The sequence below is a fragment of the Streptomyces sp. NBC_00554 genome (assembly GCF_041431135.1).
Lineage (GTDB): Bacteria > Actinomycetota > Actinomycetes > Streptomycetales > Streptomycetaceae > Streptomyces.
The window spans coordinates 1,835,665-2,066,350 of sequence record NZ_CP107799.1 but is presented as its reverse complement, the minus strand read 5'-3'; the positions used below and the strand labels follow the sequence as shown (position 1 = coordinate 2,066,350).

General features: G+C 70.7%; 200 protein-coding genes and 2 pseudogenes (1 of these 202 cut by a window edge). 114 read left to right on the top strand and 88 right to left on the bottom strand.

Translation table 11 applies throughout. The features are described 5' to 3' along the window. Positions 1-146: the 3' end of a helix-turn-helix domain-containing protein gene (locus tag OG266_RS09145; RefSeq protein ID WP_371544419.1), read on the top strand. The gene continues 826 nt to the left of window position 1, outside the view; 146 of the gene's 972 nt are visible here — the last part of the coding sequence; its start codon lies off the left edge, out of view; the stop codon is at positions 144-146. 53 nt (positions 147-199) lie between these two features. On the opposite strand, the gene OG266_RS09140 is transcribed toward OG266_RS09145, so the two are convergent. Further along, on the bottom strand, positions 200-1,351 hold the full coding sequence (locus OG266_RS09140; protein WP_371544417.1) for a magnesium and cobalt transport protein CorA: 1,152 nt from the start codon (positions 1,349-1,351) through the stop codon (positions 200-202). Positions 1,352-1,576: 225 nt separating this feature from the next. Here OG266_RS09140 and OG266_RS09135 point away from each other — a divergent pair, with 225 nt between their 5' ends. Further along, a complete protein-coding gene (locus tag OG266_RS09135) occupies positions 1,577-2,683 on the top strand; it encodes a winged helix DNA-binding domain-containing protein (protein ID WP_371544415.1) in 1,107 nt (368 codons plus the stop codon). 82 nt (positions 2,684-2,765) lie between these two features. Here OG266_RS09135 and OG266_RS09130 read toward each other — a convergent pair whose 3' ends face one another. The 4 genes from OG266_RS09130 to OG266_RS09115 all read right to left on the bottom strand — a co-directional run bounded on the left by OG266_RS09130 (position 2,766) and on the right by OG266_RS09115 (position 8,530). Beyond that, on the bottom strand, positions 2,766-3,410 hold the full coding sequence (locus OG266_RS09130; protein WP_371544413.1) for a LysE family translocator: 645 nt from the start codon (positions 3,408-3,410) through the stop codon (positions 2,766-2,768). A gap of 227 nt (positions 3,411-3,637) precedes the next feature. Then, positions 3,638-4,426 carry a serine protease gene (locus tag OG266_RS09125; RefSeq protein ID WP_326719826.1) on the bottom strand — a complete coding sequence of 263 codons (789 nt, stop codon included), beginning with the start codon at positions 4,424-4,426 and terminating at the stop codon, positions 3,638-3,640. A 263-nt stretch (positions 4,427-4,689) separates the two neighbouring features. Continuing rightward, positions 4,690-7,527 (bottom strand): AAA family ATPase, encoded by a 2,838-nt coding sequence (locus OG266_RS09120; RefSeq protein WP_371544409.1) that lies wholly within the window; start codon positions 7,525-7,527, stop codon positions 4,690-4,692. Positions 7,528-7,690: 163 nt separating this feature from the next. Continuing rightward, entirely contained in the window at positions 7,691-8,530 is an 840-nt protein-coding gene (locus OG266_RS09115; protein WP_371544406.1) for a response regulator transcription factor, read from the bottom strand. A 104-nt stretch (positions 8,531-8,634) separates the two neighbouring features. Between OG266_RS09115 and OG266_RS09110 the strand changes: the two genes are divergently transcribed. Both OG266_RS09110 and OG266_RS09105 read left to right on the top strand, forming a co-directional pair. Beyond that, the gene (locus OG266_RS09110; RefSeq protein ID WP_371544403.1) at positions 8,635-10,314 is read left to right on the top strand and encodes an AMP-binding protein; all 1,680 of its coding nucleotides are present in this window, start codon (positions 8,635-8,637) and stop codon (positions 10,312-10,314) included. Further along, entirely contained in the window at positions 10,311-11,918 is a 1,608-nt protein-coding gene (locus tag OG266_RS09105) for an AMP-binding protein (RefSeq protein WP_371544401.1), read from the top strand. Before OG266_RS09110 ends, OG266_RS09105 begins: the two co-directional genes overlap by 4 nt. Positions 11,919-11,942: 24 nt before the next feature. Here OG266_RS09105 and OG266_RS09100 read toward each other — a convergent pair whose 3' ends face one another. Next, positions 11,943-12,785, bottom strand: coding sequence for a hypothetical protein (locus OG266_RS09100; protein ID WP_371544398.1), 843 nt, complete (start codon positions 12,783-12,785; stop codon positions 11,943-11,945). 275 nt (positions 12,786-13,060) lie between these two features. Between OG266_RS09100 and gcl the strand changes: the two genes are divergently transcribed. Then, complete coding sequence (gene gcl / locus OG266_RS09095) at positions 13,061-14,845, top strand: glyoxylate carboligase (RefSeq protein ID WP_329544788.1); 1,785 nt, start codon at positions 13,061-13,063, stop codon at positions 14,843-14,845. A 316-nt stretch (positions 14,846-15,161) separates the two neighbouring features. Here gcl and OG266_RS09090 read toward each other — a convergent pair whose 3' ends face one another. The 4 genes from OG266_RS09090 to OG266_RS09075 all read right to left on the bottom strand — a co-directional run bounded on the left by OG266_RS09090 (position 15,162) and on the right by OG266_RS09075 (position 19,274). Continuing rightward, complete coding sequence (locus OG266_RS09090; RefSeq protein ID WP_266473714.1) at positions 15,162-15,392, bottom strand: hypothetical protein; 231 nt, start codon at positions 15,390-15,392, stop codon at positions 15,162-15,164. A 432-nt stretch (positions 15,393-15,824) separates the two neighbouring features. Then, positions 15,825-17,282, bottom strand: coding sequence for a catalase (locus OG266_RS09085; RefSeq protein WP_371544395.1), 1,458 nt, complete (start codon positions 17,280-17,282; stop codon positions 15,825-15,827). Between the two features lie 214 nt (positions 17,283-17,496). Continuing rightward, positions 17,497-18,390, bottom strand: a complete 894-nt coding sequence (locus OG266_RS09080) for a 2-hydroxy-3-oxopropionate reductase (protein ID WP_371544392.1) — start codon at positions 18,388-18,390, stop codon at positions 17,497-17,499. 44 nt (positions 18,391-18,434) lie between these two features. After that, entirely contained in the window at positions 18,435-19,274 is an 840-nt protein-coding gene (locus OG266_RS09075; RefSeq protein WP_326719817.1) for a TIM barrel protein, read from the bottom strand. 162 nt (positions 19,275-19,436) lie between these two features. Here OG266_RS09075 and OG266_RS09070 point away from each other — a divergent pair, with 162 nt between their 5' ends. The 7 genes from OG266_RS09070 (at position 19,437) to OG266_RS09040 (ending at position 25,208) form a co-directional block, all read left to right on the top strand. After that, complete coding sequence (locus OG266_RS09070) at positions 19,437-19,688, top strand: hypothetical protein (protein ID WP_371544389.1); 252 nt, start codon at positions 19,437-19,439, stop codon at positions 19,686-19,688. Continuing rightward, the gene (locus tag OG266_RS09065; RefSeq protein ID WP_266473707.1) at positions 19,685-20,053 is read left to right on the top strand and encodes a helix-turn-helix domain-containing protein; all 369 of its coding nucleotides are present in this window, start codon (positions 19,685-19,687) and stop codon (positions 20,051-20,053) included. Before OG266_RS09070 ends, OG266_RS09065 begins: the two co-directional genes overlap by 4 nt. A 174-nt stretch (positions 20,054-20,227) precedes the next feature. After that, the gene (gene uraD / locus OG266_RS09060) at positions 20,228-20,746 is read left to right on the top strand and encodes a 2-oxo-4-hydroxy-4-carboxy-5-ureidoimidazoline decarboxylase (protein ID WP_371544387.1); all 519 of its coding nucleotides are present in this window, start codon (positions 20,228-20,230) and stop codon (positions 20,744-20,746) included. Continuing rightward, a complete protein-coding gene (gene uraH, locus OG266_RS09055) occupies positions 20,743-21,141 on the top strand; it encodes a hydroxyisourate hydrolase (RefSeq protein ID WP_266834385.1) in 399 nt (132 codons plus the stop codon). The genes uraD and uraH overlap by 4 nt, the downstream gene beginning before the upstream one ends. A 5-nt stretch (positions 21,142-21,146) precedes the next feature. Further along, on the top strand, positions 21,147-22,070 hold the full coding sequence (pucL, locus tag OG266_RS09050) for a factor-independent urate hydroxylase (protein WP_266473702.1): 924 nt from the start codon (positions 21,147-21,149) through the stop codon (positions 22,068-22,070). Positions 22,071-22,232: 162 nt separating this feature from the next. After that, positions 22,233-23,609 (top strand): 8-oxoguanine deaminase, encoded by a 1,377-nt coding sequence (locus tag OG266_RS09045; RefSeq protein ID WP_266473700.1) that lies wholly within the window; start codon positions 22,233-22,235, stop codon positions 23,607-23,609. A gap of 225 nt (positions 23,610-23,834) precedes the next feature. Continuing rightward, entirely contained in the window at positions 23,835-25,208 is a 1,374-nt protein-coding gene (locus OG266_RS09040) for a nucleobase:cation symporter-2 family protein (RefSeq protein WP_266473698.1), read from the top strand. A gap of 83 nt (positions 25,209-25,291) precedes the next feature. Here OG266_RS09040 and OG266_RS09035 read toward each other — a convergent pair whose 3' ends face one another. The 3 genes from OG266_RS09035 to OG266_RS09025 form a co-directional block, all read right to left on the bottom strand. Then, complete coding sequence (locus tag OG266_RS09035; protein ID WP_266473696.1) at positions 25,292-26,107, bottom strand: chitosanase; 816 nt, start codon at positions 26,105-26,107, stop codon at positions 25,292-25,294. A gap of 107 nt (positions 26,108-26,214) precedes the next feature. Further along, on the bottom strand, positions 26,215-26,826 hold the full coding sequence (locus OG266_RS09030; RefSeq protein ID WP_371544382.1) for an exonuclease: 612 nt from the start codon (positions 26,824-26,826) through the stop codon (positions 26,215-26,217). Between the two features lie 45 nt (positions 26,827-26,871). After that, a complete protein-coding gene (locus OG266_RS09025) occupies positions 26,872-27,705 on the bottom strand; it encodes a helix-turn-helix domain-containing protein (RefSeq protein WP_371544380.1) in 834 nt (277 codons plus the stop codon). 96 nt (positions 27,706-27,801) lie between these two features. Between OG266_RS09025 and OG266_RS09020 the strand changes: the two genes are divergently transcribed. Then, positions 27,802-28,656: an NAD(P)H-binding protein gene (locus OG266_RS09020; RefSeq protein WP_371544377.1), complete on the top strand. Its 855-nt coding sequence runs from the start codon at positions 27,802-27,804 to the stop codon at positions 28,654-28,656. On the opposite strand, the gene OG266_RS09015 is transcribed toward OG266_RS09020, so the two are convergent. Further along, positions 28,629-30,119 carry an MFS transporter gene (locus OG266_RS09015; protein WP_371544374.1) on the bottom strand — a complete coding sequence of 497 codons (1,491 nt, stop codon included), beginning with the start codon at positions 30,117-30,119 and terminating at the stop codon, positions 28,629-28,631. The two genes, OG266_RS09020 and OG266_RS09015, sit on opposite strands and share 28 nt — an antisense overlap. Before the next feature lie 90 nt (positions 30,120-30,209). Here OG266_RS09015 and OG266_RS09010 point away from each other — a divergent pair, with 90 nt between their 5' ends. Beyond that, a complete protein-coding gene (locus tag OG266_RS09010; protein WP_266473687.1) occupies positions 30,210-30,611 on the top strand; it encodes a helix-turn-helix domain-containing protein in 402 nt (133 codons plus the stop codon). A 31-nt stretch (positions 30,612-30,642) separates the two neighbouring features. On the opposite strand, the gene OG266_RS09005 is transcribed toward OG266_RS09010, so the two are convergent. The 4 genes from OG266_RS09005 to OG266_RS08990 are packed head-to-tail and all read right to left on the bottom strand — an operon-like array spanning position 30,643 to position 34,469. After that, complete coding sequence (locus OG266_RS09005; protein WP_371544372.1) at positions 30,643-31,869, bottom strand: ABC transporter permease; 1,227 nt, start codon at positions 31,867-31,869, stop codon at positions 30,643-30,645. Beyond that, positions 31,866-32,564, bottom strand: coding sequence for an ABC transporter ATP-binding protein (locus OG266_RS09000; RefSeq protein ID WP_371544369.1), 699 nt, complete (start codon positions 32,562-32,564; stop codon positions 31,866-31,868). The genes OG266_RS09005 and OG266_RS09000 overlap by 4 nt, the downstream gene beginning before the upstream one ends. Beyond that, the gene (locus tag OG266_RS08995; protein ID WP_371544366.1) at positions 32,561-33,952 is read right to left on the bottom strand and encodes an efflux RND transporter periplasmic adaptor subunit; all 1,392 of its coding nucleotides are present in this window, start codon (positions 33,950-33,952) and stop codon (positions 32,561-32,563) included. Before OG266_RS08995 ends, OG266_RS09000 begins: the two co-directional genes overlap by 4 nt. Beyond that, entirely contained in the window at positions 33,945-34,469 is a 525-nt protein-coding gene (locus OG266_RS08990) for a hypothetical protein (RefSeq protein WP_371544363.1), read from the bottom strand. Before OG266_RS08990 ends, OG266_RS08995 begins: the two co-directional genes overlap by 8 nt. Positions 34,470-34,702: 233 nt before the next feature. Here OG266_RS08990 and OG266_RS08985 point away from each other — a divergent pair, with 233 nt between their 5' ends. Both OG266_RS08985 and OG266_RS08980 read left to right on the top strand, forming a co-directional pair. Next, positions 34,703-35,359 carry a response regulator transcription factor gene (locus OG266_RS08985; RefSeq protein ID WP_266473680.1) on the top strand — a complete coding sequence of 219 codons (657 nt, stop codon included), beginning with the start codon at positions 34,703-34,705 and terminating at the stop codon, positions 35,357-35,359. Positions 35,360-35,556: 197 nt separating this feature from the next. Then, positions 35,557-36,765, top strand: a complete 1,209-nt coding sequence (locus tag OG266_RS08980; protein ID WP_371552716.1) for a sensor histidine kinase — start codon at positions 35,557-35,559, stop codon at positions 36,763-36,765. A gap of 54 nt (positions 36,766-36,819) precedes the next feature. On the opposite strand, the gene OG266_RS08975 is transcribed toward OG266_RS08980, so the two are convergent. The 4 genes from OG266_RS08975 to OG266_RS08960 all read right to left on the bottom strand — a co-directional run bounded on the left by OG266_RS08975 (position 36,820) and on the right by OG266_RS08960 (position 39,968). Then, positions 36,820-37,242 carry an acyl-CoA thioesterase gene (locus OG266_RS08975; RefSeq protein ID WP_371544360.1) on the bottom strand — a complete coding sequence of 141 codons (423 nt, stop codon included), beginning with the start codon at positions 37,240-37,242 and terminating at the stop codon, positions 36,820-36,822. 83 nt (positions 37,243-37,325) lie between these two features. After that, positions 37,326-37,958, bottom strand: coding sequence for a hypothetical protein (locus OG266_RS08970; RefSeq protein WP_371544358.1), 633 nt, complete (start codon positions 37,956-37,958; stop codon positions 37,326-37,328). 22 nt (positions 37,959-37,980) lie between these two features. Then, positions 37,981-38,631, bottom strand: coding sequence for a histidine phosphatase family protein (locus OG266_RS08965; RefSeq protein WP_371544355.1), 651 nt, complete (start codon positions 38,629-38,631; stop codon positions 37,981-37,983). Between the two features lie 128 nt (positions 38,632-38,759). Continuing rightward, a complete protein-coding gene (locus tag OG266_RS08960) occupies positions 38,760-39,968 on the bottom strand; it encodes a pyridoxal phosphate-dependent aminotransferase (RefSeq protein ID WP_329544771.1) in 1,209 nt (402 codons plus the stop codon). 85 nt (positions 39,969-40,053) lie between these two features. Between OG266_RS08960 and OG266_RS08955 the strand changes: the two genes are divergently transcribed. Continuing rightward, a complete protein-coding gene (locus tag OG266_RS08955; protein ID WP_371544352.1) occupies positions 40,054-40,680 on the top strand; it encodes a winged helix-turn-helix transcriptional regulator in 627 nt (208 codons plus the stop codon). Positions 40,681-40,878: 198 nt separating this feature from the next. On the opposite strand, the gene OG266_RS08950 is transcribed toward OG266_RS08955, so the two are convergent. Genes OG266_RS08950 through OG266_RS08940 form a run of 3 tightly spaced genes read right to left on the bottom strand, consistent with a single transcriptional unit; the run spans position 40,879 to position 44,510 of the window. After that, complete coding sequence (locus OG266_RS08950; RefSeq protein ID WP_371544349.1) at positions 40,879-41,697, bottom strand: hypothetical protein; 819 nt, start codon at positions 41,695-41,697, stop codon at positions 40,879-40,881. Beyond that, a complete protein-coding gene (locus OG266_RS08945; protein WP_329544768.1) occupies positions 41,697-42,962 on the bottom strand; it encodes a VWA domain-containing protein in 1,266 nt (421 codons plus the stop codon). The genes OG266_RS08950 and OG266_RS08945 overlap by 1 nt, the downstream gene beginning before the upstream one ends. A 45-nt stretch (positions 42,963-43,007) precedes the next feature. Continuing rightward, positions 43,008-44,510, bottom strand: coding sequence for an IucA/IucC family protein (locus OG266_RS08940; protein ID WP_371544345.1), 1,503 nt, complete (start codon positions 44,508-44,510; stop codon positions 43,008-43,010). Positions 44,511-44,644: 134 nt separating this feature from the next. On the opposite strand from OG266_RS08940, the gene OG266_RS08935 reads away from it, so the two are divergent. From OG266_RS08935 to OG266_RS08925, 3 genes are read left to right on the top strand one after another with little or no spacing between them, the layout of a single operon-like run. Continuing rightward, on the top strand, positions 44,645-46,204 hold the full coding sequence (locus OG266_RS08935) for an IucA/IucC family siderophore biosynthesis protein (protein ID WP_371544342.1): 1,560 nt from the start codon (positions 44,645-44,647) through the stop codon (positions 46,202-46,204). A gap of 41 nt (positions 46,205-46,245) precedes the next feature. Continuing rightward, on the top strand, positions 46,246-47,160 hold the full coding sequence (locus OG266_RS08930; RefSeq protein WP_371544340.1) for a HipA family kinase: 915 nt from the start codon (positions 46,246-46,248) through the stop codon (positions 47,158-47,160). Continuing rightward, positions 47,157-47,456 (top strand): SelT/SelW/SelH family protein, encoded by a 300-nt coding sequence (locus OG266_RS08925; protein ID WP_266473662.1) that lies wholly within the window; start codon positions 47,157-47,159, stop codon positions 47,454-47,456. Before OG266_RS08930 ends, OG266_RS08925 begins: the two co-directional genes overlap by 4 nt. Before the next feature lie 6 nt (positions 47,457-47,462). Here OG266_RS08925 and aceB read toward each other — a convergent pair whose 3' ends face one another. Together aceB and OG266_RS08915 are read right to left on the bottom strand one after the other, a co-directional pair. Further along, on the bottom strand, positions 47,463-49,097 hold the full coding sequence (gene aceB, locus OG266_RS08920) for a malate synthase A (RefSeq protein WP_371544337.1): 1,635 nt from the start codon (positions 49,095-49,097) through the stop codon (positions 47,463-47,465). 187 nt (positions 49,098-49,284) lie between these two features. Continuing rightward, complete coding sequence (locus tag OG266_RS08915; protein ID WP_371544334.1) at positions 49,285-49,884, bottom strand: NTP transferase domain-containing protein; 600 nt, start codon at positions 49,882-49,884, stop codon at positions 49,285-49,287. 208 nt (positions 49,885-50,092) lie between these two features. Here OG266_RS08915 and OG266_RS08910 point away from each other — a divergent pair, with 208 nt between their 5' ends. Beyond that, on the top strand, positions 50,093-50,407 hold the full coding sequence (locus OG266_RS08910; RefSeq protein ID WP_326719794.1) for a DUF5955 family protein: 315 nt from the start codon (positions 50,093-50,095) through the stop codon (positions 50,405-50,407). 124 nt (positions 50,408-50,531) lie between these two features. On the opposite strand, the gene OG266_RS08905 is transcribed toward OG266_RS08910, so the two are convergent. Then, on the bottom strand, positions 50,532-51,335 hold the full coding sequence (locus OG266_RS08905) for an IclR family transcriptional regulator (protein ID WP_371544331.1): 804 nt from the start codon (positions 51,333-51,335) through the stop codon (positions 50,532-50,534). Positions 51,336-51,605: 270 nt separating this feature from the next. Here OG266_RS08905 and allB point away from each other — a divergent pair, with 270 nt between their 5' ends. Both allB and alc read left to right on the top strand, forming a co-directional pair. After that, the gene (gene allB, locus OG266_RS08900; protein ID WP_371544329.1) at positions 51,606-52,946 is read left to right on the top strand and encodes an allantoinase AllB; all 1,341 of its coding nucleotides are present in this window, start codon (positions 51,606-51,608) and stop codon (positions 52,944-52,946) included. A 69-nt stretch (positions 52,947-53,015) separates the two neighbouring features. After that, positions 53,016-54,155, top strand: a complete 1,140-nt coding sequence (gene alc, locus OG266_RS08895) for an allantoicase (protein ID WP_371552714.1) — start codon at positions 53,016-53,018, stop codon at positions 54,153-54,155. Positions 54,156-54,346: 191 nt separating this feature from the next. On the opposite strand, the gene OG266_RS08890 is transcribed toward alc, so the two are convergent. Next, positions 54,347-55,096 carry a 3-oxoacyl-ACP reductase family protein gene (locus OG266_RS08890; RefSeq protein WP_371544327.1) on the bottom strand — a complete coding sequence of 250 codons (750 nt, stop codon included), beginning with the start codon at positions 55,094-55,096 and terminating at the stop codon, positions 54,347-54,349. Between the two features lie 130 nt (positions 55,097-55,226). On the opposite strand from OG266_RS08890, the gene OG266_RS08885 reads away from it, so the two are divergent. The 3 genes from OG266_RS08885 to OG266_RS08875 all read left to right on the top strand — a co-directional run bounded on the left by OG266_RS08885 (position 55,227) and on the right by OG266_RS08875 (position 57,312). After that, positions 55,227-56,054, top strand: coding sequence for an AIM24 family protein (locus OG266_RS08885; RefSeq protein WP_371544324.1), 828 nt, complete (start codon positions 55,227-55,229; stop codon positions 56,052-56,054). A gap of 87 nt (positions 56,055-56,141) precedes the next feature. Continuing rightward, positions 56,142-56,768, top strand: a complete 627-nt coding sequence (locus tag OG266_RS08880) for a dihydrofolate reductase family protein (RefSeq protein WP_329544757.1) — start codon at positions 56,142-56,144, stop codon at positions 56,766-56,768. A 151-nt stretch (positions 56,769-56,919) separates the two neighbouring features. After that, positions 56,920-57,312 (top strand): ribonuclease domain-containing protein, encoded by a 393-nt coding sequence (locus tag OG266_RS08875; protein WP_266473641.1) that lies wholly within the window; start codon positions 56,920-56,922, stop codon positions 57,310-57,312. 50 nt (positions 57,313-57,362) lie between these two features. On the opposite strand, the gene OG266_RS08870 is transcribed toward OG266_RS08875, so the two are convergent. Beyond that, a complete protein-coding gene (locus OG266_RS08870) occupies positions 57,363-57,569 on the bottom strand; it encodes a hypothetical protein (protein ID WP_266473639.1) in 207 nt (68 codons plus the stop codon). A 362-nt stretch (positions 57,570-57,931) separates the two neighbouring features. Between OG266_RS08870 and OG266_RS08865 the strand changes: the two genes are divergently transcribed. From OG266_RS08865 to OG266_RS08855, 3 genes are all read left to right on the top strand, one after another. Next, positions 57,932-59,179, top strand: coding sequence for a histidine kinase (locus OG266_RS08865; protein WP_371552712.1), 1,248 nt, complete (start codon positions 57,932-57,934; stop codon positions 59,177-59,179). A gap of 382 nt (positions 59,180-59,561) precedes the next feature. Continuing rightward, the gene (locus tag OG266_RS08860) at positions 59,562-60,233 is read left to right on the top strand and encodes a response regulator (RefSeq protein ID WP_371544321.1); all 672 of its coding nucleotides are present in this window, start codon (positions 59,562-59,564) and stop codon (positions 60,231-60,233) included. Positions 60,234-60,273: 40 nt separating this feature from the next. Further along, positions 60,274-61,458, top strand: a complete 1,185-nt coding sequence (locus OG266_RS08855; RefSeq protein ID WP_371544318.1) for a cytochrome P450 — start codon at positions 60,274-60,276, stop codon at positions 61,456-61,458. A gap of 84 nt (positions 61,459-61,542) precedes the next feature. Here the strand turns inward: OG266_RS08855 and OG266_RS08850 are convergent, their stop codons facing one another. Beyond that, on the bottom strand, positions 61,543-62,553 hold the full coding sequence (locus OG266_RS08850) for a Gfo/Idh/MocA family oxidoreductase (RefSeq protein ID WP_371544315.1): 1,011 nt from the start codon (positions 62,551-62,553) through the stop codon (positions 61,543-61,545). Positions 62,554-62,682: 129 nt separating this feature from the next. Here OG266_RS08850 and OG266_RS08845 point away from each other — a divergent pair, with 129 nt between their 5' ends. The 17 genes from OG266_RS08845 (at position 62,683) to OG266_RS08765 (ending at position 82,449) form a co-directional block, all read left to right on the top strand. Continuing rightward, positions 62,683-63,420: a GntR family transcriptional regulator gene (locus tag OG266_RS08845; RefSeq protein WP_371552709.1), complete on the top strand. Its 738-nt coding sequence runs from the start codon at positions 62,683-62,685 to the stop codon at positions 63,418-63,420. A gap of 246 nt (positions 63,421-63,666) precedes the next feature. Next, positions 63,667-64,671, top strand: a complete 1,005-nt coding sequence (locus OG266_RS08840) for a sugar ABC transporter substrate-binding protein (protein WP_371544312.1) — start codon at positions 63,667-63,669, stop codon at positions 64,669-64,671. Further along, the gene (locus OG266_RS08835; protein WP_371544309.1) at positions 64,668-65,723 is read left to right on the top strand and encodes an ABC transporter permease; all 1,056 of its coding nucleotides are present in this window, start codon (positions 64,668-64,670) and stop codon (positions 65,721-65,723) included. The genes OG266_RS08840 and OG266_RS08835 overlap by 4 nt, the downstream gene beginning before the upstream one ends. Positions 65,724-65,737: 14 nt before the next feature. Then, a complete protein-coding gene (locus OG266_RS08830) occupies positions 65,738-66,541 on the top strand; it encodes an ATP-binding cassette domain-containing protein (protein ID WP_371552708.1) in 804 nt (267 codons plus the stop codon). A gap of 139 nt (positions 66,542-66,680) precedes the next feature. Further along, positions 66,681-67,826, top strand: coding sequence for an ROK family glucokinase (locus OG266_RS08825; RefSeq protein ID WP_266473627.1), 1,146 nt, complete (start codon positions 66,681-66,683; stop codon positions 67,824-67,826). Next, positions 67,823-68,404, top strand: coding sequence for a sugar kinase (locus OG266_RS08820; RefSeq protein WP_371544306.1), 582 nt, complete (start codon positions 67,823-67,825; stop codon positions 68,402-68,404). Before OG266_RS08825 ends, OG266_RS08820 begins: the two co-directional genes overlap by 4 nt. Before the next feature lie 101 nt (positions 68,405-68,505). Beyond that, complete coding sequence (locus OG266_RS08815) at positions 68,506-71,406, top strand: DEAD/DEAH box helicase (protein WP_371544303.1); 2,901 nt, start codon at positions 68,506-68,508, stop codon at positions 71,404-71,406. Between the two features lie 44 nt (positions 71,407-71,450). Continuing rightward, entirely contained in the window at positions 71,451-73,841 is a 2,391-nt protein-coding gene (locus tag OG266_RS08810) for an SWIM zinc finger family protein (RefSeq protein ID WP_371552706.1), read from the top strand. Between the two features lie 350 nt (positions 73,842-74,191). Continuing rightward, the gene (locus OG266_RS08805) at positions 74,192-75,490 is read left to right on the top strand and encodes a sulfite oxidase (protein WP_371544301.1); all 1,299 of its coding nucleotides are present in this window, start codon (positions 74,192-74,194) and stop codon (positions 75,488-75,490) included. Positions 75,491-75,619: 129 nt separating this feature from the next. Then, entirely contained in the window at positions 75,620-76,915 is a 1,296-nt protein-coding gene (pcaC, locus tag OG266_RS08800; protein ID WP_266473622.1) for a 4-carboxymuconolactone decarboxylase, read from the top strand. Positions 76,916-77,006: 91 nt separating this feature from the next. Then, entirely contained in the window at positions 77,007-77,639 is a 633-nt protein-coding gene (locus OG266_RS08795) for an MBL fold metallo-hydrolase (RefSeq protein WP_371552704.1), read from the top strand. 81 nt (positions 77,640-77,720) lie between these two features. Beyond that, positions 77,721-78,500 carry an exodeoxyribonuclease III gene (locus OG266_RS08790; protein WP_371544299.1) on the top strand — a complete coding sequence of 260 codons (780 nt, stop codon included), beginning with the start codon at positions 77,721-77,723 and terminating at the stop codon, positions 78,498-78,500. 181 nt (positions 78,501-78,681) lie between these two features. Further along, positions 78,682-79,122 (top strand): DUF6278 family protein, encoded by a 441-nt coding sequence (locus OG266_RS08785; protein ID WP_371544296.1) that lies wholly within the window; start codon positions 78,682-78,684, stop codon positions 79,120-79,122. A gap of 109 nt (positions 79,123-79,231) precedes the next feature. After that, positions 79,232-79,975 carry an amino acid ABC transporter ATP-binding protein gene (locus tag OG266_RS08780; RefSeq protein WP_329544746.1) on the top strand — a complete coding sequence of 248 codons (744 nt, stop codon included), beginning with the start codon at positions 79,232-79,234 and terminating at the stop codon, positions 79,973-79,975. Positions 79,976-79,992: 17 nt separating this feature from the next. Further along, the gene (locus OG266_RS08775; protein ID WP_371544294.1) at positions 79,993-80,910 is read left to right on the top strand and encodes a glutamate ABC transporter substrate-binding protein; all 918 of its coding nucleotides are present in this window, start codon (positions 79,993-79,995) and stop codon (positions 80,908-80,910) included. Between the two features lie 7 nt (positions 80,911-80,917). Next, positions 80,918-81,562 carry an amino acid ABC transporter permease gene (locus OG266_RS08770; RefSeq protein WP_329544744.1) on the top strand — a complete coding sequence of 215 codons (645 nt, stop codon included), beginning with the start codon at positions 80,918-80,920 and terminating at the stop codon, positions 81,560-81,562. Beyond that, positions 81,559-82,449, top strand: a complete 891-nt coding sequence (locus tag OG266_RS08765; RefSeq protein ID WP_371544291.1) for an amino acid ABC transporter permease — start codon at positions 81,559-81,561, stop codon at positions 82,447-82,449. Before OG266_RS08770 ends, OG266_RS08765 begins: the two co-directional genes overlap by 4 nt. Before the next feature lie 48 nt (positions 82,450-82,497). Here OG266_RS08765 and OG266_RS08760 read toward each other — a convergent pair whose 3' ends face one another. Then, positions 82,498-84,069 (bottom strand): alpha/beta fold hydrolase, encoded by a 1,572-nt coding sequence (locus tag OG266_RS08760; protein ID WP_371544288.1) that lies wholly within the window; start codon positions 84,067-84,069, stop codon positions 82,498-82,500. 116 nt (positions 84,070-84,185) lie between these two features. Next, positions 84,186-84,944, bottom strand: coding sequence for a hypothetical protein (locus OG266_RS08755; protein ID WP_266473603.1), 759 nt, complete (start codon positions 84,942-84,944; stop codon positions 84,186-84,188). A gap of 104 nt (positions 84,945-85,048) precedes the next feature. Here OG266_RS08755 and ggt point away from each other — a divergent pair, with 104 nt between their 5' ends. Continuing rightward, positions 85,049-86,854 (top strand): gamma-glutamyltransferase, encoded by a 1,806-nt coding sequence (ggt, locus tag OG266_RS08750; RefSeq protein ID WP_371544285.1) that lies wholly within the window; start codon positions 85,049-85,051, stop codon positions 86,852-86,854. 62 nt (positions 86,855-86,916) lie between these two features. Here ggt and map read toward each other — a convergent pair whose 3' ends face one another. After that, a complete protein-coding gene (gene map / locus OG266_RS08745) occupies positions 86,917-87,684 on the bottom strand; it encodes a type I methionyl aminopeptidase (protein WP_371544282.1) in 768 nt (255 codons plus the stop codon). A 32-nt stretch (positions 87,685-87,716) separates the two neighbouring features. Here map and OG266_RS08740 point away from each other — a divergent pair, with 32 nt between their 5' ends. The 9 genes from OG266_RS08740 to OG266_RS08700 all read left to right on the top strand — a co-directional run bounded on the left by OG266_RS08740 (position 87,717) and on the right by OG266_RS08700 (position 99,205). Then, complete coding sequence (locus tag OG266_RS08740) at positions 87,717-87,968, top strand: helix-turn-helix domain-containing protein (protein ID WP_266473598.1); 252 nt, start codon at positions 87,717-87,719, stop codon at positions 87,966-87,968. A gap of 234 nt (positions 87,969-88,202) precedes the next feature. Next, positions 88,203-90,056, top strand: coding sequence for a hypothetical protein (locus OG266_RS08735; RefSeq protein WP_371544281.1), 1,854 nt, complete (start codon positions 88,203-88,205; stop codon positions 90,054-90,056). Positions 90,057-90,242: 186 nt separating this feature from the next. Further along, complete coding sequence (locus tag OG266_RS08730; protein ID WP_266473595.1) at positions 90,243-91,085, top strand: nitrilase-related carbon-nitrogen hydrolase; 843 nt, start codon at positions 90,243-90,245, stop codon at positions 91,083-91,085. Next, a complete protein-coding gene (locus tag OG266_RS08725) occupies positions 91,082-92,368 on the top strand; it encodes an aspartate aminotransferase family protein (protein WP_266473594.1) in 1,287 nt (428 codons plus the stop codon). Before OG266_RS08730 ends, OG266_RS08725 begins: the two co-directional genes overlap by 4 nt. 48 nt (positions 92,369-92,416) lie before the next feature. Continuing rightward, entirely contained in the window at positions 92,417-93,973 is a 1,557-nt protein-coding gene (locus OG266_RS08720; protein WP_266473592.1) for a PucR family transcriptional regulator, read from the top strand. A 145-nt stretch (positions 93,974-94,118) separates the two neighbouring features. Then, the gene (locus tag OG266_RS08715; RefSeq protein ID WP_326719761.1) at positions 94,119-94,961 is read left to right on the top strand and encodes a nitrilase-related carbon-nitrogen hydrolase; all 843 of its coding nucleotides are present in this window, start codon (positions 94,119-94,121) and stop codon (positions 94,959-94,961) included. Between the two features lie 139 nt (positions 94,962-95,100). Further along, the gene (hydA, locus tag OG266_RS08710; protein ID WP_371544277.1) at positions 95,101-96,501 is read left to right on the top strand and encodes a dihydropyrimidinase; all 1,401 of its coding nucleotides are present in this window, start codon (positions 95,101-95,103) and stop codon (positions 96,499-96,501) included. 18 nt (positions 96,502-96,519) lie between these two features. Then, complete coding sequence (locus OG266_RS08705; RefSeq protein ID WP_266473586.1) at positions 96,520-97,542, top strand: TIGR03842 family LLM class F420-dependent oxidoreductase; 1,023 nt, start codon at positions 96,520-96,522, stop codon at positions 97,540-97,542. 133 nt (positions 97,543-97,675) lie between these two features. Continuing rightward, entirely contained in the window at positions 97,676-99,205 is a 1,530-nt protein-coding gene (locus tag OG266_RS08700; RefSeq protein ID WP_371544274.1) for an NCS1 family nucleobase:cation symporter-1, read from the top strand. Positions 99,206-99,263: 58 nt separating this feature from the next. On the opposite strand, the gene OG266_RS08695 is transcribed toward OG266_RS08700, so the two are convergent. Beyond that, complete coding sequence (locus tag OG266_RS08695) at positions 99,264-99,923, bottom strand: hypothetical protein (protein WP_371544271.1); 660 nt, start codon at positions 99,921-99,923, stop codon at positions 99,264-99,266. A gap of 122 nt (positions 99,924-100,045) precedes the next feature. Beyond that, positions 100,046-101,071 (bottom strand): carboxymuconolactone decarboxylase family protein, encoded by a 1,026-nt coding sequence (locus tag OG266_RS08690; protein WP_371544269.1) that lies wholly within the window; start codon positions 101,069-101,071, stop codon positions 100,046-100,048. A 366-nt stretch (positions 101,072-101,437) separates the two neighbouring features. On the opposite strand from OG266_RS08690, the gene OG266_RS08685 reads away from it, so the two are divergent. From OG266_RS08685 to OG266_RS08675, 3 genes are all read left to right on the top strand, one after another. Continuing rightward, a complete protein-coding gene (locus OG266_RS08685; RefSeq protein ID WP_371544266.1) occupies positions 101,438-102,550 on the top strand; it encodes a sensor histidine kinase in 1,113 nt (370 codons plus the stop codon). After that, complete coding sequence (locus tag OG266_RS08680) at positions 102,547-103,215, top strand: response regulator transcription factor (protein WP_266473575.1); 669 nt, start codon at positions 102,547-102,549, stop codon at positions 103,213-103,215. The genes OG266_RS08685 and OG266_RS08680 overlap by 4 nt, the downstream gene beginning before the upstream one ends. A gap of 62 nt (positions 103,216-103,277) precedes the next feature. After that, positions 103,278-103,895, top strand: a complete 618-nt coding sequence (locus OG266_RS08675; RefSeq protein ID WP_371544263.1) for a DUF4232 domain-containing protein — start codon at positions 103,278-103,280, stop codon at positions 103,893-103,895. A gap of 37 nt (positions 103,896-103,932) precedes the next feature. Here the strand turns inward: OG266_RS08675 and OG266_RS08670 are convergent, their stop codons facing one another. Further along, on the bottom strand, positions 103,933-104,997 hold the full coding sequence (locus OG266_RS08670) for a biotin/lipoate A/B protein ligase family protein (RefSeq protein WP_371552702.1): 1,065 nt from the start codon (positions 104,995-104,997) through the stop codon (positions 103,933-103,935). 205 nt (positions 104,998-105,202) lie between these two features. Here OG266_RS08670 and OG266_RS08665 point away from each other — a divergent pair, with 205 nt between their 5' ends. The 5 genes from OG266_RS08665 (at position 105,203) to OG266_RS08645 (ending at position 111,180) form a co-directional block, all read left to right on the top strand. Next, positions 105,203-107,023 carry a gamma-glutamyltransferase family protein gene (locus OG266_RS08665; protein ID WP_371544261.1) on the top strand — a complete coding sequence of 607 codons (1,821 nt, stop codon included), beginning with the start codon at positions 105,203-105,205 and terminating at the stop codon, positions 107,021-107,023. A 122-nt stretch (positions 107,024-107,145) separates the two neighbouring features. Continuing rightward, positions 107,146-107,991 carry an inositol monophosphatase gene (locus OG266_RS08660; RefSeq protein WP_371544258.1) on the top strand — a complete coding sequence of 282 codons (846 nt, stop codon included), beginning with the start codon at positions 107,146-107,148 and terminating at the stop codon, positions 107,989-107,991. Between the two features lie 111 nt (positions 107,992-108,102). Then, entirely contained in the window at positions 108,103-109,512 is a 1,410-nt protein-coding gene (locus tag OG266_RS08655; protein ID WP_371544255.1) for a phytoene desaturase family protein, read from the top strand. Further along, positions 109,509-110,018 (top strand): O-acetyl-ADP-ribose deacetylase, encoded by a 510-nt coding sequence (locus OG266_RS08650; protein WP_371544252.1) that lies wholly within the window; start codon positions 109,509-109,511, stop codon positions 110,016-110,018. Before OG266_RS08655 ends, OG266_RS08650 begins: the two co-directional genes overlap by 4 nt. Before the next feature lie 220 nt (positions 110,019-110,238). After that, positions 110,239-111,180 (top strand): lysylphosphatidylglycerol synthase domain-containing protein, encoded by a 942-nt coding sequence (locus OG266_RS08645; RefSeq protein WP_371544249.1) that lies wholly within the window; start codon positions 110,239-110,241, stop codon positions 111,178-111,180. A gap of 62 nt (positions 111,181-111,242) precedes the next feature. On the opposite strand, the gene OG266_RS08640 is transcribed toward OG266_RS08645, so the two are convergent. Then, entirely contained in the window at positions 111,243-112,568 is a 1,326-nt protein-coding gene (locus tag OG266_RS08640; RefSeq protein ID WP_371544247.1) for an RNA-guided endonuclease InsQ/TnpB family protein, read from the bottom strand. A gap of 185 nt (positions 112,569-112,753) precedes the next feature. Here OG266_RS08640 and OG266_RS08635 point away from each other — a divergent pair. Next, positions 112,754-112,960: pseudogene (locus OG266_RS08635) on the top strand (BlaI/MecI/CopY family transcriptional regulator); the annotation flags it as partial. Positions 112,961-113,067: 107 nt separating this feature from the next. On the opposite strand, the gene OG266_RS08630 reads toward OG266_RS08635, so the two are convergent. Beyond that, entirely contained in the window at positions 113,068-114,228 is a 1,161-nt protein-coding gene (locus OG266_RS08630; RefSeq protein ID WP_371552700.1) for an MFS transporter, read from the bottom strand. A 46-nt stretch (positions 114,229-114,274) separates the two neighbouring features. Further along, a complete protein-coding gene (locus OG266_RS08625; protein ID WP_371544244.1) occupies positions 114,275-114,637 on the bottom strand; it encodes an ArsR/SmtB family transcription factor in 363 nt (120 codons plus the stop codon). A 35-nt stretch (positions 114,638-114,672) separates the two neighbouring features. Between OG266_RS08625 and OG266_RS08620 the strand changes: the two genes are divergently transcribed. The 3 genes from OG266_RS08620 to OG266_RS08610 all read left to right on the top strand — a co-directional run bounded on the left by OG266_RS08620 (position 114,673) and on the right by OG266_RS08610 (position 118,670). After that, a complete protein-coding gene (locus OG266_RS08620; protein WP_371544242.1) occupies positions 114,673-116,613 on the top strand; it encodes a heavy metal translocating P-type ATPase in 1,941 nt (646 codons plus the stop codon). A 77-nt stretch (positions 116,614-116,690) separates the two neighbouring features. Next, a complete protein-coding gene (locus OG266_RS08615) occupies positions 116,691-118,175 on the top strand; it encodes an AlkA N-terminal domain-containing protein (RefSeq protein WP_323178366.1) in 1,485 nt (494 codons plus the stop codon). Positions 118,176-118,184: 9 nt separating this feature from the next. After that, positions 118,185-118,670, top strand: a complete 486-nt coding sequence (locus OG266_RS08610; RefSeq protein WP_371544240.1) for a methylated-DNA--[protein]-cysteine S-methyltransferase — start codon at positions 118,185-118,187, stop codon at positions 118,668-118,670. On the opposite strand, the gene OG266_RS08605 is transcribed toward OG266_RS08610, so the two are convergent. Beyond that, complete coding sequence (locus OG266_RS08605) at positions 118,667-119,404, bottom strand: NAD-dependent deacetylase (protein ID WP_371544237.1); 738 nt, start codon at positions 119,402-119,404, stop codon at positions 118,667-118,669. The two genes, OG266_RS08610 and OG266_RS08605, sit on opposite strands and share 4 nt — an antisense overlap. Positions 119,405-119,643: 239 nt before the next feature. Between OG266_RS08605 and OG266_RS08600 the strand changes: the two genes are divergently transcribed. After that, the gene (locus OG266_RS08600) at positions 119,644-120,396 is read left to right on the top strand and encodes a hypothetical protein (RefSeq protein WP_371544235.1); all 753 of its coding nucleotides are present in this window, start codon (positions 119,644-119,646) and stop codon (positions 120,394-120,396) included. A 6-nt stretch (positions 120,397-120,402) separates the two neighbouring features. Here the strand turns inward: OG266_RS08600 and OG266_RS08595 are convergent, their stop codons facing one another. After that, entirely contained in the window at positions 120,403-120,894 is a 492-nt protein-coding gene (locus OG266_RS08595) for an NUDIX hydrolase (protein ID WP_329544719.1), read from the bottom strand. A 140-nt stretch (positions 120,895-121,034) separates the two neighbouring features. Here OG266_RS08595 and OG266_RS08590 point away from each other — a divergent pair. Continuing rightward, a pseudogene (locus OG266_RS08590) lies at positions 121,035-121,864 on the top strand (IS5 family transposase). Between the two features lie 15 nt (positions 121,865-121,879). Here OG266_RS08590 and OG266_RS08585 read toward each other — a convergent pair. Then, positions 121,880-122,953, bottom strand: a complete 1,074-nt coding sequence (locus OG266_RS08585) for an ADP-ribosylglycohydrolase family protein (protein WP_371544232.1) — start codon at positions 122,951-122,953, stop codon at positions 121,880-121,882. A 185-nt stretch (positions 122,954-123,138) separates the two neighbouring features. Between OG266_RS08585 and OG266_RS08580 the strand changes: the two genes are divergently transcribed. Further along, positions 123,139-124,257, top strand: coding sequence for a glycerate kinase (locus OG266_RS08580; RefSeq protein ID WP_371552698.1), 1,119 nt, complete (start codon positions 123,139-123,141; stop codon positions 124,255-124,257). A 188-nt stretch (positions 124,258-124,445) separates the two neighbouring features. On the opposite strand, the gene OG266_RS08575 is transcribed toward OG266_RS08580, so the two are convergent. Further along, the gene (locus OG266_RS08575) at positions 124,446-125,651 is read right to left on the bottom strand and encodes a helix-turn-helix domain-containing protein (RefSeq protein ID WP_371544231.1); all 1,206 of its coding nucleotides are present in this window, start codon (positions 125,649-125,651) and stop codon (positions 124,446-124,448) included. A 187-nt stretch (positions 125,652-125,838) separates the two neighbouring features. On the opposite strand from OG266_RS08575, the gene OG266_RS08570 reads away from it, so the two are divergent. From OG266_RS08570 to OG266_RS08550, 5 genes are read left to right on the top strand one after another with little or no spacing between them, the layout of a single operon-like run. Further along, entirely contained in the window at positions 125,839-126,645 is an 807-nt protein-coding gene (locus OG266_RS08570; protein WP_371544229.1) for an ABC transporter ATP-binding protein, read from the top strand. A gap of 8 nt (positions 126,646-126,653) precedes the next feature. Further along, complete coding sequence (locus OG266_RS08565) at positions 126,654-127,538, top strand: ABC transporter ATP-binding protein (RefSeq protein ID WP_371544227.1); 885 nt, start codon at positions 126,654-126,656, stop codon at positions 127,536-127,538. Next, entirely contained in the window at positions 127,535-128,425 is an 891-nt protein-coding gene (locus OG266_RS08560) for a branched-chain amino acid ABC transporter permease (protein WP_266834546.1), read from the top strand. Before OG266_RS08565 ends, OG266_RS08560 begins: the two co-directional genes overlap by 4 nt. Further along, positions 128,418-129,536, top strand: a complete 1,119-nt coding sequence (locus OG266_RS08555; protein WP_371544224.1) for a branched-chain amino acid ABC transporter permease — start codon at positions 128,418-128,420, stop codon at positions 129,534-129,536. The genes OG266_RS08560 and OG266_RS08555 overlap by 8 nt, the downstream gene beginning before the upstream one ends. After that, positions 129,533-130,798, top strand: coding sequence for an ABC transporter substrate-binding protein (locus tag OG266_RS08550; protein ID WP_371544221.1), 1,266 nt, complete (start codon positions 129,533-129,535; stop codon positions 130,796-130,798). The genes OG266_RS08555 and OG266_RS08550 overlap by 4 nt, the downstream gene beginning before the upstream one ends. 96 nt (positions 130,799-130,894) lie before the next feature. Here the strand turns inward: OG266_RS08550 and pssA are convergent, their stop codons facing one another. The 9 genes from pssA to OG266_RS08505 form a co-directional block, all read right to left on the bottom strand. Continuing rightward, positions 130,895-131,713, bottom strand: coding sequence for a CDP-diacylglycerol--serine O-phosphatidyltransferase (gene pssA, locus OG266_RS08545; protein WP_266474991.1), 819 nt, complete (start codon positions 131,711-131,713; stop codon positions 130,895-130,897). Between the two features lie 28 nt (positions 131,714-131,741). Beyond that, a complete protein-coding gene (locus OG266_RS08540) occupies positions 131,742-132,398 on the bottom strand; it encodes a phosphatidylserine decarboxylase (RefSeq protein ID WP_266473544.1) in 657 nt (218 codons plus the stop codon). Between the two features lie 173 nt (positions 132,399-132,571). Beyond that, positions 132,572-133,777, bottom strand: a complete 1,206-nt coding sequence (locus OG266_RS08535) for an acyl-CoA dehydrogenase family protein (protein ID WP_266473543.1) — start codon at positions 133,775-133,777, stop codon at positions 132,572-132,574. Positions 133,778-133,779: 2 nt separating this feature from the next. Beyond that, on the bottom strand, positions 133,780-134,292 hold the full coding sequence (locus tag OG266_RS08530) for a MaoC family dehydratase (protein WP_326719734.1): 513 nt from the start codon (positions 134,290-134,292) through the stop codon (positions 133,780-133,782). A 5-nt stretch (positions 134,293-134,297) separates the two neighbouring features. Next, on the bottom strand, positions 134,298-135,257 hold the full coding sequence (locus OG266_RS08525) for a CoA ester lyase (RefSeq protein WP_266473540.1): 960 nt from the start codon (positions 135,255-135,257) through the stop codon (positions 134,298-134,300). Further along, positions 135,254-137,281, bottom strand: coding sequence for a protein meaA (locus OG266_RS08520; protein WP_371544218.1), 2,028 nt, complete (start codon positions 137,279-137,281; stop codon positions 135,254-135,256). Before OG266_RS08520 ends, OG266_RS08525 begins: the two co-directional genes overlap by 4 nt. Before the next feature lie 8 nt (positions 137,282-137,289). Continuing rightward, on the bottom strand, positions 137,290-138,627 hold the full coding sequence (ccrA, locus tag OG266_RS08515; RefSeq protein WP_371544216.1) for a crotonyl-CoA carboxylase/reductase: 1,338 nt from the start codon (positions 138,625-138,627) through the stop codon (positions 137,290-137,292). Between the two features lie 421 nt (positions 138,628-139,048). Then, entirely contained in the window at positions 139,049-139,861 is an 813-nt protein-coding gene (locus OG266_RS08510) for a TetR family transcriptional regulator (protein ID WP_371544214.1), read from the bottom strand. Positions 139,862-139,997: 136 nt separating this feature from the next. Next, complete coding sequence (locus tag OG266_RS08505; RefSeq protein WP_371544211.1) at positions 139,998-141,803, bottom strand: 3-hydroxyacyl-CoA dehydrogenase family protein; 1,806 nt, start codon at positions 141,801-141,803, stop codon at positions 139,998-140,000. Between the two features lie 363 nt (positions 141,804-142,166). Between OG266_RS08505 and OG266_RS08500 the strand changes: the two genes are divergently transcribed. Then, positions 142,167-142,739, top strand: coding sequence for an adenylosuccinate lyase (locus OG266_RS08500; RefSeq protein WP_371544210.1), 573 nt, complete (start codon positions 142,167-142,169; stop codon positions 142,737-142,739). A gap of 9 nt (positions 142,740-142,748) precedes the next feature. Here OG266_RS08500 and OG266_RS08495 read toward each other — a convergent pair whose 3' ends face one another. From OG266_RS08495 to OG266_RS08485, 3 genes are all read right to left on the bottom strand, one after another. After that, positions 142,749-143,261, bottom strand: coding sequence for an N-acetyltransferase family protein (locus OG266_RS08495; RefSeq protein WP_371552696.1), 513 nt, complete (start codon positions 143,259-143,261; stop codon positions 142,749-142,751). A gap of 162 nt (positions 143,262-143,423) precedes the next feature. Beyond that, the gene (locus OG266_RS08490) at positions 143,424-145,007 is read right to left on the bottom strand and encodes an alpha/beta hydrolase (RefSeq protein WP_371544207.1); all 1,584 of its coding nucleotides are present in this window, start codon (positions 145,005-145,007) and stop codon (positions 143,424-143,426) included. A gap of 150 nt (positions 145,008-145,157) precedes the next feature. Next, on the bottom strand, positions 145,158-146,201 hold the full coding sequence (locus OG266_RS08485; RefSeq protein ID WP_371544205.1) for an Rv2578c family radical SAM protein: 1,044 nt from the start codon (positions 146,199-146,201) through the stop codon (positions 145,158-145,160). Positions 146,202-146,373: 172 nt separating this feature from the next. On the opposite strand from OG266_RS08485, the gene OG266_RS08480 reads away from it, so the two are divergent. The 4 genes from OG266_RS08480 to OG266_RS08465 all read left to right on the top strand — a co-directional run bounded on the left by OG266_RS08480 (position 146,374) and on the right by OG266_RS08465 (position 152,897). Further along, a complete protein-coding gene (locus OG266_RS08480; RefSeq protein ID WP_266473528.1) occupies positions 146,374-146,817 on the top strand; it encodes an SRPBCC family protein in 444 nt (147 codons plus the stop codon). A 181-nt stretch (positions 146,818-146,998) separates the two neighbouring features. After that, complete coding sequence (locus OG266_RS08475; RefSeq protein ID WP_371544202.1) at positions 146,999-149,386, top strand: MFS transporter; 2,388 nt, start codon at positions 146,999-147,001, stop codon at positions 149,384-149,386. A 149-nt stretch (positions 149,387-149,535) separates the two neighbouring features. After that, positions 149,536-152,001, top strand: coding sequence for a SpoIIE family protein phosphatase (locus OG266_RS08470; RefSeq protein ID WP_371544200.1), 2,466 nt, complete (start codon positions 149,536-149,538; stop codon positions 151,999-152,001). 170 nt (positions 152,002-152,171) lie between these two features. Then, positions 152,172-152,897 (top strand): class I SAM-dependent methyltransferase, encoded by a 726-nt coding sequence (locus OG266_RS08465; protein ID WP_371544197.1) that lies wholly within the window; start codon positions 152,172-152,174, stop codon positions 152,895-152,897. A gap of 56 nt (positions 152,898-152,953) precedes the next feature. Here the strand turns inward: OG266_RS08465 and OG266_RS08460 are convergent, their stop codons facing one another. From OG266_RS08460 to OG266_RS08445, 4 genes are all read right to left on the bottom strand, one after another. Then, positions 152,954-153,076: a hypothetical protein gene (locus OG266_RS08460; RefSeq protein ID WP_371544194.1), complete on the bottom strand. Its 123-nt coding sequence runs from the start codon at positions 153,074-153,076 to the stop codon at positions 152,954-152,956. Further along, positions 153,076-154,254, bottom strand: a complete 1,179-nt coding sequence (locus tag OG266_RS08455; RefSeq protein WP_371544192.1) for a carboxylesterase/lipase family protein — start codon at positions 154,252-154,254, stop codon at positions 153,076-153,078. The genes OG266_RS08460 and OG266_RS08455 overlap by 1 nt, the downstream gene beginning before the upstream one ends. Before the next feature lie 565 nt (positions 154,255-154,819). Then, complete coding sequence (locus OG266_RS08450; protein WP_371544190.1) at positions 154,820-155,821, bottom strand: LacI family DNA-binding transcriptional regulator; 1,002 nt, start codon at positions 155,819-155,821, stop codon at positions 154,820-154,822. A 75-nt stretch (positions 155,822-155,896) separates the two neighbouring features. Next, positions 155,897-157,237: a GH1 family beta-glucosidase gene (locus OG266_RS08445; RefSeq protein ID WP_371544187.1), complete on the bottom strand. Its 1,341-nt coding sequence runs from the start codon at positions 157,235-157,237 to the stop codon at positions 155,897-155,899. Positions 157,238-157,540: 303 nt separating this feature from the next. Here OG266_RS08445 and OG266_RS08440 point away from each other — a divergent pair, with 303 nt between their 5' ends. Further along, entirely contained in the window at positions 157,541-159,766 is a 2,226-nt protein-coding gene (locus tag OG266_RS08440; protein ID WP_371544184.1) for a glycoside hydrolase family 9 protein, read from the top strand. Between the two features lie 111 nt (positions 159,767-159,877). Then, complete coding sequence (locus tag OG266_RS08435; protein WP_371544181.1) at positions 159,878-160,837, top strand: glycoside hydrolase family 6 protein; 960 nt, start codon at positions 159,878-159,880, stop codon at positions 160,835-160,837. A gap of 123 nt (positions 160,838-160,960) precedes the next feature. On the opposite strand, the gene OG266_RS08430 is transcribed toward OG266_RS08435, so the two are convergent. Together OG266_RS08430 and OG266_RS08425 are read right to left on the bottom strand one after the other, a co-directional pair. After that, positions 160,961-162,919: a DUF2264 domain-containing protein gene (locus tag OG266_RS08430; RefSeq protein WP_371544178.1), complete on the bottom strand. Its 1,959-nt coding sequence runs from the start codon at positions 162,917-162,919 to the stop codon at positions 160,961-160,963. After that, complete coding sequence (locus OG266_RS08425) at positions 162,919-163,953, bottom strand: LacI family DNA-binding transcriptional regulator (protein ID WP_266473512.1); 1,035 nt, start codon at positions 163,951-163,953, stop codon at positions 162,919-162,921. The genes OG266_RS08430 and OG266_RS08425 overlap by 1 nt, the downstream gene beginning before the upstream one ends. Positions 163,954-164,257: 304 nt before the next feature. Between OG266_RS08425 and OG266_RS08420 the strand changes: the two genes are divergently transcribed. From OG266_RS08420 to OG266_RS08410, 3 genes are all read left to right on the top strand, one after another. Continuing rightward, entirely contained in the window at positions 164,258-165,745 is a 1,488-nt protein-coding gene (locus OG266_RS08420) for an ABC transporter substrate-binding protein (RefSeq protein WP_371544175.1), read from the top strand. Positions 165,746-165,754: 9 nt separating this feature from the next. Beyond that, entirely contained in the window at positions 165,755-166,735 is a 981-nt protein-coding gene (locus OG266_RS08415) for a carbohydrate ABC transporter permease (RefSeq protein WP_371544173.1), read from the top strand. A gap of 119 nt (positions 166,736-166,854) precedes the next feature. After that, positions 166,855-167,700: a carbohydrate ABC transporter permease gene (locus tag OG266_RS08410; RefSeq protein ID WP_371544170.1), complete on the top strand. Its 846-nt coding sequence runs from the start codon at positions 166,855-166,857 to the stop codon at positions 167,698-167,700. 26 nt (positions 167,701-167,726) lie between these two features. On the opposite strand, the gene OG266_RS08405 is transcribed toward OG266_RS08410, so the two are convergent. The 4 genes from OG266_RS08405 to OG266_RS08390 form a co-directional block, all read right to left on the bottom strand. Then, entirely contained in the window at positions 167,727-168,401 is a 675-nt protein-coding gene (locus OG266_RS08405; RefSeq protein ID WP_329544653.1) for a response regulator transcription factor, read from the bottom strand. Continuing rightward, positions 168,398-169,591 carry a sensor histidine kinase gene (locus OG266_RS08400; protein WP_371544167.1) on the bottom strand — a complete coding sequence of 398 codons (1,194 nt, stop codon included), beginning with the start codon at positions 169,589-169,591 and terminating at the stop codon, positions 168,398-168,400. The genes OG266_RS08405 and OG266_RS08400 overlap by 4 nt, the downstream gene beginning before the upstream one ends. Before the next feature lie 108 nt (positions 169,592-169,699). After that, positions 169,700-170,863, bottom strand: coding sequence for an ABC transporter substrate-binding protein (locus OG266_RS08395; RefSeq protein ID WP_371544165.1), 1,164 nt, complete (start codon positions 170,861-170,863; stop codon positions 169,700-169,702). Between the two features lie 141 nt (positions 170,864-171,004). After that, positions 171,005-172,213, bottom strand: a complete 1,209-nt coding sequence (locus OG266_RS08390) for an MFS transporter (protein WP_371544162.1) — start codon at positions 172,211-172,213, stop codon at positions 171,005-171,007. A 132-nt stretch (positions 172,214-172,345) separates the two neighbouring features. On the opposite strand from OG266_RS08390, the gene OG266_RS08385 reads away from it, so the two are divergent. Continuing rightward, complete coding sequence (locus OG266_RS08385) at positions 172,346-173,470, top strand: AraC family transcriptional regulator (RefSeq protein ID WP_371544160.1); 1,125 nt, start codon at positions 172,346-172,348, stop codon at positions 173,468-173,470. Positions 173,471-173,475: 5 nt separating this feature from the next. On the opposite strand, the gene OG266_RS08380 is transcribed toward OG266_RS08385, so the two are convergent. The 3 genes from OG266_RS08380 to OG266_RS08370 are packed head-to-tail and all read right to left on the bottom strand — an operon-like array spanning position 173,476 to position 177,121. Further along, entirely contained in the window at positions 173,476-174,888 is a 1,413-nt protein-coding gene (locus tag OG266_RS08380) for an aldehyde dehydrogenase family protein (protein WP_371544157.1), read from the bottom strand. Beyond that, complete coding sequence (locus tag OG266_RS08375; protein WP_326719707.1) at positions 174,885-175,763, bottom strand: SDR family oxidoreductase; 879 nt, start codon at positions 175,761-175,763, stop codon at positions 174,885-174,887. Before OG266_RS08375 ends, OG266_RS08380 begins: the two co-directional genes overlap by 4 nt. Beyond that, positions 175,760-177,121 carry a flavin-containing monooxygenase gene (locus OG266_RS08370; protein WP_371544154.1) on the bottom strand — a complete coding sequence of 454 codons (1,362 nt, stop codon included), beginning with the start codon at positions 177,119-177,121 and terminating at the stop codon, positions 175,760-175,762. The genes OG266_RS08375 and OG266_RS08370 overlap by 4 nt, the downstream gene beginning before the upstream one ends. A 186-nt stretch (positions 177,122-177,307) precedes the next feature. Here OG266_RS08370 and OG266_RS08365 point away from each other — a divergent pair, with 186 nt between their 5' ends. Further along, positions 177,308-177,931, top strand: coding sequence for a TetR/AcrR family transcriptional regulator (locus OG266_RS08365; protein ID WP_266473491.1), 624 nt, complete (start codon positions 177,308-177,310; stop codon positions 177,929-177,931). 49 nt (positions 177,932-177,980) lie between these two features. On the opposite strand, the gene OG266_RS08360 is transcribed toward OG266_RS08365, so the two are convergent. Together OG266_RS08360 and OG266_RS08355 are read right to left on the bottom strand one after the other, a co-directional pair. Next, the gene (locus OG266_RS08360) at positions 177,981-178,466 is read right to left on the bottom strand and encodes an SRPBCC family protein (protein WP_371544152.1); all 486 of its coding nucleotides are present in this window, start codon (positions 178,464-178,466) and stop codon (positions 177,981-177,983) included. Positions 178,467-178,493: 27 nt separating this feature from the next. Then, positions 178,494-179,900: a flavin monoamine oxidase family protein gene (locus OG266_RS08355; protein WP_371544149.1), complete on the bottom strand. Its 1,407-nt coding sequence runs from the start codon at positions 179,898-179,900 to the stop codon at positions 178,494-178,496. A 211-nt stretch (positions 179,901-180,111) separates the two neighbouring features. Between OG266_RS08355 and OG266_RS08350 the strand changes: the two genes are divergently transcribed. Further along, positions 180,112-182,586, top strand: coding sequence for an MMPL family transporter (locus OG266_RS08350; RefSeq protein ID WP_371544146.1), 2,475 nt, complete (start codon positions 180,112-180,114; stop codon positions 182,584-182,586). 502 nt (positions 182,587-183,088) lie between these two features. Here the strand turns inward: OG266_RS08350 and OG266_RS08345 are convergent. The 7 genes from OG266_RS08345 to OG266_RS08315 all read right to left on the bottom strand — a co-directional run bounded on the left by OG266_RS08345 (position 183,089) and on the right by OG266_RS08315 (position 192,560). Then, positions 183,089-184,090, bottom strand: coding sequence for a hypothetical protein (locus OG266_RS08345; protein WP_371544145.1), 1,002 nt, complete (start codon positions 184,088-184,090; stop codon positions 183,089-183,091). Between the two features lie 30 nt (positions 184,091-184,120). Continuing rightward, complete coding sequence (locus OG266_RS08340; RefSeq protein WP_371544143.1) at positions 184,121-185,401, bottom strand: TRAP transporter large permease subunit; 1,281 nt, start codon at positions 185,399-185,401, stop codon at positions 184,121-184,123. Positions 185,402-185,404: 3 nt separating this feature from the next. Then, positions 185,405-186,004, bottom strand: a complete 600-nt coding sequence (locus tag OG266_RS08335) for a hypothetical protein (RefSeq protein WP_371544142.1) — start codon at positions 186,002-186,004, stop codon at positions 185,405-185,407. Further along, a complete protein-coding gene (locus OG266_RS08330; protein ID WP_371544140.1) occupies positions 186,001-188,133 on the bottom strand; it encodes a hydantoinase/oxoprolinase family protein in 2,133 nt (710 codons plus the stop codon). Before OG266_RS08330 ends, OG266_RS08335 begins: the two co-directional genes overlap by 4 nt. A gap of 99 nt (positions 188,134-188,232) precedes the next feature. Next, positions 188,233-189,831: an FAD-dependent oxidoreductase gene (locus OG266_RS08325; RefSeq protein ID WP_371544138.1), complete on the bottom strand. Its 1,599-nt coding sequence runs from the start codon at positions 189,829-189,831 to the stop codon at positions 188,233-188,235. 50 nt (positions 189,832-189,881) lie between these two features. Then, on the bottom strand, positions 189,882-190,907 hold the full coding sequence (locus OG266_RS08320; protein WP_371552694.1) for a LacI family DNA-binding transcriptional regulator: 1,026 nt from the start codon (positions 190,905-190,907) through the stop codon (positions 189,882-189,884). 201 nt (positions 190,908-191,108) lie between these two features. Next, positions 191,109-192,560, bottom strand: coding sequence for a PucR family transcriptional regulator (locus tag OG266_RS08315; protein ID WP_371544137.1), 1,452 nt, complete (start codon positions 192,558-192,560; stop codon positions 191,109-191,111). 102 nt (positions 192,561-192,662) lie between these two features. On the opposite strand from OG266_RS08315, the gene OG266_RS08310 reads away from it, so the two are divergent. The 11 genes from OG266_RS08310 (at position 192,663) to OG266_RS08260 (ending at position 205,034) form a co-directional block, all read left to right on the top strand. Then, entirely contained in the window at positions 192,663-194,198 is a 1,536-nt protein-coding gene (locus OG266_RS08310; RefSeq protein ID WP_371544136.1) for a cytosine permease, read from the top strand. A 55-nt stretch (positions 194,199-194,253) separates the two neighbouring features. Next, positions 194,254-194,655 carry a nuclear transport factor 2 family protein gene (locus OG266_RS08305; RefSeq protein ID WP_371544134.1) on the top strand — a complete coding sequence of 134 codons (402 nt, stop codon included), beginning with the start codon at positions 194,254-194,256 and terminating at the stop codon, positions 194,653-194,655. A 16-nt stretch (positions 194,656-194,671) separates the two neighbouring features. Continuing rightward, the gene (locus OG266_RS08300) at positions 194,672-196,111 is read left to right on the top strand and encodes a gamma-aminobutyraldehyde dehydrogenase (protein ID WP_371544133.1); all 1,440 of its coding nucleotides are present in this window, start codon (positions 194,672-194,674) and stop codon (positions 196,109-196,111) included. Between the two features lie 65 nt (positions 196,112-196,176). Next, positions 196,177-197,010: a M55 family metallopeptidase gene (locus tag OG266_RS08295; RefSeq protein ID WP_371544132.1), complete on the top strand. Its 834-nt coding sequence runs from the start codon at positions 196,177-196,179 to the stop codon at positions 197,008-197,010. Continuing rightward, positions 197,003-198,307, top strand: a complete 1,305-nt coding sequence (locus OG266_RS08290) for a M20/M25/M40 family metallo-hydrolase (RefSeq protein ID WP_371544131.1) — start codon at positions 197,003-197,005, stop codon at positions 198,305-198,307. The genes OG266_RS08295 and OG266_RS08290 overlap by 8 nt, the downstream gene beginning before the upstream one ends. Positions 198,308-198,337: 30 nt before the next feature. After that, a complete protein-coding gene (locus OG266_RS08285; RefSeq protein ID WP_371544129.1) occupies positions 198,338-200,299 on the top strand; it encodes a prolyl oligopeptidase family serine peptidase in 1,962 nt (653 codons plus the stop codon). 31 nt (positions 200,300-200,330) lie between these two features. Then, a complete protein-coding gene (locus OG266_RS08280) occupies positions 200,331-201,260 on the top strand; it encodes an LD-carboxypeptidase (protein ID WP_371544127.1) in 930 nt (309 codons plus the stop codon). A gap of 153 nt (positions 201,261-201,413) precedes the next feature. Then, positions 201,414-203,186, top strand: a complete 1,773-nt coding sequence (locus OG266_RS08275) for a CocE/NonD family hydrolase (RefSeq protein WP_371544125.1) — start codon at positions 201,414-201,416, stop codon at positions 203,184-203,186. 77 nt (positions 203,187-203,263) lie between these two features. Continuing rightward, entirely contained in the window at positions 203,264-203,512 is a 249-nt protein-coding gene (locus OG266_RS08270) for a DUF1049 domain-containing protein (protein WP_266473465.1), read from the top strand. Between the two features lie 40 nt (positions 203,513-203,552). Further along, positions 203,553-204,104, top strand: a complete 552-nt coding sequence (locus OG266_RS08265) for a GNAT family N-acetyltransferase (protein WP_371544124.1) — start codon at positions 203,553-203,555, stop codon at positions 204,102-204,104. Between the two features lie 33 nt (positions 204,105-204,137). Then, on the top strand, positions 204,138-205,034 hold the full coding sequence (locus tag OG266_RS08260; RefSeq protein WP_371544122.1) for an arginase family protein: 897 nt from the start codon (positions 204,138-204,140) through the stop codon (positions 205,032-205,034). A 149-nt stretch (positions 205,035-205,183) separates the two neighbouring features. Here OG266_RS08260 and OG266_RS08255 read toward each other — a convergent pair whose 3' ends face one another. From OG266_RS08255 to OG266_RS08240, 4 genes are all read right to left on the bottom strand, one after another. Continuing rightward, positions 205,184-205,537, bottom strand: a complete 354-nt coding sequence (locus tag OG266_RS08255; protein ID WP_329544620.1) for a VOC family protein — start codon at positions 205,535-205,537, stop codon at positions 205,184-205,186. A gap of 70 nt (positions 205,538-205,607) precedes the next feature. Continuing rightward, entirely contained in the window at positions 205,608-205,778 is a 171-nt protein-coding gene (locus OG266_RS08250; protein ID WP_266473458.1) for a hydrophobic protein, read from the bottom strand. 44 nt (positions 205,779-205,822) lie between these two features. Continuing rightward, the gene (locus OG266_RS08245) at positions 205,823-206,644 is read right to left on the bottom strand and encodes a class I SAM-dependent methyltransferase (protein ID WP_371544121.1); all 822 of its coding nucleotides are present in this window, start codon (positions 206,642-206,644) and stop codon (positions 205,823-205,825) included. A 104-nt stretch (positions 206,645-206,748) separates the two neighbouring features. Continuing rightward, positions 206,749-208,242, bottom strand: coding sequence for a bifunctional phosphatase PAP2/diacylglycerol kinase family protein (locus OG266_RS08240; protein ID WP_371544119.1), 1,494 nt, complete (start codon positions 208,240-208,242; stop codon positions 206,749-206,751). A gap of 224 nt (positions 208,243-208,466) precedes the next feature. On the opposite strand from OG266_RS08240, the gene OG266_RS08235 reads away from it, so the two are divergent. Together OG266_RS08235 and OG266_RS08230 are read left to right on the top strand one after the other, a co-directional pair. Next, positions 208,467-210,086 (top strand): ATP-binding cassette domain-containing protein, encoded by a 1,620-nt coding sequence (locus OG266_RS08235; protein ID WP_266473452.1) that lies wholly within the window; start codon positions 208,467-208,469, stop codon positions 210,084-210,086. 162 nt (positions 210,087-210,248) lie between these two features. Beyond that, on the top strand, positions 210,249-210,482 hold the full coding sequence (locus tag OG266_RS08230) for a DUF6158 family protein (RefSeq protein WP_266473450.1): 234 nt from the start codon (positions 210,249-210,251) through the stop codon (positions 210,480-210,482). A gap of 29 nt (positions 210,483-210,511) precedes the next feature. On the opposite strand, the gene OG266_RS08225 is transcribed toward OG266_RS08230, so the two are convergent. Further along, positions 210,512-210,955 carry a CBS domain-containing protein gene (locus tag OG266_RS08225; protein ID WP_371544117.1) on the bottom strand — a complete coding sequence of 148 codons (444 nt, stop codon included), beginning with the start codon at positions 210,953-210,955 and terminating at the stop codon, positions 210,512-210,514. 295 nt (positions 210,956-211,250) lie between these two features. Between OG266_RS08225 and OG266_RS08220 the strand changes: the two genes are divergently transcribed. Next, a complete protein-coding gene (locus OG266_RS08220) occupies positions 211,251-212,045 on the top strand; it encodes an RNA polymerase sigma factor SigF (protein WP_266473446.1) in 795 nt (264 codons plus the stop codon). Between the two features lie 26 nt (positions 212,046-212,071). On the opposite strand, the gene OG266_RS08215 is transcribed toward OG266_RS08220, so the two are convergent. Next, positions 212,072-213,304 (bottom strand): PAS domain-containing protein, encoded by a 1,233-nt coding sequence (locus OG266_RS08215; RefSeq protein ID WP_371544114.1) that lies wholly within the window; start codon positions 213,302-213,304, stop codon positions 212,072-212,074. A 113-nt stretch (positions 213,305-213,417) separates the two neighbouring features. On the opposite strand from OG266_RS08215, the gene OG266_RS08210 reads away from it, so the two are divergent. The 4 genes from OG266_RS08210 to OG266_RS08195 all read left to right on the top strand — a co-directional run bounded on the left by OG266_RS08210 (position 213,418) and on the right by OG266_RS08195 (position 217,609). After that, complete coding sequence (locus OG266_RS08210; protein ID WP_329544614.1) at positions 213,418-214,134, top strand: ANTAR domain-containing protein; 717 nt, start codon at positions 213,418-213,420, stop codon at positions 214,132-214,134. A 145-nt stretch (positions 214,135-214,279) separates the two neighbouring features. Continuing rightward, a complete protein-coding gene (locus tag OG266_RS08205; protein ID WP_371544113.1) occupies positions 214,280-214,975 on the top strand; it encodes a hypothetical protein in 696 nt (231 codons plus the stop codon). Between the two features lie 301 nt (positions 214,976-215,276). Beyond that, positions 215,277-216,524, top strand: coding sequence for an aminotransferase class I/II-fold pyridoxal phosphate-dependent enzyme (locus OG266_RS08200; RefSeq protein ID WP_266473438.1), 1,248 nt, complete (start codon positions 215,277-215,279; stop codon positions 216,522-216,524). Then, entirely contained in the window at positions 216,521-217,609 is a 1,089-nt protein-coding gene (locus OG266_RS08195) for an MBL fold metallo-hydrolase (RefSeq protein ID WP_266473436.1), read from the top strand. Before OG266_RS08200 ends, OG266_RS08195 begins: the two co-directional genes overlap by 4 nt. A gap of 73 nt (positions 217,610-217,682) precedes the next feature. Here OG266_RS08195 and OG266_RS08190 read toward each other — a convergent pair whose 3' ends face one another. Together OG266_RS08190 and OG266_RS08185 are read right to left on the bottom strand one after the other, a co-directional pair. Next, positions 217,683-218,306 (bottom strand): DedA family protein, encoded by a 624-nt coding sequence (locus OG266_RS08190; protein ID WP_266473433.1) that lies wholly within the window; start codon positions 218,304-218,306, stop codon positions 217,683-217,685. A 61-nt stretch (positions 218,307-218,367) separates the two neighbouring features. After that, a complete protein-coding gene (locus OG266_RS08185; protein WP_266473430.1) occupies positions 218,368-219,141 on the bottom strand; it encodes an MBL fold metallo-hydrolase in 774 nt (257 codons plus the stop codon). A gap of 85 nt (positions 219,142-219,226) precedes the next feature. Here OG266_RS08185 and OG266_RS08180 point away from each other — a divergent pair, with 85 nt between their 5' ends. The 7 genes from OG266_RS08180 (at position 219,227) to OG266_RS08150 (ending at position 228,808) form a co-directional block, all read left to right on the top strand. Continuing rightward, the gene (locus OG266_RS08180) at positions 219,227-219,694 is read left to right on the top strand and encodes a hypothetical protein (protein WP_371544112.1); all 468 of its coding nucleotides are present in this window, start codon (positions 219,227-219,229) and stop codon (positions 219,692-219,694) included. A gap of 111 nt (positions 219,695-219,805) precedes the next feature. Next, positions 219,806-221,890: a phage holin family protein gene (locus tag OG266_RS08175; RefSeq protein ID WP_371544110.1), complete on the top strand. Its 2,085-nt coding sequence runs from the start codon at positions 219,806-219,808 to the stop codon at positions 221,888-221,890. 129 nt (positions 221,891-222,019) lie between these two features. Then, positions 222,020-223,081, top strand: a complete 1,062-nt coding sequence (locus OG266_RS08170) for a MoxR family ATPase (RefSeq protein ID WP_326719661.1) — start codon at positions 222,020-222,022, stop codon at positions 223,079-223,081. 28 nt (positions 223,082-223,109) lie between these two features. Further along, the gene (locus OG266_RS08165) at positions 223,110-224,915 is read left to right on the top strand and encodes a hypothetical protein (protein ID WP_371544109.1); all 1,806 of its coding nucleotides are present in this window, start codon (positions 223,110-223,112) and stop codon (positions 224,913-224,915) included. 98 nt (positions 224,916-225,013) lie between these two features. Next, entirely contained in the window at positions 225,014-225,442 is a 429-nt protein-coding gene (locus OG266_RS08160) for an OsmC family protein (RefSeq protein WP_371544107.1), read from the top strand. Between the two features lie 180 nt (positions 225,443-225,622). Beyond that, positions 225,623-227,527, top strand: coding sequence for a molecular chaperone DnaK (gene dnaK, locus OG266_RS08155; RefSeq protein WP_266473418.1), 1,905 nt, complete (start codon positions 225,623-225,625; stop codon positions 227,525-227,527). A gap of 66 nt (positions 227,528-227,593) precedes the next feature. After that, positions 227,594-228,808, top strand: coding sequence for an esterase-like activity of phytase family protein (locus tag OG266_RS08150; RefSeq protein ID WP_371544106.1), 1,215 nt, complete (start codon positions 227,594-227,596; stop codon positions 228,806-228,808). A 67-nt stretch (positions 228,809-228,875) separates the two neighbouring features. On the opposite strand, the gene OG266_RS08145 is transcribed toward OG266_RS08150, so the two are convergent. After that, the gene (locus tag OG266_RS08145; RefSeq protein WP_371544104.1) at positions 228,876-229,691 is read right to left on the bottom strand and encodes an SAM-dependent methyltransferase; all 816 of its coding nucleotides are present in this window, start codon (positions 229,689-229,691) and stop codon (positions 228,876-228,878) included. Positions 229,692-229,760: 69 nt separating this feature from the next. Then, positions 229,761-230,624 carry a helix-turn-helix transcriptional regulator gene (locus tag OG266_RS08140; RefSeq protein ID WP_266473412.1) on the bottom strand — a complete coding sequence of 288 codons (864 nt, stop codon included), beginning with the start codon at positions 230,622-230,624 and terminating at the stop codon, positions 229,761-229,763. Positions 230,625-230,686: the final 62 nt, after the last annotated feature.

The following is a 230,686-nucleotide window of genomic DNA, read 5'->3' as shown; positions in this document are numbered from 1 at the left end:
GCGGGTTGAAGGACGAGGCGATAGCGCGCCAACTGGGCTGGTCGGTACGGACCATGAGACGCCGGATGAGCCGTCTGCACGACCAGCTGGGCGCCGCGAACCGCTTCCAGGCGGGGGCCATCGCGGCCCGGCGGGGCTGGATCTGAACTGCCTCACCTGGGCTGCTACTCCTCGCAGCGGCGCCTCTCACGGCGACTGCTCAGAGCCAGTCCTTCCGCTTGAAGATGACGTACAAACTGGTGCATACGACCGCCATCAGGATGATGGCGAAGGGGTACCCGAGCTCCCAGTGCAACTCCGGCATCCGATCGAAGTTCATGCCGTAGATCGTCCCGACCAGCGTCGGGGCGAAGAGGATGGCCGCCCAGGACGAGATCTTCTTGATCTCCTCGTTCTGTTCGAAACCCGCCTCCGCCAACGCGCGCATTTCGGCGTTCTGTTGCTGGGTGACGAGGGTCGCGTTGACGGTGAGGATGTCGGTGAGGGCCTGGCGGAAGCCGTCGACGCGTTCGCTGGTGTGGGTGACGTGGTCGGCGACGTCGCGGAGGTAGCGCTGGAGTTCCTCGTCGGTGCGGTACTTGGCGAAGCCGGCCATGAGGGCGTGCAGCATGCCGACCAGCGGGCGGGTGGCGCGCTGGAACTCGACCATTTCCCGGGAGAGTTCGTAGATACGGCGGGACACCGCGGGGTCGCCGCGGAAGACCTCGGTCTCGATCTCGTCGATGTCGGTCTGGACGCCGGTCACGACGGGGACGTAGCCGTCGACCACGGAGTCGAGGATCGCGTAGAGGACGGCCTCCGGGCCGAGCTTCAGGAGCTCCGGGGTGTCCTCCATGCGGCGGCGCACCGCCGAGAGGTCCGGTGCCGCGCCGTGCCGGACCGTGATCACGAAGTCGGGGCCCACGAACACGTGCAGCTCCCCGAAGTCGACCTCCTCCAGCGCGTCCAGATAGCGCGCGGCACTCAGAACGACGAAGAGCGTCTCGCCGTAGCGCTCCAGCTTCGGACGCTGATGCGCCTCCATCGCGTCCTCGACGGCGAGCGGGTGCAGGTCGAACTCGGCGGCCAGGGAGAGGAGTTCGGCTTCCGTCGGGCGGGCCAGGCCGATCCACGCCATGCCGTCCGGCTGCTCGCGCAGCTCGCGGAAGGTGTCGGCCAGGGATTCCGGGGTCGAGACGCGTACGCCGTCACGGTAGAGCGCCGCCTGTACGACGCTGCCGGCGTCGGTGGGTTCCGGCGAAGGCGGGTCGGGGCGGGGCGCGGGGGGCGGTGCGGCCGGTGGGGTGAGGGCGCGTCGCCAGCCGGATTTCCTGGCGCCCTGCGCGGCTGGGCGGGCGCGTCGCTCGGACATCGCGGCTGCCTCCCCTGTCGTCTGTCGTCGCCTGGAGCATGAACCATGAACGTGGAGCATGAAGCACGAATGCGGTCGAACGTACGTCTCTGCGATCACCGAGCAGGATATACGGGTCAAATGTCCTCGGCGCGGGGGTGTGGCACCGCCGGGGCAGGGATTCCCGAGGAATGAGGACAGAAATGAGGACAGAACCTGTCCGCAAGTCCCGCTAACGTGCGGAGCATGACGAAGAAGACCTCCGCGGCACCCGTGCTCGGCACCCGCGCCCTCAACCGCGCGACCCTCGCCCGGCAGCTCCTCCTGCGCCGGTCCGACCTCGGTGCCAAGGAGGCCGTCGAGCACCTCCTCGGCCTTCAGGCGCAGAACGTCAAGCCGCCGTACTATGCGCTCGCCGCCCGGCTGGAGGGCTTCACCCCGGAGGCGTTGTCGCAGCTCATGGCCGACCGGGAGGTCGTACGCCTCGTCACCATGCGCTCCACCATCCACACCCACACCGCCGACGACGCCCTCAACCTGCGCCCGCTGGTGCAGGCCGCGCGCGACCGGGAACTCAACCAGTTCCGCAAGGGGCTCGACGGCGTCGACCTGGACCGGCTCGCCTCGATCAGCCGTGAGCTGGTGGAGGCCGAGCCGCGCACCATGAAGCAGTTGCGTGAGGCGCTGCTCGTCGAGTGGCCCGACGCCGATCCGTTCGCGCTCTCGGTCGCCGCCCGCTGCAGGCTGCCGCTCGTCCAGGTCACCCCGCGTGGCCTGTGGGGCCGGAGCGGCCAGGTCACGCTCACCACCGCCGAGCACTGGCTCGACCGCCCGTCCGATCCGGCGCCCGCCCCCGACGCGACCGTCCTGCGCTACCTGGCCGCCTTCGGGCCCGCCTCCGTCAAGGACATGCAGACCTGGGCCGGACTGACTCGGCTGCGTGACGCCTTCGAACGGCTCAGGCCCCAGCTGGTCACCTTCCGCGACGAGAACGGCGTCGAGCTCTTCGACCTCCCCGACGCGCCCCGCCCGGACGCCGACACCCCGGCCCCGCCGCGCTTCCTCCCCGAGTTCGACAACCTGCTCCTCTCGCACGCCGACCGCACCCGGATGGGGTCCGCCGACCTCAAGGGCCGGACGTGGAAGGGCAACCAGGCGTACTGCGTGCTGCTCGTCGACGGTTTCCTGGCGGGCGTTTGGCGGCAGGAGGAGGAAGTCCTCACGATCGAGCTCTTCGGGACTCTGACGAACTCCCAGCGGAAGGAGGTCGTGGAGGAGGCCGAGCGGACGATCGAGATGATGAACGGCTCGTCGTCCTCCTGGGACATCCGCTTCGGGACGGTCGTCAAGTAGGGCTCAGCCCTGGCCCGTTCACCGATGGGCCACGTCCCAGCCCGTCACCAGTGGGCGTCGTCCCGGCCACTCACCGCTGGGCTCAGTCCCGCCCCGTCACCGCGACCGTAACCCCCAGCCCGATCATCGCGCACCCGCCCGTGCCCCCGATCAGCGACAGCCGTCGGTCCGAGCGGGCGAACCAGGTGCGGGCCGCCGAGGCCGTCAGACCCCACAGGGTGTCCGTGACGAGGCCGATGGAGATCGGGACCAGGCCCAGCAGCAGCATCTGCAGGGGGAGTCGGCCCGCCGAGTGGTCCACGAACTGGGGGAGTACCGCGGCGAAGAAGACGATGCCCTTGGGGTTGGTGACGCCGACCAGTACGCCGTCGAGGACCGTGCGGAGATCTCCGCGGGCCGGGGAGGTGTCCCGGGTCGTGATCGCCGAGGCGTTCAGCTCCTTGCGGTGCCGGAACGCCTGTACGCCGAGGAACACGAGGTACGCGGCGCCGGCCAGCTTCACGGCCAGGTAGATCGTCACCGAGCGTTCGACCAGCGAACCGATACCGACGGCGACCGCGACGACAAGGAGGTACGAGCCGAAGACATTGCCGAGGGCCGTGGCCACCGCGGTGCGCCGGCCGTGCGCGAGCGCCCGCCCGATGACGAACAGCACGCTCGGCCCCGGGATGACGATCACCAGGAGCGACATCGCGGCGAAGGCGAGAAAACGGTCCGTGGACACCATGGAGGCCATTCAAACAGGCCGCCTGCGGCTGTGGTCAAGGAGAAGCAGGAGTCCGACGGACGTATGCCCGCCGGTGGTCGGGCCATTGGGGAAGCCGACCGCCGACGGGCAGGTAAATGGATAGGGAGCGTTGCGGGCCGCTCGTGGAGGCCCGCAACGCCCCCCGGCTTGCACCTGAGGGGTACTCAGGAGTTCATCGGTGACCGCGAGTTGGACTGTCGGTCGGGTTACGAGTTGACCTGCGTGGTCACCAGGCTGGAGAAGGTCGTCAGGCGGGTGTAGACACCCGGGTAGCCGGCCTCGGCGCAGCCTTCGCCCCAGGAGGTGATGCCTGCCAGGACGCCGCCGATGAGCAGCGGGCCGCCGCTGTCGCCCTGGCAGGTGTCGACGCCGCCGGAGGTGTATCCGGCGCAGACCATGTCGCTGGCGATGAAGTCGGAGCCGTACGAGCTCGCGCAGCTGGTGTTGGAGACGATCGGGACGGTCGCGGTCCGCAGCTGGTTGGAGGAGCTGCCGTTCGACGAGGTGGTGCCCCAGCCGATGATGCGGGCGGTGGCGCCGGTCGCGTACACGCTGGTCTGCGAGGAGGAGACGTACGACGCAGGGGTGTACGACATCGCCGTCGACAGGGTCAGTACGGCCACGTCGTCGCCGTTGGTGGCGTCCGTGTAGTCGGGGTTGACCCAGATCTTGCTGACTCTGCTGACGGTGCCGTTCGTGCCGTTGAGGTACGTACGGCCGCCGACGACGCGGACGCTGCTGGTGGTTTCGCCGACCATACAGTGGGCGGCGGTGACGACCTTCGTGGCCGAGACCAGGGTGCCGCCGCAGAACTGGTTCTGCGAGGCGTCCGTGATCTGCATCATGAACGGGTACGCGGTCGTGGTGGTCGTCGAGCCGCCGACGATGGGCTGGGGAGCGGCGACGGCACTGGGCGCGCCGAGCAGTGCCGTGGCTGCGGCAGCGGTCGCCACACAGGCGGCGGCGGTCTTCTTGGCGCGGTTGAGCCCGAACATGGATCTCCTCGGAAGTTGCCGGTGGGGGGACGCGCGGGTGTGGGGGGTGCTGCACGGCGCCGGCGGGCCGGTGCCGTGTGCCCGGGCGAGCGGCACTGGGATCAGGCTAGGAGCTGCAGCCCTCCACCCCCAATGAGGGAAGCCCCTAGGGGAGTTGGGGGAGGGATAACCCTTGCTGTGCGGCGGCTGGGTTTAGCTTGTGATTCCGTCCGGTTGGTCCCGTACCCGGGGCTCTGCCCTTCCACCTCGGGTACGACGGAACGTCAGCCCGGCCGGTGCCCGACCGCCAGCCGGACTATGTCCACCCGCGAGCGGATCCCCAACTTCCGGTACACCCGCGTAAGTGTGGCCTCCACCGTCTTCACGCTGATGAACAGGCGCGCGGCGATCTCACGGTTCGTGGCGCCCTCCATGACGAGCGCGGCGACCTGCCGTTCCGTCGAGGCGAGGCTGTCGAGGGCGGCGGAGGCGAGACTGTCGAGCGCGGCGGACGTGAGGGGCGACGGGGCCGCGTGGGCCGCGGAGGCCGCCTCGACCTGGCGCAGCCACGGCAGGGCGCGGCAGCGGCGGAACAGCCGGGTCGCCTCGTCGTACGAAGTGGGACCGGGCCGCAGGGTGCGCAGCCCGGCGAGGGCGTACGCGGCCCGCGCCTCCTCGAGGCCGTAGCCCAGCTTGCCGAGCCGGTCCTGAGCAGCCGTCAACTGCCGGGTGGCCGGGCCCTGTTCGCCGCGTGCGGCGCGTACGAGGGCCTCGGCGCGGTCGAGCACGGCGAGCACGCTCTCCCGGCCGAGCCGCAGCGCCCGCTCCCGCGTCGCGTCGATGACGTCCTGCGCCTCCACCGGTTCGCCGATCCGCACCAGCGCCTCGGCGAGATCCCCGTGCCAGCGGCCCCGGGCGGGATCGGTGACCCCGAGGCCCTCCTCCAACTCCCGTACGCGCCGCAGGGACTGGACCGTCGCCGATGCGTCCCCCGCCACGAGCTGGGCGTGGCCGAGGGCGCCGAGGGCACGCGAGAGGTAGATCAGGTCGCCGTCCTCCTCCGCGCGGTCAACGGCCTCCCGGGCCAGTGCGAGCGCCCGGTCCACGTCGCCGCCCGCGGCCTCGGCGAGCGAGGTGAACATCGCGGTGGCCGCCTCGCCGATTCCGGTGTCGCGGGCGAGGCGCAGGCTCTCGCGGGCGAGGTCGAGGGCCCGGCCGCAGTGTCCGGAGCGCAGCTCGGTCTCGGCGAGGCCGCGCAGGAAGTGCACCTCGCTCTCGACCATCCCGCGCCGCCGCACCTCGCGCAGCAGCGCGGTGATGGTCGTACGGGCCTCGGCGAGCTGGTCGCCCATGATCAGCCAGCGGAAGCGGGCGGCACCGGCGCCGTTGTGGTCGCACGCGACCCGGGGGTCCTGCGGCTCGCGCATCGCCCGCTGGATGGTCGCCGGGGCGCCCGGGTGCCCCATCAGGGTCTCCATCTGCGCCTGGAAGCCCAGCGCGAGGAGTTCGGTGGGCCGGTCCCCGGCACGGGCCGCGAGCCCCGCGGCGCGGGCGGCCTCCTCGCGGGCCTTGGCCATCTCGCCCTCCATCAGCAGGGCGCGCCAGGCCAGTTGGTAGCGGACGAGGGCGAGCAGCCGCGGGTTGTCGCCCGCGTCCGCGAGCGCCTGCGGGAAGACGGCGTCGATCTCGGCCATGGAATGCCCGGCCGCGTCGATGACGACCATCCAGGCCCGCACCCGGTCGGCGGGCGCGGTGGCACGAGCCAGTACCTGGCGTGCGATGTCCCGCGCGAGGTCCGTCTCGCCGGCCGTGAGCGCGTCCTCGGCGGCCTGGAGTCTGCGCTCGTCGGGTCCTGGTACGGCGTCCGCCGGGGTGTGCCGGGCCGCCAGCAGCCCGAGGCCCGCGGCGACCGAGGGCGCGCCGCGGTCCCGGGCCGCCGCCGCGGCCTCGCCGAGCCGGGCGGCGACGCCCGGGTCCGTACCCGTGGCGGCCAGGGCGAGGTGCCGGGCCCGCTCGATGGGATCGGAGGCGGCCGTGGACAGCGCGGCATGGGCGGCGCGCCGCTCCTGCGCGGTCGCCTCCGCGTAGAGGGCGGCGGAGACGAGGGGGTGTGCGAACCGGATGACCGGAGAGGCCTCGCGCTCCGTCGCCAGCAGGCCGAGCGCGGCCGCCGAGGCCGTCTCCGCCTCGGCGTTCTCGCGCCCCGCGGCGTGCAGCAGCGCCAGCGTGGGCCGGGCTCCCGCGCTCGCCACGAGCAGGGTGCGGCGGGCCTCGGCGGACAGCATCTCAAGGCGGCTGAGGACGAGTGCGCTCAACGAGGTCGGCACCGGCAGGGGTTCGCCGGGGCTCGGCGGGGTCGGGCTCTCGGCGAGGGCGCGGCCCAACTCCAGTGCGAAGAGCGGGTTGCCGCCGCTGGTGCGGTGGATGTCCCGCACGATCGAGCGGGGCAGGCCGGTGTAGCCGCGCTGGCCGAGGAGTTCGGCGACCTGCGCCCGGGTGAGCGGGTTGAGCCGCACGGCCAGGGTGTCCGGAGGGGACGCGCGTAGATATCGGTCGTGCTGCTGCCCCGGCGGTTCCGTCTCGGTGCGTACGGCGCACAGCATCCGTACCGGCATGCCGCCGAGCCGGCGGGCGGCGAAGCCGAGCAGTTCGGCGCTGGCCGGGTCGAGCCACTGCAGGTCGTCGGCGACGATCAGTACGGGGCCCTGGGCGGCCAGGGACCGGAACACCGACAGGACCGCGAGCCGCAGTGCGAGCCCGTCGCGCTGCAGGGTGGATTCGCCGCGGCCGGTGAGCGCCGATTCCAGGGCGGTGCGCTGCGGGGCGGGCAGGTGCCCGGAGACCTCGTCCACGACCAGACCGAGGAGGTCGGTCAGTGCGAGGAAGGGGAGGTGGGATTCGGACTCGGTGGCCGAGCAGTGCAACACAGTTCGTGCAGATTCGGTGTATTCCGCTGCCAACGCCCGCAGGACGGTCGACTTTCCTATTCCCGCGGGGCCGTGCACGAGCACACTCCCGCCGCCGGAGAGCTGATCACGCGCCCCGGCGAAGAGCTCCTCCCGGCCGATGACCAGGTCGGGGCGGGGTCTCGCAGGTTCCTTGAAGTCCCCTCGCACGGTCACCGCTCCCCTCGTGTGTCGTGTCCTGACCAATATTAGGCAATGTCTCTTTGAATTAAGGGCGGTCGGGATGGTGAGGGAAATAACAAGCCTTCGGTATAAGGCATTTCAGAGCGCTCCCGATTGAATGAGAAATCGCCAGAAACGCCCGACGGGCCCCGACGGGCTACGGCAACAGCCCCGCCCGTCGCGCCGCGACAACCGCCTCCCACCGGGTGTGGGCGCCCAGCTTGCGCATGGCCGACCGCAGGTATCCCTTCACGGTCTCCGGGCGCAGCCCGAGCCGCTCCGCGGCGCCAGAGTTCGTCGCGCCGGCCGCGACACAGGCGAGCACGTCCACCTCGCGCGGTGCCAGGCCCACGTCATGGGGGCCGGGCCCCGGCGACACCGCCTCGGCCAGCCGCCCGCAGACGGAGAGGAGTTCGCCCCGCAGCGCGGGGTCGAGAATCCGCGGAGCCAGCGCGCGCAGCGCCCCGTGGGCCTCGCGCACCTCCTCCCACGCGGCGTCCCCCACCCCGGGTCCCGGCTCCCGCGCGACGGCAAGCAGCTCCCGCACCTCGTCCCGTACGACGAGCGCCTGCTCCACGTCCCGGGCCGCCGCCACCGCCGCGCCGAGCGTGCGGTCACCCAGCGGCTGGGCCGTGCGCAGGGCGCCGTACAGCACACCGCGCACCCGGCGTCGTACGACGACAGGGACCGCGAGGACGGAGTGCAGCCCCTCCGTGGCGACCGCCACGTCGTACTCGTGGCTGATCTGCCGCGAGGCCGAGTAGTCGGTCACCGCGCACGGCCGGGCCAGCGCCACCGCCTTGCCGCCCAGGCCGTTGCCCGACGACACCGCGAGCGCGCTGAGCGCGGCCGTCGCCGTACCGCTGAGCTGGCTGATGCGCACCTGCCGGCGCCCGGAATCGACCAGGCCGCCGAAGGCGACCGGCAGTCCTGTCGTGCGCCGCAGCCGTACCAGCGCACCACGCATCTCCACCGCCTCGGCTGTGTCTGCTGTCACCTGCTCGCCCCTTCATCGCGGCGCACCCCCGTTCGGGGGTGGTGAGACCTGCATCACGGAATACACGATGTTAGGCGGCGACGGTCCGGCGACGAGGAGGACACATGACGGTGACGACGAGCGCGACGGACCAGTTCCGTGCCGCGCGGGACTTCCTGCTGGCACACCGCGAGGACTACGCCACGGCCTACGAGGGCTTCGACTGGCCCCGCCCGGAGCGCTTCAACTGGGCACTCGACTGGTTCGACGTCATCGCACGCGGCAACGACCGCACCGCCCTGCACATCGTCGAGGAGGACGGTCTCAGCACCCGCTTCTCCTTCGCGGAGCTGTCCGCCCGCTCCGACCGGACCGCGAACTGGTTGCGGGGACACGGCGTGCGGGCGGAGGACCGCATCCTCGTCATGCTCGGCAACCAGGTCGAACTGTGGGAGATCGCCCTCGCCGCGATGAAGCTGAGGGCAGTGGTGATCCCCGCGACACCTCTGCTCGGCCCGCTGGACCTGCGCGACCGCATCGAGCGGGGCAGGGCCCGTCATGTGATCGTGCGGCCGGAGGACACGGCCAAGTTCGACGAGGTGCCCGGCGACTACACACGGATCGTCGTGGACGGCGGCGCCACCGGCTGGCTGTCGTACGACGATGTCCAGAGCGCCCCCGAGACCTTCGAGCCCGACGGTGTCACCCACGCGGACGACCCGCTGATGCTCTACTTCACCTCCGGTACGACGGCCCGCCCCAAACTCGTCGAGCACACCCATGTCTCCTACCCGGTCGGGCACCTGGCGACCATGTACTGGATCGGGCTCGAGCCCGGCGACGTGCACCTGAACATCTCCTCGCCCGGCTGGGCCAAGCACGCCTGGTCCAACCTCTTCGCGCCCTGGAGCGCGGAGGCGACCGTCTTCATCCACAACTACACGCGCTTCGACGCGGCCCGGCTGATGGCGGAGATGGACCGGGCGGGCGTCACCACCTTCTGCGCCCCGCCCACCGTCTGGCGCATGCTCATCCAGGCCGACCTGTCCCAGCTGCGGACCCCGCCGCGCGAGGCGGTCGCGGCGGGGGAGCCCCTGAACCCCGAGGTCATCGAACAGGTGCGGCGCGCCTGGGGCGTCAACATCCGGGACGGTTTCGGGCAGACGGAGACCGCGGTCCAGGTCTCCAACAGCCCCGGGCAGCCGCTGAAGACGGGCTCGATGGGGCGGCCGAGCCCCGGGTTCCGCGTCGAACTGCTCGACCCGGTGTCCGGCGCGCCGGGCGCCGACGAGGGCGAGATCTCGCTCGACCTGTCGCTGCAGCCCGTGGGCCTGATGACCGGCTACCACGGCGACCCCGACCTCACCGCCGAGGCCATGGCGGGCGGCTACTACCGCACCGGTGACATCGGTTCGCGCGACGCGGACGGCTACATCACCTACGTCGGCCGCTCGGACGACGTGTTCAAGGCCTCCGACTACAAGATCTCGCCCTTCGAGCTGGAGAGCGCGCTCCTGGAACACGAGGCGGTGGCCGAGGCGGCCGTCGTGCCCGCGCCGGACGAGCTGCGCCTCGCGGTGCCCAAGGCGTACGTCGTTCTTGCCGCGGGCTGGGAGCCGGGCCCCGACACCGCCAAGGTCCTCTTCGAGCACTCCCGCACGGTCCTCGCCCCGTACAAGCGCCTGCGCCGACTGGAGTTCGGCGAACTCCCCAAGACCGTGTCCGGCAAGATCCGCCGCATCGAGCTGCGCGAGGCCACGGCCGCGGGCTCGGACGCCGAGTACCGCGAGGAGGACTTCCGGTGACTGAGCCGTCGTACGCGCAGGGCACGAGCGCGACCGCGCTGCTGGGGGACACGATCGGGGCGAATCTGGACCGGGCGGTCGAGGCCTGGCCCGACCGGGAGGCGCTCGTCGACGTACCGTCCGGGCGGCGCTGGACCTATGCCCAATTCGCCGCCGATGTCGACCGGTTGGCGTGCGCGCTGCTCGCCGGTGGGGTGGCCAAGGGCGACCGCGTCGGCATCTGGGCGGTCAACTGCCCGGAGTGGGTGCTCGTCCAGTACGCCACCGCCCGCATCGGCGCGGTCATGGTGAACATCAACCCGGCCTACCGCACCCACGAGGTCGAGTACGTCCTCAACCAGGCCGGGATCTCGCTGCTGTTCGCCTCACTCAGCCACAAGTCGAGCGACTACCGGGCGATGGTCGAGCAAGTGCGGGGCGCGTGCCCGCAGTTGAGGGAGACCGTGTACTTCGGCGACCCCAGCTGGGACACGCTGGTCGGCCGCGGCGCCCCCGAACTCTCCGAGGCCCTACGGACCCGCGCGAGCGAGCTGTCCTGCGAGGACCCGATCAACATCCAGTACACCTCGGGCACGACGGGCTTCCCCAAAGGGGCCACGCTCTCCCACCACAACATCCTCAACAACGGGTTCTTCGTGGGCGAGTTGATCGCCTACTCCGAGCAGGACCGGGTCTGCATCCCCGTGCCCTTCTACCACTGCTTCGGCATGGTGATGGGCAACCTCGCGGCGACCTCGCACGGCGCGTGCATGGTCATTCCCGCGCCCTCCTTCGACCCGGCGGCGACCCTGCGCGCCGTCCAGGAGGAACGCTGTACGTCCCTCTACGGCGTACCCACCATGTTCATCGCGGAGCTGAACCTCGCCGACTTCGCGACGTACGACCTGTCCTCGCTGCGCACCGGCATCATGGCGGGCTCGCCCTGCCCCGTCGAGGTGATGAAGCGGGTGGTCGCCGAGATGCACATGGCGGAGGTGTCCATCTGCTACGGCATGACGGAGACCTCGCCGGTGTCCCTGCAGACCCGCAGGGACGACGACCTGGAGCACCGCACCGGCACGGTCGGCCGGGTCCTTCCGCACATCGAGGTGCAGGTGGTCGACCCGGCGGACGGGGCGACCCTGCCACGCGGCTCGGCGGGCGAACTGTGCACCCGCGGCTACAGCGTGATGCTCGGCTACTGGAACGAGCCCGAGAAGACCGCGGAGGCCGTCGACGCGGAGCGCTGGATGCACACCGGCGACCTCGCCGTGATGCGCGAGGACGGGTACGTCGAGATCGTCGGACGCATCAAGGACATGATCATCCGGGGCGGCGAGAACATCTACCCCCGCGAGATCGAGGAGTTCCTGTACGCCCATCCGAAGATCGCCGACGTCCAGGTGGTCGGAGTGCCCCATGAGCGCTACGGCGAGGAGGTGCTCGCCTGTGTCATCCCGCGAGACCTGGCCGACCCGCCGACGCTGGAGGAGCTGCGGGCCTTCTGTGAGGGGCGGCTGGCGCACTACAAGATCCCGAGCCGGCTGCGGATCCTGGAGTCCTTCCCGATGACGGTGTCGGGGAAGGTGCGGAAGATCGAGCTGCGGGAGTCGTACGCGGAGTAGGTACGGCGTGCGGTACCGCGATGGTCAGGCCCCGTCGGCCATGAGCTCGTCGGCGGGGCTGTTCACGGGCTGCGGAGTTCCCGTGAGGTCCAGGACGAAGAGCGGGACGCCGAGGCTGTCGGCGCGGGCCCGGGCGTCGTCCGCGAAGCCCGAGAGGGAGAAGTAGACGCATCCCGCGGACTCCGACATCGCCGTCAGCCACAGGCACTCCACGTCGCGCAGCGAGGCGGGGCGGACCGTGGGGTCCACCTGGGCCAGGATCCCGCGGGCCGCAAGGCCGATCCCCGACGGGGGCCGCTGGTCGGCCCGCCTGATGTCCCGGTAGCCGAGCCAGCGCAGGTACAGCGCGGCGGCCGTGACGGCGTCCCGGGCGGTGCGGATGGTGACCGGCTGGAACGCCGGGCGGGGTTCCGGCGAGGTGACGTCCGAGGGCTGGGGGCGGGTGTCGGGGATGGCCGGGTGCGGGCGCGTGTCCGGGGCGGCTCCGGCCCCGGTGTCCTCGTCCGTGTCGTGATTCGCCTCGCCGACGGCGCCCGGCGCGAGCTGCGCGCGCTGCGGTCGCCGTACCCCTCGTACCGGAATACGCAGCGCCGTCCCGCAGGAGCAGCCCAGCTCCGGAGCGGGCCACTGGTCCTCGCGGTCGCAGGACTCGCAGCGGACCGTGACCCAGTGCTCGTCCCAGGTGCGCCGGCTGACCGGTGCCGGTTCCGCGAGGCGGTCGAGCGGGGGTGTGACGGGGGCGCCGCACACGCACGGGTAGGTCGGCGCCGCGTACAGATGCTCGCGGCGGCAGGCCGGGCACCGCACCGGCACACTCTCGGCCATGACCCACTCCAGGACGTCGTCACGTCGGGACAGCGCGTCCATAGTCCTCCAGGGAGAGGGCCTCCGACAGGGAAACGGTTCGACAGCCCCCGCCGGATTCCGCTTCTCACCCTCTCCATGGACCTTCGGTGGATCCCGCCCCTACCCACTCTTGACGCCCCTCGGCACCCCCGCCTACATTGCTTCCAGATAGTAGAAGTTAGTTTCCGCAATACGGAATTCGGACAGGGAGACCGCTGCGGAACCGTGAACGGATTCACCAGCTCTCCGCGGGCGCGACGGGAGCGCGAATCCGACAGCCGAAGCAGGAGTACTCCATGGCTCGTATGACCGCTGCCCGCGCGGCAGTCGAGATCCTCAAGCGCGAGGGCGTCAGCAACGCGTTCGGCGTCCCGGGCGCGGCGATCAACCCCTTCTACGCGGCCCTCCAGGCAGCCGGCGGGATCAACCACACCCTCGCCCGCCATGTCGAGGGTGCCTCGCACATGGCGGAGGGCTACACCCGGACCCACCCGGGCAACATCGGCGTCTGCATCGGTACCTCGGGACCGGCGGGCACCGACATGATCACCGGGCTGTACTCGGCCACCGGCGACTCGATCCCGATCCTCTGCATCACCGGCCAGGCTCCGACCGCCGTGATCCACAAAGAGGACTTCCAGGCCGTCGACATCGCCTCCATCGCCAAGCCGGTGACGAAGATGGCGATCACCGTCCTCGAACCGGCCCAGGTCCCCGGCGTCTTCCAGCAGGCCTTCCACCTGATGCGCTCGGGGCGTCCGGGCCCGGTCCTCATCGACCTGCCCATCGACGTCCAGCTCGCCGAGATCGAGTTCGACCCGGAGACGTACGAGCCGCTCCAGGCGTACAAGCCCGCCGCCACCCGCGCCCAGATCGAGAAGGCGATCGGGCTGCTGAACGAGTCCGAGCGGCCGCTGATCGTCGCCGGCGGCGGTGTCATCAACGCCGATGCCTCCGAACTCCTCGTCGAGTTCGCCGAGTTGACGGGCATCCCGGTCGTGCCGACCCTCATGGGCTGGGGCATCCTCCCCGACGACCACGACCTGAACGCCGGCATGGTGGGCCTGCAGACCTCGCACCGGTACGGCAACGCCACCTTCCTGGAGTCCGACTTCGTCCTCGGCATCGGCAACCGCTGGGCCAACCGCCACACCGGCAAGCTGGACGTCTACACCGCGGGCCGCAAGTTCGTGCACGTCGACATCGAGCCCACCCAGATCGGCAAGATCTTCGCCCCGGACTACGGCATCGCCTCAGACGCCAAGGCCGCGCTGAAGCTGTTCGTCGAGGTCGCGCGCGAGCTCAAGGACGAGGGCAGGCTGCCGGACCGCAGCGAGTGGGCCGCCTCCGCGCAGGAGAAGCGGGCGACCCTCCAGCGCCGTACGCACTTCGACAACATCCCGATGAAGCCGCAGCGCGTCTACGAGGAGATGAACAAGGCCTTCGGCCCGGAGACCCGGTACGTCACCACGATCGGCCTCTCGCAGATCGCCGGCGCCCAGATGCTGCACGTCTACCGGCCGCGGCACTGGATCAACTGCGGCCAGGCGGGCCCGCTGGGCTGGACCATCCCGGCCGCGCTCGGTGTCGCCAAGGCCGACCCCGAGGCCCAGGTCGTCGCGCTCTCCGGCGACTACGACTTCCAGTTCATGCTGGAGGAACTGGCCGTCGGGGCCCAGCACAAGATCCCGTACGTCCATGTCCTGGTGAACAACGCCTACTTGGGCCTGATCCGCCAGGCGCAGATCGGCCTGGACATCAACTTCCAGGTCAACCTGGAGTTCGAGAACATCAACTCGCCGGAGCTGGGCGTCTACGGCGTCGACCACGTCAAGGTCGTCGAGGGCCTCGGCTGCAAGGCGATCCGCGTCACCGACCCCAGCGAGCTGGGCGCCGCGTTCGAGCAGGCCAAGAAGCTCGCCGCCGAGTTCCAGGTCCCCGTCGTCGTGGAGGCGATCCTGGAGCGCGTCACCAACATCGCGATGAGCAAGACGAACGACATCAGCGCGGTCGTCGAGTTCGAGGAGATCGCGACCGAGCCTGGCCACGCGCCCACCTCGATCAGGACGCTGAAGGTCTGATACGCGGGATCCGGTACGCGGGATCAGTACGCGGGATCAGGTACGCAGGATCCGGCAAGGGGCGGCTCACCCGAGGGTGAGCCGCCCCTTCCGCATGCCATGGGTTCCCCCGCCCATGGCGTCCCCCGCGCGAGGCCCGCCGCCCCCGTGCCGGCGGGCTCCGTGTGCTGAGAATGCGCCCTGAACCGGGGGGAGTTGAAGACCCGCGACAGTTACTCAGAGGTAGATTTGAGGGTTCCGTAGGACCCCTACGCACGGTGGCGTACGTACTGGGGGAGCCCTGGGGCCCAGGTGGCGAGTGGGGCGCCGGCAGGGCTCAGGGCTCGTGGTGCTCCGACAGCCCCGGCCAGTCGTCGGGGCCGCCGCCCTGCCAGTCGATGATGTCGCTCTCCTCGACCTCGATCTCGTCGAGGTCGACGTCCGCCCGGCGCAGGATGTCGACGACGTCCTCGAGGTGATAGGCGACACCGAGTGTCTCGTCCCCCGCGGTGACCCGCCGCGACCCGTCCAGACCCGGGGTGTGCACAACGATGCTGGGATAGTCCATGCCTTCAGGCTCCTGCGCGGAGCTGGAAACCGCACCCGGAGAAGCGGTGGAAACCGCACCCGGACAGCACGGCGGAGCGCCGGGTACGGGACCGTCCGTACCCGGCGCTCTGGACCGGTGATCTGTGAGGTTGTAGCCGTCCGACGGCGCGAGGCTGGGCGCGACAGGACATTCGCGCCGCCGGACGGAGTCTGTGGTCGTGCCGTGTGGCTGGGACCGCGGCGGATGCGATGGAACCGGGGCCGCCTTCCCTCAGGTCGAGAAGGGGGCCCTGGAACCTTCACCACCGCACTGGCTCGCACGCCGCCGCGGTCCTCGGCCTGCCCGCCTGCGGACCGTGTGACACCCCTCATCCGGGTTCACGGTCGCGGCGGGCGCGCGTCCGGTATCCGACCTCCCGTCAGATCCCGGACGCAGCCCTTGAGTTGAGGCTCAGTCCTCGCGCAGGGCGCGGACCGCCTCCGCCACGCGCCTGCCGTACTCCGGGTCGGCGGCGTGGAAGTGGGCGAGGTTCTTCTCGATCACGTCGTCACGGGAGACCTGCGAGAGGCCGCCGGCGATGTTCGCGATCAGACGGGACTTCTCCTCCGCGGACATCAGGCGGTACAGCTCGCCCGCCTGGAAGAAGTGGTCGTCCTTGGTGTGCAGAGGGGCCTCGTGCGTGCCCGTGTGGCCGTGCACCGCGATCGGCGCCGACAGCGGGCGGCCCGTCTCGGCCGGGCCGTCGTAGGAGTTCGGCTCGTAGTTCTTCGCGGCGCGGCCCTGCGCGTTGGAGGCCATGAAGCCGTCCCGGCCGTAGGTGTTCGCGACGGTCGCCTTCGGGGCGTTCACCGCGAGCAGCGTGTGGTTGACGCCCAGGCGGTAGCGGTGCGCGTCGGCGTACGCGAACAGGCGGCCCTGGAGCATCTTGTCCGGCGAGGGGCCGATGCCCGGCACGAAGTTGTTCGGGGAGAACGCGGCCTGCTCGACCTCGGCGAAGACGTTGTCGGGGTTGCGGTCCAGGACAAGGCGGCCCACGCGCTGCAGCGGGTAGTCCTGGTGCGGCCACACCTTGGTGAGGTCGAAGGGGTTGAAGCGGTACTCCGCCGCGTCCGCCGCGGGCATGATCTGGACGTGCAGCGTCCAGGACGGGTTGACGCCCCGCTCGATGGCCTGGAGCAGGTCCGTCTGGTGGGAGTTGGGGTCCTTGCCCGCGATCTCCGCGCCCTGCTCGCTCGACAGGCTGCGGATGCCCTGGTTCGTCTTGAAGTGGTACTTGACGAAGAAGGCCTCGCCCTCGGCGTTCGTCCACTGGTAGGTGTGCGAGCCGTAGCCGTTCATGTGGCGGTACGAGGCCGGGATGCCGCGGTCGCCCATCAGCCAGGTGATCTGGTGCGTCGCCTCGGGGGCGTGCGCCCAGAAGTCCCAGACGTTGTCCGGCTCCTGCTTGCCCGTGAACGGGTCGCGCTTCTGGGAGTGGATGAAGTCGGGGAACTTGATCGGGTCCTTGATGAAGAAGACCGGAGTGTTGTTCCCTACGAGGTCGTAGTTCCCTTCCTCCGTGTAGAACTTCAGCGCGAAACCGCGGGGGTCACGGACCGCGTCCGCGCCGCCCAGGTTGTCGGCCACCGTGGAGAAGCGCAGGAAGACCTCGGTGCGCTTGCCGACGGTGTTCAGGAAGTCGGCGTGGGTGAAGCCGGTGACGTCGTCGGTGACCTCGAAGTAGCCGTACGCCCCGGAGCCGCGGGCGTGCACCACGCGCTCCGGGATGCGCTCGCGGTTGAACCGGGCGAGCTTCTCCAGGAGGTGCTGGTCCTGGAGGAGCAGCGGGCCGCCTGCGCCGGCGGTGGCGGAGTTCTGGTTGTCGGCGACCGGAGCGCCGGACTCGGTCGTAAGCACGCGCTTCGACATCGTGACCTTCCGTACGAGAGGGCAGCGGGGCTAGTGGAAATCTTCTTCCGCTTGGTGGAGCTTCCGCTTCGTGGAGCCTAGGTTCGGGGCGAACCGGACGTCAACAGTTTGTTGAAGTCAAGGGTATGAATCCGGGCCACGGCGGCGCATGGGCGCGACAGGACAGGTGTCAGCGCCGCCGTGGCCCGGAAGTTTCGAAGATGTCGGCCTGGGCTCAGACCTGGGCGCCGGAGAGGCGCTCCACGGCCCGCAGCAGGGCCGAGTGGTCCAGGCCGCCGTCGCCCTGCGCGCGCAGGCTGGCGACGAGCTGGGCGACCACGGCGCCGACCGGGAGGGCCGCGCCGACATTGCGGGCGGCGTCCGTGACGATGCCCATGTCCTTGTGGTGCAGGTCGATGCGGAAGCCCGGCTTGAAGTCGCGGTTCAGGAAGTTGTCCTTCTTCCGCGTCAGCACGGTCGAGCCCGCGAGGCCGCCGTTGAGGACGTCGAGGGCGGCGCTCAGGTTCACGCCGGACTTCTCCAGGAAGACCACGGCCTCGGCGCACGCCTGGATGTTCACGGCGACGATCAGCTGGTTGGCGGCCTTCACGGTCTGGCCCGAGCCGTGCGGACCGCACAGCACGATGGTCTTGCCGAGGGCCTCGAAGACCGGCTCGGCCTCGTCGAAGTCGGCCTGCTCGCCGCCGACCATGATCGACAGCACCGCCTCGACGGCACCGGCCTCGCCACCCGACACGGGGGCGTCCAGGACGCGGATGCCCTTCTCCCTGGCGGCCTTCGCGAGGTCCACGGAGGTCTGCGGGGTGATGGACGACATGTCGATCAGGAGCGCGCCGGACCGCGCGTTCTCGAGGATGCCGTCGGGGCCGTACGCGATGGCCTCGACGTGCGGGGACGCGGGCACCATGGTGATCACCACGTCGGCGTCCCGCACGGCCTCGGCGATCGAGCCTGCCGCGGTGCCGCCGGCGCCGGCAAGGCGCTCCAGCTTGTCCTGCTCCAGGGTGAAGCCGGTGACGTCGTATCCGGCCTTGATCAGGTTCTCGGACATGGGGGAGCCCATGATGCCGAGACCGATCCATGCGACCTTGGGAAGATTGCTGCTCATGGGGGTGCCTCTCTGACTGCTGCGATACGTCGGTGGGTTGCCGCTCAGCGGGCGGCTCGGGCCGCTGCGGGCAGCCACTCGAAGGACTCGGCGCTCGGCCGGTCGCCCGGCTTGTACTCCAGGCCGACCCAGCCCTCGTAACCGGCCTTCTTCAGCTGGTCGAGGAGGTCTTCCAGGGGGAGCGAGCCGGTGCCCGGCGCGCCCCGGCCCGGGTTGTCGGCGATCTGCACATGGCCGGTCTTGGCCGCGTACTGCTCGATGACCGACGGCAGGTCCTCGCCGTTCATGGACAGGTGGTAGAGGTCCATGAGGAACTTGGCGTTGCCGAGGCCGGTGGCCTCGTTGACCTTGTCGACGATCTCGATGCCGGCCGGGGCGGTCACCAGCGGGTAGAGCGGCGACTCGGGCTTGTTGAGGGTCTCGATCAGCAGGATCGCGCCGATGCGGTCGGCCGCGCGGGCGGCCAGTACCAGGTTCTCCAGGGCGAGTTCGTCCTGCTCGGCCGGGTCCACGCCCTCGACGCGGTTGCCGTACAGCGCGTTGAGCGCCTTGCAGCCGAGGGACTGGGCGAAGTCCGCCGCCACATCGATGTTGGCGTGGAACTTCACCGACTCCTCGCCGGGGATCGACAGGGCGCCGCGGTCCGGGCCCGGCAGCTGCCCGGCGTAGAAGTTCAGGCCCGTGAGCTGCACGCCCGCGTCCTCGATCGCCTGCTTGAGCGCGTCGAGCTCGGACTGCTCAGGGGTGGGGGAGTCGACCCAGGGCCACCACAGCTCGACCGCCGTGAAGCCCGCCGCGGCGGCGGCCGCGGGACGCTCCAGGAGCGGGAGCTCCGTGAAGAGGATCGACAGGTTGACGTTGAAGCGCTGGTCCGCGAGTCCCATAGGGGTCGGCGCTCCCTTCCGTGTCGGCGATTCCGATGTGCTGACCGAACCGATTCCGTATGGTGGAAGTTCGTTTCTGCTTAATGGAAGATTGCCGTCGTGTGTCGCGGCTTGTCAAGAGGGGGCTGCCGGAAAATCGACACCGCGCAGTAGGTTGAGCGCGTGCGATTGAGAGTGGAGTTCACGACCGAGCCCTTCGACCTCGACGAGGCGCCCCCGCACGCGCTGGTCGCCCGTGAGGTCATCGAGGCGGCCGAGCTGGACGCCGTGGACGTCGGCCCGTTCGGCAACACCGCGGAGGGTGGCGCGGACGCGGTGCTCACCGCGGTCGACGCACTGCTGCGCAAGGCGCTGGCGGCGGGAGCCTCACGGGTCTCGCTCCAGGTGAACGTGGTCGGGGAGGGCGATAAGTGACCGGTTTCGGGGACGACCCCTTCGTTACGGCGGTCAAGCCGCTCGTCGATGCCATGGGTGGCGAGATGCTGCCGCTGGACCAGGCCGGCGCCGACGACGTCGTGCTGTCCTGGGAGGGCGCGGACGTCGTCGCCGTACGTCTGCCGCAGCTCGCCGACTCCCTCGACCACATACTGGCCGCTCTGGAGCGCAAGCGGGGCAAGCCGCTGGCCGACCTCGACCGCAAGGCCAAGCAGGAGGTCGTACGGATACTGGAGTCGCGCGGCGCCTTCTCCGTGCGGCACGGTGTGGAGACGGTGGCGAGCGCCCTCGGGGTGAGCCGCTTCACCGTCTACAACTATCTGAACCGGGAGAAGGACTCCTGACCTGGGGAAACGTCACCGGGCTCGCTGAAGGCGCGCCGGTTTGGACCCGCCGCCGTCCGGAGTGTCAGGGCGGCGGTTTTTGTTACCCGAAGTTTTCAACAAAGTGTTGACGTGGTGTTTCCGAGGGCGTTAGCTATCCGCAGCCCGTCCAGCAACAAGGCCACGGAGGCCCCCGTGACTTCGAGTTCCTCGACACCGGGCCTCGCCCGGTTCAACGCCCTGGAGGAGCACGCGGCAACCGCCGCCCTCCACGAGGCGTGCGCCTCATCGGCATGGGGGCGCGGTCTGCTCGCCCGCCGCCCCTTCGAAAGTCTCGCCGACCTCCTCGCCGCGAGCGACGCCGTCATGGCCGAGCTGACCACCGCGGACCTGGCGGAGGCGATGGCCGGGCATCCTCCGATCGGCCGGCCCAAGCACGGTGACCCGACCTCCTCCCGGGAGCAGCGCGGCATGGCCGGCGCCTCCGAAGAGCTCAAGGAGGAGATGCTCGAACTGAACCTGGCGTACCAGGAGAGGTTCGGCCACGTCTTCCTCATCTGCGCCACCGGCAGGACCGGCGAGCAGATGCGCGACGCGGTCAAGGAACGGATCGGCAACTCGCCGGAGCAGGAGCGCGAGATCGTCCGCGCCGAGCTGGGCAAGATCAACCGCATCCGTCTGGCCAATCTCGTACAGCAGGAAGATGAAGCATGAGCACCGACACCACGGCCTCCGTGTCCACGCACATCCTGGACACCAGCGTCGGACGCCCCGCCGAGGGCGTCGCCGTCCAGCTCGCGGCCCGCAGTGGCCGGGATGCGGACTGGCAGGCGATCGGCGGCTCCGCGACCGACGCGGACGGCCGGTGCAAGGACCTTCCGGCGCTGCCGGAGGGGACGACCCATGTACGGCTCGACTTCGCCGTGGAGTCGTACTTCGAGAAAAAGCAAGCCGATGCGCAGCAGGACGCCCCCGCGAATCGGGACAGCGGTGCGACCGGAGTGTTCTTCCCCGAGGTGGCGATCACCTTCGCCGTCAGGCCGGGCGAGCACTATCACGTACCGCTGCTGCTCAACCCGTTCGGCTACTCCGTTTACCGAGGGAGCTAGCAGACATGCCCACGATTCTGGGACAGAACCAGTACGGCAAGGCCGAGAACCGCGTCGTCAAGATCACCCGCGACGGCGACACGCACCACATCAAGGACCTGAACGTGTCGGTCGCGCTGAGCGGCGACATGCAGGAGGTCCACCTCTCGGGCTCCAACGCGAACGTCCTGCCTACGGACACCACCAAGAACACGGTGTACGCCTTCGCCAAGGAGCACGGCATCGAGTCCGCCGAACAGTTCGGCATCCACCTGGCCCGGCACTTCGTGACGAGCCAGGAGCCGATCAAGACGGCGCGCATCCGGATCGAGGAGTACTCCTGGGAGCGCATCGAGACCTCGGACGCCAACTCGAAGTTCATCGGCGCCGACGAGGTCAAGCACTCCTTCGTCCGCAAGGGCCAGGAGACCCGGGTCACCCAGATCACCTATGACGGTTCGTCGTGGGAGATCATCTCCGGGCTGAAGGACCTCGTGGTGATGAACTCGACGAACTCCGAGTTCTGGGGCTACGTCAAGGACAAGTACACGACGCTCCCCGAGGCCTACGACCGCATCCTGGCCACCCAGGTCTCCGCCCGCTGGCGCTTCAACTGGTCCGGCGACGAGCAGAAGATGCCCAACTGGGAGAAGTCCTACGACCAGGTCAGGAAGCACATGCTCCAGGCCTTCGCGGAGACGTACTCGCTCTCCCTCCAACAGACCCTGTACCAAATGGGCTCGCGGATCATCAACAACCGCAGTGAGATCGACGAGGTCCGCTTCTCGCTCCCGAACAAGCACCACTTCCTGGTGGATCTCAAGCCGTTCGGGCTCGAGAACGACAATGAGGTCTACTTCGCGGCCGACCGCCCGTACGGCCTCATCGAGGCCACCGTCCTGCGCGACGGAGTCGAGCCGAAGATCCCGGTGGACCTCACCAACCTGTAGGACCGCATCCAGCGGCCCTGCTGCTCCAGCCCCGACGCGTGCGCCGGCGTCAAGATCCCAGGGGAGAGCGGGGGCATCTGCGCAACAACAGCACCACGGACCCGGTCGTCACCCCGCTCGACCCCCGGGTCCGTCCGCCAATGGGAAGAACGAGGAACCGCCGTGGCAGCTTCGCGCATCGTGATCGAGAACTGTTCCATCGCGACCGTGGACGCGGGTGACACCGAGTACACCTCGGGCCACATCGTCGTCGCCGACAACAAGATCGAGTCGGTGGGCGCCGGAAAGGCCCCCGAGAACCTGGAGAACGTGGTCCGCCGCATCGACGGCACCGGACACCTGGCCACCCCCGGCCTGGTCAACACCCACCACCACTTCTACCAGTGGATCACCCGGGGCCTCGCCACGGACCACAACCTCTTCAACTGGCTCGTCGCGCTCTACCCGACCTGGGCGCGCATCGACGAGCAGATGACGTACGCGGCGGCGCAGGGCTCCCTCGCCATGCTGGCCCGCGGCGGTGTCACCACCGCCATGGACCACCACTACGTCTTCCCCAAGGGCTCCGGCGACCTGTCCGGCTCGATCATCCGGGCCGCGCGCGAGACGGGCGTCCGCTTCACCCTCGCCCGCGGCTCCATGGACCGCAGCGAGAAGGACGGCGGACTGCCGCCGGACTTCGCCGTCGAGACCCTCGAAGGGGCGCTCGCCGCCACCGAGGCGACCGTCGACGAGCACCACGACGCCTCCTTCGGCGCGATGACGCAGATCGCCGTCGCGCCCTGCTCACCCTTCTCCGTGTCCACCGAACTGATGCGGCAGGGCGCCGAGTTGGCCCGCCGCAAGGGCGTACGGCTGCACACGCACGGCTCGGAGACCGTGGAGGAGGAGCAGTTCTGCAAGGAACTGTTCGGCATGGGCCCGACCGACTACTTCGAGTCGACGGGCTGGCTCGGCGAGGACGTGTGGATGGCGCACTGCGTCCACATGAACGACTCCGACATCGCCGCCTTCGCCCGTACGAAGACCGGTGTCGCCCACTGCCCGTCCTCCAACGCCCGTCTGGCCGCCGGGATCGCGCGTGTCCCCGACATGCTCGCGGCCGGTGTCCCGGTCGGCCTCGGCGTCGACGGCACCGCCTCCAACGAGTCCGGCGAACTCCACACCGAACTGCGCAACGCGCTCCTCATCAACCGCCTCGGTGCCCACCGCGAGGCCGCCCTCAACGCCCGTCAGGCGCTGCGCCTGGGCACCTACGGCGGCGCCCAAGTCCTCGGCAGGGCCGCGGAGATCGGCTCCCTTGAGGCGGGCAAGCTCGCCGACCTCGTGCTGTGGAAGCTCGACACCCTGGCCCACGCCTCGATCGCCGACCCGGTGACCGCACTGGTCTTCGGCGCGGCGGCCCCGGTCACGGCGTCGTTCGTGAACGGCCGCCAGATCGTCGAGGACAACCGCCTGTTGCACGTCGACGAGGACGCGATCGCCCGCTCCACGCGGGAAGAGGCCCAGCGACTCGCGCGGATCGCCGCACAGGGCTGACCGGTTGAAGATCTCCGGTCGAGGGGGACGGCCCTCGACCGGTAGCCGTGGACCCGAGCGGGGTCCATGGCGGCCGTTTCCGGGGCGTGCACGGACGTGTGCGTCCCGGGACGGTCACTGTTGCCCTTTTTGAGGCGATCCGTCCCCCCGGTCCCGCACGACCGCGCACCACCTCCATGAAACCCACGTCAGAGCCGACGTGTTAGCTGACCCGGAGGAACCACCGTGACCGCCCACCCCGTTGACGAGAAACTCCCCGCACTCAAGATGGCCACCACGGGTCTGCAACACGTGGCCGCCATGTACGCGGGAGTCGTCGCCCCGCCGCTGATCGTCGGGGCGGCCATCGGCCTCTCCGGCACCGAACTCACCTTCCTCACCGGTGCCTGCCTCTTCACCGCGGGCCTCGCCACCTTCCTCCAGACGATCGGCATCTGGAAGATCGGCGCCAGGCTTCCGTTCGTCAACGGCGTCACCTTCGCCGGCGTCGCGCCCATGACCGCGGTCGTCGCCTCCACCGAGGACAAGAGCGACGCCCTGCCGGTCATCTTCGGCGCGGTCATCGTCGCGGGCGTCCTCGGATTCATAGCCGCCCCCTTCTTCAGCAAGGCGGTCCGCTTCTTCCCACCCGTCGTCACCGGCACCGTCATCACGCTGATCGGCGTCTCGCTCCTTCCGGTCGCCTTCGGCTGGGCGCAGGGGCCCAACCCCGCGGCGGACGACTACGGTTCGACGACCTACCTGGGCCTGGCCGCCGCCACCCTCGTCATCGTGCTGCTCCTGCGCCGCTTCACCCGCGGCTTCGTCAAGCAGATCGCCGTGCTGCTCGGCCTCGTCATCGGCACCCTCGTCGCGATCCCGTTCGGCGTCACGGACTTCAGCCCGGTGGCCGACGCGGACATCGTCGGCTTCCCGACGCCGTTCCACTTCGGCGCCCCGCAGTTCCAGGTCGCCGCGATCGTCTCGATGATCGTGGTCATGGTGGTCTCGATGACCGAATCGACCGCGGACATGCTGGCGTTGGGCGAGATCGTCGAGCGCCCGGCCGACGAGAAGACCATCGCGGCGGGCCTGCGCGCCGACACCCTCGGCTCGGCGATCAGCCCGCTCTTCAACGGCTTCATGTGCAGCGCCTTCGCGCAGAACATCGGCCTGGTCGCGATGACCAGGATCCGCAGCCGGTACGTCGTCGCCACCGGCGGCGGTTTCCTCGTACTGATGGGCCTGTGCCCCATGGCCGCCTCGCTGATCGCCGTCGTACCGCGTCCCGTTCTCGGCGGCGCGGGCGTCGTCCTCTTCGGCTCGGTCGCGGCCAGCGGCATCCAGACCCTCGTACGAGCGGGCCTGGAGAAGGACAACAACGTCCTGATCGTCGCCGTGTCGCTGGCCGTCGGCATCATCCCGATCACGGCGCCGGAGTTCTACCACGCCTTCCCGGAGACGGCGAAGATCGTCCTGGACTCGGGGATCTCGACCGGGTGCGTGGCGGCCGTGCTCCTCAACCTCGTCTTCAACCACCTGGGCAAGGGACAGGACGCGGACGACGTGACCCACCCCATGGAGGCGGGCGAGGACCTCAAGGCGGTCCCGGCCCACTGACGTCTCAGCTCACTTGCGCCTCGGGCATACGGAGGGCGCGGCACCCGGGGGTGTCGCGCCCTCCGCCGTACTCCCGGCCAGGGTCAGCCGATGTGGTAACTGTCCCCGTACACCTGCCAGTCCAGCGGCGGATTCAGGTTCAGGTTCCGGTTCCGCAGGAAGACCCGCTGCGCGGTGTCGACCCGGCTGGTGTCCTCGTGCGCCTCCTCCTGCTTCATCGCCCAGACGCGCGCGTCGAGGAACGCGTTGAGATACGTCACCTCGTTGCCACCCTGGGAAGGCGGCCGGGCACTGGACAGGGCCCGCCTGCGGATGCTGCCGAAGCTGGTGCTGTCGCCGCCGTTGCCGTGCATCACGATGGCGTCGTAGTAGGCGAACTGGCCGAGGACGCCTATGCCGTCGGCCTTGCCCTGCCCGACGGCAGGGTTGAAGTAGACGCGGTCGCGCTCGTCGTTCTGGGCCTGCTGGAACGCCGAGTCCTGGGCCGCCCTGCGCCAGTCCCCGGGGAAGCCGGGGTCCAGGCCGTCGTGCGAATCGCTGCCGTCCACGTTGCGCAGGGCGGGCAGGTATTTCGCGAGTACGTTGCCGGGCTTGCGCTGCGCGTACAGCTCGACGAGGTCGAGCATGTCGCCGGTGCCCGAGCAGAAGCCGATGATCCCGGCGGTGTAGCCGCGCCCGTCGCCGATGTCCTCGATGTACCCGTACTGCGCCTTCCAGTCCAGCGAGGAGTTCTCCGCGCTGGACACCAGCTTCATGGCGATCTCCTTCTTCGCCGGGTCGTCCAGACCGGTCGCCGCGGCGGTCGCGGACTGGGTCGCGATGAGCGGGCCTGTCACCAGAGAGGCTCCGATCACCGCGAGCAGCGTGCGGCGTGACGTGCGTATGTGGGGGGTGTGCACGGTACCTCCGAAGGGGGAGTTGTCGTTCACGCGTACTGTTAGGAAAGTTTCCTACCAGAGAATGCGAGTGACGTATACCCGTCAGGGAGGAGCTGGGAACCACTAGTTCATTCGGGCAGGCGTGCCGACGCGGGCCCTTGCCACGCCATCAGGTTCGCAAGCAGCTCGGCCTGCTCGACCGCGTCGTCGAGAGCGTGGTGCGTATGCCGCCGGCGGGACAGCAGGTCACGCGGCATGGTGCCCTTGGCGACCGCACGCAGCGGGAGGGCGGCCTTCGTCGCGTAGAGCGTCTTCATGTCGAGGCAGCCGGAGTGCCCGAAGGGGCTCGCCCCGGTGAAGCGGATCAGATACCAGTACAGGAACGTCCAGTCGTACATCGCCGGGTAGCCGCACATCACGGGCTGCGCCCCGACCGAGACCTGGCGCACCCACTCGCTGAACTCGGCGAGCGCCACGCCCGGTTCGGCCCCCTCACGCACCAGGCGCTCACGGTCGAGTCCGCTCACGGCCAGCGCCTCGGGAACGAACTCCTCGCCGATCGGCCGGAGTTCACGGTAGAAGGTCCGCTCCTCCGGGTCGGCCGCGGTGAAACCGTCGGCGTCCTGGCGACCGGCCACGGCCGCGCCGAAGCTCAGCATCGAGTAGGGGCCCGGGATCGGACCGTCCGCTTCGATGTCCACGGAGATGTAGAGACTTGGCTTGATTCTGCGGGTGGCCATGATGTCGGAGCATGGCAGCGGGCAGCGACGTGTCGCACCTGGATTTCAGGCGCGGCGGTAGGCCTGGCAGGGCTGGGCCTCGGGGAGGCGGCCGGTGAAGAATGAGGTGGGCGGGACGCCCATCAGGGTGCGGAAGTCGGCGGCCATGTGCGACTGGTCGTAGTACCCGGTGGCGGTGGCCAGTTGGGCCCAGGGGGTCTCCGGCGCGCTGTGCGCGTGCGTGAGGATGTGCCGTACGCGGGCGATGCGGGCGTAGTGCTTGGGGGAGACGCCGACACCGTCCGCGAAGAGGTTGCGCAACTGGCGTTCGCTGACGGCGAGGTGTCCGGCCAACTCCCGTACGCCCACGGGTAGATGGCCCGTGTCCGTCGACATCGCCTCGACCGCCGCGCGTAGCAGTTCCGTACGTGCCGGGTCGGCTGGGGTGAGCCGTTCCGGCAGGGTCTCCGTCAGGTGGGGCATAACCCGCTCAGGGTCCAACGGGAGGAGTTCGTCGGCCAGTTGGCGAGCGTGGGCGCCGGGGAAGTCGCCGAGCGGTGCGACCTTGCCGACGAGATCGACCGCCGGTACGCCGAGCAGCGGGCGGGCCGCGCCGGGACCGAGGCGCAGCTGCACGCAGGAGGCCAGCCGCTTGCTCGCGTGGTACGAGGCGCGGGTGCGCGGTCCGACGACCAGGACATCGCGGCGGCCGTTCTCCTCGACCCGCACCACCATCTTCGTCACCGCGTCCGGGACATGGGTGAACGGTTCGCGCAGCTCGCCGTCGACGGATGTGAAGGCGGCGTCGACGAACCAGGGGCGGAGCACCCCGGGCAGCGGCAGGCGCGTCTCGGTGAGACCGCTCGCGCCGGGCTTCGTCGTCTCATCCGTGGTGGTCACTCCTCCACCGTAATCGCGCCGGAGCGTCCGCCGGGCCCGGGAACCGTGCCGGAATTTCCTAGCGGCCGGCCGCACCGGCTCGGCACGGTGAGGGACATGATCCTAGTGACCGGTGCCACGGGCACCATCGGCAGTGAACTTCTGCGGCGACTCGCGGCGCGCGGCGAGAAGGCCCGCGCGCTGACCCGGGACCCCACCCGCGCAAGGGTGCCGGCCGGGGTCGAGGTGGTCCGCGGCGACTACCACGAGCCCGCGTCCGTCGAGGCCGCCATGTCCGGGGTGTCCGCCCTCTTCGCCGTCGGCGTCCTCGGCCCCGGCGACGCGGACGCCGACGCGGCGCTGGTCGCGGCGGCGCGGGCGGCGGGCGTACGCCGGGTCGTGAAACTCTCCGCCATCGGTACCGGCGACCCGGCCCTCGGCCCCGTCGGCCACTGGCACCTCGGCGGCGAACAGGCCGTCCAGACAAGCGAGTTGGAGTGGACCGTACTGCGTCCCTCGTCGTTCGCCTCCAACACGCTGAGCTGGGCGGAGGCGATCCACTCCGGCAACCCGGTGCCCAACATGACCGGGGCGGGCACACAGGGTGTCATCGACCCGCGTGACGTCTCCGAGGTCGCGGCCGAGGCGTTGCTCGCGCCGGGGCACACCGGCCGCACCTACACCCTGACCGGACCCGAGCTCCTCACCACCTCCGACCAGGCCGCCGCCCTCTCCGAGGTTCTCGGCGGCCCGGTCGCCACCGTCGACGTACCCCCGGACGCGCTCCGCGAGCAGTTCATCGAGGCCGGCATGTCCGAGACCTACGCCGAAGGAGTCCTGGCGGGCACGGCGTACGTCCGCAGGGGCGGGAACGCCGTGCTGACCGAGGACGTACGGCAGGTACTGGGCCGTGAGCCGCGTACCTATGCCCAGTGGGCGCGCGATCACAGGGAGGCCTTCGCACGGGACTGACGGCCGGCCCCGGGTGTCTCCTCCTCCTCCCTGGCCGCGGAGGAGGAGACACGCGCCGGCCTCAGCAGCACCGCCGCCAGCACCAACGCGGTCGCGGTGATCCCCATGCCCACGCTGAACGCCAGCCGATAGCCGTCAGCCGTCGCCGCGACCAGGCGCTCCCCCTCGCCGAGCAGCCGCTCCGTCCGGCTCGCCGCCAGCGTCGTGAGGACCGCGAGGCCCAGTGAACCGCCCACCACCTGCGTGGTGTTGAAGAGCCCGGAGGCCAGTCCCGCGTCCTCCTCACGGGCTCCCGACATGGCGAGCCCGGTGACCGCGGGCATCGAGGCCGCGAAACCGGCGGCGAGGAGAAGCAGCGGCGGCAGGACGTCGGCGAGGTACGTGCCGTCGGCCGGAGCCCGGCTCAACAGGGCCATGCCCGCGGTGATGAGGACGAGCCCGGCGAGCAGCACCCGGTACGGGCCGAAACGGGCGATCGTGCGCGCCGACAGGCTCAGCATCAGCACCCCGATCGCGATCGGCGCGGGCAGGAACGCCGTGCCGGTGAGCAACTCGCTGTAGCCCAGGACGCGTTGGAGGTAGAGCGCGCCGATGAACTGGAAACCGTACATTCCCGCGATCATGAGGATCTGGACGCTGTTCGCACCCGTCAGGGCACGGGAGCGGAAGAGCCGCAGCCGCAGCAGGGGGCGTGCGGCCCACGCCTGCCGCACGGTGAAGCCGATGAAGAGGGCGAGCGACACGGCGGCGAGGGTGAGCGTGGTGCCGAGCGCGCGTTCACCGGCGCCGACGATCGCGTACACGGTCAGCATCAGCGCGCCCGTGACCAGCGCCGCCCCGGGATAGTCGGCGCCCTTGCCGAGGCCGAACCCCTGATCGGGGGCGAGGATTCGCAGCGCGGCGACCAGCGCCACCACCCCGATCGGCAGGTTGATCAGGAAGATCCAGTGCCAGCCGATCGCCTGCGTCAGCGCCCCGCCGAGGAAGGTGCCGAGCGCCCCGCCCGCCGCACCGACCGCGCTGAACACCGCGATCGCGCGGGCCTGTTCGCGGGGCTCGGGGAAGAGAGCGACCAGCATGCCGAGGACGACCGCCGAGGTCATCGCCCCGCCGACGCCCTGCAGCGCGCGGGCCGCGACCAGCATGCCCTGGCTGGTGGCGACCCCGCACAGCACGGACGCCGCGGTGAACACGGCGAGCCCGGCGACGAACATCCGCTTGCGGCCCACCAGATCACCGAGCCGCCCCACGAGCAGGAGCAGTCCGCCGAACGGAATCAGATACGCGTTGACCACCCAGGCGAGACCAGGGCCCGAGAAGCCGAGGTCGCTCTGGATCGCGGGCATCGCGACCGTGACGATGTTCCCGTCCAGGATCGTCATCAGCGTGCCCGCGCACAGCACGACCAGGGACGCCCAGCGGGAGTATGTTCGTGGTGCCGGTGACGCGGTTCGGAAATGCATGGCGATGACCTCGGCGTTCTCCATAGGTGCACGACTTGTAACGGGGTTCATCGTGGGTGACCCTGGAGTCCGGCATAAGGAGGCACTTCGATGTCCCAGAGGAACACCGGTGTTACCGCGCAGGCAGTGCTCGCGCAGGCGTGCCCGGTCCGCGAAGTTCTTGACAGGGTCGCCGGGAAATGGAGCGTGCTGATCATCGTGGCAGCCGCCCACGGCCCGATCCGGTTCACCGAACTGGAGCGCAGCGTGGAGGGCATCAGCCGCCGCATGCTCTCCCTCACGCTGCGCAACCTGGAGCGCGACGGACTCGTCACACGCACCGTCCATCCGACGGTGCCGCCGAAGGTGGAGTACGAACTCACCCCGGTCGCCCGCGAGTTGCACGAGACGCTGCTGTCCCTGACGGACTGGGCCGAGCGGCACCGCGTCACGATCGCCGAGTCGCGAGCGGCCTACGACGTCCAGCACCGGCCGGAGCTGCTGGACGCGTAGGCCCATCCGTCGGGACGCGCTGGTCCCTCCGCTACGGAGTCGCGAGTGCCTCGGTCGGGGAGAGGCGCGACGCCCGGATCGCCGGGTACAGCCCGGCCAGTCCGCCGATCACCAGCGTGGCCGCGACGCCGCCGGCCAGCGCCCAGGGCGGCACGACGGTCGGCCAGCCCTGGTAGAGCGCGTACCCGGTGGTGACGGCCAGGCCAAGCAGGGCGCCGGCCGCGCCGCCGAGGGCGGACAACAGCAGGGACTCGGCGAGGAACTGCGTACGGATCTGCCCGCGCGTCGCGCCCAGCGAGCGGCGCAGCCCGATCTCCGCCCGTCGCTCAAGGACCGAGATGACCATCGTGTTCGCCACCCCCACCCCGCCGACGAGCAGGGCGACCGCCCCCAGGCCGAGCAGCAGCCCGGTGAACGCCTCACCCGCGGCCTGCTTGGCGGCGAGTGCGTCAGAGGGCCGGGACACCTGGACCTCGCTCGGTGCCTCGGGGTTGGCGGTGGCGCCCAGGACCTCGCGAACCGTCGTCACGGACGCGTCGGCCGAGCGGGTGTAGACCGTCGTCGCATGTCCGTCGAACGCCAGCTCCGACGCGGCCACGGGCCAGCCGACCAGCGCCGCCGTGTCCAACTCCGGTGTCAGCTCAGACGGTTGGAGAATCCCGACCACGGTGAACCAGGTGCCGCCGACCAGCACCTGGGTTTCCGGGCTCGCGTGCCCGATCCCGAGCCGCTGGGCGGCCGTCGCGCCGAGCACCGTCGCCGGGTACCGGCCCGTGCCTCCGTTCAGCCAGGTCCCGCTCGCCAACTCCGCGCCGATGGTGGCCCGTAGAGACGTGCGGGCCGCGTACACCGCGATCCCGTTCGTCTGTGCCTCGGGGATCCGGTCGGTGCGGTAGACCTTGGCGTCCTCGGCCCTGCCGACCGCCGACACGGCCTCCACACCGTCGATGCGGGACACCATGTCCTCGGCCGTAGAAGGGAGTTGAGCCACTCCGCCGGTCAGGGTGGAGCCCGGTGACACCGTGAGCAGATTGGTGCCCAGAGCCGCAAGGGCGCGGTTGAGATCGGCGCGGGACGAGGACGAGATGCCGACCACGGCGACCATCGCCGCGATACCGATCGCGATGCCGAGCGCCGACAGGAAGGCCCGCAGCGGCCGGGTGCGCAGCCCGACGGCACCGACTCTGACGACGTCGGCGGGGCCGAGGTGGGCAGGGCGCAGGACGTCGGTGGTCACGCGTGTCGCTTCCGTGGTCATCGGATCGCCTCCCGCGCCACGTCGGTGGCCGCATGGGCCGAGTCCTCGACCACCCGGCCGTCCCGCATCCGCACCCGCCGTGGCAGCGAGTCGGCGATCTCCCGGTCATGGGTGATGATCACGACCGTGGTCCCGGTGGCGTGCAGTTCGCGCAGCAGCCGCATCACGCCCAGGCCCGACACGGAGTCCAGCGCCCCCGTCGGCTCGTCGGCGAGCAGCAGCGGAGGATCCCCGGCGACCGCGCGGGCGACCGCCACCCGCTGGCGCTCGCCGCCGGACAACTCCTGCGGCTCGTGGTGCATACGGTGGCCAAGACCCACCCTGCGCAGCGCCTGCGCGGCGCGACGGCGGCGCTCCGCGGGCCGCAGCCCGGAGTAGAGCAGACCGTCGGCCACGTTCTCCAACGCCGTTGTCCCGCCCGCCAGATGGAACCGCTGGAAGACGAAACCGATCCGACGCGCCCGCAGCGCCGACAGCCGCGCGTCCGACAGGGCACCCGCGTCGTACCCCTCGACCCGGACACTGCCCGACGAGGGTCGGTCGAGGGTGCCGAGCATGTGCAGCATGGTCGACTTGCCGGAGCCCGACGGGCCCACGATGGCGACGAGTTCACCGCGCGTGATCGTCAGAGACACCCCGGCCAGCGCGGTGACGCCGCCCGGGTAGACCTTGGTGACATCGGTCAGCGAGATCATGCGGGCACCCCCACCCTCGTGCCCTCGGTGATGCCCTCGCCGGTGATCTCCACCCGCCCGTTCGCGAACAGGCCCGTCTCGACAGACACGTACGCCGTGGTCGACCCCCGTACGACCTCGACGCCGAAACCGCCCTCCGGAAGCGCCACGAGCGCGGCGATCGGAACGGTCAGGACGTTCTTGCGCTCGCCCGCCGTGAAGAAGACATTGACGGCGGCCAGTACGTAGGACGCGGCCGCTTTCTGCGCCTTGGCGCCGTCCAGCGCGACGGTCACCTTCACCTTGGTCGTCGGGTCCTGCTCCCCGCCGTCGCCGGGATCGATCTCGGTGGAGACGTCCTCGATCCGGCCCTCGACGCTCGTACCGTCCGGCAGCTCGACGGCGACCTTCGTGCCCTTCTTCGCCAACCGCTGGTCGGCGGTGTCGAGTTCGAGCGTGACGACCTGGGTGGTGCCGGTGTACGACAGCACCTTCTGGCCCGGGCCCGTCGCGGCGCCCTCCTCGGCGTCGACGGCGTCCACGCGCACGGCGGCCGGCGCGAACACCACCCGGCCCAGCTCGACGGCACCGGTCTCGTCCAGACCCCGGTCCTCCTGCCACTCCTCCACCGCGTCGGCGGTCGCGTCCGTGTACTCCTCGTCCACCGTGAAGCCGGAGTAGCCGAGCGCGTCGAGGTTCCGCTCCAGTGCCTTGACGTCCGCGCCCTCGACGCCGGGCTTCAGGTCGCGGTACGCGGGAGTCGCGCCGTACATCAGGGTTACGGGCCTGTCGTCGACCTCGTACAAGGTCCTGCCCCGGGTGATCTCCTCGCCCGCATCGGGGAGTTCGGTGACCGTGCCCGGGATGCGGCCGGTCGCGGAGGTCGCCGTACCGTAGCCGAGTTCGCCGTCCTCGGACTGGCTGTCCTTGAGGGTCTGGCGGGTCACATCGGCGGTGGCCGGGGGGAGTTGGGTGGCGGACCCGCCGCCGGACCCGTCGCGTCCGGCGAGCCCGAGACCGGCGGCCGCCGCTCCGCCGACCGCGGCGATGACGCCTACGGCGATGACGGCCTTGCGACCGCGGCGCCTGTGACGCCTGGGGTGGCTCGGCTCGGTCTGTGCGGGGGCGGACCGGCGGTCGGACCGTGCCGGGTCGGACTGGGACTCGGTCTGTGCCGGGTCGGGCTGGGGGTCGGGTTGCGCCTGCTGTGGCTCGGTTTCGCGCGGTGCGTGCTCGGGCTGGGTTTCGGTATGCGCCCGCTCGGACCGTGCTTCGGGTTGTGCGTGCTCGGCCTGGGTTTCGGCGTGCGCCCGCTCGGACTGTGCCGCGAGTTGCGCCTGCTCGCGCGGGGTTTCGGATGGGGTGTGCTCGGGAGAGGTGTCGTCGGGCACGACCGCGGCCTCACTCATCGTCGGCCTTGTCGTTGGAGGGGCCTTCGCCGCCGGCAGGGGCGTACTTGTCGCATGTCTTCTGGGCCTTCGCGAAGTCGGGGTCCTCGGCGACGTCCTGATTGATCTGGATCCCCGCGCTGCCGGGCTCGGGGTCGGGGAATTCCTCCACCCCGTTGTCGCGCATGCACTGGGAGAGCTTGCGTATCCGCTCCTCCATCTCGGGGTCGGCACTGGCCTCCCCGTTCTGCATGGGGTCGTACTTGCGGCAGGCCTCCATCGCTTTGTCGACCTCGCCCTTGGGCAGCTTGCCGGTGATCCGGAGGCCCTTGCCGGGCTCCGGGTCCTCCACGTCCACGCCGTGCTCGCGCAGACACTGCGCGAACTTCACCCCCTGGTCGTCCAGCGAGCTCTTGCTGGCAGTCGCACCGGTCGCCTCGGCGTCGCCCTCGGAACCACACCCCGAAAGGGACAGGGCAAGCACCAGGGCGAGAGCCAGCGGGAGGGCGGCCAGTGTGCCGCGGGTCCGCATCCGCATCGCGTCGTCTCCTCAGGTCGGGACCGGAGGAGTTCTCCGGCCACTCGCCAGGAGGGAACAGGACCGGGCGTTTCCCTGGCGTTTCCAAGCCACTTGAGTGCCCAGTGGGCTGTGTTCGGGCCCACGCGGGCCGTGTTCGGCGCACGCGCGGGGACGATCACTAACAGAAAGGAAACGCGGCTCCCGGCACCCTGTCCCTGCGGAGCGCTCCGCCCAGAGAGAGGTGTGACCGGATGCGGGTCCTGGTGGTCGAGGACGAACCGATGCTCGCCGACGCGATTGCGGAGTGGCTGCGCGGCCATGCCCACGCCGTCGACACGGCGTATGACGGTGCGGCGGCACTGGAGCGTGCGACGGTCGTCGACTACGACGTGGTGGTGCTCGACCGGGACCTGCCGCTGGTGCACGGCGACGACGTGTGCCGCGAGCTGGTCGCCTCCGAGTCGAGCGCGCGGGTGCTGATGCTCACGGCGGCGGCCGAGGTCACCGACCGAGTCTTCGGGCTCGGCCTCGGCGCCGACGACTATCTCGTCAAACCCTTCGCCTTCGCCGAACTCACCGCCCGCGTCCTGGCGTTGGGGCGAAGGTCGCGGCCCGCGGCACCTCCGGTGCTGCGCCGGGCGGGGCTCACCCTGGACCCGGCCCGCGGCGAGGTGTTCCGGGGCAGCCGTTACGTCCCTCTGTCGAAGAAGGAGTTCGCGGTGCTGGCCGAGTTGCTGAGAGCCGAAGGGGCCGCGGTGTCCGCCGAGCAGCTCCTTGAGAAGGCGTGGGACGAACACGCCGACCCCTTCACCGGGGCCGTCCGTCTCGCGGTGCTCAAGCTGCGCCGCAAGCTCGGAGACCCGGCCGTGGTGGAGACCGTCACGGGCGTCGGGTACCGGATCCCGTGAGCGATTCGTCGAACGGTGTCGTGAACGGTGTGTCGAACGGTGCTGTGGGCGGTCCGGTGAGCGGTGTCCCGAACGGTCCGGCGAAGGGCGGCGCCGTCAGCGGTCCGGTGAACGGAGTCGAGCCGCAGCCGACGGGACGCGCCCGACGTCGCCGTCGGTTCCTTCCGCGCCGGATCACCCTGCGCGCCCGCCTCACCATGATCTACGGCGGCCTCTTCTTCGCGGGCGGTGTGGTCTTGCTCGGTGTCACCTACGCCCTGCTCACCCAGCAGCTCGACGGCTCCGGGCAGAAGGTCCTCTCCGGGACGCTGACGGGCACCGGCACGCCCTCCGCCCAACCGACCGGCGAACCGCAGAACGAGCGGACACTCGTCACCGGCGCGGGCTCGGCACCGCCGTCGGACTTCACCGACCTCGACAAATGGATGGGTGCCGAGCGCGACCGGCTCCGCGACGTCGCCACCAGCTCACTGCTCACCCAGGGGGGCTTCGCGCTGCTGGTCGTCGGCGGCGCCGCGGCCGGATTCGGCTGGCTGATCGCGGGACGCGTGCTGGCCCCGCTGCACCGGGTCACGGACACCGCGCACCGCATCGCCAGCTCGCCCGCCGCCGACCGCGGCCTTCACGAACGCATCGCGCTGCGCGGCCCCGACGACGAGGTCAAGGATCTCGCCGACACCTTCGACACCATGGTCGAGCGCCTCGACCGCTCCTTCGACGGCCAGCGCCGCTTCGTCGCCAACGCCTCCCACGAACTGCGCACCCCGCTGACCCTGGGCCGCGCGCTGGTCGAGGTGGCCATGCACCGCAAGACGGCCTCCGAGGACGTACGGCAGCTCGGCGAGAACCTCCTGGAGATCAACACCCGGCACGAGCGGCTGATCACCGGCCTACTGCTCCTCGCCCGCTCGGAGAACGAGATCGCCGAACGGCTGCCCGTCGACCTCGCCGACGTGGTGACCCACGTGACGGGCCAGATCGCGGGCGAGGCGGAGCGCTCCGGAGTCACCGTCCAGGACAAGGCCGAGGAGGCGCCCGTACGCGGTGACGCGCTGCTCCTCGAACGCCTCGTCCACAACCTGGTCGAGAACGGCATCCGGCACAACACCGGCGACGGGGGCTGGGTGCAGGTGGTCAGCCGCACGAACGACGAGGGCCGGGTGGAGGTGGAGGTCACCAACTCCGGTCCCGCCGTGCCGCCGTACGAACTCCCCGCCCTCTTCGAACCCTTCCGCCGCCTCGGCAGCGACCGCGTGCTCACCTCGAAGGGTGCGGGGCTCGGCCTGTCCATCGTCCGCTCCATCGCCCGCGCCCACGGTGGAGAGGCCGCCGCCCGCCCGCGCGAGGAAGGAGGTCTGACGGTGACGGTGACACTGCCGGGGTGCCCGGAGGACGCGCGCCCGTGACGCAGGCGCGGCGGCCTTCGGGACATGGCCGGGCGTGGCGACGGCGCCGTCCGGTCAGAGGCCGAACATCAGCGGGTCGGTCGCCAGCGCCCGGAAGTACTCGCGAGGGTCCGCGACCAGCTTGCGCTGCTTGAGGTCCAGCAGCCCTCCAACACTGGTGAGTTCGGCGGAAACCGTGCCGTCCGTCTTGCGTATCGTCTGCTCGACCCGGAAGGTCTTCCCCTCACCCCAGGTGAAGCCGCACGTCACCTCGACCTCGTCGCCCGCGCGCAGCTCCCGCAGATAGCGGATGTTCGTCTCCAGGACCACCGGGCCCACGCCCTTGCCCACCAGCTCCGTCTGGCTGACCCCGGCCACCTGCAGCAGCACCCAGCGGGCGTGCTCCGCGTACTGCAGATAGACGCTCTGGTTGAGGTGTCCCAGTACATCGGTCTCGTACCCGCGGACGGTCACTGCGACGGAGAACTGCTCTGCCACGACTTCCCCTTAACGGTTTCGACGACGGTCAGGTCTGATCCAATCCAGTCCAACTCCCTTCTACAGCAAGCCATTCCGCTCCCTCACACGCGCCGGGGCGAAGCCAGTACATACCGGGCCCCGGTGCGCGGCTCCGTGTGCTCGCCGACCTGCCAGCCCGCCTTCTCCAGCGTGGCCGCGCAGGCGCGCAAGGCCCCGGGGTTCGGTTCGCGCACGGCGACGGCCTCCGGCTGAGGTGTCGCGCGCACCCGATAGCCGGCACTTCCGGCAGACGCGTCAGCGGGTGGGTGGCCGGCGGCCTCCAGGGCGAGCGCGGCGGCCTGCACCAGATGCGTACGTTCCCACCCGCACGGACGGTCCGTGGCGCCGTCGGGGTTGGTCATCCGGCGCATCTCAAGGAGTCCCTGCCAGGCGCTGTGCACCTCGCGTATCCGGGAGGGGCCGCCGTCGGCCGCTTCCTCACCGCCGATCCGCGCGGCGAACACCCCCGAGCCGGCGGTCACGGACGTCTCCGCGACCGGTTCGCGCTCGGGAGCCTCACGTATGCGATGTCCGGCGGGCGTCAGGAAGTGGTCGTGCGGCGGCCGGGGATGCCGAAAGGCGAGCTCCCGCTTCACCAGCGCGGCGAGCTGGGCCTCCGTACCCTTCAGCCGCCCGGTCACGGGATCGGCGGCGTCGATGACACGGCGCTGCGCGGCGGTCGGCGGTCGTGTCACGGCGCTCTCCCTCCGCCTCCGGTCAGTGGTCCTCGGGCCCCTGTCCCACAGGGGAGAGCGGCCCATGAGAACAGTACGAGTCGGGTCTGACATTCCAGCCGGCCACCACATGCCGCCGGTGCTCCGTACTCAGCCGGCTCATCGTCCCGGTGCCGAGCTGGAACAGGGCGCCGTCCCCGGCGGGCAGCCCCAGCCGACGCGCGGTCAGCACCCGCAGGAAGTGCCCGTGCGACACGACCACCACACTGCCCTCCTCGTCGGCGAGCGCGGCGTCGATCTTGGCGAGCATCCGTTCCGCGCGCGCCCCGACCTCCTCAGGGCTCTCCCCGGGGTGCTCGGGCGGGCCGGCGGTCACTCCGTCCGTGAACAGGAACCAGTCGGGCCGCGACCGGTGGATCTCGACGGTCGTGATCCCCTCGTACCCGCCGTAGTCCCACTCGGACAGGTCCGCGTCGACCCTCGCCCCGCCGATCCCGGCCAGCTGTGCCGTCTCCCGGGCCCGCCGCATCGGGCTGACGAACGCCGCCGCGATGTGGTGCCGGGCGATCAGCGGAGCCAGCCTGCGCGCCTGCTCCCGCCCGTTCTCGGTCAGCGGGACGTCGGTCGACCCCGTGTGCCGCCCGGAGATCGACCACTCGGTCTCACCGTGCCGTACGAGGAGAAGGTCACCCATCGCCGAAACCCTTTCTGTCCCTCCGCACGTGACTGTCCTTCGTACGGTGACACCGGCCGGCGGCGGTCGCAGCACCGGCTGCGCCGGTCGGCCCTACTGCCGGGCCTACCGCCGGCACTCGCTCAGGCCTACTGCCGGTACCCGCTCAGGAACCGCCCGATCCGGCTGATCGCCGCGTCCAGGTCGTCGGCGTACGGGAGGGTGAGGATGCGGAAGTGGTCGGGGCGGGGCCAGTTGAAGCCGGTGCCCTGGACGACCTGGATCTTCTCGCGGAGGAGGAGGTCGAGGACGAACTTCTCGTCGTCGTGGATCTTGTGGACCTTGGGGTCGATGCGCGGGAAGGCGTACAGCGCGCCCTTCGGTTTCACGCAGGAGACGCCGGGGATCTCGTTGAGCTTCTCCCAGGCGCGGTCGCGCTGTTCGTGGAGGCGGCCCCCGGGTGCGGTCAGCTCATGGATGGACTGGCGGCCGCCGAGCGCGGCCTGAATGGCGTACTGGGCGGGGGCGTTGGCGCACAGCCGCATGGAGGCGAGCATGGTCAGGCCCTCCAGATAGCTGCGCGCGTGCTGCTTGGGGCCCGTGACGACCAGCCAGCCGGAACGGAATCCGGCGACGCGGTAGGTCTTCGACAGGCCGCAGAAGGTGAGGACGACGAGGTCGGGGGCGAGCGCGGCGGCCGAGTGGTGCACGGCGTCGTCGTACAGGATCTGGTCGTAGATCTCGTCCGCGAACACCATCAGACCGTGGCGGCGGGCGAGGTCGAGGATGCCCTCGATGATCTCCTTGGGGTACACCGCTCCCGTCGGGTTGTTGGGGTTGATGATGACGACGGCACGCGTCCGGTCGGTGATCTTCGCGGCCATGTCGGCCAAGTCCGGGTACCAGTCGGACTGTTCGTCGCAGAGGTAGTGCACGGCCTTGCCCCCGGCGAGCGTGGTCACCGCCGTCCAGAGGGGGAAGTCAGGGGCAGGGATGAGGACTTCGTCGCCGTCCTCGACCAGCGCCTGTACAGCCATCGACACCAGCTCGGAGACACCGTTTCCGAGGAAGACGTCGTCGACGTCGACCTCCAGGCCGCGGTCCTGGTAGCGCTGGGCGACCGCGCGGCGGGCGGAGAGGATGCCGCGCGAGTCCGTGTAGCCGTGCGCCTGCGGGAGCATCCGGATCATGTCCTGGAGGATCTCGTCCGGCGCCTCGAAGCCGAAGAGCGCGGGGTTGCCGGTGTTCAGGCGCAGCACGCTGTGGCCCGCCTCCTCCAGCGCGTTGGCGTGCTCGATCACCGGGCCCCGGATCTCGTAACAGACCTCGCTGAGTTTGCTCGACTGCCGGAACTCCATGCGCTGTGCCCTCCGGTTCGTTGTGATGCTTGGTTTTACCAAGTAGGCGCTTGGAAAGTCCAACAAGTTGTTTAGACTGCGTCGCATGTCACCTCGCCGAAGCTACGACCAGTACTGTTCCGCTGCCCGCGCGCTCGACGCCGTCGGTGACCGCTGGACCCTCCTGATCGTCCGCGAACTCCTCGGCGGACCGCGCCGCTACACGGACCTGCACGCGGATCTGCCGGGCGTGAGCACGGACGTCCTCGCCTCCCGGCTCAAGGACATGGAGCGGGACGGGCTGACGACTCGGCGGCGTCTTCCGCCGCCCGGTGCGGCGTACGTGTACGAACTCACCTCGCGTGGATGCGAGTTGCTTCCCGTGCTGCAGGCGCTCGGGGAGTGGGGCGCGGCCGAGCTGGGGGACCGGCGGCCGACGGATGCCGTACGGGCGCACTGGTTCGCGTTGCCGCTGCTGCGGGGTCTTGAGGGGGACGGGCTGGTGGAAGTCCGCCTGGACGAGGGGGAGTTCCATGTGTGGCTGGGGGGTGAGGGTGGGCCCGTGTACGGGGACGGTCCCGCCCGGGAGGAGCCGGACGTCCGGTTGTCGCTCGATACGGGGACGTGCGAGGCCGTAAGCCGTGGAGACTTGAGCCTGCTGGACGGGGTGCGCGCGGGGCGTGTCGCGGTGGCGGGCGAGGGCACGCTGGCGAAGGGGCTGCGGGAGGGGTGAGGTGGGGTGGTTTTTCGCCCCCTCCGCCCCTTCCCGTCCCGTCGTATCGCGCTGACGCGCTCGTCCTCAAACGCCGGACGGGCTGAATCCAGCCCCTCCGGCGTTTGAGGAGCGGGGGTTTGGGGGCGGAGCCCCCAAGTGACGGGAATGGGTAGGGGCGGAGGGGGCGAAAAAACCTCCCCCACCCCCACTCTCCGATCAGACGCCCCGCGGCACCCGCGAAGGCCGCCCCGACCCTCGGGTCAGCGCATACCCCCCGATTCCCGCCAACGCAGCGAGCACGCCACCGAACCCGGTCCACACCCACCGGTCGGACCACCACCCGGAGGCCCACCCGTCATCGGGTTCCAGGGACGACAGCGTGGCCGTCGTCGAGTCGGAGTCCTCGTCCTCGGACGCGTCGACGGAGGTCGCGACCCCCGGGACCAGCGGCTGCGCAAGCGCGCCGTCCACCGCCGCCGAACCGCCGACGTCCTTGGACGACACCTGGACCTCGACACTCAGCGGCAGACCAAGGTCGGCGGCCCCAAGACCGATGGCGGTCAGCCGGACGTAGTACGTGCCCGGCAGCGGGTCATCGGCCCAGGTCTCCGACCAGGCACGGACGTTGCGCAGCGTGCAGGACAGCTCCACGGAGGCGGCGTCCTGCGCCGCCGTCCGCGTCTGCGCCCCGTACTGGCACGCCTGACGCCGCCGCAGCCCGTCGTACACATCGAGCCGCCAGGTCTGCGCGGCGTTCCGCGTCGAGGCCTCGGGCAGCTTCACCGTCGCCTTCACGGTGGGCCGCTGGCCGGCGTCCGCGGGGAACGACCAGTACAGGTAGTCGCCCGAGGACCCGCTCGCGGTGGCCTGCTGACCCTGCTCGATCTCCGTCGCCGTACGGAACGACGTACCGGCCTGGGTGGGCGCGCCACCGTCGTCCGACGGGCTCGCCGAGGGCGAGGAGTCGGCGACGGCAGGGGCCGCGGCCACCCCGAGCAGGAGCAGCGCGGCGGTCAACACTCGTGGGATACGCATCAGTTGGTCCTCCAGACAGCGACCCGCAGGCGCGAGATCCAGCCCCACAGCACACCCGCGAGGAAGCCGGTGAGCACGAGGGCACCGAGCAGCCACCAGCCGCGTCCGAGGCCGAACGAGGCCACGTCGCTCGCCTGGTCCGGCGCGTCGACGACGTCGACCGTCAGTTCCAGCGGCAGCCCGGGCGTGGTCTTCACGCCCGCGGCGGCCGAGAAGGAGTTGGCGACCTGGAGACACACGGTCTCGGCGGCGGCGTTCTCGTCGTCGCTCTCGGCCTTCGGATAGCGCAGACCCGTCGAGATGACATCGGTCCGGCCGGTGCCCGCCGCCTCACCGCGGACGATCTCCCGTCCGCTCAGGGTGACGGCCCGCAGCAACACCCCGTAGTCGGGGCTGACTTCACGGTCCGCCGCGACACTCACCGAGGCGCGCAGCTCCTGGCCCGGCTCGACGTCCACGCGGTACCAGCGGTGCTGCGCGAACTCCTCACGGTCGGTGTAGAGGCCCGACTCGATCGTGGGCGCTTTGGCGCACGCCTCGGCACCCTCCACGGCCTGCGGCACCACCACGGGATCGGCGGCGCGGTCCACCAACTGGTTGACCTTGTCGGTGAGTTCATCGGTGTGCTCCACCGAGGTGTACGTACCGCCGGTGGCCTCGGCGATACAGCTCAGCTGCTCACGCATCTTGGTGTTCGGCACCAGGCCCAGCGTGTCGATGGTGAGCCCGATCCCCTTGGCCGCGATCTCCCGGGCCACCTCGCACGGGTCGAGCGGGGCACAGGTGTCCTCGCCGTCACTGATGAGGACGATGCGCTTGGACCCGTTGCCCCCGTCGAGGTCGTCGGCAGCCTTGAGCAGCGCGGGTCCGATCGGGGTCCAGCCGGTGGGGACGAGCGTCGCCACGGCGGTCTTCGCCTCGGTCCGGTCCAGCGGGCCGACCGGGTAGAGCTGTGCGGTGTCCTTGCATCCCGTCTTCTGGTCGTCGCCGGGGTAGTTGGCGCCGAGTGTGCGGATCCCGAGCTGGACTTCCTCGGGCGTCGCGTCGAGCACCTCGTTGAACGCCTGCTTGGCCGCGGCCATTCGCGACTTGCCGTCGATGTCGGTGGCCCGCATGGAACCGCTGACGTCCAGTACGAGGTCGACCTTGGGAGCGGCCTGCTCCGCCGTTTCGTCGGCGACCGCTCCGGCCGGGTAGGCGATTCCGGCCGTCAGGGCGGCGAGCAGGGCGCAAACCCCTGTTGCCAGCCGTTGTCTTGTGATCATCGGCGGATCCTATTGATCAAAGGTGTCGTGCTTCAAAACGAGACCTCACAACGCAGGGCTGAGGAGCGGGTTGGGGAGCTGCGCCCAGATGTCCCCCGGGGTCTGCGGAGACAGCCGCATCAAGGTCAGCGCCTTGGTGGGGAGCGGTTCGCGGCGGAGGGCCGCCAGATCCGGGGTGTGCGGCAGATCGTCCACGACCGCGTCCATCGCCGTGCGCAGAGCGGCCGTCGAGCCCGCCGTCGCGCCCAGCGTGCCGCCGACGAGGGCGCCGAAGAGTTTGCGCCGCAGGGTGCTCTCGTCGTCCGTGACGATGCGTCCGGCGAGATCCGGGACCGGGATGCCGTGGTGGGCCAGGCGGGCCGGGCTGACCCGGATGTCGGCCAGGTCGCGGTAGACGAGCCGGAGAGGGGCGCCGGTGGGGGAGAGGACCACGAGGAGGTTCTGGCCGTGTGCCTCCAGAGCCACGCCCAGGTCGAGCAGACGCAGGCAGACGGTGAGGGCGAGGCGGGTGAACTCGGCCAGCCAGGCCGGGGATTGGGGCAGCGCGGTGGTGGCGAGGGCGGCCACCGGGACGACCCGCTCACCGGGGTTCGCGTACAGGTCCGGGGACTCCCTCAACACCGCCGCCAGATCAGGGCTGTTGGCTGTGGCGGCGCCCAGGGTCCGGGTGATGTGCAGTGGCACGTCCAGACGTTCCGTGATCGTCTCCATGAACGCCGAGACCGTCGCGGCCGTCTCGATCGAGTACACCGAGATGTCCCGCACGGAGGAGGTGAGCCGGGCGCTCAGCGCGGTCTTGATGTGCGGTCCGTCCGGCAGCGCGAGGGTGCGCAGAGACATCAACGGGTGGGCGGCGAAACCCTCTTGCACCGGTTCGTCGAGCACATGAGCCACCTGCCAGGGATGAACCGGGATCAACACCCGCTCCCCGTCCCGCAGCCACTTCGGCCACTCGCCCGTGACGAGACAGTCGTCCGAGGCCACGAGTCCGAGGTCCACCAGCGGCCGGTGCTCCGGCCCGTACGCGAGCTGCTCGGCCGCCGAGAACCCGGGCCGCGAACGGCAGCTGGGGTGATACGGGTGCCCGTCGACGATCCGCTGCTCCCACTCCCAGCCGGTGACCGGCTCACGGTCGGAGACGGGCTGACTCGCGCGGGACAGCGCCAACGAGGCGACGCTGTCGCCGAGTTCGGCCGCGAAGGCGGCCGCGTGCGGGACGGCGAGGGCCAGGACGAGCCGTTCCGGACGGTCGTGCGGCGTGCCGTCGAGCCGCAGCTCCGTTACGTACGAGGCGGTCGCGTACGGATCCGCGTGCGGCCCGTGCAGCCGACGGCCGTCGGCCAGATGCAGCGTGAGACCGTCCCGCCCCGTCTCACGGCGCGCGACCCAGGGCATCGGCTCGTACACCAGCGCCCGCCACAGACGGGTCAGTACGGCCGCCCGCGCGCCGGGCAGCGCGGCCGCGTACGGTGCCGACAGACCGGGCCGTGCGACGCTCAACTCGTCCGCGAGCGCGGCCTCGGCCTCGGGCATGGGGGGACGGTGCACAGTGCGGCTCCTTGGGTACGGGGACTGTCGTCACGTCGTCGCTCGCGACGAGGGTCTGTCGTCGTGATCGCCGATGCCGACAGACATAATGATCACCAGAGCACCGTATGGAACGAACGGATCGCGTGGACCCCATGCCCCCCATGCTCCCCCCGCCCCCTGGGAACGACCGGAACGGCCGGAACGACCCGGTCGACCTTCCCAAGGAAGACGAAGACCCGGAAGAAGCCGCCGACGCGTACGCCGCCGCTCCGCTGCTCAATTGCCTGCTGCGGGAGGTGGGCGAGCCCGCCGGGGCCCCCGGCACCTACCGGCTCCGCGCCGGCGGACGCCTGATGAAGGTCCGCGGCACGCGCCGACCGACGCGTCCCGAGCTGTACGCCGACAACGCCTGGCACCGGCTCACCCACGCCGAGCTGGTCAAACTCACGGCAGAGGAACTCCGAGCCCACACCGGCCTGTCCAACTCCGAGCTGCCCGCCGAGATGAATGACAGCCGGGACGCGGTCGCCGCGATCCTCGCCACGCGCGCTCGCGCCACGCCACCGGAGGATCCGTACCTGCGCTCCGAACAGTCCCTGATCACCGGGCACCCGCACCACCCGGCCCCCAAGGCCCGCGGCGGCGGCCCGGTCACCGGCTGGCTGCCCTACGCGCCCGAGGCGTACGCCCGCTTCCCGCTTGAACTGCTCGCGGTGCGCGAGGACGCGGTCGTCGAGGAGGGCGACACGTCGGCCCTCGACACCCTCGGGGACCCGCCGCCCGGCTACCGGATGCTCCCTGCTCACCCCTGGCAGCTCGACCTGGTCGCCGCCCGCCCGGAGATCCGGGAGGCCTTCGCGGACGGCCGGCTCCTGCGACTGGGGCGCACCGCACATCCGCTGTGGCCCACGGCCGCCATCCGCACGCTGTACGACCCCGAGGACGACCTCTTCCTCAAGTTCAGCCTCGATGTGCGCATCACCAACGACATCCGCCGGCTGTGGCGGCACGACCTGCTGAAAGTCCGCCGCACCGACGAGGCGACCGCGACGGCCTTCGCGGCCATCCCCGGCCCGGCCGCCTGGCTGAGCGACCGCGGCTACCGCACCGCCGACTTCGCCTTCGAGGAACTCGCCGTGATGGTCCGCGACGGACTGCACGCCCACCTCGTTCCCGGCGCGACCCCACTCCTCACGGCCGCCCTCGTGGAGGGCTTCGACGGCAGCCCCCTCGACCGGCTCACCGACCCCTCCGCCTGGTGGGCGGCGTACCTGCGCCAGGTCGTGCCCCCGGTCCTCGACGCCTTCGCGCGGTACGGAGTGGTCGTCGAGGCGCATGTCCAGAACACGGTGATGGCCGTCGACGCAGACGGAATGCCCGTACAGGCACTCTTCCGGGACGCGGAAGGCGTGAAGCTCCTGCCCGAGGTGACGCGGGCGGCAGGCTGGGAACGGCTCGTGTACTGCCTGGTCGTCAACCACCTCGCCGAACTGGCCGCACTCCTCGCCGAACGCCACCCGACAGCGGACCTGTGGCCCGCCGTACGACGGGAGTTGACCCGCTACGACACGGAGCACGGCCTCCCCGAGATCGCGGACCTGCTCACCTCACCCACCCTCCCCGGCAAGACGAACCTCCTGCTGCGATGGACGGGGGCCGACGGGGCGGACGCCCGCTATGTGCCGCTCCCCAGCCCGCTGGCCCGCGGATAAACCGAAGGGGTCCGGCGACCGCCTGATCTACAGTGGCCAGTGTGCTGCGCGACGTGACCGCTGTTCGATACGTGACCCCGCTGAGGGCGGGCGGCTCCGTGCCCGGAGTCGTCGAGGCCGATGACCTGGGGACGTACGTCGTGAAGTTCACGGGCTCCGCGCAGGGCAGGAAGGCGCTGGTCGCCGAGGTGATCGTCGGAGAGCTCGCGCGCGCCCTGGGGCTGCGATTCCCCGAGCTGGTCCTCGTGCACTTCGACCCGGCGATCGGCGAGCACGAGCCGCACCAGGAGGTCCAGGACCTGCTGCGCGCCAGCGCCGGGCTCAACCTCGGCATGGACTACCTGTCGGGCGCGAAGGACTTCACCCCGGAGCTCGCCAGGACCTTCACCGTGGACCCGCTGGAGGCGGGCAAGGTGATCTGGCTGGACGCCCTCACGGTCAACGTCGACCGCACGGTGCACAGCTCGAACCTGATGATCTGGCCCACGCTCGGTGTCGCGCCCCCGCGCCTGTGGCTGATCGACCACGGAGCGGCCCTCGTCTTCCACCACCGTTGGGACGCGTCGGCACCGGAGAAGGCCTACGACTTCCGGCGCCACGCCCTCGGCGGCTACACCCCGGACACCCGCGCGGCGGACGCCGAACTGGCCCCCCTGGTGACCGAGGAACTGCTGCGCGGGATCACCGCGGAGGTCCCCGACGCCTGGCTCGCGGAAGAGCCGGGTTTCGCGACCCCCGACGAGGCGCGTGAGGCGTACGTCAGCTATCTCCTCGCCCGTGTGAAGGCCTCCGCGCAGTGGCTGCCCACCGACTTCCCCACCCGGGAACAACTCGCCGCGGAGGACGCGGACCGCGCGGCGAAGACTCAGCGAGGCCGGCCGAACTGGCTCAAACAGGTCCCCGACCTGCACGGCAAACCGGCGGCGGAACAGGATTGGTCGGTACACCTCGGATGAACACGAAGCCCCCGGAGGACCCGGCGAACACCCATCGCGTCCAGATCGAGTACTGCACTCAATGCCGCTGGCTGCCCCGCGCCTCCTGGCTCGCGCAGGAACTCCTCACCACCTTCGAGACCGAGCTGACGGAACTCGCCCTCAAGCCCGGCACCGGCGGCGTCTTCGTCGTACGCGTGGACGACGAGGTCGTCTGGGACCGCCGCGAGCAGGGCTTCCCGGAGCCGACCGCCGTGAAGCGCCTCGTACGCGACCGAGTGGCCCCGGAAAAGTCCCTGGGCCACTCGGAGAAGTGAGCGTCGTCAGCCGTTGAGCTGCTCGTACGCGGGCAGCGTGAGGAAGTCCGCGTAGTCCTCGTCGAGGGCGACCGTGAGCAGCAGGTCGTGCGCCTGCTGCCAGTTGCCCGCCGCGAAGGCCTCCTCGCCGATCTCGGCGCGGATGTTCGTGAGCTCCTCGGCGGCGATCTCGCGGGCCAGCTCGGGCGTCGCGGCCACGGCCTTGCCGTCGTGCTCGAAGATGACACCCGCGTTGATCCACTGCCAGATCTGCGAGCGGGAGATCTCGGCGGTGGCCGCGTCCTCCATGAGGTTGAAGATGGCGACCGCGCCCATCCCGCGGAGCCAGGCCTCGATGTAGCGGATGCCGACCTGGACGGCGTTGACCAGGCCGTCGTACGTCGGCCTGGCGTCGAGGGAGTCCACGGCGATCAGGTCACCGGCGGCGACGGACACGTCCTCGCGCAGCCGGTCCTTCTGGTTGGGCTTGTCGCCGAGGACCGCGTCGAAGGAGGCCATGGCGATCGGGACGAGGTCCGGGTGGGCCACCCAGGAGCCGTCGAAACCGTCGCCCGCCTCACGGTCCTTGTCGGCCTTGACCTTCTCGAAGGCGACCTTGTTGACCTCTTCGTCGCGGCGCGAGGGGATGAACGCGGCCATGCCGCCGATCGCGTGCGCGCCCCGCTTGTGGCAGGTGCGGACGAGGAGTTCGGTGTATGCGCGCATGAACGGGGCTGTCATCGTGACCGCGTTGCGGTCCGGCAGCACGAACTTCTGGCCGCCGTCACGGAAGTTCTTGACGATGGAGAAGAGGTAGTCCCAGCGGCCCGCGTTCAACCCGGAGGCGTGGTCGCGGAGTTCGTAGAGGATCTCCTCCATCTCGTACGCCGCCGTGATCGTCTCGATCAGGACGGTCGCGCGGACGGTGCCCTGCGGGATGCCGACGTAGTCCTGCGAGAAGACGAAGACGTCGTTCCAGAGGCGCGCCTCCAGGTGGGACTCCGTCTTCGGGAGATAGAAGTACGGGCCCTTGCCGAGATCGATCAGGCGCTGCGCGTTGTGGAAGAAGTACAGGCCGAAGTCGACGAGCGCGCCCGGCACGGGAGTGCCGTCGGCGTCGACGAGGTGGCGCTCATTCAGGTGCCAGCCGCGCGGCCGCATGACAACGGTCGCGAGCTCGGCGTCCGCCTTGAGCGCGTACGACTTGCCGGTGCGCTCGTCCGTGAAGTCGATGTTCCGGGTGTACGCGTCGGCCAGGTTGACCTGCCCGATCACCACGTTCTCCCAGGTGGGCGCGGAGGCGTCCTCGAAGTCCGCGAGCCAGACCTTCGCGCCGGAGTTGAGGGCGTTGATGGTCATCTTGCGGTCGGTGGGGCCGGTGATCTCGACACGGCGGTCGTTCAGGGCCGCCGGGGAGGGGGCCACCTTCCAGGAGTCGTCCGCGCGGATGGCGGCGGTCTCCGGGAGGAAGTCGAGCGTGGAGGTGCGGGCGATCTCGGCGCGGCGCTCCGCACGGCGGGCGAGGAGCTCGTCACGCCGGGGCGTGAACAGCCGGTGCAGCTCGGCCACGAAGGCGAGGGCCGCGTCGGTGAGGACCTCGTCCTGCCGGGGCAGGGGCTCGGCGTCGACGATGGCCAGCGAGGACGGCGCTGGTGCGGACATGAGCTGTCACTTCCTTCAGCGAGCGTGGCACCGGGTGCCAGTCAATCTGAGTACGGCTGTGAACGCCCGCGGAGCAAGGGGGCGCTTCTGAACAGTGGATACTAGTTTCCTCATTGTGGAAGTTCAATGGTTTGTTGATGTCGAGATTCTCCGGGTCGACAGAGTGTGGCGCTCAGTGCCACCCCGTTCACTCAAGGTGGACCAGGTCCTCCGCCGTGTCGATGTCGTACGGCCGCGCAACGTCTCCGCACTCGACGAGCGTGATCGCCGCCGCGTGCTCCTTCAGATAGGCGCGTGCCCCTCGATCCCCGGTCGCAGTCGCGGCGATGCCCGCCCAGTGGGCGGCGCCGAAGAGAACGGGGTGACCGCGCACGCCCTCGTAGGCGGCCGAAACGAGCGTCCCTTCGCCCCGGTACGCGTCAAGTACCCGGCCCACCGCCTCGGGCCCGATGCCGGGCTGGTCCACGAGCGACACCAACGCGGCTTGCGCCCCCGTGCCCGCCAGTGAATCGAGCCCCGCCCGCAGTGAGGAACCCATGCCCTCCTCCCACTCCGGATTGTCGACGAGCACACAGCCAGCCAGTGAAGCCTGCTCCCGTACGTCATCGGCGCGGGCCCCGAGGACCACATGGACGCGGGTGCAGCCGCCCGCGCGCAATACTCCGACCGCATGTTCGACAAGGGGCCGCCCCCGGTGGGGCAGGAGCGCCTTGGGGCGCCCCCCGAGCCGCCGCCCGCCGCCGGCCGCCAGCAGCAGCCCGGCCGCCTGGTCTTCGTTCTCCGTCATGTCCCCTGCATACCCGACCCGGCCGGGGCGCGCTCCGGAACCCGGGTGGAGCGCACGATGTCCGTGGGCTGAATTTCGGTCAGGGGAGTGGCGCCCACCGCACCGGGTGGCGTTTACTGGCCCGCGTCCCCGGCGCCCGACCATCGCCATGGGGCGTTTGGCGGACGTACGAAGGACTTGCGCACAAGGACGTGCGAGGGGGAGAGCTGTGTTGCGGAGCTTGGGGCAGAGGCCAGTGACCGGCAACGACGAGGACCCGAGGGTGGCGGAACTGAGTACCGCCGTCTCCCGGCTGCGCCGTCAACTCGCCGCGCATCCGGCCGAGTTCCCGGACCGGGGCATCGCCGAGGACGAGCTCGCGGCCCTCGCCGCGATGGCCGTCAGCGGCGTCCCGGAGATCCCGCGCCTGCGTCGCTCCCTGCTCCTTGTCGCGGGTGCGATCGGCTCGGTCAGCGCGCTGGCGACGAGCCTCGCGGATGTCCGCAGCGCCGTGGAGCTGTTCGGGGAACCGCCGCGGCGGTAGTCCCGGTGGGTCCGGGGCCGCAACCGCGCTGCTGGAAGTCCGGTCCACCATCAGCTGCGGGTACGTCGTGGCTGGTCGCGCAGTTCCCCGCGCCCCTTCGGGGCGCTGCCGTACCGTCGTAGGGTCAGACCGCCGGTCCCGAGCTGGCCAGCGCCTCGGACAGCTCCACCGCGACCTGCTGCAGCACCGGCACGATCTTCTCGGTGGCCGCCTCGGTGACGCGGCCCGCCGGGCCTGAGATCGAAATGGCGGCGGCGGTCGGGGAGTTGGGCACGGACACCGCGAGGCAGCGGACGCCGATCTCCTGCTCGTTGTCGTCGATCGCGTAGCCGAGCCGGCGCACCTCTTCCAGCGCGGTCAGGAATCCGTCCGCCGTGGTGATCGTCTTCTCCGTCGCGGCAGGCATGCCGGTACGGGCGAGGAGCGAGCGCACCTCGTCGGCCGGCGTGTGCGCGAGCAGCGCCTTGCCCACGCCCGTGGAGTGCGGCAGCACCCGGCGGCCCACCTCGGTGAACATGCGCATCGAGTGCTTGGACGGCACCTGGGCGACGTAGACGATCTCGTCCCCGTCGAGCAGCGCCATGTTCGCGGTCTCGCCGGTCTCCTCGACGAGGCGTGCGAGGTAGGGGCGGGCCCAGGTGCCGAGGAGTCGGGCGGCGGATTCCCCGAGCCGGATCAGGCGGGGGCCGAGGGCGTACCGGCGGTTGGGCTGCTGACGTACGTAGCCGCAGGACACCAGCGTGCGCATGAGGCGGTGGATGGTGGGCAGCGGCAGCCCGCTGCTCGCGGCGAGCTCGCTCAGGCCGACCTCGCCCCCGGCGTCCGCCATCCGCTCGAGCAGATCGAAGGCGCGCTCAAGGGACTGGACGCCACCGCTGGGTGCGGAAGACTTGGCGGCGTCGGTGGTGCTGGCGCTGGACGTCGGCACGGGCGCGGTCCTTTCAAGACTGACAGGCGGTGGTGCAGCCTACCCGGCAGTCGGTCGACCCCCTGGTGGTGCATAGCTACGTTCTGCTGGGCGGAATTCTAATTCCACTTTGTGGAAACGTCCAGAGTCGACGCAGGAGAGGCAGAGTGGAGAAGTGCGCCCTTGACGGCGCGAGGGTCGAAGTGAAGACTCCTTCAACAGAACGTTGAATTTCGTTACGCGGAAGTAAACAGCCGTGCCGGGAGTCAACAGGGACAGAGAGGGGTCCGGGTGTCCGACGTCGAACTGGTGCTGCGCTCGACACGCGTCATCACTCCCGAAGGGACGCGCGCCGCCTCGGTCGCGGTCGCCGGGGGAAAGATCAGGGCCGTACTCGCGCACGACGCGGAGGTACCGGCCGGTGCCCGCATCGAGGACTTCGGCGACGACGTCCTGCTGCCCGGCCTCGTCGACACCCACGTGCACGTCAACGATCCGGGGCGCACCGAGTGGGAGGGCTTCTGGACGGCCACGCGCGCGGCTGCCGCCGGCGGCATCACCACCCTGATCGACATGCCGCTCAACTCCCTCCCGCCGACGACGACGGTCGACAACCTCCGTACGAAGAAGGACGTCGCCCGCTCCAAGGCGCACATCGACGTCGGCTTCTGGGGCGGCGCACTGCCCGACAACGTCAAGGACCTGCGGCCGCTGCACGACGCCGGCGTCTTCGGCTTCAAGGCCTTCCTCTCCCCGTCCGGTGTGGACGAGTTCCCGGAGCTCGACCAGGAGCAACTCGCCCAGTCACTCGCGGAGATCGCCGGTTTCGGCGGCCTGCTGATCGTGCACGCCGAGGACCCGCACCACCTCGCAGCCGCCCCGCAGAAGGGCGGCGGGAAGTACGCCGACTTCCTCGCCTCGCGCCCGCGCGACGCCGAGGACACCGCCATCGAGAACCTCATCGCCCAGGCGAAGCGCCTCAACGCGCGCGTGCACGTACTGCACCTGTCGTCGAGCGACGCGCTGCCGCTGATCGCCGCCGCGAAGGCGGAGGGCGTCCGGCTCACGGTCGAGACCTGCCCGCACTACCTCACCCTCACCGCCGAGGAAGTCCCGGACGGCGCCAGCGAGTTCAAGTGCTGCCCGCCCATCCGCGAGGCCGCCAACCAGGACCTGCTGTGGCAGGCCCTCGCCGACGGCACCATCGACTGCGTCGTCACCGACCACTCGCCCTCCACGGCCGACCTGAAGACCGACGACTTCGCGACCGCGTGGGGCGGCATCTCCGGCCTCCAGCTGAGCCTGTCCGCGGTCTGGACGGAGGCCCGGGCGCGCGGGTACTCCCTGGAGGACGTGGTGCGCTGGATGTCGACGCGCACGGCGGAACTCGTCGGCCTCGGCGACCGCAAAGGCGCCATCGAGGCGGGCCACGACGCCGACTTCGCGGTCCTCGCGCCGGACGAGACGTTCACCGTCGACCCCGCCGCGCTCCAGCACCGCAACCGGGTCACGGCATACGCGGGCAAGACCCTCAGCGGGGTCGTCAAGTCCACCTGGCTGCGGGGGACACGCATCGTGGCCGACGGTGAGTTCGGCGAGCCGACGGGGCACCTGCTGACCCGGCACCCATAGCCGTAGCCATACCGAATTACGCACGCACCCGCATCCGCACCCGCAGCGGCCGACCCTCGAAAGGCAGACCTGATCACCGTGACGGCGCAGCATCAGTCCACTCCGGCTCACTTCACCGGCGACGCGAACCCCTACGGAGGCGGCGACCCGTACGCGGACTACCGCACCGCCGACTTCCCCTTCACCCAGTACACCAACCTCGCCGACCGGCAGCTCGGCGCCGGTGTCATCGCCGCCAACGACGAGTTCTTCGCCCAGCGCGAGAACCTTCTCCTGCCCGGCGCCGCCGAGTTCGACCCCGAGCACTTCGGCCACAAGGGCAAGATCATGGACGGCTGGGAGACCCGCCGCCGGCGCGGTGCCTCGGCCGAGCACCCGTGGCCGACCGCCGAGGACCACGACTGGGCCCTCGTCCGCCTGGGCGCGCCCGGCGTCGTACGCGGCATCGTCGTCGACACGGCCCACTTCCGCGGGAACTACCCGCAGGCGGTGTCGGTCGAGGGGGCGTCCGTCCCCGGCTCCCCTTCGCCCGAGGAGCTGTTGGCGGACGACGTGAAGTGGACGACGCTCGTCCCGCGCACGGCGGTCGGCGGCCACGCGGCCAACGGCTTCGCCGTCTCCGTCGAACAGCGCTTCACGCACCTGCGCGTCAACCAGCACCCCGACGGCGGCATCGCGCGCCTGCGCGTCCACGGCGAGGTCGTACCGGACCCCGAGTGGCTGTCCGTGCTCGGCACCTTCGACGTGGTCGCCCTGGAGAACGGCGGCCGGGCCGAGGACGCCTCGAACCTCTTCTATTCCCCCGCCTCGAACACCATTCAGCCGGGCCGCTCCCGCAAGATGGACGACGGCTGGGAGACCCGCCGCCGCCGTGACCAGGGCAACGACTGGATCCGCTACCAGTTGGTCGCCCAGTCGGAGATCCGCGCGATCGAGATCGACACGGCGTACCTGAAGGGCAACAGCGCGGGCTGGGCCTCGGTGTCGGTGAAGGACGGCGCCGACGGGGCCTGGACGGAGATCCTCCCCCGCACCCGCCTCCAGCCCGACACCAACCACCGCTTCGTCCTCACCGCCCCCGCCGTCGGCACCCACGCACGCGTGGACATCTTCCCGGACGGCGGCATCTCCCGCCTGAGGCTGTTCGGCTCGCTGACCGAGGAAGGCACTGCGCGGCTGACGGCCCGCCACCAGGAACTGGGCGGCTGACGAGTAGTTTTCGCCCCCTCCGCCCCTTCCCATTCCCGTCCCTTGGGGGCTCCGCCCCCAAACCCCCGCTCCGCGGGGTTCAGCCCGTCCGGCGTTTGAGGACGAGCGCGTCAGCGCGATACGGGGGTCTGGGGGCGGAGCCCCCAGGAACAAGGGACGGGTAGGGGCGGAGGGGGCGAAAAACCCTGCCCCTACGCCGCATGCCCCCCGTCCACCGCGAACTCCGCCCCCGTGACGTACCCCGCCTCGCCCCCGGCGAGATACGCCACCATCGAGGCCACCTCGTCGGCGGTACCGAACCGCCCCAGCGCGGTCATCGCCGCCTGCCCGGCCCCATGCGGCCCGTCCGCCGGATTCATCTCCGTGTCCACCGGCCCGGGGTGGACGATGTTCGCAGTGATCCCCCGCCCACCCAGCTCCCGCGCGAGCGCCTTCGTGAGCCCGATCAGCGCCGACTTGCTGGTCGCGTACAGCGTGCCCCCGGGCCCGGGCACCCGCTGCGTCATACACGTACCGATCGTGATGATCCGCCCACCGCGCCCCAGGTGCGGAGCCGCCGCCTGGGAGGCCAGGAAGACCCCGCGCACATTGGCGGAGAGGACCCGGTCGACGTCGGCGAGGGACAGCGAGTCCAGGGGACCGAGCAGCCCGACGCCCACGTTGTTGACCAGCACGTCGAGCCGCCCGAACACCTGCGCAGCCGTACGCACCGCCTCGACGGCCTCCACCGCGTCGCCGGAGTCCGCCCGCAGCGCCAGCCCACGCCTGCCGAGCGCCTCGATCCTCCGTACGACGTCCTCGGCGGCTTCCTTGTCCCGCAGATAGGTGATGGCCACATCGGCACCGTCCTGGGCGAGCCGCAGAGCCGTCGCGGCCCCGATACCCCGGCTGCCGCCGGTCACCAGGGCCACCGTGCCGCTCATGTTCTCTCGTGAAGTCATGGATCCATCCCAGCGGCTTCGAGGCCCGGTTGCTGGCGGTAAACGGACGGCGAGTTCACCGGCGCCTGTCCCGCCGACAGGCCACTCGGATGGCCGGAACTCTTCTCTCCGCCTCTCACGTTCTCCTTTTGTGACTCTTCAGCAGGAAATCGTCGGCACTGCCATGCAGATGGCGGTCGTCAGCCTGAGCCCCGGCCAGACCGTGTACTGCGAGGCGGGAAAGTTCCTCTTCAAGACCACCAACGTGACGATGGAGACCAGGCTCTCCGGGCCGTCAGGCGGCGCGGGCACAGGACCCCAGGGCGGCGCCGGGGGCGCGGGCGGTGGCATGGGCGGCATGCTGCGCCAGGCCATGGGCACGGCGATGCAGGCCGGCCAGCGCGCGCTCGCGGGCGAGTCGCTGGCTTTCCAGTACTTCACGTCGACGGGCGGCGAGGGCACGGTCGGCTTCGCGGGCGTCCTGCCCGGCGAGATGCGTGCCCTGGAGCTGGACGGCACGCGCGCGTGGTTCGCGGAGAAGGACGCGTTCGTCGCCGCCGAGTCGAGCGTGCAGTTCGGGATCGCATTCCAGGGCGGGAAGACGGGGCGCAGCGGCGGCGAAGGCTTCGTCCTGGAGAAGTTCACCGGGCGGGGCACGGTGATCATCGCGGGCGCGGGCAACTTCATCGACCTCGACCCGGCCGAGTTCGGCGGCCGCATCGAGGTCGACACGGGCTGCGTCGTCGCCTTCGAGGAGGGCATCCGGTACGGCATCCAGCGCGTCGGCGGCCTGAACCGGCAGGGCCTGATGAACGCGGTCTTCGGCGGCGAGGGCCTGTCCCTCGCGACCTTGGAGGGCAGCGGCCGGGTGATCCTGCAGTCCCTCACCATCGAGAGCCTGGCCAACGCCCTCAGGAAGGCCCAGGGCGGCGACAAGCAGGGTCCGACGGGCGGGCTGTTCTCGACGAACGCGGGATGACACCGGTGGGCCGACCGATGAGTTGCGGGTGCCGGTGGGGTCTGAGCTGATGACAACAGACCCCACCCGAGAGAGAAGGCACCCGTCATGGGCAAGCTCGTCTCCCAGATCTTCGTCAGCCTCGACGGCGTCTACCAGGCACCGGGCGGTCCCGAGGAGGACCCCAGGGGCGGTTTCACACAGGGCGGCTGGTCCGTCCCGTTCGACGACGAGGACTTCGGCCGGTTCGTCACCGAGGTCTTCGGCAGCGTCGACGCGTTCCTCCTCGGCCGCCGTACGTACGACATCTTCGCCGCGTTCTGGCCGAAGATGACCGACCCGGCCGACCCCGTCGCCTCGAAGCTCAACGCTCTGCCGAAGTATGTCGCCTCGTCGACCCTGACCGACCCCGCGTGGGACGGCACGTCAGTGATCAGCGGCGACCTCGCCAAGGAGGTCACCGCCCTCAAGGAGCGCACCGACGGTGAGATCCAGGTGCACGGCAGCGGCGCCCTCCTGCAGTCCCTGCTGGCCCTCGACCTCGTCGACACCGTCCACCTGCTCACCTTCCCGGTCGTCCTTGGCGCCGGCCGCCGCATCTTCCGCGAGGGCTCCGTACCGACCGCCTTCCGGCACACCGGCGGACGCATCACCTCGAAGGGCGTCTCCATCCAGTCGTACGACTTCGCGGGCCGCCCGGAGTACGGCACCTACGAGCTCCCGGCCAACGCCTAACCGCAGATCAGCCGCACCGGTGGCGAGGTCCGGAGTACGGGCCGCACCGCCGGGCGGCAGGTTAACTCCCGGAAAATTCATCGGACTTGGCGGGAGAAATCCCTAGACTTGTCATTGACATGCCATGGTCTACGCGCGTCATTCTAGGTCCATGAGATTCCCCCCACGAACCACTCGCACGGGCGCCATCGTCGCCCTCATGTCCGCCCTGCTCGTAGGCGGCACCGCCGCGGTACCGGCCAACGCGGCGGCGACCGCCGTGGGCAGCATCTGCTACGGCGCGCTGCCGTCCCAGGCGTACACCACGCTCCGCCTGATCGACTCGGGAGGCCCCTTCCCGTACTCGCAGGACGGAGCCGTCTTCCAGAACCGGGAAGGCATCCTGCCCTCTCAGTCCACCGGCTACTACCACGAGTACACGGTGATCACGCCCGGCTCCTCGACGCGTGGCGCCCGGCGCATCGTCACCGGCAACAGGACGGACGAGGACTACTACACCGCGGACCACTACGTCACCTTCAAGCTGGTCAACTACAGCTGCTGAACCGAGGGTGATGCGGTTGTCGCCGGGTGCGCCGGAGGTCCGGCCCGTGTTCAGCCGGGCTTCCGGCTCTCGGCGGCCGCGAACAGCGCGAACGACAGCACGAGCAGGGTGACGCTCGCGTAGATCTCGTAGCCGTCGAGGAAACCGAGCCGCTGTACGAGGCCCCACCCTCGTAGGCGGCCGGTGAACTCGTTCACCAGGCCCAGGGCGCCCTGGACCAGGGCGACAAAGCCGAGAACCTCCAGAAACTGCTTCATGAAGAAACCCTCGCCCCGCGGACCCCCCACGTTCATCGGCCGCGGGGCGAGGCATGTCCGACCTAAGTGGCGGACCGCGGAGGAGGGGCCGGGACCAAAGTCTGAAGGGGTGCGACTTTGGTCGGTGATCCCCGGCGGGGGGAGGTGGGCGCGCGCGTGGCTGCGTAGATTTGTCGACCGTGAGCAGTGACAAACCGGCGAGTGCGCCGCGAGACCTGACCGGCCGGGCGACAGCGCCTCAGGCGCCAGCCCCGACCGGGGACCTGGCTGAGCCGGGTGCGGTGGTGCCCGGGGCGCTGGCCCGGCCCGTCGGGGCGGGTACGGGTGCGGCCGGGGCTCGGGGGCCGGCTGCCGGTGCGGCGCTGTCCGTCGCGTCGGCGCAGGCGCACGGACTGCAGACGCGGCGGTGGCTGCTGCCCTCCGCCCTGGTGGCGGAGCTCGGCCCCGAGCGGGTCGGGCGGTCGGGGCGGCCGAGGCGCACCGCGCGGGACTGGATCGTCGACTTCGGATGCTTCGTGATCGCCGTCGTCATCGGGATGCTGGCCGCCGACACCCTGACCAACGACCCGAACACCCCGCACTCCCTGGCCGTCGCTGACCAGTTGGTCGGCGCACTGGCCTGCGCCGCGGTCTGGCTGCGGCGCCGCTGGCCGCTGGGGCTGGCCGTCGCGATGCTCTCCATAGGACTGCTCTCGAACACCGCGGGCGGCGCCGGCATGGTCGCCCTGTTCACCCTCGCCGTGCACCGGCCCTTCAAGTACGTCGGCACGCTCGCCGCCATCTCGCTCGCGCTGCTCCCGGTCTACTTCTGGCTGCGGCCCGACCCCGATCTGCCGTACGTCGCCTCGGTCGGCATCAGCGCGCTGATCACCGTGACGCTGGTCGGCTGGGGCATGTTCGTACGGTCCAAGCGGCAGCTCATGCTGAGTCTGCGGGACCGGGCGCGGCGGGCCGAGACGGAGGCGGCGCTGCGGGCCGAGCAGGCACAGCGGCTCGCCCGCGAGGACATCGCACGGGAGATGCACGACGTGCTCGCGCACCGGCTCACGCTGCTGAGCGTGCACGCGGGGGCGCTGGAGTTCCGGCCGGACGCGCCCCGCGAGGAGGTCGCGCGGGCCGCCGGGGTGATCCGGGAGAGCGCGCACGAGGCCCTGCAGGATCTGCGGGAGATCATCGGGGTGCTGCGGACGGGGGACTCCGACGACGCGGGGCGGCCGCAACCCACGCTCGCCGCGCTCGACGGGCTGGTCTCCGAGTCCCGCTCGGCGGGCATGAAGGTCGTCCTCTACAACCGCGTCACGGATCCGGCCGCCGTGCCCGCGTCCGTCGGCCGCACCGCGTACCGCATCGCCCAGGAAGGGCTGACGAACGCCCGCAAGCACGCGCCGGGTGCGGAGGTGACGGTGTCGGTCTCGGGCGCTCCGGGGGACGGCCTCACCGTGGTCGTACACAATCCGGCGCCGCCGGGGGAGGTTCCGCATGTGCCCGGGTCGGGGCAGGGGCTGATCGGGCTGACCGAGCGGGCGACGCTTGCGGGTGGGCGCCTTGTGCACGGGGGTGCGGGGGATGGGGGGTTCGAGGTGCGGGCGTGGTTGCCGTGGGGGGTCTGACCAGGTGGTGGGTGGGTCGGGGGCGTGCCGGTACGTCCGCCCGTCGCCGACGGATCATCCGTTGACCGAGCAGGGAAGCGTCCGGTGACGCGAACGTACGCGACGGGCTTTGGACGTACCGGCACGCCCCCTCCCGCCGGTGGGCATCTTTCAGCCCGTCCGGCGTCTGGGAAAGGCCGCGCCATCCCGATCCCCCACCCACCCATGGGGCCGCACTCTTCAGCACCGGGTAGGGCCATTCAGCCCGTCCGGCGTTTGAGGACGAGTGCGTCAGCGCGATGCGGGGGTCTGGGGGCGGAGCCCCCAGGAATGGGACGGGTAGGGGCGGAGGGGGCGAAAAAAGCCCCCGTCACGCACTACGCCGCGTCACTACGGTAGGCCCATGACTGTGATCCGACTGCTCCTTGTCGACGACGACCCCCTGGTGCGGGCCGGCCTGTCCTTCATGATGGGCGGCGCCGACGACATCGAGATCGTCGGCGAGGCCGCCGACGGGAGCGAGGTCGCGGCCCTCGTCGACCGCACCCGCCCGGACGTCGTCCTCATGGACATCCGGATGCCGAACGTCGACGGACTCACGGCCACCGAGCAGCTGCGCGCACGCAAGGACGCTCCCCAGGTCGTCGTCCTCACCACCTTCCACGCCGACGACCAGGTACTGCGGGCGCTGCGCGCGGGCGCGGCCGGTTTCGTCCTCAAGGACACCCCGCCGGCGGAGATCCTCGCGGCGGTACGTCGCGTCGCAGCGGGAGATCCCGTGCTCTCGCCCACCGTCACCCGCCAGTTGATGGCCCACGCCGCCGGCTCCGCCCTCGACACCCGGCGATCGGGCGCCCGCACGAGGATGGCCACTCTGAACGACCGCGAGCGCGAGGTCGCCGTGGCCGTCGGGCAGGGCAGGGCGAACGCCGAGATCGCCACCCAACTCTTCATGAGCGTCGCCACGGTAAAGACCCATGTCTCGCGGATCCTCGCCAAGCTCGACCTCAACAACCGCGTACAGATCGCCCTGTTGACGTACGACGCCGGACTGCTCGAAGAGGACGGGCACTAGTCGGCTCTCCCGGGCGTTTTGGTGGTGAAGGGGGAGGCGTATGGCGGAAGTGATCGATCTGGGGGAGTACGGGGCGCGCTTCAGGGAGGATCCGCATCCCGTGTATGCCGAGTTGCGCGCGCTCGGGCCGGTGCACCGGGTGCGGCTGCCGTTCCCGGACGCGCACCACGAGACCTGGCTCGTCGTCGGCTACGAGGAGGCGCGGGCGGCGCTCGCCGATCCGCGGCTGGCCAAGGACGGGGAGAAGATCGGGGTCACGTTCCTCGACGAGGAGCTGATCGGCAAGTACCTGCTGGTGGCCGACCCGCCCCAGCACACGCGGCTGCGGGCGCTCATCGCACGCGAGTTCACCATGCGGCGCGTGGAGACGCTGCGGCCGCGCGTCCAGGAGATCACCGACGAGCTGCTCGACGCGATGCTGCCGCGCGGGCGTGCCGACCTCGTGGAGTCGTTCGCCTATCCGCTGCCACTCACCGTCATCTGTGAGCTGCTCGGGGTGCCCGAGATGGACCGGGCGGCCTTCCGTGCGCTGTCGACGGAGGCGGTCGCGCCCACCAGCGCGGCGACCGAGTACGACGCGTTCGTCCAACTCGCCGCGTACCTCACCGACTTGATCGAGGACAAGCGGTGCTCCGCCCCGGCCGACGACCTGCTGAGCAGTCTCATCCGGACGACCGCGGAGGACGGCGACCGGCTCTCGCCCCAGGAGTTGCGCGGCATGGCTTTCGTGCTGCTCGTCGCCGGGCACGAGACGACGGTCAACCTCATTTCGAGCGGCGTCCACGCGCTGCTCACCCACCCCGCCCAACTCGCCGCGCTGCGCGCCGACATGACACTCCTCGACGGTGCCGTGGAGGAGATGCTGCGTTACGAAGGGCCGGTGGAGAACGCGACGTTCCGCTATGCCGCCGAACCTCTCGACATCGGCGGGACGCCCGTCGGGGCGGGCGACGCGGTGATGATCGGCCTCACCGCGGCCGACCGCGACGGCGTGCGGTACCCGGCACCGGACCGCTTCGACATCCGGCGCGACGCCCGCGGCCACATCGCCTTCGGGCACGGCATCCACTACTGCCTGGGCGCGCCCCTCGCCCGCCTGGAAGCCCGCGTCGCCCTCCGCTCCCTGCTGGACCGCTGCCCGGACCTGGCGCTCGACGGGCCGCCCGGAGAGTGGCTGCCCGGCATGCTGATGCGGGGCGTGCGCCGCTTGCCGGTGCGGTGGTGAGACCGAGGTGACGTGCGAGGGCGCCCGGCCGTCCTGACGGGCAGGAGTCCGCCCGTCGGTTCCGTACGCCCAAGGGCTCCGCGGTCAGTCCCTGTCTCCCGGGATCTCCGCCAGCCGTACCGGACGCCGCTCGTGCCGCGACAGCTCGCACGCCTCGGCGATGCGCAGGGCCTGCAGGGCCTCGTGGCCGTCGCACGGGTTGGTGCGTTCGCCGCGTACGACGTCGACGAAGGCGGCGAGCTCGGTCTCGTACGCGGCGCCGAAGCGCTCCAGGAAGCCCATCCACGGCTTGTTCGCGGCCGGCGGCCCGGCCGGTTCCGTGGAGGCGATCGGCGTACGGTCGTCAAGTCCGGCGGTGATCTGGTCCAGCTCGCCGGCGAGCTCCATGCGGACGTCGTAGCCCGCGCCGTTCAGGCGGGTCGCCGTCGCCGTGGCGAGCGTGCCGTCGTCCAGGGTGAGGACCGCGGCGGCGGTGTCGATGTCCCGCGCCTCGCGGAACATCGCGGGTCCCGCGTCCGACCCGGTCGCGTACACCTCGACGACCTCGCGGCCGGTGACCCAGCGCACCATGTCGAAGTCGTGGATCAGGCAGTCCCGGTAGAGCCCGCCGGAGAGCGGGAGGTAGGCGGCCGGGGGCGGTGACTGGTCGGACGTCATCGCGCGGACCGTGTGCAGCCGCCCCAGCCGTCCGGAGCGCACCGCCTCGCGCGCGGCCGTGTAGCCCGCGTCGAAGCGGCGCTGGAAGCCCAGCTGGAGCACGGTTCCGGCGGCGTCGACCTCGGCGAGCGCCGCCAGCGTGCCCGGCAGGTCGAGGGCGATGGGCTTCTCGCAGAAGACAGGGAGTCCGGAGCGTGCTGCCCGACCGATCAGTTCGGCGTGGGCGGAGGTCGCCGCGGTGATGACGACCGCGTCCACACCCCAGGTGAAGATCTCGTCCACGCCGGGCGCCGCAGTGGCCCCCAGACGGTCCGCGAGCGCCTGGGCCCGCACGGTGTCCGCGTCCGTGACGATGAGGGAGCCGACCTCGCGGTGGCGGTTCAGAGTGGTCGCGTGAAATGTACCGATACGACCCGTTCCGATAAGTCCGATGCGCATGGCTACAAAGTGAGGGCCGACCCGGGGGCCTGTCAATGCTTTGTCCGGACAATCGAACTTCACAACTTCCCGTCAACATCTCCCGGAGCTACGCTCGGGGCCGTGCCGAAACCAGATGTGGATCCGACCGTGTCGCTCCAGCTCAGCGTCGACCGCAGCAGTCCGGTCCCGCTCTACTTCCAGCTGTCCCAACAGCTGGAGGCCGCGATCGAGCACGGGGTGTTGACCCCGGGCAGCCTCCTGGGCAACGAGATCGAGCTCGCCGGACGGCTCGGGCTGTCCCGGCCCACGGTTCGCCAGGCCATCCAGTCCCTCGTCGACAAGGGCCTGCTCGTGCGGCGCCGCGGCGTCGGTACCCAGGTCGTGCACAGTCAGGTCAAGCGCCCGCTGGAGCTCAGCAGCCTGTACGACGACCTGGAAGCGGCCGGGCAGCGCCCCGAGACGCAGGTGCTCGTCAACACCGTCGAGCCGGCGTCCGCCGAAGTCGCGGCTGCGCTGTCCGTGGCCGAGGGCAGCGAGGTGCACCGTGTGGAGCGGCTGCGACTCGCCCACGGGGAGCCGATGGCGTACCTCTGCAACCATCTGCCCCCGGGGCTGCTGAAGTTCGACTCGGCACAGCTGGAGGCCACGGGCCTGTACCGGCTGATGCGCGCCACGGGCATCACGCTGCACAGCGCCCGCCAGTCCATCGGTGCCCGCGCCGCCACCGCAGAGGAGGGCGAGCGGCTCGGCGAGCCCGCGGGGGCGCCGCTGCTCACCATGCAGCGCACCACCTTCGACGACACGGGCCGCGCGGTCGAGTTCGGCTCCCACACCTACCGGGCCTCGCGCTACTCCTTCGAGTTCCAGCTCCTCGTACGGCCCTGACCTGCGGCGGGCCGGCCGTGGAGTGAATGCGGCGCGACCGGGGGGTGATCGTCACCGAGAAGGACGTACGGCAACCGGAGGAGGACACCGCGCGCGGGACCCGCTGGTGGGGTGCATGATCCCCGTGACTCATACTTGGGCGTTTGGGACCGGTGGGACGCCGGCCCCAGGGGCCTACGGACGGCCCTCCGGGCCAGTCCGCAGGGCCCGGCGCACCAAGGAGCACAGCAAGAAGGGCACCCCCTCGTGGCACGGACTCGAACCTGGGTAGGCATCGCGCTCGCAGGGGCGCTGGGGGTCTCCCTCGCCGGTTGCAGCAGCACAGGCGGCAAACGGGCCGAGGACGCCCGCGAGGCGGCGGCCGCCCAGGGCAAGGCCGCGGTGAACACGCCCAACTGGACCTTCGCGATGATCACCCACTCGGGCGATGGCGACACCTTCTGGGACATCGTCCAGAGCGGCGCCGAACAGGCCGCCGTCAAGGACAACATCAACTTCCTGTACTCGCACGACGACGAGGCACAGCAGCAGGCGCAGCTCGTCGACGCCGCGGTCGACAAGAAGGTCGACGGCATCATCGTCACGCTCGCCAAGCCCGACGCCATGAAGGCAGCGGTCGAGCGCGCCGAGAAGGCCGGCATCCCCGTGATCACCGTGAACTCGGGTTCCGCGGAGTCCAAGGAGTTCGGCGCGCTCGCGCACATCGGCCAGGACGAGACGATCGCCGGCGAGGCCGTGGGCGACGAGCTGAACAAGCGGGGCAGGAAGAAGGCCCTGTGCATCCTGCACGAGCAGGGCAACGTCGGCCACGAGCAGCGCTGCGCGGGCATCAAGGCGACCTTCGACGGCACGGTGGAGAACCTCTACGTCACGGGCACGAGCATGCCCGACGTGCAGTCCTCCATCGGCGCCAAGCTCCAGGCCGACCAGTCCATCGACTCCGTCGTCACGCTCGGCGCCCCGTACGCGGACACCGCGGTCAAGGCCAAGGCGGACGCGGGCAGCAAGGCAGAGATCGACACCTTCGACCTGAACGCGAAGGTGGCGACGGAGCTCGGGAACGGCACGCTCGGCTTCGCCGTCGACCAGCAGCCCTACCTCCAGGGGTATGAGGCCGTGGACCTGCTCTGGCTCTACAAGTACAACTCCAACGTCCTCGGCGGCGGCAAGCCGGTCCTCACCGGACCGCAGATCATCACCAAGGACATGGCCGCCGCCCTGGAGGAGTACACCAAGCGGGGTACCCGGTGACCGCGACAGCTCCTGCGCCCACGCCCAGTGCGAGGCCCGACGAACGCCTCCTGAAGAAGTCGCCGCTGCGCAAGCTCCTGGGCCGCCCCGAGCTCGGCTCGGTGGTCGGCGCGATCGCGGTCTTCCTCTTCTTCGCGATCTTCGCGGACAGCTTCGTGCGGGCCGCCAGCCTCAGCACGGTCCTGTACGCCTCCTCGACCATCGGCATCATGGCCGTACCGGTCGCGCTGCTGATGATCGGCGGAGAGTTCGACCTGTCCGCGGGCGTCATGGTGACGTCCTCCGCGCTGGTCTCCTCGATGTTCAGCTACCAGATGACCGCCAACGTCTGGGTCGGCGTCCTCGTCTCGCTGGTCGTCACACTGGCGATCGGCGTCTTCAACGGCGTCATGCTGACCCGCACCGACCCGCCCAGCTTCATCATCACGCTCGGTACGTTCCTGATGCTGACCGGCATGAACCTCGGCTTCACCAAACTGATCAGCGGCACGGTCTCGACCAAGTCGATCTCCGACATGGAGGGCTTCTCCTCCGCCAGGGACGTCTTCGCCTCGACGCTCACCATCGGCGGCGTCGACTTCAAGATCACCATCCTGTGGTGGCTGGGCCTGATCGTCGTCGCCACCTGGATCCTGCTGCGCACCCGTATCGGCAACTGGATCTACGCCGTCGGCGGCGGTGAGGAAGCGGCCCGCGCGGTCGGCGTACCGGTCGACAAGACCAAAATCGGCCTCTACATGGGCGTTGCTTTCGGCGCCTGGATCTCCGGCCAGCACCTGCTGTTCTCGTTCGACGTCGTGCAGTCCGGCGAGGGCGTCGGCAACGAACTGACGTACATCATCGCGGCCGTCATCGGCGGCTGTCTGATCACCGGCGGCTACGGCTCCGCGGTCGGCGCGGCGGTCGGGGCCCTGATCTTCGGCATGGTCAGCAAGGGCATCGTGTACGCCGAGTGGAACCCGGACTGGTTCAAGTTCTTCCTGGGAGTGATGCTGCTCCTCGCGACCCTGCTCAACCACTGGGTCCGCAAGCGCGCGGAGGCGACGAAATGACGACGGACGCGAACATGACGAAGGACGCGGCCCCCGCGGAACGTGCGGCGCTCGTCGAGCTCGACGACGTCAGTAAGTACTACGGCAACATCCGCGCCCTCGAAGGCGTCTCCCTGGAGGTCCACGCGGGCGAGATCACCTGCGTGCTCGGCGACAACGGCGCGGGCAAGTCCACACTCATCAAGATCATCGCGGGCCTGCACCAGCACGACGCGGGCACCCTGCGCATCGAGGGCGAGGAGACCCGTCTGTCGTCCCCGCGCGAGGCCCTGGACCGCGGTATCGCCACGGTCTACCAGGACCTCGCCGTCGTCCCGCTGATGCCGGTCTGGCGGAACTTCTTCCTCGGCTCCGAACCGCGCAAGGGCGTGATCCCCTTCAAGCGCATGGACGTCGAGTTCATGCGCCGGACCACCCACGCGGAACTCCTCCGCATGGGCATCGACCTCCGCGACGTCGACCAGCCCATCGGCACCCTCTCCGGCGGCGAGCGCCAGTGCGTGGCGATCGCCCGCGCCGTCCACTTCGGCGCCAAGGTCCTCGTCCTCGACGAGCCCACCGCCGCCCTCGGCGTCAAGCAGTCCGGTGTGGTCCTCAAATATGTGGCCGCCGCACGGGACGCCGGCCTGGGTGTTGTCCTGATCACCCACAACCCGCACCACGCATACCTGGTGGGCGACCGCTTCGTACTGTTGAAGCGGGGCACGATGTCGGGCAGCCATTTGCGCGACGAGATCAGCTTGGACGAGCTGACCCGCCAGATGGCGGGTGGTAGCGAGCTCGATGATCTCCGTCATGAGCTGGAACGCGCCCCGTAAGGGGCGCGGGGCTGTGACATTTGCGGCTCCGCCGCGGGGCGCGACCAGCCACAGCGGGCCCGCGGAGGACGGACCGACCCAACGCACCCGCGGTCTCCCACCGTGCAGGCCAGCGCGAGCGTAGGGCAGAATCGGCGCGATGAGCACTTACCGCGACCTCGCACACCGCGGCTCCGCGCGGGCCACCGTCCTGCGGACCGTGGGAACGCGCGAGCGCCGTTCCCACCTGACGGCCCCCCGCGTTCCCACCGTCGGCATCGACATCGGCGGCACGAAGGTGATGGCCGGTGTCGTGGACGCCGACGGCAACATCCTGGAGAAGCTCCGCGCCGAGACACCGGACAAGTCCAAGAGCCCCAAGGTCGTCGAGGACACCATCGTCGAACTGGTCCTGGACCTCTCGGACCGGCACGACGTGCACGCGGTCGGCATCGGCGCGGCCGGCTGGGTCGACGCCGACCGCAACCGCATCCTGTTCGCCCCGCACCTGTCGTGGCGCAACGAGCCCCTCCGGGACCGCATCTCCAGCCGCCTCGCCGTGCCAGTGCTGGTCGACAACGACGCCAACGCCGCCGCCTGGGCCGAGTGGCGCTTCGGCGCGGGCCGGGGCGAGGACCACCTCGTCATGATCACGCTGGGCACCGGCATCGGCGGCGCGATCCTGGAGGACGGCCAGGTCAAGCGCGGTAAGTTCGGCGTCGCGGGCGAGTTCGGCCATATGCAGGTCGTGCCCGGCGGCCACCGCTGCCCGTGCGGCAACCGCGGCTGCTGGGAGCAGTACAGCTCCGGCAACGCGCTGGTGCGCGAGGCCCGCGAACTCGCCGCCGCCGACTCCCCGGTGGCGTACGGGCTCATCGAGCGCGTCAAGGGCAGCATCCCCGACATCACCGGGCCGCTGATCACCGAGCTGGCCCGCGAGGGCGACGCCATGTGCATCGAGCTGCTCCAGGACATCGGACAGTGGCTCGGCGTCGGCATCGCCAACCTGGCAGCCGCCCTGGACCCCTCCTGCTTCGTGATCGGCGGCGGTGTCAGCGCGGCCGACGACCTGCTCATCGGCCCGGCACGGGACGCGTTCCGCAGGCACCTCACCGGCCGCGGCTACCGCCCCGAGGCCCGCATCGCCCGCGCCCAGCTCGGCCCCGAGGCCGGCATGGTCGGCGCCGCCGACCTCGCCCGGCTCGTCGCTCGCCGCTTCCGCCGCGCCAACCGCCGCAGGGTGGAGCGCTACGAGCGGTACGAGCGCTATGTGGAGTCCCGCCGTACGTCGCAGGGGTCGCTGTGACGGCCTCGCTGCCGCGCCAGGCATCCCCGCCGGACGAGCCCGAACGGCCGCCCGAGGACCCGCGCCGCAAGTTCCGCCGCCGCGCGCTCACCCTCCTGATCATCGTGCTGCTCATCGGCGTCCCGGCCGGCTATCTGGTGATCTCCGCCAACCAGAGCCGCGACGCCGGCAAGCAGAAGGAGGAGAAGTACTCGGCGACCGGCCTCACCACGGGCTGGCCGTCGCGCGTCCAGCGCCGCGTCTACCAGGTCACCATCCCGTCGTACGCGACCGACGTCGCCTACTACGAGACGAACAACTGGAAGACCAGCCGTCTGTACGTCCAGTTCGGTACGACCAGCGCGGGCCTGGACAGGTTCCTGGGCCATGTCGGAGTCACCCGCGCCGCCCTGCAGCCGGACGACTTCGCCATCAACGCCCGCGACCAGCAGGTCGTCGGCTGGGAGTTCACGGGCCCCGGCCCGTGGTCGGGCCTCGTCCACAAGCAGAAGGACCCGGCGCCCACCCTGGACATCGTCGTGAACCTTTCCAACCCCGAGCACCCCATGGTGTACGTGGTCTCGCGCACGACTCCCTGACCAGCACCGCCGCCGGCGCTGTCGCCGAGGCCGATTGTCAGACCCCGCCCGTAGAGTCGAAGACAACTGATTCGGCTGAAGGGCGGGAGGTGAGCGGGCGTATGGGGGACGGGGTGGATGTGGCCGACAAGGCGGTCCCGATGCGGCTCGCCGCCGTCTTCCTGCCCGCGCCGCTGCCGCGCGAGGGGCGGGTCGCCTTCTGGGATCCGGACGGCGAGCCGCTGACGTCCGACGGACGCGCCGGCGAACTGGGGCCGTCGTCCGGCGAGAACTCCGGGCGGGGGACACCCGATGAGCACGTCGAGCGGGGATCGTCCGGCGAGCCGACCGAGCTGACGGTGGTACGGCGGCACGGTCCCGGAATCCGCAGGGGCACCGTCCCCGCCGTGACCCTGCCGATCGGCGAGGCCCTGCCGCTGCTGGCAGGGGCGCGCCGCGACCCCGCCGCGCATCCCGCCACGGCCTGCTGGGGCGCCGCCGCGCTGCACGCGCTGCGGCTCGTCGCGCGCGGGCGGCTGCTGCCGGGGCTGACGGCCGACGGCATCGACGCCTGGCGCGCGGGCCCGCTGGACCCGGACGACATCGCCCACCTGAGGGCGGTGGCCGCGGCCCTGCCGTACGAGGGACACGCCGTCCCCCTCCCCGGCAAGGGCCCGCTCCGGCTGCCGGAACCGGAAGCGCTGATGCGGTCCTTCCTGGACGCGGTCGCCGACACACTGCCGCGCACCCCGGCCGCGCAGTACACCTCCGGCAAACCCTTCGCCGCGATCGGGCCGCAGCGGCTGCCGGGAGCCCACGACTGGGCCGCGGAGGTCGCCGCGGGCATGGACGCGGGCGTACGGATCTCACTCCGCCTGGACCTGTCGGCGTACCAGCTCTTCGACGACGGCGAGGGAGCGCGCCGCGCGGGCGCGGCCGTCGTCCAGGTGCACAGCCTCGCCGACCCCACCCTCGTCGTCGACGCCGCGGCGCTGTGGGCGGGTGAGGCCGACGCGACGTTCGGCCCCCGCGCGCGCGTGGACGCGGCCCTCGCCGTCCGTCGCGCGGCCCGCGTCTGGCCGCCCATGGACCGGCTGTCCGAGCAGGACGTGCCCGATGTACTCGCCCTCTCCGAAGAGGAGTTGTCCGACCTGCTCGGTGTCGCGGCCAACCGGCTCGGCGCGGCCGGAGTCGCCGTCCACTGGCCCCGGGATCTGGCCCAGGATCTGAGCGCGGCGGCCGTGGTGCGCCCGGCGCCCGGGTCGGCGACGGACGGCACCGGGTTCTTCGAGAGCGAGGAACTGCTCCAGTTCCGCTGGCAGTTGGCCCTCGGCGGTGACCCGCTCACCGAGGCCGAGATGGACACCCTGGCCGAGGCCCACCGTCCGGTCGTACGGCTGCGTGACCAGTGGGTCCTCGTCGACCCGGCCCTGGTCCGCAAGGCACGCAAACGCGAACTCGGCCTCCTCGACCCGGTCGACGCGCTCTCCGTCGCGCTCAGTGGCGTCGCGGAGGTCGACGGCGAGACCGTCGAGGCGGTACCGGTCGGCGCGCTGGCCGTGTTGCGCGACCGGCTGACGGCGGGCGTGACTCCCGTCGAGCCACCACCCGGTCTCCAGGCCACGCTCCGGGACTACCAACTCCGGGGTCTCGCCTGGCTGGACCTGATGACCTCCCTCGGCCTCGGCGGCTGCCTCGCCGACGACATGGGGCTCGGCAAGACCGTCACGCTCATCGCCCTGCACCTGCGCCGGGCCCGCAGCGAGCCGACCCTGGTCGTCTGCCCCGCCTCGCTGCTGGGCAACTGGCAGCGGGAGATCACCCGTTTCGCGCCCGGCGTCCCCGTCCGCCGCTTCCACGGACCCGACCGCACCCTGGAAGACCTCGAAGGCGGCTTCGTCCTCACCACCTACGGCACGATGCGCTCGGCCGCGGCACACCTGGCCCAGCAGACCTGGGGCATGGTCGTCGCGGACGAGGCCCAGCACGTAAAGAACCCCTACTCGGCGACGGCCAAGGCGCTCCGGACGATCCCGGCCCCCGCGCGCGTGGCGCTGACCGGCACCCCCGTGGAGAACAACCTCTCCGAACTCTGGGCCCTGCTCGACTGGACGACCCCCGGCCTGCTCGGCCCCCTCAAGTCCTTCCGTGCCCGGCACGCGCGCGCCGTGGAGAACGGGGAGGACGAGGAGGCGGTGACCCGCCTGGCCCGGCTGATCCGCCCGTTCCTGCTCCGCCGCAAGAAGTCGGACCCCGGGATCGTCCCCGAACTCCCGCCCAAGACGGAGACGGACCACCCGGTCCCGCTGACCCGCGAACAGGCCTCCCTCTACGAGGCGGTGGTCCGCGAGTCGCTGCTCGCCATCGAGACCGTCGACGGCATCGCGCGCCGGGGACTGGTCCTCAAGCTCCTCACCTCCCTCAAACAGATCTGCAACCACCCGGCGCTGTATCTGAAGGAGGACGCGCGGGCCGCCGCCCAGGGACCCTCCGCCCGCTCCGGCAAACTCGCCCTGCTCGACGAGCTGTTGGACACGCTGCTCGCCGAGGACGGCTCCGCGCTGGTCTTCACGCAGTACGTCGGCATGGCCCGCCTGATCACCGCCCACCTGGCCGCGCGCGCGGTCCCCGTGGAGCTCCTCCACGGCGGAACGCCGATCCCCGAGCGCGAGCACATGGTGGACCGTTTCCAGAGCGGTGCGACCCCCGTCCTGGTGCTCTCCCTCAAGGCCGCCGGCACCGGCCTGAACCTCACCCGCGCCGGACATGTCGTCCACTTCGACCGCTGGTGGAACCCGGCCGTCGAGGAGCAGGCCACCGACCGCGCCTACCGCATCGGCCAGACCCAGCCCGTCCAGGTCCACCGCCTGATCACCGAGGGCACGGTGGAGGACCGCATCGCCGAGATGCTCGAAGCGAAGCGGGCACTCGCGGACGCGATCCTCGGCTCCGGCGAGGCGTCTCTCACTGAGCTGACCGACCGCGAGCTGTCGGACCTGGTGTCCCTTCGGAGGTCCATGTGAACGCCGACGCGGATGAGACGGCTCCGGAGACCGAGGGCGGGGACATCGAGCAGTCACACCTCCCGGCGGAGGAGGCGGGAGCGCGCCCTGCCGACGTGGCCCGCCGGGCTCTGCGGGCCGCGCGGGAGCGCGAGGTTCGGGGGGACGAGTCGGCTGACGGTGAGTTGGGTCAGCCGGATCAGCAGGCTGAGCGGGTCACCGCCGATCCGCGCCCCCAGAGGGCGTCCTCCCCGGGAGCGCGACCGGGAGACGCGGCACGCGAGGCTCTGCGACGGGCGACGGCGGCGGGGAGGTTCGCCGGTACCGGAGCTGTTCACGGCGCCTACGCCGGTGCGGCTGCGGCGTCCGACGGGGCTGTGGAACCCGGCCGGCCACAGTCTCCAGCCGATGCCGATGCCGATGCCGATGCCGATGCCGGGACCGGGACCGGGACCGAGGTCCAGGCCGAGGCCGTCGCCAGGACGGAGGCAACCCCGACAGGCAGTCCGTCCGCAGAGCGTCCGCGCCCAGGAGACATCGCACGCGAGGCGTTGCGCGCCGCGCGGAGTGAGGCGAGGCAGACGCGAACGGATGCCGGAACCAAGAGGGCAACGGACCCTGGCAGCAGGGGAGTCGAGGCGCGGCGCCGGTCCACCGATCCTGCGCCGATCGATTCCAGGGCTCCGCGGAACCCCCGGAGCCAGAACCGGCGAACCCAGGCCCAAGACCTACGCGATCTGCTCGCCGGCGCCTTCCAACTGCCGTCCGACACCGAAGCCGCCGTCGACGCAAGCTCGGACTCGCACCCCGAGCAGCCCGCAGCCGCGACCCGACCGAGCCAGGGCGCGGCCGCACACCCCCGGGCCGCAAGCGAGGGCATCGACTCGCGCCCGGCGCAGCCCGACGCCGCGGCTGTCGTACCCCCGGACGCACCACCTCTGCCCGTACGAGGAGCAATCCCGGACCGGACCCCGGCGCGGCCCGGTGACGCAACCGTCCCGTCCCCGGACGCACCGCCCCGACCCGTGCGCGGAGCAATCCCGGACCGTCACCCGGCGCAGCCCGGTGACGCAACTGTCCCGTCCCCGGACGCACCACCCCTGCCCGCGGGCGAAGCGACCCCGGACCCGCACCCCGCGCACCCCAGGCCCGTTGAGCGGCCCCCAGTCGCGCCCACCCGGCTCCCGCGTTCCATGGGATCCCCTGGTCGCGATGGTGAGCTGCGCCGGACGTTCGAGGCCTTTCCGGCGCGGGAGTCGGGGGCCGGCGGCTTCGCGGAGACGTGGTGGGGGAACGCGTGGGTGAGCGCGCTGGAGGAGGGGGCGCTCGATGCTGCGCGGCTTGCGCGAGGAAGGACGTATGCCGGGCGCGGGCACGTGGACGCGATCACGGTCACACCCGGGCTGGTGCTCGCGTACGTGCACGGGAGCCGCCCGCGGCCGTATCGCGTACAGGTCGCCCTGGGGACGCTGTCCGACGCTGACTGGGACCGATTCCTCGACGCGGTCGCCGAGCGGCCCGGGGACATCGCGGCGCTGCTCGACAAGGAGATGCCCAAGTCGCTCGCCGAATGCGGGGTCGCTCTGCTCCCCGGTCCCGGCGAGCTGGAACCGCACTGCAGTTGCCCCGACTCCGGGCATCCCTGCAAGCACGCGGCCGCCCTGTGCTACCAGACGGCACGGCTGCTGGACGAAGACCCCTTCGTGCTGCTCCTCCTGCGCGGTCGCGGCGAACGCGAGCTTCTCGACGCGCTGTCCCGCCGCAACGCGGCCCGTATCGCCCGCGCCGCCCAGGACCAGGAAGCGGCCCCCCTCCCCGGCACCCGTGCCCGCGACGCCCTCGCTCAGCGCGTACTGCCTCCCCTCCCCGCGCCGCTCCCACCGCCCGCGCACCCGGAGCAGCCGCCGACCTACCCGGGCGCGCCGGGCGGCCCGGACCCGTTCGCGCTGGACCAGTTGGCCACCGACGCGGCGGCTCGTGCGCACACGCTGCTCACCGCGGGCCGCGATCCGGTCGCGGGCCTGACGCTCTGGCAGGACGCGGTGCGCCTCGCCGCGGCCCGCCCCGGTTCCGGCCTCACCGCGGCGACCCGCACCCTCTACGCCTCGCTCGCCTCCGCCGCGGGACGTACCCGGGCCGACCTGGCGCGCGCGGTCGCCGCCTGGCGCCAAGGCGGCTTCGAAGGGCTCGCCGTCCTCGAAGAGCCCTGGGATCCGCCCGCGGGCCGCTTCGACCGGGCCCGCCCACTCCTCCTCGCCGCCGACCTCCCCGCCTTCCGACCCTGGCGCAACCACCTCACCCACCCGCGAGGCCACGCCCAGCTCCGCCTCGGTCACAACGGCCTCTGGTACGCCTACGAATCAGAACCAGGCCAGGACGACTGGTGGCCCCGCGGCACCCCCGACCTGGACCCGGTCGGCGCCCTCACCGGCCTCGGCGCACCGGGCGACCTCTGACGCCGGCGAGTCACCCGGCACCCTCCGCACGCCCGCTGTCCGGCAGTTGGCGCTCCAGAACACCGACTGCCCCGATTCCCCGACGAGTTGGCCTTCCGACTCGTACCATGGCGCCCATGTTCCCCAGCAACCACCACCCCGCCCCGCGGTCCCGCGCGCGTTCGTCGCGCGGTTGTTGTTGCTGATCCTCGCCACGGACGCCGTCCGTGCCATGGCAGTCGCGGTCCCACCGCAGACGCCATAACCCCCTTGCGCTTCAGGCACCTCCCGAGTGCCGTCCCTTCGCACGGCCGCGGTCCACCCCGCCGTGCCCCGAGCGTTCGCCTCCCGCCCGAAAGGCAGGCCCCGCCATGCCCCAGTCGCCTCGTACACCCCACCCCGAGTCCGCCTACGACCGCCGCAGACTCCGCCAGTGGCTGGCGGGCGACGCCCGGGCCGATGGCGTGGCCCGCCGCGACATGCTCAGACTGCTTGCCGCGGCCGGACTCACCGCGGCCGTGCCCACGGCCTTCGGCGCACCCGCTGCGGCCGCCACCGGGACCTCCGTGTCCGCCGCCGCGACGGTCCCCGGCATCGTCAAACCCCTCCCGGACGACTGGTTCACGGCACGCGGTACGAATGCCGAGACGAAGTTCGCGTCCCTCGCCGGCACCGGCTACCACACCCCGAACGACCACTTCTTCGTACGCAACCACACCGCCACACCCCTCCTGGACGCCGAGGCATGGACCCTCACCCTCTGGGGAGACGGACTCGCGCGTGAGGAGCCCGTCGAGTTCACGCTCGACGACCTGAAGCGGCTGCCCGCAACCACCCGCACCGCGTTCGTGGAGTGCGCGGGCAACGGCCGGAGCTTCTTCACGACGCAGCAGGGGCAGAGCGTCAGTGGTACGGCGTGGACGCTCGGCGCGATCGGCACGGCGCGCTGGAAGGGCGTACGGCTGGCCGAGGTACTGCGCAGGGCCGGGCTCACGGACCGCGCCGTGGACGTCCTGCCCCGAGGCCTGGACGCGGAGTACGTCACCGCGGACGGCACGAACCTCGGTCATGTCCGCCGCCCGCTGCCGCTTTCGAAGGCGTTGGACGACGTGCTGCTCGCGTACGAGATGAACGGCGAACCGCTTCCTGCGGACCACGGTCACCCGGTGCGTGTCCTGGTGCCCTCCTGGGTGGGCATCGCCTCGATCAAGTGGGTCGGCGACATCGAGGTCTCCGCCCAGCCGCTCTACTCGCCCTGGAACACCGACTTCTACCGGCTGTTCGGCGCCGCGTACCCCGACGGCGGCAGCGCGCCGCTCACCCGGCAGACCCTCAAGAGCGCCTTCGAACTCGCCTGGAACGCGAGCCTCCCGGCAGGCACGGTCCATCGGCTCACCGGCCGTTCCTGGTCCGGCGCCGGTGGCGTCGTCCGCGTCGATGTCAGCACCGACGGTGGCGCGACCTGGAAGAGGGCCCGGCTGTACGACGTGCCGCGCCGCGCAGGCTGGGTCCGCTGGTCCACCGACTGGCGTCCGACGACTCCGGGGACGTACACGCTGCTGGCCCGCGCGACGGACACGACGGGCCGTAGCCAGCCGGAGACGACGGTCGTCAACACGCAGGGCTACCTCTTCGACGCGGTCGTACGACACCCCGTCCAGGTGTCCTGACCACATGTAGCCGCTCCACGTATGCCTTCCGCACATATGCACGTCACCCCATGTGGCGGACCAGTGTGGGCGACGTGGACAACCAGGGCCCATGTCCGCCCCCACAGGGATGGAAGTTAGCGTGGAGCGGTGAGTGAGACGACGACCCCTGCCCTTCAGTACCGATGCGACGGCCCGGAAGACGCCCCGGTCCTCATCCTCGGGCCCTCGCTCGGCACCACCTGGCACATGTGGGACCGGCAGGTCCCGGAGCTGGCCAAGCACTGGCGGATCTTCCGGTTCGACCTGCCCGGTCACGGTGGCGCGCCCGCGTACCCGGCGGGTTCGGTCGCCGAGCTCGTCGAGCGGCTGCTCGCCACCCTTGACGGGCTCGGTGTGCAGCGCTTCGGTTACGCGGGCTGCGCGTTCGGCGCCGCCATCGGGATCGAGCTGGCGCTGCGTCATCCGGAGCGGCTCGCCTCGCTCGCGGTGATCGCCGCCTCGCCGCGTTTCGGCACGGCGGACGAGTTCCGGCAGCGCGGTGTGATCGTACGCACGAACGGTCTCGACCCGATCGCCCGGATGTCGCCCGAGCGCTGGTTCACGGAGGGATTCGCCGCCACCCAGCCCGCGATCACCGAGTGGGCCGTGCAGATGGTGCGCACCACCGACCCCGGCTGCTACATCGCGGCCTGCGAGGCGCTCGCCGCCTTCGACGTACGCGCCGAACTCACCCGCATCGGCGTGCCGACCCTCGTCCTCGTCGGCTCGGACGACCAGGTCACCGGGCCGGCCGAGGCCCGCACCCTGGTCGCCGGGATACCGGACGCCCGGCTCGCGGTCGTACCCGGCGCCTCGCACCTGGTCCCCGTCGAGCAGCCGGCCGCGGTCACCGACCTCCTCGTACGGCACTTCACCAGCGCCTGGCAGCCGGCCTTCGACTCGTCGACCGGCCAGATGGCGATCCCGGCGGCCCCGGTCAAGCAGGGCATCGCCCCGCCGCCCTCGGCGTCCCCCGTCGCCGAGATCGCGCCGCCCGCCGCGCAGGCCGAGGGGCTGGGGCGGCCCGACCCGTACGACGCCGGGATCAAGGTGCGCCGTGAGGTGCTCGGCGACGCGCACGTGGACCGGGCGCTGGCCTCGGCGGACGAGTTCTCCGGGGACTTCCAGGACTTCGTCACCCGGTACGCCTGGGGTGAGATCTGGGATCGGCCGGGGCTCGACCGGCGCTCGCGCAGCTGTGTCACGCTCACCGCGCTGGTCGCGGGCGGCCACCTCGACGAACTCGCCTTCCACATCCGCGCCGCCCTCCGCAACGGCCTCACCCCGGTGGAGATCAAGGAAGTGCTCCTCCAGGCGGCCGTCTACTGCGGCGTGCCGGCCGCGAACAGCGCCTTCAAGGTGGCCCAGCAGGTCATACGAGAAGAGACCACCCCCCAGGAGTGACCGCGCCCGTGATCTTCATCCGGGCAGCGAGGGCACCAGCCTGAGCGGCCCGGCGCCGGTCCGACGGGGGCAGGATGGAGCCATGACCCTCATGAAGTTCACGAAGAAGTCGCACGCCTGCGTCCGCCTCGAGAAGGACGGACGCACGCTCGTCATCGACCCGGGCACCTTCAGCGAGGCGGACGCCGCGGTCGGCGCGGACGCGATCCTGATCACGCACGAGCACGCCGACCACTTCAACGAGGAGCGGCTGCGGGCCGGGCTCGAGTCCAACCCGGGCGCCGAGATCTGGACGCTGAAGTCGGTGGCCGACAAGATCTCGGCGGCCTTCCCCGGGCGCGTGCACACCGTCGGCCACGGCGACACCTTCAGCGCCGCGGGCTTCGACGTCCAGGCGCACGGCGAACTGCACGCCGTGATCCACCCGGACATCCCGCGCATCACCAACGTCGGCTACCTCGTCGACGGCCGTGTCTTCCACCCGGGCGACGCCCTCACCGTCCCCGACCATCCGGTCGAGACGCTGCTGCTGCCCGTCATGGCTCCCTGGAGCAAGATCTCCGAGGTCATCGACTACGTCCGCGAGGTCAAGCCGCAGCGCGCGTACGACATCCACGACGCCCTGCTCACCGACCTCGCCCGGCCGATCTACGACAACCAGATCGGCGCCCTGGGCGGCTCCGAGCACCTGCGGCTCAAGCCGGGGGCGTCGGCGGAGGTCTGAGCCGCATGGGAAGACGGCGGCTTCCGCACGCGGAAGGCGCCGCCGGACCCGTTGTCGTACCCGCCCGGTAAGTTGTGAGTCATGCGTATCGCCACCTGGAACGTGAACTCGATCACCGCCCGTCTCCCGAGGCTGCTGGCCTGGCTGGAGAGCAGCGGCACGGACGTGCTGTGCATCCAGGAGACCAAGACCACCGCCGAGCAGTTCCCCACCGAGGAGCTGCGAGAGCTGGGTTACGAGTCGGCGGTGAACGCCACGGGGCGGTGGAACGGCGTCGCGGTGGTCTCCCGGGTGGGCCTCGAGGACGTCGTCAAGGGCCTGCCGGGCGACCCCGGCTTCGACGGCGTCCAGGAGCCCCGCGCGGTCTCCGCGACCTGCGGCCCGGTCCGCGTCTGGTCGGTGTACGTGCCGAATGGGCGCGAGGTGGACAACCCCCACTACGCGTACAAGATCCAGTGGTTCGAGGCCCTCAAAGCGGCGATCGCGGGCGACGCCGCGGGCAGCCGGCCGTTCGCGGTGATGGGTGACTACAACGTGGCGCCGACGGACGACGACGTCTGGGACATCGCCGCTTTCGAGGGCGCCACGCACGTCACCCCGGCCGAGCGCGGCGCCCTCGCCGCCCTGCGCGAGGCGGGCCTCGCGGACGTGGTCCCGCGCCCCCTGAAGTACGACCACCCGTTCACGTACTGGGACTACCGTCAGCTCGGCTTCCCCAAGAACCGCGGTATGCGCATCGACCTCGTCTACGGGAACGAGGCGTTCTCGAAGGCCGTCACCGACTCGTACGTGGACCGCGAGGAGCGCAAGGGCAAGGGCGCCTCGGACCATGCGCCGGTCGTGGTGGACCTGGACGTGTAGCGGACTTGGACGTGTGAACGGCGCGCCCATCGGCTCATCAGCCCGTCCGCGGACCGCGGGCGGTGATCTCCCTTGGTCCGGTGGGGACTTGGGGCGCGACCGCCATGGATGGGAACGCCCTCGAACAGGCGACCCCGCGCGCCTGTGGTGCGCGCGGTGGCGTGAATGACACGCTGGGCTTATGAACATCCCCTTCCTCGGTAACTGGCGCAAGAAGCGTGGCCCCGCCTTCGGGGTCGCGGTGTTCTCCGACGGCGTGACCGATTCCGAGGGTGTCGCCGAGCTCCTCTCCGAGTGCGATCTGCTACGCTCCCAGGCGGAATTGGCGGGGGTCGAACTCGACGACTCCGTGGTCTCGTTGGAGGCCCTCGACCAACTTCTGCCGCGCTGGCGGGACGACGAGGAGAGCCTGCCCTGGCTCGGCAACGACGCGGGCCTCTACGTCGGCACGGTCATCGTGCGCACGGTCCCCGGAGCCGTGTGGGAGATCTGGCCCAACGGCCATCCCGTGGTGCGGCTGGCCTCCGGCCGTGAGATCGATGTGGTCGCCTCCGGCCACACCTGGGCATCCACCGGTGCCCCCGAACTCTCGCAGCTCTACGCGGAGGTGTCGGAGGGCTAACCGCACAATACGGCTAATGCCCGAAAAGTGCGTGTCGAGTATTAAGTCCGTTCTTGTCCGGATAGTTTGCGGCAACTGCGACACAGTTGAGAGTGGGTAGGGGCCGGGCATGGCTGTCGATCCGTTGATCGAGCTGCATGACGTGAACAAGCACTTCGGTGAGTTGCATGTCCTTCAGGACATCAACCTAACCGTCGGTAAGGGGGAGGTGGTCGTGGTCATCGGCCCGTCGGGGTCGGGAAAATCGACACTGTGCAGAGCGATCAACCGGCTGGAGAAGATCGAGTCGGGGACGATCAAGCTCGACGGCAAGTTGCTTCCGGAGGAGGGCAAGGCGCTCGCCCAGCTCCGTGCCGAGGTCGGCATGGTCTTCCAGTCCTTCAACCTCTTCGCCCACAAGACGGTTCTGCAGAACGTCTCGCTCGCCCAGGTCAAGGTCCGCGGCCGCAAGCGGGAGGAAGCCGACAAGCGCTCCGCCGAACTCCTGGACCGCGTCGGCCTCGCCTCGCAGGCCCCGAAGTACCCGGCACAGCTCTCCGGCGGACAGCAGCAGCGCGTGGCCATCGCCCGCGCCCTCGCCATGGATCCGAAGGCGCTCCTTTTCGACGAGCCGACCTCGGCGCTCGACCCCGAGATGATCAACGAAGTCCTTGAAGTCATGCAGCAACTGGCGCGCGACGGAATGACGATGGTCGTCGTCACCCACGAGATGGGCTTCGCGCGCTCCGCCGCCAACCGCGTCGTCTTCATGGCCGACGGCCGCATCGTCGAGGACCGCACCCCGGAGGAGTTCTTCACCAACCCCCGCAGCGACCGCGCCAAGGACTTCCTCTCCAAGATCCTCAAGCACTGAGCCGGGGGGTGCGCAGCATGATCCGTACGACACGTGTGTCCTGTGCCCTCGCGGCGGTTGCGGCACTGATCGCCACCGCGGCCGCCTGCGGCAAGGAGGGGAGCCCTCCGACCAAGGGACCAGCCGCCGACAAACTGCCCAACTACCAAGTGGTAGAAGGTTTTCAGCTCCCGGACTCGCCCACCTGGAAGCGTGCCGACAAGCGCGGCTACTTCACCGTGGGCGCCAAGGAGGACCAGCCGTACCTGGGGGAGAAGAACCCGGCGAGCGGCACCTACTCCGGCTTCGACATCGAGATCGCCAAGATGATGTCGGCCTCACTCGGCTTCGCTCCGACGACGGTCCGCTTCAAGACGATCGCTTCGGCGAACCGCGAAACCGCCCTGCAGAACGGGCAGATCGACTACTACGTCGGCACCTACACCATCAACGACCTGCGCAAGAAACTCGTCGGCTTCGCCGGCCCGTACTACATGGCGGGTCAGTCCCTGCTGGTGCGCGCGGACGAGAACGACATCCACGGCCCACAGGACCTCGCAGGCAGGACCGTCTGCTCGGCGGCCGGTTCGACCCCCTACCAGCGCATCAAGGCGGACTACCCGAGGGCGAAACTCGTCGCCTACGACACGTACTCGGTCTGCGTCGACAACCTGCTCACCTACCAGGTCGACGCCGTCACCACCGACGACGCGATCCTGATCGGCTACGCGGCGAAGGTTCCCGACGAACTCAAGGTCGTCGGCAAGCCGTTCTCCGAGGAGCCGTACGGCATCGGTGTACCGCGCGGCGACAACGCGCTGCGGTTCGCACTCGACGACGCACTGGAGGCCCGCGAGAAGAACGGCGACTGGAAGAAGGCGTACGGGGCGACGCTCGGCCTGTCCGGCGTACCCGCGCCCACTCCGCCCAAGATCGACCGCTATCAGGGGAGTTGAGACCGTCGTGAACGTACTGACAGACAACTTCTCCACGTTCGTCGACGGATTCCTCGGCACCGTCGAACTCACCGTCTACGCCTCGCTGTTGGCACTGGCCCTGGGGTTCCTGATGGCCTCGTTCCGGGTCGCGCCGGTCGGCTCGCTCCGGGCCCTCGGTACGGCGTGGGTGACCGTGCTCCGCAACACCCCGCTCACCCTGCTGTTCTTCGCGGTGCTGCTCGGTCTGCCCCGCTTCGGACTCGTGCTGCCCTTCGAGGTGTTCGCGATCCTGGCGCTCGGCTGCTACACCTCGGCGTTCATCTGCGAGGCACTGCGGTCGGGCATCAACACCGTGCCCAAGGGGCAGGGGGAGGCGGCCCGCAGTCTCGGGATGACGTTCAGCCAGACGCTGTCCGGGGTCGTCCTGCCGCAGGCCTTCCGTTCGGTGATCCCGCCGGTCGGCTCCACCCTCATCGCGCTCGCCAAGAACTCGGCGATCGCGGGGGCGTTCAGCGTCACCGAGCTGCTCGGCACGTACAAGACCCTCAGCGAACTCGGCTACAACATCGTCTGGACCTTCGTCTGGATCGCCGTCGGCTACCTGATCATCACCCTCGCCATCAGCGCGGTCTTCAACATCCTCGAAAAGCGCTGGGGAGTCGCCCGATGACCGCCACCGCCACCGAATCCACCGCCCTCTACGACATCCCCGGGCCCAAGACCCGCCAACGGCACCGGATGTACGGCGTCCTGTCCACCGCCGTGATCCTCGGACTCTTCGGCTGGCTCCTGTATCTCCTGTTCGACACCGACCAGTTCACCTACACGAAGTGGATGCCCTTCGAATACAAGGGAATCCAGGAGCTGTTGCTGCGGGGCCTGGGCAACACGCTCAAGGCCTTCGCGATCGCCGCCGTGCTGTCCCTCGCTCTGGGCACCGTGCTCGCGACGGGACGGCTGTCGGACCACAGGCCGGTGCGCTGGATCTCCACCCTGCTCGTCGAGTTCTTCCGCGCCATGCCGGTCCTGGTGATGATCTTCTTCATCTTCGTGGCGCTCAAGGTGCAGCCGCTGCCCGCACTGGTCGCCGGGCTCACGCTCTACAACGGCTCGGTGCTCGCCGAGGTCTTCCGCTCGGGCGTCAACTCCGTCGAACGCGGCCAGCGGGAGGCCGCGTTCGCGCTCGGCATGCGCAAGACCCAGGTCATGACGTACGTCCTCGTACCGCAGGCCGTACGGTCCATGCTGCCCACCATCATCAGCCAACTAGTGGTGGCTCTGAAGGACACCTCGCTCGGCTATCTGATCACCTACGAAGAGTTTCTCCATGCCGGGAAGCTGATCGCGTCGAACCTCGACTACGATTTGCCGTTCATCCCCGTGGTGATGGTGATCTCACCGATCTACATCGGGATGTGCATGCTGCTCAGCTGGTTCGCCCAATGGGTGTCCCGGCGGGAGCAGCGCAGTCCCAAGACCGAGGCCGTGGACGTGGCAACGGCCGAACCAGGGACGCTGCTGCCGGGTGGGGGTCCCCCCACAGCCCCGAGACTGTAGGGGGAGCAGCAGCTCACAGGGCCAGACCCGGCCGGCGGCAGCCGGAGATCACTGCTTGCGCAGGGGCACCGACACATACGACGGGTCGTGCTCCGGTGAGGAGAAGGTCAGCTGCGCGCCGGACGGGTTGTGCTCGATGTAGAGCGGGTCGACCGTGTCGACGACCAGGGCGAGTCGATGCCCTGCCGGAACGTCGTAGGCCGTGGAGAACAACTCCAGGTCGACGCCGAACGGCTTGCCGGGCGTCTGCCCGTGGAAGGTGTACGGCGCGTTGCTGACCAGCTTGCCGAGGCCGAGCGGGCCCACGTCGTAGAGGTACGCGACGAGGGTTCCGCTCTCCTTGGTCGCGGTGACCGTGGTGTGCAACTTGGCGGTTCCGCGCACCTGTTGGGCACTCGCGTACTTCTCCGACTGCCAGACGGCCGCCCAGCGGCGCGGCAGCAGCGGGATCGACGCCATCGGGGGCAGTTGGGCGATCTGGTCGAGGATGCTGGAGAGGAAGATGACTCCGCCGTTCGCACCCGAGTCGACGTTCGCGCGGATCGTGGTCGAACCGGCGAGGGCGATCTTCTTGCGTGTCGCGCCGACCGACTTCCAGTCCGGGTAGCCCTCGTAGCCGCCCGTGGAACGGGACTTGAGCTGGACCGGCTGCTCGCGGTCGATGCCGTTGTCCTCGCCCCTGAGGTAGTGGTCGAACCAGCGGCCGGTGTCCGTCCACACGTCGTTGGGGAGTCCGAAGAGACCGGTCACCTCGGCCGTCGCGTGGTCGCCCGGCCGGTACTCCAGCCGCTTCGGGCCGGTCAACTCCTCGTAGAACTTGACGTATTGGTTCGGCGGGAAGATCGTGTCGCCCCAGCCGTTGGCCAGCATGATTGCCGCGCCGTTGGCGTTGATCTGGTCGACGTACGTCTGGGGGGAACGTTTCTTCCCCCAGGCGATGAGATCCGGCTCCTTGGCCAGGTTCGAGGAGAAGAAGTCCTTGAACACCTGCTGGAGTTCGGCGCTGGGGCGGCCGGTGAGGGTGCCGGCGCCGTCCAGCAGGGCGGCTGCCTGGGCGTGCTGGGTGCGGCCCGAGTAGATGGAGTCGATCAGGTCCGCCCAGCCGCTGAGGGCGGCAACCGCCTTGATCCGCTTGTCGTGCGCGGCGGCGAGCAGGCTGATGCCGGCGCCGTACGACATGCCCGCCATGCCGACCTTCTGGGCGTCGGCCGGGGTGTTCGCGAGCGCCCAGTCGATCACCCTGGACGCGTCGGCCACGTCCGGTGGGCCCGCCACCTCTATCTCCCCGCCGGACTGCCAGAAGCCGCGGACGTTGTAACTGACGACGACGTAACCGGAGTTCGCGAGCTTCTGGGCCTGGGTGAGGTACTCGACCTGGGGCAGACCCCAGCTCGTGGGCAGCACGATGAGCGGGAAACCGCGTGTGCCGGCGGCGCCCGCGGGAGTGATGACGTTGGCTTTGAGGATGGTGCCGCCGTCTCCGGCGATGTCGACGAAGCGGACACCCGCCGTGGTGGAGGCCTGGGCGGCGGGGGCCAGGCCGAGGGTGGTTCCGGCGATCAGGGTCGCCGAGACGACGCCGACGGCGGTGGTGCGCAGGGCCTTGTGCGGGTGTCCCACGGGTCACTCCTCACTCGTGTAAGTGCAAAGTGACCCGACGGTAACCTCGGTCTCTTACCGTAAGTAACCCGTCGGTAAGTTACGCGCCAGTAACGATTGTTGAAACGTGATGAAACCTAGGAGGCGCGATGGGAGTTCCGTGCAGCCGTCGCCTCCGGCAGCGGGGCCTGCGCCGCGCGCGTCACGTCCGCGACGAGTTCGACGACATCGGGGCCGTACGCCTGGGAGTTCACGACCTTCAGGAGGAGGACGAAGGAGTTGTTGCCGTGCTTGCGGGCCAGCCGTTCGTGGTTGCGGGCGAGGTAGCGGGAGGCCGCCTGGTTGGTGATCGCGCGCTGGCCGCAGAACAGGAAGACGGGCCGGGACAGGCCGGGTTGGCCGGCTGTCAGCCGGGCGAGCAGCACGTACTCCGTCACGCCCTTCTCCATGCGGTAGCGCTCGCTGCCGACCTGGAACGCCAGCCGGTCCAGGACCGGTTCCGGGTCGGTGTTCACGCGGACCCCGGGCAGCATGGCCTGCATATGGGCCGCCATGCGCCGATTCGACCCCGGGCCGCCGACGCAGAACTCCGTCCGCTCCCCGAAGCCCTGCCGGGCCGCTTCATGGGTGATCACCTGGGCGTTGGAGCCACAGTCCTTGATGAGCGCGGAGAGTTCCAGGAGCGCGAACACGTCGTAGCGGTGCACCGCGAGGTCGGGGCTGCCCGCGTCGCGGTTGACCACAAGGAGCGACTCGGAGTTGGTCGGCAGCCCGAAGAAGGCCTGCTTGCGGCGGAGCTTCCGCTTCCACAGATAGGTCCGCGCGACCCAGCCGAGCGCGGCGCTGATGCCGGCGGCGAGCACGCCCAGGACGATGTTGCGCACGTCGTCATTCATGGGCGCGCATGGTAGCGGCAATCCGGAACGGTGTTCGAGGGGGTCCTGACGGGAGAGCCTCGCTGAAGTTACGCTGCGCGGACGGTTGTTGACTGGAGGTACGGATGCGTCGCCCTGTTGCGCGGAATCTGGCGGTCTTGGCGGTTTCGGCCGCGGTGGTGTCGGTCGGCGCGGCGGCACCACCGTCCGCCTCGGGTGGTTCGGCCGCAGTGGAGAAGGTGCCGGTCGCCGTCGGCTACGGCGGTGCGGTGGCCAGCGTCGACGCGGATGCCTCCGCGGCCGGGATCGAGGTCCTGAAGAAGGGCGGCAACGCGGTGGACGCGGCGGTCGCCACGGCGGCGGCCCTCGGCGTCACCGAGCCGTACTCGTCCGGCATCGGCGGAGGCGGCTACTTCGTCTACTACGACGCCAAGTCCCGTAAGGTCCACACGATCGACGGCCGCGAGACGGCGCCGCTGACCGCAGACTCCGGTCTGTTCCTGGAGAACGGGCAGCCGATCGCCTTCGCGGACGCCGTCACCAGCGGGCTGGGCGTGGGCACTCCCGGGACGCCCGCAACCTGGCAGACGGCACTGGACAGTTGGGGCAGCAAGCGCCTGAGCGCCGTACTGAAGCCCGCCGAACGCATCGCGCGCGACGGCTTCACGGTCGACGCCACCTTCCGCTCGCAGACCGAGTCCAACCAGGCCCGGTTCAGGAACTTCCCGGACACCGCGGAGCTCTTCCTTCCCGACGGCTCGCTCCCGGTGGTCGGCTCGACCTTCAAGAACCCCGATCTCGCCAGTACGTACGAGGAGTTGGGCGAGGAGGGCGTCGACGCGATCTACGACGGCGAACTCGGCAAGGAGATCGTCGACACGGTGAACAATCCGCCGGTGGACCCGAGTTCGGGCTACAACGCCCGCCCCGGCCGGCTGTCGCTCGACGACCTCGCCGCGTACGAGGCGAAGCGGCAGGCGCCCACGAAGACTTCGTACCGCGGTCTGAACGTCTACTCGATCGCGCCCTCCTCCTCGGGCGGGACGACGGTCGGCGAGGCGCTCAACATCCTTGAGAGCACCGACCTGTCGAAGGCGAGCGAGGCGGAGTACCTGCACCGCTACATCGAGGCGAGCCGGATCGCGTTCGCGGACCGGGGGCGCTGGGTGGGCGACCCCGCCTTCGAGGACGTACCGACGAAGGAACTGCTGTCGCAGAAGTACGCCGACTCGCGCGAATGCCTGATCAAGGACGACGCGACGCTGACGAGTCCGCTCGCGCCGGGCGACCCGCGCAATCCGGCGGCCTGCTCGACGGCCGGTACGGCGGCTCCGACGACGTACGAGGGCGAGAACACCACGCACCTGACGGTGGCCGACAAGTGGGGCAACGTCGTCGCGTACACGCTGACCATCGAGCAGACCGGCGGCAGCGGCATCACGGTCCCGGACCGCGGCTTCATCCTCAACAACGAGCTGACGGACTTCTCCTTCACCCCGGCGAACCCGGCCGTGCCCGACCCGAACCTGCCCGGCCCCGGCAAGCGGCCGCGCTCGTCGATCTCGCCGACGATCGTCCTCGACCAGCACAACAAGCCGGTCGTGGCGCTCGGTTCACCGGGCGGCGCGACCATCATCACGACCGTGCTGCAGACCCTTACAGGCGTCGTCGACCGGGGTCTCCCCTTGGTGGACGCGATCGCGGCGCCGCGCGCCAGCCAGCGCAACCAGACCACCACCGAGCTCGAACCGGGCCTGTGGAACAGCCCGTTGAAGGCGCAGCTGGAGTCGGTCGGCCAGGCCTTCCGGCAGAACCCCGAGATCGGTGCGGCGACGGGCGTACAGCGGCTGCCGAACGGGCAGTGGCTCGCGGCGGCGGAGACCGTACGGCGGGGTGGCGGGTCGGCGATGGTCGTGCGGCCGGCCTCGTAGCGGTGACGTGGCGGTGAGGCGGGCGGCAGGGCCGTCCGCCTCACCGGTTGTGGGTGCGGTCGTCAGCGTGCCGTCAGGATGCGGGGGCCCGCGTCCGTGATCGCCACGGTGTGTTCCGCGTGGGCCGCGCGGGAGCGGTCGTTCGTGCGGAGGGTCCAGCCGTCGGTGTCCTCGTGGTAGCCGTCGGTGCCGCCGCCGATGAGCATGGGCTCGATGGCGAGGACCATGCCGTGGCGGAGGGGGAGTCCGCGGCCGGGGCGGCCCTCGTTCGGGACGGGCGGGTCCTCGTGCATACGGCGGCCGATGCCGTGGCCGCCGAAGCCCTGCGGGATGCCGTACCCCGCGGCGCGGCACACCGTGCCGATGGCGTGCGCGATGTCCCCGATGCGGTTGCCGACCACGGCTGCCTCGATGCCCGCCGCGAGTGCGCGCTCGGCGGCCTCGATGAGGCGTACGTCGGCGGCGCGCGGCGTGCCCACGGTGAAACTGATCGCCGAGTCCCCCGCCCAGCCGCCGAGCTGGGCGCCGAAGTCGATGGAGACCAGGTCGCCGTCGTGCAGCCGGTAGCCGCTCGGGATGCCGTGCACGATCGCGTCGTTCACGGAGGCGCAGATGACGGCGGGGAACGGGGTGGGCGCGAAGGAGGGGCGGTAGCCGAGGAAGGGGGAGCTCGCGCCCGCGTCCCGCAGCACCTGGTGCGCGAGCTCGTCCAGTTCCAGTAGTGAGACGCCCACGTCAGCGGCCTCGCGTACCGCCGTGAGGGCTCGGCCCACGACCTGGCCCGCCTCGTACATTTCGTCGATAGATGTGTCCGTCTTCAGTTCCACCATGCCAATTACTATACCGGTATTAGTATGGGGGCATGGTCCGTAACCCCCTGACTCCTGAAGAGCGTGAGCGCGGCGAGCGGCTCGGGCGGCTGCTGCGTGAGGCCCGCGGCGGGCGGAGCATGGCTCATGTCGCGGCGCACGCCGGGATCTCCGCCGAGACGCTGCGCAAGATCGAGACCGGGCGGGCGCCCACCCCTGCCTTCTTCACGGTGGCGGCGCTCGCGCGGGCGCTCGGCCTGTCCATGGACGACCTCGCGGGGGAGTGTGTGCCGGTCGGGGTGTGACCGGGGCCGCCTTTCGAAGTCCGCCGGCCCGCTCGGGCTTCCCGTGGGATCACCTCAACTCCCAGTGGGATCACAGGACTCTGCGTCCGGTCCGAAAACTCTTCGTAGCCCTTCCGTAACACGGAGGGTGTTTTCTACCGGATCAGGGCACTCCAGTCTGGCGGGAGTTGTGTGATGGCTGTGGAACAACTCCCGGTTCAGGTAGGGGAGTTCGCGAGGTTTCTGAATACGCTGATGGAACGGCTCGACCAGGGCGGTGGCTGGTGCGGAGTGTTCTGGCAGCGCGATCCCGACGGTATGCGTGCCTGCCTGGACGGGTGGGAGGTTCCGCCCTGGGACGTCGTGGAGGCGCTCCTTCAGGACGTCGCGGCTGAGTACGGTGACCGGGCCGCAGCCCAGGAGACCGAGCGCGCCCGCGCCCTGCACGGTGCCTCGCTCGCCGCGTACGACGGCCGGCCCGGCGGCCGTGACAACCTCGGCGACCGTCTCGACGTCCTGCTCCGCGAACAGCGCTACGCCGCGGAGCGCCAGGTGGAACTGGGCCGGCTGCTCCGCTCGGCCGCCTCCCAGGAGGAGGCCGACTCGATCCGGCTCGACCTCGCCTGGGCCCACGACGACCACGAACGGGCCACCGCCCGCTGCGCGGAGATCCGCCGCCGCATGGAGAACCTCGATCGGCGCGATCTTCGCACCCATGCCGAGGGCGCACTGAACTTCCCGGCCGGTGCCACCGGTGCCACCGGTACCGCCGGGGACGTCCTCCGGATGCGGGAGCGTGAGGGTGGGGCTCAGCCGTCGGGTGGCGCCGTTGCCCGGCAAGGGGCTGCGGACCGGCCGGGGGAAGCGGGTCACGGGGCGCCGGGACCGGGGCAGGGTCGCCGGCGCTCGGGCATTCCGGAGCAGACGGGGCCGCGGTCGCCGTTCGCGGATCCCGGGATGCCGGACGACGGGGGGATCTCGGGAGCGCCCTCCCGCTCCGGCGCGTACGCCCCTGCCGCACGCCTCACCTCGAACGATCCAGCCGGCGCGAACGCGGATGCGTACGCCCCCGAGTACGCCTCTCACACCCGGCGCGACAGCGCGTACGCCGCCGACGGTCTCAGCTCAAACCCCGGCGCGCACGCCCCGCACATTCAGCGCGACGGCGCGTACGCCCCCAGCACGCCCCGCGACGACGGCTCTCGCGCCCCTGCCGCGCCACGCGACGGCGCGCAAGCCCCTGATCGGCACTACGACCACGCGGGCGCGTACGCCCCCGCCACGCAACCCGGCAACTTCGCCGCGCCCCCCGCGCAGTCCGACACCCCCCAGCCTCCCGCCGAGGACCGCACGCCCCCCACGCCCACCACCAAGCAGCGCTCGAAGCGCCGTACCCGTGGCAGTGCCCGCTTCGCCGGAATGATGGAGGCGGAGGCGGAGACGGCTCCCGTGGGCGTCCCCGAGGCGGCGGCGCCCTCCGTGCCCGCTCCGGCCGCGAGAGGCGGCCGTAGCCCCCGTGGCGCCCGTTTCGCGGGGGTCGCGGAGGAGCCGGCGCAGCCGCGGACGCAGCCGGTGGACGACGAGGCGCGGCAGGACACCGTCGAGACGATCCGGACGCTGATCCGGCTGCGCAGCGAGGGCCGAAGCGGCGAGGCGCACGCCGTGCTGGTGGAGGCCGCGTACTGGCCGGCCGCCCGTTTTCCGCTGCTCGCCGCCGAACTGCACCGGGCGGGCCTCGACGCCGACTGGGCCACCCTGCTGTGGGAGGCCGCCTCGCTGCCCGCCGACCGGCTGGTCGCCGCCGCGGACGCGCTCGTGACCGCGGGCCGCAAGGTCGACGGGCAGCAGATGCTGCGCCAGGGTGTCGCCCGCCCCGCGCCGGAGATCGGGGCGGCCGTCCTGAGCCTCGCCGAGGAGGGCCGCCGCCGGGAGATCGGCGCACTCCTCGGCGCGTACGTACGGATGCGCACCCCGGAGGAGGCGGCCCGCAGCGCGGAAGCGGACCCGCAGCGGCTGGTACCGCTCCTCCTGGAGGCCGCCAAGAGCGTGTCCGAGGAGCGCCACTGGGATCTCGTGCACGCTCTCCGGGTCGCCGGATTCACCGCCTGACAGGTCCGGCGGGGGCCACGCGCGCGTGGTCGCGCGCTCACCCACAAGAGGTGCGAAACGTGATCGACTCAGCGGGTTAACGACGATGGTCTTGGCAAGGCTGTTCAGTGGGCTTACTTTCGAGCCTCTACCGCCTTTGTCTACGGGCGTAGAAGCTCTCTGACGTCCCTGTCGAAGGAGCAGCTCATGGCCAACGTCGTACGCGCCGCTCTCGTCCAGGCCACCTGGACCGGCGACACCGCATCCATGGTCGCCAAGCATGAGGAGCACGCCCGCGAGGCGGCCCGGCAGGGCGCCAAGATCATCGGTTTCCAGGAGGTCTTCAACGCCCCCTACTTCTGCCAGGTCCAGGAGCCAGAGCACTACAGCTGGGCGGAGCCGGTTCCCGACGGGCCCACCGTCACCCGTATGAAGGAGCTCGCCCGCGAGACCGGCATGGTCATCGTCGTGCCCGTGTTCGAGGTCGAGCAGTCCGGCTTCTACTTCAACACCGCGGCCGTGATCGACGCCGACGGCACCTACCTGGGCAAGTACCGCAAGCACCACATCCCCCAGGTGAAGGGCTTCTGGGAGAAGTACTACTTCAAACCGGGGAACCTGGGCTGGCCCGTCTTCGACACCGCGGTGGGTCGCATCGGCGTCTACATCTGCTACGACCGGCACTTCCCCGAAGGCTGGCGGCAGCTCGGTCTCAACGGCGCCCAGCTCGTGTACAACCCGTCCGCGACCTCCCGCGGCCTCTCCTCCCACCTCTGGCAGCTGGAGCAGCCCGCCGCGGCCGTCGCCAACGAGTACTTCATCGCCGCGATCAACCGGGTCGGGCAGGAGGAGTACGGGGACAACGACTTCTACGGGACCTCGTACTTCGTCGACCCGCGTGGACAGTTCGTGGGCGAGACGGCGAGTGACAAGGCCGAGGAACTCATCGTCCGTGATCTCGACTTCGACCTGATCGAGGAAGTGCGCCAGCAGTGGGCGTTCTACCGCGACCGGCGTCCCGACGCGTACGAAGGGCTGGTGCAGCCGTGACCGACCTGTACGCGCGCCACAAGGCCGTCCTGCCCGACTGGCTCGCCCTCTACTACGAGGACCCGATCGAGATCACCCACGGCGAGGGCCGGCACGTCTGGGACGCCAAGGGCAACAAGTACCTCGACTTCTTCGGCGGCATCCTCACCACGATGACCGCGCACGCGCTGCCCGAGGTGACGAAGGCGGTGAGCGAGCAGGCGGGGCGGATCATCCACTCCTCCACGCTCTACCTCAACCGGCCGATGGTCGAACTCGCCGAGCGGATCGCCCACTTGTCCGGCATCCCGGACGCACGCGTCTTCTTCACCACCTCCGGCACCGAGGCCAACGACACAGCTCTCCTGCTCGCCACCGCCTACCGGCAGAGCAACCAGATCCTGGCGATGCGCAACAGCTACCACGGCCGCTCGTTCACCACGGTCGGCATCACCGGGAACAAGGGCTGGTCGCCGACCTCGCTGTCACCGCTCCAGACGCTGTACGTCCATGGCGGCGTCCGCACCCGCGGCCCGTACGCCGATCTCAGCGACGACGAGTTCATCGCGGCCTGCGTCGCCGACCTGGAGGACCTGCTCGGTCACGTGCGGTCGCCCGCGGCACTGATCGCCGAGCCCATCCAGGGCGTCGGCGGCTTCACGGCACCGCCCGACGGTCTGTTCGCGGCCTTCCGCGAGGTGCTGCGCGAGCGCGGCATCCTCTGGATCTCCGACGAGGTGCAGACCGGCTGGGGGCGGACGGGCGAGCACTTCTGGGGCTGGCAGGCGCACGCCGCCTCGGGTCCGCCGGACATGCTCACCTTCGCCAAGGGCATCGGCAACGGCACGTCCATCGGCGGTGTCGTGGCGAGCGCCGAGATCATGAACTGCCTCGACTCCAACTCCATTTCGACCTTCGGCGGCTCTCCGGTCACGATGGCGGCGGGGCTCGCGAACCTCACGTACCTCCTCGAACACGACCTCCAGGGCAACGCCCGGCGGGTCGGCGGACTGCTCATCGAGCGGCTGCGGGCGATCGCCGCGCAACTGGACGGAGTACGGGAGGTCCGTGGCCGTGGGTTGATGATCGGCATCGAGCTGGTCAAGCCCGGCACGGACGAGGCGAATCCCGAAGGCGCCGCGGCCGTGCTCGAAGCGGCCCGGGAAGAAGGCCTGTTGATCGGCAAGGGCGGCGGTCACAACACCAGCGTGCTGCGCATCGCGCCGCCGCTGTCCCTCACCGTCGCGGAGGCGGAGGAGGGCGCGGCGATCCTGGAGCGCGCGCTGCGGCGTGCCACCCAGTAGAGCTGAGTGGTGTAGCACCCAGTAGGATTGAGCAAGGGAACGTCGCCCATGACCACCGCCTTGGAACCCGCCCTGTCGGTACGCCAGGTCCTCACCATGGACCGGGTGCTCGCCGGAGAGCCCGAGGTGGTGGCCGGCGCGAGCCATCTCGACCGGGCCGTGCGCTGGGTGCACGTCGCCGAGGCCGCCGATGTCGGTGTGATGCTCACGGGCGGCGAAATGGTGCTCACCACCGGGGTGTTGCTCGCCGGCGACGTGGAGGCACAGGCCGAGTACATCCGTTCGCTGCACCGCGCGGAGGCCGCGGCCGTCGTCCTCGGACTCGGCCGGGCCTTCCCCGCGCCGCCGGACGTGATGTGCCGGGCGGCCGAGCGGTGCGGGCTTCCGATGGTGGTGCTCCACCGGCCCTTTCCCTTCGCCGAGTTGACGGAGGAGGTCCAGTCCCGGCTGGTCAGAAGCAAGTTCGCGGCGGTGAGCCTCTCCGAGGCCGTACGGACCGCGCTCACCGGGCTCATCACCTCGGGCGCGCCGCTGCAACGGATGCTCGACGAGATCGCCGGGCACGCCGCCTGTCCCGTCGTCGTCACCAACCTCGCCCACCGGGTTCTCGCCACGGCGGGGGAGCGGTCCGCCGTGGACGACGTACTGCGTGACTGGGAGCGCATCTCCCGGCAGGCGGGCGGGAGTGAGGGCGACGGGTGGATCAGGGCCGAGCTGGGCGGGCGCGGTGAGCGCTGGGGCCGCATCGTGCTGTGCGGGTACCGCGGTGACGCCGCCACCGGGCGGCTGCTCGCCGACCGTGCCGCCGAGGCCCTGGTCCTGCACCGGATGCTCGGCGGCTCCGTGCACACCTGGGAGGAGCAGTCCGCGCAGAGCCTGCTGACCGACCTGGTGAGCGGTGTCGTACCGGCTCGGCAGCTCCTTCCGAGGGCGCGGGCGGCCGGGCTGCCCGTCAACCGGCGTGCGTTCGTGCCCTTGGTGGTGAGGGACGGTGATCCGGCCCAACTCGACAGGGTTCTACGGCTGTTGGGGCTTCCCGGGCTGGTCGCCGAGCTCGCGGACGGAGCCACCGCCGTGCTGCTCAGCCTCGCCAGGGACCAGGACGCGGAGGCGCTGGCCACGCACTTCGCCGTACGGCTGCGGCACGAGACGGGCGTCCGCACGACCGTGGCGGCCGCGTCCCCCCGTACGGCCTGGGACGACGTCCCCGCCGGTTTGCGCGAGGCCCTGCATGTCGCCGAGGCCGCTGCCGACGCGCCCGCAGACCAGGACCAGCCGGTGCTCGTACGCCTCCGCGATGTCCATCTGCGCGGCCTCGTAAGGCTGTTGCGGGACGATCCGCATGTGCAGTCCTTCGCCGAGCGGGAGCTGGACGGACTGCTCTGCGGCGCGGACGCGGAGTCGGAGCTGCTGCCCGTGCTGCGGACGTACCTCGCGACCGGCCGCAACAAGTCGCGCACAGCCCAGCTCCACCATGTCAGCAGGCCCGCGCTGTATCGCCGTCTGGAGGCCATAGAGGCACGTCTCGGCGTCGACCTCGACGACTTCGAACAGGCCGCGTCCGTACACATCGCGCTGCTCGCGCACGACGCGCAACAAAGATGAAACACGGCACGACTCAGGTGAAACATGAGACGACGCGGAGGTGACACCGTGGAACGGCAGAACGCTTCAGACGTGACACGGTGCAACTCAAACCCGGCTCCAGGACTTCTTAGGCTCCTCGCACACCGAGCGACCGGAGGTCCCGATGAGCAGAGTGATCCGAGCCGCCGTCTTCCAGACCGCGTGGACCGGCGACAAAGAATCGATGATCCAGGTCCACGAGCAGGCGGCACGCGACGCGGCCGCGCAGGGCGCCCAAGTCCTGTGCTTCCAGGAGCTGTTCTACGGGCCGTACTTCTGCCAGGTCCAGGACAAGGCGTTCTACGAGTACGCCGAGCAGATCCCCGAAGGCCCGATCGTCCAGCGCTTCCAGGCGCTGGCCAAGGAACTGGGCATCGTCCTCGTACTGCCGATGTACGAGGAGGAGCAGCCCGGCGTCCTGTACAACACCGCGGCGGTGATCGACGCCGACGGCTCGTACCTGGGCAAGTACCGCAAGACCCACATTCCCCAAGTGCCGGGATTCTGGGAGAAGTTCTACTTCCGGCCGGGCAACTCGGGCTGGCCGATCTTCGACACCGCAGTCGGGAGGATCGGTGTCTACATCTGCTACGACCGGCACTTCCCGGAGGGCTGGCGCGCGCTGGGTCTCGCGGGTGCCGAGATCGTCTTCAACCCCTCGGCCACCTCGCGCGGTCTGTCCGGCTACCTGTGGCAGCTGGAGCAGCCGGCCGCGGCCGTCGCCAACGAGTACTTCGTGGGCGCGATCAACCGGGTGGGCGTCGAGGAGTACGGCGACAACGACTTCTACGGGACCTCGTACTTCGTGGACCCGGAAGCCCAGTTCGTCGGCGAGGTGGCCAGCGACAAGGAGACGGAACTCGTCGTCCGCGACCTGGACCTCGCCAAGCTCCGCGAGGTGCGCGACCGCTGGCAGTTCTACCGGGACCGCGCTCCCGGGGCGTACGGGCCGCTGACGGCTCCGTAGCCGCGTCGAACTCCGCGGGCCCGGCTCACGGGGGGTCGGGCCCGCGGGGCCAATTTGCTTACCAGGAAACAGTGTTGACCTCAGTCCCTAACAGCTTCGGTATTCCCTCAGTGCACGCACGACCGGAAGGAGAGGGAGCATGAGCCGTACCGTCATCCGAGGTGGCCTGGTCGTCACCGCGTCCGACGAGATCCATGCCGACGTCCTGATCGAGGACGGCCGCATCGCTGCTCTTGCCGCGACCGGCACCCCGGCAGCCGACGCGTGGACGGCCGAGCGGACCATAGACGCCACCGGCAAGTACGTCATCCCGGGCGGCGTCGACGCGCACACCCACATGGAACTGCCGTTCGGCGGCACCTTCGCCTCCGACACCTTCGAGACGGGCACCCGGGCCGCGGCCTGGGGCGGCACCACCACCATCGTCGACTTCGCGGTGCAGAGCGTGGGCCACTCCCTGCGTGAGGGCCTCGACGCCTGGAACGCCAAGGCCGACGGCAAGTGCGCCATCGACTACGCCTTCCACATGATCGTCTCCGACGTCAACCAGGAGACGCTCAAGGAGATGGACCTGCTCGTCGAGGAGGGCGTCACCTCCTTCAAGCAGTTCATGGCCTACCCCGGCGTCTTCTACAGCGACGACGGCCAGATCCTGCGCGCCATGCAGCGCTCCGCCGAGAACGGCGGCCTGATCATGATGCACGCCGAGAACGGCATCGCGATCGACGTGCTCGTGGAGCAGGCGCTGTCCCGTGGTGAGACCGACCCCCGCTTCCACGGGGAAGTGCGCAAGGCGCTGTTGGAGGCCGAGGCCACCCACCGTGCCATCAAGCTCGCCCAGGTGGCCGGGGCGCCCCTGTACGTCGTGCACGTCTCGGCGCAGCAGGCGGTCGCCGAGCTGGCACGGGCGCGCGACGAGGGCCTGAACGTCTTCGGCGAGACCTGCCCGCAGTACCTGTTCCTGTCGACGGACAACCTGGCCGAGCCCGACTTCGAGGGCTCGAAGTACGTGTGCTCCACGCCGCTGAGGCCCAAGGAACACCAGGCCGCACTGTGGCGCGGACTGCGTACGAACGACCTCCAGGTCGTCTCCACCGACCACTGCCCCTTCTGCTTCGTCGGCCAGAAGGACCTGGGCCGCGGCGACTTCTCGAAGATCCCCAACGGGCTCCCGGGTGTCGAGAACCGGATGGACCTGCTCCACCAGGCCGTCGTCGACGGGCACATCACGCGCCGCCGCTGGATCGAGATCGCCTGCGCGACCCCGGCCCGGATGTTCGGCCTGTACCCGAAGAAGGGCACGATCGCGCCGGGCGCCGACGCCGACGTCGTCATCTACGACCCGCACGCCGAGCAGGTCCTGTCGGTGGAGACGCACCACATGAACGTCGACTACTCGGCGTACGAGGGAAAGCGCATCACCGGCCGGGTCGAGACCGTGCTCTCGCGGGGCGAACTCGTCATCACCGAGCGGGAGTTCACCGGACGCGCTGGTCACGGCGTCTACACCCCCCGCTCCACCTGTCAGTACCTTCTCTGAGCGACCAGGAGCGGCGCCATGGACTTCGGACTCGTCCTGCAGACAGACCCACCTGCCTCCCGCGTCATCGACCTGATGAAGCGGGCCGAGGGCAACGGCTTCACGTACGGCTGGACCTTCGACTCCGCCGTGCTGTGGCAGGAACCCTTTGTGATCTACAGTCAGATCCTCGCGAACACCGAGAAGTTGACGGTCGGCCCGATGGTCACCAACCCGGGCACCCGTACCTGGGAGGTCACCGCCTCCACCTTCGCGACGCTCAACGACATGTACGGCAACCGCACGGTGTGCGGCATCGGCCGCGGCGACTCGGCGATGCGCGTCGCCGGACGCAAGCCCAACACCCTGGCGCGGATCAGCGGTGCCATGAAGGTCATCCGTGCCCTCGGGCGTGGCGACGAGGCCGACCTCGGCGGCACCGTCATCAAGTTCCCCTGGGTCAAGCCCGGTGCCGAACTCCCGGTCTGGATGGCCGCGTACGGCCCCAAGGCCCTGAAGATGACCGGCGAGGAGGCCGACGGGTTCATCCTCCAGCTCGCCGACCTCTACCTCACCGAGTACATGGTCAAGGCCGTGAAGGACGCGGCCGTGGCGGTCGGACGTGACCCGTCCGAGGTCAAGATCTGCGTGGCGGCGCCCGCGTACATCACCGCGGACGACTCGCCCGAGGCACTCGCCCACGCACGTGAGCAGTGCCGCTGGTTCGGCGGCATGGTCGGCAACCACGTCGCCGACCTCGTCTCCAAGTACGGCGAGCACTCGGCCGCCGTACCCGACGAACTCACCGAATACATCAAGGCCCGTGAGGGCTACGACTACTCGCACCACGGCCGCAGCGACAACCCCGACACCAAGTTCGTGCCCGACGAGATCGTCGACCGGTTCTGCCTCATCGGCACGGCCGAGCAGCACATCGAGAAGCTGAACGCGCTGCGCGAGCTGGGCGTCGACCAGTTCGCGGTGTACGACATGCACGACGCGCAGGAGGCCACCATCGACGCGTACGGGACGAAGGTCATCCCGGCCCTCAACGCCCAGTAGTACAGGGGTACTTGAACCCCCTCCCCGTTCTCCCCTTCCCGCCGTCCCGGGAAGGGGATCAGGGCGCTCCCCGCGCACCCCCCAGACGCCCCGCACGGCCTTTCCCGCCACTCCTCACTCGATTGGCCTGCCCATGACCGAGACCGTCCCCACCGAAAGTTCGCCGCCCCCCGCTCAAGTCACCCTCCCGGACGGCCGGGTGGAGATAGCCCCCGACGCCCCCGCGCCGAGCGGCCCCTACGCCAACGAGGACCTGCTGCCGGTCCCGGTCGAGAAGCGCACCTGGACCACGTACAACTTCTCGGCGCTCTGGGTCGGCATGGCCCACAACACCGCTTCCTGGACCCTGGCTTCCGGCCTGATAGCCGTCGGCATGGACTGGAAGCAGGCCGTCTTCACCATCGCGCTGGCCAACCTGATCGTGCTCGTCCCGATGCTGCTCACCGGGCACGCGGGACCCAAGTACGGCATACCCTTCCCGGTCTTCGCCCGTGCCTCGTTCGGTGTCCGCGGCGCCAACCTGCCAGCTGTCGTGCGGGCGTTGGTGGCCTGCGGCTGGTTCGGCATCCAGACCTGGATCGGCGGCGAGGCGATCTTCTTCCTCGCCGGGAAGCTCTTCGGCGACAGCTGGGCCAACGCAGGCCACATCGGCGGCTACGCCTGGACCATGTGGCTGTCCTTCGCGATCTTCTGGGTGCTCCAGGTCGCCATCATCTACCGGGGCATGGAGACGATCCGCCGCTTCGAGAACTGGGCGGCGCCCTTCGTGCTCGTCGGCGCCGGCGTGATGCTGTGGTGGATGAGCGACAAGGCGGGCGGCTTCGGCCCGCTGCTCGACCAGCCGTCCAAGCTCGGCTGGGGCGCGGACTTCTGGACGCTGTTCGCCCCCGCCCTCATGGGCATGATCGGCTTCTGGTCCACGCTGTCGCTGAACATCCCGGACTTCACCCGGTACGGCAAGAGCCAGAAGGCCCAGACCTGGGGTCAGGCGCTCGGCCTGCCCACCACCATGACGCTCTTCGCCTTCCTGTCCGTCATGGTCACCTCGGGCTCGCAGGCGGTGTACGGCGAGGCGATCTGGGACCCGGTCCAGCTGGCCGCCAAGACCGACAACGTCTTCGGCATCATCTTCGCGCTGGTCACCGTGCTGGTCGCGACCCTGTCCGTGAACGTCGCGGCGAACCTGGTCTCGCCGGCCTTCGACTTCTCCAACATCGCGCCCAGGAAGATCAGTTTCCGCGCGGGCGCCCTCACCACCTGTGTCCTCGGCGTACTGATCTTCCCGTGGAAGCTGTACTCCGACCCGCAGGGCTACATCTTCACCTGGCTCGGCCTGGTGGGCGGTCTGCTCGGTACGGTCGCGGGCATCCTCATCGCCGACTACTGGATCCTGCGCCGCACCAAGCTCGACCTCGCCGACCTGTACAGCACGGGCGGCCGCTACTGGTACGACGGCGGCTGGAACTGGCGGGCGGTCGTGGCCTTCGTCGTCGGCGGCGTCCTGGCCATCGGAGGTGCCGACTTCCATCCGCTGATCGACGGACGGCCCATTCCGGCGCTGGACGCGCTGGCCGACTACGGCTGGGCGGTCGGGCTCGGGACGTCGATGGTCCTGTACCTCGCGCTGATGCTGTCGCGTGGGCGGAGGAAGATCGCTGTCTGATTTAGAAATATTTAGGAACGCTTGGGTGGAGCTGACCGTTTGATGACGGTCAGCTCTGCTATGTCTTCTCCAGTGCGGCCACCGCGTCCTTGGCGGCACTGATGGCACCCTTGTTGATCACGTCCGCGCTGGGCGCCTTCTTCGACTCGAAGTCGCTGCCGTTGTACGTGATGACGACCAGCGCGTTGGACGCGCGGACGATCACCACTCCCTCGCGCGTCTGCTGCTTGTCCTCGGTGGTGAGGTTCACGACGGAGTAGCCCGTGTCGCCGACGCCGGGGACCGCCCCTCCACCGCTCTTGTCCGCGACGCGCTCCTTGTAGGACGTCTCCGCCGCCGCGTCCGACGCCTTGATCTCGAACGAGACGTCGAGCCAGCGGTAGTCGAACCCCTTGAGCGCGTTCCAGGAGCAGGTGCGGCGTACGGACTTGTCGGTCGACGCGATCTCCTGGCCGGCCGTTTTGGCGCCCGGGACCAGCGACTTGATCGTCTTTTCGGTCACGCTGTCGCAGGGTGCGGGCGATGCGGCGTACGTCTTGGTGGCCGCCGACGTCGACGGCGCGGAAGCCGAACCCGTAGGCTTTTGGGCCGATTTGTCCTCGGCGGCGGTCGGGGTCGCGGCCAACGGACCGGACGTCAGTGCCCAGCCCGCCGAGGCGAGCACGGCGACCGGCAGCAGACGCGCGGTGAGGGCGAGCGGCAAAGGAAGAGAACGCACGGCGCACTTCTCGTGGGGGACGGTGCGGAGGTGGTCCGCACTGCGGACGGGACGCCAGTGTCACACGAGTCCCTGTGGGGCGGAAGTGCCAACTCGCTCCGTGCCTGTGTGGTGACAGTGACTCACTGTTCGCGGACTGTGCGAGAAGGTGGCGTCGCCCCGTAGTTGGCGAACGGAAGCGCGCTCTCGATGCGGTCGACGGCGGCGAACGCGCCGTATGCGACGAGGTGTACGAGACAGTGGTCGGAATGTTCTGGTTTGCGCCAGGCGGTGATGTCTTCGTCCGTGATGCGGTACGGGGCGAGGGCGGCCAGGAGCGCGAGGCGTGCCCCGGGGCGGGAACGGTCGGGCAGTTCGTCCCACTTGAGCGGCGGGTGCGCGCCGTTCCAGGCCTGGAGCGTTCCCCGTACGAGGGTCCGGTCGGCCTCGTCGAGGAGGCCCGCGCCCGCGGCGGTGGCGGTGCGCAGTGCGGCGTAGGCCGGGCCGACGGTGCTTCCCCGTGCCCAGTCCGGGCCGGGTCCCGGGTCGTCGAGGAGTGCCAGGCTCGCGCCGGGGGCGGCCCGACGGCGCACGGTCTTGGCGACCGAGCGGCCGACCAGGCTCCGGACCGCGCGGAACCGCTGGGCGTTGCCGGGCAGCAGGTTCTCGGTCAGCAGCGCCGACACGATCCGGTTGATGAAGTGGAAGGACAGCGCGGTACCGACGTAGGCCGGGACATGTGCGCGGGGGAACGGGAGAGGCGTCAGCTCCGGGGCGCCCGGTGTCCGGGTCGCCTCGCCCCAGGCCAGCACGCGCGCGTGCCGCTCGTCGGCGGGAGTCTCACCGCGTGCCAGGGCCTCCGCGAGCGCGTGGTCCCCAGTGGCGTGCAGCAGCATCGTGTGCGCGTCCACGCAGAAGGGGCACCGATTGGCGGCCGACACCCCGAAGGCCGCCAGCTCCTTGCCGGTGCGGCTGCCCTCGCCCGCGAGCAGTGACTCCCGCATCAACGCCCAGGCCGGGGCGAGGATTTCGGGTGCCGAGGACAGCACCACGAAGGTGGTCGCCCGCTCGATGCCGAAGTCCTCGGCGAGTTGGGCGTACACCTCGGCGGTGCGGCCGGTGGCGGACTTGGGGGGCGGTGGGGTGGTGTAGCGGAAGGGGGTGGGCATGTGGGCCTCCTGGTTGGTGGGCTGGGCTGGGCTGGGCTGGGCTGGGCTGGGCTGAGGTGGGGTGGGCTGAGGTGGGGTGGGATGGGGGGGTGGGGTGTGCAGCGGTGCGGTGTTGCGGGTTCGAGCGGTGCGGTGCGGTGCGGTGTTCCGCGTTCGGGCGGTGCCGTGCCGTGCCGTGCCGTGCGATGCGGTGTTCGGTGTTCGCAACCCTCGCCCCGGGAGGCAGTTGCCCGCGTCGTACGCCCGAAGGCAATCCCCGCTGCGCCGAGGAGCCCGCGCGCGGCGCGGACTACTGCGCCGGGAGTAGCCCGGGAGCCGTCCACAGGGCTGACGCGGCTGTCGGCGCCGCCGTCTAGGGTGCCGACCATGGAGTTGGACCAGGTCACACGCGGGCGCCTGGCCGATGCGACGCTCGCCGTCGTGGTCGGCGCCCTCGTCGCGACCGCGGCCGCGTTCGACGACGGCACGGCACCCGTCGACTACGCGCTGATCGCCCTCGGCTCCCTGGCCCTCGCGGCCTACCGCAGCGCACCGCGCGCGGTCCTGGCCGTCGCCACGGCCGCCACGACCGCGTACGTTCTGCACGCCCACCCCGGCGCACTGTCCGCCCTGCCCGTGCTGGGCGCCGTGCACACGGCCGCCCGCGTGGGCCACCGAGGCCTGGCGGCGGCCGCCAGTGCGGTGTTCCTGGCGGGGTACGTCGCGACGGGCCCCACGACGGGGGAGATCGTCGAACGCGTAGCGCTGCTCGTGGGCTGGTTCCTGTGCGCTCTGGTGACCGGCCTCGCCGACCGCAACTGGCAGGCGTATCTGCGCCAGACGGAACAGCGGGCGCTGGAGGCGGAACGCACCCGCGAGGAGGCGGCCCTGCGCAGGGCGGGCGAGGAACGCCTGCGTATCGCCCGCGAGTTGCACGACTCGCTCACGCACAGCATCTCGATCGTCAAGCTCCAGGCGGGTGTTGCCGTCCATCTGGCACGCAAGCGCGGCGAGGAGGTACCGCCCGCGCTGCTCGCCATCCAGGAGGCCGGCGGCGAGGCGATGCGCGAACTGCGCGCGACGCTGGAGGTGTTGCGCACCGACGAGCCGACCGGCACACCGGCGCTGCTCGTGGAGCGGGCCCGCGCGGCAGGACTCGCCGTCGAGCTGAGAGTGACCGGCGACGAGCGCCCGTTGACGGCGACCGTCGACCGCGCCGCTTACCGCATCGTCCAGGAGGCCCTCACGAACGCGGCGCGTCATGCGGGCCCCGCCAAGGTCATCGTCCAACTTGACTACTCGGTCGGAGATTTGACGATACGCGTGGACGACGACGGCAGTGCCGCCCGGACCCGGACGCCCACCCCGGGCATCGGTCTCACCGGCATGCGTGAACGCGTCGCGGCCCTCGGCGGCACTCTGCAGGCCGCTCCGCGCGCGGAGGGCGGCTTCTCCGTGCGGGCCCAACTGCCGCTGGACGGCGTGGGGGAGGCGGTGTGATCAGGATCGCGCTCGTCGACGACCAGGCGCTGATGCGGGCCGGGTTCCGGGCCCTGCTGGAGGCCGAGGACGGCATCGAGGTGGTGGGTGAGGCGGCCGACGGCGAGCAGGGCGTGGCGCTCGTGCGCGCGCTGATCCCGGACATCGCCCTGGTCGATGTGCAGATGCCGGTGATGACGGGCATCGAGGCGACCCGCCGCATCGCCGCCGATCCCGAGCTGTCCGGCGTACGCGTGATCATCCTCACCAACTACGGCCTGGACGCATATGTCTTCGAGGCACTGCGGGCGGGCGCGAGCGGCTTCCTGCTCAAGGACACCGAGCCCGCCGACCTGCTTCAGGCCATCGAGGTCGTCGCGCGTGGCGAGGCGCTGCTGTCCCCGTCCGTGACCCGCACCCTGATCGGCGAGTTCGTCGCCCGGCCCCCGGACCGGGCCACCGCGCCGGGCCTGGAGAGCCTCACGCGACGCGAACGCGAGGTCACCGCCCTCGCCGCCCGCGGCCTCACCAACGAGGAGATCGCCGCGCACATGGTCATCAGCCCTTTCACGGCCAAGACGCACGTCAGCCGCGCGATGACGAAGCTGGGCGCTCGCGATCGGGCCCAACTGGTCGTGTTCGCCTACGAGTCGGGGCTGGTGGCGGCGCGGGGGAGCGAGAAGTGACGGATGCGGCGAGGACAGCGGAGGCCAGGAAAGCCGTGGCGGCTGCGTGCGATGATCGGCCGGTGATCGCGATACGTCTGAGATCGTCCTGCGGTGCCGCTCTTGTCGGCGTGCTGGCGCTGGCCACGAGCGGCTGCGGGCTCTCCGCCGAGCTGGACCGCGAGGCCAACCCCGAGCGCAAGCCCACGCCTTCGGAGACCCGGGCCGCCCCGCCGCCGCCCGCGTCCGCCTCGCCCTCACCGTCCGTATCGGTCCAACCGGTGAGCGGCTGCCCGTCGTCCGGTCTGCGTTTCGAGGCCGGTCGCGTCGACGGGGCCATGGGTCTCCGGGCCATGACGCTCTCCATGACCAACTGCGGAGAGCAGCCGTACGAGTTGAACGGCTACCCCTCCGTCAGCGTCCTGGACGAGGCAGGCGCCCCGATTCCGGGCGTGCGCACGGCTGAGGGAACGGACGAGGTGCCCGTGGCACCGCCCGGCTCCGCCCCCGAGCCCTTCACCCTCGAACCGGGCGAGACCGCCAGGGCCGGGCTGTTGTGGCGGATGGCGGCCGAGGACGGTACCTACCTCCGCGTCGCGCCGGACAAGAAGCGGGACTTCGTGAACGTACGACCTGAAGAGCCCCTCGACATCGGCCCGGAGAACATACTCGGCACAACGCCGTGGGCGCCTGCGTCCTAGACGGCGCCCCTTGAGCTCGGGCACTCCGGGCCTGCGGTCACGGCACTCGGCTCGTCCACTCCGGTGAGCCGAACTTCGTCCGCGCCAGCTCCTCCGCGCGCGCCAGTTCCTCGGGTGTCACCTTGCCGTCCGCCAGCCCGTACCGGCCGCGGAACGAGTCGATCATGCGCTCGATGACCGCCTCCCGCGCCAGCCCCGTCTGCCGGCGCAGCGGATCCACCCGCTTCTGCGCGCTCTTCGTGCCCTTGTCGGACAGCTTCTCCCGGCCGATGCGCAGGACTTCGAGCATCTTGTCGGCGTCGATGTCGTACGCCATGGTCACGTGGTGGAGCACGGCGCCGGGACCGCCACCCGGGCCGACCATCCGCTTCTGCGCGGCGCCCGCGACCTTCCCCGCCTCCGTGGCGATGTCGTTCAGCGGCTGGTACCAGGCCTTGATCCCCATGTCGCCGAGGGCGCCGAGCACCCAGTCGTCGAGGTACGCGTAGCTGTCCTGGAACGACAGTCCCTGGACGAGGGACTCGGGCACGGAGAGCGAGTACGTGATGGTGTTGCCCGGTTCCACGAACATCGCGCCGCCGCCGGAGATCCGCCGCACCACCTCGATGCCGTGCCGCTCCGCACCGGCCGGGTCGACCTCGTTGCGCAGTGACTGGAAGCTGCCGATGATCACGGACGGGGTGGCCCACTCCCAGACGCGCAGCGTCGGCGGGCGGTGCCCTGCCGCGACCTCGGTGGTCAGGACCTCGTCCAGGGCCATGTGCAGCGCGGGGGACTGCGGCCCCTCGTGGATCAGCTGCCAGTCGTAGTCGGTCCAGTCGGTGGCGTGCGCGAGCGCCCTGCGTACGGCGATGGCGATGCCCTCGGAGGTCAGGCCGTACATGACCGTGCCCTCGGGCAGCGCGGCGTCCACGCGGGCTGCCAGGCCCGCGGCGTCGGTGTCCGCGGGGGCGCCGTTCAGCGCGTGGTTGACGGCGTCCAGCGCCTCGTCCGGTTCGAGGAAGAAATCGCCCGCCACGTGCGCGTGCCGCAGGACTCCGCCCTCGACGTCCAGATCCACCACGACGAGCTTGCCGCCGGGGACCTTGTACTCACCGTGCACCGATCCGCCTCCGTTCCGTTCCACGAGGGCCAACGTCGACTTCGGGTGATTGATTCCGGTCGTACTTCGCCGGGCGCGTGCGCGTTCCTGGCGCGACGTGCCCTGTTCGCCCGGGAACGGCAAGTGCGATAGTCGGGCGCGAGGTTGATCACTCCACACGGCTCCAGACGGCTCCACTCAGCTCCGCACAGCGAGGTGTCACGGCATGTTCACGACCCGACCGACGCTCCAGGGCACCTTCGGAATGGTGTCCTCCACGCACTGGCTCGCTTCGCAGTCGGCGATGGCGGTCCTGGAGGACGGCGGCAACGCGTTCGACGCCGCGGTCGCCGCCGGCTTCGTCCTGCACGTCGTCGAGCCGCACCTCAACGGACCCGCGGGCGAGGTCCCGATCATCCTCGCCCCCGCGGGCGGCGAGGTACGGGTGCTGTGCGGGCAGGGCGTCGCGCCCGCCGGAGCGACGATCGCCCACTACAGGGGACTCGGTCTGGATCTCGTACCCGGTACCGGGCCGCTCGCCGCCGCCGTGCCCGGCGCCTTCGACGCCTGGATGCTGCTTCTCCGCGACCACGGCACGAAGTCCCTCGCCGACGTCCTGAAGTACGCCATCGGGTACGCGGAGGACGGGCACCCGCCCGTGGAGCGTGTCGGCGAGACCGTGGAGACGGTGCGCGAGCTCTTCGAGACGGAGTGGACGTCCTCGGCGGAGGTGTATCTGCCGGGCGGCAGGGCTCCGCGACCAGGCGAGCTGTTCCGCAATCCCGCTCTCGCCGCGACCTGGCGGCGACTCCTCGCAGAGATCTCCGAGGAGACCGACCGGGTGGCGCAGATCGAAGCCGCCCGGAACGTGTGGCGTTCCGGCTTCATCGCCGAGGCGCTCGTACGGCAGGCGCGGCTCCCCACCATGGACACCAGCGGCGAACGCCACACCGGCACCCTTACGGCCGCCGATCTGGCCTCCTGGTCTGCGGCCTACGAGGCCCCGGCGACGTACGACTGGCGGGGCTGGACCCTGTGCAAGGCGGGCCCCTGGAGCCAGGGACCGGTCCTGCTGCAACAGCTGGCCCTGCTGCCGCCCGAGCTGCCCCGGTACGGCTCCGCCGAGTACGTCCACCTGCTGATCGAGGGCTGCAAGCTCGCCATGTCCGACCGGGAGGCCTGGTACGGCGACGCGGCCGAGGTGCCGCTCGACGAACTGCTGTCGGAGCCGTACAACACCGCCCGGCGCGCGCTCGTCGGCGACAAGGCCTCGTACGAGCTGCGCCCCGGCAGCCCTGGAGGGCGCACCCCGCGGATCAGCGGGCACGCGCGCGACGTGGCCTCCGGGGAGTCCGGGTTCGACGCCCTCGGACTTCCGGGCGCGGGCGAGCCCACGGTGGCCAGGGCGGCCGCGGAACCCGAAGTGACGCCGGACGGCGGCACCCGCGGCGACACCTGCCACCTCGACGTCGTCGACCGCTGGGGCAACATGGTCGCCGCCACACCCAGCGGCGGCTGGCTGCAGTCCAACCCGGTCGTCCCCGAGCTGGGCTTCCCCCTCGGCACCCGGCTCCAGATGACCTGGCTGGAGGAGGGGCTGCCCAATTCCCTGACGCCGGGCCGCCGCCCGCGCACCACGCTGACCCCCTCGCTCGCGCTGCGCGACGGGGTGCCCGTCCTGGCGTTCGGCACCCCGGGCGGCGACCAGCAGGACCAGTGGCAGACACACTTCTTCCTGTCCGTGGCACTGGGCTCCGAGGTGCGCGGCGGCCTCGACCTCCAGGGCGCGATCGATGCCCCGAACTGGCACAACGACAGTTTTCCCGGCTCCTTCTACCCGCGCGGCATGCGTCCCGGCAGTGTCACGGTCGAGTCCCGCATGGACGCGGGGGTCGTCGAGGAACTGCGCCGCCGCGGCCACGACGTCCTGGTCGGCGAGGCCTGGTCCGAGGGCCGGCTGTGCGCGGTGGCGCGGGACCCGGAGACGGGGGTGCTGTCCGCGGCGGCGAATCCACGGGGGATGCAGGGGTACGCGGTGGGGCGCTGATCCCGGATCTCCTGTGTCGTCGCTCACTCCGGGTAGCCGCACAGGCCGGGAATTCACGGCGATTCCACCCGGAGTGCACCAGCCCGGTGAGGATTGTCAGTGCCACGTGCTGTTATGGAGACATGATCGTAGACATCGAAACCATCGACGAGTTTCTCACCCACCGCACGTCCGACGTCGAAGAAGCGGTCCGGCAGGCGGCCGCCACCGAGATCATGCCGCGCTTCCGGCAGCTCGCCGCGCACGAGATCGACCAGAAGACCGGCCCGCACGACCTGGTGACGGACGCCGACCGCAAGGCCGAGCAGTACCTCACCGAGGCCCTCACCGCGCTGCTGCCCGGCTCGGTCGTGGTCGGCGAGGAGGCGGTGCACGCCGACCCGGCGACGTACGACGCGATATGTGGCACCGCGCCGGTCTGGATAGTCGACCCGGTCGACGGGACACGGCAGTTCGTCCACGGCGACCCCGGATTCTGCACACTCGTCGCACTCGCGCTGGACGGGGTCGTACACGCCTCGTGGACGTTCGCTCCCGCACGCGACGAGTTCGCCACCGCCATCCGCGGCCGGGGCGCCGTACTCGACGGTGCGCCCCTGCGCTCCGGGTCGCCCGTGCCCGGGCGCGACCTGGACATCGCCACCTCGCACCCGGACTACACCACGGACGAGCAGAAGCGCGCGCTCCTCGGCCTGCGCACCGAGGGCGTCGTCACGCGCCCGTGCGGGTCGGCGGGCCTCGAGTATCTGGCCATCGCCCGCGGCGAGTTGGATGCCACGGCCTTCTCCTGGGAGGCCGCGTGGGACCACGCGGCGGGCCTGCTCCTGGTCGAGGAGGCGGGCGGCGCCCATCTGACCCTCGCGGGTGAGCCGTTCCGTATCACCGGGGGCAATGCGCTGCCGTTCACGGCGGCCCGGGACGCGGCCACGGCTCGCCGGGTGGTGGAGCTGCTGGCGGCCGGAGCCTGAGACCCGGGGCCGACCGTCTTTCAACCGCCCGCGCCGTCAAGCCTGTCAGTCCTCCGGCATATCCTGAACCCAGTGGCCATCGGCTGACAAAGGAGTCCGAAGGTGCCGTCAATGCTCGATGTGGTCGTGGTGGGTGCTGGGCCGAACGGACTGACGGCCGCCGTGGAGCTGGCCCGCCGGGGCTTCTCCGTGGCCGTGTTCGAGGCGCGGGACACCGTGGGCGGCGGAGCCCGCACCGAAGAGCTGACGCTGCCGGGATTCCGGCACGACCCCTGTTCGGCGGCGCATCCGCTGGGTGTCAACTCACCCGCGTTCAGGGCGATGCCCCTGGAGCGCTACGGCCTGGAGTGGCTGCACGCCGAGCTGCCCATGGCGCACCCCTTCCTTGACGGCACGGCGGCGGTGCTCTCGCGGTCGGTGGCGGAGACGGCCGCCTCGTTCGGGCCGCGTGACGCCGGCGCGTACCGCCGCCTGATCACCCCCTTCCTGCCCAAGTGGGACACCCTGGCCCACGACTTCATGTCGCTGCCCCTGACCGCGCTGCCCCGCGACCCGGTCACCCTCGCCCGCTTCGGACTCGCCGGACTGCCACCCTCGACCTGGCTGATGCGCCGCTTCCGCGACGAGCGGGCCAAAGCGCTGTTCGCCGGGCTCGTCGCCCATGTCATCGCCCCGCTGGACGGGATCGCGACCGGCGCCGTGGGCCTGGTCTTCGCCCTCGCCGCGCACGCCCGCGGCTGGCCCGTCGCACGCGGCGGCTCCCAGTCCATCTCCGACGCGCTCACCGCGTACCTCAAGGACCTCGGCGGCAGCGTCCACACCGACTACGAGGTCAAGCGCCTCGACGATCTGCCCCCCGCGCGCGCGTACGTCTTCGACACCTCGCCCACCGCGCTGTCCCGGATCGCGGGCTTCGGCCGCTACTACGAGCGGTACCGGTACGGGGCGAGTGTTTTCAAGGTCGACTACGCGCTCGACGGCCCCGTGCCGTGGACGGCGAAGGAGGCGCGCACGGCGGGGACCGTGCAGGTCGGGGCGAGCCGCGCGGAGATCGGCACAGCGCTGCGGGCGGCTTCACGCGAGGGCCGGGCACCCGACGCGCCGTTCCTGATCACCGTCCAGCCCAGCGTCGTCGACCCCTCCCGGGCACCCGAAGGCAAGCAGGTCTTCTGGACGTACGGGCATGTCCCGAACGGCTGGACCGGGGACCTCACGGACGCGATCGAGCGGCAGCTGGAGCGGTTCGCGCCCGGCTTCCGCGACCGCGTCCTCGCCCGCGCGACGGCGGGCCCGCCCGAACTCGCCGCCCGCAACGCCAACTACGTGGGCGGAGACATCGCCTCCGGCGCCGCCTCCGGCCTCCAGCTCCTCCTGCGCCCCAAGCTCTCCCTCTTTCCGTACAGCACCCCGCACCCGGCCGTCTTCATCTGTTCCTCGGCCACCCCGCCGGGCCCCGGCGTGCACGGCATGTCGGGGCACAACGCGGCGAAGGCGGTATGGAGGAGGCTCAGGCAGTCATGACCACGATCACGCTGGTCCAGGGCGACATCACCCGGCAGAGCGTCGACGCCGTCGTCAACGCGGCGAACTCCTCGCTCCTCGGCGGTGGCGGCGTGGACGGATCCATCCATCGCAGGGGCGGGCCCGCCATCCTCGCCGAGTGCCGCCGGCTCCGCGCCTCCCACTACGGAAAGGGCCTCGCCACCGGACGGGCGGTCGCCACCACCGCAGGTGAGCTGGACGCGCGATGGGTGATCCACACCGTCGGCCCGGTGTGGCAGGGCCCGGGCAGCGACCCCGCACTCCTCGCTTCCTGCTACCGGGAGTCCCTCCGGGTGGCCGACGAGCTGGGCGCACGGACCGTCGCGTTCCCGGCCATCTCCACCGGCGTCTTCAGATGGCCGATGGAGGAGGCCGCCCGTGTCGCGGTGGAGACGGTGCGGGACGCGGAGACGGCGGTCGAAGAGGTGAGATTCGTCCTCTTCGACGAGCGGGCGTACAAGGCGTTCGCCGAGCACGTCGGCTGACCGGTCCTGACCGGATCGGCCAGGACCGGATCGGCCAGGACCGGCCAGGACGGGGATGGAGCCTCCGGATGCCGCACCCGTCCTGCGTCCCTGAGCGGTGCGCGGTAATTTGTCCATGATTTCCGTTATTCCGCCATGTGGGCCCTCAGGCCTGTCGGGGTGAAGGGTGGACGATGGCCAGGACGTTGATCGCCGCCGAGGCGCCCGGAGGCCCGGCGACATGACCGCTCCGCCGGCCGCCCCTCGGACTTCGACCGCCGTCGGTAGGCGGGTCTCCTGGCAGGCCGGGGTCTCGCTCCTGGTGATGGTGTGCGCCGGGTATCTCGCGCACCGCCACTGGCCGGTGATCGAGGCCGGCGCCGCCCGGCTCGCCGTCGCCGACCGCGGCTGGCTGCTCGTGGCGACCGCCGCCACCGTGGCGACCTGGGCGTGTTCGGCGCTCGCCCAACAGGGTGCGGTGTCCCGGTCGTTGCCCGCGCGGCGGCTGGTGGCGGTGCAGTTCGCGGCGTCCGCGGCCAATCACCTGCTGCCCGCGGGCCTCGGAGCCGGAGCGGTCAACCTGCGCTTCCTGACCCGGTGCGGGCTGCCGGTCGCGCGCTCGGCGACCGCGCTCGCTGTGAAGGCCACCGCGGGGACCGTGGTGCGAGGCTGCCTGATCGCCGTACTGGCACTGGCCTGTCCCGGCGTACTCCATGTCCCGCATGTCTCCGTGACACCCGTGGTGGTGACGGTCGCCGTGATCGCCCTCGCCGCGGTGCTTCTGAAGGGGCCGCTGCGGCGTGCCCTGCGGGCGGTGCTCGCGGATGTCCGCGCCGTGCACGAACTCCCCGCGCGGGCAGCCGCGTTGTGGGGCGGCTCGCTCGCCTTCGCCTCGCTGCACACCGCGGTGGTGATAGCCGTGACCCAGGCCATCGACCTGCCACTGCCCCCGGCCCAGGTCGCCCTCGCCTACCTCGCCGCCAGCAGCGCCGCCGTCCTGCTTCCCACCCCCGGCGGCCTCGGCTCCCTGGACGCCGCACTCGCCCTGGCCCTCACCCTCGCCGGAGCACCGGCCGGCGCGGCGGCGTCCGTCGTCCTCGGCTACCGGCTCCTGACCGTGTGGCTGCCACTGCTGCCGGGCCTGCTGGCGCTGGGAGTGCTGGTACGCCGACGGGTGGTTTGAAACCTCCCCTGCCTGAAGGGAGGGGATTCCTCACCCTCCATGGCTGATCGGGGATTTCTGGCTCACGCTGCCAGGTGGGGCAGCGCCCCACCTGGTCCTACGCGATCAGCACCAGCCGGGTTGAGACCTGCCCGGACCAGCATGACGCGGGCGGAGTTCGTGTCCCGGGGGGACACGGCTCCGCATGCGATGCAGGCATACGTTCGTTCTGACAGAGGCAGTGCGTGCTTGGTTCTCGCTCCGCACTGTGCGCAGTCCATCGTGGTGTGTGCGGGGTGTACCAGGTACACGGCACGGCCATGCTTGCGGCCCATCTCGATCAGGGCCTGCTTGGTGGCGCCGATCGCCGCGTCGGCGGCCTTGCGCGCCATGGTGGTCCTGGCCAGGAACTTCGGCCGGAAGTCCTCCACAGCGAGGGCGTCGTGGTCGCGGACTACGGACTTGGCCCACTTGCGGCCGGTGTCCTGCCGCTGGCGGGCCACCTTTTTGCATGCCGTGGACCGCAGCTTCTTTGCTTCTCGGTAGCCCGCCGATCCGGCCTGCCCCTTCTTCGGCTTACGCCGGGCCATCATCCGGTCGTACCGGGTCAGTTTCGTCTGGGCCTTCCTGCCGTGCTCGGCGTAGGGCAGGTCGTGCGCGTCGCTGGTGGTGGTCGCGGTCTCCTTCACGCCCCAGTCGATGCCGATCACCGCGCCCGTTTCGGGCAGCGGCTGGACCTCGGCAGGGACGACGAAGCTGACGTACCAGTGCCCGACACTGTCCTGATGGACACGGACGCTGGACGGTTCGGCCGGGAGTTCCCGCGACCACACGGGCGTCAGCACGATCCCGCCCGCGAGGTGCAGCTTGCCGTCTTTGAGACGGAAGCCGCGCTTGGTGTAGTTGAGGGTGGGCAGCGCCTCGCGCTTCTTCTTCCACTTCGGCATCCCGGCCCGGCGGTGCATGGGAAGCCGTTCCCTGATGTCCTTCTGTGCCTTGGCCTTGGACTTGCCGAAGTCGCGGATCAACTGCTGCTGCGGAACGCTGGAACCCTCACGCAGCCACGTGTTCGTCTTCCGGGCTTCGGTCAGCATTTTGTCGAGCTGGGCCGGACCGCAGGTCTGCTTGTCCACGCCTTCGGGCCGGTTCTTGTTCCAGAGGTGCGTCTGCTTCGACTTCGCGCAGCACTCGTTCCAGATCCACCGGCACCGGTCCCACTCCGCCGTCAGCGCGGTGCGGGCGGTGGACGACACGCGCAGACGGAAGGTGTACCGGGCATGTCCCGCTCCCACGGCCCCTGCTGCTTCCGCCACGCCCTCACCCCCGTCCACGTTCCGGCCACCCGAGCCCTGCCGGAAGACCATACGTACGAGATCCGTACGCCCGCGCCCCTCTCCTGCCGCAGTCACTCCCATCAGCGAACACGGGCACACGCGTTCGCCTGCACCCGGCTCCGCCGGGCAAGCCGCAGCGCCGCTCCGCGCCCGGGAAGCAGGATGCGGCGACACTCCGCGTCGCCGTCACGGGATGCGATTCCTCCCCGGCGTGAACGCCGGGCCTCCTCGCAAGAGACCAGGTGAACGGCGTTCGCCGAGTGCTCTCCCAAACTGGACGGACAGGTACGGCCGAGACGGAGCCGGCCTCCGGCCACGCCCTTACGACCGTGACGACGACCCCGTCCCGCCTGCACGAGATGGGCGTCGCCGGCCGCGAGCACCAGGGCCGCGGCTACGCGTACCACCCCGTCCAGGACCCGCACGGGCTCACCGCCCGCCGCATGCACGCCGAGCCCGACCGGGACGAGCGCGTCAGCGCGATGCGGGGGTCTGGGGGCGGCAGCCCCGGGTACGGGACGGGCAGGGGCGGAGGGGGCGAAAACCGCTTGGCCCGAGCACCGCCGCAGCCGTGTCACCCTAGAGGTGGCTCCGACGGGCGCCGCCCCGAGCGACTCCGCAGCAGCACCCCCACCACAGGCCCAACCGCCAGCAACACGGCGAGCACCCCGTACCCGTACGTCAGTGTCGCCACGGTCGCGACCCCCGCGACCAGCAACGGCCCACCCGCATCGCCCAGTTCGCGCCCCAGCTCGGCGGCGCCCATCGTCTGGCCGAGCCGCTCCTGAGGAGCACCGGCCGCCAGCGCGGCGAAGCCCAGCGGGGTGATCAGGCCCGTGCCGACACCGATCAGTGCGGCGGCGAGCAGGACGCCCGTCAGACCGGGGAGCATCGCGCAGGCGAGCCCCGCGGCGGTGAGCAGCAGCCCGGCGCCGATTCCCGTACGGGTGGTCAGCCGGCCCGCGTCCAAGGCCCGCCCGGCGCGCGGCTGGACGACTGCCGCGCAGGCCGCGAGAACCGAGACCGCCGCGCCGGTCGCCACGGTGCCGAGCCCGGCGAGCGCCCCGGATACGGGCAGGAACCCCACGCCGACGGAGAGCGCGGCGGTAGCCCCCGCGAGCGCCGCCGTGGGAGTGAGGAAGACCGGGTCGGTCAGCCGGCGCGCGAGATCGAGCACGGTCTGCCGGGCCCGCGGCAGCGGTGGCACGTGCGGAACCGCGATCACGGCCCATACGGCGACGGCCGCGCCAAGGGCTGTGAGCACCACGAACAGCAGCCGCAGCCCGCCCGCCCACACCAGGACGCCTCCCAGGAGTGGGCCGAGCGTGTAGCCGAGGGACTTGTAGAAGCCGTAACTCCCGTACACCCGCCCGTGCTTGGCCGCCGGATTGAGCCGCGCCACCAGCGCGGAGGCCGCAGGCGAGAACGCGGAGGCCGCCGCGCCCTGACCGAGACGGGCGGCCCACAGCCAGCCGGGGCTGTCGACGACGACGTACAGAACGGACGCGGCGGCGAAGGCGACGAGCCCGCCGAGCAGTACGGGCCGGGCGCCGATCCGGTCGGCGATCGTGCCGAACACGGGCTTCAGCAGGACCTCGGCGCCGTCGTAGAGGGCGAGCAGTCCGCCCAGGACGAGGAGCGAGGTGACCGCGTCCTCGGAGTGGGCGCCGAGGTTCGCGGCGATGCCGTGCGCCCCGAACGCGGTCGTGAACCCGGCGGCGTACAGCGGCCACATCTGCGGCGAGGATGCCCCCGTCTGCGGCGAGGTCGCCTCCGTCACCTCAGTCCTGCGCGTCACTGAGCCCGAGCCGCAGATGTTCCACGTGGTAGACCGCCTGGTCGAGGAGTTGGGCGACATGGTGGTCGTGCAGCGCGTACACGATCGAGCGTCCGCTCCGCTCGCCGACGACCAGGCCCAGGTTTCGCAGCAGCCGCAGCTGGTGCGAGCAGGCGGACTGTTCCATGCCCACCGCGGCGGCCAACTCCGTGGCCGGGAGGGGGCCTTCGCGCAGTCGCGCGAGGATCAGCAGTCGCGAGGGGGTGGACAGTGCCTGGAGCGTGGTGGCCACCTTCGCGACGTTGGCCGCGTCCAGGCGTACGCGCGAGGTGGCGTCCTGCGTGGTGGTGACGGCTCCATGACCCATGGGCGGTATCTTACCCACCGTACATGAAGGCATGAATGAGTCTTCATGTGTTCCTGTATGGTGGCCGCGTGTCTCCCACTCTCGCCCCGTCTCCCGTTGCCGCCCCGTCCGCCCCGGCGCCACCTCGCCGCCGCACGCGCGTCCTCGCGCTGCCGGAGGCCCGCTGGGCGTTCGTGGCCACGGTCGCCTTCCTGCTCGCGCTCCCACTCCACCTCGGCGGAGCGCCCGGGTGGACGTACGCCCCGCTCTATGTGATCGCGTACGCCGCCGGAGGCTGGGAGCCCGCCCTCGAAGGGCTGCGGGCGCTGCGCGAGAGGACTTTGGACGTCGACCTGCTGATGATCGTCGCCGCGCTCGGCGCGGCCGCGATCGGACAGGTGCTGGACGGCGCCCTGTTGATCGTCATCTTCGCCACCTCCGGCGCCCTGGAGGCCCTGGCCACCGCACGCACCGCCGACTCCGTCCGCGGCCTGCTAGACCTGGCGCCCGCGACCGCGACGAGGGTGACCGCCGACGGTGAGGAGTCGGTCCCCACCGCTCAACTCGCCGTCGGTGACGTGCTGTTGATCCGACCCGGCGAGCGGATCGGCGCCGACGGGCGAGTGGTCGAAGGCATCAGCGAGGCCGACCAGGCGACGATCACCGGGGAACCGCTGCCGGTCGTGAAGGCCCCCGGCGACGAGGTGTTCGCGGGCACCCTGAACTGCACCGGCGTGCTGCGCGTCCGCGTCGAACGCGACCCGGTCGACTCCGTCATCGCCCGCATCGTCACCCTGGTCGAGGAGGCCTCGCGCACCAAGGCGCCGACACAGCTGTTCATCGAGAAGGTCGAACAGCGGTACGCGGTGGGCGTGGTGGCCGCCACGCTCGCCGTCTTCGCGGTGCCGCTCGCCTTCGGTGAGGACCTCACCGGCGCACTGCTGCGGGCGATGACGTTCATGATCGTCGCCTCGCCCTGCGCGGTCGTCCTGGCCACCATGCCGCCGCTGCTGTCCGCCATCGCCACAGCCGGGCGGCACGGCGTCCTGGTCAAGTCGGCCGTGGCCATGGAACGCCTCGGCGAGATCGACACGGCCGCTCTCGACAAGACCGGCACCCTGACCGAGGGTGCTCCCGAGGTGACGGCCGTACGTCCGGCGCCCGGGTCGGGCCTCGACGAGGACTCCCTGCTGGCCCTGGCCGCCGCCGCCGAGCACCCCAGCGAACATCCCCTCGCCCGCGCGATCGTCGCCGCCGCCCAAGCCCGCGGGCTGCGCCCCGCGCCGGTCGGCGACTTCACGGCGAAGCCGGGCCATGGCGTCACCGCCACCGTCGACGGCCACATCGTCACCGTCGGACGCCCAGGCGCACACGCCGACGAGGACGCCGACCACACGATCGTCCTGGTGGAATGCGACGGCGCCCCCGTCGGCACCCTCTCCCTCGCGGACCGCCTCCGCCCCGACGCCGTCTCGACGGTCGCCGCGCTCACCGCCCTCACGGGCACCTCGCCCGTGCTGCTCACAGGCGACAACCCGCGCGCCGCCGCCCAGGTGGCCACCGCCACCGGCATCACGGACGTACGTGCGCGTCTGCTGCCCGAGGACAAGGTCGCCGCCGTGCTCCAACTGGCCGACCGCAAAGTGCTGTTCGTAGGCGACGGTGTCAACGACGCGCCCGCCCTGGCCGCCGCCCACGCCGGGATCGCCATGGGTCGCGCCGGGTCCGACCTCGCGCTGGAGACCGCGGACGCCGTCGTCGTCCGCGACGAGCTCGCAGCCATCCCCGCGGTGGTACGACTCTCCCGCACGGCCCGTCGCCTGGTCACCCAGAACCTCGTCATCGCGGGTACGTTCATCACGGTCCTCGTCCTGTGGGACGTCATCGGCCACCTCCCACTGCCGCTCGGCGTCGCGGGGCACGAGGGGTCCACGGTCCTGGTCGGTCTGAACGGGCTGCGGCTGCTGCGGGACTCCGCGTGGAGGCCGCAGGCCTGACGGGCGGTCCCAGGGCACGCAAGGCTGATGTCGGATTCTCGCCAGCTCGGGCCTCGGGCGTGCCCGATGCTTGAGGCATGCAGAACGGGATGCACACCGATACGGAGCGCTGCGTGCGCGCGGTCCAGTCGAAGGACGCGCGCTTCGACGGCTGGTTCTTCACGGCGGTCCTGACCACGCGGATCTACTGCCGGCCCAGCTGCCCGGTGGTGCCGCCCAAGCCGGAGAACATGACGTTCTACCCGAGCGCGGCGGCCTGTCAGCAGGCCGGGTTCCGGGCCTGCAAGCGGTGCCGCCCCGACACCAGCCCCGGCTCGCCCCAGTGGAACCAGCGCGCCGACCTCGTCGCCCGCGCCATGCGCCTGATCGGCGACGGAATCGTGGACCGCGAGGGCGTACCCGGCCTCGCCACCCGGCTCGGCTACAGCACCCGCCAGATCGAGCGGCAGCTCTTGGCCGAGCTGGGCGCGGGACCGCTCGCCCTGGCCCGGGCCCAACGCGCCCAGACCGCACGGCTGCTCATCGAGACCACCCCGCTCCCGATGGCGGAGATCGCCTTCGCGGCCGGATTCTCCTCGATCCGCACCTTCAACGACACGGTCCGCGAGGTCTTCGCGCTGTCACCGAGCGAACTGCGCGCCCGGCTGCCGAAGGGGAGGGCGGGGGCCGCCACGCCGGGAGTGCTGAGCCTGCGGCTCCCCTTCCGTGCGCCGCTCAATCCCGACAATCTCTTCGGCCACCTCGCGGCGACCGCTGTCCCGGGCGTGGAGGAGTGGCGGGACGGCGCATACCGGCGCACGCTCCGGCTGCCGTACGGACACGGCATCGTGGCCCTCACCCCGCAGCCCGACCACATCGCCTGCCGCCTCACCCTCAGCGACCTGCGCGACCTGCCCGTCGCCATCAGCCGCTGCCGCCGCATGCTCGACCTCGACGCCGACCCGGTCGCGGTCGACGACCAGCTGCGCACCGACCCGCTGCTCGCGCCGCTCGTCGACAAGGCACCCGGTCGCCGGGTGCCGCGTACGGTCGACGAGGCCGAGTTCGCCGTACGGGCCGTGCTGGGCCAGCAGGTCTCCACGGCCGCCGCCCGCACCCACGCGGCCCGCCTGGTCACCGCGCACGGCGAACCCGTCGACGACCCCGAGGGCGGCCTCACCCACCTCTTCCCGTCCCCCGAGTCGCTTGCCGCGCTGGACCCGGAGTCCCTCGCGATGCCACGCACCCGCCGCACCACTTTCACCACGCTCGTACGTCAACTCGCCGACGGCACACTCCACTTGGGCGTCGAGAGCGACTGGGAGGAGGCCCGCGCACGGCTTCTCTCGCTGCCGGGCTTCGGCCCCTGGACGGTCGACGTCATCGCCATGCGCGCCCTCGGCGACCCCGACGCCTTCCTCCCCACCGACCTCGGAATCCGGCGCGCCGCCCAGGAGTTGGGCCTGCCGTCCACCCCGGCCGCGCTCACGGCACGCGCGGCGGCGTGGCGTCCCTGGCGGGCGTACGCGGTCCAGTACCTGTGGGCGACGGACAGCCACCCGATCAACTTCCTTCCCGTATAAGGACGTTCCATGAAGCACCACACCGTGATCGACAGCCCCTACGGGCCGCTCACCCTCGTCGCCGACGACGGCGCCCTCTGCGGCCTGTACATGGTCGGACAGCGCCATCGCCCGCCGGAGGAGAGCTTCGGCGTACGCGACGACGGCGCGCTCTTCGCCGAAGTGACGCGCCAGCTCGCGGCCTACTTCGAGGGCGAGTTGAAGCAGTTCGACCTGCCCCTGCGCCTCGCCGGCACCCCCTTCCAGCGCAGCGTCTGGGAGCAGCTCGGGCAGATCCCCTACGGCGAGACCCGCTCGTACGGTGAACTCGCCGAAGCCCTCGGCAACTTGGGCGCCTCCCGCGCGGTGGGCCTCGCCAACGGCAAGAACCCGATCGGCATCATCGTCCCCTGCCACCGAGTGGTCGGCGCGAACGGCAGCCTCACCGGGTACGGCGGCGGCCTGGACCGCAAGCAGCGGCTGCTGGACTTCGAGAGCGGGGCCGCGCTCTTCTAGGACCTGTCCGAGGTGTTCAGCCCGCGCAGGAGTTTCGGCAGTGCCGTGCCGATGGGCTCCCGGATCACAGTGTCGGCTCGTTCGTCGTACGGCGTCGGCTCGGCGTTGACGATGATCAGCTGTGCGCCGTGGTCGGCGGCGACGCCCGCCAGCCCCGCCGCCGGCTGAACCTGCAGACTGCTTCCGACGGCGATGAACACCTGGCAGGCCTTGGCGATGGCGACGGCCTCGCCGAGCACCACGGGGTCGAGCCGCTCGCCGAACATGACGGTCGCCGACTTGAGGATCCCGCCGCACTTGAGACACGGCGGATCCTCCTCCCCGGCCTCGACCCGGGCCAGCGCGTCCTCCATGGGTCCACGGGCATGGCACTTGATACACACCACGCTCCGTGCGGTGCCGTGGAGTTCGAGCACCTTGCGCGCGGGCATCCCGGCCAACTGGTGCAGTCCGTCGACGTTCTGCGTGATGACCCGCACGGGCACCCCGGCCCGCTCCAACTCCACCACGGCTCGATGCGCGGCGTTCGGCTCGGCCTTGAGCGCCCAGTTCCCGCGCCGCATCTGCCACGACCGCCGCCGGATCTCCGGGTCGCCCACGTAGTACTCGTACGTCACGAGCTTCTCGGCCCCCGGATCGCGTCGCCACAGCCCGTTGGGCCCTCGATAGTCGGGGATCCCGGAGTCGGTGGAGACGCCTGCGCCACTGAGGATGGCGACGAGAGGCTTGTTCATGGGCCGAGAGTAGGGCGCTTGCCTGCTCGGAGGCGAAGGGATATCGGGCTGCCCTCGCTTCCAACCGTTCGTGCTGCCGGGTGCATCCGGATGGTCACAGAGGAACGGGTCCCTGTAACAGATACCGGCGGTTCATCCTGGCTGTGCAACAGGGGAGAGCGCCGATGAACCGGCTTGCTGTGTATGGCGTTTGACGGGTTGAGATCAACGAGGAAATGACGCCGAAAGGGCAACCTGACATGTCGCTCACCCGCTCCCGCACCCGCTCCCGTACGCTCGCCGCCGTCGGGTTCCTGGCCGCTACGGGTCTGTTCCTCACCGCGTGCGGCCCCGACGGTTCCGCCACTGGTTCCGCCACCGGTTCAGGCGCCGAATCCGGTGCGAGCACCCCTTCCAGCGCAGCCGACGCCACGGATGCCAGTGCGGACAACCGTGCGGACGGTACGGTCACCGGCACGTTGACGTATCTGGCGCCGGGCAAGTTGGAGGTTGACGGTCGTCCCTTCTGGATCGCGGAGGACACGGAGATCCAGGGCGGCGAGATCTGCGGTGACCCTGAGACTCAGGCGGCGGAGACCTGCACCGCCGACGAGGCGGAGGCGGCGGCCAAGACCGGCAGGGTCACGGCCGAGGTAGTGATCGCGAACGGCATAGCGACCAAAATCACCGGCGGGTCGGGTGGGGGTACCGACGCCTCGGCGGAGCCGACCGAACAGGACGACACCGGGGACGCGAGTGCGGACAACCGTGCGGACGGTACGGTCACCGGCACGCTGACCTACCTGGCGCCGGGCAAGTTGGAGGTCGACGGTCGTCCCTTCTGGATCGCGGAGGACACGGAGATCCAGGGCGGTGACATCTGCGGTGACCCCGAGACCCAGGCGGCCGAGACCTGCACCGCCGATGAACTGGACGCGGTCGCGAAGGACGGCAACCTGACCGTTGCGGTGACGATCAAGGAGGGCATCGCCGAGCGGGTCGTCCAGGTCTAGTCGGCGTCAGCCGACCCGGTGTCCGTTCTCCAGCTCCGCCGTCCCCGCGCCCTCCGTCAGCACATCGAGCGCGGTCATGACGCGACGGCCCAGCGCACCCGGCAGGAACTCGGCCAGCTCGTCCCGCGGGACCAGACGCCACGACAGCAACTCCTCCTCCTGCAGCCGGATCGCCTTGAAGTCACTCTCGGCGAGGACTCCACCGTCGTAGAGGTACGCCACCAGCGGGGGCCTCGCCGTGCCGTGCACCCAGTCGACCGCGAGCAGCCGGCCGAGTTCGATGTCGAGGCCGATCTCCTCGGCGGTCTCCCGGCGGGCGCCCTGGCGCGGAGTCTCCCCGTCGTCCGATTCGACCGTGCCGCCCGGAAGTGCCCAGCCGTCACGGTAGTTCGGCTCGACGAGCAGGACACGTCCGTCGGCGTCACGGAAGAGGGCGGCGGCCCCGGCGAGGACGCGGGGCAGGCCCGCGATGTACGTGGCGAAGTCTTGAGTGGTCACTCACTAAGGGTAACGAGCTTGTGGAGCCGTTCCTCCGACTCGCTGCCGGGTTCGGCGAGTTGGAGGTGGCCCCGGCTGCCACCGGCCGGACAGGTCCTAGGTCGTGTCCGCAAAGTGGGTTGGTCGTTGGTCTGTTCGTGGTGCGTCGTCATGAGTTGACTGATGAGTCGTGGGCGGTGATCGGGCCGTTGCTCGCTCCGCCGCGGATGGGCCGTCCGGTGCGGGACCGCCGTCAGGTGGTCAACGGCATCCTGTGGAAGCTGTCGACCGGGGCGGCCTGGCGGGACCTGCCCGAACGGTACGGGCCGTGGAAAACGGTCTACGAACGCTTCCGCCGCTGGTCCGCCGACGGTACATGGGACCGGCTGCTGGCTCACGTTCAGCAGCATTCCGACGCCGTCGGCGCGGTCGACTGGACGATCGTGTGCCTGGACTCCACGACCGTGCGGGCCCACCAGCACGCCGCCGGGGCCCGAAAAGGGGGCCGTGGCCGGGCGAGGCGATCGGCCGTTCCCGCGGCGGACTGACCACGAAGATCCACCTGGCCTGCGACGGCCGGGGCCGGCCGCTGGCCTTCACCCTCACCGGCGGGAACGTCAACGACTGCACCCAGTTCGAAGCAGTGATGGCCCGGATCCGGGTGCCGGGATGCGGGCCGGGGCGACCCCGGACCCGGCCCGAGCGGGTCGCCGCCGACAAGGGCTACTCGTCCACGAAGATCCGCACCTACCTGCGCCGACGCGGGATCAAGGCAGCGATCCCGGAACGCATCGACCAGATCAACGGCCGCATCCGCCGCGGCGAGAGCCGCTGCCGCCTCGACAAAGCGGCCTACCGGCGCCGCAACCTCGTCGAACGCTGCTTCAACAAGCTCAAGCACAACAAAGCCCTCGCCACCCGCTACGACAAACGCGCCCGCCACTACCAAGCCCTGGTCACCATCGCCTGCCTACGACTCTGGCTCCCCTGACATTGCGGACACGACCTAGGCCCGTGTCGTCAACGCGACCGTACGTGACGCGAGCTCGCTGATCCGCGCTCTGTCGAAGCCGAACACCGCACTCCGTACGGTGTCCTCCAGCGGGTCCCGCCACTGTGCGGGGATCGCAGCGGCCCCGCACAGGACGCCCGCCACGGAGCCCGCGGTCGCGCCGTTCGAGTCGGTGTCCAGGCCGCCACGGACGGTCAGGGTGATGGTGCGGGTGAAGTCGCCGTCGCCGTACAGGAGCCCGGCCGTGAGGACCGCGGCGTTCGGGATCGTGTGGATCCAGCCGAGCCCCGCGGTCTCCTCGGAGACGGTCGTGAGTGTGTCGTCCCAGGTCATCCGCGTCTCGTGGAGCGTCATCACCCGTCGTACGGTCCGCGCGAGGCGGCAGCTCGCGGGGATCACCGTGAGCGCCGTGTCCAGCGAGTGCCGCACGCTCGGCGCGGTGAAGGCCGCCGAGATCAGCGCCGCCGCCCACATCGCGCCATACACGCCGTTGCCGGTGTGGGAGAGGACGGCGTCGCGACGGGCCAGCGAGGCCGCCTGCCGCGGCGAGTCCGGACAGGTCCAGCCGTAGACGTCGGCGCGGATGAGAGCCCCGATCCACTCCTGGTAGGGATTGTCGTACGTCGCTGTCAGCGGCGGTTTGATCCCATTGGCGAGGTTCCGGTACGCGGCCCGCTCCGCAGTGAACGTCTGCAGATACGGCAGCCGCAGCAGCCACAGGTCACCGACCTGCTCGGTGCTGAAGCCGAAGCCGTGCGTCTCCAGGAGGTCGAGCCCGAGGATCGCGTAGTCCACGTCGTCGTCGCGGCAGCTGCCGTGGATACGGCCGCGTACGCACTGTCGCCACTCGGGCCGCAGCTCGAATTCGCCGCTCCCGCCTCCGTCGGCGGCGGGCTCGGGGAGGTAGTCGGTGAGGGGCAGGGCCGCGGCCTGCCGCAGATAGCGGTCGATCCGGTCCCGCGTCCAGTGGTCGCCCTGCTCGACCGGTTTGCCGAGCATGTTGCCCGCGATCCGGCCCAGCCAGCCCCCATGGATGCGGTCGGCGAGCTCAGTGCCCACAGAGGTCATAGCTCCGGTTTACCCAATTCCGGACGATGGTGCGCGGTGTTCCGCGGTCCGGGCGGGGCATGACGGCGGGGGCTTCCTCCGGTTAAGGTCGCAGCGGCGCGACTGCCTTGACGTGAGCAAGGCCGAAAGCAAGGGGATGCAAGGTGGCGGACGCTGCTGTGAATCGGACTCGGCAGGCGGCGCGTGTGCTGATCGCCGCGGACAAGTTCAAGGGATCGCTGACGGCCGTGCAGGTCGCCGAGCGTGTGACGGCCGGGCTGCGCCGCGTCGCGCCGCATGTCGAGGTCGAGGCGCTGCCGGTGGCCGACGGCGGTGACGGGACCGTCGACGCGGCGGTCGCCGCCGGGTTCGAGCGGCGTGAGGTGCGGGTCGCCGGGCCGCTCGGCGACGAGGTCACGGCGGCGTTCGCGCTGCGCGGGGACACGGCGGTCGTGGAGATGGCGGAGGCCAGCGGGCTGCAGCGGCTGCCGGCCGGGGTCTTCGCGCCGCTCACGTCCTCGACGTACGGGTCCGGAGAGCTGCTGCGGGCCGCGCTGGACGCGGGGGCGCGGGCCATCGTCTTCGGTGTGGGCGGGAGCGCCACCACCGATGGGGGTGCGGGGATGCTGTCCGCGCTCGGTGCGCGGTTCCTGGACGCGGACGGTGAGCCCGTCGCGCCCGGTGGGGGCGCGCTCAGCGATGTCGTGACCGCCGATCTGTCCGGCCTCGACGCCCGGATCTCCTCGGTCGACTTCGTTCTCGCCTCCGACGTGGACAATCCGCTCACCGGGCCCAAGGGTGCGCCTGCCGTGTACGGCCCGCAGAAGGGGGCCGGACCCGACGACGTCGCCGTCCTGGACGCATCGCTCGCCCACTTCGCCGCCGTTCTGGAGAAGGCCATCGGGTCCAGGGCCGCCGAGTACGCGGCGGCGCCCGGGGCCGGGGCCGCGGGTGGGATCGGGTACGGCGCGCTTGTTCTCGGTGCGCGCTTTCGGCCCGGTATCGAGGTCATGCTCGACGTTCTCGGCTTCGCGCCCGCGCTGGAGCGGGCCACGTTGGTCATCACCGGTGAGGGGTCGCTCGATGAGCAGACCCTGCACGGGAAGGCGCCCGCCGGGGTGGCCGCCGCCGCGCGTGCCGCGGGCAAGGAGGTCGTCGCGGTCTGTGGCCGCCTCGGCCTGCGCCCGGAGGCCCTCGGCAAGGCCGGCATCCGCCGCGCGTACCCCCTCACCGAGGTGGAGCCCGACATCGCGAAGTGCATCGCGGATGCGGGGCCGATCCTGGAGAAGGTGGCGGAGAACATCGGGCGGGACTTCTTGAACTGAGGTGGGTGGGGGGATGGGGGTGGGGTTTTTCGCCCCCTCCGCCCCTTCCCGTCCCGTTTCTGGGGGCTGCCGCCCCCAGACCCCCGCTTTCGGCCTGAACGGCCTCGTCCTCAAACGCCGGACGGGCTGAAACCGGGCGTAGCCCGGAAGTGCGGGACGGGAAGGGGCGGAGGGGGCGAAAAACCGTCTCACCGCCCCACCCCCGACAACCGATACGCATCCAACGCCAACGTCATCTCGATCAGATCCCGAGGCCGGGCCAGTGACCGGGACGTCAGCTGTTCGAGCCGGCGTAGGCGGTTGAAGACCGTGTTGCGGTGGCAGTACAGGCGCCCCGCGGCCCGCCCGGCGGAGCCCTCGCAGGAGAGCCAGACGTCGAGCGTCTCGAGAAGGACGGCCCGATCGCCGGGCTCGAGCTCCAGCAGCTCCCCGAACACGTCCGAGACAAGACGGGCCGCCAGCTCGGGCTGGCTGACGACGAGCGCGGTCGGCATCCGCTGGTCGAGGCGTACGACATCGGTGGCGTCCGGCGGACAGGTACGCAGCGCCAGCTCGGCGAGCCGCCGGGCCCGCCCCAGCTCGGCGAGCCCGGCCACCACGGGACTGATACCGCCCGGCCCCTGACACCGCCCGTCGAGGAGCCGGGCCACCCCGTCGAGCCCCTGCCCGGGCCCAAGGGCGACCACGCCCACCTCGCAGTCCGCCCGCATCCGCCAGATGAAACGCAGCCCCGCACCCAGCATGGGCCGAGGGCACGCGTCCCGTCCGTCATGGCGCTCGGCACGCAGTACCACCACGGCGTACGGCCCACGCTCCGGCAGATCGAGCCCGGCGGCGGCCCGAGCCGCGAGCCCAGGCGTCTGCTGCCCTTCGAGCAGGGCGTCGAGGAGGGCCTGCAACTGCTCGTCGGTTCGCCGCCGCAGCTCCATCTCGGTGGCCCGGTAGGCCTCCGTGGCGGTCGCGGCCTGCGCGTCCACCGCGGACCACACCATGGTCGCCGAGCGCATGAGCATCGCGAGCCGCTCCGGCTCCCGCCCGGCCACGCCCTCCATCAGCGCGTCCCACACGAGATAGCCCGCGGAGCGGTAGGCGTGCACGAGCAGCTCCAGCGGAACCCCCTGCTGGGCACGGCGGCGGCCCGCGTCCTCGGCGTACTCCAGATCGCGGCGCGGCGAGTCCCGCGGCGCGGAGAGCGTCTCGATGCCGATGCGCATCGCGGTCTCCGCCTCCCGCCACTGCTCGTCGTAAGGCAGCACCTGTCCGTAGACGGGGGAGTACTCGGTGAGCTGCCGCAGATGCTCGTCGACGAGCTCGGGCAGCCGTTCCAGCAGAGTCGCGCAGGACTCCGCGAGCAGCTTCCAGTCATGACCGGTCCGCGGTCGGCGCCGTCCCATGGCCGGAGGATGTCACCGGGGAGGCCCGCCGGACAGGCCCCTGACACGCGGTGTTGTGCGCGTGCACAACGGCCGGGCGCGACCTCTGGGCACCCGCCGCGTTTCGCCCGCGCCCCGTGGACGGGCGCCTGGACCGGTGCTGAGGTGAGCGCCACACCGAGCGAGGACAGCGGGAGGTGGAGGTGCCATGGGCGGTTCCGTTCTGCTCGTACGGGACCTGTCGGTCGGATACGGACCCGTACGCGCACTGCGTCAGGTCTCTCTGGAGGTGCCCGAGGGAGCCGTGGTCGCCGTCCTCGGCAGCAACGGCGCGGGCAAGTCGACGCTGCTGCGGGCGGTGTGCCGGACGCTCTCCTTCCACGGGGGAGCGGTGACCGGCGGCACGGTCGCCCTCGGCGGACGCCCGCTCGACCGGCTGGCCCCGGACCGGGTGGTGGCCGCAGGGGTGTCCCAAGTACCGGAAGGACGACGGGTGTTCGCCCGGATGACGGTCGCGGACAATCTGCGGGCCGGAGCGCTCGGAGCCGTGGGCGGCCGGGCGGAGCGAGCGGCCGCCCTGCGCCGTGTGCACGACCTGTTCCCCGTCCTCGCCGAACGCGCCCAGCAGCGCGCGGGCCTCCTCTCGGGCGGCGAACAGCAGATGCTCGCGGTCGCGCGGGCCCTGATGGCCACTCCCAAGGTGCTCCTGCTCGACGAACCGTCCCTCGGACTCGCCCCGTTGATGGCTCGGCGAATCGCCGACACCGTACGGGAGATCAACGCCCAGGGCACCTCGGTCCTGCTCGTCGAGCAGAACGCCGCGCTCGCCCTGCGGCTCGCCTCCCGCGCGTACGTCCTCGAAGTCGGCGAAGTGACCCTCTCGGGCCCGGCCGACGAACTCGCCGCCTCCGACGAGGTGCGCCGCCGCTATCTGGGCGTCGTCGACGAGGACGCGGCAGAAGACGCCTCCCAGGCCCGCGCCACCCACCCGACACTGCCCAGGTGGAAGGGGTGACGCCCGCGATGGAAGACTCGCCCGACACCGACGTCCCGCCACTCCACGTAAGGGAGTTGACGGTCCGCTTCGCCGGCCTGACCGCCCTCGACGCCGTCAGCTTCACCGTCCGCCCCGGCACCGTGCACGCCCTCATCGGCCCCAACGGCGCCGGCAAGTCCACCTGTTTCAACGTGCTTTCCGGTGTCTGCCGGCCCGCCTCCGGCAGCGTACGGTTCGGCGAGCACGAGCTCACCGGACTCCCTCCGCACCGCATCGCGGGTCTGGGCGTGGCGCGGATCTTCCAGAACCTCGCCCTGCCGCCGCTGGCCACGGTCGAGGACAGCCTGCTGCTCGGCCGCCACCGGCTGACCCGCACCGGCTTCCTGGCCGCGGGACTTCGGCTGCCCGCGGCGGCCCGCGAGGAGCGCCGGCACCGTGAACGCGTCCGCGAGATAGCCGAGTTCGTGGGCATTGAACAGCAACTCGACCGCCCGGCGGGCTCGCTCCCGTACGGGCAGCAGAAGCTCGCCGAACTCGCCCGCGCCCTGTGCATGGAGCCCCGCCTCCTGCTGCTCGACGAACCGGTCGCGGGCATGACCGCCGACGAACGACGCCGCACCGCCGCGGTCGTCGCGGGCGTCCGCGACAGCCTCGGCATCTCGATCGTGCTCGTCGAACACGACATGGGGGTGGTGATGCGGCTCGCGGACGCGGTGACCGTACTGGACTTCGGCCGGCTGATCGCCGACGGCGCCCCCGTCGACGTACAGAAGGATCCGGCGGTCGTACGGGCCTACCTGGGCGAGCGTGCGGACGATGAGCCCGCGGACGGTGACCGCGCCGACCAGGACCGTGCCGACAGGGACCGCCCCGACAAGGCCCGCACCGACGGTGAGGAGACCGCCTCATGAGCACCTTCGCCGAACTCCTCCTCAACGGCGTCTCGTTGGGCTCCGTCTACGCCCTCATCGCTCTAGGCTTCGTCGTCATCTTCCGCGCCACCGAGGTCGTGAACTTCGCCCACGCCTCGCTGCTGCTCGCGGGCGGCTATGTCACCGCCTCCCTCCACGACGACATCGGCTTCTGGCCCGCGCTGCTCGCCGGGATCGCGGGCGCCGCGCTGGTGGGGGCGGCGGTGGAGTTCCTGGTGATGCGCCGCTACCGGGGGTCCGACCACAGTGTTCTCGCCATCGTCACCATCGGCGTCGACATCCTGCTCACCACCGAACTGACCCGGCGTATCGGCACGGACGTACTGCCGCTCGGCGATCCGTGGGGCGACGCGGTGCTCACGGTCGGGCCGGTCTCCCTCGCGCACACGCGGATCGCCGCGTTCGTGGCCGCCGCCCTGCTCATCACGGCCTTCCTGCTGGCCTTCCGGTACACCTCGTGGGGCGTGGCGATGCGCGCCGCCGCCGAAAGCCCGGAGACCGCCGCTCTCATGGGCGTACGGCTCGGGCGGGTGTCGCTAGGCGCCTGGGCGGTGGCCGGTGGACTCGCCGCGGTCGCCGCGCTGTTCCTCACCGTCTTCCCGACTCCGGGCCTCGAGCGGGCCACCTCACTCGCCGCGCTGAAGGCCTTCCCAGCCGCGATCCTCGGGGGTCTCGACTCGACGACGGGCGCGCTGGTCGGCGGTCTGCTCGTCGGGATCACGGAGTCCCTCGCCACCGGCTACCAGAGCGATCTGACCTTCCTGGGCAGGGGACTCGGCGACCTCGCCCCGTACCTCGTCATGGTCGCGATCCTGCTCATCCGGCCCGCCGGGCTCTTCGGCACGAAGGAGCTCGCCCGTGTCTGAGGTCCTCGCAAGCACCCGCAGGAGCGGCGCTCCACCGCTGTGGTTCACCCGTCCCCGCACATACGTCTGGGCCGCGGGCGCCGTCCTGCTGCTCGCCCTGCCCTTCTACCTGGACCGCTTCTGGCTCCAGGCGGGCCTGTTCGCGATGGCCGCCGCGATCGGCGCGATCGGCATCAACCTGCTCACCGGCGCGACCGGACAGCTCTCCATGGGGCACGCCTTCTTCCTGGCGGTCGGGGCGTACGGCTACTGCGTGTTCGCCGGTGACGGGGGCGACGGACTGACCGGGCTCGGGCTGCCGACCTGGCTCGCCACCGTCCTGGCCGTGCTGGCCGCCGGTGTCGCGGGCGGGCTGTTCAGCCCCATCGCGGGGCGGCTGCGCGGCGCGTATCTCGGCATCGCCACCCTCGCCCTGATCGTCATCGGCCAGCACGTGCTGTTCAACGCGCGTGATCTGACGGGCGGCTTCAACGGCCGCGACGTACCACCCCTGAGCATCTTCGGGCTGACCTTCGACGACCGTGAACTCGTCGTCGCCGCCGTGCCGTTCGGCTCCGCCGAGAAGCTCTGGTACGCGGGCCTCCTGATGCTTCTGGGCGGTGCGCTCTTCGCCCGCGGGGTGCTGCGGGGCCGGCCGGGGCGGGCCATGAACGCGATCCGCGACCACCGGATCGCGGCCGGGGTGATCGGCGTGCCGGTCGCCCGCTACCGCGCCGCGGTCTTCGTGCTGTCCTCGATGTACGCGGGCCTGGCCGGGGTGCTGCTCGCGCTGATCTTCCAGCGGACGGTGCCGGACTACTTCGGCATGATCCTCTCGCTCGAATATCTCGCCATGATCGTCATCGGCGGACTCGGCTCGGTCGCCGGGGCGGTGGTCGGGGCCGCGTTTGTCTCCCTGCTGCCGCAGCTGCTGACCCGCTACAGCGACGCGCTGCCCCTGGTCTCCGACCCCGGCACCGGGGGGATCGCACCGGGCGAGGCGTCGAGGTACCTCTACGGCGCCGCCGTCGTGGCGGTCGTGCTCTTCCTGCCGGGCGGCCTGATCAGGGTCGCCGCCCGGCGTCGCGCCAAGCCGAACGGCTCAAGGCCCACTCCAGGGGAGGAACGATGAGAAGGACATACATGGCAAGGGTGGCCGCCGGGACGCTGGCCGCCCTGCTCGTGCTGGCCGGGTGCAGCTCCAAGGCCAAGGACGGGGACGACGACAAGGAGACGGCCGCCGGCGGGGTGAAGACCGGCGACGGCATCTCCGGCAAGACCATCAGTCTCGGCGCGCTCACCGACATGACCGGCGTCTACGCCACCCTCGGCAAGAGCGTCACACAGGCCCAGCAGCTCTATGTGAAGCAGGTCAACGCCGACGGCGGCATCTGCGGCTACCAGCTGGCGCTCACCGTCCGGGACCACGGCTACGACCCGCAGAAGGCGGTCTCCGGGTACACGGAGCTTGCGCCGAAGGTGCTGGGCTTCACGCAGTTCATCGGCTCGCCGTTCGTCGCCGCCGTGAAGCAGCGGGTGGACGGCCAGGACAAGGGGCTCGTGCTGCCGCAGGCCTGGTCGGCCACCCTGCTGGGCAGCCCGTACATCCGGGTCATCGGATCGACGTACGACATCGAGACGATCAACGCCGTCGACTTCCTGATCAAGGAGAAGGGCATCAAGGCGGGCGACAAGATCGGCCATGTGTACTTCGAGGGGGACTACGGCGAGAACGCCCTGGTCGGCTCCAAGTACATGGCGAAGGAGTCGGGGCTCACCGTCGTCGAGCAGAAGATCAAGCCGACCGACAACGACATGACCGCCCAGGTCGCCGCCCTCAAACAGGCCGGTGTCAAGGCGATCGTGATCAGCGCGGGACCGCGCCAGGCGGCCTCGCTCGTCGGTGTCGCGGCGGCCGGAAGGTTCAATGTGCCGATCATCGGCAACAACTCGGCCTTCGCCCCGCAGCTGCTGGCCACCCAGGCGGGCCCGGCCCTGACGGCGAACTACTACGTGGCCTCGCCCTCTCTCCCCATCGGCGCCGACACCCCGGAGGGCAAGAAGCTCGTCGAGGACTACAAGGCGGCCTACCCGAAGGACTCCCTCGACAACGGTGTGGTGGCCGGCTGGACCGCGGCGGCCGCCTTCGGTGAGGCCCTGAAGAAGGCTTGCGACAGCAAGGACCTCACCCGCGAAGGCGTCGACAAGGCCCTGCTGACGATCGACGCCTTCGACCCGGGCTTCGGCGTCACCCAGGACTTCAGCGATCCGAAGTCCCCGTCCTCGAAGCAGAGCATCATCCTGAAGCCGGACAAGAGCGCCGTGGGCGGAATGACGGTGGTCCGGGAGGCGGCGGCCTCGACGGCGGCAGAGGGCTACACGCCAGGGGCGTGACACCAAAGGCCGAACAAGGGCCCCGAAAAAGCCGAAGGGCCCCGAACCGTGTGGTTCGGGGCCCTTCGGTACGTACAAGCGCGGCTCGTACAAGCACTACGGCAGCTGAGCCGCCCGTGCCTCACGCCGGTTGTCCCGGAAGTTGTTCACCTTCCGAGCCGTGGCGAAGAGGGGAATCACCGCACCCATGACCAGCTGCAGCGCGCACCCGGTCTGCAGCAGCAGTATCCCGCTGGGAGCGTCGAAGGCCCAGGCCACGAGGAGGCCCATGCTGACGACGATCCAGGAGAGCATCGCGATGGCGAGCCGCCCCCTCGGCTTCGGGTACTCGACCCGGCTCACCATCAGCCAGGCGGTGCCGAGGATCGCCATGAGCGTGGCGACGAACGGCAGCTCGAGCAGCACGATGGAGACCACGGTGAGTGCTCCGAAGGGCGATGGCATGCCCTGGAACGTGCCGTCCTTGACCGTGACGCAGGAGAAGCGCGCGAGTCTCAGTACGACCGCGAGGAGGACCACGATGGCCCCCAGCGCCGCCACCCGCTGATGCGCGTCGTCCGCGACCATGCCGTAGACCAGCACGAAGTACGCCGGAGCGAGCCCGAAGCTGATCAGGTCGGAGAGGTTGTCCAGCTCGGCGCCCATGGGGGAGGAGCGCAGCTTGCGGGCGACCAGGCCGTCGAAGAGGTCGAAGACCGCCGCGCACAGCATGAGGATGACGGCCGTGGCGGCGCTGTGCCGTGCCATGCCCGTCTCCTGGCTGCCCGTGAGGTGCGGGATCAGGATGCCGGTGGTGGTGAAGTACACCGCCATGAAGCCGCAGGTCGCGTTGCCCAGGGTGAGGGTGTCCGCTATTGAGAGGCGGAGAGAGAGGGGCATCTCCTCTTCGTCGTCCACCTCGTCGGCCTCCGGCACCCAGCCGGTGCCTGCCTGCGTCTCGGGATCAATCACGGTCAATTCGAGTCACCCCAGCCACGGTCTTCTGACCGACCTCCACGTCAACCTCGACACCCTCGGGGAGATAGATGTCGACGCGCGAGCCGAACCGGATCAAGCCGATCCGCTCGCCCTGCTCGACCTTCGTACCCTGAGGGATATAAGGAACGATACGGCGGGCGACCGCGCCGGCGATCTGGATCATCTCGATGTCACCGAGCTCGGTGTCGAAGTGCCAGACGACGCGTTCGTTGTTCTCGCTCTCCTTGTTGAACGCCGGAACGAACCCACCGGGGATGTGCTCGACCGATGTCACCGTGCCGGAGAGAGGCGCGCGGTTGACGTGGACGTTCAGCGGGCTCATGAAGATCGCGACGCGGGTGCGTCCGTCCTTCCACGGCATGATGCTCTGCACCACACCGTCGGCGGGCGAGATGACCCTGCCCTGCGTGATCTCACGCTCTGGGTCGCGGAAGAACCACAGCATCCCCGCCGCGAGCGCGGTGGCGGGTACGGCCACGGCCTTGGCGACGCCGGAGTGGCGTGCGCGTGCCAGGCTGAGGGCTGCGGTGGCAACGGTCGGGAGAAGCCACGGCGATGCTCCGCGCGCGAGGCGTACGCCTGCCAGGCTGTCGCGAGGTGCAGAGGTTTGGCTGTGGGGCATGGATGACCTTCGTAGCGGATGATGCCGCGCTGCAAAAACGGGGGACGGCGGCTTTCCCGGGATCGTACCGGTCGCGGGCCACAACTGGGCAAGCCAGGAAGCCGAGTCGACGGCTGAAGAGTGCTGACGGGGTGTGATGTTCTTCTCGAAGGAAACACCCCTAACCGGGACATCTAGCCCTGGAGTCGGTACTCTTCGAGCAGCCTGCGCCCGATGATCATTTTCTGGATCTCGGCGGTACCTTCGCCGATCAGCAGCATTGGCGCCTCACGGTAGAGACGCTCGATCTCGTACTCCTTCGAGAAGCCGTAGCCACCGTGGATCCGGAAAGCGTCCTCGACTACTTCCTTGCAGTATTCGGAGGCGAGGTACTTCGCCATCCCTGCTTCGAGGTCGTTTCGTTCCCCGGAGTCCTTTTTGCGTGCTGCATTCACCATCATCGCATGGGCGGCCTCGACCTTGGTAGCCATCTCGGCCAGCTTGAACTGGATCGCCTGGTGCTGGGCGATCGGCTTGCCGAAAGTGTGACGCTGCTGGGCATAGGAGACACCCAGCTCAAATGCACGTTGTGCGACGCCACAGCCACGCGCCGCCACATTCACGCGGCCGACCTCGACCCCGTCCATCATTTGGTAAAACCCTCGGCCGGTGGTCCCGCCGAGCACGCGATTGGCCGGAATGCGCAGTCCGTCCATGATCAACTCGGTGGTGTCGACCCCCTTGTAGCCCATCTTGTCGATCTTCCCGGGGATGGTGAGGCCGGGGCGGACCTCTCCGAAGCCGGGCTCCTTCTCGATCAGGAAGGTCGTCATCGACTTGTGGGCCGGGGTGCCCTCGGGGTGTCCTTCGTCACTCTTCACGAGGACGGCCACCAGGTTCGATGTGCCGCCGTTCGTCAGCCACATCTTCTGACCGTTCAGGACGTACTCGTCGCCGTCCTTGACCGCCTTCGACGTGATCGCCGAGACATCCGAGCCGAGTGCCGGCTCCGACATCGAGAAGGCGCCCCGCGTCTCGCCCAGCGCCATCCGCGGCAGGAAGTAGTCCTTCTGCTCCTGTGTGCCGTGCTGCTTGAGCATGTAGGCCACGATGAAGTGGGTGTTGATGATGCCGGACACCGACATCCAGCCACGGGCGATCTCCTCGACGCACAGCGCGTACGTCAGGAGGGACTCGCCCAGACCGCCGTACTCCTCCGGGATCATCAGCCCGAAGAGGCCCAACTCCTTGAGCCCGTCGACGATCTCCTGTGGGTACTCGTCGCGGTGCTCCAGCTCGGTGGCGACCGGGATGATCTCCTTGTCCACGAAGTCGCGGACGGTGGAGAGGATCTCCTGCTGGATTTCGGTGAGACCGGCGGTCTGGGCGAGTCGCGCCATGGCTACTTCTCCGTCTGCTTCAGCTCCGGGCGGCCGGGCTGCTCGCCGCCGCGCTCCTTGATGTACGTCTCGGTGGGGACCATCACCTTGCGGCGGAACACGCAGACCAGCGTGCCGTCCTGCTTGTAGCCCTTGGTCTCCACGTAGACGATCCCGCGGTCCGACTTGGACCTGGACGGCGTCTTGTCGAGGACCGTGGTCTCGCCGTAGATCGTGTCGCCGTGGAAGGTCGGCGCCACGTGCTTCAGCGACTCGACCTCCAGGTTGGCGATCGCCTTGCCGGACACGTCGGGGACCGACATGCCGAGCAGCAGGGAGTAGATGTAGTTCCCGACGACGACGTTCTTCCCGAAGTCGGTCGTCTTCTCCGCGTAGTTGCTGTCCATGTGGAGCGGGTGGTGGTTCATGGTCAGCAGACAGAAGAGGTGGTCGTCGTACTCCGTGACCGTTTTTCCGGGCCAGTGCTTGTAGACCGCGCCGACCTCGAACTCTTCGTAGGTGCGTCCGAACTGCATGGTGCTCAGGCCTCCGGGGCTTCGAACTTGGACGTGCGCTGCATGCCGGCGGCCCGGCCCTTGCCCGAGATGACGAGCGCCATCTTGCGGCTGGCCTCGTCGATCATCTCGTCGCCGAGCATCGCGGAGCCCTTCTTGCCGCCCGCCTCGGACGTGCAGTACTCGTAGGCGTCCAGGATCAGTTCGGCGTGGTCGAAGTCCTCCTGGGAGGGCGAGAAGATCTCGTTCGACGCCTCGACCTGACCCGGGTGCAGCACCCACTTGCCGTCGAAGCCGAGGGCGGCGGCGCGCTGCGCGACCTCGCGGTAGCCGTCCACGTTGCGGATCTGCAGGTACGGGCCGTCGATCGCCTGGAGGTCGTAGGTACGGGCCGCCATCAGGATCTTCATCAGGATGTAGTGGTAGGCGTCCGCGCCGTAGCCGGGCGGCTGTTCGCCCACGACCAGGGTCTTCATGTTGATCGACGCCATGAAGTCGGCCGGGCCGAAGATGATGGTCTCGGTGCGCGGCGAGGCGGCCGCGATCTCGTTGACGTTGACCAGGCCCTTGGCGTTCTCGATCTGCGCCTCGATACCGATCTTGCCGACCTCGAAGCCCATCGTCTTCTCGATCTGGGTCAGCAGGAGGTCGAGCGCGACGACCTGCTGGGCGTCCTGCACCTTCGGCAGCATGATGCAGTCGAGGTTCGGACCGGCGCCCTCGACAACCGTCACGACATCGCGGTACGTCCACTCCGTCGTCCAGTCGTTGACCCGCACGACCCTCGTCTTGCCGGTCCAGTCGCCCTCGTTGAGGAACTTGACGATGGTGTGCCGCGCCTCGGGCTTGGCGAGCGGCGCGCACGCGTCCTCGAGGTCGAGGAAGACCTGGTCCGCGGGGAGGCCCTGCGCCTTCTCCAGGAAGCGGGGGTTGCTTCCCGGCACCGCGAGGCAGGAGCGGCGGGGACGCAGACGGTTGACGGTCATGCGGGGACCTCCAGGGGGTCGAGCTTGTTCGCTTTGCGGATCTCGTCGACGATACGGCCGATGATTCCGGTGATGTCGAAGTCCTTCGGGGTGAAGACCGCGGCCACTCCCGCGGCTTTCAGTAGTTCGGCGTCGGCGTTCGGGATGATCCCGCCCGCGATCACCGGGATGTCGGCCGCACCGGCCTCGCGCAGCCTCTCCAGCACGTCCGGCACCAGCTGGGCGTGCGAGCCGGACAGGATCGAGAGACCGACGCCGTGCACGTCCTCGGCGACGGCCGCGGCCACGATTTCCTCAGGGGTGAGCCGGATGCCCTGGTAGACCACCTCGAACCCGGCGTCGCGGGCCCGCACGGCGATCTGCTCGGCGCCGTTGGAGTGCCCGTCCAGGCCCGGCTTGCCGACCAGGAAGCGGAGTTTGCCGACGCCCATGTCCTGCGCCGTCCGCTCCACCTTCTTGCGCACCAGCGCCATCGCGGTGCCCTCCTCGGCGGTGACCGCGACGGGCGCGGACGAGACACCGGTGGGGGCGCGGAACTCGCCGAACACCTCGCGCAGGGCCCCGGACCACTCGCCGGTCGTGACGCCGGCGCGGGCGCACTCCAGGGTGGCTTCCATGAGGTTGTCGGTGCCCTTGGCGGCCGCCTTCAGCCGCTCCAGCGCCTTGCACGGGCGCGGGTGGTTGAACGGCGGCTGATACCGGGTGTCGCGCCAGTTCTGGAGGGCCCCGACCACTCGGGCCTCGACCGCCGGGTCGACCGTCTGGATCGCCGCGTCCAGGTCGGCCGTGAGCGGGTTCGGCTCGGTCGAGTCGAAGATGTTGACGCCGACGATCTTCTCCTGGCCGGACTCGATACGGGCCCGGCGCTCGGCGTGCGAGGAGACGAGCTGCGATTTCAGGTAGCCCGACTCGACGGCGGCCATCGCGCCGCCCATCTCCTGGATGCGGTCGATCTCGGCGAGCGATTCCTCGACCAGGGACGCCACTTTGGCCTCGATGACGTGCGAGCCCTCGAAGATGTCCGCGTACTCCAGCAGGTCGCTCTCGTAGGCGAGCACCTGCTGCATGCGCAGCGACCACTGCTGGTCCCAGGGCCGGGGCAGGCCCAACGCCTCGTTCCAGGCGGGGAGTTGCACGGCACGCGCGCGGGCGTCCTTCGAAAGCGTCACGGCCAGCATCTCGAGGACGATCCGCTGGATGTTGTTCTCCGGCTGAGCCTCGGTCAGACCGAGGGAGTTGACCTGGACGCCGTACCGGAAGCGGCGCTGCTTGGGGTCCTCGATGCCGTACCGCTCGCGCGTGATCTGGTCCCAGATCCGCCCGAACGCCCGCATCTTGCACATCTCCTCGATGAAGCGGACGCCCGCGTTCACGAAGAAGGAGATGCGCGCGACGACATCACCCTTGCGGTCCTCGGCGATCTGCCCCGACGCGAACACCGCGTCCAGGACGGCGATCGCGGTGGACATCGCGTACGCGATCTCCTGGACCGGGGTGGCTCCCGCCTCCTGGAGGTGGTAGCTGCAGATGTTGATCGGGTTCCACTTGGGGATGTGGTTCACCGTGTAGGTGATCATGTCCGTCGTCAGCCGGAGCGAGGGAACCGGCGGGAAGACGTGCGTCCCCCGCGACAGGTACTCCTTCACGATGTCGTTCTGGGTCGTCCCCTGGAGCTGGGTGATGTCGGCGCCCTGCTCCTCGGCGACGACCTGATAGAGCGCCAGCAGCCACATGGCGGTGGCGTTGATGGTCATCGAGGTGTTCATCTGCTCCAGCGGGATGTCCTGGAACAGCCGGCGCATGTCACCGAGGTGCGAGACCGGCACGCCGACCCGGCCGACCTCGCCGCGGGCGAGGATGTGGTCGGGGTCGTACCCGGTCTGCGTCGGCAGGTCGAAGGCCACGGAGAGGCCCGTCTGCCCCTTGGCGAGGTTGCGCCGGTACAGCTCGTTGGACGCCTCTGCCGTGGAGTGACCGGCGTACGTCCGCATCAGCCACGGCCGGTCCTTCTGGCGCTCTGTCATCGATGACCTCAGATGTTCCGGAAGCGGTTGATGGCGTCGATGTGCTGGGCGCGCTTCTCCTCGTCGCGGACGCCCAGGCCCTCGCGGGGCGCGAGCGCCAGGACTCCGACCTTGCCCTGATGCAGGTTGCGGTGCACGTCGTAGGCGGCCTGCCCGGTCTCCTCCAGGGAGTACACCCGGGAGAGCGTCGGATGGATCTTGCCCTTGGCGACGAGCCGGTTGGCCTCCCAGGCCTCGCGGTAGTTCGCGAAGTGCGAGCCGACGATCTTCTTCAGGGACATCCACAGGTAGCGGTTGTCGTACTCGTGGTTGTACCCGGAGGTCGAGGCGCAGGTGACGATCGTGCCGCCCTTGCGGGTGACGTAGACGCTCGCGCCGAAGGTCTCGCGGCCCGGGTGCTCGAAGACGATGTCGACGTCCTCGCCACCGGTCAGCTCACGGATCCGCTTCCCGAAGCGCTTCCACTCCTTGGGGTCCTGGTTGTGCTCGTCCTTCCAGAACTTGTAGTCCTCGGCGTTGCGGTCGATGATCGCCTCGGCGCCCATCGCCCGGCAGATGTCCGCCTTCTGCGGGCTGGAGACGACACAGATGGGGTTGGCGCCGCCGGCCAGCGCGAACTGCGTGGCGTACGAGCCGAGCCCACCGCTCGCGCCCCAGATCAGGACGTTGTCGCCCTGCTTCATACCGGCGCCGTTGCGGGAGACCAGCTGGCGGTACGCGGTGGAGTTCACCAGGCCCGGAGCGGCGGCCTCCTCCCAGCTGAGGTGGTCCGGCTTCGGCATCAGCTGGTTGGACTTGACGAGTGCGACCTCTGCCAGGCCGCCGAAGTTGGTCTCGAAGCCCCAGATGCGCTGCTCGGGGTCGAGCATCGTGTCGTTGTGGCCGTCGGACGACTCCAGCTCGACGGACAGGCAGTGCGCGACGACCTCGTCGCCCGGCTTCCAGGCGTTCACGCCGGGCCCTGTGCGCAGCACGACGCCCGCCAGGTCGGAACCGATGATGTGGTACGGCAGGTCGTGCCGCTTGGTGAGCTCGCTGAGCCTGCCGTAGCGCTCCAGGAACCCGAAGGTCGCCATCGGCTCGAAGATCGAAGTCCACACCGAGTTGTAGTTGACCGAGGAGGCCATGACGGCCACCAGGGCCTCGCCCGGGCCGAGCTCGGGCACCGGCACGTCGTCCAGGTGGATCGACTTACGGGGGTCCTTGTCGCGGGTGGCGAGGCCGGCGAACATCTCCGTCTCGTCCTTGTGCACGGTGATCGCGCGGTACGACTCGGGGAGCGGCAGAGCGGCGAAGTCGGCGGACGTAGCTGTCCCCGACTGGATCGCGTCCAGGATTTCCTTCACGGTGTTGCCTCCGGCGACTGGCGTCTTGAGGGGAGACGCTGAGGGTTACGTCGGTGCTGCTGGGGTGAGGGGTGTGCCGTCGGTTCGGCGGAGGTGATGCTGTGGCAGCGCTGGGTCGGCGCAGAAGGTTGCCTGTGACGCAGGCGTCCGGGCGCGCTCGCCATTGGCTTGCGGGGACAGCCGACGTACGAAAGGTCTCTGCACGCCGGCCGCCCGGACTCCTTCAAGGTATGGCACGGCGTGTCACGTGACAAGGCACGGAGTGCCAGAAGTTGCGCTCAGGTGAAATCTTTACGTAACACTTGAGCGATGATCGATCAGGTGGGGCGCAAAGCGGCATGAAAACGCCGGACGAGCCAGGTCAAGCCCGTCCGGCGATCGAGGACAAGCGGCGAAGCCGCGGTTCGGTGAGGGGGAGTGGTTACGACCGGTCGCGGAGAGCCTGCTCGATGGTCCGCATGACCTGGTCAAGCGGGGCATCGACCCGGGCGACGGTCACCAGAACGTCCCCCTCCGTGAAGGAGGAAGCCGGTGCCGCCTGCGGCGCGACATCGCGCCCGGCGCCGATCCCGGTCCCGAAGGTCTTGCGGACGATCGAGAACGCGTGGTCCAGCTGGGTCTCGACGTCCCCCTGGCCCCCGGCCCGCAGCCAGCGCCGCAGCACGTGATTGTGTGCCGTCACCACGGCGGAAGCGGCGACCTCCGCGAGCAGCGGGTCGTCGTTGGCGTCGTCGTCGTGCGCGTGCTCGTCGAAGTGGCCCAGCAGATAGCGGGTGAACAGTCGCTCGTAGCGCGCCACGGAGGCGATCTCGGCCTCGCGCAGCGTCGGCACCTCGCGCGTGAGCTTGTAGCGCGAGACGGAGATCTCGGGCTGGGCCGCGTACATCTTCATGACTTCCTTGATGCCACGGCACACCGTGTCGAGCGGGTGCTCGTGTGCGGGAGCCGCGTTCAGCACCGCCTCGGCCCGGATCAGGGTGTCGTCGTGGTCCGGGAAGATCGCCTCTTCCTTGGAACGGAAGTGGCGGAAGAAGGTGCGACGGGCCACCCCGGCCTGGGCGGCGATCTCGTCGACGGTGGTCGCCTCGTACCCCTTGGTCGCGAACAGCTCCATGGCCGCGGCCGCCAGCTCGCGACGCATCTTGAGCCGCTGGGCCGCCGCGCGAGTGCCCGCGGCACTCTCCGGCGCGTCGGGCGTGGCTGGTGTACGTGAGGACTTGGCGGGCTGGGACATGACCCGAACGTACTGCATATGTGCAGGGGAGTGCGCATGTCCGGGGATCCCCCCGCCCTCCGTGGGCGGGGGGTTTCCGGCCGGGTCGAGCAGGCCGCCCCAGTGGGCGCTGTCCGCGAACCAGTCGCCCTCTCGCTCAGCGGCGGGCATATTCGCGGAAGCCGCGGCCCGTCTTGCGGCCGAGGCAGCCCGCGGCCACCAGGTGCTCCAGGAGCGGCGCCGGGGCGAGCCCCGGGTCGCGGAACTCGCGGTGCAGCACCTTCTCGATGGCCAGCGAGACATCGAGGCCGACGACGTCCAGGAGCTCGAAGGGGCCCATGGGGTAACCGCCGCCGAGCTTCATCGCGGCGTCGATGTCGTCGAGCGTCGCGTAGTGCTCCTGGACCATCTTGATGGCGTTGTTCAAGTACGGGAACAGCAGCGCGTTCACGATGAAGCCGGCCCGGTCCCCGCAGTCCACCGGGTGCTTGCGGATCTTCGCGCAGACCTCGCGCACGGTGGCGTGCACATCGTCGGCGGTCAGCACCGTCCGCACGACCTCGACGAGCTTCATCGCCGGGGCCGGGTTGAAGAAGTGCATGCCGATCACGTCCTGCGGGCGCGAGGTGGCGCGGGCGCAGGCGACGACGGGCAGCGAGGAGGTGGTGGTGGCGAGGATCGCGCCGGGCTTGCAGACCTTGTCGAAGGTCGCGAACAGCTGCTGCTTGATCTCCAGGTCCTCGGCGACCGCCTCCAGGGCGAGATCGACGTCCTCGAAGGCGTCGTACGAGCCCGCCGGCGTGATCCGGTCCAGGGTTCCCGCCGCGGCCTCGGCCGTCATCCGCCCCTTGTCGACAGACCGCGAAAGCGACTTGCCGATACGGGCCTTGGCGGCCTGCGCCTTCTCCTCGCTGCGGGCGGCGAGGACGACCTCGTACCCGGCCTTCGCGAACACCTCGGCGATGCCGGACGCCATCGTGCCGGAGCCCGCGACACCGACGGAGCGGACAGTGCGGCCGGGCGCCGGGGCGGCGCCTTCGAGGGGAGTCAGGGCGTCCCGCACGACACTCGCGCTGTTGGAAGCCTCGTACGAGTAGAAGCCGCGCCCCGACTTCCTGCCGGTCAGGCCCGCCTCGCTGAGCTGCTTGAGGATGGGCGCGGGGGCGTGCAGCCGGTCGTGCGACTCGGCGTACATGGCCTCCAGGACCGTGCGCGCGGTGTCGACACCGATCAGGTCGAGCAGTGCGAGCGGTCCCATCGGCAGCCCGCAGCCGAGCTTCATCGCCGCGTCGATGTCCTCGCGGGAGGCGTACTTCGCCTCGTACATCGCGGCGGCCTGGTTGAGGTAGCCGAACAGCAGCCCGTCGGCGACGAAGCCGGGGCGGTCGCCGACCGCGACGGGCTCCTTGCCGAGTTCGATGGCCAGGTCGGTGACCGCGGCCACGGCCCCCGGCGCGGTCAGCACCGAGGAGACGACCTCGACGAGCTTCATCGCGGGCGCCGGGTTGAAGAAGTGCAGGCCAAGGACGCGCTCGGGGCGGGCCGAGTCGGCGGCCAGGCGCGTCACGGACAGGGCGTTCGTGCCGGTGGCGAGGATCGTCTCCGGGCGCACGATGTCGTCGAGCGCGCGGAAGACCTGCTGCTTGATGTCGTACGACTCCGGGGTCACCTCGATGACCAGGTCCGCGTCGGCCGCGGCCGCGAGATCGGTGAACGTACGGAAGCGGGAGAGGACGTCCTCGCGCTCCTGCTCGGTCAGGCGCTCGCGGCGCACGGCGCGGGCGGTGGAGGCTTCGAGCGCCGTGACCGCCTGGGCGGCCTGGGCCTCGCTGATGTCGATGCCGATGACTTCGCGGCCGGCGCGTGCCAGAACCTCGGCGATGCCGGTGCCCATCGTGCCGAGGCCGATGACGGCGACGGTCTTGAGCGGGGACAGAGAGGTGTCGGAAAGGGGAGTGGCCATCGCGGGACTCCAGGGAGAGGGTGACGACTGAGGAGTGCACGCGGGTACGCCGACAGGCGCACACCGTGCGGAGGTTCTTGCGGGTGATTCCGGGCTGACAAGCGCACACGCCCGGTGCCGTTCCTGGGCGAAGCGCCCAGAGAACGTGAAGCCGACCGGCTCTGTCCCGGAGCCATGTCGTACTGAGGTACCTGAAGTACCGAACCGACTGCTCTCCCGGCGGCTGCGTCACCAGGCCACCGTGAGTAGAACGCGAGTGGGTAACTCGCTCGTCTGAGCTTAACCCGCCAGTAACGAGCGCGCCAGCCCCCGAGTTTGTGATGTACGTCCCCGCACCTCAGAGGTTTCCCTAGGCTCGGCGTCATGGACGAAGAGTTGCGATCACTCACGGAGCGTTTACGAGGCGAGTCCGGGGCCTCGGCGGCGTACGACCGTCTCGTGGCGACCGAGGACGCCGATGAGCTGGCGGCGGCGCTGACCGAGCCCGGACAGCCGCTGTGGGCACGGGAGTTGGTCGCTTTCCGGCTCGGGGCCGCCGGGGACCGGCGGGCCTTCGAGGCACTCGTCCTGTTCCTCAACCACCGCGAACCGCAGCGCTGCGCGTCCGCCGCCTGCGCCCTGGCCCGGCTCGGTGATCCCCGCACCTCCCGCGCCGCGGCCGCACTCGCCACCAACGAACTGCGCGTCGCCTACGCCCTGCATCCGGTACGCCTGCTGGCCGAGCTGCGCGCCCCCGAGGCCGTGCCCGCGCTGATCACCACCCTGGAACGCAGGCTGCGCCCGCACGATCCACACCGCAGGGTCGCCCTCGCCTGCGTGGAGGGGCTCGGCGCGCTCGGGGACGCACGGGCGAGACCGGTCCTGACGGAGGCGCTGGCGCATCCGACGCTCGCGGAGGCGGCGGTGCGGGCGCTGGCACGGCTGCCGAAGACGTAGGCCGCTGAGTCAGTCACTCTCCACGCTGGGGAAGGCGCGGACGTAACGCACCTCGGGCACCGCTACACCGTCCACGTCGAAAGGCTCCTCGGCGCCGTCGGGGGTGAACCCGGCCCGCTCGTAGAAACGGCGGGCCCGGGTGTTGCCCTTGAGCACCCACAGCAGCATCCGCCCGTGTCCGGCGGCGGCACACCGGTCCACCGACTCACTCAGCAGCGCCTGCCCCACCCCGTCCCCGGCCCGGTCGGGATGCACATAGATCGCGTACAACTCGACGTCCTCGGTGCGGACTTCACCGTCCCGGTACGGGCCGTGGCAGACCCAGCCGACCACCTCGCCGTCCCGCTCGGCGACCAGGTTCACGATCTCGGTGCCGCCCCGCCCGAAGCGCTCGCGGCGCCGCGCCGCGTCCTCCTCCACGCTGAGCGCGTCGAGATACGACTGAGGTATCAGCCCCTTGTACGCGGTCTGCCAGCCGCGGATGCGGATCTCGGCAACACGGGGACAGTCGTCGAGGGCCATCTCGCGGACCCGGAGGGCACTCACTCGCTCATCACCGCGCACGCCTCGAACGTGGAGGCGGGTCGGCCCGTCGGGGGTGGGAAAGGGAGTCGGGTCACTCATGCGTCCATGGTGGACCATGGGTCCGACAACGCCCCCGACGGGCCGCTGCTCAGGGGGTGTTCAGCCCCGGAAACCGAGCAGGCCGTGCAGTGTCGAGCCGCGCGAGGCGGTGGAGGCGGCCTTCGTGCTCAGCGGCTTCGGGTCGGGGAGCGTCTTGCACACCGCGTCGACCTCGCCGCCGCTGCGCGGCACCTTGCCGTCGGTCAGGTACGCCGCCAGGTGCTTGTCCAGGCAGGCGTTGCCGCTCAGCGAGATGCCGTGGTTCCCGCCGCCCTGCTCGACCACCAGGCTGGAGCCGCGCAGCAGGCCGTGGACGGTGACGCCGCCCTCGTACGGGGTGGCCGCGTCGTTCGTGGCCTGGAAGAGCAGCGCCGGTGGGATGGCGTCGTTGGCGACGTCCACCGGCTGGAGCGAGTCCGTCGGCCAGAACGCGCACGGCGCGTTGTACCAGGCGTTGCTCCAGGCCATGAACGGCGCCTTCTCGTACACCGCCGAGTTGTCCTCGCGCCACCGGTTCCAGTCCCGCGGCCAGGGCGCGTCACGGCACTGCACCGAGGTGTAGACGCTGTAGCTGTTGTCGCCGGCGGCGTCGACTGCGGCGAATTTGTCGTACGCCCTGACCAGCGGGACCGCGTTCTTGTCGTTCACGTAGGCCGCGAACGCCCCGGCGAGATAGGGCCAGTAGCCGTTGTAGTAGCCGCCGGGAGTGAACGTGTCCTCCACCTGGGAGGCGCCCACCTTCTTGCCTGCCGGCTTCTTGGCCAGGGCGGCGCGCATCGCGTACCACTTGGCCTCGATCTTCGCGGGGTCGGTGCCGAGCTTGTACGCGGAGTTGTGCTTGGCGACCCAGGACAGGAAGGCCCGGTGCCGGTCGTCGAAGGCGAAGTCCTGCATGAGGTTGTCGGCGTACCACACACCGGTGGGGTCGACGATGGAGTCCAGGACCAGGCGCCGTACGCGGTCAGGGTGGAGCTTGGCGTAGACGGCGCCCAGGTAGGTGCCGTACGAGTACCCGAAGTAGTTGATCTGCCCGGCGCCGAGCGCGTGCCGGATCGCGTCCATGTCCTGGACCGAGCTCACCGTGTCGATGTACGGCAGAAGCTTCGCGTACTTGGTGCCGCAGGCCTTCGCGAACGACTCGGCGCGCGTGAGGTTGGCCTTCTCGAGCGCCGGGGTGCTGGGCACGGTGTCCGGGCGCCCCGGGTTGAAGTACCCCGGCTTGCAGTTCAGGGCGGGCTTGCTCGCGCCGACACCGCGCGGGTCGAAGCCGATCACGTCGTACTGCGCCGCCACCGCCTTGGGCAGTGCGGACGCGACGTAACCGGCGAGAGTGCGTCCGCTCGCGCCGGGGCCGCCGGGGTTCACCAGCAGCGGACCCTGGTACTTCTTCGCGGTGTGCGAGACGCGCGAGAGGGCCAGCGTGATCCGCTCGCTGTACGGGTTCGAGTGGTCGAGCGGCACCTGCAAGGACGCGCACTGGAGCGTCGGATAGGCGCTGGTGCCGCACTTCTTCCAGGTGAGCTTCGCGGTCCGGTCGGTGCGCGGTGCGGTCGCGGCGCCGGCGCTCGCGTCTGCGGGGACCGATGCGATCATCCCGGCCACCACCGCGGCAGCACCGCACAGAGCAGCTGCGCGTTTCGTCATGAAGCCTCCCAGGGACGGAGGATTGTGAGCCGTGCACGCCACGGCCTTCGCCGCATCGTCCCGGAGAGGGGGTCCGTAAGAACCCGTTCTGGCGAGACTTGACCCGATTGGGTCGCGGGATGCGCTCGGATGCCCTGGAGAGGCCCGTGATCACAGGAGCGTGAGCTGTGTCGGTTGCTGCGCCGGTTCCGGTGCGGCGGGCTCCGGTGCCGTGATCCTGCGGGGCATCCCCGCGCGCGCGGGACCGATGCCGTACTCCTGGGCCAGCTCGTGCACCTGACGGGTGATCCGGCGCTGGTACCACTTCGGGGCGTAGGAGCCCTCCGCGTACAGCCGCTCGTAACGGCGTACGAGATGCGGGTGGTAGTGCGCCAGCCAGGCCATGAACCACTCGCGCGCGCCAGGTCGCAGATGCAGCACGAGCGGGGTCACGGAGGTGGCGCCGGAGGCCGCGATCGCCCTTACGGTGGCGCGCAGTTGGGCCGGGTCGTCACCCAGGAAGGGGATCACGGGGGCCATCAGGACCCCGCAGCCGATGCCGTGGTCGGTCAGGGTGCGTACGGCGTCCAGGCGGCGCTCCGGCGCGGGCGTGCCCGGCTCGACGGTGCGCCACAACTGGCTGTCGGTGAAGCCCACGGAGACGGAGATCCCCACGTCGGTGACCTCGGAGGCCTGCTTCAGGAGGTCGAGGTCGCGCAGGATCAGCGTGCCCTTGGTGAGGATCGAGAAGGGGTTCGCGTGGTCGCGCAGGGCGGCGATGATGCCGGGCATCAGCTGGTAGCGGCCCTCCGCCCGCTGGTAGCAGTCGACGTTGGTGCCCATCGCGATGTGCTCGCCGTGCCAGCGGCGTGAGCCGAGCTGGCGGCGCAGCAGGTCCGGCGAGTTGACCTTCACCACGATCTGGGAGTCGAAGTCGAGGCCCGTGTCGAGGTCCAGATAGCTGTGCGTCTTGCGGGCGAAGCAGTACACACACGCGTGCGTGCAGCCCCGATAGGGGTTCACCGTCCACTCGAACGGCATGCGGGAGGCCCCCGGCACCCGGTTCACGATCGACTTGGCCCGGATCTCGTGGAAGGTGATGCCCCGGAACTCCGGGGTGTCGAAGGTACGGGTGGTCACCGCGTCCGCGCCGAACAGCGCGGCGTCCCGGGCGGGATTCCCTGCGGGGTCCGCTGTGAGGTTCTCCCAGCGCATGACGCCTCCTCGGTAGCACTGACCACAGAATAGAACACATGTTCCCTTGATCGTGCGACCTCCTATTCCGTGTCCCGCGCGGCACCCTGTGAGGACCCCGATTTGGGCGGCCCGGCCGGGGGGTGGTTGGGTGGCCGCACACCCCGAGAAACCAAGTGCTGGAGGAAGTGCAATGGCGCAGGTCGAGGCCACGACTGAACGGGTCATCGCGGCGGACGCGGAGGCGGTGTTCGACGCCCTGGCCGACTACACCGGCACACGCGCGAAGCTGCTGCCCGAGCACTTCAGCGAGTACGAGGTGCGCGAGGGCGGCGACGGCGAGGGCACCCTCGTCCACTGGAAGCTCCAGGCCACCAGCAAGCGGATCCGCGACTGCCTCCTGGAGGTCAGCGAGCCCACCGACGGCGAACTCGTCGAGAAGGACCGCAACTCCTCGATGGTCACCACCTGGCGTGTCACCCCCGCCGGTGAAGGCAAGTCGCGCGCCGTCGTCACCACCGTCTGGAACGGCGCGGGCGGCATCGGCGGCTTCTTCGAGAAGACCTTCGCGCCCAAGGGCCTCGGCAGGATCTACGACTTGGTGCTCGCCAAGCTCGCCGCAGAGGTGGAGAAGTAGCCCCAAGGGCGACTTCGTGAGGTGTGCGGTCCAAGAGGCAACTCTCCAGGGCGTGTTGTCACCCTCACCGTTTCGAGTGGATCTCTCTCTGGCGTGCCGTTGTGCCGTAACTCGTCGCGCTTGCCTGCAGTTGTCGCGTAAGCGGGAATTGTGCGGGTAGGTGCGACGAGGGGAGCGGTACGTGGGCGGGATCACTCTGGTGAAGGACGAACCGGCTGCCGCACCCCCGCAGAACCCCGAACCACAGGCCGCCGGGATCGCCCAACTGGGGCCGCGTCAGGTCCGGTTGGTCTTCTTCGGGCTCATGCTCGCGCTGCTGCTCGCGGCGCTCGAGCAGATGATCGTCGCCACCGCGCTCCCGAAGATCGTCGGAGAGCTGCACGGCCTGGACAAGATGTCCTGGGCGATCACCGCCTATCTACTCACCTCCACCGTCGGACTCCCGATCTACGGCAAGCTCGGCGACCTCTTCGGCCGCAAGGGCGTCTTCCAGTTCGCGATCGTCGTCTTCGTGATCGGCTCCGCGCTGGCCGGCTGGTCGCGCACGATGGACCAGCTGATCGCTTTCCGCGCACTCCAGGGCGTCGGCGCGGGCGGCCTCATGATCGGCGTGCAGGCGATCATCGCCGACATCGTCCCGCCGCGTGAACGCGGCCGCTTCATGGGCCTGATCGGCGCAGCCTTCGGCCTCGCCTCCGTCGCCGGCCCGCTCCTCGGGGGCTATTTCACGGACCACCTCTCCTGGAGGTGGTGCTTCTACATCAACGTGCCCTTCGGCCTGCTCACCCTGGCCGTCGTCACCGCCGTACTGAAACTGCCGAAGCCCACCGCCCGAGCGCGCCTCGACGTGCTCGGGGCGCTGCTGCTCGCCGCCGCGTCGACCTGCCTTGTCCTGCTGACCAGTTGGGGCGGCACCGAGTACGCGTGGGACTCGCGGGTCATCCTCGGGCTCGGCGCGGGTGCGCTCGCCGCGACGGTCCTCTTCCTCGTCGCCGAGCACTTCGCCGCCGAACCCCTCATCCCCCTGAGGCTGTTCAGGGACGGCGTCTTCAACATCACCGCCCTGGTGGGCCTGATCATCGGCGTCGCCCTGTTCGGCGCCGCCAGCTATCTGCCGACGTTCCTGCAGATGGTGGACGGCGCCTCGGCCACCGAGTCCGGGCTCCTGATGCTCCCCATGATGGGCGGCATCGTCGGCGCCTCGGTCATCTCCGGGCAGCTCATCAGCAGGACCGGGCGCTACAAGGTCCACCCGATCCTCGGCGGCGCCCTCTCGGTCCTCGGCATGTGGCTGCTCTCCCGGCTCGAAGTGGACACGCCCCGGCTGCACTACAGCATCTGGATGGCGGTCCTCGGCGCGGGAATCGGCATGGTGATGCCGGTGCTGATCCTCGCCGTGCAGAACTCCGCGCGCCCCGCCGACCTCGGCACCGCGACCAGCGCCAACAACTACTTCCGGCAGATCGGCGGCAGCGTCGGAGCGGCCGTCTTCGGCACACTGTTCGCCAACCGGCTCGCCGACGAACTCGCCGACCGCCTCCCCGCGCACGGGGGCACCAGAGTCCCGGACTCCGAGTCCCTCACCCCGCAGCTCGTGCACGCGATGCCGGCCGCCCTGCGCGACGACTACATCGGGGCGTACGCGGAGGCCATGCCGCGGATCTTCCTCTACCTCGTGCCGGTACTCGTCCTCGGCCTGCTCATCGCCTTCTTCCTCAAGGAGAAACCCCTGGTGTCCCACAACGCCCCAGCCACCGAAGCCGAGTCCGCACCGCTCACCCAGATCCCGCACGCCCGCACGTCGTACGCCGCCGGGATCCCCGTCTGCGGCACGGTGCAGCACCCCGACGGCACCGTCGTGCCGCGAGCCGCGCTCACCCTCATCGACGTCGCGGGACAGCAGATCGGGCGGGGCGCCAGCGGCGAGGACGGGCGGTACGCGCTGTCCACGCCGGGGTCGGGGTCGTACGTCCTGATCGCCGCGGCGGGAGGCCACCAGCCGCAGGCCGTCTCGGTGACCGTCGGCGAGCGTCCCGTGGAGCTCGACGTCGTGCTCGGCGGTGCGGGGCGCCTCGCCGGGAGCGTGCTGACGGCGGACGGCACCCCCGTGCGCGAGGCCATCGTCACGCTCACCAACGTCCACGGGGAGGTCGTCGCCACCACCCGCAGCGGACGCGAAGGGGGCTATGTCATCACGGAGTTGGTCGCGGGCGAGTACACCCTCGCCGCCAGCGCGCCCGCCTTCCGCCCGGCCGCGCTCCCCGTCTCCGTCCAGGCCGCCCGCGAAACCCGCCAGGACGTCGAACTCGCCGGCGGCGCAGTGCTGCGCGGCACCGTGCGGGCCGGTGGCGGGCGCCCGGTGGAGGACGCGCGCGTGACCCTCCTCGACGCCGCCGGCAACGTGGTGGACACGCTCACCACCGGAGCCGACGGAACGTTCCGGTTCGTGGATCTGTCCTCCGGCGAGTACACCGTCATCGCGGCCGGCTATCCGCCGGTGGCCACCGTGCTCCAGGTCGCCGGGGGCGGCAGGACGGAGCGCGACCTGCAACTCGGGCACGAGGACTAGGCATCGCCGGACCACGCCGCGCCCGCAACGCGCCGGAGGCTACCCGCGAGTTCAATTCCGGAATTGCCACACATCGGAACCGGCCACCGCCGTACGGTAGTAGTGGCGGCACAGATCTTGCGGAGCCGGTGGGAGAGAGGGCCTGGGCCATGGACCGTGGCACCGAAGCGGGCGCAACTCCCAGCCGCGGAGCTGGGAACGGCGCGGTGGAGCACGCCGCCGCCGGACGAATCCCCCTGGCCGTGGTGGTCGTGGACCGCGGCGGGCTGGTGTCGCACTGGAGCACCGGTGCCAGGCGCCTGTTCGGCGCCTCCAAGGAGGACGCGGTGGGCCGGCCCGCCGTCGATCTGCTCCCGGTGTCCGGGGCGCTCCCCGAAGACGACGAAACGGCGCCCTACGGGGCGTACGCGGCGTACGACGGACTCGGCCCCGACCTGGAGTCCTCCCTCGACGGGCGGCTCTCCTACCCGGCCGCGGGGCGCGCCCGGCTCACCGTGACCGGACGCGACCGGGTCGATGTCCTGTGGTGGGCCTATCCCCTGGTGGGCCCCGGGCAGGAACGGCTGCTGGTGCTGGCCGCCGACGCCGGCGCGATGGGCCACGAGGACCAGGACCTCGATGGGGCGGCCGTCGAGCGCATGGCGCCCGGCTTCGCGCTGCACACCGACTTCCCCGGCGCCGAGGAACTGGCCCGCGGGCTTCCCGAGATCCTGCCCAGCATGAGTGTGGGCGAGGGTGCCCGGATCGTCGCGCAGATCCTCGAACTGGGCTATCCCGTCCTGGAGTTCAGCCAGAACGACCGGGTGCCCGTCACCCCCGACTGGGGCGTGCCCCGGCGCACCGAGCGCAAGGCGCGCCGCGAGCGGGCGGCCCGGGCGGCGGCCACCGGTGAACCCCTGCCCAGCGAAGTCCAGGACGAGGGCGAGGACCTCGAATACGTCGCCGTACGCGAGCGCCTGGAATTCCTCAACGAAGTCAGCGGACGCATAGGCACCTCGCTCGACCTGTCGCAGACCATCCTCGAGGTCAGCCGTGCCGTGGTGCCGCGCTTCACCGATGTGGCGGGCACGTACCTGCGTGAACAGGTCGTCGCCGGTGAGGGTTTCCCCGAAGGGGTGCCCGACACGACCACCATGTGGCACCGCGTGGCGCTGGAGCACACCGACGAGCCGGGCCGCTGGGACGACGTCGTGCCGGTCGGCGAGGCCATGCCCTTCCCGGCGCACACGCCGTTCTTCCAGTGCATGACCACCGGTGAACCCGTCCTCGTGCCGCGCATCAGCGAGCAGATGGGGCACATGATCGCCGCGCAGTTCGAGAAGCGCGACATCAGGCCGCTCATCACCCACCGCTCCATGCTGGTCGTCCCGCTGAAGGCCCGCAATGTGGTCCTCGGCTTCATGATCCTGCTGCGTCACCCCGAGCGGGTCGAGTTCAACGACATGGACCGGGTGACGGGCGCCGAACTGGCCGCCCGCGCCGGGCTCGTGCTCGACAACGCGCGCATGTACACGTACCAGGAGAGCGTCGCCGAGACCCTCCAGGACAGCATGCTGCCGCACATCGCGCCCCGTATGGCCGGCTGCGACATCGCGACCCGCTATCTGCCCGGCACGCTCCTGGGCCGGGTCGGCGGAGACTGGTTCGACTCGGTGAAACTGCCCGGCTCCCGGACCGCCCTGGTCGTCGGCGACGTGATGGGCCACGGCCTCAACTCGGCGGCGATGATGGGGCAGTTGCGCACCGCCGTCCAGACGATGGCTGCGCTCGACCTGCCGCCCGCCCAGCTCCTGCGCAACCTCGACGACCTGGCCCAGCGACTCGGCGACAACTACCTCGCGACCTGCCTGTACGCGGTCTACGACCCCATCGCCGGCGAGCTGCACATGGGCAACGCCGGCCATATCCCACCCGTCATCGTGCGCGCCGCGGACGGCCGCAGTGACCTGCTCGACCTGCCGACGGGCGCGCCCATCGGGGTCGGAGGGGTGCCCTTCGAGGCGGTTCGGGTGCCCGTGGCGCCCGGCGACCGGCTCGTGATGTGCACCGACGGACTGGTCGAAGTGCGCGGTGAGGACATCGGCGTCGGCCTCGCCACGCTCTGCGAGTCCGCCGCCCACCCGGCCGCGTCCATGGACGACGCCTGCGACACCATCATCCGCGCGCTCAACACCCGCGGCGGCCGCAAGGACGACGTGGCGCTGCTGATGGCCCGGCTCAACGGCATCGAACCCGAGGACGTCGCCGAATGGCGGCTCGCGCTCGAGCCGATCGAGGCGGGCCGGGCACGCGCCGTGGTCCGCGAACAGCTCCACGAGTGGGGCCTGGCCGCGCTCGCCGACCCGGCCGCGCTGATGGCCGGCGAGCTGGTCACCAACGCCGTACGGCATGCCCGCAGCCGGCACATCGGGCTGCGCCTGGTGCGCGGCGAGACGCTGCTGTGCGAGGTGGACGACGACGACCACACGCTGCCGACCCTGCTCAGCGCGGGCCCTGAGGACGAGTTCGGGCGTGGTCTGCGCGTCGTCAGCAGGCTGGCCCGCGAGTGGGGGACGAGCCGGACGAGCGCGGGCAAGACCGTGTGGTTCGAACTGACGCTGCCGCGACGCAGTTAGGGCCCCTCCGGCCGGGCAGCGCAGGGTGCGACCGAGGGCGCGCACCGGCGTGCGCATGTCGAATGAGCGTGAAGGAATGCGCGGCGCGCTTGTGGCCGTAACCATGGCGCGATAGACCGAGCTGGCCCGTCGTTTCCGTCGGGTCGGCGTCGCATCCTGGGGAGTTGGGCATGAGCGTGACCAGTCGGTACAAGGAGGCCTGGGAAGGCTTCTGGCGCGAGGCCCCCGAGCAGCAGGGGGCCGTCTTCTGGGACGCCGAACCGGTGCTGACCGCCGGCGTCCATCTCGCCGTCTTCGAACCGCGCCTGGTGGACTTCGAGTTGCCTCTCGTGGACCTGGGCTGTGGCAACGGCACACAGACACGGTTCCTCGCAGAACGGTTCACCCGGCTCGTCGGCGCCGACATCTCGTCCGCCGCACTGGACCACGCCCGCCGCGCGGACCCGGAGGGCACGGTCGAATACCGGCTGCTCGACTCCGCCGAGAAGAGCGAGGTCGAGGCGCTGCACGCGGAACTCGGTGACACCAACGTCTATATGCGGGGCGTGCTCCACCAGTGCGAGGCCGACGACCGGCAGGCCCTCGTCGACGGCATCGCGACCCTGCTCGGGGAGCGCGGCCGGGGCTTCCTGGTCGAGCTGTCGGAGAACGCGCGGCCCATTCTGATGGGCCTCGCGCAGGGCCCCGAGGGACCGCCGCCCAAGCTGCGGCCGGTCCTTGCGCACGGGATCGTCCCCGGTGAGGTCGCGGACGCGGCGGTGCCGGTGTACCTGGGCGCGGCCGGTCTGACGGTGCTCGCGAGCGGTGAACTCCCGCTCATCACCACGGAGTACACGGCGGACGGGACACGGATCGAGCTGCCTTCGACGTGGCATGTGGTGGGGCGTACGGGGTGAGACAGCCGGCTTGAGTGGTGCCCGCGGGCACCACTCAAGCCGACGTGCGCGGACCGTCAGGGCGAGAGGCTCTTCCAGAAGTCGAGGTTGTGCTCCTCGTCGAACCGTGTGGAGACCTTGGAGCAGGCCGCCGGGGAGGCGCCGCTCGACGGTGCGGTGTCGCAGGCGGAGAGCGACATCAGGGCGCCGGTCCTGGTGCTGTACTTCGGCCACTGAGCGGGTATTCAGCGAGCACCTTGTCGGCGTCTGCCCCGTAGGCGCCCCGGACCTCCGACTCGTACTGGGCGGCGGTCATGGGCTTGCCGAGGTAGTCGTAGTTCTGGAACGTGGACAGGCCGCGTTCGCTGTTGGTCTGGCCGAGCACGACCGGGACGCGGTTGAACTTCCCGGTCCCTACGGCGATCGCCGGGTCGGTCGGGAAGGCGGCGCCGCCGAGCGAGGGCCGTACGGCCGCCTTCTGCTGGGCGGCGACGATCGCGGAGGCGGGCTTGGCGCGCAGGCAGGCGAGGGCGTCGGAGGCGGTGGAGCAGCCGATCTCTTTGACGAAGGCCCGGCTCTGCGTCTCACCGGCCGCGGCGGACTGTATGCCGCAACTGCCGCTCATGATGCCCGCGCGGGCGAACAGGCCCTTGGCGGTGGGCGAGGCGAGCTGGGCGCAGACCGAACTTGCGCCGGCGGACTGCCCCGCGATGGTGACGTTCTTCGGGTTGCCGCCGAAGTTCGTGATGTTGGACTGCACCCAGCGCAGTGCCGCCTGCTGGTCCAACAGCCCGTAGTTTCCTGCTCCGTTGGCGCTCTCCGTGCGCAGCTCGGGAAGGTTGAGGAAGCCGAGCGGGCCGAGCCGGTAGTTGACGGTGACGACGACTGAGCCCGTCTGCTCGACGAACTTGCGCGGGTCGGTGTCCTGCCCGGCACCGCCGAAGTAGCCGCCGCCGTGGATCCAGACGAGGACCGGGAGCCGGCCCTTCGTGCCTTCCGGAACATAGACGTTGAGGGCGAGACAGTTCTCGGTGGTGGTCGGATTCTCGTAGCCGGGATCCCAGCCGGAGGGCTGGGCGCAGCGGTCGCTGAACTCGGTGGCGTCCCGTACGCCCTTCCACTTCGCCGCCGGCTTCGGGGCGGTCCACCGCTGGGCGGCGGTGGGCGACGCGGCGTACGGGATGCCGAGCCACTGGTCGTAGTTGGTCCGGCTGCCGCCCTTGACCTTGCCGTTCGTGGTTTCCACGACGGTGGAGGTGGGGCGTTCGGAGCTCTGTGCCGACGCGCCGGTCGACAGCGGGTTCATGAGGCCGAGGCCCAGCAGGCCCGCGAAGGCCAGGGCCGCACCGATTCTCGCGTTGATTCTCCTGCGGCTCATCGATCCCTGCTTCCTGTTGAGGGTGAGGGGGATGGGGAATGAGGGGCGGGGGTTACCGGGCCGCCGTCCATGCGGCCACTCGCTGTTTCAGGGCAGGTCCGATCACGCTCGCCTCCGGATGAGAAGGCCACGTCGGCGACCGGTGGTGGTGGCTGTGGGGGAGGCGCGGCTGCGGAAGTCCACTGAGTGGGATACGCACCGGTCGGCGCGGCGGAACGGTCTGCGGGTACGTGCGTGTGCGGCTGTGCCGGCTGCTGACGCTGCGGCGGGACGTGTGCCACGAGCGCTGTGAGCCGTGTTCGCGTGTATGGAAACGTAACCGCGCGGCAATACTGTCAGCAATATGTGCGACAAAATTTCCTACAACTCTTGAAGCGAGCCGGGTGACGGCGGGCATCGGGCCTTCACACGTCGATCACGGTCACCGCGGCGCGACGGGCCGCGAAAGGCGCACCGCCGAACGCCGGGCATGGACCTCCGCGGCGACATCCATGCGACGGGGGACGCCGCGCTCGCGGGGATCGTGGACGTTCGCCGTACGCTCCAACAGGTCGGGCAGGCCGCGCTACGCGGACCCCCTGATCACCAGCTCCGTCGGCAGGATGAGGGGCGTCGGCTCCTCGCCGGCCAGTACGCGCACCAGCATGCGGGTCATCTCGCGGCCGAGGGCCACGATGGGCTGGTGGATCGTCGTCAGGGCCGGCTGGGTGTGCCGGGCCGTGAGGATGTCGTTGAAACCGACGACCGCGACGTCCTCGGGGACGGCACGGCCGCGCTCGCGCAGGACGCGCAGGGCGCCGGCCGCCATGACGTCCGAGGCGACGAACACCGCGTCCAGGTCCGGGTGTTCGTCGAGCAGCCGGGCCATCGCCGCGGCGCCGCCCGCCTCGCTGAAGTCGGCGTGGGCCACCCGGTGGTCCTTCAGGCCCGCCAGGGCGACCGCCTCGCGGAAGCCCAGGTAGCGGGAGACACCCGCGTGCATGTCCTGCGGGCCGGTGACGGTGGCGATGGCGCGGCGGCCCGTCGAGATCAGGTACTCCACGGCCTGGCGGGCCCCGCCCCGGTTGTCGGCGTCCACGTACCAGCGCGGGGCCCGGTCCAGGGGGCGGCCTCCGTGCACGACGGGGACGCCTCCTGCCTCGGCCACCTTCGCCAGCGGATCGTTCTCGCGCAGGGCAAGGAGCATGACGCCGTCCGCACCCCGGGACCTGAGGATGCGGGCCAGCCGGGCCCGGCCCCGCTCGGAGGCGGCCAGGACCAGCAGCAGTTCGAGGTCCGTCTCCTCGATGACCGCGTTCACACCGGTGATCACCTCGGCGAAGAAGAGGTTGGCGAACAGCGCGGGGTCGTCGCTGGAGATCGCCAGTACCACCGCGCCGCGGCGCTGCGAGGCGAGTGAACGGGCCGCCACGTTGGGCACATAGCCCAGCTCCGCCACAGCACTCTCCACCGCCTGCCGCGCCTTCGTGCTGACGTGCTGCCGGTTGTTGATCACACGCGAGACGGTTCCGACGGACACCCCGGCGCGCAGCGCCACCTCGTCCAGCGTCGGTGGCCGTCTCGTCATGTGGGGCTGCTCCTGTTCGTACGGATGGGGTGGACGGATGGGGTGGGCAGTACAGCACTGTAGGCGCGGACCGTGTCAGAGGCCGCCGCGCCTGATGACCTCGGCGTACCAGCGGGCACTGTCCTTTGGTGTGCGGCGCTGGGTCGCGTAGTCGACGTGCACGATGCCGAAGCGGGGCCGGTACCCGAAGGACCACTCGAAGTTGTCGAGGAACGACCAGACGAAGTAGCCCTTGAGCGGCACGCCGCGGCCGATCGCCTGTGCGCAGGAGCGGAGATGGCCGTCCAGGTAGGCGATCCGGTCCGGGTCGTGCACCTCGCCGTGGAGCACCACGTCGTCGAAGGCGGCGCCGTTCTCCGTGATGTACAGCGGTACGGCCGGATAGTCGTCCTTGAGACGCAGGAGGAGCTTCAGGAGTCCCCTCGCGTCGATCTCCCAGCCCATCGCGGTCCTCGGCCGGCCGCCGTCGGCGACACGGACCAACGGCGAGCCCACATAGGCGGATTGGGTCGGCGTCGAGCTGCCCGCGACCAGCATCGGTGCGTAGTAGTTGATGCCGAGGTGGTCGAGCGGAGCGCCGATCGTCTTCAGGTCGCCGTCGTGGACGTGCCCGAAGGCGGTGACCTCGTGGAGGTCGTCGAGTACGTCGTCCGGGTAGGCGGCGCGCAGCAGGGGGTCGAGGAAGAGGCGGTTCTGCATGCCGTCGATGCGGCGGGCCGCGTCCAGGTCGGCGGGCGCGGTGCTGAGCGGGGAGACGTGGGTGAGGTTGAGCGTGATGCCGACCTGGGCGTCGCCTCGTATCGCCTCCGTCGCCAGGCCGTGCCCGAGGAGCAGGTGGTGGACGGCGCGTACGGCGGCGGCGGGTTCGCGGCGGCCGGGGGCGTGGCGGCCCGTGGCGTAGCCGAGGAAGGCCGAGCACCACGGCTCGTTGAGGGTGGTCCAGTGGGTGATGCGGTCACCCAAGGCCTCGTGGACGAGGGCGGCGTACTCGGCGAACCGCTCGGCGGTGTCCCGGACGGGCCAGCCGCCGCGGTCCTCCAGCGGTTGGGGCAGGTCCCAGTGGTAGAGGGTGGGCCAGGGCTGGATGCCGTGGTCGAGGAGGGTGTCGGTCAGGCGGCGGTAGAAGTCGAGGCCGCGCTGGTTGGCCGGCCCGGAGCCGGTGGGCTGGATCCGGGGCCAGGCGAGGGAGAACCGGTAGGCGCGCAGGCCGAGTTCGGCCATCAGCGCGATGTCTTCGGGGAAGCGGTGGTAGTGGTCGGCCGCGACGGCTCCGGTGTCGCCGCCCTGGATGGCGCCCGGGGTAGCGGCGAAGGTGTCCCAGATGGAGGGGCCCCGGCCGTCCTCGGTGACCGCGCCCTCGATCTGGTAGCTCGAGGTGGCGGCGCCCCACAGGAAGCCGGGATCGAACGTGCTCACTGAGTTGAACCTCCACCGGTGGGCATTCCGAGAGCGTTAACAATCGGAATGCTCTCGTCCTTGATTCGTATGTCACTGCTGAGCTGGGTTGACGCCGCAGCCCGGCCGGTATCTACGTGAGGTTTCCAGGTAAAACTGGAAGCGCTTACAGTCGCAGCCTAGGAGTGGTGCGTTCAGTCTGTGAAGTGTTCGGACGCAGAAAAGTCTTATGTGCGTGAAGACTTGACAGCCGCGGTGCCCCAGCCGAACATCTGGCACTGACGCCGCACCGACCGGGAACCCTGCCACCGAGAAGGGCCCGGTATGTCCCACAGAGCCAGATGGGGTGCAGTCTTCCTCGCACCCGTCCTGACCGTCGCCCTGGCCGCGACGCCCGCGCACACCGCAGGAGCGGAAGCGGCGTACGAACGGGTGCTCAACGGCACGTTCGACAGCGTGAAGAGCCCTTGGTGGAGCAGTGCCAACACGCCGTCCGCCGTGAGTCTGGGCCGCCTGTGCGCCGACGTCCCCGCGGGGACCGTCAACGTATGGGACTCCATGATCGGCCAGAACGACATCCCGCTGGAGGCCGGCCAGCCGTACACGCTGAGCTTCACCGCCTCCGCCACCCGCGACGTGTCGATCCGCGCCGTGGTTCAGCTGCCCACCGCTCCGGCCACCCTGAACAAGGCCGCCGCCGTCACCGGCACGCCCAAGTCCTTCCAGTTCACCGGCACGTCCACGACCGCAGGACTGCACGCCCAGCTGCTGTTCCAACAGGGCGGCGCCACCAAGCCGTTCACCCTGTGCCTCGACGACGTCTCCCTCACCGGCGGTGCGATACCCCCCGGCGGCGGTCGTGATTTCGGCTCCCCGGTGCGGGCGAACCAGTACGGCTACGCGGTCCACGGCCCCAAGAAGGCGTCCATCGTCGACGCCTCGGCGACGCCCGTGAGTTGGCGCCTGCTCGACTCCTCGGGCGCAGTCGTGAAGAACGGACTCACCCACGTCCAGGGCACGGACACCGCGTCCGGTGACCATGTGCACATCGCCGACTTCAGCTCGGTCCGTACGGCCGGTACGGGATACACGCTCGCGGTCGACGGGGCGACGAGCTATCCGTTCGCCATCGCGGACAACCCCTACAAGACCCTGCGCAAGGACGCACTCGGCTACTTCTACGCCGTCCGCAGCGGCACCCCCATCGAGGCCCAGTACGCGGGCGAGGCCTATGCCCGGCCCGCCGGACACCTCGGCGTGGCACCCAACAAGGGCGACACGGACGTGCCCTGCCTGCCCGGCACCTGCGACTACTCGCTTGACGTCCGGGGCGGCTGGTACGACGCCGGTGACCAGGGCAAGTACGTCGTCAACGGAGCGCTCGCCGCCTGGCAGTTGATGGACTCCTACGAACGCTCCCGCGGCCAGGGCGACTTGGCGGGGCTGAGTGACGGACTGCTGAGCATCCCCGAGAACGACAACGGCGTCCCGGACGTACTCGACGAGTCCCGCTGGGAGATGGAGTTCCTGCTGAGCATGCAGGTGCCCGCGGGTCAACCGCTGGCCGGCATGGCCCACCACAAGATCCACGACCTGGCCTGGTCCGCCCTGCCCACCCAGCCAGACAAGGACTCCCAACCCCGCTACCTGCACGCGCCGTCCACGGCCGCCACCCTCAACCTGGCCGCCGCGGGCGCCCAGTGCGCCCGGGTGTGGGCCCGCTACGACGCGCCCTTCGCCCACAAGTGCCTGACCGCGGCCAGGACCGCCTGGAAGGCCGCGCTCGCCCACCCCGACGTGTACGCCCCGAGCAGCGACAGCGTCGGCGGCGGAGCGTACGCCGACACCGACGTGACCGACGAGTTCTCCTGGGCCGCCACCGAGTTCTACGCCACCACGCACGACCGGGCCTACCTGTCCCGCATCGACACGGAGATCACCCCGGCCGGATTCTCCTGGCGGGACACCGGCGCGCTCGCCGACCTCACCGTCGTCCGGCTGCCGAGCCGCTTCCCCGACCGCATGGTCGCCGCCGCGCGCAAGAGGGTCCTCACCGTCGCGGACGGGTTCGTACGGGACGAGCGGTCGCAGGGCTACCCGAACCCCAGCCTGCCCGCCAACGGCGCCTACGTCTGGGGCTCCAACAGCGTCACCGTGAACAACGCCCTGGTCATCGCGACCGCCTACGACATCACCCACCGGAGCGTCTACCGCAGCGCCGCGCTGGAGTCGATGGACTACCTCCTCGGCCGCAACGCCCTCAACCAGTCCTTCGTCACCGGATACGGCACCCAGGCCAGCCACAACCAGCACAACCGGATCTGGGCCCACCAGATCGACCCCAAGCTGCCCAGCCCACCGCCCGGTTCGCTCGCAGGCGGCCCCGACTCCGCCCTGCAGGACCCGGTCGCGCAGCAGAACCTGGTCGGCTGCGCCCCGGCCACCTGCTACATCGACGACATCTACTCGTACTCGACCAACGAGATCGCGATCAACTGGAACTCCGCGCTCGCCTGGGTGGCGACCTTCGCCGCCGACTCCGCGCGCTGAGAGCCGGCTTCAGCATCACCGCCGTGGCCCCGCCCGCGCAGGACGAGCGCGGGCGGGAGCCGAGCCGAGGGGCCCGCGGCAGCCCCACCCCCCCAGAGATAGGGACTCACCATGCGCTGGAACCCCCTGCTCCGAACCGCCCTGATCTGTCTGCTCGCCCTACCGCTGTCGTTCGCGGCGGCCGGTCCGGCAGCCGCCGCCAGCCCGATATCCCTGACCAGCGGCTTCTACTCCAACCCCGACTCCGGCCCGGCCGTCTGGGTCCGGAACAACCCCGCCGACGCACGGGCCGCGCGCATCCAGTCGGCCATCGCCTCCCAGCCGATCGCCCGCTGGTTCGCAGGCGAGAGCGGGGGGATCGGACCGGCCGTGGCCAACTACGTCGGCGCCGCCGACAGCCACGACAAGCTGCCGGTACTCGTCGCGTACAACATCCCGCTCCGGGACGCGTGCGGCGGACACTCCTCCGGCGGCGCGGGCAGCGTGGCCGAGTACCGCACCTGGGTCTCCACCTTCGCGGCCGCGGTGGGCGACCGCCCCGCCGTGGTCGTCATCGAGCCGGACGCCCTGTCGGACTTCAGCTGCCTGACCAGCACACAGATCAGCGACCGAATCGCGATGCTCGCTTACGCCAGCCAGATGTTCCAGCAGAAGGCACCCAACACCTGGGCCTACCTCGACGCCGGACACACCAACTGGGTCGCCCCGGCGACCATGGCGAGCCGACTGAACTCCGCGGGCGTGCGCAACATCCGCGGCTACTCCCTGAACGTCTCGAACTTCTACACCACCGCATCCTCGGAGACCTACGGCAACTCGATCAACTCGGCCCTCGGCGGCGGCTCCCACTTCGTCGTGGACACCAGCCGCAACGGCAACGGCTCCAACGGCGAGTGGTGCAACCCGGCCGGGCGCAAACTCGGCGTCACCGCGCGCGTGGGCGGGGGCGAGGACCTGCTGCTGTGGGTCAAGACACCGGGCAACTCCGACGGGGAGTGCGGTATCGCCCCGACGGTCCCCGCCGGACAGTTCAGCCCCGCGATCGCCGTCCGGCTGATCGACGGCACGTGATCCAGGCGTACGGCACCTGATTCAGACGTATGGCATCTGATCCAGACGTACGGCACCTGATCCCGGCGTGGGGCGCGGGCCCCCTGACAGCCCGCGCCCCACGTCGTGCCCGCTACCCGCTCGTCAACTCGGCGGCTCCAGGCGGACGTTGTCCTCGGTGCCGTCGGGCCAGGTGACGGAGGCGAGGGCGGTGCCGTCACCGTCGTAGGAGACCTCCAGGTGTACGGCTTCGGCCGTGGCCGGACCCTCGATCACTCCGGAGAGGCACACCAACGCGGCGTACACCGTGCCCGGTCGGACCTCCGCCGCCGTGCCGAGCCAGGGCGTCGCCGAGTGCGGGCCGAGGGCATTGGCGTCCCGCGCGGTGGCGATGCCGGCCTCGTCGAAACCGCGCAGCGCGACCACCGTGCTGGACAGGCCCGCGGGGCGGCGCACCCATGCGGCGGGCCCGCTCGCCTCGTGCGCGAGCGGCGGCTCGGCGGTGGCCAGGCAGTAGCCGCCGAGGCGCAGCCGCAGCGGCTCCTCCATCGGGCCGTCGACCCGGGTGAGCCGGACTTCCAGCGGGCCGTTCAGCACGGACGCCGTCGTGATCCACGGACCCGTACGGAAGTCGGGCGCGGGGTCGTGGGCGTACGGCGCGGGTACGGGGCCGAGCGGCCAGTGGGCGCGATGCCGGGAGACGGCGGTGCGCGCACCGAGGTGCAGCCGGGTCAGCGGGCGGCGGTGGGAGGGGCGCCCTTCGGCGTCGAGCAGGGCGATGTGCGAGTCGAGCGGGTCGTTCAGGCTCGCGTCCGTGCTGTCGGGGGCGGCGTGGGTGGCGTAGGCGAGGCGGCTGTAGACCGGGTCGTCCGCCTCGGCGTCGACGCCGTCACCGAAGGCGTGGTCGCTGCCGTGGTTGACGACGCGTACGACCCCGTCCGCCGCCGTGCCGGAGACGAGCCACCCCGGGGCGGTCAGCGTCCGCCGCACGTCCTGGTTCTCGATCGGCAGCGCTTCTTCCTTCTCCGTCCACACCGGGTGCTCGGCGGGCAGCACCAGTCCGGCGAAGCCCTTGCTCGACCAGTACGGCGAGCCGGGCCCTGAGTACGGCTGCCGGATGGCCGGGAACTCCCCGTGCCAGCCCAGCGGTTGGAGGCCGCGTCCGTCGAAGCAGCCGGCTTCGGTGAAGTGCCGCAGCACCCCACTGGCCAGGCGGCGGGTGCGGCCCGCGGGCAGGGGAGTGGCGTCGAAGACGGCGCCGGTCCACAGCGGGCAGAGCATCGCGTAGCGGTACGTGAGGGAGCGGCCCTGGTACAGCGGGGCGCCGTCGGCCGCCACGAGGTGCTGGGCGTCCTCGAGGTAGCGGCGCAGCCGGGCGCGGTACCGGGGGAGCAGGGCGGGGTCGGCGTCGGCGCCGGAGATGCGGCAGTACCACAGCGGGTAGTACTGCATGGCCCAGCCCGAGTAGTAGTCGAAGTGCCGCAGCGCACCGCCTGTGTCGCCCCCGTCGGCGTACCAGCCGTCGCCCGCGTACCACTCCTCCGTCCGCGCGATCGCGTGGTCGATGTCGCGCGCGCTCCACGGTCCGCCGACCGAGCGCAGGAACGCCGACGTGATCGCTCGGAACCAGACCCAGTTGTTGTCGGGGACCTCGCTGCCGAGCATGTCCGTCATCCAGGCGATGATCCGCTGCCGTACGCCGTCGTCCAGCCGGTCCCAGATCCACGGCCGCGTCTCGTGCAGCGCGATCGCCACCGACGCGCACTCCACCTTGGCCTGTCGGCATTCGCGCAGGGTCGGCCAGTGGTCAGGTGAGCGAGGGTCGGTGCCGGCGGTCAAGCCCTCGGCGTACCACTCGGCATGGCCGCCGGGGTCGGTGTCGCCCGATTGCGCCAGGCGGAAGCCGGCGAGCAGGAAGGTGCGGGCGAACCCTTCGAGGCCGTCGCTGTGCCGGCCGGAGCGGCTGGCGGGGCCGGGCAGATGGAGCAGGGCGTGCCGGTCGGTGGCGTACGGGCGGACGGCGGCCAGTTGCGCGTCGGCCAGCCCCTCCCAGTGCGTACGCGTCCAGCCGGTGTACGGGGAGAGGAGCCGGTCTTCCGGCATCAACTGTCAGCCTTTCCGACGGTGTTGAGGCGGGCGGGGGGCGCCACCGACTCGCGTACGACGACGTGCGAGCCGAGCACCACGCGGCGGCTCGGCGGATCGGTGGGGCGGCGGTGCAGGGCCAGGCGGGTCGCGGAGCGGCCGAGCTCCTGCTGCGGGACGTGCACGGTGGTCAGCCGCGGATACAGGTCCTCGGCGAGCGGGATGTCGTCGAAGCCGACCACGGAGACGTCGCCGGGGACCGAGCGGCCCAGGTCGCGGGCGGCGGCGATGGCACCTGCGGCGCTCATGTCGCTGGCGCAGAAGATCGCGGTGGCGTCGGTGCCGGTGAGCAGCCGGCAGGCCGCTTCGTATCCGGACTCGCGGGTCATGTCGCTCTCGGCTACGAGCGCCGGGTCGGGCTTGATGCCGTGTGCGCGCAGTGCCCGCTCGTACCCTTCGAGGCGCTGGCCCGCGACGCTGAACTCGTGCGGTCCCGCCAGGTGGGCCACCCGGGTGTGGCCGGCGGAGATCAGATGGCTGGTGGCGGCGAAGGCGCCGGCCTCCATGTCGCACTCCACCACGTCCACCGGCGCCTTCGCGCCCTTCCACGGCCGGGCGCAGAGCACCATGCGGGCGCCGGCCCGGTCCATCCCCTCGGCGGCGGCGGCGAGTTGGGCGAGATGCTCCTCGGTCTCGGCCATACCGCCGACCAGGATGATCGCCTCAGCCCCCCGCTGGCGCATCAGGTTGATCACCGACAACTCGCGCTCCGGGACGCCCTGGGTGGAACAGACGAGGCAGACCCGGCCGTCCGCGACGGCCTGTTCCTCCACGCCGGAGGCGACGTTCATGAAGAACGGCGAGGTGATGTCGTTGACCACCATCGCCACCATCCCCGAAGCCGTGGAGAGGGAGCGGGCGTTGGCGTTGACCACGTAGTCGAGTTCGCGCACGGCGTCCATGACCCGGTCGTGCGTCGCCGGGGGCGCCGTGTACGCCCCGCTGAGGATCCGCGACACGGTGGCGACGGACACACCTGCGCGCGACGCCACGTCACGAATCGTCGCCCGACCTGCGGAACCCCGACCTTGAGCCATGCTCTGCTTCTCCTCGCCCAGGTGAACAGCCAATGTGAGTAACGCCGATGAAAAAGTTACACAACTTGTCGGCGTTTCTCTATGCCCTGGCAGGGACCTGAGTTGTCGGGCTTTCCTGCGCCGTGCGGATCGTCTCGTAAAGCCTCGTCGAACCCCTTGACGGGCGTGACACGCACCCTTAACGTCCCGGTTACTGTAAACGGTTGAGTGAACGTTACACGCCGTTGAGCATCCCTCTTCCGCCTCGGAGGAACACCAGATGACTTCGTCGAACGTCTCCAGACGCCGACTTCTGCACGCCGCCGCACTCGGTGCCGGCACCATGGCGCTGGGCGGTGGCCTGAGCGCATGCAGCTCCGGCTCGCCCTCCGCGTCGGCGGACGCACTCGCCTACTGGGACTGGTACGTCACCCAAGCCCCCTGGGTCGACAAGGAGATAGAACTCTTCGAGAAGGCCCACAGCGGGGTCGGCGTCAACAAGACCACCCAGCAGAACGCCAAGTACGCGGACCTGGTGGCGCTCGCCAACCGCAGCGGCAACCCGCCGGACGTCTTCATGATCCCGCAGGTGCCCAGCGTCGCCGAACAGGTCGCCAAGGGCTGGCTGTTGCCGCTCGACGAGTGGGCGACGCCCGAGTGGCAGTCACGCTTCCCCGAGGGCACCTTCCTGGAAGGCGCCAACGTCTTCGACGGCAAGGTCTATTCGGCTCCGCTGAAGGGCTCGGGACCACAGCTCCAGCTCTACATCCACCACGGCGTCTTCAAGTCCGTCGGGCTGACCAACCCTGACGGAAGCGTCAAGATCCCCAGGACCTGGGACGAAGTCACCAGCGCCGCCCAGACGATCACCAAGAAGAGCGGCGGCAAGTCGTACGGCTTCGGCTTCGGCAACGCCGACAACATCGGCGTCCTCGCCTGGTGGCTGGACCTGTTCGTGCGTGGTGCCGGCGCACCCGGCGGTGCCCCCACCGGCCCCGGCCTGGGCATGGACTACCGCGTCGGCAAGTGGACGTTCGGTACCGACCGGGCGTACGCCGACTTCCTGGAGCTGCTCGTCGAATGGAAGAAGCGCGGCTTCTTCCACCCCAACTCCGTCAGCCTCTCCGACGAAGCGGCCCGCGCGTTCTTCGAGCGCGGCAAGTTCGGCATGACCGTCGGCGGCGTGTGGAACCAACCCGAGTGGACCCAGCACAAGTTCACCGACTACAGCCTGGTCACCCTGCCCTCGCCCACCACCACACCGCAGGGCTACTACTACGCGGACCCGGTCGGCAACGGCACCTTCGCCGCGGTCTCCGCCAAGAGCAAGAAGGCGCACGAGGCCTTCCAGTGGCTCGACGCGCTGACGTCCCCCGCCGCGGGCCGCCGCTGGGTGCAGGCTCTCAACGGCGTCTCCGCCCACCCCGCCAACAACGACCCGGACGGCATCGACTCCAAGCCGTTCGCCACCTTCGTCGGCATGACCGAGCAGGTGCTCCGCGGCCCGGTGCCTCTCGTGCGCAACCCGGCGCTGGCAGCCGTCGCGCCCAGCGCGCCCAAGCCGGACATCAGTGATGTGGTGACCGGCATCTACACAGGCCAGATCAAGGACGTACAGAGCGAGTTGAGCAGCCTGGCCGACAAGAAGTTCCAGCTCTTCTCCGACGCTGTCGCCGCAGTCGCCAAGAAGGGCAAGAAGGTCAGCACGTCCGACTACGTCTTCCCGGACTGGGACCCCACCAAGCCGTACACCACGAAGAAGGCGTGAGCGGTCAACATGTCACTCCTCGCCACCCGTCAGCGGCCGCCTCGGACCGCACCCACGGTCGCCCCCCGGCCCGGCCTTTGGCGCAGAATCCGCGCCGCCAAGTGGTCGTACGCCTATCTGGCCCCGATGGCCGTGCTGCTGCTGGCCTTCGTGGTCTACCCGATCTTCGCCTCCTTCGGCTACACCTTCTACCGCTGGAACGGCATCGGCGAACCCGGCGACTACGTGGGCCTGGCCAACTTCCAACAGATCCTGCACGACCGCATCTTCTGGGGCGCCGTCGGGCACACCTTCGTCTACGCGTTCGTACTCGTCCCGGTGCAACTGGTACTGGCGTTGGCTCTCGCCCTCGTACTGAACAACCCGAAGCTCAAGTTCGCGCTGTTCTTCCGGACCGTCTACTTCATCCCCGTCGTCACCTCGGCCGCGGTCGTAGGCGTGGTCATCCAGCTCATGCTTGCCAACTTCGGTGACTCGGCGGGGAGTCTGCTCGCCAAGACCGGGGTGACCGACGGGCAGATCGACTGGCTTGGCGATCCGCACACCGCCCTGGCCGTGATCATCCTGATCGGCATCTGGCACACCCTCGGCTACAACCTCGTCTACTTCCTCGCCGGACTGCAGACCATCCCGGCGGAGCTGTACGAGGCGGCGAAGCTGGACGGTTGCGGCCCCGTCCAGTCCTTCTTCCGCATCACCATCCCGATGCTGCGCCAAGTCGGCGTCGTCATCGTGGTGTTGGCGTTCATCGGCAGCTTCCAGGTCTTCGACCTGGTGCAGGTCCTCACCGGCGGCGGCCCGTACTTCGCCACCGAGGTCGTCAACACGTACATCTACCACCTGGCCTTCGGCGGCTCCCCGGGCTCCGCCGCCCAGCCCGATGTCGGCCTGGCCTCCGCGGCCTCGTTCCTCTACGGACTGCTGCTCATCGTCTTCTCCGCGCTGCAGGTCCTCGCGCTGCGGGGGATCGGCCGACGGCGCGCCGCCTAGTGCTCCGCGGTACGGCGGCCAGGTGCCGTCAATCGTCTGCAGCGCCATCGTGGCTGGTCGCGCAGTTCCTCGCGCCCCTTGAGGGCGCATCAGTCGCCAACCAGTAAAGGGTCTCGTCGATGTCCACACTGTCCCCGCGCCTGCGCCAAGGCCGGCGCGGCCTGCTCTATCTCGCGTTGTTCGGCGGCGGGCTCATCTGGCTCTACCCGTTCCTCTGGGCGCTGGGCAGCTCGCTGAAGAGCACCGACGGCTTCTTCTCCGGCGGGCTGAACCCGATCCCCTCCGAGTTCCACTGGTCCAACTACAGCGAGGCCTGGACACAGGCGGACTTCAGCCGGTTCTTCGTCAACACGGTCCTGTTCGCGACCGGCACGGTCATCGTGACGCTGCTCGCCACCTCCATGGCGGGCTACGTCCTGGCCCGCACCGACTTCCCCGGCAAGAAGATCTGGCTGGGCCTGGTCGGGGTGACCCTCTTCCTGCCGCACGGCTACACGATCATCCCGGTCTTCGACCTGATCCAGCGGCTCCATCTCCTCAACACCCTCTGGTCGGTGGTCATCGTCCAGTCGGCGGGCGGGATGGTCTTCGGCACCTTCCTCTTCATGGGCTACTTCACGACGATCGACCGGGGCCTGGAGGACGCGGCCCGCGTGGACGGGGCGAGCTTCCACCAGATCTTCTGGCGGATCATGCTGCCGCTGTCCGGGCCGATGCTGGCGACCGTCGGCCTGTTCGCCTGCATCACCGCCTGGAACAGCTTCTTCATCCCGCTGGTCTTCACCCTCTCCCGCCCCGAACTGCACACGCTGTCGGTGGGCATGTTCAACTTCATCGGCCAAAACTCCACCGCCTGGACCCTGGTGTGCGCGGGGTCGGTCATCACCCTGCTGCCCATCGTCCTGATCTTCGTCGTGCTGCAGCGGTTCTTCATCAACGGGCTGGCGGGGGCGGTCAAGCAGTAGCGCTCCGCGAGGGTGCCGCGGACCCCTCATCCACCGATCTCAAGCAGTCCGCGCCGTACGGCCTCGGACACCGTGCCGACCCTGTTCTCGGTGCCGAGCTTGCGGTAGATGCGGACGAGGTGCGTCTTGACCGTGGCTTCCGAGAGGTGCAGGGCCGCCGCGATGGCCCGGTTGCTGTGTCCCTGCGCGAGAAACCTGATGACTTCGAGCTCGCGCTCACTCAGTACCGGGCCGTCCTCCATCGTCCCGCCGACCAGGTGGGCGGTGGCCTCGGGAGCCAGACCCATGCTCCCGGCCGCGGCGGCGCGTACCGCGCGGAAGAGTTCTTCGGGCGGACCCGCCTTGAGGACATAGCCGCGGGCGCCGGCCTCCATGGCTCGGACGACGTCTCCTCTGTTGCCGTAGCTGGTCAGAACGACGACGTCGACGCCGGGAACGGTGGCGGTGATCCGCCGTGTCGCGGCGATGCCGCCCGCCTCGGCGTCGGAACCCGTGCCGCCGCCGTCCCTCAGCCGCAGGTCCATCAGAACCACGTCGGGTCTGTGCCGCCCGGCGAGAAGCACGGCCTGTTCACCGTCGCCGGTCTCGTCGACCACATCGAAACCGGGCTCACCCTCCAGCAGGGCCCGCAGACCCGCTCGTACGACGGCATGGTCGTCCACGATCAGGATCCGCACCGTGTGCGCGGGAACGTCGTTCACGCCGCGCCCGCGGTGACGCGCGCCCGCACCGGCACGGTGGCTCTGGCCCGGGTCCCGAGTCCGGGTACGCCGTCGACGGTGAGCGTGCCTTCCAGCTCGGCCAGCCGGTCGCGTGCGGCGGCCAGTCCGAATCCCCGCCCCTGCTTCCGGGGGAGCGCCGCCGTCGGGTCGAATCCCGTTCCGTCGTCCATGACCTCGACCGCCACGGCCCCGTCCACGTGCTGAAGGGTGACCCGGACATGGGTGGCGCGGGCGTGCTCGCACGCGTTCGCCAGCAGACCCCGGGTCACTCGTAGGAGAGCAACGGCCCGGTCGGTGGGGACGGGACAGGGCTCACCCCGCGTGGAGACGGAGACCGTGGGAGCTCCTGGAGCGGCGTCCGTACGGGCGCAGAGCTCGTGCAGTGCCGTCTCCAAGCCATCGCGTTCCACACCGGGCGGGGTGAGATCGTGGATGATGCCGCGGGTCTCCGCGAGATGCGTGCCGAGCGCGTCGACAACGGCCCGCACCTGTCGCCTTGCCGCATCCGGCCTGCGTTCCCAGTCCCGGTCGGCGGCCTGCAGCAGCATGCGGCTCCCCGAGATCTCCTGGGCCAGGGTGTCGTGCAGGTCCCGGGCCAGGCGGGCGCGCTCGGCGAGGCGGCCGGCCTCGCGTTGGCGCGCAGCCAACTCGCCTCTGGTGGCGGTCAGTTCACGCATCAGTCGTTCCTGGGTGCGGTGCAGGGCCACGGTCGCCCAGATGGCCGCGGTCGGCGGCGCTATGAGTTCGAGGTCGAACCCGCCGCTGATCCGGGTGAGCGTCGCCACGAGCAGTGCGGTCGTCACCCAGAGCGCCGCGAGAGGCAATCGGCGTCCGGGCATCCGCTGCGCCACCACGGCCAGGGGGATGGCCAACCACACGTACCCGGTGACGAGGTCGGCCGGAAGGGCCCAGCAGACGCACCCCCACAGCAGCAGGAGCAGTCCCAGCCAGGCGGGCCTGCCCCGGGTGCCGAGCCGGTCCCATCGGGCCAGCCCGCCCACGTACGCCAGGGCCAGGACCACGATGGGCGGGGCGACCATCCAGCACAGCCACGTGTGCACGGCGAAGAGCCGTGCGAGGGTGCCGGTGACGACGGTCAGGAAGACCAGGTGCGGAATGTGCCACACCGACAGGGACAGCCTGCGCAGGGCGGAACGAGTGGGGGGCACGGCAGCGGCTCCCTGCTGGGTGACGGTCACGACAGGAGCGGCAGACTTTAACCCGAACCTGTGTGTGACCGGCGTAAGCCGGCAGGGAGCCGCAGGAGGCACCCGGGGTCAGCGGCCCGGGTGCAGGCCGAGGCGCCCGGGGGAGGGGGCGCCCTCGACCTCGCCGAAGTACAGCGCGAAGGTCTGCTTGAGCTGTTCGACGGTGGCGCGGTCCTCCATGAACACCGGGAACCCGTCCAGGTTGGCGTCCTTGTACTCCCAGATCGGCTTGAGGCCGCTCTTCAGAGGGATGTCCGTACGGACCGACCAGCCGCTGTACGACGTCTGCTGGACCTCGGGCGACAGCATCCAGTTCAGGTACAGCTTGGCGGCCGTGGGGTGGGCGCCCTGCTTCAGGATCGCGGCACGCTGGCCCCACGCCATGAACGGGTGACCCTCGGCGGGAAGAGCCCACCTCGATGCCCCGCCGGTGGCGAGCAGGCTGCCCGACGAACCGACACCGACACTCTTCTGGCCGGCCGCCACCGCGACGCCCGCTTTGTGAGAGCCGCGGGCGAACTGCGGCTGCTGCTGGGCGAACTTCTCGACCCACTCCCAGCCGTACTTCCGCACATAGAGCGAGAACAGGTAGAGCACCGCGTCGTCGTCATGCGGGTAGGAAGAGGCGACGGCGCCCTTCCAGCGAGGGTCGACGAAGTCGAGCGGTGTGCGGGGCACGTCGGCGCCGACCGCCGCCACGTTGTACACGAAGCTGAAGGCGACGGCCATGACCGCCGTCCAGGCGCCGTCCGGGTCCTTGAACTTCGGGTGGACGGCGGCGAATCCGGCGGGCTTGTAGCGCAGCAGCTCGCCCTGCCGGGACCAGCGGGTGAAGTCCTGCAGGGTCTGGAGCTGGACGACATCCGGGACCAGGGTGCCCGTGGCGAGCTGGTTGTCGATGCGGACGTCGTGGAACTTGCTGTAGTCCACGACGATCGTCAGATCGATGTCGGGGAACCTGCTCCTGAACCCCGCCCTGACGCCGGCCAGTTGGTCGTCGACATCACCGCCCGCGTAGACAACGAGCTTTCCACCCTCCGCGAGAGCGGCCGCGTACAGCTGGTCGAGCGAGCGGGTCTCCTCGCCGCCGAAGCCGCGGGAGGACGATCCGTTGCCGCCCCTGGTGCCGTGCGCGGTCTCCGCGGCGCTCGCGGTGGCGGCCCCGGTCGCTGCGGCCAGTGTCGCTCCGGCACCGATCGCGAGAACGCCGCGTCTGCTGATGTTCCTTGACATGAGTGGGGTGGGTCCTTTCTCCGCCTGCTGAGCTTCGGTCTCGCACCTCGCGGCCTCGGATTCGAGCCGGGTCGACCGGGGGCGTGACGAGTCTCCGGCCGCGGCACGCGTTCACACATCGCCCAGAAGCTGCCACCCCGTTCAACTCTTCGGTGGAACGGCCGAGCTCGGAGGCCGGGTGAAATGGCGGGCGCCGGCCAGCAGCAGAACCGCCAGCACGGCCGGTGCAGCGTAGGCGAGACGGAACTGGCCGGTGGAGCCGAGGAGACCGCTCACCGCGCCACCGGTGACGACACCCGCGTAGTTGAAGAGGTTCAAGCGGGCCAGGATCGCCTCCGAGGCGGCGGAGCGCAGCCGTGCAGCGGAGGCCAGGCACAGCGGTGCCAGGACGGACGCCCCCAACCCCACCGCCCCGGCCGCGAGAACGGCGAACGGCCAGCCCGGCGCGGCGGCCATGCCTGCCAGGGCGCCCGAGACCGACAGAGCGGCGGTCCGGACGACGGCGACCGCGCCGAACCTCTGCACGAGTCGGTCGGTGGCGGCACGGCCGACGACAGTGCCGGCCTGGTAGGCCGCGTACGCCATCGGCGCCACCGTGAGGGAGGCGGCGAGGGTCTGGCGGAGGTAGACCGCCGACCAGGCCGAGACGGTGGAGTCCACGACGTAGACGACGAGGAGGACCAGGCCGAAGGGGAGGAGCCGGCTCCACACGCGGCGCCCCAGCGGCGGCTGCGCCGGGGTGTCCGACGGCCCTTCGGAGGAGGCGAGGGGATGCGTGCGTATGCAGGCGGTGAGGGCGAGGAGGATGCCTGCCTGGACGGTCAGGCCGGCGGACACCGGCCACTGCAGCCGGGCCGCCGCGGCGGTGAGCAGCGCCGCGGCCACGCCGCCCACGCTCCATGCCGTGTAGAAGGAGCCGAAGATGCTGCGGCCGTAGGCGCGTTCGATCGCGGCTGCCCGGGTGTTGACGGCGACGTCGAGGGCGCCGATGGCGATCCCGAAGAGGATGTACGCGCAGATGACGGTCTTCGTGTCCGGCGCCCACCCGATCAGAGTCAGCGCGGCGGCGGCCGTCAGCAGGGCGCCGCGCATCGTGGCGACGGGACCGGCGCGGCGGATCGCGGCCAGCCCCACGAAGCTGCCGCCCCCGGCCATCAGCGCCACCGCGACCATCATGGTCGTCGTCAGGAGCGGAGCCAGTCTCAGGTGTTCGGTGACGGCGGGGACGGTCGTGTACACGGCGGCGACGGACACACCTTGAGCGGTGAACGCGATGGTCGCGACCCTTCGGGCGCCGGCCTGGGAGGCGGGGTGCCCGGCCTCCGTCCGGCCTGGAGCACTGAGGGACATGCGCAGACCGTAGCCAGGCGCGGAGGGACGAACGCAGGACGCCGGAGGCCGTACAGGGGACTTCGCGGGCCAGGGCATACGACCGGTGAGGTCCCGATGCTTACGGTGGTCGCCCAGCAGAAGGTGAGTGCGATGACCCTTGGCCCCGGCCCGGAAGACCCTCACGGGACCAGCGCAGACCCTCACGGGACCAGCGCAGACCCTCAAGGCACCAGCCGCAGCACGTCGGCGACGATCCAGCCGAACATCCTGCGCTATCTCGTCATCGTCGCCGGTGAACGCGGCATCGATCTACGGCCTCAGCTGAGACAGGTCGGGCTGGACGAGACGGTCATGCGCGCCGCCGCGCTGAGGGTGTCCTACCGGCAGGGCAGCGCGGTGATCCGGCGCGCGCTGGAGCTCACCGGGGACGAGCGTCTTGGCCTGAAGGTCGGCGCGGCGCAGCACCTGACCGCGTGGGGCCTGCTCGGCTTCGCCCTGCTGGCCGACGACACGCTGCGACACGCCATCGAGACCGGCGTGAAGTACCAGAACCTGTCCGGCGCGATGACCGTGTGGTCGACCGGCATGGGCGAGGACGGCGCCTTCGTGCTGCACGCCGACCTCCCCGACCCGGCCATCGACCCGAGCGTGGCCTCCTTCCTGATCGAGGAGGGATTCGCGTCCGTGGTCACCCTGTCCCGGCTCGCCGTCGGGTCGGGCTTCGCGCCGAGGGCGGTGGAGTTCTCCGCTCCGGCGCCTCGCCAACGCGAGCTGTACGGCGCCCTGTTCGGCTGTCCGGTCCGCTTCGGCGCTCCGGCCGACCGCATCGTCATCGACCCCGCGTGGGCCGGCGCCCGGATGCCCGGCCGGGATCCGGTGACCTACGCGTCGACCCTGGAGATGCTCGACGCACAGCTGGCTTCCCGCCACGACCAGCAGGACCTGCTGGAGGTACTGGAGGTCTCCGTCGCGCAGAGCCTCCCGGTGATCCCCTCGTTCGGTGAGCAGGCACGACGGCACGCGACGAGCGAGCGGACACTGCGCCGCCGGCTGGCCGACTGCGGCACGACGTACGAGGCACTGGCCGAGGGGGTACGCCGGGAACGCGTCGAACAGCTGCTGCTCCGACCGGAGTTGACACTGCGTGACATCGCCCGCCGGGCGGGATTCTCCGACGAACGGGCGCTGCGCCGCGCGGTGCGCCGCTGGCACGGCACCTCCCCGGTCCAGCTGCGGGAGCGGATGCTCCGGGGTGGTGCGGGGCACGTGGAGTGATCGGATCAGCGGGTGCGGATCCAGACCGTCTTCTCCCGGGTCCACTGGCCGAAGGCGTCGGTGGACTTCTCCACGCCGCCGAATCCGGACTGCTTCCAGCCGCCGAAGGGGGTGGTGATGTCGCCCTCGCTGTAGGCGTTGACGGAGACCACGCCCGCCTCGACGCGACGGGCCAGCCGTAGCGCGGTGTCGAGGTCGCGGGTCCACACCGAGGCGGCGAGCCCGTACTCGGTGGCGTTCGCCCGGCGTACCGCCTCGTCCTCCGAGGTGAACGTCTCGACGGTGACCACGGGACCGAACAGCTCCTTGGTGAGTACGTCGCTGCCGTCGGGGGCGCCGGTGATCACGGTGGGCGGGTAGTAGGCGCCGCGCGGAGGCAGCCCGTCGGGCAGACCTCCGGTGTGGATCCGGGCTCCGCCGGCCCGGGCGGCCTCCACGGCTCCCGCGACCCGGTCGAAGGCGGCGCGGTTGATGAGCGGTCCCATCCGGGTGCGCGGGTCGGCCGGATCACCGACGACGAGTTCCTTCGCCGCGGCCGTGAACCGCTCCACGACCTCCTCGGCGATGTCCCGGTGAACGAGCACACGGGAGCCCGCCGTGCAGTTCTGCCCCATCGTCAGGAACGCGGCCTCGATCATGTCGGCGATGAGCTCGTCGCCGTAGGAGAGCGCGTCGGCCATCAGCACCTGGGGGCTCTTGCCGCCCATCTCCAGTGAGACGCGCTTGAAGTTGCTGTCGGCGGCGGCCTTGAGGATGTGGCGGCCGGTCGAGGTGGACCCGGTGAAGGAGAGTGCCTGTACGAGGGGGTCGCGAGCGAGGGCCGCCCCGGCCTCCCCGCCGTACCCGGGCAGCACCGTGAGCACCCCGTCGGGGAGGCCTGCCTCGGCGGCCAGCGCGGCCAGGTGCAGGGCCGAACGCGGGGTCGCCTCGGCGGGCTTGACGAGCAGACAGTTGCCCGCGGCCAGGGCGGGGCCGACCTTCCAGGCGGTCATTGCAAGGGGGTAGTTCCACGGCAGGATCGCCGCGCCGACCCCGACCGGCTCGCGGCTCATGAGACCGAGACCGTCGGGCCCGCTCGGCGCGACCCGGCCGAAGACCTTGTCGGCCGCCTCGGCGAACCAGCGGATCGACTCGATCGCGCCCGGTACGTCGCCCGTACGGCACTCCGTGATGGGTTTGCCCGCGTCCTCGCTGTCCAGCCGGGCGAGGATCTCGGCGTCGCGTTCCATCAGGCCGGCCAGGCGCAGCAGTACGGCGCTGCGTTCCCGGATCGGCAGCTGCGACCATGTCCCGGCTTCGTAGGTGAGTCGGGCCTGTTCGGCGGCCTTGGTGACGTCGTCGGCGCTCGCGGCGGGCAGGGTGGTGATCGGCTCCCCGGTGGCGGGGTTGACGATGTGCAGCGTCTCGTTCCTGGTCATGCTTCCTCCACCAACTCCCAGTGTCCGTCGGTCTGTCGGGCCAGTCCGCGGCGGCGGAGTTCCTCCAGATAGCGGGCCATGCCGCGGTCACCGCGCTTGCGGAACAGCGGGAAGATCCTGGGCAGCAGGTTCGGTACGAGCATCGCGAACCGCACCAGACGGGATTCGCCGGGCCGGGGATAGGCCTCCAGGCGTGGCCTGTCCAGCAGACTCACCACCGCCGCCACGACATCGGCGGGCTGCTGCGGCGGGTCCTGGAACTGCATGGAGTTCCCGCCGTCCACGGCCTCTTGACGCAGCATCCTGGTGTCGGTCGCCGAGGGCAGCACCGAACCGGCCAGGATGCCCTTGCTCCTGAGGTCGAGGCCGATGGCGAGCATCGCGCCCCGCAGCCCGAACTTGGACGCCGTGTAGATCGGGGTCTCGCCCAGCGGGAAGATCCCGCCGAGGGAGACCGTGGTGACCACCCGGGCGTCACGAGACGCCTTCAGCAGGGGGATCGCGATCCGGGTCGCGACCAGCGGGGAGGTCAGGTTGAGGGTGATCTCCCGCTCGATGCTCTCGACGCTGCGGACGTCGAAGCGCTCCGAGCTCGTCATGCCCACGTTGTTGACCAGCACGTCGAGGCGCCCGTAGACGTCGGCGACCCGCTCGAACAGCCGCTCCACCTGGGCGCGTTCCAGCAGATCGCAGCCGATACCCGTGTGCCCGGCCCCTGGCAGCTCAGCGGCCACCTTCTCGGCACGGACCCCGTCGATGTCGACGACGACACAGCGGGCGCCGCCGGAGGCGAAGCGGTGGCACAGGGCGCTGCCGATGCCACCCGCGCCCCCGGTCACCAGCATGACCTTGTCGGCGAAGTCGAACCGGCTCATGCCGTGGCCTCCGCCGTCTCCGTTGCTTCCACGCGGCGCGGGGACCGCACCGGCGGCCGGCCCTCCGTACGCCAGCCCATCCGGCCCGCGACCTTGCCGAGGTACTTCACGAAGGCCCCGCTGTCGACGTAGCCGGTGTGGCGGGGTGAGGCGACGAACTTCAGCCCGCCGGTCAGATCCGGGCGGTCGGCGCGGATCATCTGGCTGAACCGCTCCGCGTTCGGCAGCCGGTGCCGCGCGTCGTACACATACCCGGCGATCAACTGCGCCTGGGTGTCGAAGAGTTGGTACGCGCCGGAGTTGGTCTCGATGAACCCGATGCCGAACAGGCCCAGGTGCTCGCGCGAGAACGACGACAGGTACAGGTCGGGATGCTGCTCGTCACCGAAGTACTTCTGCGCGACCGGCACTTTGTGGACGTAGCCCGTGGCGAGCAGGACGAGATCGAAGTCGTCGCTCGTTCCGTCGGTGAAGTGCACGGTGCTGCCCTCGGCGCGGGCGATCCCGGGCCTGGCGGTGATGTCGCCGTGCTGGAGGTGGTGGATCAGCATCGAGTTGATGGCCGGGTGGGTCTCGAACAGCTTGTGGTCCGGCTTCTGCAGCCCCAGCCGCGTCGGATCGCCGTTGATGATCCGCAGCAGTCCGCCGAAGACCCGCTGCGCCAGCCACATCGGCAGGTGCGGCCCGCTGTTGGCGATGGTGTCCACGGGTAGGCCGAACAGATGCTTGGGAATGAACCAGTACCCGCGCCGCATACTGATCACCGCATGGTCCGCGGTCCGGGCCGCGTCGCAGGCGATGTCGCAGCCGGAGTTGCCCGCACCCACGACCAGGACCCGCTTGCCCCGCAGCTCCTCCGCGCTGCGATAGCCGGCGGTGTGCCGGACCTCCCCGCTGAACTCCCCGGGAATATCAGGGATGTTGGGGTGCCACTGCGCGCCCGTACACACCACGACCTGCCCGTGCACGCTTTCCCGCCCGTCGGCCCGGGTCACCGTCCAGGTGCCGTCCGCGTTCTTCTCGACGCCCGCGACCTCGACGCCGAACTCGATCCGGTCCGTCAGCCCGTAGGCGTCGGCGAAGGACCGCAGATACGACAGGATCTGCCGGTGCGGCGGGTAGTCCGCGAAGTGCTCGGGCATCGGAAAGCCGCCGAACCCCGACAAGGTCCTGCTGGAGATGAAATGGGCCGACTCGTACATCGGGCTGCCGGGGTTCTCGATGTCCCAGATACCGCCGGGCCCGGTGTGCCGCTCCAGATGCGTGTACGGCAGATCGCGCTCCGCCAGGGCCCTGGCGACCGCCAGCCCGGCAGGTCCCGCCCCGATCACACACGTATCAAACTGGCTTTCTCTCACGAGCCTGCCTCCTCGTTCATCCCGTTTCACGGGTGTTGGAGGAAACGTATTCACCCGCCGTTCAGCGGGAACTGACCCACGCGGCCAGGGACCGGACCCCAGCGGCCGCGGCCTTGGCAGCCCGCTGCGGCGGATTCGACTTGTTCGGACGACTTGTTCGTGGGACTAAGTCGGTATGATGAGCTCATGGCTCACGTTTCCGCGGCCGAGCGCCGTCCTCAGCTGATCAAAGCGGCCATCGACTTCATGACGAGGGAAGGGGTCGCGGCCGGTAGTACGCGTGCCATCGCCGCCGAGCTGGGGGTGGCCCAGGCCACGGTGCACTACACCTTCGGCACGAAGGAAGGGCTGTACCGCGCCGTCATGGAGCAGCTCACGCAGGATCTGGTGGCGCAGGTCGAGCAGGCGGCGCCGACCGACGGCGGTTTCGAGGAGACGGTCGGCGCGCTGGCGGCCGCGCTGTGGCGGACGGTGCGTGAGCAGCCCGCCAGCCATCAGCTCCTCACGGAGCTGATGATGTCCGCGCTCCGCTCGCCCGCCCTGAGAGAGGCCCTCGAAACCCACTACCGGGGGGTGGTCGAGGTGACGGCGAGGCTGATCACCGAGGCGGCGGAGCGTACCGGGCGGCCCCTCGCCCAGCCTGTCGACACGATCGCGCGGTTCTTCCTCGCCGGCTTCGACGGGCTCACGATGCAACGTCTCTCGCTCCCCGACGAGGAGGCCGAGCGCACCTGCCTCGAGGCCTTCGTGTCCGCCGTGGTGGCCATGGCCGACGGTCGGCTGGACCTGGTGCCGGTACCGGTGAGCTGATGCGACGAAGGGCGCACTCGTACGGTACGAGTGCGCCCTTCGCCGGTAGTCAGCCGCGCGCGTTGACGGTCTCGGAGCGAATCAGGGTGTTCAGGCGGGTCATCGAGGCGCGCATGTTCGCGCGCATGCCCGGCTGCTGTATCCGGTCGAGCAGGAGCCCGATCGGGCCGAGGCCGATGACGTATTCCACCTTGTACGTCATCTGCGTGGCGTCCCTCCCCTCCGCACTCCGCACCGGCAGGAACTCGAAGATGCTGGTCACCTCCTTCAGCGGAGCGAACCCGATCCCGGTGTCGACGCGGCGCCTCAGGGGGTCGATCTCCATCACGGTCCACACCGAGTCGGTGCGCAGGGGGCCGAGGGTGCGGTTGCGTTCGGCGTAGGTCCTGCCGACGGTGGCGATGCCGTGGTGGTCGGTGACCTCTATGGCGCCGGCGACCCATTCCGCGTAGCGGTCGGTGCGGGAGATGACCTCCCAGACCCGCTCTACAGGGGCGTTGATGATGGCGCGTTCGGTGACGTGGAACTTGGTCATGACTGCTTCTCCTTGTTTCTTTCTCGTTCAGCTCTGGTGGAGGAGTTCGGTGGCGGCGTGCTCGCCGGAGCGGACCGCGCCGTCCATGAAGCCGTTCCAGTAGGGGGAGAACTCGGACCCCGCCCAGTGCACGCGCCCGAAACTCCGGCCCATCCACTCCCCGTACTCGGTCAGCACGCCGGGAGCGGCGACGGACGTCGGGCCGCCCTGGGTCCACTGCTCGGCGGTCCAGTCCTGCTCGACGTAGTCGACGGTGTCGTAGGCCCGCTCCCCGACGACCTGGGCGAAGGAGCGCAGCACCGCGCCGCGGCGCTCGCCCGCCGGGCGGTGCGCCCACTTCCGCCATTCCTTGCCGCCGAGGAATCCCATGAGCACGCCCGGTCCGCCGTCGGGCGGGGAGTTGTCGAACATCTCGCGGATCGGCGAGCCGCCCCGCAGCAGGCCCATGCCGGACAGGCCCTCGGCCCGCCAGAACGGTGTGTCGTAGACGGCCACGCACTTCATGAGCGTGCCGAAGGGCAGCCGCTGGAACAGCTGCTCCTGCTGCGGCGGCAGCAGCGGGTCCCAGACGATGCGCGAGGCCAGGACCGGCGGTACGGCGACGATCACCTGGCCGGCCCGCCAGTCGCCGGCGTCGGAGACCACGGTGACCCCGTCGGAGTCCTGGCTGATACGGCGTACCGGAGCCGACAGATGGACGCGGCCGTCGAGTTCCTCGGCCAGCCGGGTCGCGACCAGCTGCGAGCCGCCGACGAACCGGCTGTCCTGCGCACCGCCGGAGGTACCGGTGCCGCGCTCCATGGTGCCCGGATGCGTCTCGTCGCCGAACGTCGAGACGTACCAGAGGCTGAACAGTGCCGACGCGTCGCGCGCCTCGCCGCCGTACGCGGAGTTGAGGAAGATGTTGATCAGGTCGACGGCGTCGCCGGTGATCTCGGCCTTGCGCAGCCAGGTCTCGTAGGTCATGCCGTCCAGGTCACGGGCGTTCGGGGCCCGCCACGGTGCCGCCGGGGGTACCTTGCCCGCCGCCTGGCCGATGCGGGCCAGGGCGATGCCCATGTCCGGCAGCGCGAGGAGGTCCGGCGGAGTGTGCCCGGCGAACCGCCTGGCCTTGCCGTCGCGGACGTAGACCCGCTCGCCGGGCACGGCGGCCTCGTACGCGGCCACGCCGACCTCCTTGGCCAGCGCCAGGATGCGGTCTTGGGTGGGGCCGACGAACTGCCCCCCGATCTCGGTCACTTGGCCGTCGCCGAGCTCATGGTTGAGCAGTCGGCCGCCGACCCGGTCGCGGGCCTCCAGGACGGCTACGGACTTGCCTGCCGCGACGAGCTCACGCGCCGCGGTGAGTCCGGCCAGCCCCGCGCCGATCACGACGACGTCGGCCTCCCGACTCCAGCGCTTCTCGACGTTCCGGGTGCTGTGCGTACTGGTCATGGTCACTCCTCGGCTGCCGGCGGTGAAGCGGTCGATGAACAACGTACAGGCGACATTGTCGTGTGACAAGGTCGACTGATTCTGTCATCCACTTCTATCGTTTGACCTGCACTTATTGCTTGATGGTCAAGGGTGACGGTCGAGTGACTCGTTCGAGCGACTTGAGCAGGTGATAAAGTCGGCCCACCGACACCGTACGAGGGAGTTCGTCATGGCCGTCCTGCTTCACCGGCTGGGCCACAGCGCCTACCGACACCGAAAGCTCGTCCTGGGGATATGGCTCTTCGTGCTGGCCGCGCTCATCACGTGCGTCAGCGTCTTCGGCGGCAAGCTCGACGACCGCTTCTCGGTGCCGGGCACCGAGTCTCAGCGGGCGTTGGACAGCCTGAGCAAGACCCTTCCGGAAGCCTCGGGCGCGAGCGCCCAGATCGTCTTCACCGCGCCCGAGGGCCACCGGGTCACCGAAGCGCCCTATACGGCGGTGATCGCCGAGGCCGTGGCGGAGGCCGAGCGGGCACCCCAGGTCGGTGAGGTCGTCGATCCGCAGGCCTCCGGCGCGGTCTCGGCCGACCGGAGCACGGCGATCGTCCAGGTCCAGTACCCCGTGCAGATCGCGGAGGTCCGTACGTCATCGGTGGACGCGATCGAGGACGCGGCCCGGGCGGCCGAGACGGACGGGCTGCGGACATCGGTGGGCGGTTCCGTCTTCAGCAGCAAGGGAGTTCACATCGGTCCGTCGGAGATCATCGGCGTGGCCGTGGCGCTGCTCGTCCTCGTCGTCACCTTCGGTTCGCTGCTGGCCGCCGGTATGGCACTGCTGCCCGCGCTGATCGGTGTGGCCCTCGGTCTGGCCGGGCTGCTCGCTCTCGCGCCCGCGGTCAGCATCTCCTCCACGGCCGTCACGCTCGCCCTGATGCTGGGCCTGGCCGTCGGCATCGACTACGTCCTGTTCATCCTCTCGCGCCACCGCCAGCAACTGGCCCGCGGAACCGATCCGAAGGAATCCGTCGCGCTGGCCGTCGGTACGGCCGGAAGCGCCGTGGTCTTCGCCGGCGTCACCGTGATCATCGCGCTCGCCGCGCTGAGCGTCATCGGCATCCCGTTTCTGACGACGATGGGTCTCGGTGCCGCCGGCGCCGTCCTGATCGCCGTACTGGCCGCGATCACCCTCGTCCCCGCCGTCGCGGGATTCGCCGGCTCGCGGCTTGCCCCCAAGCCCGGCAGCCGCGCCGGGCGGCGGGCTGCCGATGCCGAGGGGGCCAGCGATGCCGAGGGGGCCAGCGATGCCGAGGGGGCCAGCGATGCCGAGGAGGCCAGCGATGCCGAGGAGGCCGCCGATGTCGAGGGGGCGGGCGACGGCGAGGGGAGCGCCGGCCGCGCCACCATGGGTACCCGCTGGACGAAGTGGGTCATCGCCAAGCCGCTGCTGACCGTGCTCGCCGTCGCGGGGATCCTGGTGACCCTCACGCTGCCGGCCATGGACCTGCGCCTGGCGCTTCCCGACAACGGCTCCGCGCCGCACGCCTCCACCGAACGCAAGGCCTACGACACGATCAGCGACAAGTTCGGTCCCGGCTTCAACGGCCCCCTGCTCGTACTCGTCGAGTCCAACAACGGTACGGCTGCGACGAGGTCACAGGTCGGCGCTCAGGTGGCCCAGAAGCTGGGGACCCTCAAGAACGTCAAGGCCGTCCTGCCGCCCCAGCCCACCAGCGACCCGGCGCAGAGTGTCATCACCGTGCTCCCCGCCTCCGGCCCCGACAGCGTCCGCACCGACCAACTCGTCCGAGACATCCGCGAAGCCGCGCCCGGCATCCGTGACACCACCGGCGCCACGGTCGCCGTCACCGGCACCACCGCAGTCAACATCGACGTCTCCACCCGCCTCAGCGACTCCCTGCTGCCCTTCGTCGCCATCGTCGTCGGCCTCAGCCTGCTCCTGCTGATGATCGTCTTCCGGTCGCTGGTCATCCCCGTCAAGGCCGCCGTCGGCTTCCTGCTCTCGGTGGGCGCCTCGCTCGGTCTGGTCGTCGCCGTCTTCCAGTGGGGCTGGCTGGCCGACGTCCTCGACGTGCCGCACAGCGGTCCGGTCGTCAGCTTCCTGCCGATCATTCTGATCGGGGTGCTGTTCGGACTGGCCATGGACTACGAGGTGTTCCTCGTGTCCGGGATGCGCGAGGAATGGGCCCACACCGGCCGGGCCCGCCAGTCGGTCGTCGACGGGGCGCGGCACAGCGTTCGGGTCGTCACCGCCGCCGCCCTGATCATGTTCACCGTCTTCGCCGGCTTCTTCCCCCTGGACGACGCCCTGATCAAACCCATCGCTTTCGCCCTGGCCGTCGGCGTGGCCATCGACGCCTTCGCCGTCCGCATGACGCTCGTACCGGCGGTACTCGCCCTCGCGGGCCGGGGCGCCTGGTGGCTGCCGGCCTGGCTGGACAGGATCCTGCCGGACCTCGACGTCGAGGGGAGCAGCCTCCAGAAGGCGGGACCGGCGGGCTCCGAGGATCCTGAGGTCGTCTCGCTTGCGCCGGCCCAAGGGCGTGGCACCGCGACGGACTTGACCGCGACGGGCTCGACGACGGCGGGCTCGACGACGGCGGGCTCGACCAGGGCGGGCTCGACGACGGCGGACTCGGCCACGACCGGTCGCGGCGAGCGGCGCGAAGCTTCCGGCAGCCGTTGACCCGGTCCGTCGCCCTTGATGGCCGACCACGGCACGCCGCGCCGCGCGGCACCGCACTGCGGTGTCGCGCGGCGCCGTGCTGTGCCATGCGGTCGTGTCGCTTCTACGCCGAGGCTCCCGGAGTCCCTTGCGGTACCCGGCAGTTCACCTGTACCGACCGTCGTAGACGCACCTCAGGTCCCTCAAAGCATTTACTCCTCGCGGGACTCACCGGCTGCTCCAGCGACAACGGGCCGAGCACGGAAGCGAGCGGGAAAGCGACGCTCACCTTCACCTGGTGAGGCAACGAGGACCGCGCGCAACGCACCAACGACGCCAGCTAGGCCCGCACCGCGAAAGGCGAGTTCACCGGCGAGCTGCTGCGCACCGGGGGACTGCCGATCGACCTGTCCGAGAACACCTCGAAGGGCAAGGCGTTCTGGTTGGAGGCGGTGGCGCGGTGAGGCGGCGGGTCCCTCCCCGCCGACGAGTTCCGGACGTCGGCGGGGAGGGACCTGTCGAGTCAGCCTCGGGCGACCGCGATGGCCCCCGCGAGCCGCTCTCCCGCCTCGTAGATCATGTACGGGACGCCGCCGTCGGTACCGAAGGTGGGTGCCGCGGAGCGCCCGTTCTCCGGAGCCGTGCTGCGGGAGTTGTAGAAGACGCCGAGGTGGCTGCGCTTGCTGAAGTCGTTGCCGACCTCGGTGATCATGATGTCGCCGCCGCTCTCCTTGTCCTTGTTGTAGACGACGTAGGTGCTGCCGTTGCGGTAGAGAAGGTGCGGGCCGCCGACGTTGACGGCGCCGACGTCCCCGTGCCGGATCAGCGGCGTCTGGTCGTAGGTCCAGGTGCGGCCGTCGGCGGACCAACCCCAGTGGATGTCACGGTGGTTGGTGGTGTTGTTCAGCATGAAGACCATCACGTAGCGGGCGCCGCGCGAGGGCAGGTCGTGGCGGAAGACCCGGGCGTACGACGTCTCGTTGGTTCCTGCCGGGAGCATGGACGCCGACAGGACGACCTTGTCGTACGTGAAGTGGATCCCGTCGGCCGAGCGGGCGAGGCGCGTCGTGGTGTTCTCGCCGTGGAAGTACAGCCAGAACTCCTTGGCGTCCTCGTTCCACAGCACGTGGGGGGAGGAGACATGGCTGACGGAGTAGTGCGGGGACCACTTGTTGGAGACGATCGGGTTCGACGGGTACTCGGTGAACGGCCCTTCCAGCGAGTTGCCGTAGGCCAGGCAGATCCCACCTGGCGTGTCGTGCGGCGCGTAGTACAGGTAGTAGCGGCCGAGTGGGGCGCTCAGTTTGTCGTAGACGCCTCTGATGCAGGGGAAGATGATCTCGCCGGTCGGGTTGTACTTCAGCTGAGACGGCGTCAGAAGCGTGCGGACGTAGGCGTAGTCGGGGAATCCGCCGGGTGCCGCGGCCGCGGACTGGGCGCCCAGGGCCGTGCCGACGGTGAGGGCGGCTCCGGTGGCGGCGGTGGCTCGCAGGAAGAGACGCCGGTCGAGGTGCTGCTCGTGCATGGTGGTCTCCAATGCCAGAAGGTGTGCGGCTCAGAGGTAGGTGGCGGCGGTGACGCACAGGCCGCCGAGGGCGACCGCCCAGACGTACGGCAGGGTGCGCACCATGACCTGTTGGGGAGTGACGCCCGCGTACTGGGCACTCCACACGGTCTGTGTGCTGGTGGGGTCGGCGACGCCGAACACCTGGTTGTACGAGGTGGCCATGCCGAGGACGGCGACCGCGGGGTAGATGCCGGTGGCGATGAGGACGCCGGCGATGCCCGCGCCGAGCCCGAACACGTTGAGGGGGCCGCGGTAGAGGCACAGCGGGACGAGGAGCGTGAAGACGAGGACGAACACCACGGGGTTGTGCGGGCTGACGGCCTTGACGAGCGGTTCGAGTGCGTCGACGGCGCCGGGCAGTTTCACGGCCGCGAGCAGGATGCCGATGGCGATGAACAGGACGAGCGGCGGGGCGGCCACCTCGAAACCGCCGTACAGGGTGCGCAGTAGCCGCTTGTTCATCGCGCCGGGCCGGGTCGTGGTGACCAGCGCGTACAGGACGCCCGCCAACAGCGAGGGAATGATGGCGAGTTCGAAGCCCAGGGCGAGAACGAGCGGCACGGCGGGGGCGAGCAATGCGTACCAGGGCGCGTCGCCCAGCTCCTCGCGTCGTGAACGAGGCTTCGCGTCAACGGACTTGAGCGACCAGGCGTGCTCGGTGCCCCGCCTTCGCGTCTCGACGAGGACGAACGCGAGAGCGGCGGCCAGGGCGAACGGGAAGAGTTTCACCATGAAGCCGCGCACGGTCGGGATCGGCAGTTCCAGCGCGGTGGAGAAGAACTGCCACAGCGGCAGCTCGAAGGGGATGCCCACGGCGATGCCCATCAGTACCGTGCCCGCGGCGGTCACCTTGGGCACGCCGACGGCGATCATGGCGGGGATGCCGATGATGCCGGCGAGCATGGCGGCGGGTGCCGAGCCGGTCACCGTACCGACGAGTGCGGACACGGCGAGGACACCGAGGGCCACGACGGTCGGGCGGTCACCGCCGAACTCGACGATCTTGCGGACGAGGGTGCCCGCGATGCCGGTCTCGTCGAGGAGTTTGCCCAGCCAGGAGCCCAGAATGATCGCGATCATGGTGGCGGCCAGGGTGGGCGCGCCTTCCTGGAGGACGGTGTCCAGCACGCTGTTCTTGCCGGTGAGCGGTGCCCCGGCGAGAAAGGCGATGGCGACGGCGAGCAGGGCAAGGGCGAAGGCGGTGGGCAGTCTGCGGGTGAGCATCAGGGCGACACCGGCCGCCATGACGAGAAGGATGACGACACCCATGGGTCACTTCTCTCTTCCGGGCCGGGTGAGCGCCGCACGGAGCGCGGCGGTGAGGAGCAGGGGGCTGCGGCCGAGTCCGCAGACGGTTCGGGCGTAGGCGTGCGCTGCGACCTCCTCGGCACCGGCGACATGACCGGTCACGCGGTGGCGTCCGAGGCGCAGCACGGTGTGGTCGAGCGCCTGCTTGAGCGCGGCCTTCGCCGGGCCGTGGTGGAAGTGGGCGTGCACGGCCTCATGGGCCAGGGCGGCGGCGCGCACCGAGCCCAACGGGTACCAGCCGCGCCAGCCGCGTGCGTCCACCAACTCCTCGGCGAGGGCGAGCGTGTCGGTGTAGAGCTCGACCGTCGGGGGCCGTGAGGTGTAGCGGGCGAGCAGCATCCGATCCAGGCCGCCGTCCCGCTCGACGACGCGGGCCGTGGACGGGACGGGGGCGAGTCGGGACCCGAACTCGTCGGCCTTGCGGGCCCATTGGCGCAGCAGTTCGCGGTCGCGGCCCTCGTGAGTGGGCGTGGCGGCCAGCAGCCGTACGGCCCATTCGATGTCGTCGACGGACGCGGGATCCATCAACTCCCGCTCCTGGAGGGTGAGGTCAGTGGCCGTCATGACCGCACCTCCAGTACCGCGACCACCGGCTCGTCGGCGGCGCGGGCCCGCAACTCGCTGCGGGCCAGCGCCAGCAGCGGCTGGGGATCGAGGACGCCGGACAGGTCGGCGATGCGGGAGCCGAGCAGCAGCCGCAGGGCGGGAGCGCGCACCCCGCCGTCGCCGTACGAGGTGGACTCGCCCACCAGCCGGGCGAGCACCTCCGGGGCGCCGGCCACGGTGGTGGTCTCCACGCGGGCGTCGGCGGCGTGGTGGCGTACGACGCCGTCCACGTCGACGATCCGTATGGGGCGGCGGGTCGGCCGCAGTCGGCGGCGCGTCTCGGTGCCGTAGACGGTGTGGGCGGCGGTGCCCGCGAGGACCTGGACGGCTGCGGGATCGGTCTTGAGACTGGCCGCCGCGGCATGCAGGCGCTCGGTGTCGTCGGCGCGGTGGGACCGGTCCTGGGTGCGCAGTTCGGTGGCGCCGGTCGCGACCGCGCGCACGGTGTTGGTCTGCGGGTCGACGGTGATCTCGACCTCGACGCCTTCGGCGGCGGCGCCCTGGGCGACGACCGCCCGCTCCGCCTCGGCCCGGACGGCGAGGATCTGCTCCTGCGTGGCACCACCGGGCACGATCCGCTCGACCTGTTCCCGTACGAGCGCGAGGGCGACGCCGATGGGGCTGATGACCTCGTTGTGGCGGGCGATCCGGCCCTCCATCCCGCTGGTGTGCGCCAGGTGCGGGGTGACGGACGCGGCACCGCCGCCCCCGCCGACGAGGACCGCCGTGTCCTTGTCGAGGCGGTAGTCGCGGATCATGGCGTCCACCACCGACTTCACCTGGGCGATGCCCGCGTCGAGGATCCGCGTCGCCGCGGTCGCGACATCGGTGCCGAGATGGGCGGCCAGCGGCTCGATCGCGGCACGCGCGCTCTCGGGGTCGCAGCGGGCGAAGTCGCCCTCCGGGACGCGGCCGAGGGCGTTGGCGGCACAGGTCATCGTGACGGCGAACCGCCCGCCCTCCGCGTCGAGCACGGCGTAGTCGGCGGGGTCGCCGTCCATGGGTCGGACGGTGTCCACCTTGGCGTCGCGCAGCTGGTCGGGGGAGGCGAAGCAGGCGTACGGCAGCCCCGCGATGTGGGCGCTGCGCGGCCCCACGCCCGTCACCCGGCCTTCGCCGATCCGCACCATGGAGCCGCCGCCGACGCCGACGGTGCGCACGTCGAGGGCGCTCAGATACGAGGTCTTGCCGAGGATGGTGGCGTGCCGGACGGCGACCTTGCCGCGGCGTACGACGCTGATGTCGGTCGAGGTGCCTCCGGTCTCCAGGAACACGCCCTCGCTCACCCGCTCCTGCATCAGGGCGCCCGCGACTCCGGCCGCCGGTCCCGACAGAACCGTCAGGAGCGGCCGGCGGCGCATCTCGCCGAGCGCCATCACACCGCCGTCGCAGCGCATCACCATCAGCGGCGCGGTCACGCCGGCCTTGGTGATGGAGGCGTCGACGAGGTCGGCGGTGGCCAGCATGCGGGGCAGGATCGCAGCGTTGACCACGGCGGTGCGGGTGCGCTTGTGCAGCCCGTACAGCGAGGTGATCTCGTGCGCGGCGGTCATCGGCAGCCCGTACGGCCGTGCCGCGTCCAGGACGGTCTGCTCGCCCTCGGGACGGTCGACGCTGAACGGCTGGCTGGCGACGAGGACTTGGGCGCCTTCGCCCTTCAACTGCTCGACGGCGCTGCGGACGGCTGCCGTGTCCTGAGGGTCGGTGACATGTGCGTAGACCAGCGGAAGCCTTTTGCCGGGGGCGAGTTCGAGCTTGCCGAACGAGGCGAGGCGGCGGGTGAGCACCGCTGCGGGGCCGGTCCCGATGCCGATCAGTCCGACGGTCGCCACGTCGCCCTCCAGGAGGGCGTTGGTAGCCTGGGTCGTGCCGTGCGCCAGGAAGGCGACGTCGGCCGGGGCGCAGCCGGTCTGCTCCAGGAGCCGGTCGAGCGCCTCGACGATGCCGTGTGCGACGCCGTCCTCGTGATGGTGGCTGGTGGGGACCTTGACCTGCCCCAGGAGTTCGAGGGTCGTGGCGTCCACGGCCACGGCGTCGGTGAAGGTTCCGCCCACGTCGATGCCGACGCGGATGCGGTGTGTGTTCATGTCCGGGCACCTCCTTGTGCTGGATCGGTTCGCGCGGGCGGTCACCGGGCGGGGCGGGTGGAGCCGCCCCGCCCGAACTCCCGTCCACGCGGGGTGTGTTCAGTAGCCGCGTACGTCCGGCCAGTGGCGTTGCACTCCGTCGCGGTCGAGCAGCCGCGCGAACTCCTCGAACCGCTTGTCCTCGGCCTGCACCTGGTGCGGTTCGACGTCCTCGTTGACGCAGTGCGCGGCCAGGGCACCGGCGACCTCGCCGACGTTCCACTCCACCGGGTGGAGCCGGTAGCAGCCGTTGGTGATGTGCGTGGTGCCGATGTTCTTGCCGGCGGGCAGCAGGTTGCGCACCCGGCGCGGCACGAGCGCGCCGAGCGGGATCTCGAACGGCACGGACCCGATGTCGATGTAGTTGTCGCCGCCGGTCGAGGGATGCAGGTCGATGCGGTAGCTGCCGACGCCGACGGAGTCCCGGTGCTTGGTGCCGCCGTATGGGCCGACCAGGTCGATCGCCACGTCGTGCTCGGTGACGGTGGTGACGGCTTTGATACGGCGGGACTCGCGGACGTACGCGGCCTTGGCCAGGCCGTCCGCCGTGCCGGTCACGTCCGGGCGGATCCGCAGGCCCGGGAATCCGGTGCCGCCGTCCGTGCGCGGCGCCTCGGTCTGCAGCCAGTACAGCAGCGACAGCGACAACTGACGTGCCTCGCGCAGCGCTTCGGCCTCCTGTCCGATGTACGGCTTGAGCCAGTAGTCGTTGAGCGGCCAGTTGACGAGCGTGATGTCGGAATCGAAGGCGCCCGGGGAGTGCAGCTTGCGGGCGAGGATGCGGCGGAAGCCCCAAAGCTCCTTGTCACCGGCGTCGGCGCTCTGGTCGGCGGAGACGCCGAGCGGGTCGAGGGCCGGATTCGGTACGAAGGTCCGCGGCACCGGCTCCATCGTGCGCGGATCGGGTGCCTCGAAGCCGAGCAGCGGGCCCGGCCAGAACGAGGGCTGGTAGGTGCGCCAGAAGTCGAAGTCCTCCGGGCGGTCGATGGTGTGGTCCTCGCCCTCGTGGTGGGAGAGCGCGAAGGTGACGGTGATGCCCTGCTGGTTGAGGGGCTGGGCCTCGTCGGGGGCGTGTGGCTCGTCGAACTCGGCGCGTGCCTCGGCCCCGTTCGCGTGCTCGACGCCCGCGAGATGGAGGAGTTCGCCCGTCTCGGTGGCGTCCAGGACGTAACGCGCGGTGAGAGTGCGATGCGTCCCGTCGCGCAGGTCCTTCAGGGTCACCGACCGTACGACATCGTTGTCGGACTCGGCGGAGACCGGCCGGTGCTCGGTGAGTACGGTCAGCCGCCCGGCTGCCCGGTGGGGCGCGAGCATGCCCTCCAGGACGGCGAGGGCGACCCTCGGCTCGTGGCAGAGCTTGCTGACGCGGCCCGCTCCCGGGTTGAGGTCGGCGAGCGCCAGGGCCTCGGCCCGCAGCGGGTACCAGTGGCGGTAGTAGCTCCGGATCTCCTCACGCAGCCGGCGGTACGAGGCGGTCGTGCCGAACCGCTCGACCCACGGGTGCTCGTCGGGCGGTACGGCCTGGCTGGTGAGCTGGCCGCCGATCCAGTCCGTCTCCTCGGTGAGCACGACGCTGCGTCCTGCCCGGCAGGCGGCGAGTGCGGCGGCCACGCCGCCAAGGCCGCCGCCCACGACGAGGATGTCGGCTTCGGGTATCACGCTTCTCCTAGCTGTCGGTTCCGGTTCTTGGGGTCCTGTAGGGACAGTGCTCAGGAACGGGCGCGAGGCGGTCCCGCCGTCAGACCCGGGCGGAAGACACAGCTGACGAGCGGCTCCCGCGCCTCCTCGCCCGCGACGAGCGCGGCCAGCAGACGTACGGCCGCGGCGCCCAACTGCGGCCGGGGGATGTCGAATCCGGTGGGTTCGGGTTCCCCCGCCAGGTCGGCGGGCGGGCTGCCGAGCAGGGCGAGAGACACCTCCGTGGGGCAGTCGAGGCCCGCCTCGCGCACGGCGGAGAGCAGGCCTCGCCAGGCCGCCCCGGTGTCGGTCTCCTCCGCGACGAAGGCCGTCACCCCTTCATCGGCCCAGGCACGCAGCCGTTCGGGCGTGAGCTCCCGCTGCGGATCCGCGGACCGGAAGACGGTCGTGGGCCCGCAGGGCAGACCTGCCGCTGCCAGCCCTTCCAGGAAGCCGCGCTGACGGTCCGCCGAGGCGGGCGCGTCGTCGTCCTCGCGGACCAGGACGATCCGCCGGTGCCCCAACCCGGCCAGATGGCCCACGACTTCACGCGTGGCCGCGACATAGTCCGCGCCCACCCATGCCACGCCCTCCAGCTCCTCGCGGCGGCCCAGGTGTACGACGGGGAAGCCGTCCTCGACCAGCCGCTTCAGCTCCGCCCGGGGTGTGTGACGGCCGAGGAAGAGGCAGCCGTCGGCGAGCCGGACCCGGCTCAGCGCTTCGGGACCCGCGGCCCCCGCGCCGCCGGTGCTCGACCCGGTGAACAGCACCAGGTCGTAGCCGAGCGCCGCCGCCTCTCGCTCCACGCCGACCAGGAAGGGGTAGTACGAGTGCTGCACATCGGTCGGGAACGTGGCGGTGAAGCTGAAGACGCCGAGGAGGTTGTTGCGGGCGGCGGCCAGCCGCCGGGCGGCCGGGTCGGGAACGTAGCCGAGGCTGCGGGCCGCCTCCAGGACCCGTTGGCGGGTCTCCTCGGAGATGACGGGTCCCTTGCCGTCGGGCCTGGCCGAAAGCACCAGGGACACGGTCGCCTGGGACACCCCCGCGAGCCGGGCCACCTCGGCCTGCCGGGGCCTTGACGTACGCCCGGCCGGAGCGGGTGTACGTCCGGGCCGCTTCCTGGGTTCCACAGTGATCTCTCTCCTCCGGGGCAGGATCGGGCGCTGTCTGCGGCGCTGTTAATGCGTATTACCTAATGCGCATTAACGAGAGACTGTGCACTTCCCCGCGCGGCGGGTCAAGGGTTGGGACAGGGAAAATCAGTCGGTGAGGCCGAGCGCTCCCGCTGCCTGGATCGCCAGCCAGACCTCGGCCAGGGCACCCGTCGACGTCAGGTCACGGTTGGCGAGAGCGCCGAAGCGGCGCAGCCGGTAGGCGAGGGTGTTCGGATGGATGTGGAGCGCCGCGGCAGCCGCGTCGGTACGGCGGTTGCGCTCCATCCAGGTGCGGGCGGAGACCAGCAACTGCGAGTCGTGGGCCTCGTCGTAGCGCAGCACCTCGCCGAGCACGTGCTGGACGAGTGCCGTCAGGACAGCGGGGTCGTCGGGCAGCCACCGGCCCGTCGAGTCGTCGCCGTACCGGACGACGGGGCGGCCCGACTCCACGGCCTTGGAGACCGCCCAGAGCGCCTCGCGCTGGGCGACCTTCAGCGCGGCGCCCGGCGAGAAGGGGCGGCTCATCCCGGCGGCCACGGCCGGCAGCTCACCGACGGCCACCGCCAGCTCTGGCGATCCCAGGACGTAGCGGTCCTCGCCCCAGGTGAGCAGCAGATGGGGATGGTCCTCCAGGCAGCGCAGCAGCGCCTCGTCGGTGGTGTGGCGCACCACGAGGAGCACGGTGTCGCCCTCGATCGAGTGCCGGGCGAGCCGGCGGCGCGCCGCCTCCGGGTCGAGCACCTCCTGCAGCAGTTCGGCCAGCGTCTCCGCGCCCTCGCGGCGCAGCGTCTCGCGCTCGTTGCGCACCATCGCAAGCCGCAGCGCCGCCACGGTGGCGATGTGCTGGGCGACGGCGAGCCCTCCGGGCTGGGCGCCCTGACGTTCGTACGCGACGAGAAAGCCCGCCGGGCCGCCGGGCGCGGGCACCGGGAGGACGAATCCGCCGGGGATCGTCGGTGGAGCGTCGACGGAAGCGGGCAGGACGGCGGGATCCGGCGTGGGAACGCCGGGCAGGAGCGGGCGGCCCTGCGGCGTGCAGAGGTAGACGTCGTAACCCGACAGGCGTTCGAGGCGGCGCAGAAGTGTCGGCGTGTCCAGGTCCTCGGCGACCAGCCAGCGCAGCGAGCCGAAGACCTGGAGCTGCGCGCCCAGCCGGTGCCGGGCGTCCTCCTGGGCCGAGGCCGCGACCTCCTGGGCGACAGCGATGAACGGGACGGCGAGTGGCACTTCGAGGACCGGGAAGCCCCGCTCCTCCGCCGCCCGGAAGAACGCGTCGTGCAGCGGAGGCATGTGCAGCTGCGCGGAGAGCGCGAGAGCCGATACCCCGGCGTCGTCCAGCCGCTCCAGATAGGCGCACTGTCCGGCCGCGGTACGGGGGATCGCCAGGCCCGTCGTCATGATCACCTCGGCACCCAGGAGCCAGGGCGTCGGGTCGGCGAGCTCGCTGGCGTGCGCCCAGGACACCGACCGGCCCAGACCGCCGCTGCCGGCTTTCACAGAGAGCTGGAGTGCCGGGAAGGAGAGCAGATCCTCGACGGTGAGTTTGTTGCTGGCCACATAAGACAGCGTACGGCTCTGTGACGAACACAATTGTCGCTGGTCGTGCCGCGGCCACAGACTGGGGAATCGTCCCCAGCATGAACGGAAGGTGGAGCGCCCGTGACGACCTCGATCACCGAAATCGAGACCTACGGTGTCGAGCGGATCCCGGACGCGGACCGCACGGCCCGCCCGATCGATCTGTTCCGCCTCGCCTTCGGCGGCGCCAACACCTTCGCGACCTGTGTGCTGGGCGCCTTCCCGATCCTCTTCGGCCTCTCCTTCTGGCAGGGTCTGGCGGCGACCGTCCTCGGCCTCGTCGCGGGTGCGCTGCTGCTGGCCCCGATGGCACTGTTCGGGCCCACCAACGGCACGAACAACGCCGTCTCCTCCTCCGCGCACCTCGGCGTGCACGGCCGGGTCGTCGGCTCGTTCCTCTCCCTGCTCACCGCCATCGCGTTCTTCTCGATCTCGGTGTGGTCCTCCGGGGACGCGCTCGTCGGCGGTGCGCACCGGCTCGTCGACGTCCCCGAGTCGGACGTCACCTACGGCATCGCGTACGCGCTCTTCGCCGTGCTCGTCTTGGCCGTCTGCATCTACGGCTTCCGGTTCATGCTGCTGGTCAACAAGATCGCGGTGCTGGCGGCGTCGGCCCTCTTCGTGCTCGGCGCCTTCGCCTTCGCGGGCGACTTCGACCCCGGTTACGCGGGAGCCTTCGCGTCCACCGCCGACCCGCTGTTCTGGCCGTCGTTCATCGGCGCCGCGCTGATCGTGCTCTCCAACCCGGTCTCCTTCGGCGCGTTCCTCGGCGACTGGTCCCGCTACATCCCGGCCGGAGCCCCGCGCCGCCGGGTGATGGGGGCCGCGTTCCTCGCCCAGATCGCCACCCTGCTGCCGTTCCTCTTCGGCCTGGCCACCGCGTCGATCATCGCGACGAAGGCCGCGAAGTACGTCGACCCGGCCGCCCCCAACTACGTGGGCGGACTGCTCGCGATCTCGCCCGGCTGGTACTTCCTGCCGCTCTGCCTGATCGCTCTGATCGGCGGCCTCTCCACCGGTACGACGGCCCTGTACGGCACGGGTCTCGACTTCTCCAGCGTCTTCACGCGCTTCAGCCGCGTCCAGGCCACCTTCTTCATCGGCGCCCTGTCCATCGCGTTCATCTTCGTCGGCCGCTTCGCGCTCAACCTCGCGCAGTCCATCTCCACCTTCGCCACGCTGATCATCACCTGCACCGCACCGTGGATGATCGTCATGGCGCTCGGCTACGTCACCCGGCGCGGCTGGTACGACCCGGAGGCGCTGCAGGTCTTCAACCGCCGCCAGCGCGGTGGCCGCTACTGGTTCACGCACGGCTGGAACTGGCGCGGCATGTCCACCTGGCTCGTCTCCGCCGTCGTGGCGCTCCTCTTCACCAACCTTCCCGGCCAGTTCGTCGGCCCGCTCGGCGACCTGGCCAACGGCACGGACATCTCGCTGCCCGTCGGCCTGGGCCTCGCGACCGTGCTCTACCTCGCCCTGCTCGCCCTGTTCCCCGAGCCGCGCGCCGTGTACGGACCGGCCGGACCCCGCTTCGTCCGGGCCTCGGACGCCCCCGTGCCGCCCATCACCGGCGGCACCGACGAGACCGTCACCGAACCCGCCGCGGTCCACTGAGCCCTCGCCCCCCGAAGCCGAACGCCGCGCGTTCATCCACGACCAGGAGCCGTGCATGAGTACCACCACCGTCCAGGAAGTCCGGGCCGCCGCGGACGCGCTCGTCGCCGCCTTCGCCGAGGGCCGCCTCGAGGACTACTTCGGCGCCTTCGCCCCGGACGCGACCTTCGTCTTCCACACCACCCCGCAGCGGCTCGGCTCCACGACCGAGTACCGCGCGCTCTGGCAGCAGTGGGTGGAGCAGGACGGTTTCCGCATCCTCGGCTGCACTTCGTCCGCACAGCTGATCCAGCCCTTCGGCGACACGGCCGTCTTCAGCCACGACGTCGAGACCCGGGTCGCCACCCACGCCGGCGAAGAGACGGTTCACGAGCGGGAGACCATCGTCTTCGCCCGTGCCGACGACGGCGGCTGGACGGCCGTCCACGAGCACCTGTCCGCCCGCACCGCCGCCTGACCAGGAGAGACGTTCCATGAGCACCACGTTCCGCAACTACATCGACGGTGCGTTCGCCGACGCCTCGGACGGCCGCACACTCGATGTGGTGGACCCCACCACCGGTGACGTCTACGCGACCTCCCCGCTCTCGGGGGCGGCGGACGTCGACGCGGCGATGGCGGCCGCGGCCGCGGCGTTCCCCGTCTGGCGCGACACCACACCGTCCGTGCGTCAGCGCACGCTGCTGAAGATCGCCGACGCGATGGAGGCACGGGCCGACGAACTGGTCGCCGCGGAGAGCCGCGACACCGGCAAGCCGCTCCACCTCACCCGCAGCGAGGAACTCGCCCCCGCCATCGACCAGGTCCGCTTCTTCGCCGGCGCGGCTCGGATGCTGGAGGGCCGCTCGGCCGGTGAGTACATGGAGGGGATGACGTCCATCATCCGCCGCGAGCCGGTCGGTGTGTGCGCACAGGTCGCGCCGTGGAACTACCCGCTGTTGATGGCGGTGTGGAAGTTCGCCCCGGCGCTCGCGGCGGGCAACGCGGTGGTCCTCAAGCCCTCGGACACCACCCCGGCCTCCACGGTGCTGATCGCCGAGATCATCGGCGGTGTCCTGGAGGAGCTGGCGCTGCCCCGCGGCATCTTCAACGTGGTCTGCGGCGACCGTGAGACCGGCCGTCTGATGGTGGAGCACTCGACCCCGGCGATGGCCTCCATCACCGGTTCGGTACGCGCCGGCATCCAGGTCGCCCAGAGCGCGGCCAAGGACGTCAAGCGGGTCCACCTGGAGCTCGGCGGCAAGGCCCCGGCGGTGGTCTTCGAGGACGCCGACCTGGCGAAGGCGGTCGAGGACCTGGTGGTCGGCGGCTTCTTCAACGCCGGTCAGGACTGCACGGCAGCGACCCGCGTCCTGGTCCACGAGTCGGTCCACGACGAGTTCGTCGCCGCCCTCGCCAAGGCCGCGGCCGACACGAGGACCGGGCAGCCGGACGACGAGGACGTGCTGTACGGACCGCTCAACAACGCGGGTCAGCTCGCCCAGGTCAGCGGCTTCATCGAGCGCCTCCCCGAGCACGCCAAGGTCGAGGCGGGCGGCCACCGGGTCGGCGAGAAGGGCTACTTCTACGCCCCGACCGTGGTCTCCGGCCTCCGCCAGGACGACGAGATCATCCAGAACGAGGTCTTCGGCCCGGTCATGACGGTCCAGTCGTTCACGGAGGAGGCCCAGGCCGTGCAGTACGCCAACGGCGTCGACTACGCACTGGCCTCCTCGGTGTGGACCAAGGACCACGCGCGGGCGATGCGGATGTCGAAGAACCTCGACTTCGGCTGCGTGTGGATCAACACCCACATGGCCCTCGTCGCCGAGATGCCGCACGGCGGGTTCAAGAAGTCCGGCTACGGCAAGGACCTCTCCGCGTACGGCTTCGAGGACTACACCCGGATCAAGCACGTCATGACGTCTCTCTGACACCAGGGCGTGCGTCGCCGCCTCTTCGTGGCGAGTTTCCGTGTCGATGCGTAACGTGACGCACCATGAAGATCCTCATCAGCGCCGACATGGAAGGCGCCACCGGGGTGACCTGGCCCGCCGACGTGCTGCCCGGGACACCGCAGTGGGAGCGGTGCCGTGCGATGTTCACCTCGGACGTCAACGCCGCCGTGCTCGGCTTCTTCGACGGCGGCGCCGACGAGGTGCTGATCAACGAGGCCCACTGGACCATGCGGAATCTGCTCCTCGAACAGCTGGACGAGAGAGCGGAGATGCTCACCGGGCGGCACAAGTCGCTGTCCATGGTGGAAGGCGTACAGCACGGTGACGTGGACGGGATCGCCTTCGTCGGTTACCACGCGGGCGCCGGCATGGAGGGCGTCCTCGCGCACACCTATCTCGCGAACTCCATCACCGGCGTGTGGGTGAACGACGTACGCGCCAGTGAGGGGCTCCTCAACTCCCATGTGGTCGCCGAGTACGGCGTGCCCGTCGTGCTCGTCACCGGGGACGACCTGGCCTGCGAGGACGCGCTCGGCTACGCGCCCGGGGCACTGAAGGTCGCCGTCAAGGACCATGTGTCCCGGTACGCGGCCGTGTGCCGTACGCCCTCCAGGACCGCCGCCGACATCCGCGCCGCAGCCAAGGAGGCAGCGTCCCTGGCGGTCCGTCAGGAACCGTTCGTGGGCGGCCCGTTCACCGTGATGCTGGAGTTCGACGCCGAGCACCTGTCGATGGCGGCGACCGTGGTGCCGGGCGTCGAGCGTGTCGGGGAGCGGAAGGTGGCGTACACCAGCGGCACCATGTACGAGGGAATCCGCACGTTCAAGGCGGTCACGACGATCGTGTCGGCCGCGGTGGAGGAGCAGTATGGCTGACGCGCAGGCGCTGGACGAGGTCGTACGGTTCACCTCCGACCTCATCCGCATCGACACCACCAACCGGGGCGGCGGGGACTGCCAGGAGCGCCCGGCCGCCGAGTACGCCGCCGCCCTGCTGGCCGAGGCGGGCCTGGAACCCACCCTCCTCGAGCGCACCAAGGGACGTACGAACGTCGTCGCCCGCCTCGAAGGCACCGACCCCTCGGCCGACGCGCTGCTCGTGCACGGTCACCTGGACGTCGTGCCCGCACAGGCCGAGGACTGGAGCGTGCACCCGTTCTCCGGGGAGGTCCGCGACGGGGTCGTCTGGGGGCGCGGCGCCATCGACATGAAGAACATGGACGCGATGATCCTGGCGGTCGTGCGGTCCTGGGCGCGTACGGGCGTACGGCCCCGGCGTGACCTCGTGATCGCGTTCACCGCCGACGAGGAGGCGAGCGCCGTGGACGGCTCGGGTTTCCTCGCCGACCATCACCCGGGGCTCTTCGAGGGGTGCACCGAAGGCGTCAGCGAGTCCGGGGCGTTCACCTTCCACGACGGCAGCGGGCGCGAGCTGTACCCGATCGCGGCGGGCGAGCGCGGCACCGGCTGGCTCAAGCTCACCGCGCGCGGCCGGGCGGGACACGGCTCCAAGGTGAACCGGAGCAACGCGGTGACGCGGCTGGCCGAAGCGGTCGCGCGGATCGGCGCGCACGAGTGGCCGCTGCGGCTCACTCCGACCGTGCGCGCGGCGCTCACCGAACTCGCCGCCGTGTACGGCGTCGACGCCGACTTCGAGGACGTCGACGGCCTGCTGGCCAAGCTCGGCCCCGCCGCCACACTCGTCGAGTCGACCGTGCGCAACAGCGCCAACCCGACCATGCTCAGCGCCGGTTACAAGATCAACGTGATTCCGGGGGAGGCCGTCGCGCACGTCGACGGCCGGTATCTGTACGAACACGAGGACGAGTTCCGCGCCACCCTCGACCGGCTCACCGGACCGGACGTGGAGTGGGAGTTCGAGCACCGCGAGGTGGCCCTGCAGGCGCCGCTGGAGTCGGCGACGTACGCGAGGATGCGCGCCGCCGTCGAGGAGTTCGCGCCCGAGGGGCATGTGGTGCCGTACTGCATGTCGGGCGGCACGGACGCCAAGCAGTTCTCGCGCCTCGGCATCACCGGCTACGGATTCACGCCGCTGAAGCTCCCGGAGGGTCTCGATTACCAGGCCCTCTTCCACGGCGTCGACGAGCGCGTCCCGGTCGAGGCGCTCCACTTCGGCGTCCGCGTCCTGGACCGTTTCCTGCGCACGGCCTAGACGTGTAGGGATGCGGGGATAGTGGGGGACATGGTGCAGACCTTGGCGTACGGATCGTGGCCCTCACCCATCGACGCTATTCTCGCCGCCGCGCACGACGGGCACCCCGACTCCGTCGGCTTCGTCGGCGACGAGTCGTGGTGGACGGAACCCCGGCCCACGGAGGGCGGGCGGCGCACCCTCGTACGGCGGAAGGCCGACGGCACCGAGGAGTCGGTGCTGCCCGCCCCGTGGAACGTGCGCAGCCGGGTCATCGAGTACGGCGGGCAGGCATGGGCTGGCGAGATGCGCCCGGAAGGGCCGCTGGTGGTGTTCGTGAATTTCGCCGACCAGCGGCTGTATCTGTACGAAGCCGGCCGTGAACCACGCCCGTTGACTCCGATCTCGCTCGTCGGCGGCGGACTGCGCTGGGTGGACCCGCAGTTGCGGGTGGAGCGGGGCGAAGTGTGGTGCGTACTCGAGGAGTTCACCGGAGACGGGCCGACCGACGTACGGCGGGTCCTCGCCGCGGTGCCGCTGGACGGTTCGGCGGCGCAGGACCGGGACGCCGTACGTGAACTCACCGACGCACGCCACCGGTTCGTCACCGGGCCCCGCCTCTCGCCCGACGGCCGACGCGCGGCCTGGCTTGCCTGGGACCATCCGCGGATGCCGTGGGACGGCACGGAACTGCTCGTCGCCGAGGTGGCCGACGACGGCACGCTCCTGGAGGCCCGCACGGTGGCCGGCGGCCCCGACGAGTCGATCGCCCAGGCCGAGTGGGGCATCGACGGCGCCCTGCTGTACGCCAGTGATCGCACCGGCTGGTGGAACCTGTACCGCGACGGGGTGCCCGTGTGCCCCCGCGAGGAGGAGTTCGGCGGGCCGCTGTGGAAGATCGGCCAACGCTGGTTCGCACCGCTGGAGGACGGACTGATCGCCGTCGTGCACGGGCGGGGCGCCACCGCGCTCGGCATCCTGGACCCGGAGACCGGCGAGGTCGTCGACGCGGCGGGCCCCTGGACCGAGTTCGCCCCCACGCTCGCCGCGCACGGCAGCCGCATCCTGGGTATCGGGGCCAGCCCCCGCAGCGCGTACGAGGTCGTCGAACTGGACGCCCGCACCGGCCGCGCCCGGATCACCGGCGCCGCGCACGACGACCCGGTGGACCCCTCGTACTACCCGGAGCCCCAGATCCGCACCTTCACCGGACCCGCCGGACGCGAGATCCACGCACACATCTATCCGCCGCACCACCCCGGCCACATGGCACCCGACGACGAACTGCCGCCGTACGTCGTCCGGGCGCACGGCGGCCCCACCAGCCGGGCCCCTCTCGTCCTCGACCTGGAGATCGCCTACTTCACCTCTCGGGGCATCGGCGTCGCCGAGGTCAACTACGGAGGATCGACGGGGCACGGGCGGGAGTACCGCAACCGGCTGCGTGAACAGTGGGGCGTCGTCGACGTCGAGGACTGCACGGCCGTCGCGCTCGCGCTGGCGGAAGAGGGCACCGCGGACCGGCGACGGCTCGCCATCCGCGGAGGCAGCGCGGGCGGCTGGACGACGGCCGCGTCCCTGACGAGCACCGACGTGTACGCCTGCGGCACGATCCTCTACCCGATCCTCGACCTCGCCGCCTGGGCCTCGGGAGAGACCCACGACTTCGAGTCGCAGTACCTGGAGACCCTGATCGGGCCGCTCACCGAGGTGCCGGCCCGGTACGCGCAGCGGTCGCCCACCCTGCATGCCGACCGCATCGGCGCACCCTTCCTGCTGCTCCAGGGCCTCGACGACGTCATCTGTCCGCCCGCGCAGTGCGAGCGGTTCCTCGCCAGGCTCGAGGCGCAGGGGCGACGCGTTCCGCATGCCTACATCGCCTTCGAGGGAGAGGGGCACGGCTTCCGGCGGGCCGAGACGACGGTGCGGGTCCTGGAAGCCGAACTCTCCCTGTACGCACAGGTCTTCGGGCTGAATCCGCCCGGTGTCCCGACATTGGAGCTCGCCAAATGAAGCCTGCCGTCCACACCACGGAGTCCGCCCAGTGAAGCCACTGACCCGCCCCGCGCGTCTCGTTCCCGGTTCCCGCGTCGCCGTCGTCGCGCCCAGCGGGCCCGTACCCGAGGAACGGCTGCGGACCGGCCTCGACATCCTGCGCGGCTGGGACCTCGACCCCTTCGTGGCACCCCATGTCCTGGACCGGCACGCGGAGTTCGACTATCTCGCGGGCACGGACGCCGACCGGGCCGCCGACTTCCAGGCCGCCTGGTGCGACCCGGACGTGGACGCGGTGCTGTGCGCCCGCGGCGGATACGGCGCCCAACGCATGGTCGACCTCCTCGACTGGGCCGCGATACGGGCCGCCGGACCCAAGGTGTTCCTCGGCTTCAGCGACATCACGGCGCTGCACGAGGCGTTCGCGACCCGCGCCGGTCTGGTGACCCTGCACGGGCCGATGGTGTCGGCTCCCCTCGACCTCGTCACGAACGCGCGGGCGAAGGAGCATCTGCGGGCGACCCTCTTCGAGCCGGAGTCGGTGCTGACGATCGCGTCCGACACGGGCACCGCGCTGGTGCCGGGGCGGGCCCGGGGCGTCATCCTCGGCGGCTGTGTCAGCCTGCTCGCCGCCGACCTCGGCACACCGCACGCGCGCGCCTCCGCCGAGGGCGGGCTGCTCCTGATCGAGGAGATCGGCGAGGAGGCGTACCGGCTGGACAGGATCCTCACCCAGCTGTTGCGCGGGGGATGGCTGGACGGAGTCGCCGGGATCGCGCTCGGTTCGTGGGTGGACTGCGGTCCGTACGAGGGACTGCGCGCCGTGTTCTCCGACCGGCTGGGCGGGCTCGGCGTGCCCGTGGTCGAGCACTTCGGCTTCGGGCACTGCGAGGGGGCGCTCACGATTCCCCTCGGCGTCCGGGCCGAACTCGACGCCGACGCTGGGACGTTGACCTTGGAGGAGCCCGCTCTCGCCTAGCGCCGCAGCACGCTGAACATCCGTCGAGAAACACCCGGCGCGGTGGTTGACCACGGCTGACACGCGTCACAACATGATTACTGGTCGGTAAGTACCGCCCGACGCAGTCGGGTTGTCCTCAGCGTGGAGGTCTTTGTGTCCCGTCGTTCCCGTGTGCCCAGATCTCGTGCATCGCTGGCTCTGGTCGTGGGCGCCGCGCTCACGGTGCCACTCACGATCACCGCGCCCGCCGCCTCGGCCACCGGTCAGTACACCGTCACCGCCCTGAAGTTCACCGTCCAGGCCGGTGGCAGCACCTGCACGATCGACGCCGACGTCTACCGGCCCGCAGGTGTGGACCGCCGTCACACCGCCCCCGCCGTGCTCGCCACCAACGGCTTCGGCGGAAGCAAGTCGGACGGCTCGACGGACGCCATCGGCAAGGCGTTCGCCGCCCGTGGATACGTCGGGCTCGTCTACTCGGGGCTCGGCTTCGGCCGGTCCGGCTGCCTGATCTCCCTCGACGACCCGCGCGTGGACGGAATGGCCGCCTCCCGCCTCGTCGACTTCCTGGCCGGCACGCGCGCCGCCGACGACGGAACGAAGGCCGACTATGTCACCCGCGACGGCAAGGGCGACCCGCGCGTCGGCATGATCGGCGGCTCCTACGGGGGCGCCGTCCAGATGGCCACCGCCGCCGTGGACCACCGCGTCGACGCACTCGTCCCGATGATCACCTGGAACGACCTGTCGTACGCCCTCGACCCGAACAACGCCGCCGGCGCGCGTTCCGTGCCCGGCGCCTTCAAGTGGCAGTGGACCAACGGCTTCTACCTGATCGGCGAGAGCCTGCCGCTGACCCTGGCGAACCTGGACCCCTCCCGCATCAACTCCGGCACCTGCCTGCACTTCGTGAGCGACGCCTGCGCGACCATCCGGACGCTGAACTCGGGGAGCTACCCGGCCGCCAAGACCGGCCCCCTGCTCAGCTACTCCCGCAGCGTGTCGCCCGTCTCCTACCTCAGCAAGGTGAAGGCGCCGACCCTGCTGGTCCAGGGACAGGCCGATACCCTCTTCAATCTCAACGAGGCGACCGCGACGTACAAGACCCTCAAGGCGCAGGGCACCACGACGAAGATGATCTGGCAGTCGTGGGGGCACAGCGGCGGGCTCACCGACCCGTCGACCGGTGAACTCAACCTGAGCCAGGGCAACTTGGAGACGAGTTACGTCGGCAGGCGGATCCTCGCCTGGTTCGACCGCTACCTCCAGCACCGCAAGGGCGTCGACACCGGCCCCTCCTTCGCGTACTACCGCGACTGGATCGCCGACCCGAACAGCACCTACGACACGGCCTCGCGGGTACCCGCACTCAGCGAGAAGCTCTACCTCTCCGGGGACGGCAAGCTGGTCGACAACCGCAAGAAGGTCGTGCGCGGCAGCCGCGAGTACACCAACGCGCCGGGGCCCACCAGCCACTCCGAGAGCTCCCTCGCCGGCTGGGTCGGGGTGCCCGATCCGGCGCCGAACGACACGGAGGGCACCTACCTCGGCTGGACGAGCGAGCCCCTGACCCGCTCGATCGATGTCGTCGGTGCGCCCAAGGCCACACTGAAGGTGGTCTCGCCGAAGACCGAGGCGGTGCAGAACTCCGGCGACGCCGCCGACAAGCTGGTCCTCTTCGCCAAGCTGTACGACGTGGCGCCCGACGGCACCAAGACGCTGGTGCACCGGCTGGTGGCGCCGGTACGGGTACCGGACGTGACGAAGAGCTTCACCGTCTCGCTGCCCGGGATCGTCCATCGGTACGAGGCCGGGCACCGGCTCCAGTTCGTCGTCGCGGCCAGCGATGACGCGTACTTCGGGAACAAGGGGATCAAGCCGGTGACCATCACCAGCGGGCCGCGGAACACCGGGGTGCTGGAGCTGCCGGTCGTCAGGCGCTGAGCCCCTGGAGTCTCAGGCAGTCACCCGGAGGAACCTCCCGCCGCGCGTGCCGTCGCCTCGCGGCTCATGCTGAGCGCATGAGCCCGAAGACCTCCGAAAGCGCCGGTGCGGGTGGCGGGAAGAGCCGCGGCGGGCTGCTGACGCCCACCAGGGTCAGCGTGGTCGCGCTGGCCCTGCTCGCTCTGATCTTCATCTTCGAGAACACCCGGAGCACCAAGATCAGGCTGCTGATCCCGGAAGTCACCATGCCCCTGTGGATGGCGCTCCTCGGCACCGCGGTGATCGGCGCGCTGTGCGGGGCGTACTTCATGAAGCGCCGAAGGTGAGCGCCGGATACCCCGATACCCCGTCGCGTAGTGTTGCCGGATGCCTGACAACGCCCCCGGATATCTCGCCGCAGGACCCCGCGTGGGCATACGGCACTTCACGTACGCGGACGGCACGGAGTTCACCGCCCGGACCCGGGAGAGCAAGGATCTGCACCAGCCGTGGCTGTTTCCGCCCGGCAGCGCCGACGCCTACGCCGCGTACGCGGGGCGGCTCATCCAGGATCCGACGAAGGCCGGGTTCCTGGTGTGCGAGCGGGACGGCGGAGGCATCGCCGGGTTCATCAACATCAACAACATCGTCGAGGGCGGCTTTCTGAGCGGGGCGCTGGGGTACGGCGCCTTCGCGCACGCGGCCGGGCGGGGGCTGATGGGTGAGGGGCTCGGACTCGTGGTCCGGTACGCCTTCGGGAAGATGGGGCTGCACCGGCTCGAGATCAATGTGCAGCCCGGCAACGCCGCCTCGATCGCGCTCGCCCAGCGGTGCGGATTCCGGCTCGAGGGGTTCTCGCCGGACTTCATCTACATGGACGGGGCCTGGCGCGACCATGAGCGGTGGGCGATCACCGCGGAGATGACCCGGTCCCGCTGACGCCGCTCGGCCGCGTCGGCCAGTATGTGGCCCATGCGCAACATCGTCGTCCTTGACGCCCCCTCCAACCTCGGCTTGCGGCCGCCCGCGCCCGGTACCGTTCCCGGCTGCTACAAGCTCGCCGGCGCGCTGCGCGAGCAGCGGATCGTGCGGCGGCTCGGGGCGCTGGAGGGCGGGGTCGTCGTACCGCCGCGCTACGACCGGGGAGAGTGGCAGGAGGGCGACGGGGTCTTCAACGCGGCCGCCATCGCCTCCTACACCCGCAGGCTTGCCGACCGGATCGAGAACCACGTCCGTGCCGGGGACCTGCCGGTCGTGCTCGGCGGGGACTGCTCCATCCAGCTCGGTGCCTCGCTCGCGCTGCGGCGCATCGGGCGGTTCGGGCTGGCCGCCGTCGACGGCTCGGCCGACTTCCGGCATCCCGGGAACTCGGAGCGGATCGGGGCTGCGGGCGGTGAGGAACTCGCGCTCGCGACCGGGCGCGGGCAGGAGGACCTCACGAACCTCGAAGGCCTGAAGCCCTATCTCAGGGACGAGGACGTACGGCTCTTCGGTATCCGGGACTACGACACCGAGCGGGATGAGCTTGCCGCGCTGAAGATTCCTGTGGTGACTGTGGGGGAGTTGCGGGAGTGGGGTGCGGAGGGGGTTGCGCGGGCCGCCTTGCAGTCGCTGGAGCTTCCGCATCTTGCCGGCTTCTGGGTGCACCTCGATGCCGACTGTCTCGATCCGTCCGTGATGCCCGCCGTCGACAGTCCCGATCCCGACGGGCTGCTCCCGGCCGAACTCCTCGCGCTGCTGCGTCCGTTGGTACGGTCTCCGCGTTGCGCCGGGCTCAACGTCACCATCTACGATCCCGATCTGGATCCGGAGGGGGTGGCGGGGGCGGTGCTGGCGGATGTTGTGGTGGGGGCCGTGGTCGGGGCCTGAGGTTTTTCGCCCCCTCCGCCCCTTCCCGTCCCGTGCTTCCGGGCTACGCCCGGTTTCAGCCCCTCCGGCGTTTGAGGAGCGGGGGTTTGGGGGCGGAGCCCCCAAGTGACGGGAATGGGTAGGGGCGGAGGGGGCGAAAGAACTCCCAGCTACTCCCCGGCCCGGCGGTCCACGTACTCGTACACCGCACCGTCGGGATGCATCGCGATCAGGTTGCGGCCCACCGGGGTCGCCACCGGGCCCGCGAGAATGCGCGCACCCGAGTCGCTGAGGACGCGGTGGGCCTCTTCGACGTCCTTGACGGCGATGGTGGCGGCGACTTTTCGGAGGACGTCCATTTCGGCCGCGGGCCCGCTCATGAGGAGGAAGCAGCCGACCGCGGCGACCGAGACACCGCCGCGGTCGAACCGCAGGGCCTGCCCACCCGCGAGTCTCTCGTAGAACGGGACCGAAGCCTCCAGGTCGTCGACGCAGATACGCAGCGTGGCTCCCAGAATCTCCATACCCACGAGCCTAGTTGTCGAGCAGTGGCCCGAGGTCCTGAATACGGACCTCGGGCCACACGGAACGGGGCTACCACCGATACCAGCGACCCCGGGATCCGGCGGCGCTCGTTCCGCGGACCAGGAAGCCCAGCAGCCATACGGCGAGAACGATCAGAGCGATCCACCAGAGAATCTTCACCGCGAATCCGGCGCCGAAAAGAATCAGGGCCAGAAGCAGTACCAGCAGGATGGGAACCATAGTTTTCGACCTCCTGCATTCCCGGGTTTCCCGAAGCAGGCGAATCAGGCGTCCTTTCGGCAGAGGATCTCTCCGTGCAGTACGGAGAACCAGCCGTCCTCCTGCCGCGCCCACTCCCGCCAGGCGTCCGACACGGCCCGCAGCTGCTCGGCGTTCGCGTGACCGCCCTCCGTGGCGCGGTCCGCGTACGCCGAGGCCAGCGTGCGGTCCGCCCACAGGCCGCCCCACCAGTCCCGCTCGTCCTCGGTGGCGAAGGTCCAGGTGCTCGACGTGGCCGTGATGTCCCGGATGCCGGCCGCCAGTGCCCAGGACTTGAGACGCCGCCCGGCGGCCGGCTCGCCCCCGTTGGCGCGGGCGACGCGCACATACAGGTCCTGCCAGTCGGTCATGCCCGGCACCTCGGGATACCAGGTCATCGCTTCGTAGTCCCCGTCGCGGACGGCGATGTACCCGCCCGGCCTGGTCACCCGGTACATCTCGCGCAGCGCCTGGACCGGGTCGCCCACGTGCTGGAGCACCTGGTGGGCGTGGACCACGCAGAACGTGTCGTCCGGATAGTCCAGCGCGTGCACGTCCGCGACCGCGAACTCGACGTTGTCCAGGCCGCGTTCGGCGGCGGTGGCGCGGGCCTGGTCCAGGATTCCCGGCGCGTGGTCGACGGCGGTGACATGGCCGTCGGGAACCAGCTCCGCCAGGTCGGCGGTGATGGTGCCCGGGCCGCAGCCGATGTCCAGGATCTTCATGTGGGGCTTCAGCGAGTCGAGGAGGTACGCCGCCGAGTTGGCGGCGGTGCGCCAGACGTGCGAGCGCAGCACGGACTCGTGGTGGCCGTGGGTGTAGACGGCGGTCTCCTGGGACTTCGACATGACCGTTCCCCTTCTCGTCCTCATCGACTTCTCGTCGGGTACGCATTCACCGTACGCGTTCATGTCGAATGGTGAGACCTGCGTCTTGGGATATGGACAGCCGGTCAGGGGTGCGGGCGGTACACGGTCAGTGCCTCGGGGATCTTCTGGAGCGTCACCTCGCCCTCCACCTCCGTGACTTCACCGTCGTACGCGAGGAGGGTGCCGGGCGCGACACCGTCCACTCGCAGACGGCGCACCCGTACGGCCGCGTGGGCGGGGGAGCGGGTGAGCGGGCCCGCGAGGGCCGCGGCCAGCAGGCGGGCGGCGGGGCGGCGGCCACCGTGCACGACCCGCACGTCGAGGCGTCCGTCCGCGAGGTCGTAGCGGCGGGCGGGGGCGAGACCCATGCGGTGATAGGTGCCGTTGCCGGCGAACAGCAGCCACAACGGGTGGGTGCGGCCGCCGAGTTCGGCCTGCAGGGGATGGCCGTCCGTGCGCAGGACGCGCAGGACTCCGAGCACCCCGGCCGGCCATTCGCCGATGCGCCGGGACCAGCGCTCCCGTTCCCGCACCAGTTCCGGGTAGACCCCCAGGCTGCAGGTGTTGAGGAAGATGCCCTCCGTGCCGCCCGACGAGAACCGGCCCACGTCCACGCGTATGGCGTTGCGCTCCTGGAGGGCGCGGATCAGATCGCGCGGGCCCTCCACGCCGAGGTCGTGGGCGAAGTGGTTCAGGGTGCCGCCCGGCAGGACGGCGAGGGGGAGGCCATGGCGCAGGGCGATCCGGGCGGCGGTGTTCACGGTGCCGTCGCCGCCGCACACGCCGAGCACCCGGGCGCGGATCGCTGCCTTCTCCAACTCGGCCTCGATGTCGGCCGGTTCGCACTCCACGGTCTCCGCAAGCGGCAGGGCGTCGCGCAGGGCGTCCATCTGGCCCGGAGTGCCCGCGCCCTTGTTGGCCACCATCACCAGGCCCTCGCCCTCGGACAGTGCGGGAACGTCCGCGCCGGGCCGGTCGGGCCGGGGAACCTGGTCGCGGGTCGGAACCAGGGCCCGTACGGCGTACGCGGCGCCCACACCCAGGGCCGCGCCCGCGAGGACATCGCTCGGGAAGTGGACGCCCGTGTACACGCGGGACACGACGACCGCGGTGGCGAGCGGGGCCACGGCTGCGCCCCAGCCTCGGGACTCCAGTGCCACCCCCGTCGCGAAGGCCGCGGCCGAGGCCGCGTGGCCCGACGGGAACGATGTGGTGATCGGCTGGCGCCTGAGCTGCCGGATCAGCGGTACGGGGTCCAGGGCGGGGCGGGGGCGGCGTACCGAGCGCTTGCCGACGGTGTTGATCGTGACCGACGCCAGGGTCAGCGAGGCGAGGCCTCGGGCGGCGGCGGTGCGGGCCCTCGGGGTGCGGGTCGCGGCGATCGCCGTGGCTGCGGCGAACCACAGGACGCCGTGGTTCGCGCTGTGGGTGAGCCGTGGCAGAAGGCGGTCGGCGCCCGGCCAGTGGCGGGTCGCCACGGCCTCGAAGAGGCGGGAGTCGGCGCTCAGGAGCCGGTCCCGGAGGATGCGGGGGCCCGGGGGGCGGAGGGTGAGGTCCACGTCTGGGATCGGGGTCATGGGGGTGCGTGTACCCAGGGCCGGGTTTTTCGCCCCCTCCGCCCCTACCCGTCCCTTGTTCCTGGGGGCTCCGCCCCCAGACCCCCGTATCGCGCTGCGCGCTCGTCCTCAAACGCCGGACGGGCTGAAACCGGGCGGAGCCCGGAAGTGCGGGACGGGCAGGGGCGGAGGGGGCGAAGAAACGCGTTTGCCCAGTGCGGCCCGCCCCCGGAGAATGCACCCCCATGGGACACCTCGAAGCCGCGCATCTTGAGTACTACCTTCCCGACGGGAGGGCGCTGCTCGGCGATGTGTCGTTTCGGGTGGGGGAAGGGGCCGTCGTCGCCCTGGTCGGGCCCAACGGGGCCGGGAAGACGACGCTGCTGCGGCTGATCTCGGGAGAGCTGAAGGCGCACGGGGGGACCGTCACCGTAGGGGGCGGCCTGGGAGTGATGCGCCAGTTCGTGGGATCCGTACGGGACGAGACGACCGTACGGGAACTGCTCGTGTCCGTGGCACCGCACCGGATCCAGCAGGCCGCGAAGGCCGTGGACGCGGCCGAGCACGCGATGATGACCGTCGACGACGAGGCCGCGCAGCTCGGGTACGCGCAGGCGCTGTCCGACTGGGCCGAGGTGCGCGGATACGAGTCGGAGACCCTCTGGGACATGTGCACCGTGGCCGCGCTCGGCATCCCGTACGAGAAGGCGCAGTGGCGCCAGGTGCGGACGCTGTCCGGCGGTGAGCAGAAGCGGCTCGTGCTCGAGGCCCTGCTGCGCGGCACCGACGAGGTGCTGCTCCTGGACGAGCCGGACAACTATCTCGACGTACCCGGAAAGCGCTGGCTGGAGGAGCGGCTCAAGGAGACCCGCAAGACCGTCCTGTTCGTCTCCCACGACCGGGAGCTGCTGGCCCGCGCCGCCGAGAAGATCGTCAGTGTCGAGCCCAGCCCCGCAGGAGCGGACGCCTGGGTGCACGGGGGCGGTTTCGCGACGTACCACGAGGCGCGGCGGGAGCGGTTCGCCCGGTTCGAGGAGCTGCGCAGGCGCTGGGACGAGAAGCACGCCCAGTTGAAGAAGCTGGTGCTGAATCTGCGTCAGGCGGCCTCCATCAGCCATGAGTTGGCGTCCCGTTACCAGGCCGCGCAGACCAGGCTGCGGAAGTTCGAGGAGGCCGGGCCGCCTCCGGAGCCGCCGCGCGAGCAGGACATCAAGATGCGGCTGCACGGCGGCCGTACCGGCGTACGGGCCGTCACCTGCAAGGGACTTGAGCTCACCGGCCTGATGAACCCCTTCGACCTGGAGGTCTTCTACGGCGAACGGGTCGCCGTCCTCGGCTCCAACGGCTCGGGAAAGTCGCACTTCCTGCGGCTGCTCGCAGGCGACACCGTCGCGCACACAGGGGAGTGGAAGCTCGGCGCCCGCGTCGTCGCGGGCCACTTCGCGCAGACGCACGCCCATCCGGAGCTGGAGGGCCGGGCGCTGCTCGACATCCTGTGGAGCGAGCACGCCCAGGACCGCGGCGCCGCCATGTCCCGGCTGCGCCGCTACGAGCTGACCGCGCAGGCCGAGCAGCGTTTCGAGAAGCTCTCCGGCGGCCAGCAGGCCCGTTTCCAGATCCTCCTGCTCGAGCTGGCGGGCTCCACGGCCCTGCTCCTCGACGAGCCGACCGACAACCTCGACCTGGACTCCGCCGAGGCTCTCCAGGAGGGCCTGGAGGCGTACGAGGGGACGGTCCTCGCGGTCACCCACGACCGCTGGTTCGCGCGCTCCTTCGACCGCTACCTGGTCTTCGGCTCCGACGGCCGGGTACGCGAGACCCAGGAGCCGGTCTGGGACGAGCGGCGCGTGGAGCGGGCCCGGTAACGCCTGGAATCAGGGGCTGGGTCCGGAGGACCGGGGCCCCGGATGTTCGTAGAGTGGAGGGAGACGGCGGGATCCACGGCTCCCTCCCGGACGCCGCTCGGGGCAAGCTCGCCGGGCGGGTCTCCGGACCGCGCCGAAGGCCACGACGAGCGGGGTACCACCATGACCGGAGTCGACCCGGACCGGCTGGACGACCAGCAGCTGATGAAAGAGCTGGAGACGATCCACCGCACGCGCCACGACACGCTGCTGCACGGTTCGAACGACGCGCTGCGGACCCACAACGACCGCATGGCGCGACTGGAGGGCGAGTACCTGCGCCGTCACCCGCGCCGCCCGATCACCGCGGGCCGGACGCGTGAGGGAGCCCGCGAGCGGGGCCCTGCCGGGGAGTGACCCGAGCCTGTTGCCGAAGGCCGAACAGGTCAGCCCTCAGGGGTGGTCGGGGGCCCTTGCCACCGGTCGTGCGCGTACATCGGTGCGCTCCGCGGGCCCGGGTCCGCCGCCACCGCGAGGTCCCCGAGGCTGACCATCCCCACCGGCCTGCCGTCCTCGACGACCGGGAGCCGGTGTACCGCGTGGTCGCGCATCAGCTTCGCCGCGGCCGACACGGCCTCCTCCGGGCCGATCACCACCGGATCGCGGGTGCACACGGCCTCGGCGCTCACGGTCAGCGGATCGGCACCGTCGGCGACGGCACGCAGCGCAATGTCACGGTCGGTGAGGACCCCGATCACCCGGTGGTGGCCGACCACCAGGACACCGCCGGTGCCCTGGGCGCGCATCAGCTGCGCGGCCTCCACGAGCGAGGCGTCCGGGCGGACCGCGACGACGCCCGGAGTCATGACTTCCCTGACGAAATCTGCCATGGCTGCTTGGCCTGCCTTCCTGCGTTCTCCGGCTGCGGGGGTGCGGGTACGCCGGTGTGACGAGGCCCGGGGTACCCGTGAGCCGGGCGCCCATGCTTTGCCTTCGGCTTCCTTGCCGGGCTCTTGAGTGTTTGTTCCGCATACGCCGGGGCAGGCGCAGTATCAGTGCTTCGGACAGGAGGCACGTCCGTGGGAGCGGTGTGTCACGCGCCCCGGGTGTGCCTGTCCGGCGTACGGATGCACTCCCACGGTGACTGTCCAACCCAGGGCACCTGTAAGGGAGTTGCGACGCATCATGCGAACTCGAGCGAGCGCGAAGCGCCATCCGTACGACGACGCCCCCGACACCGCGGGGTCATTCCGCAGGCTCGCCACGCTTCCCCCCGGCCGAGAGCGCGACACACTCCGCGAGGAGATCGTCGAAGCCTGGCTGCCGATGGCCGAACGGATCGCGGGACGGTTCCGCAACCGTGGCGAGAGCTTCGACGACCTGCGCCAGGTCGCGGCACTCGGCCTGGTCAAGGCCGTTCACCGCTACGACCCCGAGCTCGGCAACGCCTTCGAGAGCTACGCCGTGCCGACCATCACCGGTGAGATCAAGCGGCACTTCCGCGATCACATGTGGACCCTGCACGTACCGCGTCGCGTCCAGGATCTGCGCAACCGCGTGCGGTCCGCGAACCAGGACCTGGCGGGGACGATCACGGGCCGCAGGCCCACCGTCGCCGAGGTCGCCGAGCACGCCCGGATGAGCGAGGAGGACGTCCGGACCGGCATGGAGGCCCTGGAGAGCTTCACCGCGCTCTCCCTCGACGCCGAGTTCCCGGGCAGCGAGGACGGCTACTCGCTCAGCGACTCCCTCGGATCGGCCGACCCGGCCCTGGACACCGTCATCGACCGCGAGGCCGTCAAGCCCCGGCTGCGCGCCCTGCCCGAGCGTGAACGCGCCATCCTCTACATGCGGTTCTTCGGCGACATGACCCAGAGCAGCATCGCCGAGGAGCTCGGCATCTCACAGATGCACGTCTCCCGGCTGATCAGCCGCTGCTGCGACCGACTGCGCGACCAGGTCATGCGCGACGCGGCCTAACAGATGCGGCCCAGTGAGCAGGGGCGCTAGTTCAACCGCGCCATCGCCAGGGCGATATGACGGGACATCATGTCCATCGCCTGCGCCTCGGCCATCGAGAACGCCAGCCGGCCGCCGCTCCTGAACAGTGTGAGGACCCCCCGCACGGGTCCGGACGCGGTGGTCAGGGGCACGCAGAGCAGCGACGTCACATTGGCGCGTACGAGGAAGGGGTCGCCCGAGGTGTCCCGGCCGAAGACGTCCGGGTCCTCGGGGCGCACCTGCAGGGCCGTGGAACCGCCGCGTGCCGCCTCGACGACGAGGGGGCACGCGGCGGGATCCTGCGCGGCCAGGGCCGCGACCACCTCGGCGTACGCCGATGGCCGCAGGCCTTCCGACGGTCCCTGGATGACCGACGGCCCGGGGGTGTCCGACAGCCCCGGGGCTCCCGGGGGTCCCGGGGCGCCCGGCGGTCCCGTGGTGTCCGACGGTCCCAGGACGGTCGTACGGGACAGGCGCGCGGCCCCGGTGTCCACCACCACCCAGTCCGCGAACCGTTCGTGAAGCACCTCGGCCGCCCGTTCGGGAACCGCGGACCGGCCCTCGCCCGGGGCGCTCAGCAGCGTCGTGGTCATGGCGTCCACCAGGTCCATCAGCACCGTGTGCCGGGTGGTCTCGGTGAGGTTCGGCGCCGGGCCCGGAGTGTTCGCGCCCGACGGCACCCGGGAATCCGCGGGCTGCAGTACGACGAGGACGGCGGACCGCGGTTCGCCGCTCGGCCGCAGCGCGGTGAGGGTCGCGCGCACGGGCGCCGAGGGCTGCTGCTGGAGGTGCACGGTGAGACTCCGGTCGCCGTCGCCGCGTGCCACCGCCGCCGCCTGCGAGCGGAACGCGGCACGGTCGGCGTGCGCGAGGAACCCGGTCAGCGGCCGGCCCGTCGCATAGCCGGCCCGGACACCGGTGAAGGAAGCCGCCGCGAAGTTCAGCCTGCGCACCACCGTCTCGCGGTCCACCAGCGCGACCGGCACCGGTACCCGCTGGAAAAGTGCCTTGAGAAGTTGCTGCTCCTGGCGGTCGGTCGAGGCGATGCCAGACGGACCGTCGGAGGACAGCCGCTGGAACCTCGGCCACAACTGGTCGGCCACATGGTCCAGTTCGAAGATGGCCGCGTCGAGCACCGTCGGAAGCTCGTCGGCGGGCACGGACCGTGCCGACTTCAACTCCGCGACACGGCGCACGAAATCCGCGAGTTCTTCACCGAATTCGTCCGTCTCCGCCATGCGATGAACGTAACCCGAACCTGAGGTTCCGGGTGCGGCGGGGGGTGGAACCCACAGAACCAGTTTTCCACGCAGGCGAGCGGGAAGGCGACGGGGAGACGAAGGAGTGAACCATGCCGGAATCCGAGCAACTCGGCCATCTGGGAACGGAATCACCCGAGTCCGCGCACCCCGGCAGGAGGCTGTCGGAACTCGTCGAGCAGGCCGCCCGCTGCACCACCGACTGCTGCGGCGCCAGCAGCATGATGGCCGAAGGCGGCCCGGAACGGCCCGCCGCGGTCACCCACCCCGATCTCGCCGGACTCGTCTCGGTGCAGCTGCGCTCCGGCGACGGACCGATCCCGGCCGCACTGGAACGCGGTGCGCCCGTCGACTCGGCGGACCTGCTCAGCGACGAGCGCTGGCCGGAGTACCGCGCCATGGCCCTCGACGCGGGCGTTCGCTCCAGCGTCACCATCCCCTTCCGGCGCTCCGGGCTGACCGTGACCCTCAGCCTCTACAGCTTCCGCCCCGGCGCCCTGGAGGACGCCCCGCACGGCCCCGCCCGCGCGCTCGGCGACCTCGCCGCGAGCTGCCTGGTCCGCGACCGCTCCTACCGGGCCGCGCTCACCGAGGTCGACCAGCTGGGTGCCGCACTGCGCTCCCGGCCCGTCGTCGACCAGGCCTGCGGCATCGTCATGCATGTGCTGGGCTGCGACGCGGACACCGCCTTCGGGGTGCTGCGCCGGATCTCCCAGGGCACCAACCGCAAACTGTCCGAGGTCGCGGCGGCCGTCGTGGACAAGCGCGGCCGCGGCCTGGAGAAGGAACTGGTCTCGCTCCACAACTGACGGTCCCGCACCGTCACCCACCCGGCGGTGCGGGTAGCGCGAATGGTGCCCGGCGGCGGGCGCCCGGCGCCCCGGCGGGCTGTGATGGGCTCCGGGGGCACGACGGCCGTGCCCCCTTCCGCGCCCCGCCGAAGGAGCCAAGACCATGCGCCGTACCGCCCGTGTCCTGTCCGCCACCGCCCTGGCCGGCATCGCCCTGGGGGCCGCCGCCTCGGCCGCGTCCGCGGATCCGGCCGCGGAGGTCACCCCGGGCTCCGTCGAGCCCGGCGGCACCGTCACCATCTCCGTCACCTGCGACGCGATCGGCGGAGCCCCGCCCGACTTCATCGACGCCATCTCGCAGGGCTTCGAGGAGGGCAAGGTCCAGCTGCGCCGGGTCGCGGGCAACGACGGGGGCCCGGGCAGCGACGGGGGCGCGGGCAACGACGAGGGCGTGGCCGCGGCGGCCGCGTACAGCGGTACGGCCCGTATCCCGCCCGGCGAGAACCCCGACTCCGGCGCCGCCGCAGTGGGCCCCGGCTCGGGCGGCTCCGACGCAGGCCCCGACGGCGGCGCCGCCGTGGGCCCCGAGAACGAGTGGGGCGTCGACGGCGTGTGCCCCGTGGCACCCGGCGGCCGCGAGAAACAGTGGACCGCCAAGTACACCGTGGCCCGTGGCACCGCCACCGCCCGCGGCACCGTGGAGCGCCCCGCCCCGGTCCAGCGCGGCGTCCGCGCCGGCGAGGGCGGCGCCTTCACCGACTCCCTCCCGGCCCTGATCGCCGGCGGCGCCCTGATCACGGGCGCGCTGGGCGCCGCCGTGTACCGCCTGCGGAACAAGGACGCGTCGGCGGACAGCTGACGCCGCGACGGACACAACCGCCCGTGAGGTGACAAGACCCCGGGTACAGAGGGACAGGGGCTCGAGCGGGACTGGACGAGATCGAGCGGAGCTGGACGAGTTATGAGACAGGAGCAGAGGAAGCTGTACGCAGACGGAGACGCCGGAACCGGGGATGGCACCGGCGGCTCGGGCTGAGCGTTACGGGCGACGGGGTCACCGGCCCTGGAGCGAAGGTCGGCAACGGACACCGGTCACCGGGCCACCTGCCCCGGCCCCGAGCACGGCACGGCACTGCACCACGGACTGCGCGGAGGCACCAATGCGGCGGACGGATCCGGAAGGGCATGGGCCCGTCCGCTACGGGCCGCCGCTTCCCGATCAGGGGCTGCCGGTGCTGCCGGAGCTGCGCGCCGTGCTCGCCGCCGCCGCGGACCGGGCCCACGCCGAGCCCTCGGGCGGCGGACCGGAGATCCTGAACGCGGCCTGCGACTACTGGTCCCGGCGCGGACTGACCACCGCACCCGACCGGGTGGCCGCCGCCCCAGGCGCCCCCGCGCTGCTCCTCGCGCTGACCGGCGCGCTCGGCGGCGACGTCCTGGTGCCGCGCCCGTGCGCCGCGTGGTGGGCGCCGCAGGCACGCCTGCTGGGAAGATCCGTGTTCCATGTGGCGACGCCCGCGGAGTGCGGCGGCGTACCGGATCCGTACGCCCTCCTGGAGACCGTGCGCAGAGTGCGCGCCGAAGGCGGCGACCCGCGGCTGCTCGTCCTCTCCGTCGCCGACGATCCCACCGCCACCGTCGCGCCCCCCGAAGTGGTCCACGAGACCGTCGAGGCCGCGGTGAGCGAGGGACTGCACATCGTCAGCGACGAGACCTGGCGCGACACCCTGCACCAGCCGCACGACACCGTGCTGCTCAGCCCCGCCGAGATGCTCCCCGGCGAGGTCACCGTCCTCACGGACCTCGCCGGCCCCTTCCTGCCGCAGGGCTGGCCCGCCGCCGTCGCCCGCTTCACCGACAACGACTCCGGTGTCCGGCTGCGCTCCCGTGTCCTCGACGTGCTCACCGTGCTCGGCGCCCGGGTCGCCGAACCGGTCGCCGCGGCGGCCGCGTACGCGCTCGGCGAGGGCGACGGGATCACCGGGCGGCTCGCGGCCTCCGTACGCCTCCACGCGCGCGTGGCCACCGCCGTGCACCACGCGGTGGTCGGCTCGGGCGCCCTCGCGCGACCTCCGCGGGCCGGCAGACACCTGTACGTGGACCTCGGCCCGCTGCGCTCCGCACTCGGCGCGCACGGGGTCGGCGACGCACAGGACCTGGAGGACTTCCTCACCGCCCGGCTCGGCCTGCCCGCGCCGGGCGGCCACCGGTTCGGCGACGAACTCGCGGCGCTCCGGGTGCGGCTGGCCACCGGGCCGCTGCTCGGCCGGACGGATGAAGAGCGGGCGGAATGCCTCACGTCACCCTCGCCGTTGGAACTGCCGCATGTGCAACGCGCGTTGGCCCTGTTGGGGTCGGCCTTCGACGATCTCCGAGATGACGCTCAGCGATGGGAGCCTCCTCGATGACGCAGCAGTCCGAGTCGACCACGAGCACGAGCAGGTCCACCACCACGACCACACAGGACGCGGACGAACCGGCGTCCTCGTCGGCCCCGGCACCGACCGGGGCCCTGTCTCCGCTCCTCCCGCTCGCCGAGCCCCGTCCGCTCGGCGAGAAGCGTGTCTGGCCGCGGACCTTCGCGGACCGGCTGACGGCGCCGCTGCCGGGGCTGCGGGCCTTCGCGCGGTTCGCCCGCGAGGGCGCGCTGCGGCCGGGGCCCGACGGTCTCGCCGACATCCCGGCGCTGCCGTTCGAACCGGGGCCGCTGCCGCAGGCGGGCGTGCACACCGTCGCCGTCTCCTGGGCGGGGCACGCGAGTTGGGTGATCCGCGTCGGCGGGCTCACCGTCCTCACCGACCCGGTCTGGTCCCGCAAGATCCTCGGCACCCCGGCCCGGATCACACCCGTCGGCGTGGCCTGGAGCGCGCTGCCGCGCGTCGACGCGGTCGTCATCAGCCACAACCACTACGACCACCTGGACGCGCCGACCCTGCGCCGGCTCCCGCGCGACACACCGGTGTTCGTACCGGCGGGCCTCGCGCGCTGGTTCAGGCGTCGCCGGTTCACCCAGGTCACCGAGCTGGACTGGTGGGAAGCGGCCGAACTGGGCGGCGTCCGCTTCGACTTCGTGCCTGCCCATCACTGGTCCAAGCGCAGCCTCACCGACACCTGCCGCACCCTCTGGGGCGGCTGGGTCCTCACCGCCTCCGACGGACAGCGCGTGTACTTCGCGGGCGACACGGGGTACGGCCACTGGTTCGCCCAGATCGGGCTGCGCTACCCGGGCATCGACCTCGCGCTGCTTCCCATCGGTGCGTATGACCCCCGGTGGTGGCTGAGTGACGTCCACTGCGACCCGGACGAGGCCGTTCGAGCCGCCGTCGATCTGGGGGCCCGGCGGATGGCGCCCATGCACTGGGGCACCTTCGTTCTCTCCGCCGAGCCGGTTCTCGAACCGCTGACCCGGGTCCGGGCGGCCTGGGAGAAGGCGGGGTTGGATCGGGAGGACCTTTGGGATCTGCCGGTGGGGGGGTCCCGGGTTCTGGGGTGATTCCGGTTGTTGGGTGACTGCGGGCTGTTCTGGGTTGCTCGCGCAGTTCCCCGCGCCCCCATAGGGCTACGCCCTACTGGGGGGCCGTTCTGCGCATCCGGCGCCACACACTCGGCGCCAGGCTGATCACCACCGTCAGGACCACCGCCGCCACCACACCCTCCCAGGGCTCGTTGAAGAGGGAGCCGCCGAGGATGCCGATGAGCTGGTAGGTCACCGCCCAGGCCAGGCAGGCGGGGATGTCGCCGCGGGCGAAGGTGCGCAGGGGCATCTTCGCCAGCAGGCAGGCGAGCATCACCGGAATGCGGCCGGCCGGGACGAGGCGCGAGAGGACGAGTACGGCGATGCCGTGGTCGCCGAGTTTCTCCTGCGCCCGGGTGAGGCGGTCCTCGGGGGCGCGGGCGCGGAGGGCCTCCAGCCAGCGCGAGCCGTTCTTGGAGCGCATCCCGCGCTGCCCCAGCCAGTACAGCGAGACGTCGCCGAGGAACGCCGCGAGCGCCGCCACCACGAAGACCAGCAGCAGCGCGAACGGCGCCGTCTGATGAAAGGCCACCACGGCCGCCGAACTCACCAGCGCACCCGTCGGCACCACCGGCACCAGCGCGCCGATCAGTACCAGCAGGAAGAGCGTCGGATACCCGATCGCCTGCTGCGTGGACTCCGGCGCCGTGGTCGAGGCCGCGGCCAGGAAACTCACCGGACCACCGCCGGACACACGGACAGGCTCGCGGCCCCTGAGACCGCGGCGGAAAGGGGCGTCACTTCGCGACCTCCGGCCGTACGCTCTCGCCGTGTCCGAGCCGGTGCACCGCGACCTGAGGCGCGCGCTCGGCGGCGAGGCGCACGAACTCCTCACCCGGCGCGTGGAATTCATGGGGGCGCACAGCGTCCATTCCGATCGGCCAGTACGTGCCGTAGTGCACCGGCACAGCGCTCCGGGGCATCAGCCGGGCGAGCGCCTCTGCCGCGCGCCCCGCGTCCAGATGTTCTTCCCCGAGATACGGCCCCCATCCGCCGACCGGCAACAGAGCCACATCGACCGGCCCGACCTCCTCGGCCATCGAGTCGAACAGCCCGGTGTCCCCGGCGAAGTACGTGCGGGCCTCGCCCTCGACCACGAACCCCAGGGCGGGCGCCCGGTGCGGACCGAGCGGCAGCCGCCGCCCGTCATGGCGCGCCGACACGGTGCGTACGACCAGGGCGCCGACGTCCGTCCGGTCGCCGGGCGCCACCTCGGTGAGCCGCAGATGGTCCAGCCTGCGCAGCGCGGGCACCGCACGCGGCGCGCCCCGGGGCACGAGCACGCGTGTGCCCGGCGCGAGCCGCGCCAGCGAGGGCAGATGCAGATGGTCGGAGTGCAGATGCGAGACCAGCGCGACGTCGGCCACCGCCGCCTCGGGAGGGGGCGGCGCCCCGCGCCTGCGCCGGAGGTGCGCGAGCCGGCGCGCGAAGAGCGGGTCCGTGAGCACGCGTGTGCCGGAGTCCTCCAGCGTGCAGGTGGCGTGCCCCCACCAGGTGATCTCCACCGGCACTTCTTTGCCTCCCTCGCGCGACTCCCCCCGAGCCTACGGGCAGGAGTATGGTCGGCGGACGAAACCCGGAGGTGAGGGGGACGCCATGGGAGAAGCGCGCGGTGCCACCGGCACCCACGCCCTCAGGTGCCCGCCCGGCCCGCAGGGGCCGACATCGCTGCGCGTCACGGCGATCGCGAGCCTGACGCCCCTGGAGGAACTGGACGCGGACCCCTTCCTGGTGGACTCCCGCAGCCAGCACGCGATGTGCGCCCGCTGGGCCGCCGAACACGGCTATGTCGTCACACGGGAACTCCTCGTACGAGGACTGCGCCCCGACCACCGCACCCTGTGGGCCGATGTCGAGGCGGGCCTCGTCGACTTATTCGTCGCGCCCAGCCACCGCGTCCTGGAGCGCGCCCTCGCCTCCGTCGACGAGTTCACCGCCGAGTGCGTACGCCGTGGCGTACGGGTCGAGACGGTCGGCTGCGCGGAACCCTCGTACGACGCCCAGATGAAGGCCCGGGTCCACCGCCGCCTGTCGATGCCGACCGCGGGGTACGACGGCCGCTGAGCCGCTGACCTGGAACTGTGACCGGGGGACAACCGGCTCCGCCCACCCGTTGTGACAGGGTGGGAGCAGGCCTCGCGGACCGGGCGGGCCGGGACGTGAGGTGGACAGGGCGTGGGTGGAGGGCGTTGGCGGCGGGTCCTCAGCGGGGTGTGGCGGAGTATCGTGGTGTGGGCCGTGTCCACGGTCACGATGCTCGTTCTCGCCGGTGTGCTGCCCGACTTCAAGCTGCAGTCGGAGACCGGTGACAGCGCCACGCGGATCGGCGTCACTGCGGGGGTCGGCGCGGCCGTCTTCGGTCTGTTGTCCTCGCTGGTGTGGCCGCTGCTCGTAAGGGCGCTGCTCCTGGTGCCCGCGCTCGTGCTCGGGCTGCTCGTCTTCTTCCTCAACGGGTCCCTGCTGCTGATCGCCCTGCGGATCAACCCCTCCGGGCAGGGCGAGGCCGCCCCCGAGACCGCGGTGGTCGTCGCCGCCGTGATGTCCGCCGTCGCCTCGGCCACCGGTGGTGCCCTCGCCGTACGGGACGACGACGCCTACCGGCGCAGGTTGTACCGGCTCGCCGACCGGCGCCGCAGGCGCGCCCCCGGGCAGGCCGGCCCATCGACCCCCGGCGCCGTCTTCCTCCAGCTCGACGGCGTGGGCCACGAGGTACTGGAGGAGGCGGTCGGCAAGGGACTCATGCCGACCGTGGCCCAGTGGCTGGGCGGCGGCGGGGCAAGAGCGCGACCCACTCACCGGCTCACCGCCTGGCGCACCGACTGGTCCAGCCAGACCGGCGCCAGCCAGCTCGGCATCCTGCACGGCAGCAACCACGACGTCCCGGCCTTCCGGTGGTACGAGAAGGACAGCCACGAGGTCATGGTCTGCAACCGGCCCAGCAGCGCCGCCGAACTCCAGCGCCGGGCCATCGAGTACACCGGCGACGGAGGACTGCTCACCGTCGACGGCGCCAGCCGCGGCAACCTCTTCAGCGGCGGCGCCGACCAGCTGGCCCTCGTGCTGTCCATGGCAGCGAGAAGGGGGAAGGAGAACCGCGACCGGGCGGGTTACTTCACGTACTTCATCGACCCCGCCAACGCCGTCCGCACCGCCATGTCCTTCGTCGCCGAGGTCTTCCGGGAGATCGGGCAGTCCACCCGGTGCCGTGCCAGGAAGCAGCGGCCGCGCGTCAAACGCGGCGGGCTGTACCCCTTCATCCGCGCCTTCGCGACCGTCATCGAGCGTGACGTCGTCGTCGCCGCGGTGATCGGCGACATGCTCGCCGGGCGCAACTCGGTCTACGCGGACCTGGTGGCGTACGACGAAGTGGCACACCACTCCGGCCCGCGCGGCCGGGACACCGAGAAGGTCCTGGCGCGCCTCGACCGCTCGCTCGCGCTGATAGCGAAGGTCGCCGAGCACGCGCCCAGGCCCTACCGGATCGTGCTGCTCTCCGACCACGGCCAGAGCCCCGGCGAGACCTTCCTGACCCGCTACGGGCTCAGCCTCGGCAACCTCGTCCGGGCCGGCTGCGGGCTGCCCGTGCCGCGCAAGGCCCGGCGCACCCACAGCGGCGCCGAGGCCCGGGCGGCGGTGCGGGCGGCGCTGCGCAGGCCCGTCGAGGAGGGCGGCGAGCAGCACCGGCCCGCGCGCCGCTCCGAGCCCATCGTGCTGGCCTCCGGGAACCTCGGACTCGTCTCCTTCCCCGACGTGCCGCACCGGATGAGCCGCGAGGAGATCGACCGGCGCCATCCCGCGCTGCTCTCCACGCTCGCCAACCATCCCGGCGTCGGCTTCGTGCTCGTACGCAGCGAGGAGCACGGCGGGCTCGTCCTCGGCGCGCACGGAGCGGAGGTTCCGGTGGACGAGCTCGACGACGAACACCCGGGCCCGCTGGCCGACTTCGGCCCCGGCGCCGCCGACGCCGTACGGCGGACGCACTCCTTCCCGCACGTCGCCGACATCATGGTCAACTCCTGGTACGACCCCGAGGAGGGCGAAGTCCTCGCCTTCGAGGAGCAGATCGGCTCGCACGGCGGACTCGGCGGCGCCCAGGGACGGCCATTCCTGCTGTCGCCCCTCGCGCTGTCCGCGCCGGTCGAGGACGGCGCCGAACTGGTCGGCGCGGAGCAGGTGCACCACGTACTGCGGCGGTGGCTGGGCGAGTGCGACGGGCCTCAAGTGCCGGTGACGGCACGGTCGGACGAGCGGGCCGCGTAGTCACGCGCCAGGGGCACGCGCCTGGGCGCGCCGGAAAATGGGCTGCGGTAGGCGGCTCCCGCGCACACACTGGCCGCATCGGACACCGCACACCTGCGCGTCCTACCCGAACGCCCCTGGAGTCCCTGCGTGCAGGCAGCCGTCACCGTCACTCCCGCCCGGATACCCGAGCTGCTGCTCGGTCTCGCGACCGTTCGGCCGGTCTTCCTCTGGGGCGCTCCCGGCATCGGAAAGTCCTCCCTGGTAAGGGAGTTCGCCGAGTCGCTCGGCCTGGAGTGCGTGAGCCTGCTCGGTACCCAGCTCGCGCCCGAGGACCTCATCGGCGTGCCGCAGATCCGCGACGGGCGCTCGGTGTTCTGCCCACCGGAGGCGATCGCCCGCGACGAGCCGTACTGCCTGTTCCTGGACGAGCTGAACGCGGCGACGCCGGACGTCCAGAAGGCGTTCTACTCGCTCATCCTGGACCGCCGTATCGGCAACTACGAACTGCCGCAGGGCTCGATCGTGATCGGCGCGGGCAACCGCGCCACGGACAACGCGCTGGCCCGGCCGATCGCCTCCGCGCTGATCAACCGCCTCGCCCATGTGCACCTCGAGGCGTCCCCGAAGGACTGGCTGGTGTGGGCCGCCGCCAACGACATCCACCCGTGGATCCTGGACCACCTCACCGACCGCCCCGACCACCTGTGGTCCAAGCCGCCCAAGACGGAGGAGCCCTTCTCCACGCCCCGCTCCTGGCACATGCTCTCCGACGCACTGCGCTCCTTCGGCCCGGACCTCGACGAGGACACCCTGAAGGTGATCGCGCACGGCACGCTGACTCCCGCGCACGCGGTCGCCTTCTGCGGCTACGTCAAGATCGTGCGCAGCCGCTTCGGCATCGAGGCCATCATCAAGGGCGAGGCCCGCTGGCCCAGCCGCATGGAGGACCGCGACCTGCTCTACTACCTCGCCGAGTCCTTCCGCGGCCGGCTCGTCAAGGAGCTGCCCGCCAGCAAGGAGCACACCTCGGAGCACGGGCGGCAGACCGCGTTCCGCGCCAAGTCGCTCCTCGTCCAGCTCGCCGAGATCTCCGTCGAGGTCGCCCAGAGCGTCATCGCGTCCGACGCCGACGGCAATCCCGTACTGCCCGCCTGGTTCCTGGTGGAGGCGGCGCGGGACATGCCGCGTCTGGTGGAGGCGCGGCGATGAACCTCACCTGCGAGGCGGAGGCGCTGCGATGAGCCGCAAGCGCAAGCAGGGCGACAAGGAGAAGCCGGACCCGGCCGCCGAAGCCTTCGCCGAGGGGATGCGGCTGGTGCGGGCCAACCGCGCCCTTGCCGCCATCGGGTTCAGCACCTGCCGTCAGAAGGACTGCGCTGCCGGGCCCCGTGACGGCCTCGTCCGCGTCGACTCCAGTGGAGTTCTGCATGTGCACCCCACCCGCCGCGCCGAGCCCGCCGAATGGGCCTGGGCAGCCGCGCACGCCATCATCCACCTCGGCTTCGGCCATGTCCCGGCGGCGACCGGCGAACGGGTGCAGCCCGACCGCTTCGACCTCGCCGCCCGCTGCGCCGTGGTCAACCGCTTCCTGCTCGGCTTCCCGGTCGGCCTGACCCCCGAGGACCTGCCGGAGTCCTACCCCGCCGGCGACGAGGAGCAGCTCGCCGCGCGCTGGCGCCGCGACGGGATTCCGGCGGCGTACGAGCGGTGCGGCACGGCGGGCGGTGAACCGGACCAGCTCCTCGTGACCTGGCACACCTGGAGTGGCGGCACCGCGCCCGACTGGCAGCTCGCCTTCGCGCACGCGCTGACCCGGACCATGGCCGCGGCGATGGACATGGCGGGTGGCCGCCGCGCCTCCATGCGCGGCGGACCCACCCGGCTGCAGCCCTGGGAGAAGGCGCTGAGCTGGTTCGTGTCCTCCTACCCGCTCCTCGGCGGCATCGCGGCCGGCATCACCGTCGTCGCCGACGCCGAACTCGCCCGCGCCCACGGCATTTCCATCGCCGCGGTGAACGCGGAGGCCGCCGAGATCTACATCAACCCGCTGCGCGAATTCGACGACGAGGAATGGCGGTTCGTCCTCGCCCACGAAATGCTGCACGCCGCCCTGCGCCACAGCGACCGCTGCGGCACCCGCGACCCGTACCTCTTCAACATCGCCGCGGACTACGTCATCAACGGCTGGCTGAACGAGATGCACGTCGGCGCGATGCCCGAAGGGCTGCTGTACGACGTGGAGTTGAGGGATCTGTCGGCGGAGGAGGTGTACGACAGGATCGCGACGGACCTGCGCCGGATGCGCCGCCTGTCCACACTGCGCGGCAAGGGCGTCGGCGACATGCTCGGCGGCCCGCTCGGCTCGCCTCGCGACTACGTCGACCTCGACGAGTTCTACCGCCGGGGCCTCGGCCAGGGACTTGACCTGCACCAGCGGCAGGAGCGCGGTTTCCTGCCCGGCGGCCTGGTCGAGGAGATCCGCGCGCTCAGCCATCCACCGCTGGCCTGGGACGCCCAACTGGCCCGCTGGTTTGACGAGTTCGTGCCCCGCCCCGAGCCCCTGCGGACGTACGCGCGCCCCTCGCGCCGCCAGGCGGCGACCCCCGACATCCCGCGCGCGGGCCGCTACTTCCCGCCCGAGGAGATCGCCCGCTGCACCTTCGGCGTGGTCCTCGACACCTCCGCGTCCATGGACCGCACGCTGCTCGGCAAGGCGCTGGGCGCGATCGCCTCGTACGCCGAGGCCCGTGACGTACCGGCCGCGCGCGTCGTCTTCTGCGACGCCGCCCCGCACGACGCGGGCTATCTGCCGGTGACGGAGATCGCCGGACGGGTACGGGTGCGTGGGCGCGGCGGTACGGTCCTGCAGCCGGGCGTCGACCTGCTGCACCGCGCGGACGACTTCCCGCCGGGCGCGCCCATGCTGGTGATCACGGACGGCTGGTGCGACGTCCTGCGGGTGCGGCGCGAGCACGCGTACCTGATTCCGCAGGGCGCGCGGCTGCCGTTCACCGCGCGGGGGCCGGTGTTCCGGGTGAGTTGAGCGGGCGCGGCCCCATCAACTGGGTGCTCCGGGCCGAGGTGTGATCGGATGGGGCGTACGGAACCCCGGGAACGGGACCACACCCGAAAGGACCCATCGTGGCAACCACGCGCTCTGCACACACCGTCTGGGAAGGCAACCTGCTCGAGGGCAACGGCGTCGTCACCTTCGACTCCTCCGGCGCCATCGACGAGCAGCCCGTGACGTGGGCGTCGCGCGCCCAGGACGCGAACGGCAAGACCAGCCCCGAAGAGCTGATCGCGGCCGCCCACTCCAGCTGCTTCTCCATGGCGTTCTCGCACGCCCTCGCGGGGGCCGGTACCCCGCCCACCAAGCTCGTCACCTGCGCCGACGTCTCCTTCCAGCCCGGCGAGGGCATCACCGGCATCCACCTCACCGTCGAGGGCACGGTGCCGGGCATCGAAGAGGACGCCTTCGTCGCCGCGGCCGAGGACGCCAAGAAGAACTGCCCGGTCAGCCAGGCGCTCACCGGCACGACGATCACGCTGTCGGCGAAGCTCGCCTGACACGGATGCACAATGCGCCGCCGCGGTCCCCTTGAGGGGGCCGCGGCGCCGTCATGTCCGGGCCCGCGCAGGGGCCCCGCCTCGTTGAAGCGCAGGGCACCGCCCCATTGACAGATGCTCACTCAAGTTTTGTGCTTGGGGGCGGGCAGATCGGTCAGAGGCGGGCGGAAGGGGATGGACATGGCACGTGCGGTCGGGATCGATCTCGGTACGACGAACTCGGTGGTCGCTGTTCTGGAGGGCGGCGACCCCACGGTCGTCGTCAACGCGGAGGGCGCGCGCACCACGCCCTCGGTGGTGGCCTTCGCCAAGAACGGCGAGGTGCTCGTCGGCGAGGTCGCCAAACGGCAGGCGGTGACCAACGTGGAGCGCACCGCGCGTTCCGCGAAGCGGCACATGGGGGAGACGAGCTGGCGCTTCCCCGAGACGGGCGCCATCGACGGCACCCGGTACCGCGCGCAGGAACTGGCCGCGCGCGTGCTGCAGAAGCTGAAGCGGGACGCCGAGGCGTATCTCGGCGAGGACGTCACGGACGCCGTGATCACCGTGCCCGCCTACTTCGACGACGCGCAGCGCCAGGCCACCAAGGAGGCCGGTGAGATCGCGGGCCTCAAAGTCCTGCGGATCATCAACGAGCCGACGGCCGCCGCCCTCGCGTACGGGCTCGACCGTGGCGAGGAGCAGACCGTACTGGTCTTCGACCTGGGCGGCGGGACCTTCGACGTCTCGCTCCTCGAGATCGGCGACGGCGTGATCGAGGTCAAGGCGACCAACGGAGACACCAAACTCGGCGGCGACGACTGGGACCAGCGGGTCGTCGAGCACCTCGCCCAGCGGTTCAAGGCCTCGCACGGCATCGACCTCGGCCACGACAAGATGGCGCTGCAACGGCTGCGCGAGGGAGCCGAGAAGGCCAAGATCGAACTGTCCAGCGCCTCAGAGACGACCGTCAACCTGCCCTACATCACCGCCACCGCCGACGGGCCGCTGCACCTCGACGAGAAGCTGACGCGTGCTCAGTTCCAGGAGCTGACCGCCGACTTGCTCGACCGCTGCAAGAACCCCTTCCACCAGGCGGTGAAGGACGCGGGCGTGAAGCTGTCCGCGGTCGACCGTGTCATCCTGGTCGGCGGCTCGACCCGGATGCCCGCCGTCACCGACCTCGTGAAGGAACTCACCGGCAAGGACCCGCACAAGGGCGTCAACCCGGACGAGGTCGTGGCCGTGGGCGCCGCGCTCCAGGCGGGTGTCATCCGCGGCGACGTCAAGGACGTCCTCCTGCTCGACGTCACCCCGCTGTCCCTCGGCATCGAGACCAAGGGCGGCATCATGACCAAGCTCATCGAGCGCAACACCACGATCCCGACCCGGCGTTCGGAGATCTTCACGACCGCCGTGGACAACCAGCCCTCCGTCGGCATCCAGGTCTACCAGGGCGAGCGCGAGATCGCCGCGTACAACAAGAAGCTCGGCGTCTTCGACCTCACCGGGCTGCCGCCCGCGCCGCGCGGGGTGCCGCAGATCGAGGTCGCCTTCGACATCGACGCCAACGGGATCATGCACGTCTCCGCGAAGGACCTCGCCACCGGCCGCGAGCAGAAGATGACCGTCACCGGCGGCTCCGCGCTCCCCAAGAACGACATCGACCGCATGATGCGCGAGGCCGAGCAGTACGCCGACGAGGACCGGGAGCGTCGCGAGGCCGCCGAGACCCGCAACCAGGCCGAGCAACTCGTCTACCAGACCGAGAAGTTCATCCGCGAGAACGAGGAGCGCATTCCGCCCGGCTCCCTGCCGGACGTCGAGTCTGCCATCGCCGAGCTGAAGGAACTCCTGGAGGAGCCCGCCGACACGAGCGAGCTGCGGGCCGGCGTCGAGAAGCTCGCCACGGTGAGCCAGCGGATGGGGCAGGCGATGTACGCGCAGGCTCAGCAGGCGCCCGAGCAGACACCCCCGCAGGAGCCGGCCACCGAGCATGCCCCGAGCGAGGAGGAAGGCGTGGTGGACGCGGAGATCGTGGACGAAGAGAGGGAAAGGGGTGGAGATGCGGACAGGGGCAGGGACGCGAAGGGCGGTGCCGCCTAGTATCCCGGTGCCCCGCTTCGTCTGGTGTTCGGCCGCCCGTCACCCGGGGTCCCTAACGTGCGGGCCATGAAGAGACTTTCGATCACGGTCAGCGCTGTCGCGCTGACCGTCGGACTCGCGTCGCCCGCCATGGCCGACCGCGACTCCAAGGACTACGGTCAGGCCACCACGGCCTTCGGCCAGGCCACACTGACCGGCTTCGCCTCGCTTCCGGCCGAGACGTTCGTCCCGAACAGCGAGCCGTCCGGCTCGGCCATCGGAGCGGGCCCGTTCAACGGCATCACCGGCCCGTTCGCCGACCAGCCCGTCCAGGGCTTCAGCGGCGCCGTCAACCGCCACGACGGCAGCTACGACGTGCTGTCCGACAACGGTTACGGCAACAAGGCCAACAGCGCCGACTTCCTGCTCCGCGTGCACCGCGTCAAGCCGGACACGAAGACCGGCAAGGTCAAGGTCCTGGGCGGCTTCAACCTCAGCGACCCGTACCACAAGGTGCCGTTCCCGCTCACCCGGGCCGACCGGGTGCTGACCGGCGCCGACTTCGACGTCGAGTCGATCGTGCGGGCGTACGACGGCTCGTACTGGCTGGGCGACGAGTTCGGCCCGTTCCTGCTGCACTTCTCGCCGACCGGCAGGCTTCTCGAGGCCCCGATCTCCCTCGACGGGGTGCAGGCGCCGGAGAACCCGTACCTGAACGGCGCCCAGCCCACCACCGGCAGCAGCAAGGGCTTCGAGGGCATGGTCCGCGGGGTCGACGGCCGTCACCTCTACCCGCTGCTCGAAGGCACGGTCAACGGTGACACCCCCGGCGACCTGCGCTTCAGCGAGTTCGACCTGAAGTCGGGCGAGTACACCGGGAAGCGCTTCACCTACCGTCTCGAGTCGCCCTCGAACGCCATCGGTGACGCCATCGCCGTCGACAAGAACCGCTTCCTGGTCATCGAGCGCGACGGCGGCCAGGGCGCCGACGCCAAGTTCAAGCGGATCTACCTTGCCGACACCCGTGACCGCAACGGCGACGGGGCCATGGACAAGACCCTCGTGGCCGACCTGATGAACATCGCGAACCCGAAGGGCCTCGGCGGCTTCGGCGAGACGTTCACGTTCCCGTTCACCACGATCGAGGACGTGGTCCTCCTCGACAACCGGACGCTTGCCGTCCTGAACGACAACAACTTCCCGTTCTCCTCCGGCCGTACGCCGGGCAAGGCGGACAACAACGAGTTCATCACCATCAAGCTCTCGCAGAGCCTGAAGGCGGACAAGCGCGCCCTCCGCTAGGGGTGTTCAGCCCCGCCGTCCCGGCCGCGGCCCGAACTGCTTCGGGTCGCGGCTGTGTCACACCCGCTCACGACTTGCGGGCGACCGCCGCGTACAGGGGCACGATTCCCTCGGCCTTGGCGGCCACGTCTCCCGGTCCCGGACGCCAGTCGACGGCCGGGACCACGCCCGGCGCCAGCAGTTCCAGGCCGTCGAGGAAGCGGGTGAACTCGGCGCGGGTGCGCGGATGGAAGGGCGTGCCGCTCGCCCGGAAGAGCCCCGTGACCTTCGCGATGGTCTCGGGGCTGAGGTCAGGGGTGACCTGGGACAGGATCACGAAGCTGCCGGGCGCGAGCGCGGTGACGTACCCCTCGAGCAGGCCGTACACGTCGTCGCCGTCGGGGGCGTCGTCGAGGTAGTGGGTGAGCGCGACCAGTGACAGGGCGACGGGCCGGTCGAAGTCCAGGTGCTCGGCTGCCAGGCGCAGGATGGTGTCGGGGTCGCGGAAGTCGGCGTGCACATAGTCGGTGGCGCCCTCCGCGGTGCCCCGCAGCAGCGCCTCGGCATGCCGCAGGACGATCGGGTCGTTGTCGGCGTACACCACCTTCGCCGCCGGAACGATCTCCTGGGCGACCTGGTGGAGGTTGGGCTCGGTGGGGATGCCCGTGCCTATGTCCAGGAACTGGTGGATCCCGGCCTGCGCGACGACACGGGTGGCCCGGTGCATGAACCGGCGATTGGAGCGCGCGCTGCGCACGGCGGCCTCGTCCGCGGCGGCGATCTTCCGGGCCAGCTCCTCGTCCACCGGGTAGTTGTCCTTGCCGCCCAGCCACCAGTCGTAGACACGGGCGGGATGCGGACGGCTGGTGTCGATGCGGGTGGGCGCGGCGTCACTTCCGGTCACAGCGATGCTCCTCGGTAATTCCGGGTTTCCAACGTCTTCGAATGTCTTCAACGGCTGCGTGTTCCCGGCTCAGAAGCTCGTCCGGAACTCCTGGAGGATCTCCTTGGTGCGCTGCGCGGACGCCGCGTGTGCCGACATGTGGTCCAGGACCTCCAGGTGCAGGGCCACCTCGGCGCGCGAGTCGAGGTAGAGGGCACCGGTCACGTACTCGCTGTAGACCATGTCGGGCAGCTCCGGCTCCGCGAAGCGGAACAGGGCGAAGGACGTGTACGTCCCCGGGTGCGGGCCGTTCTCGAACTCGGCGATCTGGAGCGTGATGTGGTCGTGCTCGACGGCTTCCAGGAGCCGGTCGATCTGGTCGCGCATGACCTTGCTGTCGATGCTCACGGGGCGCCGCAGCGCCGTCTCGTCCATGATCACCCAGAGGTGGGGCGCGTTCTCGCGGGTGAGCAGCTCCTGCCGGTTCATGCGCAGTGCCACATGCCGCTCGATGGACTCGGGACCCGTCTGCCCGACCGTCCCGGCCTCCAGCACGGCCCGCGCGTACTCCTCGGTCTGCAGCAGTCCGGGAATGAAGTGCGGTTCGTACGAGCGGATCAGCTGGGCGGCACCCTCCAGGCTGACGTGCATGCTGAACCACTCCGGCAGCACATCGTGGAACCGCTGCCACCACCCCGGCCGGTTGGCCTCCTCGGCCAGCCCGATGAAGGCGGCCACCTCGTCGTCGGCCACGCCGTAGGTCGTCAACAGCACCTGTACGTACGGGATTTTGAGGGCGACCTCCGCCATCTCCATCCGCCGTACGGTCGCCGGGGCAACGCGCAACACACGCGCGGCCTCTTCCCGCTTCAGCCCCGCGGTCTCCCGCAACTCCTGGAGCCGCCGCCCCAGAACCACCTGCCCCACGGTGGGCGCAGCCCGCCGCTCACTCACGCCACGCCTCCCCACGCGCCGAAGTACACGCGCAGTGTGTCATGTTCCCCCACGACCCTCAC

What these genes read in the sequence shown, in the direction of transcription:
- OG266_RS09140 (WP_371544417.1), bottom strand. Translation starts at nt 1,351, where the DNA reads ATGTCCGAGCGACGCGCCCGCCCAGCCGCGCAGGGCGCCAGGAAATCC.
- OG266_RS09135 (WP_371544415.1), top strand. Translation starts at nt 1,577, where the DNA reads ATGACGAAGAAGACCTCCGCGGCACCCGTGCTCGGCACCCGCGCCCTC.
- OG266_RS09130 (WP_371544413.1), bottom strand. Translation starts at nt 3,410, where the DNA reads ATGGTGTCCACGGACCGTTTTCTCGCCTTCGCCGCGATGTCGCTCCTG.
- OG266_RS09125 (WP_326719826.1), bottom strand. Translation starts at nt 4,426, where the DNA reads ATGTTCGGGCTCAACCGCGCCAAGAAGACCGCCGCCGCCTGTGTGGCG.
- OG266_RS09110 (WP_371544403.1), top strand. Translation starts at nt 8,635, where the DNA reads ATGACGGTGACGACGAGCGCGACGGACCAGTTCCGTGCCGCGCGGGAC.
- OG266_RS09100 (WP_371544398.1), bottom strand. Translation starts at nt 12,785, where the DNA reads ATGGACGCGCTGTCCCGACGTGACGACGTCCTGGAGTGGGTCATGGCC.
- gcl (WP_329544788.1), top strand. Translation starts at nt 13,061, where the DNA reads ATGGCTCGTATGACCGCTGCCCGCGCGGCAGTCGAGATCCTCAAGCGC.
- OG266_RS09090 (WP_266473714.1), bottom strand. Translation starts at nt 15,392, where the DNA reads ATGGACTATCCCAGCATCGTTGTGCACACCCCGGGTCTGGACGGGTCG.
- OG266_RS09085 (WP_371544395.1), bottom strand. Translation starts at nt 17,282, where the DNA reads ATGTCGAAGCGCGTGCTTACGACCGAGTCCGGCGCTCCGGTCGCCGAC.
- OG266_RS09080 (WP_371544392.1), bottom strand. Translation starts at nt 18,390, where the DNA reads ATGAGCAGCAATCTTCCCAAGGTCGCATGGATCGGTCTCGGCATCATG.
- OG266_RS09075 (WP_326719817.1), bottom strand. Translation starts at nt 19,274, where the DNA reads ATGGGACTCGCGGACCAGCGCTTCAACGTCAACCTGTCGATCCTCTTC.
- uraH (WP_266834385.1), top strand. Translation starts at nt 20,743, where the DNA reads ATGAGCACCGACACCACGGCCTCCGTGTCCACGCACATCCTGGACACC.
- pucL (WP_266473702.1), top strand. Translation starts at nt 21,147, where the DNA reads ATGCCCACGATTCTGGGACAGAACCAGTACGGCAAGGCCGAGAACCGC.
- OG266_RS09030 (WP_371544382.1), bottom strand. Translation starts at nt 26,826, where the DNA reads ATGGCCACCCGCAGAATCAAGCCAAGTCTCTACATCTCCGTGGACATC.
- OG266_RS09020 (WP_371544377.1), top strand. Translation starts at nt 27,802, where the DNA reads ATGATCCTAGTGACCGGTGCCACGGGCACCATCGGCAGTGAACTTCTG.
- OG266_RS09015 (WP_371544374.1), bottom strand. Translation starts at nt 30,119, where the DNA reads ATGCATTTCCGAACCGCGTCACCGGCACCACGAACATACTCCCGCTGG.
- OG266_RS09010 (WP_266473687.1), top strand. Translation starts at nt 30,210, where the DNA reads ATGTCCCAGAGGAACACCGGTGTTACCGCGCAGGCAGTGCTCGCGCAG.
- OG266_RS09005 (WP_371544372.1), bottom strand. Translation starts at nt 31,869, where the DNA reads ATGACCACGGAAGCGACACGCGTGACCACCGACGTCCTGCGCCCTGCC.
- OG266_RS09000 (WP_371544369.1), bottom strand. Translation starts at nt 32,564, where the DNA reads ATGATCTCGCTGACCGATGTCACCAAGGTCTACCCGGGCGGCGTCACC.
- OG266_RS08995 (WP_371544366.1), bottom strand. Translation starts at nt 33,952, where the DNA reads ATGAGTGAGGCCGCGGTCGTGCCCGACGACACCTCTCCCGAGCACACC.
- OG266_RS08990 (WP_371544363.1), bottom strand. Translation starts at nt 34,469, where the DNA reads ATGCGGATGCGGACCCGCGGCACACTGGCCGCCCTCCCGCTGGCTCTC.
- OG266_RS08985 (WP_266473680.1), top strand. Translation starts at nt 34,703, where the DNA reads ATGCGGGTCCTGGTGGTCGAGGACGAACCGATGCTCGCCGACGCGATT.
- OG266_RS08980 (WP_371552716.1), top strand. Translation starts at nt 35,557, where the DNA reads ATGATCTACGGCGGCCTCTTCTTCGCGGGCGGTGTGGTCTTGCTCGGT.
- OG266_RS08965 (WP_371544355.1), bottom strand. Translation starts at nt 38,631, where the DNA reads ATGGGTGACCTTCTCCTCGTACGGCACGGTGAGACCGAGTGGTCGATC.
- OG266_RS08960 (WP_329544771.1), bottom strand. Translation starts at nt 39,968, where the DNA reads ATGGAGTTCCGGCAGTCGAGCAAACTCAGCGAGGTCTGTTACGAGATC.
- OG266_RS08955 (WP_371544352.1), top strand. Translation starts at nt 40,054, where the DNA reads ATGTCACCTCGCCGAAGCTACGACCAGTACTGTTCCGCTGCCCGCGCG.
- OG266_RS08950 (WP_371544349.1), bottom strand. Translation starts at nt 41,697, where the DNA reads ATGCGTATCCCACGAGTGTTGACCGCCGCGCTGCTCCTGCTCGGGGTG.
- OG266_RS08945 (WP_329544768.1), bottom strand. Translation starts at nt 42,962, where the DNA reads ATGATCACAAGACAACGGCTGGCAACAGGGGTTTGCGCCCTGCTCGCC.
- OG266_RS08935 (WP_371544342.1), top strand. Translation starts at nt 44,645, where the DNA reads ATGCCCCCCATGCTCCCCCCGCCCCCTGGGAACGACCGGAACGGCCGG.
- OG266_RS08925 (WP_266473662.1), top strand. Translation starts at nt 47,157, where the DNA reads ATGAACACGAAGCCCCCGGAGGACCCGGCGAACACCCATCGCGTCCAG.
- aceB (WP_371544337.1), bottom strand. Translation starts at nt 49,097, where the DNA reads ATGTCCGCACCAGCGCCGTCCTCGCTGGCCATCGTCGACGCCGAGCCC.
- OG266_RS08915 (WP_371544334.1), bottom strand. Translation starts at nt 49,884, where the DNA reads ATGACGGAGAACGAAGACCAGGCGGCCGGGCTGCTGCTGGCGGCCGGC.
- OG266_RS08890 (WP_371544327.1), bottom strand. Translation starts at nt 55,096, where the DNA reads ATGACTTCACGAGAGAACATGAGCGGCACGGTGGCCCTGGTGACCGGC.
- OG266_RS08880 (WP_329544757.1), top strand. Translation starts at nt 56,142, where the DNA reads ATGGGCAAGCTCGTCTCCCAGATCTTCGTCAGCCTCGACGGCGTCTAC.
- OG266_RS08875 (WP_266473641.1), top strand. Translation starts at nt 56,920, where the DNA reads ATGAGATTCCCCCCACGAACCACTCGCACGGGCGCCATCGTCGCCCTC.
- OG266_RS08870 (WP_266473639.1), bottom strand. Translation starts at nt 57,569, where the DNA reads ATGAAGCAGTTTCTGGAGGTTCTCGGCTTTGTCGCCCTGGTCCAGGGC.
- OG266_RS08860 (WP_371544321.1), top strand. Translation starts at nt 59,562, where the DNA reads ATGACTGTGATCCGACTGCTCCTTGTCGACGACGACCCCCTGGTGCGG.
- OG266_RS08855 (WP_371544318.1), top strand. Translation starts at nt 60,274, where the DNA reads ATGGCGGAAGTGATCGATCTGGGGGAGTACGGGGCGCGCTTCAGGGAG.
- OG266_RS08850 (WP_371544315.1), bottom strand. Translation starts at nt 62,553, where the DNA reads ATGCGCATCGGACTTATCGGAACGGGTCGTATCGGTACATTTCACGCG.
- OG266_RS08830 (WP_371552708.1), top strand. Translation starts at nt 65,738, where the DNA reads ATGACGAAGGACGCGGCCCCCGCGGAACGTGCGGCGCTCGTCGAGCTC.
- OG266_RS08825 (WP_266473627.1), top strand. Translation starts at nt 66,681, where the DNA reads ATGAGCACTTACCGCGACCTCGCACACCGCGGCTCCGCGCGGGCCACC.
- OG266_RS08815 (WP_371544303.1), top strand. Translation starts at nt 68,506, where the DNA reads ATGGGGGACGGGGTGGATGTGGCCGACAAGGCGGTCCCGATGCGGCTC.
- OG266_RS08805 (WP_371544301.1), top strand. Translation starts at nt 74,192, where the DNA reads ATGCCCCAGTCGCCTCGTACACCCCACCCCGAGTCCGCCTACGACCGC.
- OG266_RS08795 (WP_371552704.1), top strand. Translation starts at nt 77,007, where the DNA reads ATGAAGTTCACGAAGAAGTCGCACGCCTGCGTCCGCCTCGAGAAGGAC.
- OG266_RS08790 (WP_371544299.1), top strand. Translation starts at nt 77,721, where the DNA reads ATGCGTATCGCCACCTGGAACGTGAACTCGATCACCGCCCGTCTCCCG.
- OG266_RS08785 (WP_371544296.1), top strand. Translation starts at nt 78,682, where the DNA reads ATGAACATCCCCTTCCTCGGTAACTGGCGCAAGAAGCGTGGCCCCGCC.
- OG266_RS08780 (WP_329544746.1), top strand. Translation starts at nt 79,232, where the DNA reads ATGGCTGTCGATCCGTTGATCGAGCTGCATGACGTGAACAAGCACTTC.
- OG266_RS08775 (WP_371544294.1), top strand. Translation starts at nt 79,993, where the DNA reads ATGATCCGTACGACACGTGTGTCCTGTGCCCTCGCGGCGGTTGCGGCA.
- OG266_RS08765 (WP_371544291.1), top strand. Translation starts at nt 81,559, where the DNA reads ATGACCGCCACCGCCACCGAATCCACCGCCCTCTACGACATCCCCGGG.
- OG266_RS08755 (WP_266473603.1), bottom strand. Translation starts at nt 84,944, where the DNA reads ATGAATGACGACGTGCGCAACATCGTCCTGGGCGTGCTCGCCGCCGGC.
- ggt (WP_371544285.1), top strand. Translation starts at nt 85,049, where the DNA reads ATGCGTCGCCCTGTTGCGCGGAATCTGGCGGTCTTGGCGGTTTCGGCC.
- map (WP_371544282.1), bottom strand. Translation starts at nt 87,684, where the DNA reads ATGGTGGAACTGAAGACGGACACATCTATCGACGAAATGTACGAGGCG.
- OG266_RS08740 (WP_266473598.1), top strand. Translation starts at nt 87,717, where the DNA reads ATGGTCCGTAACCCCCTGACTCCTGAAGAGCGTGAGCGCGGCGAGCGG.
- OG266_RS08735 (WP_371544281.1), top strand. Translation starts at nt 88,203, where the DNA reads ATGGAACGGCTCGACCAGGGCGGTGGCTGGTGCGGAGTGTTCTGGCAG.
- OG266_RS08730 (WP_266473595.1), top strand. Translation starts at nt 90,243, where the DNA reads ATGGCCAACGTCGTACGCGCCGCTCTCGTCCAGGCCACCTGGACCGGC.
- OG266_RS08720 (WP_266473592.1), top strand. Translation starts at nt 92,417, where the DNA reads ATGACCACCGCCTTGGAACCCGCCCTGTCGGTACGCCAGGTCCTCACC.
- OG266_RS08715 (WP_326719761.1), top strand. Translation starts at nt 94,119, where the DNA reads ATGAGCAGAGTGATCCGAGCCGCCGTCTTCCAGACCGCGTGGACCGGC.
- hydA (WP_371544277.1), top strand. Translation starts at nt 95,101, where the DNA reads ATGAGCCGTACCGTCATCCGAGGTGGCCTGGTCGTCACCGCGTCCGAC.
- OG266_RS08705 (WP_266473586.1), top strand. Translation starts at nt 96,520, where the DNA reads ATGGACTTCGGACTCGTCCTGCAGACAGACCCACCTGCCTCCCGCGTC.
- OG266_RS08700 (WP_371544274.1), top strand. Translation starts at nt 97,676, where the DNA reads ATGACCGAGACCGTCCCCACCGAAAGTTCGCCGCCCCCCGCTCAAGTC.
- OG266_RS08690 (WP_371544269.1), bottom strand. Translation starts at nt 101,071, where the DNA reads ATGCCCACCCCCTTCCGCTACACCACCCCACCGCCCCCCAAGTCCGCC.
- OG266_RS08685 (WP_371544266.1), top strand. Translation starts at nt 101,438, where the DNA reads ATGGAGTTGGACCAGGTCACACGCGGGCGCCTGGCCGATGCGACGCTC.
- OG266_RS08665 (WP_371544261.1), top strand. Translation starts at nt 105,203, where the DNA reads ATGTTCACGACCCGACCGACGCTCCAGGGCACCTTCGGAATGGTGTCC.
- OG266_RS08660 (WP_371544258.1), top strand. Translation starts at nt 107,146, where the DNA reads ATGATCGTAGACATCGAAACCATCGACGAGTTTCTCACCCACCGCACG.
- OG266_RS08655 (WP_371544255.1), top strand. Translation starts at nt 108,103, where the DNA reads ATGCTCGATGTGGTCGTGGTGGGTGCTGGGCCGAACGGACTGACGGCC.
- OG266_RS08650 (WP_371544252.1), top strand. Translation starts at nt 109,509, where the DNA reads ATGACCACGATCACGCTGGTCCAGGGCGACATCACCCGGCAGAGCGTC.
- OG266_RS08645 (WP_371544249.1), top strand. Translation starts at nt 110,239, where the DNA reads ATGACCGCTCCGCCGGCCGCCCCTCGGACTTCGACCGCCGTCGGTAGG.
- OG266_RS08630 (WP_371552700.1), bottom strand. Translation starts at nt 114,228, where the DNA reads ATGTGGCCGCTGTACGCCGCCGGGTTCACGACCGCGTTCGGGGCGCAC.
- OG266_RS08625 (WP_371544244.1), bottom strand. Translation starts at nt 114,637, where the DNA reads ATGGGTCATGGAGCCGTCACCACCACGCAGGACGCCACCTCGCGCGTA.
- OG266_RS08620 (WP_371544242.1), top strand. Translation starts at nt 114,673, where the DNA reads ATGAGTCTTCATGTGTTCCTGTATGGTGGCCGCGTGTCTCCCACTCTC.
- OG266_RS08615 (WP_323178366.1), top strand. Translation starts at nt 116,691, where the DNA reads ATGCAGAACGGGATGCACACCGATACGGAGCGCTGCGTGCGCGCGGTC.
- OG266_RS08610 (WP_371544240.1), top strand. Translation starts at nt 118,185, where the DNA reads ATGAAGCACCACACCGTGATCGACAGCCCCTACGGGCCGCTCACCCTC.
- OG266_RS08605 (WP_371544237.1), bottom strand. Translation starts at nt 119,404, where the DNA reads ATGAACAAGCCTCTCGTCGCCATCCTCAGTGGCGCAGGCGTCTCCACC.
- OG266_RS08600 (WP_371544235.1), top strand. Translation starts at nt 119,644, where the DNA reads ATGTCGCTCACCCGCTCCCGCACCCGCTCCCGTACGCTCGCCGCCGTC.
- OG266_RS08585 (WP_371544232.1), bottom strand. Translation starts at nt 122,953, where the DNA reads ATGACCTCTGTGGGCACTGAGCTCGCCGACCGCATCCATGGGGGCTGG.
- OG266_RS08575 (WP_371544231.1), bottom strand. Translation starts at nt 125,651, where the DNA reads ATGGGACGGCGCCGACCGCGGACCGGTCATGACTGGAAGCTGCTCGCG.
- OG266_RS08570 (WP_371544229.1), top strand. Translation starts at nt 125,839, where the DNA reads ATGGGCGGTTCCGTTCTGCTCGTACGGGACCTGTCGGTCGGATACGGA.
- OG266_RS08565 (WP_371544227.1), top strand. Translation starts at nt 126,654, where the DNA reads ATGGAAGACTCGCCCGACACCGACGTCCCGCCACTCCACGTAAGGGAG.
- OG266_RS08560 (WP_266834546.1), top strand. Translation starts at nt 127,535, where the DNA reads ATGAGCACCTTCGCCGAACTCCTCCTCAACGGCGTCTCGTTGGGCTCC.
- OG266_RS08550 (WP_371544221.1), top strand. Translation starts at nt 129,533, where the DNA reads ATGAGAAGGACATACATGGCAAGGGTGGCCGCCGGGACGCTGGCCGCC.
- OG266_RS08540 (WP_266473544.1), bottom strand. Translation starts at nt 132,398, where the DNA reads ATGCCCCACAGCCAAACCTCTGCACCTCGCGACAGCCTGGCAGGCGTA.
- OG266_RS08535 (WP_266473543.1), bottom strand. Translation starts at nt 133,777, where the DNA reads ATGGCGCGACTCGCCCAGACCGCCGGTCTCACCGAAATCCAGCAGGAG.
- OG266_RS08530 (WP_326719734.1), bottom strand. Translation starts at nt 134,292, where the DNA reads ATGCAGTTCGGACGCACCTACGAAGAGTTCGAGGTCGGCGCGGTCTAC.
- OG266_RS08525 (WP_266473540.1), bottom strand. Translation starts at nt 135,257, where the DNA reads ATGACCGTCAACCGTCTGCGTCCCCGCCGCTCCTGCCTCGCGGTGCCG.
- OG266_RS08520 (WP_371544218.1), bottom strand. Translation starts at nt 137,281, where the DNA reads ATGACAGAGCGCCAGAAGGACCGGCCGTGGCTGATGCGGACGTACGCC.
- OG266_RS08510 (WP_371544214.1), bottom strand. Translation starts at nt 139,861, where the DNA reads ATGTCCCAGCCCGCCAAGTCCTCACGTACACCAGCCACGCCCGACGCG.
- OG266_RS08505 (WP_371544211.1), bottom strand. Translation starts at nt 141,803, where the DNA reads ATGGCCACTCCCCTTTCCGACACCTCTCTGTCCCCGCTCAAGACCGTC.
- OG266_RS08500 (WP_371544210.1), top strand. Translation starts at nt 142,167, where the DNA reads ATGGACGAAGAGTTGCGATCACTCACGGAGCGTTTACGAGGCGAGTCC.
- OG266_RS08495 (WP_371552696.1), bottom strand. Translation starts at nt 143,261, where the DNA reads ATGGCCCTCGACGACTGTCCCCGTGTTGCCGAGATCCGCATCCGCGGC.
- OG266_RS08490 (WP_371544207.1), bottom strand. Translation starts at nt 145,007, where the DNA reads ATGACGAAACGCGCAGCTGCTCTGTGCGGTGCTGCCGCGGTGGTGGCC.
- OG266_RS08485 (WP_371544205.1), bottom strand. Translation starts at nt 146,201, where the DNA reads ATGCGCTGGGAGAACCTCACAGCGGACCCCGCAGGGAATCCCGCCCGG.
- OG266_RS08480 (WP_266473528.1), top strand. Translation starts at nt 146,374, where the DNA reads ATGGCGCAGGTCGAGGCCACGACTGAACGGGTCATCGCGGCGGACGCG.
- OG266_RS08470 (WP_371544200.1), top strand. Translation starts at nt 149,536, where the DNA reads ATGGACCGTGGCACCGAAGCGGGCGCAACTCCCAGCCGCGGAGCTGGG.
- OG266_RS08465 (WP_371544197.1), top strand. Translation starts at nt 152,172, where the DNA reads ATGAGCGTGACCAGTCGGTACAAGGAGGCCTGGGAAGGCTTCTGGCGC.
- OG266_RS08460 (WP_371544194.1), bottom strand. Translation starts at nt 153,076, where the DNA reads ATGTCGCTCTCCGCCTGCGACACCGCACCGTCGAGCGGCGCCTCCCCG.
- OG266_RS08455 (WP_371544192.1), bottom strand. Translation starts at nt 154,254, where the DNA reads ATGAGCCGCAGGAGAATCAACGCGAGAATCGGTGCGGCCCTGGCCTTC.
- OG266_RS08450 (WP_371544190.1), bottom strand. Translation starts at nt 155,821, where the DNA reads ATGACGAGACGGCCACCGACGCTGGACGAGGTGGCGCTGCGCGCCGGG.
- OG266_RS08440 (WP_371544184.1), top strand. Translation starts at nt 157,541, where the DNA reads ATGTCCCACAGAGCCAGATGGGGTGCAGTCTTCCTCGCACCCGTCCTG.
- OG266_RS08435 (WP_371544181.1), top strand. Translation starts at nt 159,878, where the DNA reads ATGCGCTGGAACCCCCTGCTCCGAACCGCCCTGATCTGTCTGCTCGCC.
- OG266_RS08430 (WP_371544178.1), bottom strand. Translation starts at nt 162,919, where the DNA reads ATGCCGGAAGACCGGCTCCTCTCCCCGTACACCGGCTGGACGCGTACG.
- OG266_RS08420 (WP_371544175.1), top strand. Translation starts at nt 164,258, where the DNA reads ATGACTTCGTCGAACGTCTCCAGACGCCGACTTCTGCACGCCGCCGCA.
- OG266_RS08415 (WP_371544173.1), top strand. Translation starts at nt 165,755, where the DNA reads ATGTCACTCCTCGCCACCCGTCAGCGGCCGCCTCGGACCGCACCCACG.
- OG266_RS08410 (WP_371544170.1), top strand. Translation starts at nt 166,855, where the DNA reads ATGTCCACACTGTCCCCGCGCCTGCGCCAAGGCCGGCGCGGCCTGCTC.
- OG266_RS08395 (WP_371544165.1), bottom strand. Translation starts at nt 170,863, where the DNA reads ATGTCAAGGAACATCAGCAGACGCGGCGTTCTCGCGATCGGTGCCGGA.
- OG266_RS08390 (WP_371544162.1), bottom strand. Translation starts at nt 172,213, where the DNA reads ATGTCCCTCAGTGCTCCAGGCCGGACGGAGGCCGGGCACCCCGCCTCC.
- OG266_RS08385 (WP_371544160.1), top strand. Translation starts at nt 172,346, where the DNA reads ATGACCCTTGGCCCCGGCCCGGAAGACCCTCACGGGACCAGCGCAGAC.
- OG266_RS08380 (WP_371544157.1), bottom strand. Translation starts at nt 174,888, where the DNA reads ATGACCAGGAACGAGACGCTGCACATCGTCAACCCCGCCACCGGGGAG.
- OG266_RS08375 (WP_326719707.1), bottom strand. Translation starts at nt 175,763, where the DNA reads ATGAGCCGGTTCGACTTCGCCGACAAGGTCATGCTGGTGACCGGGGGC.
- OG266_RS08365 (WP_266473491.1), top strand. Translation starts at nt 177,308, where the DNA reads ATGGCTCACGTTTCCGCGGCCGAGCGCCGTCCTCAGCTGATCAAAGCG.
- OG266_RS08360 (WP_371544152.1), bottom strand. Translation starts at nt 178,466, where the DNA reads ATGACCAAGTTCCACGTCACCGAACGCGCCATCATCAACGCCCCTGTA.
- OG266_RS08355 (WP_371544149.1), bottom strand. Translation starts at nt 179,900, where the DNA reads ATGACCAGTACGCACAGCACCCGGAACGTCGAGAAGCGCTGGAGTCGG.
- OG266_RS08350 (WP_371544146.1), top strand. Translation starts at nt 180,112, where the DNA reads ATGGCCGTCCTGCTTCACCGGCTGGGCCACAGCGCCTACCGACACCGA.
- OG266_RS08345 (WP_371544145.1), bottom strand. Translation starts at nt 184,090, where the DNA reads ATGCACGAGCAGCACCTCGACCGGCGTCTCTTCCTGCGAGCCACCGCC.
- OG266_RS08340 (WP_371544143.1), bottom strand. Translation starts at nt 185,401, where the DNA reads ATGGGTGTCGTCATCCTTCTCGTCATGGCGGCCGGTGTCGCCCTGATG.
- OG266_RS08335 (WP_371544142.1), bottom strand. Translation starts at nt 186,004, where the DNA reads ATGACGGCCACTGACCTCACCCTCCAGGAGCGGGAGTTGATGGATCCC.
- OG266_RS08330 (WP_371544140.1), bottom strand. Translation starts at nt 188,133, where the DNA reads ATGAACACACACCGCATCCGCGTCGGCATCGACGTGGGCGGAACCTTC.
- OG266_RS08305 (WP_371544134.1), top strand. Translation starts at nt 194,254, where the DNA reads ATGAGTACCACCACCGTCCAGGAAGTCCGGGCCGCCGCGGACGCGCTC.
- OG266_RS08300 (WP_371544133.1), top strand. Translation starts at nt 194,672, where the DNA reads ATGAGCACCACGTTCCGCAACTACATCGACGGTGCGTTCGCCGACGCC.
- OG266_RS08295 (WP_371544132.1), top strand. Translation starts at nt 196,177, where the DNA reads ATGAAGATCCTCATCAGCGCCGACATGGAAGGCGCCACCGGGGTGACC.
- OG266_RS08290 (WP_371544131.1), top strand. Translation starts at nt 197,003, where the DNA reads ATGGCTGACGCGCAGGCGCTGGACGAGGTCGTACGGTTCACCTCCGAC.
- OG266_RS08285 (WP_371544129.1), top strand. Translation starts at nt 198,338, where the DNA reads ATGGTGCAGACCTTGGCGTACGGATCGTGGCCCTCACCCATCGACGCT.
- OG266_RS08270 (WP_266473465.1), top strand. Translation starts at nt 203,264, where the DNA reads ATGAGCCCGAAGACCTCCGAAAGCGCCGGTGCGGGTGGCGGGAAGAGC.
- OG266_RS08265 (WP_371544124.1), top strand. Translation starts at nt 203,553, where the DNA reads ATGCCTGACAACGCCCCCGGATATCTCGCCGCAGGACCCCGCGTGGGC.
- OG266_RS08260 (WP_371544122.1), top strand. Translation starts at nt 204,138, where the DNA reads ATGCGCAACATCGTCGTCCTTGACGCCCCCTCCAACCTCGGCTTGCGG.
- OG266_RS08255 (WP_329544620.1), bottom strand. Translation starts at nt 205,537, where the DNA reads ATGGAGATTCTGGGAGCCACGCTGCGTATCTGCGTCGACGACCTGGAG.
- OG266_RS08250 (WP_266473458.1), bottom strand. Translation starts at nt 205,778, where the DNA reads ATGGTTCCCATCCTGCTGGTACTGCTTCTGGCCCTGATTCTTTTCGGC.
- OG266_RS08245 (WP_371544121.1), bottom strand. Translation starts at nt 206,644, where the DNA reads ATGTCGAAGTCCCAGGAGACCGCCGTCTACACCCACGGCCACCACGAG.
- OG266_RS08240 (WP_371544119.1), bottom strand. Translation starts at nt 208,242, where the DNA reads ATGACCCCGATCCCAGACGTGGACCTCACCCTCCGCCCCCCGGGCCCC.
- OG266_RS08235 (WP_266473452.1), top strand. Translation starts at nt 208,467, where the DNA reads ATGGGACACCTCGAAGCCGCGCATCTTGAGTACTACCTTCCCGACGGG.
- OG266_RS08230 (WP_266473450.1), top strand. Translation starts at nt 210,249, where the DNA reads ATGACCGGAGTCGACCCGGACCGGCTGGACGACCAGCAGCTGATGAAA.
- OG266_RS08225 (WP_371544117.1), bottom strand. Translation starts at nt 210,955, where the DNA reads ATGGCAGATTTCGTCAGGGAAGTCATGACTCCGGGCGTCGTCGCGGTC.
- OG266_RS08220 (WP_266473446.1), top strand. Translation starts at nt 211,251, where the DNA reads ATGCGAACTCGAGCGAGCGCGAAGCGCCATCCGTACGACGACGCCCCC.
- OG266_RS08215 (WP_371544114.1), bottom strand. Translation starts at nt 213,304, where the DNA reads ATGGCGGAGACGGACGAATTCGGTGAAGAACTCGCGGATTTCGTGCGC.
- OG266_RS08210 (WP_329544614.1), top strand. Translation starts at nt 213,418, where the DNA reads ATGCCGGAATCCGAGCAACTCGGCCATCTGGGAACGGAATCACCCGAG.
- OG266_RS08205 (WP_371544113.1), top strand. Translation starts at nt 214,280, where the DNA reads ATGCGCCGTACCGCCCGTGTCCTGTCCGCCACCGCCCTGGCCGGCATC.
- OG266_RS08200 (WP_266473438.1), top strand. Translation starts at nt 215,277, where the DNA reads ATGCGGCGGACGGATCCGGAAGGGCATGGGCCCGTCCGCTACGGGCCG.
- OG266_RS08195 (WP_266473436.1), top strand. Translation starts at nt 216,521, where the DNA reads ATGACGCAGCAGTCCGAGTCGACCACGAGCACGAGCAGGTCCACCACC.
- OG266_RS08180 (WP_371544112.1), top strand. Translation starts at nt 219,227, where the DNA reads ATGGGAGAAGCGCGCGGTGCCACCGGCACCCACGCCCTCAGGTGCCCG.
- OG266_RS08165 (WP_371544109.1), top strand. Translation starts at nt 223,110, where the DNA reads ATGAGCCGCAAGCGCAAGCAGGGCGACAAGGAGAAGCCGGACCCGGCC.
- dnaK (WP_266473418.1), top strand. Translation starts at nt 225,623, where the DNA reads ATGGCACGTGCGGTCGGGATCGATCTCGGTACGACGAACTCGGTGGTC.
- OG266_RS08150 (WP_371544106.1), top strand. Translation starts at nt 227,594, where the DNA reads ATGAAGAGACTTTCGATCACGGTCAGCGCTGTCGCGCTGACCGTCGGA.